Origin of the sequence: Sphingobacterium sp. UBA5996, assembly GCF_002429765.1 — a bacterium.
Lineage (GTDB): Bacteria > Bacteroidota > Bacteroidia > Sphingobacteriales > Sphingobacteriaceae > Sphingobacterium.
This window is the reverse complement of record NZ_DJAS01000017.1, coordinates 57,672-280,713: the sequence shown is the minus strand read 5'-3', so window position 1 is coordinate 280,713 and position 223,042 is coordinate 57,672. Positions and strand designations below refer to the sequence as shown.

Here is a 223,042-nt window from a genome sequence, read left to right as displayed (position 1 = left end):
GATTTTGGTAATCGTTTTGGACGCTAGTGATTTGAAATAGAAAAAGGTCCAAATTTATAATGGCATTACGCATAAAGTTAAACCTTTGCGGTTTTAAACTTCTTCTTTTGCTTACAGTCTTTAGCTGTTCAACAAAGAAGAATTATAATGACTGGGTTGATATAGACCAAAACAACTGCAGCAGCTATAGCCAACGAGGTAAAGGTTATACAGATGATGAGATATCGCCTTTAATAAAAGGCAATGTGAGCATGTGCCATAATAATGAAAATGTTCCTTCTGCTAGAGTTTTTTTTTCTTAGTTCAGAAAGTGATACTATTGGTACAGCCATAACCGCTAAAAATGGGGATTTCTCGCTAATAGTTCAACCCGAGGGATTGCTCTATGGGAAAATTATAGTAGATACATTTGGAACAGGGATGACTATCGAGCATGTTTACATTGCGCCAAATTTTAAAACCTACTTCTTAGATATAAAATTACCAAGGCAGCCCATGTATATTAATGAAGTAGGTTCAAAAAAGGACCAAAAAAAGTTAAGAAAAGAAGTTGAAAAAGCAAATAGAAAACATAAATAAGCGTTATAATCTGATCTGGGAAGTTAAAGTTTCGGTCTTTCTTTTGATCTTTTGTTTCTCATCCTGTTCCGTCATCAAATCCAAAACAGAAAACAATACAATATTGGGCGGGTACGAAGCTTGTAGCTATTTAAACGATTCGCAAGATTCTGTAACGATTTCAGGCATTGTCACTGAAGCTAAGACGAAAAGAAAGGTACCCAATGCCGAGATACGATTTTTAGACTCTGAAGGAAATACGCTCAAAAAAGTATCTTCAGACGCAGATGGATCATTCAATACCAAACTGGCAAAAATCACAAAATTTGGAAGTATCGAAATTGATGGAAATAGTGCTGGTTTTCTCACTATAGCAAACAGAGACTTTGGTATTTTTGTCAATAATACTAAGATAAAAGCTAGACTATTCAAGTACGATTATTCTGCAATGGAACAAGAATTTTACAGGAAAGAAGATCGAGACCAGCTAAAGCAAGAGATAGAAGAAATGAAAAAACAAAAGAGGTAATTGTAGCGTCTAATGCAAAGTGTATAGCGTGTAAGACACTATTAATTAAAATAGCCACCTAGCTCATTTACTAGGTGGCCTTAGAGATTCTTAAAGACAATTGACCAGTTATCAGTTTTGCAAATTTGGATTATTATTCAGCTCGTTTAGAGGGATTGGAAATAAAAAATATTTGCTATTTGGAGATAAGCTGGAGCCATCCGGAAACTTGAGAATATAGTGTCCCATTACAGCTACAGTCTTGCCGGCGTCATCCACGAAGGTCTCATTGGCTTCGCGACGTACGGGCGCCGTCTGCGTCCGAAGAATATCGTAAAGACGGAAACCTTCACCCCATAGTTCTTTACGGCGCTCCAATAAAACTTCCTGTACCACCTTTGCCTTATCGAAATTTGCAGCATCAAGATCTTGCAAGGTCCGTTTACGTCTTAATTCATTTAAGAGGTCTATAGCACCTTTTACATCGTCCAGGCGAGCTCGACTCTCGGCTTCAATAAGCAGCTGTTCCGATGATCGCATTAGAACGATATGTCCATCACGGTTAGGGTGTTTATTTCTAAACTTACGGTAACGATAGGAGCGATAGATCGCCTCAGCAGGTTGCTTGGCAATCTCAAAAAGCGATTTACGCACATCACCAGCTGTAAATAAGCTGATAAAATTGGGGTCGGGAATAATGCTATTATAACCAAAATAGAGGTTAACACCTTTGGCATCTGTCGCGTAGGGAGTTGTCTCAATATAGGCTAAGTAAGAAGCTCCACCCAAATTTTGGGTAGCGGTCTGTGGATGTCCCCAGATCCACTCCGGATTACTGACATCATTAAATCCTTCCTTGTACTGCTCTGCTGTCATAATCGGATAACCGGTACGTGCTTTTGCTGCATAATCACGTGCTTGAACCCAATTCTCCTGTGTCAAATATGTTCTGGCCAGTAGACCGTAAACGACATTAAGGTCGAGTCTATTCTTCACTTTTCGTTTGAAACCTACCAATAATTTTTCGGCTTCTTTCAAATCAGAAATGACCTGCTCATAAACTTCTTTTACTGTTGCCAAGGGTCTAGGAACCGTTGTTGGTGTTGTCGGTTCGATATAAATCGGTATTGCCCTGGCATTGGGGTCTTTCACATAGGTAAACTGGTACTGACGTACGAGATTGAGATAATTCAGACCCCTCAAGGCATAAGCTTGCCCTTTTAAGTATTTTAGGGTTTCTTTACTGTTATCGTCAATTTTAATATTGGCAATCAGATTATTGGCATGGTCAATAGATTTATATTGCAAGGTCCAAAAGAAAAGCGCCCGGCGGGTGGTGTTGTCAAATGGGTCTTTATAGGGATAAGAGTCCCGAAAACCATAGCGGCCATCCCGTGCTATAGCGTCCTCTCCCATCACTTCATGTGTGAGGAAGATGGTCGGGAGGCCAGGATTGTCTTGAGAAGTGCTATTTTCCATCAAAAAACGGATTGATCCGTTGATAAAGGCATCAATATTATTCTCGGAAGAAAATACTTCGGGAGTTGTAATCTGGGTTGCGGGAGCAGTCTCGAAGAAACTGTCACGGCAGGATGAGAGTGCCAATAAAGGGAAAATAATGGTGATATATTTTAATTTCATGGTAAATTAAATAGGAGTGTTAAAACGAAACATTTAGGACGAGGGCGTATGACTTCTGTGCCGGGTAGCGATAGTAGGTAACCCCTCCTACCGTTTGCTCGGGGTCTAGGCCCTGAGTTCCATAGAAGGTCAATAGGTTTTCACCTACAAAACGTATCCGGACATCGGAAAGAGACCATTTTGAAACGAGATTACGCGGAATTGTATAGCTTAAGCTTAAATTCTTTAGGCGTCCATAGCTTGCACTCCGTAGAAAACGTGTAGAGGGTATACTATTCCAGGAATCGGTCACATAAGACAATCGGGGGAAATCGGTCTCTCTATTTTCGGGCGTCCATCTATTAAGGGCCTCCTTGGACCAGCTTCGTCCCGGAGCTGACCCCACATGCATTATCATGGGCTGATCACCATCAAAGATTTTCCCTCCCAAACTATAAGAAAATAGGAAAGATAAATCTATTCCTTTATAACTAAAGTTGTTACTAATACCTCCATAAAGATTAGGCAATGAACTTCCTTCAAAATAAAATGACGCTTCATTTTGATTCGCTGTCGTCGTGCGCCCGGTTATATTTCCTGATGCATCTTTTACATCCTTATACCAGGTTGCCTTGCCAGTCTCCGGATCTACTCCGGCCCATTCCTTGATATAAAAGTCGTAGATGGAACCTCCTTCAACCATTTTTTTCGTGTTACCATATTGCCCAATGGATCCAGTGAGAATTTCTTTTTGTGGGAGTTTGGTGATTTTATTTTTGTAGTGTCCCACATTTGCCGTAATAGACCATCTGAAATCTTTGTTTCGAATAGGTACGCCTGTAATTTGTCCATCAATTCCACGATTGCTCAGTGAACCGATATTAGCATCGATTCCGCTATAACCCGTAGATGGCGAAAGAGGCTTTTGGAAAAGCAGGTCTTTTGACTGCCGATCATAGACATCAATCTGTGCTACCAACCGATTGTTGAATAAAGCGATATCAGCACCAATGTTGAGATTAAGATTTGTCTCCCATTTTAAGTCAGGCGTGGGCAAATCGGAAGGCAAAAGCCCCAGATTGTCCAAACTGTTATAAATAGAATAAAACCCTCCGTAGGCATAATTACCAACTTTATCATTTCCCTGAGCTCCATAACTAGCCCGTAGATTCAGGTTGTTAATCGTACTGATTTCTTTCAGGAAAGATTCCTTTTTCACGTTCCAGGCCGCACCGACAGACCAGAAATTACCCCATCGTGATTGCTTACTAAACCGGGATGAACCGTCTCTACGGTAGCTCGTTGAAAAATGGTAGCGGTCCAGGTAATCGTAATTTACCTGCCCTAACCAGCTCGCTAGCTTGTAATCGGAAGAAGTCCCGTTAAATACACCACTCAGCGTTCCTGCGGAAGGCTCCGTTTTACCGAGCACTTGGAAGCCTGTGCGGCTACCCGATAGCGAAGAAACTCCTTCCACATAGATTTCGGGACCGACCAAAGCACTAAGGTTATGCTTATTACCAAAGATAGTTGTATAGTTTAGAAAGCTATTGACCGTATAGTTGAGTGTACGGCTCGAACTTCGGTTCGCGGATCCAGCTCCATCTGTAAGGACACCTGTACTATAGTACGAATGCGAATAGGTATGTGAACTCGTGTTTCGGTAGTCGATATTAGCAGAGGTCTTCAGGAACAAATTGTCCGCAAATGATATTTTGATATTGGTCCCCAACAAAACTGACTCATTGTTGGTACCGGAAATTGCATTTTCAGCGCTACCTAAAATATTCGAACCACTCGCAGCTGTGGTTGGGCGCCATAACCCATAGTCCCAGATCTTATTGCCCTGTTCATCCAGCACATAACTCCCATCAGGATTGCGCTGATAGACGGGATAAAGATCAGACACTAAACGCTGAAAGTTAGCGAAGTTGCCGGTATTGCTATCGCTCTGCGTGGGCGCACGTTGAAAGCCTGATGACAAGGCAACATTCCCACCAACTTCAAACCAATTATTGACCTTTGATTGTATATTTGTGCGAAAATTATACCTCTTAAAATCAGCCGTACGAATCCAGCCTTGTTCATTGAGGTAACCGGCAGAAAGATAATAACGTGTACTTGCCCCACCTCCACTCAGACTAAGGTCATACTGCTGGCGAATCCCCCTTCGGGAAATTGCTTTTCCCCAGTTATCGTTCCAGAGTGGTGTTGCTCCGGCAACCAGCTTTCCATCAAGCCCTACAGGCTTTGGATAGTTTGGGCCAAAGATGTTTACTTTAAGCGCTCCATCCACTAGATAATCTGTAGCATACTGGGCAGCATTGCTGGCTGATTTCCCTTGATCGAGCTGTGTATTACGGATTGCTTCCCATTGCAGTTCGTAATACTCCTGCTGGGATAGGTATTCATAATCTTTCACTGCCCTGCCCGTATAACCGTAGTTGGCCGAAAAATTAACGGTAGTCTTACTGTTCAGTTCCCCAGATTTTGTCGTGATCACGATAACTCCATTTGCACCACGCGAGCCATATAGTGCGCTTGCTGTCGCATCTTTTAAGACCGAAATTGAAAGGATATCCTTTGGATTAAGACTATTGGGATTGGCTCCGGGTGTACCATCTACAACATAAAGTGGCGCTGTTGATGCGTTTACAGAGCCTATCCCCCTGACAAATAGTTCGGCGTCACTCCCGGGCTGACCTGCTGCGGCAATGGACTGTAGTCCGGGGACTGTCCCCTGCAACGCTTTCCCTATCGTTGTAATCTGTAAATTGTCCAATTCTTTACCACTTACCGTAGCGACAGACCCAGTGTAACTTGATTTTTTAGCGGTAGTATACCCCACAACGACGGTTTCTTCAAGCGTATGATCCACAGGTTCAAGTTCAATAACCACTGGTGAGTGATCTATGACCAAGGTCCGACTCGCATACCCCACGAAGGAAATCGTAACCGTAAAGGGCAATTTTTGACCGGTTACAAATTGAAATTTCCCAAATTTATCAGTGGTTACATGATGGGTTACATCCTTTAGACTTAAGGTGGCACCAGAAAGAGGCTTTCCGCTGACAGCGTCCTGGACAACGCCACTAAGTACAGCATTTATAATCGATTTTGTTTGCTCCTGTGCGAGGGAAGGTACGACAACGCCGCTCCCTGCAAATGAAAGAAGCAAATAAAACAAGCTTGATTTTCTCATTGTTTTTCTGTTTGATGTTTTTTGATTTTTCTTTACTCGCCGTAGATTTCCTTTAATTTCTGCAATAGGGCATCACCTTTAATATTTCGGGCGACAATAGTCCCATGCTCATCGATAAGAAGGTTGCTCGGGATAAAGCGGACACCATACAAGGCTGCAGCTTCCGTATCCCAGAATGAAAGATCAGAAACCTGAGTCCAATCCAATCCATCGTCTTTAATAGCTTTTAACCAGTCTGCTTTTTTCTTATCCAGTGATACGCCGAATACATTAAATCCCCGGCCTTTATATTTGTGGAAAGCGGCTACAATATTGGGATTTTCCCGACGGCAAGGACCACACCAGGCCGCCCAAAAATCAAGTAGCACATATCCTTTACCAAGATGATCACTGAATCGTATTTTATTTCCATCGGGATCTGTAGACACAAAATCTAAAGCTTTGTTGCCTGGCAAAACGGCACGCTGTTTTAGGATCAAATCGTTCAAGATCCGCACATATTGTGTCTGTTGTAATGATTTATCCAGCAATTTTATATGCTCTTCAAGTTCATCCGGCGACAGATTATAAGAATAGTTGCGGAACAATGCATATGCCGCTACAATAGATTTGGGATCCGCTTCAATAAACTGCTTGGCGGTATACTTACGTTGCTCTTTATTTGCACGCTCAAAATAAGCTTGGGCTTTTGATCCTTTCACCGTAGCATGACCGGTATTTTCTCCAGACTCGATGAGTACTTCAATTGGAGCATCCTCCAAAAAAAGCTGGACAGGGTAGCTTTCTTCACTCAACTTCAGTCCATAGAGTTCAGGCAACTGCACTTTAGTTCCGAAACTAAATTGACCGTTATTGACTGAAGCTGAATCAATCGTCCTAAATACTTTATTATCGTATTTTTGCAGATATATTTTACCTTCCTTCAATCCTGCTATTTTTCCTGTTAAACGTAGTGCTGCTACTTTTTGGGCCGATGCCTGGGTAATAAGAAACAGCATCGAAACTGTAAATAATGTCAGTTTACTTTTCATCTATTTAAATTTTTTAGGAGTTTTTATTTTCATTGATATAAATGAGATCGTTTATCTTCTTATCCCAAATTGGAGAACCTGCCCAAGCAAGACGGCATTAAAAAAACTGCGGGCATTGCCAAAGGAAATACCCCGGAATAAGGGATCGTCAACAAAATATACAATGCGTCCATTCCCACTATTTTCGACGAGAATGCTGGCTGTACCTGTAATTCTCTTCTGGTTTTCGGCCGATGCGTAACCATTTAATAAGGGAGATTTGCTATAAATTGCAACATTATTGTAGGCTTGGTCACCAAGCTCAACAAAGAGAGCGTGGTTGCGATAAACAGGCTTTGTTTTCTGGGTGTAACCGTAACCGATGGGATGGCTTCTGTCAATTTCAGTGCTAAAATAGGTTCCACCAATACGCTTTGTTCCCTCCCTACCTTGAGCGGAAGCATAATCAAAGCGTTCTTTTGTTTTCGCTGTTTTTTCCTCTTTGGGCGAGTCACTACCACTCCTCCCGTCCAGAAATTTGAAAGAAGCAATTTTCTGTTCTGCAAGCCATTGTCCGGTACGTCCAAAAGCAATTAATGTTCCTCCATTTTTTACCCAGGTTCGGATGCGCTCAATAGCTACCGAATCCAGTCCAGTATACTCACCGCTGACCAAAACAAGTACTTGATATTCCTCGAGGTTTACACGATTAAATTGATCCATATTTAACCGTAAAATAGGCTGTTCCAATTGGCGCTCAAATGTATACCACACTTCACCGGCCTCATAGGCACTGATCCCACTTCCAGTCAGAAGTAATGCATTTTGAGGCGCTAGGCTGTTAAATCCACTGCTTCCGAGATCTATTCCCTTCCCGCTGTATCCCGTGGAAGCAGATGTAATGGTGATATTTCCTCTTTTATTCAATTTCTGCAAGAAATCAAATAATTCATCCGCTGAGATGGGCTGGCCATGTATGGGAATCAACAGGCTACCATAATCAAACCCAATAGTCTTGCCCTGATCAGACAGTTCAAAAGGACTGCTAGCAGACTTCACAAAGATGCCGCGCTGTAACAATTGCGATAACAACCAAGCTGCTCCCTCCTGTCGCCAGTCTACGAGATACGCATAATTGCTTCTTGTCAATGCAACAGCAGGTGTATTGATGGAAGAAATCTGATCCATCTCTCCGTTGTCTAATGCTTCTTTTAGCCCTACATAAGAAAAACCATAGAGATAGGCAATGGAATTGCCCGACCCATCGTAAAAAACGCTATCCACATACGTTTTTGTTTCATCAAAAATGACTTTGACCAGCCGATAGTTCGCCTGTGAGGTCGGAATAATAATTGAAGTACCTTTTTCAAAATCTTTACCATCAACCTTACGGTCACGTTTGTTCGTTATGTAACGGATTTGATGTCTGGCAAGAAGTTCTTTAAAATGTACCGCTGTGTTATTATTATATTTTAGATCCACCAAATAACCTTTGACCGGATCTTTTTGGGCCAATTCTAGAGCGGACTGGAAGAATTTCAATTGATTTTCTAAAAGCGCAGCACGATGATCAATAGATGCGCTAATGCTCGCCAAAGCTATTCTGAAGTGATTTCGGATAGCAAAGGGATAAGTTAGATCGCCATTGTTTGTACGCTGAAAGAGACCTCGCGGACTTGCCTGCTCAAAGAGAATTCCGATGCTTCCGGCATGATCAGGATAGGTAGATCCATAAGTTGGATTGATATTGTCAAATTGTTCTTTGGTGAAATATAAAGATCCAATTTCATCCAAAGCATTCGCATAGTAAGCAGCGAATTTTTGATTTAGTTGATAGGTACTTTTAGGTACTAAGGGAGATTCTTGTGCCGCTGGCTTTGTGGGCTCAAAAAAGAAAGAAGATGCTGCTCCCATCTCATGAAAGTCTCCCTGAAAATGGGGTAACCAGTATTGAAAATAACTGACGCGCGCTTTACTTTCAGGATTTACCTGATTGATCCAATCGCGGTTTAAGTCAAACAAATAGTGATTTGTCCGGCCCCCGGGCCAAGCTTCGTTGTGCTCTCTATCCAGGGAGCTTCCGTTTGGTGGATATGTTGCATTGGCATTTACCCAATTGACATAGCGATCATAACCATCAGGATTACGGACCGGATCTATAAAAAATATTCCGTTTGCAAGTGATTTAGCAACGACAGGATCTTGGGACGCTGCCAAGTAATAAGCAGTTAAAATTGAGGCTTCAGCAGCGGAGGTTTCGTTACCATGAACACTGAAACCCAAAAACACCAATGCGGGCTGTGCCTCCTTAGACACTACTATCCGGTTCGCTTTTGCGTTGGTAATCGTTTCAATATGCTGTTGACGGATTTGTTCGCTATTACGGATGTTTTCCGGTGAAGAAGCTTTCAGCACAACTAATAGTCTCCCTTCCCAGGTACGACCAATCGTATCTATCTTTATCCGGTCGGAACGTTGTTCAAGTATCTTAAAATAATCAACAATCTGGTCATAACGGGTATGACTATGACCTATTTGGTAATTGAAAAATTGACTTGGGGCAGGGATGTTTGGTGCAAAAAGGCTTCCCGCCGGAAAATAATAATCTTTCTCCAAGTTCTGTCCGCCGGATTCATTTTGAAACACTTTGGGCACTGAGACTCCTTGGGCAGAAGCGAAAATAATACTGCTCCACAGAAAAAAAATCAATAGCGAGCACTGGAAAAATACTTCGTATTTTTTCATAGGATGAATGAGTTTAATAAGTGAGTACTAACAAGTAGGATGATTCTACTCGCTGCATAAGAAATAATAAGAGGAATACTATCCCCTACTATGCGTTAAAAAAGTCTGGAAGAAAAAACTTAAGCGCAATAGCGCATTCGAAATGGAGTAAGGTTTAATCGAATGTTTTTCATCTTGTGAATGTCGGAAAAGGTTGATCTTTGTTGTTTCATTTAAACTTGCTTTTGTTAGGTAATATCGTAGCCAACGCCAATTGATAAACGATCTGATCACAAATATAAAACATCTCACCAATAAATACTACTAAATTAGTAGTATTTATTTTATTGATGGCCAAAACCGAAATAACTCATTGTATACGAAACTTATATTGTGAAGCTTGTAAACTTTGTTTCCAAGAATTAAAATTATGTGCCACTCACCAATGCTTCTCAGGGTGTAGAACATCTGGCGAAAAATTTACCTTAGAATTCTACGAAAAGCGTCTTGGGATGACGATTAAAGACTATAAGTATACTTTGCAAAGAAAAGTCTTTAAAAATTTCACAACGGAAGACGGACTACAGGCCAATAACGTCAACTCAATCATGGAAGACCGTAAGGGAAAAATGTGATTTGGGTGATATAGACTAGTTTAGAAAGTGTTGTCAATAGAGATTTCAAGCATTCCTCCCGATATAATCAGATGGGGCGAAGCTATGGCAAGCATCAATTCTATATTTCGCTACCGCCATCGCTGCTAGGAATAGGATCGCTTTTTATCGTTAATTCTCTGTGTGTAAGTCCCCATCCAATCATAGCTTCGATAATACCCATCATATTCTTTCCAGATGCCGTCAGATTGTACTCGATAATATGATCTACTTCGGTTCTTTCCACAATACCATTGATCTCTAATTCCTTCAATTCTTTGGAAAGCATTTTAGGCGTTATTTTAAACACGTTATCTTTTAAATCTTTGAAACGGGTATTCTTACGAAAAAGGGAGGCAATGATGGGCAATTTCCATTTACCGCTCACTACATTTAAAGTATCCATTAAAGCCAAAACATAACTGCGTGGACATGCTTCAGATCCACTATTGATTATTTCTTCAAAACTTTTCATTATCAGCTAAAAGATTTGGTATACATATGTATACCGTTAATTGTGTCTCCAAAAGTCGAATAGACGTAATGGCTTTTCTAACTTTGTAAAGTTAAAAAATATATTATTATGATGTTAATAACAGGAGCAACAGGACAATTCGGTGGTAAAGCTGTCGAACATTTACTAAATAAGGGGGTTCAACCTTCCCAAATTACGCTATTGGTTAGAGACGCGGAGAAAGCAAAAAAATTCGAAGCAAAAGGAATAAATATACGTATCGGAGATTATCAGAATGAAGCTTCATTAATGATGGCGATGCAGGATATAGACAAATTGTTTTTGGTATCTAGTAATGATAAACAGGCCTACGAAAACCGCACCGTTCACCACAAAGCAGTAATCGATGCTGCAAAACAAGCAAATGTAAAACACATCTTCTATACCTCTTTTGTTCGTATTCCGGGATATGAACAATCTGCTATTGCAGGTTTTCAGCAATCGCACGTAGATACAGAAGCTACTTTAAAAGATAGCGGCATAACGTACACCATCCTTCAAAATGGTATTTATTTTGAAATGCTTCCCATTTTTACCGGTGCTGATGTTGCAAAAAACGGAACAATATTATTTCCGGCAGGTAATGGAAAAGCAAGTTATGTTTTACGTGAAGAATTGGCAGAGGCCGCAGCTCACGTTTTGACTACCGAAGGACATGAAAACAAAACCTATTCACTAACAAATACGACATCTTTTAACTTTCACGATGTCGCCGAAGCAATAGGGAATACTATAGAAAAGGATATCAGCTATGTTTCGCCTGATGTAGCCGAATATGAGGCTATACTAAAACAGGCAAATGTGCCGGAAGCATTCGCAGGTGTTTTTAGTATGTGGGCGTTGGCTCAAGCACAAGGAACCATGGATGTTGAAGATGATACATTGGAACAATTTTTAGGAAGAAAACCAACTTCACTGCAACAATTCATTAACATACTGTACAAATAATACTCATTTGGCCCCAATTAACTTTAAAGGCTAATTGGGGCTCTGTTCCACAATAGAATTTACTAGATAGATATATGAGTTATTTTAATCCTATTCAAATGGAAGAATGCATTGATTGCATATCAATGGAAACAGTCTAAAATACATTTAACTAAGCTTTGTAGCCCATGTTTCACGTAGATTGCCAATATGTTCTTAAAAACAGAATAAGCATGCAGGATTTAAATAGCGGTAATATTGATAGTATTTTTAAAGATTTTTAGGAAATTCGTCCTTCCACCAAGTGAAGCGCCAATCATCAGCTTCTTCTTCGGTCAACAAACACGATTCCAACTCCTGAAGGTATTTATCCTTCTCCAAATGTTGTCCTATAAAAACTAATTCATTTTTACGATCCTCCCATTCTGGATGCCAACGCTTTAGTAAATCAGCCCTTATCTCGTGATAAATCGGATATTGATAGCGCATTTCTTCGGGCATACTACTCCACCAAGAGCCCGCACTCTCTAGACGGACACTTCCACCGGCCTGACTAAAACTAATTGCCGTATCGGGTCTAGACGCTAACCAAAAAAGACCCTTTGCGCGGATTATATTATGGGGATAATGCTCATTTAAATAGCGATGTAACCGCTGTGGATGAAAGGGCCGTTGCGAACGAAAGACAAATGATGAAATTCCATACTCTTCTGTTTCGGGAACATGATCTGCCTCAAGCTCCTTTAACCAACCTGCTGATGCAGATGCTTCTTCAAAATCGAACCTATCAGTACCCATAATTTCTGTGGGATCGACCTGTCCAAATTGAGTTCTTATTAGCTTGGCCCCAGGATTGAGTTTACCAATAGCTGCTTCTAAAGTTCCTATTGTTTCCTCAGATACAAGATCTGCTTTGTTTAAAACAATAACATTTGCAAACTCTATTTGATCTGTCAATAGATTTACAATTGTCCTATTATCCATATCATCATCAGCCAATTTCCTATCCAACAAAGTGTCTGCACTACCAAAATCCTTAGAAAAATTGAAACAATCTACCACAGTGACCATTGTATCAATATAGCTAAAAGATGAGAGATCAATCCCGTTAGTAGGATCGACGCAACTAAATGTCTGAGCAACAGGAATTGGCTCAGATATCCCTGTACTTTCAATCAAGAGATAATCAAATCGATCTTCTTTTGCTAAGCGCTCAACCTCAATCATCAAATCTTCCCTTAATGTGCAACAGATGCATCCGTTACTCATTTCAACAAGTTTTTCCTCAGTACGGGAAAGAACATTTTCACGCTCAACAGACTGTGCATCTATATTCACTTCACTCATATCATTTACAATCACGGCAACCTTTTTACCTTCCTTATTATGCAACACGTGATTTAACAATGATGTTTTGCCAGCACCCAAGAAGCCGCTTAAGACTGTAACCGGTAATTTATTTTCCATTTTGATCAAAATTAATTTTACTTGTATGCTCCTCTAAGTCAGCAATTACTTTCATCCAGTCTTTGATATTCTCAAGATGTTCTTTCCCGTAATTAGCTACAAAACGTTGCGTTTCGGCATTTGAATAGTCGTTATAGATAGCTAACCGGCTTTTGACAAAATCTACCGTTAATGGAATGCCACATTTCTTTTCGATACACCATTTCCAGTCTTCAAAGTTTTTAGGAATTATATTCATTGTCTTCTATTTATAAACAAAAGTAATTACAATCATTCATAAAAGCAATTTAGTTGCATTTAAAAAATAATAGCGCGATGCTTGTCCATAAAATCCCCGAGTCTCTATCTAAGGGGATATGGATCATGCACGAAAACAAAACTAATTCGCACGTTTCGTAAAACGTCAATGGCGTAGAGGATTAATATTTTTGCAGTATTACTTAAAACATAAAAATAGAACCCAATAAACAAAAACTATTCACCATGCTGAAACCAACTCTTAAATCGTTATTGATCTATGCTCCCCTGCTATCACTCATCTCCTGCAGCAAAGAAAATGGAAGTGCTTACACCGGGGCATACCGGCATAGCATTCGGGTTGTAATAAGAGATGGTAAGAACTTCAACAACAGGGCAATAGAGGTAGAAATTTGCGGTATGCTGCTCCTGAGTTGACTTTTCACTGAGATAACAGAAACCTTTGCAGGTGGCTGCAGGCATATACCGATAGACACATAAATTTTGTTCAATATAACTCCGGTTAGCCTCAAAACCTATGTACACCCACAACAGATTTGTTGACTGTAGGCAAATAGCCCAAGCCATCATGGTACAAAACAACAATCTGATTTTGTGGGTTTTCATAGGTCGATTTATTTCGAAGCGCTACTACGTTCTCTTAAATATTCCAAAATAGCTCTGGCTTCCTCCTGCTGTAGTCCTAAGCTAATCATCGGTGAACTGAAATCTTTGCTCAGGGCTATTGCATCGGCATCTTTTTCAAGCATAGTGGCAGGATCCAACATCATGTTCATAATCCATTCTGGCGTACGCCGCTTCACCACACCATCCAACGATGGCCCCACTAAAGTGCGTTCAAAATTGTGGCACATGGCACATTTGGAAACAAAGAGCTCTACACCTTTATTGGCTAGCTTTGCATCAAATGGTTTGTGTTCGATAGCGGTAACAGGCCCTACTCCTTTGGACCCATCTGATTTGAAGTCCAACATTGCTGCTTCTGTTGATGCTACAGGTTGGTTTGCTGCTGTACTGCTGCTGCTTTCTTTCTTCTTGTCTCCATTCCCACCGCAGGCGATCATTCCGATGATACCGAGACAGGAAAGAATTACGTTGATTCGTTTGTTCATCTCTCTTTTATGTTATGGTGATTAAAAACTATAGGAAATATGCGTAAGCCAGCGGCCGCCCGATTTAGCGCGGCTGTCGGCAAGATCCTGGGACAATAAGGTCTGATAGTTGGCTCCGACGCTAATTTTACCCATATTGACTTCGACACCGCCTATTCCAGCCAGGCTATAGCCTCCTGACTGAGCCACATCATAACGTGCCATGGTGACATCCTTAGGCTGTGTCTCGTACCCCACCCCTAAGTTGGGCGATAGGCGGACTTTATCTTTTATATTGAATTTGTAGTATAGCAATGAATTGACAGAAAATTTGTTACCATACCGGTAATCGTATTTGTTCTCTGTATTCATCTTATAACTAACATTGGTGTTGAGTCCCAAATCCATTATGCGGATATCATAAGCCAGATTTAGCATAAAATCTGTACTGGCTGTACCCAGCTGAAAATTGTTGGGCTCATCCTGACTGGCTGATGAACGTTGGGAATTGTCATACTTACCTGTCGGCGCTTTGATTCCCGCACCTACCCAAAGGGAATGGTTGAACATTTTGTTTGACATCGTTCCTCCCATCTCTTCAAACACTTTGTAATAGCCATAGACTACCACATCGCCAAGGCCATTCATCTTCCCCATATCGCCACTTCCAGGGATCTTACGCTCATTGAAATTGTAGGGAACAATCGCCATAACCCGCCAGCGGCTCCCAAAGTTCCATGCTCCCCAGAGTTCCATCGTCTGATAGGTCTCGTCGGCACTGAGTGGTGTACGGCTGCCTGTAGGTCCCAAGTGGGTCTGTAAAGTTTTATATTGGTAACGTACCCCCACAAAACGCTTATTAAACTGTGGCAGGATGCCCAAGTAATAGCTGCCTACGCCACAGCCACAGATATCACATGCCCAAGACGATAAGGGAAATAGTGCAAGAGCAAGTATTATTATTTTTATTTTTATTCGTTTCATATTGATTTTAGTTTACCACAAAGCCCGTATTTCCAGGTTCTCCCAACATTTTGTTATTTACGAAAGAGGCATCATTTAAGGTTTTTAGGAATGCCAACAGATTGGCTTTCTCTTCATCTGACATCGAGATGCCCAAAGTACCGTCGGCTTTCCGGAATCCCGGGTCCAAGGTTTTGGAATCTACCATGCCGTTACGGTAGTGTTCTAATACCCGGTCCAAGGTCAGGAAACGGCCGTCATGCATATACGGACCTGTATAGGACAAGTTGCGCAGACTTGGTGTCTTGAATTTATAGCGATCATTATGATTCAATGTCACGGTATCTCTACCGATATCGTGGGCATGATTGGGTGATAATCCATTGTTATGGTAATCCCGATCGGTAAATAGTGGCTCAGTATGACAGCGCGAGCAGTTGTTTTGATAAAAGAGATAGCCTTTTTTTTCAGCATCTGTAAAAGAGACTCCGTTTTCCTTCCGCATGACCTGATCATACTTTGAATTGGCACTAATGGCCATTAGCATAAATTGAGACAGCGCCTTAAAGAATCGCTCGTCTGTGATACCTTCGCTACCGAAGGCTTTCTTGAATCGCTGCTGATAATCGGAATCTTTGCGCAGTTTGCTCAGCACATTGCTCACCGACTCATCCATTTCCACAGGATTGGTAATCGCATTGACAGGCGACATATCTAAATCGAAAACACCTCCATCCCAAAAGAACTCCTTTTGCCAGGCCATATTGAAAATAGGCATCGGATTTCGAATGCCCAACCTGTCGTCGATCCCATGGCTCACATCGTGGCCATGGTGGGTAAATGCTGCCGAAAGAATATGGCAGCTACCACAGGCAATGGTATTGTTGCGGGATAGACGCGGCTCATAAAACAGTTGCCGCCCCAACTCAAATACTTCAGATGTAATGGGATTGCGTTCAAATTTATAAACGGGCTCAGGAAAATTTGCAGGACGTACAAATCCAGGGAATATATCCTCTGCAATATCATCTGCTTTATGACAGGCCCAAACCAGGCCTAAAACGAGTGCTAAGACAATAAACTTTTTCATAGTTACAGTTCAGATTCGCTTTTCACGAAGTTTTCGGTGTGATCATGTGTAAACATGGACGTAAAATTATTAGCGATGTTCTGGCTAAATTCGCTGAACATGACATTTGGATGCTGCACAATAGAAAATGTGTAAGGCCCATTGAACAGTTTCATGACATCAACGAACAAATGCACATTGCTTCGCAAGCCTTCGCGGACCTGGGCAATACCAGCCTGATCTAGATCCATCGTAATCTCTTTGATATTGTTTAGTGTGGGTGCTTTGGGGTTGTAGCCACCATAACCGCCAATATGATATTTAAATTGCTTATTACCTGTTGGGTCGCCTTGCTGGTCATCGGAAATTTTGTCACAATACCCTTCTAGTTTGAAGAAAATATAACCTTGATTCCATCCCCAATACATCCCATCATGCCCCTCATCCGGATTAAACGACAGTACGCCCTGACGGGCTTCGGTAGGCATGGTGCTGCGTGCACTATCGACACCGATAATAAATTTCACCCTATTATAGTCGCCCTCAGGAACGTCCACCTTTGCAAATCGTGTCGCTTTCTCCGAGCCCTCGATAAAAAAGTAGCTCTTTTCCTGGGGAACAACATACTCGCTGCCATCAGCTTTGTAAAGCTTTATGTTGCTGATATAATACCGCAATATCTTGATCCGGAAGGTTTCGCCCTTAGCATTTTTATAGGTACGAGGATCAAATCCCAATGTCTCATCGCCAACAATGTTGTCAAATTCGATGGAGAATACACCTTTCTTGGTCTCATCTGGTGCTGGCGCATCCTTTTTGCTGCAACCGGTAGCAAAGATGAGTGTCATTGACAGAATGAACACAGAAATACTAAATTGAATCGTTTTCATATTTTTTTTATTGTTATTTAATCCCTTTGATGTCTTACTTTGGATTAGCATACTTCGCTTCTGATAGTAGTGTTTCGTCGGTAAGACTAGTTAAAAATGCTTTGACCGCTTCTACTTCTTTGTCTGACAGGGGTATGCCCGCATTCCCGTTATCTTGAAAAAGCAGCCGGTCGGTATATTTTGTGCTTTTTATCCCAAATCTGTAATGTTGTAAAACTTCATCAATGGTTGAAAAACGCCCGTCATGCATATACGGAGCGCTAACCATAATGTTGCGTAAAGAAGGCGTTTTATAAGCGCCCAAGTCTTTGCTGTCGTAGCTGATACGATACCTGCCCTTGTAGACCCAATCTTTGGAATCGTCACTAAAATCCGCATCGATTCCATTGTTATGATAATTGTTGTCGGTAAACAGTTCCGAAGAATGGCAGCCTGCGCATTTTGCCTGTACCAGCTGCATACCCAGCAGCTCTTTTTCGCTGAAAGAGACTTTTCTGTCTCCACGTTTGTAGCGGTCATATTTTGAATTGGCCGATATAATCGTCCGCTGAAATTGGGCCAGCGCCTTGACCACGCCGGCGGCCGTGGGATTTTCCCCAAATGCCTCTTTAAAAAGGCTGACATAGGATGGCTTTGCCATCAGCCGATCAACCATTTCTGGAAAATAAATTCCCATTTCATCTTCGTGGGTCAACGGTCCGAAGGCTTGTGATTCTAAATTTTTAGATCCACCGTCCCAGAAAAGTCCATTGTTGGCCCAGGCCAGATTGAACAATGCCGGAGAATGCCGATCCAGGGCTTTGCCCGAAATACCAAGATTGGAAAGGATCAGACCATCCGAGAACGCACGGTCCTGATGATGGCAGCTTGCGCAGCTTACTGTCATCGTTGAGGACAGTAAGGATTCATAAAACAGGCGCCGTCCCAGTTCGACGCCTGCCTTTGTGAGGGGATTGTCTGGCGTTGCAGCTGGCTGGGGAAAGTTGGCCGGCACTTCCAGTACATAAGCAATATTATCTTTTGGACCAACCGGTTCTACGGCTTCCTTCTGACAGGAAAACATTAAATTGGCCACCAACAAAAAACCAAACTGAAATACCTTAATTCTTTTTGATATTGACATCCCCACTATCTTATTTTGTTTTGGATTCAGTCCCTTTGAAAACTATTGCCTTGGAAAGGAACGTATCGCGCAAGCTTTTCATTAGATCTTTTGTTGTCTGGCTGATGGTATTATTGGCCCAAGGATAAGGTGTAGTTGACAACAGTTCTTTAACATCTACATTGAAATTTATAGTAGAGGTTGAGGTGCCGCTGATTTCAATATTTTTATCAAATGCCACTTCTTTTTCAGCGCCAGTGTATAGCTCATTAGACCCGATATCCCACAACAATGCCTTTTTGTTTGGATTGCCATCCGCCCAATAGATATTTCCTTTGAGGTTCAGGAACTTGTAACTTGTAAACCACATCCATCCGTCGTCAAAGCCCATTCCATTCAGCACGCCCAGTTCACCAGTGGTCACCGAGAAGTTATCGTTATATTTAGGCTCTACACCGATCGAAAATTTGATGCTTTTATACTGCCCTACGGGAATATTTTTTAATTCGATTTCTTCTCTTTTTGTGGCTGGGTATACATCATTGGAATGATCCACGACCAATTCCTGGGTCTCCTCAACCAAATAATATGAATTGGGTACCAGTACTTCCTGTCCGGCGGCATTAATCAATTTGACATTGCTTACCCAATAGCGGAATCTATTAAAATCGAATTGAAGATTGTATGTACCACTTTCATTGGTTAGCTTGTAATCATATTTTTTGTTCAATTCAAAATCCTGATCGCCATACCTTGCATCAAACTTAAGTGTCGCTGTCCCTTGGCTATCCGTAAGAACTTCTTTGACAACTTCTTTCTCACAAGATGAAAGACCAAGACCTGCAATTGCGGTCAATAAAAAGACTAGATTTTTTTTCATTTTAATAATTTATTTTATGTTAGTTGGTTTTAAAACTATCGTAAACCTGGAAGCTATTATAGATTTAAAAAAACAGCCAGAAATTACGATAATCCCTATTTTTAATTTCAATAACTATTTAGTTACCTGAACATGGTACTTGATATCGTCCTGATTTGCTTTCTTCCCGTCTTTCCACAGTTCAACGATGATTTCCCATTGGCCGGCCATGGAAAAGTTGACCTCTCCTTCATAGTAACCACTTCCAATGGCTTCGGCGTCCTTATTCCCTGATGATCCATGCCCCATCGACGGCATATTTGTTGCTAATTTGATACGATATCCATCCAGTGCAGGGAAATGGTGGCCTTCCATTTTGTTCAGCAAAAATTTGATCGGATGCTTTCCCTGTTTTAAGGTATCGGGAAGCAGATTAGATACAAATACGCGGCTATCATCCCGTGTACCGGAGCTCATCGTACGCGTTGTCTTTGCGGCGGATACGGTCAGCTTTATGGCTATGGTATCTTTTTTCCCTTCCTTCTCAAGGATGGTATACAAGTGCCAGCCGGGTCCCATATCCGGTATATCGGCCATGATAAATACCATTGGTCCCTGATACCAACCCTCGCCCAAAGCAATAGGATGTTCAAAAGGTGCTCCATGCTTCATCATTCCCATATCCATCTGTGGGTAATAGTCAAGTGATGAACTATTGTAAGGTTTGCCATCTTTGTCCTTTACCTGTAAATAAATAGTATGATATTTATTGTCAAGTTTATCATCTGCATAGACTTTAAATGTCAGACCATTGTATATGGTATCAGAGATCGAAATAAGCTCAGATTCGTTAGGAATCTGTTTTTTGTCGGTATTTTTAGACGAACAAGCGATCGCCGACAAGGCAATTGAAAATGCTATAGTAAATTTGAAAACTAGTTTTGATAAATTCATTAAATTATATTTTGTTATCCTTTATTCAGCAAATGCTGGATATCGGTTATGATTTTTGGAATTGAATCTGTTTTTGTACCATCATACACTGCCCTGATACGAAAATCAGTATCGACAAGTGTAAAAGCGCCGCTATGGTCGAATCCTCCCGGAGCGTTCGGATCTTCCTGCGCGAACGAGAAATAACCGCCAGCACCAGCTAGCTTGTACACCTCGGCTTTCGGACCATTCAGGAAAAACCAATTGGAAGGTGCTCCCAGCTCTGCAGCATAACGCTTCAATATATAGGGCCTGTCGTATTTAGGGTCTACCGTGTGTGATACAATGACAACGCGGGGTTCATTCACAAAGTGTTTTGCGATTTGGAGTAAATTGCGGGAAGTGACGGGACAGATCGTGGGACAACGTGTGAAAAAGAAATCTGCTAGATAGATTTTTCCTTTCAATGTTTTTTTAGACACGATGGTACTGTCCTGATCAACCAATGCAAAATCAGGTATTGTATGGTATAGGGTATCTATAACCTTGGTTCCGCCCCTATCAGTTTCAGTAATCTCTCTTTCACCTAAAATGGGTAATCGATCTGAAATAGATGATGGCTTACATGCAATAAATTGGCATGCTAAAAATAAGGTCACAGATATTCCTATACGGGAATATGTGCTCATGATCTCTTGATTTAATTATTTTTGACACTCGCAATTGAAAAAGCCATCTCGTTGAATAGCTTATCAATTGCCACATGCGATTAAATATTTAAATCAATGGTGGATGGAAAATTGTAAAGATGGGATTGTACGCATAATCTTGTTTGTACTCTGGATAAGACAAACGAATGTAATCTTCGTTACTTAAGGAAGAAATATCAAAAGAAAAATTGTGGGAGTTGTCAATAAAGACTACGTCAATAATACGGGATTCAAGATTTTTTTGTTCATTCTCCTCATGTTCGCGCATTTTCTTCATCAACACACATTGCCCACGGCAGGAAAGTGCTTTTTCATTGAAGCGATTCACACATTCATTGCGTGCGATATAATCTCTATTCAATTCAAATACAGACCATAGCCATACATTTGAAAAACTCTGTAAGAGCATCAATGGCAGTAAAATCCATATGAATTGTTTCGCTTTCATGTTTAGTTAATCCGCCAAATATAAAGATGAAAGATGGAATAAGCAAACCTAATGCTTACTATCTTCAAAAAATCCGTAGAGTAATCTACCAATAAGCCATTTAACAAATAGCTAAGTTGGTCTCTTTCAATAAAAAATTTAAATCGAAAAGAGGCTGTATCATATGAAAATTGACATGTGATACAGCCTCTATGGATTTAACCAAACAAATCATGTCTGGCGCGATATACTGAAATTCTTACAGCAATTCTGCCAACTTATGCTCTAGCTCCTCGCCTCGCAGATTTTTAGCGACAATTTTACCCTGCTGATCGACCAACAGCGTAAACGGAATAGCCCGTATACCATACTGTTCGGCAGCCACACTTTTCCATCCCTTCAGGTCAGAGATCTGCGGCCATGACATCTTATGTTCGACTATGGCTTTCTTCCAAGCTTCGCTACTTTGATCCAGTGATATACCGACTATTTCGAAACCTCTGGACCTGTAACCCTTGTATGCCTCTTTCAAATGTGGCACTTCGGCAAGACATGGTGCGCACCAGCTGGCCCAAAAATCAATCAATGTGATCTTATTTTTGGAGACCTGATCCAAAAGGTCCACAACCTCTCCTTGTTCATTTGATAACTTGATATTCTGTACTGTTGCACCGATTTTTGTCTTCTTCATACTATCCACATATTTGCCGATAGCCTGTGCTATACCATTGTTAACTTTAGCTCTGCTAAAATCCTGTGTAAGGATCTCGAGTTGCTCGAGCGAATATCGCATATACTTATCTTCCAATAAAACCTTTGCGACTCCTGTTTTGATATTCTTCCGTATAAAATTAAACTCATACAGATCTTGTTCTGCCTGCAATTGTTTCATTGCCTTGTTTGCTGCTTCACGATCTGCATCGCTGGCTGTAGAATCGCTCGAAACCTCCCACAGTGGGTTAAGCATATCGCCCTGCTTCTCCTTCTCTAGCACAAAACTGTTCCACAATTCATTGTTAGCCGTACCCTTGACAGCAGAGCGCTTTTTGGGTATGATATCCGCTCGGATATTGCCATTTTCCAATATGAGATCCGTACCACCGATGTGCTGGCCTCCGCTCATGCAGACCACAAAACGCCAAACAGGCTCATCTTGCACACCTTTAAAGAGATATTTCCCTTTTGTAATCAAAGCGGTATCAAGCGGTAGCATGCCAAAGCCCTGCATTTCCACTAAAAAGACAGTATCACCTTCTTTTGCTCCCTCTACTGTTCCTTGTAAGGTATATCCTCCTTTTTTTGATGCGGCCAACATTATCAGCACCGCGGCAAATAATAAGGTTTTCGTCAAAACCCTCATCTTTTTTATCATCATTTGTTTAATTTTAAATTTAATCTTCTATTATATAATATCATTGTGCGGCCACATCCCGGACGAAACGTACGCTAAGCATAGCTTGATCGGGCTCCATACTCTCTCGGTAAACCTGCCCGCTGTTGTATAGAAGTTTACGATAAAAATAGTACTCCCCCTCTTTGGCCTCATCCTTTGTCGCTGTCCACAAAAAAGCATATGAGCCCATGAACCGGTATCCTGATGTTGCCATAACGGTGTAGGGTGTAAAATATCCACTCATCTTAATATCCAAACCACGCTCTGAACTGGTATGCTTCATCAAGTCAGCCACATGCTCTCCGCGCCAGTCCAATGCATTAGCCTGTGCAGCAGACATGCCTAACTCCTGTTCTAAGGCCTTCCAATCCTCATCTGTTGGAAGACGCCAGCCGGTTGGCACCGCCAGCTTTGCTCCTTCGATCGTATAGAGGTAACCATATCGAACCGCATTGTCTAACAACAATGACTGTCCCTGCTCCCATCCATACGATTGGTATATGGTGCAATTCTTTCTATTACCGGTATCAAACTGCGAATTTTCAACCGTCCATTCCAATCTCCCGTAGCGGACCCAGTTATACGTTAAGCCGTCACGGCTATCGGTAAAGGTCCCTCTCCCTGTTGGTATCACCACAGGTTTCAAATTGTCCTGCTTATCCGCACAGGCTACCAAGAGCATAGCAAGGACGATATAAATACATATCTTACAATATCTTTTCATCATTTCGTTATTATCTATTCAAATATCCTTCCTCGGTAAAAATCGTCTTCAACAACCGATACTTCTGCATGACCACTGGATACTGGGCATATTGCGCATTTACTTCCTCATCGGTACTCGTAAACACCAATTTTACATACGACTCTAAATCCTTTTCACGAGACGGAATAGAACCATATAATAAAAACAAACCTTCTATAAACCAATTTTGCACAATAAATCCGCGTTGAAGGAGTTCTCTTTTATTTTCCTCTTCTGTATAACTAACTACAGGAAACTGTGTACCGTACAACGTTTGACTGACCGCATAAAAACGCTGTGCTACGTCGTCAAGCTTTGCAACCTTATAGGCAACAGTCGTAGCAATTATCTGACTGGCCAAAACGCTCTTTTGGTTGTCCGACAATGTCGCAATACCACCAAGCGATACAGCGACACTACGCTCTCCCGCTATCGCAACTGGGTAGGATGGCATTCCTAGCACATCGATGATCTCAGTACTACTGGTTAGAAACCAAGAATAGGGTCGCAGCACGTAAGGTAGATCGGGCAATACATAATTTTTCATAAATGCAACAGACGCACGCTTCTCTTCTATACTTGGCAGGAGTAAATGCGTAAATGACTGTAGTCCGTCTACCGTACCTGCCAAAATATATCCCATATTCAAACGTTCTGTACGATATTGCTTGTCTCCATTATAATCGACGCCCAAAAATTCGTTACGCAAAGTATCATTAAATAAAAGATAGCTTTTCTCTTCGGTAAAGAATGATCTACGCATGATGGACTCTTCGTCAGTGGCAGATTCATTTGGTAGGAAATAAGCGCTCCGAGGATCTTCTTGCACCTTAAGCGGAGCCTCCTTTCGGCAAGATGTCAAACATCCTACAACGATTATTACTATAAAATAATTTAGGTTTTTCATGCTCTTATGGTTAGCGGGGTATTAAGGTAAATGTTCTCACGGGCCGTTGATTATTGATCATTCCCGTGTTAAAATCGATTACACTTTGTGGCAGTGGCAACGTGTATCCTGGATCATTCTCTTCTAGCACATACTGGCGGCGCTCTACCATAGTTGTTGAAACACGTCCTGAATAAACGGTATAATTATGGACAATCCGTTTGGATTGGGGAAGTACATTATTGACACCGTAACGGCGCAGATCGAACCAGCGGTGTCCTTCTAGCGCGAGCTCCAGACGACGTTCGGTACGTATACGCTGGATCAGCTCATTTCCGCCAGCTTTCACTTCATAAGCAGATCCTGCTTTATAGCGCTTACTACGCAACAGATTCAACGCTGCTCTGGCTTCACTTTCTCTATTGAGATATGCAGATGCCTCCGCCTTATTGAGGTAGGCTTCTGCTGTACGGTACAAGAATTTGTCAGATACGGGAGACAATACCGCTGTAAAGCCTGAACTGAAATATTGGTTGTTGTAATAACTGATATTACTCGGCAATGTTGCTGCCCCCGAAGAAGGTGTCTTAGTATACCCTACAAAATCTCCCATAGCCCAGTACCAGCGTGTTTTGCGCAAGTCATCATCACTGTAGGTTTGATACAAGTCATGCGCCACACGAAAACTTTGTACACTGTTTAACATATTACGCGGGACATCATTTCCTCCCATTGAAAAAATATTCTCTACTGATTCTTTTCGCAAGAAAGATCCCTGCGAACTGTTGAGGTCGACAAGTGCTGGACGAGCAGTGACAACTTTGTCGGCATAATCAAATGCCTTTTCCCAATGTTGCATATACAGATGTACGCGACTCAATAACAAATGAACGGTCGTAATGTCCGCCCTATACAGAGATCTTTGGGGGCCTGTATTATCCAATAGTTTTTCTGCCATCTTTAAATCTGATAGAATCTGATCATAGACCTCCTGCACAGTATTACGCTGATACAATACGTCTAATACTTCCTCCTGAATTTTGAGCGGTACGCCTAAGTCTGCGCTGGCAGTGGATGCTACATAGGGTTTAGCATAGAGATTGACTAACCAAAAATAGTATACAGCACGAAGAAATCGCGCTTCGCCTTCTACACGGTTGGCTCCCTGAATTTGGTCAGTGGTGGCCTTCGGTAATTTAGTGGCAGCCGCGATAATACTGTTGGCAACATTGATCAATTTATACGTTTCACTCCAAGCTTCATTTTCCGAGGCAAACCCTGTATTGCTTTCATTGACACCAACGCGTTGCTGCCACGTGTACTGGCCAAATATAAATTGTTTTGTATCATAAACATACTGCCCAGGTAAACCACCATTTTGTTCCTCCATTTCATCTCCCAGAAAGTGGATGAATCCGCCCATACTCTCCGTCTCTTGTACGGGAGCAGATTTCTTAACTGGATAATAAGCAGCTCCCAATAGCAGTTCATCCAAATCGGTATAGGCCTGTACATGATATTGGTCTTGTGAGACCTCCTCCAGGTATTTTGAACAGGCGCCGAGCGCCATGGTACTCAATAAAAATATATAATGCGATAATTTCATGGTATATTACTTTAGATAAGTCGTGAAGACTATAGATTGATATTAAGGCCAAACGTAAATGTAGGTGTATCTGTCAACTGTATATCAGAAAAACCACTTTGTGATGGCATCTGTCCTCGAAGACGTTTATCAGCAAATACATGGAGATTGGTCGCCCCCAGGGTTAATGCCAAACGAGACAACTTATATGGGGCAAGCATTTCCTTGGAAAACTCGTAGGTGAGTGATGCGCTATTGACCCGCAAAAAATTTGCATTAACGACCCTAGCGTCAGATAGATCATACATCTCCCAAGCGTTGGATCCAATAACGGCAACACCATTGCTTCCATTTGAACCCCAATGCTGTGTGTAATAATTATATCCGGGGGATGATGTACTCATAAGTGCAGGGATACGCGTCGTCAGCTCATCTCCGGGTTTCTGCCAGGCATCCAATAAATCCCTGTTGAAATTTCTTTCGGACGAGAAACCCGTCTGAACATTGCCTAATAACTTAAACAATCTCGTCTTAGCACCTAATCCATACACCAGGCCGATGTTAAACCGTAATGATTTATAACTTACTGTGTTATTTATACTACCCGTCGATGTTGGCATTCGCACACCACTTGGTTCTAGCACACGTGTATACGTATCGTATTGTCCTAATCCCACCAATTCGCTCTGCCGATCTTCCCAGTCGTCAAACAATGGACCACCATCAATAGGGCTAAGACCTACAAAACGATAAGAATAAAACGTCTCCACAGGTTGGTCCTGTACGACTGCCGTACCATTTAAGAAGTTACCTAACTGATACGTACTCTGCCCAGGAGCTGTCAACATGGTATTCCGTACTTTGGAATACGACGCTGAAAGCATCCACCGCCAATCTTCGCTTCTAACCGGCACTGTCGTCAGATTAATATTAAAACCTTTATTGGAAATCACACCGGAATTGACAATATAGGAAGTGTATCCATTGACATCGGAGATCGGCTTATCCATAAAAGCATCTACGGTACGCTTATGGTAGTATTCTGTTCCGACCAACAAACGGCCTTTAAAGAATATAGCATCAAGTCCAACATTGGTGGAATGTGTTTTCTCCCACCTCAGGTTTGGATTGGCCAACTTGTCTACTGTTGATATAGGCTCATTGTAATAAGCACTGTAACTTCCTCGCTGCAATGTTAGTACAGGGCTTTGATTGTCCAACATATTTCCTTGCTGTCCGTAAGATGCCTTCAAAGATAGATCATCAAGGTAAGCCCACTTACCATCCGCGTCCAACATACTTTTGATGTTAGCCATTGCCGACACCGACCATACAGGCAACAAACGCTCATTACTTCTATTCCCAAACTGATTAGAACCGTCAAATCGTGTATTTGCATTTAAGGTCAGATAATCGTTATAGGTGTATGCTGCCGTTGAATAGACCGACAGAAGGTTTCGCCTATTGTCCACTATTACAGGTCTATTTCGTAAAATCCAGTTGGTATAGTTTGTAAATGTAGCTGGAATATCCTCCACAAATTTACGTCCCCGCTCTAGAGAATATCCTCTTTGTATATCGGCATAACTCACATACTGCGTCGTATTGGCCTCGGTGCCCAACACAAAATTTAGGTAGTGCTGATTACGATTACCAAATGTCTTGTCAACATTTGCCTGCAGACGCGCGGTATAATTCTTGGTATTACTGTTTGTCTGAGACAATTCCCCTCCATATGGTAACAGACTATTTGCAGGAGGAGACTGTCCATATTCACTGAGGCGCAAATTGGACACATAAAATGATTGATCGCCCCAATAACTCTCCTGCACATTGTTGATGACGCCCCCTGACAACACGGCATTGATCTTTAACCAACTAGTCGCCTTAAACAGCGCATTGGCGGTCGCTGTCGTTCCATTTCCGTCAACTTTTTGAAAGCTATTTTCCAGTTCGTGCAGTATATTAAAATTCAGGTAGCCGACAGTTGGAACAGAACGCCTGTAAAATGCTTTAGTGCCGTCAGCATTGAAGGCAGGAATTACGCGGCTTGTACTATACGCATAATTAATTGGATTGATACTATTCTGCGTAAATTTCCTCTGATTCAGGTTTCCCTTTAGATTAAACTGCAAGGAGAATCGGTCGGACAGCGTCAGATCAAGATTGGAAGACACAGTATAACGTCTGTTATGAACATCTTTCACTACGTCACTTTCATCTGTATATCCGCCCGATATGTAATATCGTGTTGCTTGATTGCCACCAGACACGCTTAATGCATGATCTTGCGACAAGGAATTGTGGGTAAGGATATCAAACCAATCGGTGTTTCTTGTCGCGAGATTGGCTACCACAGTTTGAAATTGTTGCTCATTAAGGGCGCCAGAATAGAGATCGGATAAAGCTGCCTCATATCCGACCAACGGCATATCTAATGGGTATATAAATTGTTTAGATACTAAGTCCTGTGAGAATTGAATGCGCTCTTGCGAATTCATCAAATTGACACGTCCATCGGTGTATCGGGGACGCTGTCTTACCGTCATCTGAGTACCGTAAGCTATTAAAGGTTTTCCAACACGTCCGCGCTTTGTAGTCACGACGATGACTCCATTGGCCGCACGCGCACCATAGAGTGCTGTTGCAGCAGCATCCTTCAGTACATCCAATCGTTCGATATCCTGCGGATTCAATCCCGATATTGCATTACCTATCCGGTTTATGTAATCTGGATTATTTAACTCGTCTGCCGACAAATTAACCGGATCCGTCACGATGATACCATCGACCACCCACAGTGGCTCACGGTTACCAATGATTGTTGATGTCCCGCGTATCCTTAAGCGAGGTGTCGCGTTAACTTCCGAACTATTATTAAAAACTACCATATCTGGAATTCTTCCTTCCAGCATTCTGTTTAGGTCGGTGGCGCCAGGAATCTTAAGTTCATCCATAGTAACTGACGAAACGGATGCAGTCAGATTACGGCGTTTGATCTGTTGATACCCCGTGATGACAAGCTCTTCAATTTTGTTCTGTTTTAACTCTAAACGCACATCACCAAGCTGCGCATCGGTAGATCCGGCTTTTATGGATATTCGCTTAGGCTCCATACCAACAAACGTAATGATCAATACGACACTACGATCGGCTGGGATGCTTGCTAAGAAAGAACCATTGGCATCTGTAGATAACGAAAATCCTGTTGATTCCACCGCGATACTGGCCCCTGGCAATGGTTGCCCCGCATCATTGATTACACGACCACGTGCATAACGTTTCTGTACAACAGTTGGTCTATTGACCGCAGCAGACGTGGAAGATAGGGGCTTTGCTGCTTCTTTGGCACGCGTAATCAATACATATTTATCACGTACCGTGTAGTGTAGCCCAGCCCGCATACAGATAGTAGCCAAGGCCTCCGTGAGCGTTACATCTTTCAGACTGAGGTCTAAGTTTTGCTGCTTGTCGATGACTTCATCTTGATACATGATCGTTATATTCGACTGCTGTTTCACCTGATCCAATGCATTGATCACGGAGATGGCTCTTGCCTGGATGGAAATCCGATTCTGCTCCTGCGAATGTCCCATTACAACCGTATAGCAGAATAGAAATAAAGCCAACAGCTTGTACCGACTTGCGATGCCAAACCATAGTTTTTCGGGTTCATTTTTCTTCATAGATAATAAAAAAATAATTGGTGATTAGTTTGAAATCTTACTTATAGACATAAAGTCTACCATTTTCATTACGAAATTTTACATCTGAAATCTCCTGTATAATCTGTAAAGAATATGCGATTGAATTATCACGGAATAAGCTCCCGGTAAACTGAACATCTTTCAGCTTTGGACTCTGATAGACGACCTCAATTTCATACCATTGTGCCAGTTGCTCCATGATATCTTCGAGCTTTGCGCCATGAAATTCGAATACTCCATCCATCCACGAGATGTAGATGTCCGTATTGACAGTTTTGAGTGTCATGGGTGCGTCCAATTTTACACTGGTTGCTTGCTGTTGTGGTACGAGTACCAACCGGTCACGGCTATTCGATACCTCCACAGAGCCATGCACTAAGGTGGTCACGACAGGCTTGCTAGCGTACGCCGACACATTGAAACGGGTTCCGAGCACCCGGATGGTATTACCGCCACTCTTCACGTAAAATGCAGTACCATTTTTTTTCACATCAAAAAATGCTTCTCCCTCAAGTTCGAGTGTACGATTGGCTAAAAAATTAGCGGCATATCGGATCTTGGTATTCGCATTAAGCCAAACGATACTTTGGTCTGGTAGTACCAACTTAAAATTACCTCCACGCTGGGTTTGCACGGTATGATATATGGCAGCAGTACCAATACTATTAGCAGAGATCAGTTCTCCGCCATTTTTCAGACTTTTTACTTCGCCATCTGTTGAGGTAAATAATACGGGCTGGACTGACCTTTGGAAATCAAGCTGCTCTAGGCGATGATTCCCCTCTCCTGCTCGTTGGTATAGGATAGCGATAGTAGAGATAACGGCGATTAAGCACGCCGCCGCTATCGCGGCATAGCGAATGCGTATGCTTTTTTTACGTTTGTTGTAACGCGATCGGATTGAATTGTATGCGCTATCCGGATCTACAGATCTGTATGTTTCCTGCATAAGCTGCGTTTTGTACAACCGTATAAACGTAGCCATATATTGTCTATTTTCCTCATTATGCTCGACCCAAGCGTACAGTTCAGCATATTCATCTTTCGACAATGTGTTTGCTCTGTACTTGTGGAACAAGGTCACTATTTTTTCATCCATTTCAGGTTTTTTTATTGGATTGTTAACTGAAGGACGAAAGGATGTGGAAAATGGGTGACACGAAAATCAATAAAAAAGAAAAAAAGTTAAAATATTAATGTTGTTCTTTCGCAAATATTTCATCGCACGGGAAAGGTGGGTCTTTACGGTGTTCACAGAAATACCCATTTCTTCGGCCACTACCTTGTATTTTTTATTATCGACGACGATGGCAAGCAATACCCGGCGTTCCTGCGCGGGGAGACGATTGAGAAGATCGTGCAAGGCTTGTTGCTTTACCTTTAGTTCGCGCTCGGATACCTCCTCTTCTGCAAGATAGGCGGCTTCTTCCAGATCGGTAAACAGCTGTGTTCTATTTTTTCGGACATAGTCTATGGAAGCATTGCGCACAGCTCTAAAAATATAGCCACGAAGACTTTCTGTGGAGAGACGGTATTTCTTGTCTTCCCAAAACCGAAGCAATACATCCTGCACCAAGTCTTCGGAAACTTCAATGGCGTCGGTATACTGTACCGAGAACGCACATAATTGGGAATAGCACTTGTCTACAATCTCCTTAAAGATTTCCTCATCTTTATATAAAGTCCTATTCATCTTTAACCAAAGAAACTCAAGTTAACTGTCCGTAATTTTAAAAGGCTCTCAAGCCTTCAAATATACAAGTTGAAACCATAAAACGAAAAAAAGAGCATCGAACACGTATAAAAAAGAGCATCGAATACGTATCGTACGAATCCCCGTCGAGATTGTACTATTTTGGTTTTGAACAAGCGAACATCGCTATTTTAAATTTTGCGCTTTAGTTGGTTGCCAAGATTTATTGTGCATATCATTCTATTTGGACATTTGGTTTCGATTGGACAATGATTGAAGCATTAAAAATGGCTTCGAGAAAGATTAAAAGTAAAGTTGAGGCATACAGCTCTCAGCAGGGCGGTACCACAGAAAGGTTTGAATTATCGGAAATAGCTATGGTCGTCCAGTTTAGTATGGCTAATTCGATTACTTCGTTTAAAAACCAGAGCTAAGATGAGTGTTCTTTTGCAACGTATTGTATAAAAATTTCATACTGCATGGCAATCCAAACTTCCTATTTTATCGTAAATGATCATATAAAACTTTTAAATCACATGTAAAAAATAAAGATCATGAAAATTAAATCAATCTTATGGGCAGCTGCCACTGCAGCAACATTATTGGGAAGCACTTACATGAGCCAAGCTCAAACAAAGGAAAAAACTGTTATGGTGGGTGGTGCACCGATGTATCCTTCCAAAAACATTATTGAGAATGCAGTCAATTCTAAAGATCATACGACTTTAGTTGCTGCAGTAAAAGCTGCTGGGCTTGTGGAAACCTTACAGGGGCCTGGTCCTTTTACGGTTTTGGCTCCTACCAATGACGCTTTTGCTAAAGTACCCAAAGAGGCTCTAAATAATTTAATGAAGCCAGAAAACAGGGCTCAATTAACTTCAATATTGACTTATCACGTGATTCCTGGGAAATGGAGCGCTCCGCAAATCGTTCAAGCAATTAAGGATGGCAAAGGAACCTATTTAACCAAATCAGTGCAAGGTGGCGACCTTACTTTTTGGATGAAAGGGAAAGACGTTTATGTAAAAGACGCAAAAGGTAATAGCGCAAAAGTAACGGTTGCTGACGTCAATCAATCGAATGGGGTAATCCATGTGATAGATGCTGTATTGATGCCTTAAATAGGATGTGCACAGTAGTGTAGCGTAAACGAAGAGGAGGAGCAACGGTATCATTGTTCTTTCTTTTCGTTTACATCATTCGATGTTTACAATTTAGTTAAGTTATTAGCGCTATTAATCGTGATTAGAATACCAGTATATATTTTGAAGACTATGTGTACTGACTTTTGAAAATTGCAGTTCTGTTTGTGCTGATTTCAGAAATTTCTTCAGATTTCTGCTTTTAATTTCATCATACCTGTTTTTATATTCGACATCGTTTAAATAAATATCTTTCCCATTTGTCACGCAGAACCTAAAATATATCTTTGAAGTTTTTAAGGCAGGTGATTCGGTTTCATAGTTGTAAGCATAAAATCCGTAAATATTATTTTTTAAGTACTTCTGCGGAGATGCATTTCCTTTTTGTACATATATAAAATCTCCTTCGAACCAAATTGTCATACATACGGAGAGCGCCTTTAAAATAAAAAAGCATGTACCCAAATAGATAAGCATGAAAAACATCATGATCGTAAGATGGAATATTGCCTTAAAAAATATATAGTATAATAAACTATAGCATACTAAACATGGAATAATAATGAAAAGGCTCCAACTTGTGGGATAAGGTAAAACCTGTTTGAACGTAAATACATTACTTTTAGCCATCACTAAAGATACAATATATTTTTTTTCCATTCATCTGCATCTATATACAACCTATTTTTCAGAAAAATAAACATCATAATAATCATTAGCTTACTTCATAAAAGCGGATTATCCAAAGATCCATTTTGATGCCCGGGGAATCATTTTATAAAAACAAGCGACAAAGCCCCAGGAGATCAAGAAAACAATAGCTGCAGTGACAGGGATCTTTAACGATATCGGAATCGCAAGTATGTTAGCCAGCCAATAACCAAAACCTACAACAAAATAATGTATCAGATAAATTCCAAAACCGCATTTTGTAATATTTGAAAACACCTCTCTCCATTTAGATGATTTCACCTTAAACGTTCGAACAAACAAAAAAATGGCTAATGTCATCATTAATACCTGTGGCGAACAATATAAGAAAAACAGTTCGATCTGTTCCTCACTGGAGTTCGGATTGGCTACCATCCATTTAAAACCACTAAATGTGATTCCATACCCAATACCAAATAAGGGTATACTAACTAAAAGCGTTTTGCGAAAGGACCATACTTTGAAACGATGTGTCAATATATACCCAAGCAGTAAATACCCATTAAATCCAGCAAAATAATAAAATGTACCAAAACTATTCCAAGCACTAAGACCAAATAGTTCCTTCGAATAAAATGAGTAGGCATACGGCAAAAAAAGCGTGCATAACCAAATTACAAAAAAGACTTTTCGCTGCCCTGGCGTTGACTTCTCTACCCACGCAGAGAAGAAGGGCATATAAAGGTAGAGGCCTATCAGCATATAGATATACCACATAGGTACGGTGTAAACATTGAACTTAATCGGAATTAAGGAAATTTGAACGAGCGCACTCTTAAAAGTTTGGGCGGCGTCTTTCGGCGCATAGGCAAATACTTCTGATATGATCGTCGAGGGAAGACCGAGTACACCCGTAATCCAAGGAAAGAGGTTATACAATACAGACCACAATAAAAAAGGAACAGCGATCCGCAGAAGACGCTTTCTATAAAATTCGCCAATGTTCATTTTGACTGGAAGCAACAACAGCCCAGTAATCATAACAAAGATAGGCACACAGGCACGGAGCAGTGAGCCGTATATAGCTCCCCAATAGTTAAAATCCGGGTTTGATCGCGCTTCGGGCGACACATTAAACGGATCGGAACTGTGAATGGCAATCACCATGATTATAGCGATAAAACGCAATAGATCAACCCAGACAATTCTTTGCTGATCAAAATTAGAAAAAGAGGTTTGCATGCTCAACGTAATTTGGTTAAGATGCAAAAGTAGACAATCTGATTTTGAACAATTTTTAAGTAGTTAAAGAAATTGATGCTATTTACGCAAAGCGCAAAGTGTTACATGCGATATGCCGAGATTGGAAGCTATATAGCCTAGATTTACCCTTTGGATTAATTTAGCGTGATTTGCCATAAAATCTTCGTATCGTTTTTCGGCCGACAGATAAAATCGGTTGATTAACCTACGCTCCATCTCCACAAAGGCTCTTTGATGCACATACCGCATCCAGTTAGCAATATCAATATGACTACGACAGAGCACTTCCAATTGATCAATTGGCATAAAATATAACAACGAATCCTCGAGAACCTGAACTGTTTCACTCTCATAACCGGGCACAGGTCCGTGAAAACTATTTGTTGAATAAAGTAGATCCCCTTCTTTGCTAAACCAAGATGTAACTTCTTTTCCATCGCGTACTGTGTATGCCCGAGAAATTCCGTTCTCAACAAAATAAATATTTCTATCAATTCTATCTGGCTTTATCAGTATGGTCTTTTTTGACACACTCAGTTCTTTTAAACCGCTAAGCAATATTGCTAAAGACTCATCTCTTATGTCAAAATGCTTACGTATAGATGCGATGATATTATCCATGGAAGGCTATTTTCAATTCTTGGTAAACGACAAAGCTAAGGAAAAGCAATCTATAAAACCTTTTAAACTTTTGCACCTATAGTTTAACGAATAAGGGCATATCGCCAGATTAAAATCCAGATAATTTATCAACTTTCCGAAAAGCTCCTTGCGAATGGATCATCGCTGTTATTATAAAAAACTATGGTTTTATTTCCTTGTACATAGGCTGGAACTCGCGATGCCATTTCTCCAATTTATTATTCTTAAACCGAAACAAATAGAATTCATCATCAAAAGGAATATTTCTATAGGAAATCACTTCTATGGTATCCTTATAGCTAACTTCTTTTTGCGATATTGAATAGGATGCACCCAGAATAGTAACAACCTGCGATTTAGACATCCCCAGTTCAAGTTGCTCCATCTTTGATTTCCTCATTGTGGCAATTCGGGTACCTGAACAAGCAGATAAAAATATCGTTAAAAGAGTTAAAATGGTTATAAAATTTCTATTCATATTTCTAATATAAGAAATAAAATCGCTAGATTAACGGTTAAATACCTGAATATTATGACCATATCCTTCCAAAGCGTATAATATGAAAATAAAACTCCAATAGAAAAAATGAATCTATATATTATCACAGGTGGGCCTGGTGTTGGCAAAACAACATTGGTTGACTTTCTTAATAAAAAGGGCTTTTCAATTGTTCCTGAATCTGCTCGAGCCATCATTAAAGATCAAGTGAATAAAAATGGTGATGGCGTTCCTTGGAAAAACAAATACGTATATGCACAACTGATGTTTAAGGAATCGCTAGAGGCTTATCATCAAATTTTCAATGTTAGTTGCAATAAAACGGTCTTTTTTGATCGTGGACTGGTGGATACATTATGCTACATGAAAATGGAAAATATACCTGTAACTGATGACCAAATTAAAACTGTAAAGGATACGATTTATAACAGAAAGGTTTTCATATTACCGCCATGGGCTGAAATTTATGAAACTGATATGGAGCGAAAGCAAAGCTGGGAAGAAGCCGTTAATACTTATTGCAAAATGAAAGATACTTATATCGATCTGGGATATGATGTAATCACAGTTCCAACTGGTCCTGTTGAGAGCAGATATAATTTTGTTTTAAATCACATATAACTTATGTTAGGATGCTCTTGATGAACTAATTTACCAATAAAGCGTCACCTCATGTGGAAAAAATAGTATTACCACTGCAGATTCCAAAAGATCAGCTTTCAACTTTTTGGTCTTTAGCTTTGAAATTCGCAAAGTTCCTATTTTAGCTGATCGTAAAATGGCGGTAATGAATAAAAAAGGGGCCATCAAAATAGATGTGCCCCGATAAACTATAAACATTGAATATTTTTTTATTTGGATCAATATCCAAATATTTCATCAAGAGTTAATTTTTTAACATTTCCCAACCCAGACATCAGGCCTTCATTTAGGTCCTTTTCATCGCCTACAATGCAATAGATATACGGTTTATGACTGATATTATCGTTATGGAATGCTTTTAGATCTGAAAATGTCAGCTGAGGAAGCTTCTCAAAAATTATCTTTCTAGCATCTTCTGTAAGTCCACGACGTTGTGCGGCCAAATAGCTGGAAAGAATGCCTGCGCCAGTAATCCGTTCACTTGCCAACGACTTTAGTAAATTGGTGCGAATTGATTCTAGTCCTACCTTTGATTCTGGAAGCTCATTCAAAAGCTCATTCATACCGCTAACGGCATCTTTAAACTTATCAGATTGTGTTCCTATATACGCGCCTACCATACCGTGATTTTGCTTCTTTTGAGGCTGTCCATAGTAAGCATAAGTGGTATAGGCCAAAGCTTTGGATTCACGCAGCGTTTGAAAAACAATACTTCCCATGCCGCCTCCAAAATAACCGTTAAAGAAAGCCACTGTAGGTATTTGGTTTTTATCAAATAATCCGGAATTACGAACCCAGAAAACTTCTGCCTGCTTCATCGCATACTGGGCAAACAAGACTTTATTTTCGTTTGTAGGCTTTTCCTCAAATTTCATACCTTTCTCAATCGCTGAATAAGGTAAATCATGTTGTTTTAAAGGTTTCAGATTTTTCACTAAATCAGTCACCTCTTGGGGGCCATAATATAGGATGCGATGTTTGGCATTTGCTAGATGATGTAACACAGCTACGAGTTCAGATGCCTTCAATCCGTCAAGCTCCTGATCGGTGTAGGTGTAATTAAATGGATTTTTGGCGCCATAACGTGCATACGCTTTTAATCCTTCCATGATGGATGCCTTATTCTCCTTGGCATTAGCCCGCGACTTTTTGACGCGTTCAATATATGCTTTGAACGCCCCCTCGTCTACCACGCAATGGTGCATAAGATCGTGCAACAGGGCAAAGGATGCTGCGAAATTACTATTCATCCCTGAAACAGAAACGCTACTTTCTTCATTTCCCGAAGAGACCGAAAAGTCTGATGCCAATTTGTAGAATGCCTTGCTAAAGTCTTCGCTACTCTTATCTTTGGTACCCAAAAACTCCAAATATCCCACCGCAAGGCCTAATAATTTATTATCCCAGCTTCCAAAATCAAAATGATAGGTAAGGCTAAACAACTCATTATTTTTATTTTGAACGGCCAACACATCGATATCTTTCAATTTTGCTGTTGACATATCTTTTGCAAAATCAATCCATTTAGGTTTGATATCCTGCTCAGGCATCGCGTTGATCTGCTTCAAAAAGGCGGATTCAACATTTCGGTTAACAGTAATCGTCGTAATAGTCGGTTTCAATACTTTATCCACCTTGTCATCCTGTCCTTTTTGTTTATAGACAGCAACATAGTTCGCATCAGAAAGATACTTATTGGCAAAATGTACGATATCTTCTTTAGTAATTTTTGATAATCGATCGGTATAACCCAATTCTTTTGCCCAATCAATCTCCGATGTGAAGCCTGACATGAGCTGCTCCGCAGTGCTACTATAGTTATCGAATAACTTGATCTGCGCTTTCTTTTCATTATTAACGATTGAGGTCAGCAAGTCATCTGAAAACTGCCCTTTTCGCAATTTATCAAGCTCGCTCAGCAATAAGTTTTTGACATCATCCAGACTTTGTCCGGCACCGGGGTTCCCCTGAAGTATCAACATCGAATAATCTTTCAATACGTAGGGAAATGCACCTGCACCCAATAATTTCTGTGATTTAACTAGATTTAGGTCAATCAATCCCGCGGATCCATTGGTCAGCACATTTGCCATAAGATTCAGCATTTGCGCATCAGGATCAGCCGCCCCTGGAAAACGAAATCCCATCAGCAGATATTCCGCTGTAGGTCCCATGACAGTTCTAGTAACGGGACTCGTAATCGCTTGTTCCTTTTCAAAAGTGTAGGCTGGAACAGCTTTAGGTTTCATTGTGGAAAACGACTTGTCAATACGGTGAATAACATCGTTGGGATTGAAATCACCCGACATAATCACGCCCATATTATTGGGCACATAATAGGTCGTGTAATATTCCCGTATTGCCTTTAGCGAAGGGTTTTTAAGGTGTTCTACAGAGCCCAATACCGTTTGTTTTCCATAATTATTTTTCGGAAACATGGCCGCAAAAATAGTTTCTATAGCTTTTCTATTGTCGTTATCCAGACTGATATTTTTCTCTTCATAGACGGATTCCAGCTCGGTATGGAATAAACGCAGTATGGGATTTCTGAAGCGTTCGGCCTGAACCGTTAAATATTTGTCGAGCACATTATTGGGAATGTCTTCCACATAGACGGTCTGTTCAAAAGATGTAAATGCATTGGTTCCCTTGGAGCCCATACTACTCATCAGCTTGTCGTACTCATTCGGAATCGCATACTTAGCTGCTTCACCGGATACGCGATCAATTTCTTTATAGATCGCCGCCCGTTCATTAGCATCCGTTGTATGATTATATTTCTCATACAGATTGTCAACCTGATCCAACAATGGTTTTTCTTTCGACCAATCGAGACTACCAAATTTGTCGGTACCCTTAAAAAGCATATGTTCAAGATAATGCGCCAATCCGGTATGGTCTTTAGGATCTGTTTTACTTCCAGCCTTGGTCGCGATGTATGCTTGAATACGAGGCTGTTTGTTATTCGGGCTGAGGATGACAGTGAGACCGTTTTTAAGTTTGTAGAAACGGGTACGAACGGGATCGTTGGTCACATACTTATAAGTATATCCACCCTCTGTGGAATCTTTCCATACATATTTGCCTACTTGGGCCTGGATGCCGGTCGTAATGAACAATAGCGAAATAAAGGCTATTGTTTTAAATTTTCTATTCATAATTGGAAGTGATTTTTTAATTGACAACTTAAGGCTACTATCTATACAAGATTATTTACAGCAATAATCGAAATTAACAAGCTTAAACACAATAGTGAGTTAATAAATCAAGAAAAAGGATTGAAAAATTCAAAAAAACAAGAATAAATTCGCAAAAAACTTCAATTACCAGCATCTCCATTCATTTTTTTCTGTTTGAAAATCACGACTTAAGGTATTATTTTAAAAATTTGAATATAACCTTCCTTAAGCAATGAACCTTAAGTGACTAGAAGGATGCTACATATCTCGCTTAGCTACATCGTATCAGGTTGCAATCATAACATCGGTTTGGCTTAAACAAAAATATTCTTTAGATTGTTCGAAATGTAGAGCACATCCTCAAGAGATTGCTTCTTTTCCATTGTTTAAAATACAATTCATTACCGAGCTACCACTGGATAAGCTCTGCATATCATCTTAAATATAGGCTTGTTGGATTATACAATAGCGTATAATAAAAATTCTTTTTTGCAGACTACACTTAAGTGTAGCTAATCTTCGTGTAAACTGCAATATTTTTGAACGAAATAGTATTAATATCGTTTAAGATGCAAAAAAACATGAGTATTCACCAAGATCCATTATAATTATAACCACTATATCAGTCTGCACGCCAATATATAATAATGTCATTGCGGATTTTCGGCCCTGAGCTGCCGAAAGCTAATCCACTATATTCATCTAAAATCACTGATACATGAACTGTAAAAACTGCGGAACTACCATTGCTTCAAAATTTTGCCCAGACTGCGGACAGCCAGCGGTTCTCAAAAGAATAGACGCACATTACATTACTCATGAAATTGAGCATGTACTTCATTTTGAAAGGGGTATATTATATACGATCAAAGAACTTATTATCACTCCCGGCCAAAATGTAAAAAAATACATTTCGGAAAATCGAAGTCGGCTAGTCAAACCGATTATATTCATTATTGTGACTTCGTTGATATACTCCATTATCACGCACTTCTTCCATCTTGAAGACAAATATGTCCATTACAACGAAGCTAAGCCATCCACTACAGGAGTACTGTTTGCGTGGGTACAGGGGCATTATGGTTATGCAAACCTCATTATGGGTGTATTTATTGCGGCATGGATTCAGCTATTTTTTAAAAAGTATAATTATAACTTTTTTGAAATATTAATCTTACTATGCTTTGTCATGGGAATGGGCATGCTCATTTATGCCGTATTTTCCATTTTGCAAGGTGTCACTCATATGCGTATTGCTAATGTTGGCGGCATTGTAGGGATCGTATATTGCTCTTGGGCAATAGGACAATTCTTCGACGCTAAAAAGGCAGGAAATTACTTTAAAGCACTGGCTGCATATGTTTTAGGATTAATCACATTTTCAGTAATGGTTCTTCTACTGGGTCTAACCATTGATTACATGATCGGTTAAACTGAGGTATAACTATTGTGACAACTATCGGAGGATGGATTATTGTTAACAAAGGTGTAGCGTATACTCCTTGGCTTACCTTAGTATTTGGTGCACTCGCTTATTTCATGGTATTATTTAGAGGATACCTGGAGAAAAAGGAGGCTAAAAAGTAGGTGTAAAAAAACTTTGGTGTAGCGTATGTTTTCAGTTTGTCCGTTTAGATAGTAACGGACAAACTGGACAGCACCCAATCAAAACGTTGCTGTTTAGCCACTAAGTATACAAATGAGGTAAATATGTCTATGTCGGCGTTAACATAGGTAAATGACGATAGTAAGCTTGACTAATACCCTAGCTGCGCTAAACGTCCATACATTTCCACAAAAGCGCATTGATCCAATAGCCACTTAGACGTCTGCTTCTTCTCTAAAGTCCAATCAACGTCAAACAGTCCGTATTGATCCCTCATTTTGTACCAAGCCCTGTCAAGGTTTTTAGCAAAAATGTCAAGATAGGTTCTATTTCCATCCTGTTCAAATAAACTAACATACCCTCGCATCATTACGGCATGGAACCATAAATTACTATTCCTTAATATTGGGAAATTTTCCCCATCCCTAGTTTGGAAAAAATAGCTTAAACAGGATTTTGCTAGAACCTGTGCATCAAGGAGATACTTTTTTTCCTTCGTCAGCTTATAAAGCAATGCTGCAACCTGCAACATTTGCCCTGAATTATAGGAATACTTGGCTTTACCTATATTTCCATTGAGCTGAATATTATCCCAATACAGGTTATCCATTGGATCTTGCAGTGCTGCTTTCGTCCACGCATACAAACGCCTTCCCTCATTCAAGTATTCCTTGTCTTTCGTTGCTTCAAAGAGTTTAAGTGCGAATACTGCTGCAGGAGCGTTCGAACAGGTGTTTTTAGACTCTTTCTTCTGCTCGCACCAATAGATTCCACCGCCAAGCTTTTCATCTTCACCACTTTTCACAAAAGTCCAGATCTCTTCTGCATGCTTTAAGTAATCAATCTTTTTTGTCTGCACATAGCTATCGGTAAAATCGATTCCGAGCCAAACGTTGTCATCATAAAACCGGTCTGATGCTGGAGCAGAATTGATATAGGACGCATAACCAACAGGCTCCCTGGAATGATCCCTATATTCCATTAATCCCGGCAGCACGCGCTGGTCCAGGATCTTTTGATAAAGAGCTTTGTTCTTCGGGAGCTCCATCAATGTATTTACAGCGGAAAAGCTTCCCGAGAATGGCCATAGGTAGGCATATTTCTTTTGCCCGGCTGCCTGTTCGGGATTATCAAGATAGTCTGCTTTAAAGCTTTCGTCAAAAGGAAATTTCTCTGTTAACAGCTGGTTGTTGGCATTTCCATATTTAGCATAAATAACAGTTAAAGTCTCTTGGGCTCTTTCAGCAGACTGTCCTTTGCTGCGCTGTGCATTGCTGGTAAGATAGCATAAGCCTGACAGTAATACAGTGGTCGTTATTTTAGTAATTTGTTTCATCTGCATATAATTCTTTAAGAAGCCCTCGGAACCTGTTGGATCACGAAGGCTTCTTTGTATTCGTTCAATTATTTTAATTTATTTTGATAGCTTGCTAATCCTTCAAAGAGCATGGCTGCACTTGCATAGGCCGTAATTTCACTGTTGCCAATAGGTGGCTGCGCCCAGGATGGCCCAAAGAACAACGTCGGTAGACTTGTTCCCTTAGTCCAGGCAATTTTACCATTATTGACCAAAAACTTCTCAAACTTACTGCGGTAGGCTGCATCAATTCCTTCCTGATTTAAATAGTCTACGAAATATCTTATAAATATACCCTTAAACAATGCGCCATCACCATTTCCTTCATCGCGTAGAATATTGTTCCCTCCATCAATACATCGGGTAATGGTGTAGTAACTAATTTTTTGTGCGTCAATCAGATAAAGCTGATCTTTTGTAATCTTAAATAGTTCAACCGCAGTACCGAGTAATGTTCCTTGGTTGTAACTAAGCGTCGTCATATCTACATTGCCCGACTGACCATTGATATTATCATAAACGGCACCTGTTGAAGGGTTGTATAGGGTTGCTTTTTGCCACTCATAGATCTTTTTAGTCCAAGCGAGATACATCTCATCTTTTGTCAGGCGATACAACCGAGCTGCTAAAATACTAGCTGGCCCATTGGAACAGGCATTTTTGCTATACTGCATATCTTTGCGCCAAGCTAACCCACCGCCTGCATATTGTTCATTCCATGCACCAACGATATCCGCCCAGAGAAGTAACACAGTGTCGAGGTATTTTTGCTCTTTGGTAATTTCATACAAGCGCAGTATGGTTAATGCATTCCATTCCATATCATCATAGAACACATTATAGTAGCTGTTTCCATTTTTAATCTTTACACCATCGAACCATTTACTGAAATAGGCACTGTATTTGGCGTCTTTAGTTCGTAAATAGGCATCGATGACGACGTCCATGGCATGTGCATTGGGCCAATATTGAAATCCTACATCAGATTGATTGATCGCATTGTTAAAATACCCAGACTCATTCCAAAATCCGGCAATCATCTTATCGGAAACCTGTGTTGCAATAGCTTTCCAGCTTTCCTGTACGGTGTCTTCTTCCGTATAGCTGTCTTCAATTTTAGTACATCCGAAAAGTAGAAACACTATGGATGACAGTATAATCAATTTATTCATCAGGTCTTCTCCTTTAATTTGGTACCACGGTATGTGTATAATCCTTGTCGCCTTGTAGAATCATCGAAATTTTTGTTGGATGACCATCCACTGCTGCTGCAAATTTCCATTTATCATCCCACTGCGATAGATTGGGCAATATACGGACGAAATAATAAGATGGAGCTGATGAACTATTAGGTGCACTATCAGTTCCATTTTGGGTTCCCAATTGTAAGGTTTCTGCCTTTCCAGCCTTGACAGTTTCCATTTGAAATTTATAGCGTTGATCGCGACCCCAGCTTTCTTGTTTAAAATTGATGATACCCGTTGCAGCCCAAATTCCCTTACCTTGATAAGGTAGATCCAACACCACAGCTCCGGATGGCGAGAAATAAACGCCCATGTTTTTGATCTCGGTGTAGGTAACTGCTGCAACATTGAAATCTATTCGAATACGATATACTGCGGTCTTAGCAATGCTGTTACTTCCGGTTTCACCTTCTTTTATTTTGGTTTGATCTTCCGAATAGAAAACACGTCCCTCAGCAGACTTGCGATCCGTAAAAATATATTTTTTACCGGCTTCCAATTTTGTAAAGATCTCATATTCACCGTTCCCTACCAATTTAAAAGGTAAAGATGAAGCAACATCCGTCCCAGCCTCAGTTGCCTCTCCAGTGATAAATAATTCATCGGGGATTTCCGCAAAGCCTTCCAGTGTTTTGATGTTCAATACCTTTTTCGCTTTGCTCAACACTCGTTTCATTCCACGGATCGCATACACAGACCAGATTACATCGCCGCTCTCACCAGGGTTGATCCCCGCTTTCGTTGCTACCTGATTCAATATTTTGTGACTGATATTGGCGCCGTTTGAGTTTCCATTATTATCCGACGTAACTGTGTAAAGAGGTTTGCTAAAATCGCCGCCGGACTTGTCAAAGACAACTTCATATTGAGCTGCCCCACCGTCGGCTACCAAGGCCGACTCCCATTCAAAATACAGCGCTGCGGAGCTGGAACTTAATAATTTGACAGCTTTTCCATCTGCAGGGGCATATAGGTTCTCAACAGCAGACACCTCTGCGTCAGCGTATCTCATATCGTCTTTTTTACAGGAGACGATGCTCGCAGCCAATGCGACCATTGCTATAACTTTAAAATACCATTTCATGTCTTTATCATTAATTTATGGTTCGAAACGTACATTTTTTTAATGCGCCGTTTGCGCTAGTTTTTTAATTAATTTAGTTTGAGTAGCCCTGATTGTTAGGCAATAAATTTTTATTTAGATCGATCTGGGTTCGTGGTATCGACCAGAGATAGTCTCTACTTTCATCAAATCGACGGATATCCAGTTTGATATTACTATTGTTACCACCATATTTAGCGCCCAATACCTGGCCGTCCAAATAAGTTTTACCCGCCTTCCAGCGCATGATATCATAGTAACGCAATCCCTCAAGTGCGAGCTCGCTTCTCCGCTCATTTCGGACAATTGTTTTTAGGTCCCCGGTCGTCGGGAAGTCCAGCGCTTTTGATGCTTCAAAACCTGCCCGCTGACGAATAGGTCTGATCGTCATGTCCCATACAGCGGCATTCAGTTGTCCCAGTGCTTCTTTTGCTTCTGCATACATCAATAAGATATCGGCGTACCTGAACATGATGATGTTCAATCCGGCATCGTATTTTACCGTTGCTGTTACATCGTAGTATTTCTTTACGTAATAACCTGTCGCGGAAGCGTTGGCACTGGCACCCTGATATTCGTCGAGCCGTTCCTTATCGGTTGTACCCGAGCCGGGTTTGATAAAAATCTTGCGTGTTGTACCGTCAAAATCTGTCCATTGTCCGCCATGGAAAACGATGGTTGCAGCCATGCGTGGATCGCGGTTGACATAGGGATTACTGTCGTTATATTGCGGATCCGTAGCAATGGTATTTCCGCCCAGTGTCAAATAATTATCAACCAGACTTTGTAATGGTGCATATCCGTTTAAACGTGCCTGTGCAGAGATCGGTGCTGCATCATATAACTTATTCCAGGTTTTTAAAAGAGGTACATATGCATAATCCAGAATAACCTCTGCATTATATTCATTGGCTGCAGTAAACAACTCGGGATAACTGCGGAATAATGAATAAGTTCCAAATTCCGTTTGTTTTTTCATCAGATTTTCACAGTACTCCACTACTTTATTCCAGTTGCTTTCATACAGGTAGGCCCGGGCTTGAAAGGCTGAAGCGGCGCCCTTGGTAATCCGGCCGCGGTCGTCTGCCGGTAAAGCATCTTTGTTCGGTAGATCGGCCATGCATTGATCCAACTCCTGATGGATAAATGCCATAATAGTCGCTTTTTCTGTCCGTGGTAGAGCCTTGGACTCTTCCAGTGAGATATCTTTCGTGAAGAAAGGCACAGCGCCATAGAAATTAACAAGTCTAAAATAGAGAAATGCACGTATAAAGCGCACCTCGGCAGTACGGCGTTTTTTGAGTGCCGGGTCCATTCCGGGTACACGCTCCACATTCTCTAGATAGACATGGCAGGTCTTAATACCGCCGTAGAGATCGGACCACTCTGCCCCAAAGCGGCCCAGTGTCGGATCGGCAGTTCCATTACGGATTGCACGCTGGTCTGTGTTTGAGCGCCCCTCAAAAATATTATCACTCAGGGCTTCATCATTCCACATACGATCTGCTGAATACAGCTGATTATAGGCCATATTGACAATTTTTTCGGCATTGTCTGCGTAGTCCCAAAAATTTTCATCGGTAAAGCGGTCTGTTGGCAGCGTATCCAACTTATTACAGGATGTTAATTGGAGAATTGCCATTAAACTCAAGCCTCCTACAAGTATCTTATATAGTTTCATTACATAAAAGGTTAGAATTGAATATTTAATCCACCGCCATAGTATTTCAACGTCGGATAATTGCGGGCACTATTGGCCGAACCACCCATGTTAGAATCAAATTCGGAGGATTCGGGATCTATCCAGGAGTTTTTGCTCAAAGTCAGCAAGTTTTGGGCATTGATAAAAAAGCGAACGCGCTGCAATCCCAATTTCGACACTAGTTCTTTTGGCAACGAATAACCTACCTGTATATTTTTCAATCGCGCGTATTTCCCGTTGAAAAGATAGAGATCAGAATCTTTCCCAAAATTGTTGGTCGATGCTGTTGATCCATTTGCAGTCAATCGTGGCCAGCGTCCATCAATATTAGTCGGTGTCCAGTAATCGAGTTGATGCTGATAAATGGTATATGAATAATTCTGATGAAATGGTTCGATCAATTCTCCGCGGATCATCATATCGCGCTTGCCTACCCCTTGCCAGAACATACTAAAATCAAAATCTTTATAGTTCAGGTTATAGGTCAGCCCAAATGTAAACCGCGGGAAACCATTGCCCAAAACAAAGCGGTCCCGTGCATCGATAATTCCATCGTTATTCCGATCCACATACTTTACATCGCCCGGGCGCAGATCTGCTGCAGTAATACCGCTCGGTAAGGCCGAAGTTTCAATATCCGTGATATTTTGAAAGAATCCGGCCATCTTGTACCCATAGTAGGAATTATAAGGTAGCCCAACACGCGTCAATTTAGTAATGTTATCGACTGTTGAAATACGGTCATCACCGGGCATCGCAATAATCTTATTGTGGCTATCGCCCATATTCGCATTGATCGTATGGTGGAAATCGCCAGTTGTAGCCCGGTAGCTGAGGTTTATTTCCCAGCCCTCATTGTTCATTTCACCTAAATTCTGATTCTTTAAGGAAGTTCCGAATGTGGAAGGTATTTGTGGCGACATCAAGATATCAACTGTACGCTTTTTAAAATAATCGAAACTGGCCGTTAATTTATCGTGGAAGAAAGTGGCGTCCAAGCCAATATTGAAATTATAAGTTTTCTCCCAGCGTAGATCCAGACTAGCATAATTAAATCCCGCAGCAGAAACAGGTTTGTTGTTAAATCCATAACTGTTCTGATAGGATTCATAGGTAAAATAATACGCGTAGTCGTCTACGGCCTGATTGCCAAGAACACCATAGGTAGATCTGATTTTTAGGCTACCGACATGTTGTTTATACCAATTCATAAATACTTCGTCGGATGCCCGCCATCCGAGGGATCCCGAAGGAAAGAAGCCCCAGCGATTAGCTTTCGAGAACTTAGAAGATCCATCGTAGCGAAAGCTAAATTCGGCAAAATACCTACTTGCAAAGTCGTATCCTGCACGGCCGAAGATCGAATTGATACTATTTTGCAGCGTCCCATTTGGTGTTACACGGGCACTCACAGGGTCAATAACTGTCCCTGTCGTAGGTGTGCCGAGGACCGGATCAGTAAATTTCATTTTCAGTTCGTTTTGTCGGCGTGTATAGGATTCGTTGGATGCCCCAAATAGACCTGATACATGATGACTGCCAAAATTTCGGTCATAATCCAGGAGCAGCTGAAAGTTCAGTAAGGAAGCTTTTTCGTTAAAATCTTCCGTATTACGGTCTGAATTGACGTAGACCTGAGCTTGGGTGGCATCCGGACTGGAATATAGTGGCACCTGGATTCTACGGATAGAACGGTGATCGGCATAGATGTCCGCTCCGAATATACCACGCAGTTTTAAACCTTCGAAGAGTTTTGCTTCGAGATTCAGGTTGATATTAAAATAGTCGTTATCGTTTTTGATATAGCCGCCTTCATTCAGTTCAGCCAAAGGATTTTGATCTGTCAATGCATTGTTGACAAGGTATTTTCCATTATCGGCCTGCATGCGGTAGTAGTAGTAAGGAGGAAGTCGGGAAGCATTGATAATGGCACTTCCGGCCGTATTGCTCATGTTGTTGTTGCGTGTATAGGCTAAGATTGAGGTCAGTTTAAAACGGCCTATCTCTGTACTGAGGTTGCTCCGCAAATTGTACCGCTTAATGCCAAAGTCCTGTCCGACAAAGTTGCTGGGCTGATTGTAGAAGCCGCCTGAAAACAAATAGGAACTTTTATCGCCGCCCCCGGCCACACTGATATTATATTTTTGCTGGAAAGAGTTCTTCATGATTTCCGGCAAGTTCCACCGCTCGATATCCTGATGGGCATATAAGTCTGCGATAGCCGCTGGTGAAAACTGAGGATCCATTCCTGAGTTGGTCAGCGCAAGATTACGAAGGGTCGCATTTTCATATCCTGCAACCGGTGAAAATAAAATTTTGGGTTCTTGCACGCCCCACTGTGTGCCGACAGTCACTGCAGGCCGCTGATTTTGGCGTCCTCTTTTGGTGGTTACCAAAATAACGCCATTGGCAGACCTCGAACCGTATATCGCCGTAGAACCTGCATCTTTCAATACCGACACCGTTTCGATATCATCCGGATTGATCTTATTGAGCGTTCCACCTTCTGTAATAATTCCATCGATCACCACCAGCGGTGCATTACTGTTTATGGTAGATATCCCACGAATATTGATATTCATCGAATTATCGTTGGGGTCCATGCTTTTCTGTTGGATGGTCAAGCTGGGCGAGGCTCCCTGAAGAGCTTGCGTTACATTGCCTACAGGTCGGTTTTCGAAAGTCTTCGCACTGATCTGATCAACGGCCCCGACAACACGCTGACGTGTCGTAGTACCATAGCCGATTACGATAACTTCTTCGAGCTGACTGTTGCTATTTTTCATGATTACATTGAGCTGCCCCGATCCATCGGTCCGCAGGGAGGACAGTTCCCCGGTGAATGCATCATAACCAACAGAGGAGAATATCAGGGTCGCTTTGGGCGAAAGGTTTGTGAGCGTAAATAGACCATCACCATTGGTGGTAGTACCTATAGATTCATTTCCTTTGACCCGCACAGAGACATTTGCAAGAGGTTCGCCACGGTCATTGGTCACCCGTCCTTTTACAGGAACCTGATTTGGGGTCATCGTAAACGCCATCGGTGCGGACTTTATAGAAGCTTTTGGCTTATCATAAATGACCACAGTCTTATTATCCAACTGGTAAGACAATGGCTGATCTTTAAAAATCTGGTCCAATACATCCGACAATTGACGGTCCCTAACTTTTATGTCAACAGACTTCGCGTTTACCATCTGCCGTTCCGTGTACAGAAAATTATATCCCGTCTGGGATTTGAGTTCCCTAAATATTTTCTTAAGGCTCATGTTGGAGTATTCTAATGTTACCTTTTGTGCAAAGGTGGTAGCGCTAACCTGCATAAAAGTAACCAAGATAATTATGGTTGTCAATCGCATAATAAGCCATAGTTTACGGAATAGCAGATACGCTATCTCCTTTTTTCTGATATAATTTTGATACATTTGTAAGGTTTATTTGCAGTGTATTCGAGTCGTCCAAAACAGAAACATACTGCAGATTGGATAGTTAAATTTAATTGTCCCTAACGGCAACCGAGTCCCTTCAGGATCTTGGTTGCTTTTTTATACCCCCACCTTTGTGGCTATTCGTTTTGTCGTTTTTTGTTCATCGGTTCGTTTATTTAGGTTATTGTGTAATTAATTATTTACAGGATCATTACGGAAGTACATGTATTTTTTTTCCGTCTATTCTGAAATGTACGGCACCCGTTTTTTCGAGCAGGCTTAAGACTTTTTGAACATCATCAAAACGCGATATTCCGCCACCAAATTTCTCGGTTGTTTTTTTACCCTGATAGATGACCTCGACATTATACCAGCGTGCAACCTTGCGCATCACGCTTTCGATATCATCTTCGTCAAACATAAATTCGTTGTTTGTCCAGGCAATAACCGGAGCTGTATCTATTGGATGGGATTTTAGCACCCCATGCGCTGTAAGGCTCGACTGCTCTCCCGGCGCTAATAGCAATTTTTGATTATGGGAACTGACCTGCACACGACCCTCAAGAAGAGTAGTCTGTACCGCCGATTCGTCGGCATAACTGTTTACATTGAAATGAGTACCGAGCACTTTGACCTGCTGGTCTGCTGCCTGAACAATAAAAGGCTGTTTGGCATCCTTCGCTACCTCAAAATAAGCTTCTCCGGTCAGTGTGACAGTTCTGTCTTTCTGATTAGCAAAACTAACGGGATAGCTGAGCGAAGAGGCCGCATTGAGCCATACCTGTGTACCATCAGGTAGTTTAATCCGATAGGTTTCTCCTTTGGTTGTCGATAAGGTATTATGTTCGCTATCGCCTTGCGTCTTACCGCTGACCTCGTAAATCAGTTGGCCATCCGTTGTTTTAGAGATTCTTATGCCCGATTGTTCCAAAAGCCGACCATTCTGTGCTTCATGTAGACGAATCTGCTTGCCGTTGGCCAGCGTTAAGGTGGCGGATTGTTTTCCCGGCGATATTACATTTTGTGCAGCTTGCGGAGCTACGCTTTTATGTTCAACGGTAAGAAACCAGCGACCAATAAAAAATAGTCCAATAATAGCCGCTGCGATTGCGCCGATACGTTTCCAATCCCACAGCGATCTTGTTTTCGGTTTATTGATCTGAAGATGCAATTGGTCCCAGGTATTATCCAGTACAGCCAATAAGGTTGGATCATCCAACAGATGTTGATCGATGGGATCTTCCAAAACCTCCTGAATGAGTTCTTGAAGTAATATTTTATCCTTGCCTGATTTTACATAGCACAAAAACGCACGTGAATTTTCTTCGCTAAGTTTCCCCTGTATATACTGCCTTAGCGTATATTGAAGTGTTTTCTTTTCCACAATTGGTTACCCTCTTTTCAGCTAATACACTTCGGCGGTACAGATCATCTGCTCTGCCAGCAAATTTATTTTACTTTTTTTCTGTGCAATGAAAATTTTATGCGTTAATGCTGTTGGAGAAGTAAAAATGAAATAATGAGCAATGTGGATTTATCCAGGATCCCATGTTTCTCTTTTATATATTTCGTAGCTTTTACGATATGGTCGTTAATTGTAGAAGTCGATATACTCAATAAGTCGCTTACTTCGGCGTAGGTTTTGCCCTCAATTTTACAAAGCTTGTAGATCAGTTTGCGTTGCGGCGGCAGCTGGTCAATGGTCTGTGACAGCCATTCTTCATACTGCTTTTCATAGAGTTCCTCTTCGACGTGACTGTATAAGGCTGTATTGTGATGGCTGAGATAGGCCTGAACTTGTTTTTCGAGGTTATTTCGTCGGATAAAATTATAGACAGTATATTTAGCGATCTGGAATAGATAAGATCGAAAAGGCTGCTCGGGATCAATCAACTCCCGCTTATCCCATACTTTAATAAATACTTCCTGTAACAGTTCGACTGCGTCTTCTTCGGACTTGACCATCTTACGGATGTTGAGATAAATACGCCCACTATACATACTGTAGACCTGCCGGAAAGCACGCTGGCAGCCGGAACGAAGGGAGATCAAGACAGACTTCTCTTCAGCGTAGTCGTATTTTTGTGTATCCATGGTCACGTTTTACCCTTTCATCGATAGCAAATATTGCTAAACGTTTATTGTATTTGGTTATCTATTTCCAATCTTAAAAGTTATGGTATAAACTAGTAAGGCTCATAAATTAGTGAGCGCCATACAAGATAACTGCGTGAAGCACGAATATTTCATCATATTGCCGTTCCCCCTTTATCGTTTAACTTGCATAAGGACTATCTAAGATGGTTATATGCAAATGTACTAAAAACTAAAACGGTTTTGCCTATATTATTCTTTTTTTCCCAGCAACCGTGTTATTCGTTAACTACATTTTTGGTTGCTGATCCGAAAACTAATTTTCTGAACAATAGTGCGAATCACGCTCATCACTTAATTCCGAATCCTTTGGAATGAAATAGGGAATCCTGTTATACAATTTGAAATAGGAGCTAAACAGTAGATTTTTCCGGATAGCAAGCAGGATCACATCGAACACGAACAGCCTTAATAACAAAGAAAGGAGTAGAAAGCTACTGCATTCTACTCCTTTTTAGCCTTTTCTAAAAGTGGAACTTTTGGCTGAAATTTAACGGTAATTGAGCGAACTGTTTTACAACAAAAACCCTCATTTCCAACCCATTAATACTAGTATGTACTGCTGTTGTATTTTTTCTACTTCCACCAATAGTAATAGTTGTGATTGCCATCATATTCGAAACCACAACGTGGATATAGCTTATTCCCTATGTCGTTTGTTTTTTCCGTTTCAAGCATCAATCCGCAAGCTTCTGTTTCGCCACACCACTGTTTTGCTTGGTTTATCAATGCCACAGATAAGCCATGCCCTCGATAATCAGGATGTACGAACAAATCACTTAACAGATATTGCTTTGCAAGTTTAATGTAATGGTACAGTTTGTAAAGCTGTACAAAACCAACAGCTTTACCATTTGCATATACCACAAAAATAGTGGATTGATCGTGAATCATTCGTTCCCTTACAAACTGTCTACACTGCTGGTAGTCGTCATTCTGACGGTAAAAAATCCGGTAAAGGTTAAATAATTCTGCGGTTTCGTCTAATTCGTTGAGACCTACTTTTTTAATGTTAAACTCCATTTTTTATGAGTGTTGTTGATTATGCTAAAATAGATGATAATAAGATGAGCTTAGTGGTACAGTTTATCAAAAAACGGGTATGCCAGTACATAAGATTTGGTTACTGCTTTCGATTTTACATTCACCTTAATCGTATTGAATGGCCTATACCGAGCTTTACATGAATTACCCGTCTGTTTTGACGTCATTGTACTTTATTTGAAATCACATCTGAACCTGTAAAGCCCAGAAGCTCTGGTTGGTTCCCGGGCTTTTAAAAGACTTCCAATCTGTGATCGAAACTCCAAAGTTGATGTCATACATTTGCATTATCCGGTAACAATGAAGAACAGGCTGTACACCGGTATGATTTAACTTTGATAAACTTCGTTTTCCATAGCTGAAAGTATGTCAGCCAGTTCTGCTATTTCCATTTCGTTGAGGGACTGAATAGGGCTTTTAAAACCACCTCCACCTACTTCGAGCAAATCCAGACCTGCCTTTATGGAACGTGGTAAACCTTTGGCGACAATAAATTTCAGCAGCTCAATCTGCTGGTAGAAAACTGTTCTCGCCCGGTCCAGATGATTTTTCTCAATGGCGTCATAAAGTGCTATGTTGAGTTCAGGTATCAGATTAGGCGCAGCGGTACACCAACCTCGTGCACCTGCAGAAAAAGCGGCCAAAGCCAGCGGATTCGAACCATTGAAAAAAGCTACTTCTTCGCCTAATACCATTCTCAAATAGTACATTCGCTGAATATCTCCAGTGCTTTCCTTAATCATCGTGACGTTTGGAATGTCCAGTAAACGTTTCAACAATGTAGGCGACATATCCACGCCACCCGTAGCCGGATTGTTATATGCCATAATAGGGATAGAAATTTTGGACGCTACTTTGTCGTAGTGGTTTACAATTTCGTCATCGGTAAGTTTCCAATAGCTCATTGGAATAATCATTACGGCTGTTGCTCCTGCTTTTTCGGCAAACTTTGCATGATAAACGGTTCGCTCTGTTGTAAGGTTTGAAACCCCTACCAGTGTAGGCAATCTGCCTGCCACCTGTTGCATCGTCGCTTCGGTAATGGCTTCTTTTTCACCATCATTCAGATAAGGCATCACGCCAGTACTCCCCAAGGGAGCAATACCGTGTACACCAGCTGTCACTAATCGCTCTACCTGCTTTTTGAACAAGGGAATATCGATGTGCTCGTTGCTGTCAAAGGGTGTAATGGGATAGGCAATCACACCTTTAAATGGTACTGTGCTCATTATGTAAATTTCATTTTAAAGTTAAAAATCTCTTCCTTCTTCTTCACGGAGTGCTACTCCAAGGTTTTGAAGTTGTGGGGCATTTTCGCAGGCAATATACTTTGCTGGTTGGCTATCGTTCAGATTTTGGTGCTGATGCCACGCCCACGATGGAATGTAAACAGCATCACCTGCTTCCCATTCCACAATTTCATCTTCAACTTTTGTCCACCCCTTACCTTCGAGCACATACAAAACGGTCTCATAGGTATGGCGATGTAGATGCGTTTTCTGTCCAGGCAATAATCCACCGATAGTCATACTTACATTTTTACTTGGCAGATCCACAAAGAATACCGGATGTTTTCTCTCCTCCGAAAATTGATGATGTACCCCAGCGTTCTCTACATTTTTGTGGATAACATGCGAAGGCTTTACATAGGTTGGCCGGGCAAATGTTTGATGAAAATCTTTTGAACTGAATTGTTTTTGCTCGTCATGAATAGATTTCTTTACTTCTGTAGCTGTTTCTAATTTTGCCATTACTGAAATATGATTTGTTTTTTGCACTATTGCATGACAAAAGTATTGTATCTTTGGACTGTATTAATGATGCAGTTTTTACAAAAATTGATAGTCCAGATGTTACGCGATTGGAAGTTTGAAATACAATTAGATGAGAAATTGGATAAGGCCATTTATCTACAAATTGCCGATGCTTTAATAAAAGATATCCATTCGGGACGACTAAATCCTGGGGATGCTTTACCCGGAAGCAGAAACTTGGCACAACTATTAAAAGTCAATAGAAATACGGTTGTAGAAGCGCTAAGTGTACTGCTGATTGAAGGCTGGCTGGTTTCTAAGGAACGACAAGGGACATTTGTTGCTGATACATTGCCTAATTTTAAAGATGTACACAGTAGTGATGAATTAACCGCGACTATACAGCGTACTGCAAACCAGCATTATCATCTGCGGTTTGATGATGGGCATCCAGATACTAAAATTGCTCCTATTGGTGAGCTGGCTCGCGCTTATCGTCAAATTTTCAATCAAAAAGCCAAGTGGCAGATGATGGGCTATGGCAATGAATTTGGAGATTTTGAATTTCGTAAAACAATTGTTCAAATGCTCAATCATCAAAGGGGAATGCGGGTAAACGAACATCATATCTGCATCACAAGGGGAAGTCAAATGGCGATGTACCTCACTTCACAATGTCTTTTTACCAAAGGCGACTATGTGATGATAGAAAATCCTGGTTACAAACCCGCATGGGAAGCATTTGAACATGCAGGGGCCACGCTGCTGCCGGTTAATGTAGATCACAACGGCTTAATGATAGAAGAGGTCAGTCACTATCTGAAAACTTATAAAAAAATAAAGGCTATTTACGTAACCCCGCACCATCAATACCCGACGACGGCAACCCTGAGTTTAAAGAGAAGATTGGAATTAATACAGCTTTCCAACACCTATGGTTTTACTATTATTGAAGATGATTATGATAATGAGTTTCATTTCGGATACCGTCCGCTGTTGCCTTTGTCAAGTTTTACAGAACTAAAAAACTATGTATATATCGGTACGCTAAGCAAGGTAGTAGCGCCCGCATTGCGTATTGGCTATCTGGTAAGCAATAACGGTGACTTAATTAAAAATGCGGGCAGCCTGCGAAAAATAATTGATGTGCAGGGAGACGGTATTATGGAGCAGGCAGTGTTACAACTTATTAAAGATGGTACGATTAAACGTCATATCAAAAAGGCAAGCCATTATTACAAATCCAAGAGGGATTTTATGGCGGGGCTGTTAAACAAACATTTCGCCGACAAAGCGACATTTACTTTCCCCGAAGGTGGTTTAGCATTTTGGATAGTGCCCCATAAGGCCGTCGATTGGTCGTATGTCGCAGGAAAATTAGACAGCGTAGGAATTCAAATCATTCTACCAAATACCTATAGCTTCGATAAACGGGTAAAAGGCATCCGGTTAGGTTATGGATCTCTATCGGAAAAAGAATTAGAAGAAGGAATTATCGCATTGTCGAAGGTGCTATAGGCAGATAGTCTCAATTGTAAACAATTTAAACTAACTTTGCTTTAAAAAGATCTTTATTTCAGTCCCTTGTCCAGGTTCACTGATTAAGTCTATCTTGCCACCCGCCTGTTTGACAATAGTATTTACCAGGTAGAGGCCCACTCCGGATCCATCAACCAATTTGGTAGCCCGCGTAAATTTCTCAAAAATTGTTTCCTTATCCTTAGCTCCCATACCGATCCCATTATCCTTAACAGATACAACGATATAGTCACCCGCTATGAATGATCTCACGAGAATTTCCGGAGGGCGTGTCTCTGGGGTATATTTCACCGCATTATTGATCAAATTATAGAGCACGCTGCGCAGCTTACGTCGTACAAAATAAAATTCCGAAACCGCTAAATCCTGATGAATAATCGCATCGGTCTCTATAAGCTGCTGTGCTAAACTCAAACGTACGTCCTCCAAAATATTAGGAAGATCTACCAATTCAGATGATGCCTGATACTTTTGCTTCTCCCACCGACTTTCGGTAAGATCGTGAATTATCTTTTTTATTTCTATCAAGCTTTTTTCATGATTTTGCATTAAAGGCAAGAATTTCTCGGAATTTCTATCCTTTACTTCCTTCATCAACCCAAATGTAAGATTGAGTACCAATAATGGATTTTTGATATCATGGGCAATCGTATCTAGCAGCAACTCATGTTCCAAAACGAGCCGTTCTTGTTCCTTAAGATCTCTCACCCTCGGAGTAATATCGACAAATGTTATAATCACACCGTTTGTCCGGTTCTCTTTACGAACATGATAAGGGAGTATATTCATCTGATACCACCTTAAATCTGTTGTCTGTATCTCTTTCTCCAGGATTTTACCGGTTGCCATAACAGTGTTTATATTATTGATAAAAGTCGGAAACCGAAAATTTCCCCTTATGTTTTCAAGGGACATTCCTATAAACTCTGGCTTAAGATCAAACTGCTTCATCGCTGGCGGAGTAAACTTCCTTAAAATTAAGTCCGCATCCACAAATAATTGTGGGATGATGGTATTGCTAAAATAATTTTCCAGGTCTTCGTTGAGTTGAGTTAAGTCGTTAATTTTATTGTCTTTATTCATAGAAGCACATTATATTTTACCCATAAAAACAAGCTAAAATAAATATTGTTTTGACTTACCCACCTATACAAAAGCTGATAAAAGTCCATTTAAACGTCTCAACAGCATTTAGTGAACAACATTTTATTCAGAAGCAGGCTAGGAAAATTTACTTTTTCATTTTTCCAATAGCTGCTATTTTTACTGGTTGTCCATACAGAGCTATATGGAGATTTCAATGAGTTTTTCAGCCCTTTACCAATTTTTAGACACTCTCGGTCTTATGGATAGTTGAACTGCGCCTTACCATAAACGTCATTCTGATATCTGATAACGCCACTTCGTCAATAATCTCAAAACCTTTTTTCCTATAAATTTTTACATTCAATGGATTAGCAGTTTCCAGATATACATCTCTTCCAGAATTTTCGGCCTCAGTCAAAACAGGATCTAATAATCCTTTAGCCAATCCTTTCCCCTGCCCCGAAGGCATTACACCGATACATGCCAAATATAGATATGGCTTTTGATTATCTATATGCGCATCCTTAAGTTTTAGCAGTTTAAGTGATCGAAAAACTGTCGAAGGTCCCATGTAGAGTAAGAACTTTAAGTTTCTAACTATTTGTGCAGCTGTTACACGCGTTTTGTTTTGAGATTGCCACAGTGCTACAGCATTTCTAGTCGGATCAATAAATATTTCACCGTTAGTGAATGTTTCTTCAACTATATAATTTGCCAGAAAATAAATCTTTTTTTCGAAGTTTCTTTTTCCAATCATCCACCTAAAGCAAGGATCGTTTACAAATGAACTACATATAACCTCTACCACGCGCGCAGCATCTGTCTTATTTGCTTTCTTATTTTTCATAAATACAAAAAACTGAAATTAAACCACCAATAAACATGACAATTGTCAATAAAATCAGTAGACAGCGGTACTCTATAATTCGCGTCTAAATTTTGCCTCGAATCCTGCTCAATGTTTCCACTTTAACTCCGATATAAGATGCTATATATCGGATACTCACGGTGGCAATTAATTGTGGATAATGATCCATCAAAAATTGATATCGCTCCAAAGCCGTTGTATGCTGAATAAATCGCAAACGTTCATCTAAAAGAAGAGCGTAGGCAATAATTAGCTTTCTCTCCAACTCCAATAAAATTGTATTGTCTTTTTTCAACTTATCAAAATCAGCTACAGAAATACGATAAACCGTCACTGGGCTAAGAGCCTTAATATAGTCGGTACTTTTGATTTTGAATACGGCTGTTCTAAAATCAGCTACGATATCTCCAGGAAAGGTGAAGCTTGTAACAACTTCTTCCGTATCTCTTATATAATAGTTCACTAAGATTCCTGTCTCCACCACATAATAATACAAATTGCGCTGTCCGGGTGATAACAATAAGGTGTTCTTTGGAAATTTGACCAGCTCAACAAAATCAGCGATCTGATCATCTATCGCGGTCTTCAGATCTTTCAGTACGGAGGTTGCATAGTTATTGTAAAGCATCATATGTATATATAAATAATATGGACGAGTAACCACATATGAAGCAAATAAAACGAAAAAGTTCTAAAGTCAGCTTATATAATTATCGATCATTTACCATCACGCAGCAGCGACCGTTCTATGGTGTCATAAATAAATTTAAAACCCATACGCCTAATTTTCTCGTCACTGACGCGCGAACCTTGCAGCAGCATGACAGCCATATCGCCATATAATAGTTTTAACATAAATCCAGGGACATTAGGCAAAAGGCTTGTTTTAGCAAACGATCTCAGCAATACGTAAGAAAAATCATTCATAGTAATATGTTGAGGAGCAACAGCATTATAAACACCTCGGGCATCCTCTTGATGGATTATAAACTCGTAGATACGCCCCAAATCACGAATGTCGATCCAAGGGAGGTATTGCTTCCCATTGCCTACTGACACATTGATACCAAGTCTTGCCAACGGCGCAAGCTTAGCATACATACCTCCCTCTTTACCCAAGACAATACCTTTTCGCAATATAACAGTTTTGACGCCCAAGCTTTCAAACTGCCGAGCAGCCTTCTCCCATAATTTACAGATGTGGGCCAGAAAATCACTGCCGCTATTAGCATCTTCCGAAAATAGGGTATCGGTTGTACATGCACCATAATACCCAACTGCCGATGATGAAATGATTTTATCAATCGCAATAGCATGATGTTCGATGTATTTGTAAAGTAAATTCAGTGACAACACCCGGCTTTCGATCAGGTCCAAACGGCGTTTAGTTGTCCATCGTCCGGCGCTTATATTTTCACCAGTCAAATTAATGATGGTATCTACTCCCTCAAAAGCCTTTATATCGATGTAGCTCTTTTCTAAATCCCACTCAAAAAACTTTGTTCCGCTCTGCTCAGATTCCGCTAGAGCCTTACGTGTTAAGACGTGTACCTCATAACCAAGCTGTGTGAGGTGGGAAACGAGATAACCACCTACAAAACCAGTCCCTCCTGCGATTAAGATCTTCTTCATATACTAGCTTGTTTTAGCCTCTGTATTACCTGAGGAAGCGCGGCTTTGAACCAATAGGTATAACGTGTCGGATGAGCAGAAATATCCGTCAAAATTTGATCAACCGAACACCATTTAAAATCAGCGGCCTCTGCTGGATTGAGTATTGGATCAGTATCGATACATCCTATGAATACATGGTCATACTCATGTTCAATCAAATTATTTTCGACTTTAGCATGATAGATAAAGGCGAAAGAGAAACTTAATTCGCAAGTGATGCCCATTTCAAAAAAAAGCCGCTCTTGAGCACTATCTAAAACGTCCTCCCCAACCTGCGGATGCGAGCAACATGTGTTTGTCCAAAGCCCCCCACCATGATATTTATCCAACGCCCGTTGCTGCAGCAGTAGCTCTCCGCTACTGTTAAAAATAAATATTGAAAAAGCCCGATGCAATAGCCCTTCCTTATGAGCAGCAAGCTTATCCATCTGACCGATTTGTTGATCATTTTTATCTACAAGGACAACATGATTTCTATCCATAGTTTTGTAATTTAAGAGACAAGGAATATCCGCCTCTAAATTCATATTTCAATTTATAAATACGCTATTTTGTACCGTACATAACTCTTGACCGCAACCAAGGCCTTTTGAAGATTCGGTATCCGAATCCGATTTTCTAAAATTTCTTTTGAAGATTTTCTACGAATCTTGGCAAAAAGTGATAGATAATATTTGTAAGCTAAATAAACCCCAAACTTTGCAGATGCGGGCAGTTTTTTTATTCCCAAAAGCGCTTCCTTTAATTCATTGTGAATTTCATGCTCAATCTGACTTTTGATTGCGTTATTAAAAACTGTCATATCCAAGTTAGGAAAATACGTCCTTCCAAGAATATGATAGTCCTGTTTGAGATCACGTAAAAAGTTTATTTTCTGAAATGCAGATCCGAGTTTCATGGCGTAGGGTTTCAGTTCTTCATACTGCGCTCTGTCTCCCTCGGTAAAAACTTGCAAACACATGAGTCCCACAGCTTCTGCCGAGCCATAGATATATTCCCTATAACGTTCGTCATTGTAATCGATCTTAGTCAGATCCATCTCCATACTGTGAAGAAATTGACGAATCAGCTCAGTATCTACTGCATACCTATGTACTGTTTCCTGAAAGGATTGTAATATGGGATTCAAGGAAATTTTCTCTTCTAAAGCACAGTTTGTATCTAAATATAAGCGTCCCAAAAGGCGCTTCTTATCATAACCGTGAAAACTATCTACAATTTCATCTGCAAGCCTCACATAGCCGTAGATTGCATAAATACTATTACGAATGCAGGGTTTTAGTGCCAAGATACCGAGTGAAAAGCTGGTACTATATTTTTCGGTAGTTCTTTTGCTTACTTCATAAGCGAGTTCATCAAATAGTTTCTTCATGGTCCAATAATTTATGATCTGACTAGACGCTCGATTGAGTAATACAAGATCAATAAGCCGCTTTCATTTCACCTAGCTACCTCTGTATGTGGAATATCCAAATGGACTTACCGTGATTGGAACATGGTAGTGTTTATCGTCTTTTATCTCAAAAATGACTTCAATAAAAGGATAAAAGGTTTCGAGGTTTTGACTGACAAAATAATTTTCTGTATAGAATTTAAGTTTATATATCCCTTTATTATCACTCTTTCCAACTACTAAAAAATTACCAATACGACCGTTACTATCCGTTTTTTCACTGGCTAGAGTAATCCATTCCTTATTTGGCATTAGTCTTTCCAAATCAACTTTGACATTTGGTGCGGGACTTCCTTTGGAAATATCCAAAATGTGACTCGACAATTGATATTTATTATTCTGGCAATACGCTGTAAATCCAAACAACATACAAAACAGGATGATAAAATATTTGTTTATATTCATATCTATTTATTTAATATCTCTTTTCTTTCATTACTTAACTTATTTACCTAAAATAAGGTTTGATCAATTCTTACTCCCTCATAATTAATGTCCAATACTCCTTTTCTTACTCCACTCGATTTACAGCCTGTAGTGAAGGGCATCATCCGCTATCGGGATGCTCAGTTCAACCTAAATAGATTATAAATATACTATTATTGTTTAAATAAATTTAGAATACCTTATTTTAAGTTTAAAAACAAACTAAAAACAAGAGATGACGCTAAACCCGATATCTTGTAATCCTAATTTTCCTATTTATTGTCATGCTCTAAATATAAAGCCACTGATGCTACTTAGAAATGGTATAAGCTTCATTGAATTTTACCACCATTTTTTTAGTAACCATAAAAAAATTATTTAAAATCTTCCACCAAATATAGTTCATTTAAACTCTATTTTAGTATTAAAAAATACTAAAATAGAAAAAAAAAATAGCAGTGAAATAATTGAAGATAATTAATTTAGCTAATACATCGGTATAAAAAGACGGTTGAGCACAATCAATAGGTATTTAATAATCAACACATTGCGCAAAGATAACACATTGCACGAAGATTAAGCTAAAGAATGCTTTTTCAAATAAAAAAAGATTAGGCTTAGCCTAATCTTTTTTTAAATATTGTTCGAGGTCGTTCACGTCTTTCTTTTCAATCAGGGTATGATGATGATGATCAAGCTTTGCAAGCAATATGATCAATAAATCACGTTCTTTATTGGAAAGATTTCCAACTAATATATTACCTACAATTTTCATTTTAGGCAGCACCTTAAATAATTCGGCACGCCCAGCATTGGAAATACATATTGGTTTAGCTCTTTTATCAGAGACTTTGGGTGCCTCTTCAATTAAACCAAGACGCATTAATCTCCGAATCACTTCAGTACCGGAGGCCTTTTCGACTGCATTTTTTCGAATCAGTTCTGTTTGCAGAAGTTTGTCATAAGAAAATAGCACCATTAAGAAGGTAAAGTCTTCTGGAGACTGTAGATGAGTTCCTTCGAATGCCAATTTAATATAATGTTTGGCATAACGGTTCATCATCAAAAGAAGTTTTCCTAAATCTTCTGCTGGAACGTCCCTATCTTCTACCACTGCATGGTCTCCCCCTACTTTCCGTGTTTGAGTCATCCCAATTGAATTTTTGAGATACATGTATTTTAGGAAATCATCAAGTGTGCCATTTGCTGATTCATTGGTGCAGTAATCTTCAAGCTCTTCAGCTATTTCGATCAAAAGATCTTTTCTTATCATCACGACTTTCTCTTCTTTACAAATGAAAGAATTTTTATTGCGAAAAAAAAATTAAAAGGTACGTGCAGCTATTGTAACCATCAGCAAATTGGCGTGCTCGTTTAATCTTCCACTCGCTTTTCACCTATAACGATGTCGCCAACAATAGATCTTAAATAGCCTTCATATGCGATATTCAAGCCCTCAATAATTACTGGATCGTGTGCGTCAATATCACCCAGTATTTGCTTATCATCATAGCTATTTCCAACAATTGCTAAGGAACAATGTTCGCTTTGTATTGGAAAAAGTCCGACACCTATGATTTCCTCTCCAAATGTAACAAACCAAGTTTCTTCACTATGGTCTGTCGTTGTGTTTGGTATATGTATGGCCTGCTTCAGGTCTGCACATTTAATCAGATCAAAATTCATTTTCTTTATCTATTTTACATAGATAGACAGCTTGAAATGGAATATTGTTTTTTAAAACCGGACAATATATTGCCGTATTCGATCTTGGAAGTGATCACTTACAGGAAGTTGCTAGGGCTACAATGAGGTTGCAGCCCTAGCAACTGGATAAAAATTTGTCGGCACTGATGCTGTTTTATAGCATCAATGAAAACTATTTTGCAAAAATTTCAGCTAGTTTTTTATCTAACTCTTCACCACGCAAATATTTAGCAATAATTTTTCCATTTGGATCAACCAGAAAATTCATGGGAATAGCCTTGACATCATACATGGCCCCTGCTTCATTTTCCCATCCCTTAAGATCCCCCACCTGTTTCCAAGTCAGTCCATCATCTTGAATAGCTTTTAACCATTTCGCTTTATCCGCGGCTTTATCCATGGAAACTCCTAGAATTTCAAAGCCTTGTTTCTGGTATTTCGCATACGCTTTTACTAAATTTGGATTTTCACGACGGCAAGGTGCACACCAAGATGCCCAAAAATCAATCAGGACATACTTTCCACGGTAGTCCGATAACTTGACCGGTTTACCATCAACATCGGGCTGTGTAAAATCTTGTGCTTCTACTCCTTCGCTCGTTTTTTTGACCAGAGCAATACGCTTAGCAAGGTCTTTCCCAAGAATAGAGTTTTGTAAGCTCGGATCTAATGTGCTAAATATTTTTTCGGCTTTGACAGCGTCAAACTCGGGTGGTAATGTTGAGTTAAATGCCATCAAGGCCATATAGCTTTTTGGATTTTTGGAAACATAGTCCAACTTTGCATCGATTGTCTGTTGCTGTATCACATTAGCACGATCTTCCAATGTTTTAATGTATTTGGGGTCTTGCTGATCTGCAAGCGATTTGGACTTATATTCATTTTCCAATACCTGATACTGGTCATAAATCGGCTTTAGCATAGCATTTACCCGATCATTTTCTGCATTCAAAGGAGATCCAGTTATCTTTGCATGTCGTATAGAATCTGCCGCCGCGAATTTGATTGTTGTTCCTTCTATCAAAAAAGGCAATATATCTTGCTTTGGTGGTTTCGCTGGATCGAAAGGGGCATTATCGTGAATGATACGTAAATGCGCTTCCATCGGTGACGGAATAGTTCCTTTAAATTCAAATTTTCCATTTTTCATTTCAACAGAATCAATCTTTTCTTTTCCTTCGTAGCTCAGACGAAGATAGGCTTTTGCAGGTTTATCTAATTTGCCCACTGTACCTTGCAGCGTATAATTTTGCTGCGCATATCCCATCGCTGGCAATATACAGGCCAATGCGAGGGTCCATTTTATATTTCTCATATTCATTCAGTATTTATTCTACTATTTAAAATTTATTTTGACACGTTTTCAGTACCTTTTTTTAAGGTTTGCCCAACAATGCCCGTTTGTAATAATTGTTTATAAAGCTTTTCGTCACGAAGGACAAGTAGGGCGTCTTGGAAACTCTTATTCGATTCATTTCTGATGCGCGCCATATAATCCCCACCGGTATAAAGTAGTGAGGCAACCTGCGCTTTAAATTCTATGTCGATGGCAGCATGGGCACTTTGATGATCTTCTGGAGGTATAGCAATAGACTGCTTACGTGCTGCTGAAATCAGCTGTCTATGCACTTCTTTAGGCACATTAAATCGAGAATTAAATGCGGTAAAGTCTGGATAAGCATTCAGTAACGCGCGACGATTCTGCTGTACAAATTCAAATCCACCTTTGGCAACAATCCCATTGTTCATGAACTGTGCCATCCAGGTGCTATATAGATTTGTGTCGATGGGCACAAATCGGTCTGGCATGATGCCTCCGCCGCCATACACGGTTCTTTTATTAGTCAATGTGCTGTACTTTAAAGAATCTGGAAAAGAAATATGTCCTGCTTCCAATAATTCCTTAGAGGCCATACGGCGATTAAAATCCTGGAAATAATCTTCCTTTCCTTTGGTATAGGGCTTCTGAATTGACCGTCCGGATGGAGTATAGTAGCGGGCTCCTGTTAGATTCATTTCTGAACCGTCAGACAATGGAACGGGTTTCTGCATGAGGCCTTTTCCAAAACTGCGCCGACCGATGACCACTGCGCGATCCCAGTCCTGAAGTGCTCCTGTAACGATTTCACTGGCTGAAGCTGTGGATTCGTCAATTAGGACGACCAATTCCCCTTCGTAAAATTGACCATAACCGCCAGTGAAGTAGTAATCTTTTCCGCCTTGGTTAGGTACGGAATAAAAAACAATTTTCTCTTTGGGTAAAAATTCATCTGCGACACCAATAGCGGATTGCACATAGCCGCCACCATTACTCTGCAGGTCCAGGATCAATTTTTTCATTCCCTGGCTTTTGAGGCTCTTTAAAGCAGCGTCTATTTCCTGACGCGTGGTCTGATTGAAAATTGAAAGTGCAATATAGCCAATTTCCTTGTCGACCATATAGCTTTCACGAACGGATTTCTCCAGTATATTTTCGCGTACTATGCTTATATTTTTGCTGTCAGTGCTTCCCGGCGACACGATTGTCAACACAACCGGTACATCTTTTTCCCCACGCAATTTTTCCATAATCTCACGGTTCCCCCATTTTTCCCCAACGATGCTATCGCCATCAATGCCGAGGATTTGGTCACCAACACGGATTCCTGCACGCATGGCTGGACCATCTGGATTAACTTTTGTTACGAAGGTCTGTTCATTATTTTTTAGAAACTGAATGCCAATTCCAGCAAAACTTCCACTCATGACCACACGCATTTGCTCGGCTTCCTCACGACTCGTATAACGTGAATGAGGATCTAAATCCGAAATCATTGCTTTGATCGCGGCATCTACCAAATGTTCTTCATTTACCTGGTCGACATAATTCTGCTGAATAAGCTTCAGTGCCTCCTCAAATTTATATTTTGGATTCATCTGAGCCTGTAAAGACAGTCCCAGACCGAGCATTCCGACGAGTAAGCTTGTTGCTTTACTATTCATAGTGTATCTTGGTTTAATAGTCTATTTTTCGTTTTTAAGGATTTCAATAGCAAGGGATAGTTCATCCATCAATTTACTCGGACTTCCCGAATAACCTCCTGAGCAATAGCGCACACGACCGTTTTTAACAATGATCTTCCGTGGAATGGAAGAGTCGCCGAACAATGGAACCAATTGTCTAAATAGTACATCTTGTTCTTTAGTTACTGGATTGACGGAATCGTGTAAGAGATTGAAACGGAAACCTTCACTACGAACATAGTTGACTGACTTATCTTTATAATTTCCGGTCTGCATGGTACCCAGCATATATATCGCAACCTGTTTGTCCTGTGCATATTTATCGACTAAAAGCTGCATTCCGGGGAATGCCATGATACATGGTCGACACCAAGTCGCCCAGAAATCCACTACCACAATTTTGTCTTTCCAGTCTTCTGGCGTAATAAATAGCCCGTCAGCGGTTTCTAAACGAAAATTAGGCATCGGGTGATTGACCCAGTTATGATCAACATAGGCTTGCAATGCGGCTTTTTCTTCATCAGATTTTAATCCCGCCAGATAAGTTTGATAACCACTTTCATCATTGGGGTGTCCTTTTAAGTAAATTGATTTAAGCTTGTCAAACATCCGCGGCGTCATTGCATTGTATCGCGCGCTCATTTCCAGTAAAGGCAGGATTTGCTTATCATCGCCAAGCCCTTCTAAAACCTGAAGATTAATTTCATTCAGTTCGGCATTATTGTATTTAGCATCTTCGGAGAGCAGCGTAAAGTATTTCCGTGCTTCTGTATATTTTTTGAGATCATTTAACAAGGAGATATGGGTAAAGAGACGGTCATTCAAGTTTTTAACCACATTGGAATCTGCCTGTGCCTGATTTTCAAAGTCAACCTGATAAGAATTGTCCTTTCGTCGAGCTATCAATTTGGGAAAAACAGCTTCGGAAACTTGATAAAGACTATCTTTTCCTACTGTCTTAAACATGTAAGCACGCATAATATTCCATCGCATCAACTCATTTCCTGTGCGGAAATCGATATCATCGTAAAGCTTAGCAAATTTGTCTAGCCGCTTAGTATCGAAATAAGCCGAACCTAACCCTCGGTAAACCGCATAATAGATAAATCCCTGACCATTTGGACTTTGTTTCCATTGCTGAAGGGGGAAATCCTTCAAAAAATTTTCATATATATTGATTACCTCGTCGTTAGTGGGATTGCCGACCATTGTATTACGATAAGCGATGAATCGCGCTGTCGCTCCCTTCGGATAATCAGCATTTACGCGCTGCTCAATTAACTGCGTTAATTCCTTATCTTGTAAACCTGCGCTACCAAAAGAATAGAGCTGACCAAGTACATCCTCCGTAAGGTCTTTTTGTGCCAATTGAGTCATAATGAGTTTCTTAGCGTAAGCATTAAAAGCATCACCTAAAGCCAATTTTTGTAAGTTCATAAAAGACTGAAAATAGCGGAGGTATTGCTTTCCGGACAAGGCAAACTCTTTATCAGCCAAGCTTTTGAGGTATTCTGCAGGCATCGCTGCGGGCTGGTTGCCATAATAAGTGAAAATTCCACCTGCTGCTATGGTGGGCTGTTGGAAGGCAGCCTCTCCAAGAAAGGCTCCCGGTACTGCTTTTCCTTTTGCATCACTTAAAGCTACCGCATAGCCTCGATCCTGATTGTTATCTATTACGTCGGGATGATCAAATTCGCCCTGATAGAATTTTACAGCAATAAAAGCCGTTGTCGGTTTGACAGGTAGCACTACTGTCCATAGCCCTGCTGCATTTTTTTGCATGGGAAGACTAATTTGCCTCCATGAAAAATCTTCGAAGAGAAAACAGGCCGCATTTATTGCATCGCTAAATTCAAGATCTTTATCCTTGGCATCGTATAGCACTTGAACAGGTTCAGATGTTCTAGGTTTGGCTGGTTTAAAAACACTGCTGTCAAATCGAGGCTGTGCATATGACACAGCCTGAACAAACAACAGCACTAAAAAAATAAATTCTTTTTTCATCTTATATTATTTTACATTGGTCTTTGACCTATTTCTGGATTGAGCTGTAAATATTTATTTGCTACCGGATATACATAGCTAGCACTATTAATTTTGAGTGTATACTCTTGATTTATAAATTGTCTTTTAAATTCTTTCGCCAATTTAGCATCAAGATTGAACCGACGCATATCCAGCCAGCGTAAACCTGTTCCGAAAAACTCCCGTCGGCGTTCATCCACGATGATTTGTAACGCCTGGTCTGCTGAGGTTGCCGATAACGGTGTAAAATCCTGTTGCTTGAATCGCTTTGCGCGCAGCTTGTTGACAAATTCCATTGCGGTCGCTGTATTTCCTTTTCGCGCCTCAACTTCGGCTTTGATAAGTAACATCTCTGGAACAGAAGGTCCAGCATTAGGAGCACCGACCATCACGCTCATTTTTTTTGAGCGCAATGCGCCACTTGGCATCTGACCAGTACCAGCTTGCATATAAACTGTACGTCGAAGATCTTTGGTATCAAAAAGAGAAACAAGCTCGGGATTTAATTGTTGATCAATCATTTGTCCAACCTGTTTTAAAAAATAGGTTTCAGGATGATTGAACGGAAGGGGGTATCCAGATGCCGATGTCGCGAACTGTTGTAAATCTAAAAGTGTTGCATTGTATTGGAGGGCTACATCCGCATGCGTCGCTGCTAAATCGAAATTACGCATATGAAGATGTACAATGGCCAACAAAGCTTCTACAGCAGCTTTATTCGGATGTCTATTATTGCTTGCCGTTGTCGGAATATCAACTAATGCTTCGTTTAAATCTTGAAGTATCTGCGCATACACCTGGGCGAGCGATGCTCGCTTTAGCGAAGCAAATAAATCAGGTTGTAAAAGCAGGGGTACCCCCAATGCATTTCCGGCAGTCTTTGGGTCATAAATGTCTCCATAAAGATTAGCCAACACAAAATAAGCATAAGCTCTTTGGATTTTCGCTTCTGCCAAGAGTGCACGCTTCTCCTTCTCTAAACCATCCTCGCTTTGCATCACGCCAGCAATGACTTCATTGGCCGTATAAATTTGTTTATAAGGTCTTGACCAGTTCAGATCTTCTGTATTATCCGGCACAAGTTGCGAGGACCAAATATAAGGCCACGCGATACTTTCAATTTGTTGTTGTTGGTATGCCAGATTAGCAAAAGTGATATCGTCACTAGATAATATCGGTGTACTAAAAGTAGGCGAAAATACCGTTGTATTATTTAAGAGATAAGCATAATCTGTAGTATACTTTAATTCCCTACGGTTATACTGTTCAACTTCCACATATTTACGGCAGCCCTGCATAACGGCTGTCAGCGCAAAAATCGATGCAAAAAAAATATATTTGGTTTTCATGCTGTTTATTTTTTAAAAGGTGGCGTCAATGGTTAAGAAAAAATTCTTGGTAGGCGGCAAATTATTATAGCTATTCGTGCGTACATAAAGGGGATCAATACCTAGTTTATTTGCTTTCCAAAGAATGCCTAAATTTCGTACGGCAGCGTTTACACCGACAGATTTAAACGGCGTACGCTTAAGTGAAGTTGACGGTACGCTATATCCCAACGATATCTGTTGAAAACGTATATGGCTAGCATCAATAACCATTAGCTCGGAATCTCTAAACCTGTTGAAGCTATTTGTATTTATGTTTTTTAAGCCCGGAACATTTGTTGTTGCTTCATCACCCGGATTTCGCCAACGCGCTGTCTGCATCTTGTTTGTGTTAAGCACACCATAGAAAGTTCCTTGGTATTGTGGATAATTACCAAATGTTTCCAGACGTTTGACATTTCCAAGATCGTAGGTTATGCGAAAGCCAAGATTAATACCTTTATATGAAAATGTATTCATAAAACCACCAAAGTAAGGCGCCGTTTTACGTCCCATATACACGAGATCTTCACGGACAAATACATTGCGTCCCCCTTGCGTACTCTTTACGATGTCACCGTTGGCTTTGGCAATTTGTGACTGTCCCGTCTCATCGAGCCCCCCCCACTTATAGGCATATAGATAATCCAAGGGCATCCCTTCTAAAATCGAACCATTGATGTAGTTACTAATGTCTGTTGCTATTAAGCGTGAATCCGTAACTTTGTTGGTGTTGTAGGAAAAGTTAAGGGTGGAGCTCCATCGAAAGTCTTTCTTGCGAATGATAAGTCCCTGTATACCCAGATCGATTCCATTAGATTGCATTGTTCCGCCATTAAATTGGAGGTCTGTCCATCCATATGTCGCATTATAAGGAAAAGTGTACAGGATATCACGTGTGTGTTTTTTATAAAGATCAAATGCGATGTTTAATCTGTTATTGATCAAACTGATATCAAGTCCGTAATTTTGCGTATATACCTTTTCCCATCCAACCTCAGGGTTTCGCGGTTGCGATATTGATGCCGGTATTTCACCGGTTGCATAATCAGCCCCTTCGACGTTGATGATGGTAACATTCGATCCACCTTGTGGAACGGTACCACCGACACCATAGGTAATACGAAGGTTCAGCGCATTTAGCCAATCGACTTCTTGCATAAAACGTTCGGACTTGATATTCCATTTGGCCCCAGCAGACCAGATTGGTTTAGCTCGCTTCGATCTTGAAATACCAACCAACGTAAGATCGTCAAAACGTGCACTTGCAGACAAAATGTACCTATCTTTAAGAAATGATAATGCTCCATTGGAGTAATAAGACATCTTGCGTAGGTTAGCTCTGCTAATGCCATCTGACCCCGTAATCGACTGCTGCCAGCCCTCTATCCCCATGAAGCTACCAAGCTGATTATACGGAGCGATTGAATAGGTATCTTCATTAAAGCCATATCCCGTTTGTGATGAGCTAAAGCCTGTTTGAGAACTAATCTCTGCTCCTGCGAGAAGATTTAAATTAACGAAGTCACCCCACGTCTTATTGACATTACCTTGCAAGCGAATATTATACTGTGTGGCATTTTGGTCTCGCAATGCGATTCTCCCGCCCTGTACGAAATTTTTGGTGAACGTATTATTTTGGAAATCAACAGTAGAATAATAATTTAAAAAGTCACGCATTGAATAACTTTTTAATTCGTCAAGATTTCGACTGTTTGCAATGGTACGTTGAAGCATACCTGACAGGCTGATGTTCGCCCAGCTAGTCACTTTGGCGTTGAGATCAGCATTAATTCTTATGCGATTGTCTGCAGTGGTATATTTGTTGTAGTCCAGTTCATCTATTGGACTATAGGTCCAGTCATACAACCCAATCTCTTTTAGATTTGCTGCTACAGACTCTGTAAAACGCAATGATCGCCGATTTCTACTTCCATCGGGATTAACCAATAATTCATATGGCCTTAATCCCTCAGTCGAATTGCCAATGGCGTTTGCCGCAACTTGGTTAGCAACAGTATTCGTATAATTATAATTCAATCCCGTTGTCAAACTTAATCGTTGATTTAAAAAGTTTGTCGATAAAGTTGAATTCATAAAAAAGGACTGGGCCTGATTGGAACGGAATACGGGAACATCCTTTGCGTAGCTGCCCGAGAACGCATACGTTGTCCTTCCATTTCCGCCTGAGAGGGAAAGGTTGTGCTGTTGGGTCACTGCATTCTGTAGCAGGTATTTCCGAATTTGGCTGGTATTGTCAATTTGACCTAAACGATCGAGCTGTTTAGCCAACTCATCATCGCTAATCAATCCCTTTTTATTTTTATACATCCATTGAACCGCTTCACTAGCAGGCTTATTGGTATTAAAAGGTTGCCATGACGAATTCCAATCTTCCGGATCAGCTATCCAGCCATAATCGAACATTTCCTTTTCAAAATCAATATACTGCGCAGTGGTCATCCGATCCAAGCTATTAAGATCTGCTGGAGCTGAAATACTGAGGCTGGTATTATAAGAGATGACGGGTTCGCCTACACGTCCTTTTTTTGTTTCAATGACGATAACACCATTTGCCGCCTGCGCCCCCCATATGGAAGCTGCTGCCGCATCTTTAAGTACGGTAATACTTTCAATATCTGCCGGATTTAAACGACTCAATATGGAATTGTTGGCAAATTGCGTGGTATTTTTTACCAAGTCCTGATCGATTGCGGGAAAGCCATCTATGACAATAAGTGGACGCTTAGAATCGCCATCTGTATTGAAGGTGTTTACTCCTCTGACGGTGATTGAATTCTTCACCGGGTCAACCTGTACGCCAGGAATCATGCCTGCAATGCGATCCAAAAGATTAATGGAAGGCACTTCCTTCAACTGTTTAGCGGTAATTTGGCCAAAAGCCCCAGTTGCACGTTCTTTTGCAATTTTTTGGTATCCTGTCGACACAACTTCAACCTCATCCAGTTGATTGTTAACCGAGCCCAGGGTGACATTGATCTGTGTATCGCTGCCGATGACCTTTCGGGTAGGCTCCATACCAACATAAGAAAAAATGATTGCTTCTGCTGGATCCTTTAGGCGCAGGGTATAGCTTCCGTCGCTACTGGTGGTTACACCCGACCGTACGGCGTAGCCATCCGGTATCACAGTAACACCAGCAAGTGCTGTTCCGTTGTTATCTTTAACCTTACCCGTAATGACTTTCCAGAAGCGGTCGTCTCCATCATTGTCTCGTTTGCCCCGCGAATCTTTTATAATCGTGAAGTAATTGTTCTGTACATAAAGAAACAAGAAGTTATTTGGATAAAGAAGTTCTTTTAACACGGTCTCCACAGGAAGCCTTTTGTTTTTCGGAATATGCTCACTGTTGACAAAGGCATCCCGGATCAAGCCCTCTTCATAGGAAAATTTAGTTCCATAGATTCGGGTAACTTCGCTAAGAGCCTGACTGAGACTAGCTCTTTTTTGCGCAAAACTACCCGTGGTACTCAACAGGCAGACTATAGGCACAAGTAATTTAGTTTTCATAAATTTCGATTGATTAATTTTCGTTTTTTAATTAGGTTTTATTATTATTTGTTTGTTTTTCATTTCGATGTTTACATTCATAGTATGTTTGATAACAAAGAGGATGTCATCTATTTTTTTAAGTGGTATAACACCTGTAAATCGCTTATTGAGCAATGTTGGATCTTCTACTACAACTTGATAGCCATAGTTATCTTCCAATACATCTACAATATTTGCTAAGCTGTTATGTTCAATACTGAGTTCACCGCGCGTCCAGGATAGCACCCTATTCGCATCGTTAGTAACAACCTGATTTGCTTTTGCCGATGTATCATAGACGAAAGTCTCCCCTGGTTTTAGTATACGATCTTCACCGTTTTGTCCCTGAATACGGACGCTTCCCTCAAATAGAGCCACTTCGATACGTCCACGACGGTCTTTCACATTAAACTTTGTCCCCAACACAGTCAATGAAAGATCCCCCACGTGCACAACAAAGAAGTCGCTTTCGCGCAGACGGTTTTTAATGGCAGTATGTTTTACCTCAAACATGCCTTCTCCTTCAAGCCAAACTTCGCGCGGTTTATCCGTTTTCCAACTGCGGACGAATGAAATGTGAGAGTTACTATTTAGTCTGATGATAGAAGAATCCGGAAGGGAAAGTCGACGTTGTTCACCGAAGGCCGTATTGGTCTCTTTAGTCCCAAATTGGCTAACATCATATGCCACCACAATAAATAACAAGATGGCTGCTGCAGATGCTGTCCACCGGAATAAAGTGCGTACAATCCGACTACGTTGTTTTTTGCTTTCGTAGATTGGAATTTGTGCTTGAATCCTCGCCCAGCGCTCGTCACTACTTAAGGTACTTTGTGCAGTGGTCTGATTCTGGATCAATAAGGCCCATGTTTTGGCGAGAGCCATTTCGTCTGAAAGATGTGGATAATGAAGACTAAGTTCAGACCAAAAATCGGTTAAGGTAGCTTCCGGCATTAGCACTGCCAGCACAAAATCCTCATCCGCAAAAAAATCTGTTGCCTTATAATCTTTATATTTTGATAATCGAGAGTTCATACTGTTTTATATAGGTTACACCTCTCGACAGAATTTTACCCCAATAAATTATATTTTTTTTAAAAAAAACAGACTTACCCAGTCAAATCATCATTAAACAGCGCTAATGCTGACTATGATTGTAAATACTATCTATTATTTATTTCGGAAAAACTTGCAGATAGGTGAAAGATTTAGTGATAACGCAGCTCGTTAAGTATATGGAGTAGTACCAATAAACCAAAAGTGCCAAAATGTTTCCTCAAACTTTCCAATGCCCTGTAGTACAATTTATAAGTATCTTTGGTCGAAAGACCCATAATTTCGGCAATTTCGTCATACGGCAACTCTTCAAAAAAGCGCAGGTGGATAACTTCTCGTTGACGTGTGGTCATCTGCTGCAGCGCTTGATCCAGCTTATCTCTTACCTCTTGGGCACGTTCCTGACGGATCATACTGAGATCATGAGGTAGTTCGATGGTAAAGGGCAAATAATCAAGGGATGAGTGAGCAATATCCGCCCTTCGCATGGATTGTTCTATTTTCTTGATCAGTGTGCGCCGGAATGCCTTAAACAGATAATTTTTCACCGCGACATCTACACTTAAAGTTTCCCTATTGCACCATAGTTTAACAAATAGCTCTTGAATGCTATCTTCGATGATTTCTTCGTCTTGCGTAAATTTAAATCCATAATTGAACAACAGGTGGTTGTAGCGTTCAAAAAGTATTTTGAACGAAGGTTCATGTCCAACTTGAAACATTTGCCAAATCTGTTGATCAGAGTTCATTTATAAATTTGAGCCGTTTTTGCTTTTCAGTTTAAGTAGATAAAATTTAATTCAAATCTAGCAATTTTTTTCGATCAATCTAATCATTGATTAGATATGCATAGGCAATACTAGGTATACAAAAATAAGAAATACATATTACATCAGTACGCAATCAGGTAAACATGCCCCTATTTATCGATTTGCAATTGGTCGGGAACTGCCTATGCTATCGCATGATCCTAGCTATACATATTTCTGTCGCTCATTAGCGTCATTTCGTCTCATATCGCTAAAGGAACTTTTTTAGACCGATAAATTTGAACCGTAATCAGATTTAAGAATGAATAGAAAAGAAACAATAGAACAGATCTCAAAACTATCCCAAGTATCAGCCCCTGAATGCGAAAGAGTCCTGGATGCACTCGAAATCGTACTCAGCCAAAAATTAGCGCGAAAAAAGGGGCTTCGACATAGCTTCGATTTACTCTATAAAATTATGGAAAAATTAAAGGATAAAATCGTCATTATATTCTTGTTCACCTTAATTTCTACGGCTGTTCATGCTCAGATTCCCCCAACACAAAAAATAGGCGGGGTCGTCACAGATCGATTATCCGGCCAACAGCTCGCTGCCGTATCTATCCGAGTGTTGGAAAAACCAGGTTTGGTTGCAGTAACCTCCGATAAGGGTGAATTCGTTTTGCCCAATCTTCCAGTCGGACGATATACCGTACAGGCTTATTGCTTAGGCTACGAGCTTACAGTGATTAAAGAGATTATGTTAACTTCTAAAAAAGAGATCGCATTAGAAATTGCGATGGATCCGACGCATTACGTATTGAAAGACGTAGTAGTGGCAGCCAATAAGGAAAGAGCTTCAAATAAAATGGCGCTGACTGGAGGACGTTTACTTCGGATTGAAGAAATTAATCGCTATGCCGGCGGAATGGATGATCCCGCCCGTCTGGTTAGTTCTTTTGCCGGGGTATCTTCAAGTCTTGGAAATAATGGCATCTCAGTACATGGAAATGCACCAAGTATGCTTCAGTGGAAACTTGAGGGAATAGAAATACCGAATCCAAATCACTTTGCAGATATAGCGACTTTGGGCGGCGGCATACTGACTTCATTGAGCACAAATGTTTTAGCCAACTCGGATTTCTATAATAGCGCCTTTCCTGCAGAATATAACAATGCCGTATCAGGGGTATTTGACCTAAAATTGCGGACAGGAAATAATCGGAAACATGAACATACCTTCCAAGCAGGGTTATTGGGCTTGGATTTCGCTTCGGAGGGACCTTTTAGTACAAATAATGATGCTTCTTATTTGATTAATTACCGCTATTCTACAACAGGCTTAATGAGCAAACTTAACGCAGGAGAAACTAATGGGCAGTTATTGGACTATCAGGATCTAAATTTTAAATTAAACTTTCCGAGTAAGCATAAAGGAACATTTTCAATTTGGGGAAACGCATTAGCCGATAGGTTCCGTACAAAAAAAGAATCAGAATCAAGCTGGAAGTATATGGATGATCGTAAATCCTCAAAAACAGACCAGATGTCTGCAGCAGCCGGCATTACCCATCGCTATTTTTTTGAGAATGGAGGAGTTCTTCGTACCACTTTGGCTACTACCCATTCAACTAATAAGGCAACCGAAGATATCTTCAACGATAGTACCGAAATGCCCTATTTAAATTTAAGAAACCGCTATACCAATGTGATTTTAACATCTTCCTTTGATAAAAAATATGCGGAGAAGTATAGCAATAAAACCGGCTTTACGGTAACAAACATGTATTACAACACCCAGCTGGATCGTTCACCTTTTGTAGGAAAACCATTGCAGGCAATTTCCGAAGGAAAAGGGACTACCACATTGCTTTCAGCTTACAGCAGTTCATTAATTGAATTAAACAAAAAAATCTATGTAACATTAGGGCTCAATGCACAGTTATTAACCCTGAATAACCATTGGACGGTTGAACCACGAGCTGCTATAAAGTGGTCTTCAGGACCTAAAAGCTCGATTGCCATGGCTTATGGCCTACATAGCCGTATGGAGAAGATGGACGTATTCCTTGTAAAAGATAGAGGAAATGGCCAACCACTAAATAAGGATGTTGATTTCACCAAAGCGCACCATATGTCTTTATCCTATCAATATAAACTGTCGGATAACATGCGTATCAAACTAGAACCGTTTTATCAATATCTCTTCCATGTGCCAGTTATTGCGGATAGCTCATATTCCATCCTTAACCGCAACCTATTCTACGTGGAAGATGCGCTGGTGAACCGGGGCAAAGGACAGCATGTCGGATTGGATATTACAATCGAGCGCTACTTACAAAAAGGTGTTTATTATATGTTGACCGCCACTCTATTTGATGCCAAATTTGCGGGTGGAGACGCCATTTGGCATAACGGCAAATTTAACAGGCGTTTTATTATTAATGGATTGACAGGCAAAGAATGGTTTATGGACAAACAGCAACGGGATCTACTAAGCGTTAACCTGAAATTGACCTTGCAAGGAGGAGAAAGATATGCTCCGGTATTGGAAAAGTCTTCCCTTAACCATCCTGATAAAGAAATCCAATACGAGGAAAAAAATGCATTTGCTAAACAATTCTCCCCCATGTTTATCGCTAATTATTCGATAAGTTATAGACTTAACAGATTGAAACGATCGCACGAGATTGCAATCAAATGGCTGAATGTTACAGGCGCAAAAGAGTATTATGGACATCAATATAATCTAAAGACAGGGGCCATAGTACCCAAAAAACAAGCAACATCACTTTTTAATATACTGTATAGAATGGATTTTTAATGTAATTTTAGTACCTATATGAGCCAAAGCAAACCGTATCATTTTTTATTTGCCTCCAATTATAGACCATGGAGGCATCTAACCTTTATTGTAACCTTAGTTATTATTACTTTTAATCAAACATTTATAGTGTATCAAGACATTATGTCTTCTTTGGGAAACACTATCTTTTTAATTTGTTTTCTCTCATTTGTCACTTACCTACTAACAACATATCTGAATTATTTTTACCTCATACCAAAGTTCTTGTTAAAGGAAAACTATACCATTTATATCCTTTTGTTAGTATCTTTTGTGGTAGCGCTTATGGGCTGCACGCTTGTTTTGGAATATTCCATACGCGCAATTTTGAGTCTACCGCATCGCATAACATCCTATAGCAATCCAATTATCCTAATAGACAGTCTATCTTCCTCAGCAATGACTATAATCTGTCTATGGAGCATGTCAGTTATAAAACTCTTTCGAAAATGGAATAAAAAGAACGAAGATGTGATGATGCTGGAGCAGAACTTCCTTGAAACAGAAGTAAACAAACTGAAAGGACAAGTTTCGCCAATCTTTATGTCGAGAGCCTTACGTAAAGCGGCCTTAATAACCGCATCAGATCCACAAAAAGCCTCACAAATATTGATGTTACTCGGTCATTTACTGCGCTACCAACTCTATGACTGCGATAGAAATAAAGTTTTCCTTAATTCCGAAATAATCTTCCTAAAAAACTTACTACAATTAAAAAAATTTATTGAAGATAGCCGTTTTGAATATGTTCTGGAGGTAAAGGGAAAAACCAACAATTTGCTGATTTCTCCTCTTTTATTCATCGTATTGATACAGTCCATACTGATAGCAAATGAAATTAAAAGCTTAAGTATTAACGTTGAAATTTCAGAAAAAAAAATACGCTTTATCGTAAACTATGAGAACACTTATCTATTACCCCCGGAATACAAAATGGAAATAACCGACAAATTAAATATACTCTATCCTGATTTATATATATTTACTATGGAATCCGGAAATATAAGTCTTCAACTAGATCTTAAGGAATGGAAATAGCCGTAGAAAATAAAGAAATTGCTTTCTTAATTGCGGATCGCTACAGCATACAAAGGCATCTTTGTATGCAACTATTTATGCTGTTAATTTCAATTGGGATATTCTTCGATGCGCCTGATAAACTAAACTTATCTTTCGACAGAACTTGCGGTTGGGTAGCCTACTATGTGTTTATGAATATGCTGGTTTATGTAAACGTTTACCTGCTATTCCCCTTCTTTTTGGCCAAAGATAAGCTGATACATTATTTAATTGCTGCCGTGTTATTTTCCGTACTTGCGCTATTGATAGTGATAATCCTACAACATATGTTCTACGATATCGCAGTCAGCCGAAACGATCCCAGCCCTACAGCTATATTTCTGAGTTTAGCATCTAGCCTATTGGCAATCATCCTATTTATTGTCGGCACTTCATCCCTTTTACTCTTTAAGCCTTTAATAAAAAGCAAAATAAAGCAGCAGGAGTTACAAAAAGCAACTACTGAATCGGAACTCAAATTTTTAAAGAGTCAAATCAATCCTCATTTTTTATTCAATACGATTAATAATGCCAATATACTGGTGGATGAAGATCCTAACATGGCAGCCCACATTTTAACCAAACTGGATGACTTACTGCAATACCAGTTCACTAACAACAGCAGGGATAAAGTTTCATTGTCTGACGATGTATGTCTATTGACAGACTATCTGGAATTGGAGAAAGTCAGAAGGGACCAATTTGAGTTCGATATAAAAATTTGGGGAGACAGCAATAAAGTAATTGTTGCTCCTTTGTTATTCATTCCTTTTGTAGAAAATGCTGTTAAACACAACCTGAACAGTAATGGCATATCTTATGTTAATATATCCTTTCAATTAGAAAAAGAATCCCTTATTTTTATATGCAAAAATTCAAAATCTATAAACCAAAGGCAAAAAGAAAGGGGGGGTATCGGATTGAGCAATATCGTTCGTAGATTACAGTTGCTTTACGAAAATCGGCACGATTTAGAAATAGAAGAAACAGAACAAAATTATATCGTAAAATTAACGCTACTATTATGAGATGTATCATTGTAGATGACGAGCCTATAGCGCGTAAAGGAATAAGGAAACTAGTCGATCAGATTGCATCTCTTGAACTTCTTGAAAGTTTCAACAATGCTGTTTCTGCGGGTATATTTATACAACAAAACGCTGTTGATTTAATCTTTCTGGATATCAATATGCCGGAAATTAACGGAATTGAGTTTGCACAAAATATTCCCAAAAATACGCTTGTGATTTTTACCACCGCTTATTCCGAATATGCCGTAGACAGCTATGAGGTCGACGCAATTGATTATCTTGTTAAACCTATTGATACCGTTCGTTTTCGTAAAGCTGTAGACAAGGCGATTGTTTATCATGGACTTCTTTTAGATGAAGAGAATAAAAATTTAGAGCAAATCACGGATGATTATATTTTTGTAAAATCTGACCGTAGATTTTTTAAGATCAATCTCAACGAAATTCTTTTTATTGAATCTCTTAAAGATTATGTCATTTTCCAAATGGAAGATCAACGCGTGATTACACGTATGACCATAAAGAATATACATGACTGGCTTCCAAAATCTATTTTCTTGCGGATAAATCGCTCCTATATCATTAATAAACATAAAATCGACTCATTTGACCATAATGACGTGTTTATCGACAAATATGAAATCGCGATTGGCAAATCCTATCATGATACCTTTTTTCAAGAGATTCTCCCTTAATACTTTTTAATTTAAACTGGTTAGCCTATTTTGAAAGTCAATTATTTCCCATACAGTTATGAAAAAAATATTTACTCTTCTCTTTATTATCCATCTTACTGCGCAGGCTTACGCACAACGTAAGCAATATGAAACAGCCGATATCAACTCCTGGTTTGAAGAGCTCAAAACTGCCTCAGATCAGAGTTTCAAGTTATGGAATAAAAGTATATACGGACCAATTCTTCTTATTGATCCCGCCACACGCACGATCTATGCCAACGAATTGGATGGAAAAAAAACTTTAAAACCATCAGCTAACTTATATACTGGAATTCTACCTCAGGAGGTCAATTTTTCCAACACGGCACTGGATTGGAATGACAAGAGGTGGGCAATGATTATGTTGCCACTTCCAGAAAACAGGGATGATCGTATAAATCTGCTTGCACATGAGTCATTTCATCGTATACAACCTGATTTGGGTTTCTCACTAAATAATGCGAACAATAATCACCTCGACGAAAAAGATGGCCGGATTAGCTTACGTCTTGAATTTGAAGCTTTAAAACAAGCTTTAATGTCCACACATAAAAATGACATGAAACGTCATCTCACCAATGCCCTATTTTTTAGAAAATATAGATACGTGTTATTCGATGAAGCTGCTAAAAATGAGAATTTATTGGAAATTAACGAAGGAATTGCCGAATTTACAGGAATAATAGTCAGTGCCCGCAGCGATGAATCGACAAAACAATATCTTATAAATGGTATTAATCGATCTCAAAACAATCGCACCTTTGTAAGATCATTTGCCTACCAAACGACGCCAACTTATGGTTATCTGCTGTATAAAACGGATAACGATTGGAATAAAAAAATAGATAAAGAAACTGACCTAACAGCATTATTTATCCGCAAGTCTGCTATTTCTCTCCTTCCGCCAACTGAACAAAATTTTAAAAATCTTTCCAAAGCATATAATGCAGCTGTAATTTTTGAAGAAGAAAATAAAAGGGATGCTGAAAATAAACGCTTAGTCAAAACTTACAAAAACAAGTTTGTCGAATCTTCTCATTTTGAAATTCGTTTCGAAAAAATGAACTATTCTTTCGACCCTAGAACCATCATTCCAATCGAAAACTTGGGCACATACTATCCCACCACCCGAATTACAGATGTTTGGGGGATTTTAGATGTCACAAATGGGGCTTTAATTAGTCCTGATTGGAAAAAGGTATCCATCACTAAACCTATATCCATTGAAAAAAATCTCATTAAGGGGGATGGATGGACACTAGAGCTCAATAGTAATTACACGATAGAAATTGATCAACAAAACAATTTTTACTTAAAGCATGTAAAAATAAAATAACAAAATGAAGTCGGAATCAGCTCCTCTACGGACACATGCAGCATACGTATCTTTAATCCGATTGCTCCAATGCATATCACTTCGCTATTGGAGCCAAACCTTTATTTTGAAATTTCTTGAAAAAATAGAGAACCAATAAAAACTGTGTATAGCCATATACCGCATCTTCTACAGGAATCGTCAGTATCCTGATGCCCATGAATTCCATTGGGTTGTAATTCACTATCGGCGATTCCAATCCAGTCCCCGTGAGTATACCATTCACAGGTAAAAATCCCAACATGAGCAGGGTAAAAACCAAAGAGGCTTGCGTAATCCATTGCACGCGTAAAACAAAATGGAAAATCAACAGTGTTAAAATAGTGACTACAGCGGTTACCAGAGTATAAATTCGATCTGTATAACGGAGAGCAACCACGGCGCATATAATGATGCTTACAAAAACTACGATGTTGTTAAAGGCGGAAAGGGATTGCAGTTTAAAAAATTTGTCAATGCAAAAATAAGTAAAAATACAAGAAAAAGGAATGAAGATAAAGAACAGCCACTCTTCTATTGGCAGTCCTGCTATCACCAGTCCTAAAGTATATCTTGTGTCAAACCACCAAACTCCCTCACTCGTAAACCACACATCCCAAGCGATAAAAAATATAGCAACAAGCGCAGATGCTTTTAAGAATGGAAAAAATTCACGGTCGAATCGAAGCCGCTTGTCGAAGGATGCGACAAAACAGATTACTACCGTAAAGAATAAGATAAGCGAATAAGTATATTGCATCATATTTTTTCATTGTTAGAATACATTTTAAAGTATTTCATTGGCACATACAGAAAACCGAAACATTCCCCTTCTTCCTTGCCCAAATGTTTGTGATGCTGCTTGTGAGCACGCCGAAGAGCCAAAAAATAACGATTATTTGTTTTACTCATCCATTTGAAACGCTGATGTATAAAGATATCGTGAACGAAAAAATAAGCCAAACCATACAGCATAATCCCAATGCCGATATAAAAAAGATAATTGTAATCTCTTAAAGAGCCAAAATACATTAGGGCGATGGTCGGAACAGCAAAAATAATGAAGAAGTAATCATTTTTCTCCAAAAATCCCTCGTTACTATGATCATGGTGATCCCTATGGAGCATCCATAAGAAGCCATGCATAATATATTTATGAATTAACCAGGTAGCGCCTTCCATGGCGATGAAAGTGAGCAGTATAATAATCAAGTTCATATTGCGATAAGCTGATGGATTTATAAATAAGCCGCCTTATAGCGCACGTAACTTTTAACTGCGACATAAGCTTTTTGAATATTAGGTATTCTAATCCTATTTTCCAAAATTTCTTCAGAAGATTTCTTTCGGATCCGTGAAAAGAGAGAGAGATAATATTTATAAGCTAAATAAACTCCAAACTTAGACGACGCAGGTAACTTCTTGATTCCCAAAAGTGCTTCTTTAAATTCGGTATGAATTTCCTCTTCGATACGACGTTTCATGATATTATCGAATTGGCCCATATCCAAATTTGGAAAATAGGTGCGTCCAAGCACCTGATAATCTTCTTTTAGATCGCGTAAAAAATTGATTTTTTGAAATGCCGAACCGAGCTTCATGGCATAAGGCTTTAGCTCTTCATAGCGCTGACGGTCGCCTTCACAAAAAACCTGTAGACACATCAGTCCCACGACCTCTGCAGAACCATAAATATATTCCTTGTAGCGTTCTGAATTGTACTCAACTTTGTTAAGATCCATCTCCATACTATGAAGAAATTGATTGATAAGGGACATATCAATATTATATTTGCGTACGGTTTCCTGAAAAGATTGCAGGATAGGATTTAACGAAATGCCTTCATCTAAAGCATTGGTGGTTTCCAAATAAAGTCGCCCCAATAACCGTTGCTTGTCATAACCATGAAAACTATCGACAATTTCATCAGCCAATCGTACATAACCATATATCGCATAAATACTTGCACGAATGCTCGGCTTTAGAGCCAAAATACCGAGCGAAAAACTTGTACTATACTTTTCAGTTGTTTTTTTACTCACTTCATAAGCGAGTTCATCAAATAGTTTTTTCATGATCTTATAATTTACGCAATAATTCAATGGCTTCTTTGGCGGCTATCTTACCCGATATAATGGATGGAGGTACCCCGGGGCCGGGCACCGTCAGCTGTCCTGTATAAAAAAGATTCTTAACTTTCTTATTCCTGATTTTCGGTTTCAATACCGCTGTTTGTGTCAATGTATTTGCTAATCCATAAGCATTTCCGCCATAAGCATTATAATCGCTTACAAAGTCGCTCACACAGTAACTTCTTTTATATACGATCTGTTCATACAACATATTTGAACCAGTATGCTTTTCTAGACGCTTTAACATATGAATAAGATATTTTTCACGCGTTTCTTCATCGTCCGAAATAGCTGTAGCCAATGGCATTAATAAGAAAAGATTCTCCGTATTTGCAGGCGCCACATTGGGATCCGTTTTGGATGGACAACAAGCATAAAACAAAGGATTCTGAGGCCACTTCTTTTCGCCATAGATACATTCAATATGATCATCCAATGGATGCTCAAAAAACAAGGTGTGGTGCGTTAAATTAGGAATAGGAGACTTCATACCTAAGTAATATATCAAACTGGATGGTGCAAACGTCCTGGTTTTCCAATAATCCTCATCGTAGTTTCTGAACTCTTTATCTAATAATGTTTCAATATGATGATAATCTGCCGAGGCAACCACAACATCATAATCATGATACACTCCGTTAATCTCCAGCGAACTGATCGTATTATTTTTAACCTTCATTCCATCGACATTATGATCAAAATGAAAAGTTACGCCTTGCTTCTCAGCCACCTGTTGCATCGCTAGCACCAATTGAAAAAAACCTCCTTTTGGATAATGAGTACCTAATGCATAACCGCCATAATTCATTAGGCTGTATAAGGCCGGAATATTTTTGGGTGAAGCACCCAAAAATATAACAGGAAATTCCATTAATGTGCGTAGCCTCTGGTCCTTAAAATATTTAGCAACATAGGATCTAAAATTAGAAAGCAGATCGAGCTTAAAAGCACTAAGAGCAATCTTAGGGGACAGAAATTCACTCCAATTGTGACAGGGTTTATTGACAAAGTCGCGCATGCCTACCTCATACTTAAATTTGGCAGCCTCCATAAATTTATCCAGCTGCTCACCCGCTCCAGGTTCGATCTGCTCAAACAACTGCTTTAATTCCGGATAAGATTCGGGTACGCTAATCTGCCCTGAACTAAATATCATTTCAAATTGCGGATTGAGCGAAACGAGCTCAAAAAAATCCGCTGTACTGCAATCAAAATCTAAAAAAAATGACTCAATGATATCAGGCATCCAGTACCAGCTTGGTCCCATATCAAATTTAAATCCTTCAACTGTGTCAAACTGTCTCGCCCTCCCACCGGGCACCGTATGCTTTTCATAAACATGTACATCGCATCCAGCCTGAGCGAGATAAGCCGCAGCTGAAAGACCTGAAAAACCCGCACCTATAACTGCTACCTTCTTCTTCATTTATGTTAATTTGATTCCTTCTTCTTCACTGATGTTAATTAAACTAAGGATGTTATTTCGCTATATTGATCTGCTCCAACAGTTTATCTGGTGAAATATTCTTATCATAAATCACCTGATGAAATTTGCTCAGCTTATCCAATAGACTTATTAATGTTATTTTTTCACTGTATGTCAAATTACCTGAAACAATTTGTGTTGCATGCCGTATTTTTTCCATTTGTTGATCTAAAGCTAATCGACCATTCTCCGTAATATAAATCACTTTACTTCGACGATCCGATTCTGAATTTTGCTGGCTAATCCATCCTTGTTTGATTAAACGGTTAATAATGGCCATACCCGCAGGTTTTTCATGAATATTCCTTCTGATTAGCTCCATTTTTGTCATCTCACCAAATGACCTAAGGGTAATAAGATATATATATTCCTCCTGGGTTGAAAAATCAGATTCCCATATAGCCGCTTTGGAATAGCTTTTTGCAAACCTATTCATATGCACAAGTAAGGTGCTGATTACACTTTCTGGCGTGCGCCCATTCTCTTTTCCTTCCCAATAGGGCTCAACAGAAATTCCTGTTTCCTTTGCCGTTACCCAACGCTTAAATCCATCGGAGTCATCGCTAAAGCTATCAGTAACTTCTGTTTCCGCGTCAAATTCCTCGACTAATCCAATGATTTCTTTTAAAAGCTTATACTTCATACGCACAAATTAGAACACTAATATACTACTATAGTTTTATGTATAAAAAAAAAGGGTTGTTTTTAGGATAAAAATAAACTAATCAAAATAATATAGAGCTTAATTCTGAGTTACTATTAGTTTGTAATATACTAAAAAACAGCAATAATACCTGAATTTGAGATCAAATAGACCGCATATGTATTAAATTTTGTTACGAACGATACGATCAAGCTCACTTCGATTATATGGAACAAAAGAATGTAAGGGTTTTATTGTCACCAATTGACGAATGCCAGTGACAATAAAGAAATGAAAATGAGATTTTAAAAACGATCTTATTTTGACAGATGTCCATCTCTAAAAAAGAATTATGGCAAAATCGAATCAAAATCAACAAAAAATGCCAAATGAGCATTTACATGAGTTATTTGTAGACGAATTAAAAGATATTTTGGGTGCTGAAAAACAACTTTTAAAAGGGTTAAAGAAAATGAGCAAAGCAGCCGAAGATGAACAACTGAAACAGGCATTTGAAAAACATCATGGCCAGACCGAACAGCAGATTGAGCGGCTTAAGGAAGTGTTTTCCGTATTGGGAATCGCTGCTCGAGGTAAGAAATGCAAAGCCATGGAGGGGCTCCTAGAGGAAGCTGACGAGATTATCGAAAATTTTGAAGGAGACCCAGCATTGGATGCAGCGCTTATTTCTGCAGCGCAAAAAGTTGAACATTATGAGATAGCAAGTTATGGTTGTCTGGTTACATTTGCAAAGCTGATGAAACATTCAGAAGCAGAGCAATTGCTACAACAAACACTTGATGAAGAAAAAGAAACAGATACGTTACTTACAGAAATTGCTGTTTCCGGTGTAAATGAATCTGCTTAAGCATTAATAACCAAAAATGAAGTGCTCGAAAAATCGGGCATTTCATTTTTGGTTTCAAATCCTGTTCCTGCAATATAAATTCCATCTTATATGTTTGGAAACCTAAGGGAATGACGCTTTTAAACTTCTATATTCCGAGTATACATTGATTAATTTCAATCGTACAAGAAGTATATCTCTGCTTCCAATATCGAAATTGAGAGTGATTTTTCCCTATCAAATTTTAAACGATTTCATCGGGATATTGTTCTTCAATCAAGAAATATCATATGGAAGATCTATTATATTCGATAGCCGTCAGCATAGTCATTATTTGGGCGGTAACTTTTCTTGGCGGGTTTGTAACAGAAGATATTGTTCACGTCTTATTAATTTTGGCTACTGTAACATTCATATTTCGTGCAATAACAATGAATGGGAGCCGCGAAGCTCGCAGATCCGAGGAATAAGATATTGCCGACACGACTAAAGCTTAATCATTTTCGTTTAAATTTACTTTTCGCCTACTCAGATTATTTTTTTGGAATAAAAATCCATTTTAAATTTACTTCGTGATACATCGTGTGATGGATAAAATGTATTTATTCTATTTATAAAAACGCTAACTGTCTAAAAGGAGAGGCAGATTGCTACAATGCTCGGGAAAGAATACCTAGCCAAACCGCTAACTAAAATTAAAAATTTATTTATATTTTAGGGTATTTACACAGGAAATAACACAAATAAAAGATGTAATGGCTTATGAAGATTCTCTTGACAGGTGTGACGGGTTATATTGCCAAACGCCTATTACCCGTATTATTGGAGCAAGGACATGAGCTTATCTGCTGTGTTAGGGATAGAGATCGTCTCAATATTCCAACTGAACAGCATAATATAGATGTTATCGAAGTAGATTTTCTGGATAAAGAAACACTCAAAAACGTGCCGACTGATTTTGATGTAGCTTATTATCTTATACATTCGATGGCTACCCAAACTGGCGACTTTCAACGCATGGAAATTGAATGCGCTACCAATTTCAAAAATTTCATTGAGTCGACCAAAGCACGGCAGATTATCTATTTGAGTGGAATAAGTAATTCCAATCAGCTTTCCAAACATCTGGATTCAAGGAGAAATGTAGAAAAAGTATTAGCGAGTGGTTCAATTCCCATTACAACATTAAGGGCTGGTATAATTGTCGGGTCAGGTAGTGCTTCTTTCGAAATCATACGCGATTTAGTGGAAAAACTCCCCATTATGGTGACACCAAAATGGCTTAAAACTAAATGCCAGCCAATAGCAATCCGGAATGTCATTGAATTTATGGTCGGTGTTATGCTGAACGCTGAAACATACCACAAAAGTTATGATATTGGTGGTCCGGATGTTCTTACTTACAAAGAAATGCTTTTGCAGTATGCCACTGAAAGAAAGCTTAAGAGACATATTTACATCGTTCCCGTGATGACACCCAGACTATCTTCCTATTGGCTCTATTTTGTTACTTCGACTTCATACAATTTGGCAAAAAACTTAGTTGACAGTATGAAAGTAGAAGTGATTTGTAAACCAAATCGTCTAGCCGAGCAACTTGGCATCACACTGATCAACTACCGTACCGCTATCCAATTGGCTTTCCAAAAAATTGAAAGTGACCATGTGATTTCGAGCTGGAAAGATGCGCAGACCAGTAACATTTTATCTGGAGGATTGAGTAGACTGCTGGAAGTACCCGCTTATGGCTGCTTTAAAGATGTACGTAGTGTTACACTGGGCAACAGTGACGCTTCATTAAATAAGATCTGGTCTATAGGAGGACAATCGGGTTGGTACTATGGCAATTGGCTTTGGAAAATCCGGGGCTTTATGGATCAATTGGTTGGTGGGGTCGGGATGCGACGAGGGCGGAAAAGCAAAACTGATCTTTCCGCAGGTGACACCCTTGATTTTTGGCGTGTATTAATTGCAGATAAAAAACAGAAAAGACTACTTCTCTATGCAGAGATGAAATTACCGGGTGAAGCGTGGCTCGAATTTAAAATCGAGGGACAAACGTTGATACAAACTGCGACTTTTAGGCCATTGGGAATTTCAGGTAGGCTATATTGGTATGCCGTGCTACCATTTCACGCCTTTATATTTAAAGGACTAATCGAGCAAATAGCAAAATTGGAAAAATAATGTGTTGATTACTGTTATTTTGACGCCACTTTTACGATTATATCAATTTTTTAGGAAACTATGTTGTATTTTCACTGAGAGATGAACACCCATCGGTGGATTCACATCGCTAACAATGCAAAAAAAATGACCATCCCAAATCAAATACATAAACCATACGACACATCCGATAAAAGCGACTTCAATACCTGTCAACGAATTCTGGAGGAACTTTGTAGCCAGACCAAAATGAGATATGGTTTGATACGTAAAAAAGATGGAGTAAAATGGGGAAATTGGTGCGTTTATGACTATCAGTCTCAGCAAATAGTCAATAAAAACAGCGACACCTACGTTAAAATATATCAAGAAATTAGAACAGGTTTTTCGCCTATTTACATTAATGATAGTGCACAATGTACTGTTGATCAATGGACTGACGTTCTTCAGGAATTCGGCTTAAAAAGTTATATCTCTTACCCAATAGTTAACAAGAAGGATGCTATTGTAGGGCACATGAGTTTTATGAATGCGGAACCTGTACATTTTGACCGAACCAAGTTGGAAACGCTGCTCCCCGTTTGTAGTGATTTAATTGCAATAGATTTTAAAACAATATTCGGCCTTAACAAGGCGAGAAGAGAATTAAAACAGGAGCTCAGTTACACCAAAAACAGAGAGCTCATTTTAACCTCCCTAGCCCATGATCTGAATAACCCTGTGAGTATCGTAAAGGTGATATCACAATATCTGATGGGGAGTGTAAAAGATGATAACCAAAAACGCTTAATAAAGAAAATAGAAGAAGCGTCTCTTCGGATGAAAGGAATGATCGATGATATATTGGATTTCAGCAGTATACGTCTTGAAAATAAACCCACAATAATTAATGAATGTTTCCGAATCGATACCTTAATTAGACAAATCCTATCCGAATATGAATTTTTACATAATAAAACATTAATTGCCAACATCGATCTTCCAACTGAGATACGTTGTGATCAACATAAAATGGGAAGAGCCTTTGCAAATTTAATTGGAAATGCAATAAAGCATGGGAACCCGGATAAAAATATAGAAATTAACGCATTCATTAAAGAAGGGCAATTTATTTTTAGCGTTACAAATGAACTTATATTCCCTCAACAAGTGTCGGATTTATCAGACTTATTCGAACCGTTTATACGAGGAGACAATAGCAAAGGTTTAGGATTAGGACTATTTATTGCACGTGAAATAGCAAAACTTCACAAAGGGACAATAATCGTTCACTCAGACAACACTAAGATTACCTTTGAGCTGGCTATCCCTACAGATTTCATGAGATCTATTCAATAACATGTATTAAAGTTGGTCTAACATATAACGCCCAATTGACATCACTTCAAAGAGGGTGTGCCAATCACACCCTAAATCTCGTCAAGTACTTCACATGTTTGGTACTGGACAGTTTTGTTCAATAAGTTTCTCATGTTTTAGCTCGCTCCAGAAGTCATTGGGGATCTTAACGTTGAACGAATTTGCATTTTCTACCGCCTGTTCAGCAGTATGTGCACCCGGTATCACCCCAGATACTTCTTCGGGAGCTGCCGAAAATTGTAATGCTGCTGTGCGAAGATCAACATTATGATTTTTTGCGACCTGATACAAAGCATTTAGTTTTTCCTTGACACCAGCAGGGAAAGTTCCATCGTAGAGATAACGGTTTTTTCCAGCTAAAAATCCAGCACATAATGGCGCTCCCACAATGATTGAAATACCTCGTTCAGCTACTTTAGGAAAAACTTGATTCAGCCCTTCCTCGTGTTTTATCAATGAATACTGACAGGCTGAAAGAAAAACATCTGGATCTGCAACTTCCAATGTCTGTAATATCGGTGCAACGGTATTAACTCCTAGCCCCCAGCCTTTAATAATCCCTTCTTCTCTCATCCTAGTCAATTCAGGCATCGCCCCGTGTGCAGCTTGCTCGAAATAATAAGAATAGCTGTCTTTCATATCTCCATTGTCTGGTGACAGGTCATGAATAAATACCATATCTATCGAAGATAGTCCTAAGCGTTGTAAACTATCTTCTAAGCTCCTTCTTACACCTGAAGCAGTATAATCATAGCGGTAGCCAAAATTTAATTTCCCTTTCCACAGCGACTGGTCCATTTTAAAATCCTCTTGAGGCAACATGAGTCTGCCCACTTTTGTTGACAAGGTAAAACTTTCCCTAGGCTGATCTTTTAAAAATAAGCCCATTCGGCGTTCGCTTATACCTAAACCGTACCATGGGGATGTATCAAACAATCGTATTCCCGCCTTCCACGCCGCTTCTACTGCCTCCAAGCATGCGTAATCAGTATGGTACTGAAATCCATTCCCTAAGGCTACGCCTCCAAATCCTGCCTTATCAACTGGACGAAATCTTTCCTTTTGCATTAAATTTTCTGTTGCATTCATATCTTTTCCATTAATGTTTAATTTTCCCATTCGCTTAGCTTCACCTAATCAACTTTGTTCGCGTTTCACTCTTTCCGCAAGTTCATCATGCGCAGTAAGATCAAGACGTAACGGTGTAATGGATACTAAATTATGCTCTACTGCCCAACGATCTGTGCCTTTATCAGCAGGTTCTAAAGGTACGACAGTGATCCAATAGTTTTCCCTTCCCATAGGATCTTCTCCCGATACAACCCTGCCGTCATACAACCTTACTGATTGTCTTGTCCATGCTATGCCCTGCGGTTGGGCTGGGAAATTCACATTGTAAAGCGCGGGTTCTTTATTTTCCATTAATATTTTTAGCACATCCCTTGTCCATGCAGATAAGCCTTCAAAATCCGGTTCAGTCTTTCCGACAGGGGTGCTCAAAGCAATACCCGTAACACCAAGAAGGGTGGCCTGCTTTGCAGCAGCTAGTGTACCCGAATGCCACATAGAATTACCAAGATTCGGCCCCATATTGATACCGGAAAGGACAACCTGCGTATCAGGAAACATATGTAAACCCAATGCTACGCAGTCTGCCGGAGTTCCATTGACCCTAAAAGCTTCAATATCTTCAAAAGTAATAGGTGCCCGCCGGTAACTTAGCGGCCGGGAATGCGTAATCGCATGTCCCATTGACGACTGCTCCACATCGGGTGCCACAATTTTTACTGTCCCAAACTGTTTCGCTATCCTTGCCAGTGCTGCGATACCAGGCGAATAAATGCCATCGTCGTTGGTAATAAGTATATTCATAGTTGTTCTTTTCTTTGAAAACCAATCTCAGCCATGCTTTGTTCAATTGTTATGAAAGAACATGGCAAAAACATAAGATTAGTACATAACCCTACCGCTGGGGATGATACCAATGGGGACAAAGATGAACTATGTCAATTAATTGAAAATCGTGGACACAATTGCACAGTAGTCGCAAAACAAAACGCTGTCAAGAAGATCGATCCGCAGACTGATATCATTGCCTTGGCCGGCGGTGATGGCACGATCAGAGCTGCAGTTTTAGCGCTATTGGAAAAAAAACTAAAATTTAAAAGACCAATCGCCATATTGCCACAAGGAACTGCAAACAATATTGCTATTTCTCTTGGGATTCCCCTTGATTGTGAAAAAGCCATTGATCTCTGGAACGACTGTAAACTTAAAAAAATCGATGTAGGAATGGTTTTGGGATTAGCAAAAAAGCCCCTCCATTTTATAGAATCTATCGGTTTCGGGGTATTTCCTTTACTGATGGAGAAAATGGATAAAAAAAGTTTAGCGGAAGATCTTAGTGCGGAAGAAGAAATAAAAATTGCACTCCAACAATTACGCGAACTGGTCCAAACGTTCCCAGCCAAGAAGCTGAAGATAAAGTTAGCAGAAAGTAACTTTGAAACAGAATGTATTCTCGCTGAAGTTATGAATATTCCAAGCATGGGGCCGCGACTAATCTTATCTTCTAATGCTGATCCGGGCGACGGACAATTCGACATTATCATTGTAACTGACAAGCAACGGCAGGAACTTTTAGACTATATTGACGGGCTATTGAATGGATCCGATGTAGCATTGAAAATAAAACCCATCCAAGCTAGCCGGTTGACCATGGAATGGGAAGGCAAAAAAATACACATCGATGATGAATGCAGAAGTTACAGTGGCCAGCAAATAAAAATTACCTTGCTTGATAGCCTTATTGAAATTGTTGCTGGCGAAAGTGAGCTATAGTTTTTGCCAACGATAACGCTACGAACGCTGTTCCCTACTAAAAACAACAAGTCAAATGAATAGATTGAAAAATAAAGATCGTACGGCAAGCATACTTATTTCTATGATGACAGCGATCGCTGATACGGATTCAAAGAAGTCAAATACAGACTTGTCCGAAAGTCAAGAAAATGACATTTCCAAACGACAAAAGCGTCCTAATACCGATTTATCAGGTATTAAAGACGATCGTACCCATAATAAGGACGCAGAACAAGCCGCACAGAAAGAGAAAGACGACGAAGACACACCCGATCTTTCTGGTGATATCAATGTTTAAAAGGAAATTATCCTATTATCGTTGCATTGGCAGTGACTGACTGAAAGTTGCTGGGTCTCATTATAACTTAACCTTTTCGAGGTGGGAAGAAGAACAGCCTTGGGTTTATCTTAAAATAGATCCAAACGGCTTTACCCATTTTAATCAATTCTTTCGAGGATAAGTTACGTGAACGGAAAGCTAAAATCAACGATAAAGAGAAACTGACCATAAAATTGAAAAACCCGATCATTCCAACCCCCAAAATACCCCAAAACCAGATCTCAGCAGGCAACTCCATACCATGCCCAAATAAACACAATGCCAAATTCCCACTCGCAAATGTAATATGCCTAATATCCAAATTTAAACCTAAAAAAAGTCCGACCGGAGCTGTAGTTCCCATAAAAATTCCAAACCAAACGTTCGATACAATACCTGCCCATTTTTTCTCATAAAACAAAGCTATTTTATTTGTCTGCCGCTGTCCGAATATCTTTTTCAACATAGGATGCTCCTGAATGCGATAATAAACTGAATTGTGCTTGTCTCTATTTGATATACTTCCAGCAATAATTCCCGAAAGAAATAAAAAAACTCCCGCGATTGATGCATGAAAAACTAAAGGTGTTTTTACAGGGTTAAGGTCGTTAACAAGATGTAACCACTGTGCACTCGCAATATTAACATGAGACAGCTGTTGAATCAACCAGACAAAAAAAAGACTCATCGGAAAAGCCATCACAACATTACCAACAAAAGCAATGAACTGAGACCGAAATAACCTTCCAAATAATTCAGCAAACATCCAATAACGATGTCTGTTATTTCCAGCTCCGGAAGCTCCCTGCTCAATTGCATTGACCAAAGCAGAAGCCGTCATTGCGGGTTGTTTGGTTGCTAAAGTTGCACCAAAAAGATAAATTAACGTGAAACCTATCGCATAATTCAGGCTATATAAAAATGCATGACCAAATTCACTGGTATGTACCTTTCCCAATAATAACTTTAAGATACACATCACACCTACAATGAGGCCACCACCACAGGCGGATCGGAACATTTTCCAATATTCTTTTTCACTTGAGGTGATATAGTGTTCACCGGTCTGCGCGGTATGATGCGTAATCTCGTAGGCCAAAAGTTGTGTACTCTGTCCAATTAATTTGCGAATATTGCTTTTCCCGGAATTGTATCCAAGGAGAGTGATTGCCAGTTTGATTGTCTTTTGCTTCTTTTCATCCGGATGATCAATCACCAAAAAATATAAAATTTCTCGGATCCTTTCTAATTGTTGCCGCATGCGCAAAAGGGATTGATTCACTTTAATTGAAATGCCAAAACGATGTGAATTGTCGAATGCTGTTTCGATATACGCTTCGCATTGTCTATGTAGCACCAAAATCTGCTTATAAGATAGATCGTTGGATGGAATAAACTTTATATTGGATTGCAAAAGACGATCATTCAATTCGGTAAATTCCCGCATAATTGCAATAAATGGACTATCAAAATTTTGAAACTCCGGCACCATCTTGTTTACATCTGTTTCCATAGCACGCCCTGTAATACGTTGGACCAACACTTCCAGTCCATACAATATTTCAATCATCCCAAAGCCAGTTTCATCGTCATAAATCGTTTGCAATCCACATAAACAAAACAGTTCATCAACCTGATCCTGAGGGATCGTTGCTATCCACTCAGCATCGCGAGATTTATAAAAAACTTGATTTAAAAGATATTGTAAAGTAGACTTCGGCGGCTGAAAAGGTAGATACCGTTCTGTAATTCTTTTTTTTAGTTCGTAAAAAAAATCTGCATAACTTATGATGCCCGTATCAGAAATCAGCTGATCAAAATCCTTGGCAACCAGGATTCTTTTAAGATAAAGCTGAAAGCATTGAAGTTCTTCCGGTGATGCATCAAAATAGTCTAATAAAAATTGAATGTCAGTCCGATAATGTAAATTGACATGCTTTGGACGAACGACGTCTACCAGTGAAACCAAAAAATCAACATTTATATAAGCTGGGTCTGCTATTTGAGTTTTAAAATGTTCAAATAAACTCTTTACCTGCGACTCGCTATCCTGTTCCTGTTCCATATATAATAAAATTCCTCTCTAGATACCAAGTTTGGGCACGTTTTGTTTTTAAAATCTAAAAGAGATATGCTTTACATCGTGTCAAAGAGCTACTAGAATGAATGATATCTATCATTTTTCAATCCATAGCATTTTCATAATTTTATAGCTAAGAAATTATAAATCAAAAGTGAACGATAAAGAAAAGACAAAAATGAAAAAAAACGACAAATTGAAGCCCGCAAAAATATGTTATGAACATATCGGCGGTAAACTCGGTCAGCTCTTTCTCGAAAATTTGATAACAAAAGGCTGGTTGGCAAAAAAAGATCCCGCAGATAAAAACTTCTATATCACTGAACTTGGAGAGTCGCAATTGATAGCATTTGGAATAGACTTATCACAAATTAAACCCTAATTACCATGAACTTATTATTGGATTACGACAATTTCTTTTTACCGGTCGATGACCTCGATATAGCAAAGAAATTTTATCGAGACCAACTTGGGCTCGAAACTAAGTTTGACTTTCCAGCAAAAGGGATGACTGCGTTCAAAATAGGCGACAATGAACCAGCTATCATACTGAGTTCTGCTCAACAGGCAAAACCATGTATCTGGTTTACCGTTGCAGATGTTAAGGCAACCTATGCATATTTAAAGGAAAAGGGGATCGTATTTTTAAGCGAGCCGTTTGAGATTATGACAGGTCTAGCAGTCGAATTTAATGATCCTTTCGGAAATAAGCTTGGAATAACCGATTATTCCAAATCAAATAAAATTTGATTTTAATACCAACTGGGCTTTTAAGACGCTAGTAAATAATTGCAAACTGATTGATACAAACACGAGTCGACTTTTTATTTTATCGAGGCAAAAGGCTGGGTCATTTATTGTAAAAATACAATAATTTCTGCGCTCTAAAGACCGTCGATAAGATACCAACTCAGAATAAGACCAATGACAAAAATTAATACAGCAACAATGGTGATACTATTCGAAGTTTGAACGAAGTTCTCTTCCTCAATTTGCTTATTTGTCTTTCGGTATTTAAAGAAAGCAACAATAACAGTCAATGCACCAATAACCACAATGGAAACGCCAACAACGCCAGAATATTCATGTTGGGAGCCAACAACGACATCTTTCTTTAAAATGAGCTCTATCTGACGAATAAATAATGAAAATTTAACGACTACGAATCCAAAGCCCATAATCCCTAAGCTGGTTCGTATCCAAGCGAGAAAAGTCCGTTCATTAGCAAGATGGTCATTTACCTTCTGTGGTACACTGTTATTTGACATTTAAATAAATTTTGTGGTTTTCCCCTATATAAACGCTGCAGAACTTTAAAAAGTTTGCATCATATTTTAATGTTTCGATCGTTAAAATTTCTTTCCAAAGTCTTTTCTACATACCGTAAGCGATTTGCGAATAGCAAACGACAATTTTGCCGACAGGTTAAACAAACACTTGCAAAATTACCACATTGGAACATCTGTTTATATTCCAGACGTTGACGTTTCAATTTATCAGATCTTTAATCAAAAATACCGATGCAACTATAGTGAACTACGCCATGATACATCTTAAGGATATGTTAAACTTTTAAGATTAACACTTTTTAACCATGTAATATGGTAACTTTAACAAAAATTAGAATTTACATCAACCACAAATGCCCTTTTTAGACCATGTTCTGCAAGTTCCTACCTACGGATGGAAAGACGCCGATGGAAACCTCGTTAAGCCAACCAAGAAAGAAATTTTCAAAGAATTCTTCAAACGCCTCAATATTTTTAAGGATAAACGAAATTGGCTACCCTTTTTTAGCTGGTTCAAAGTAGCCTGCCTAATTCCGTTTTTTATACTCTTTTTGATATACCACTTCAGTTGGTGGACAGTATTGGCAGCCTTCCTCTATAGTATGATTGTTATGGGAACCCATGGCACGATATGGCATCATCGATTTGCCACACATGGTGCATTTAAATTCCGTAACGGTTTCTGGCGCTTTGTCACACAGAATCTGACTATCAATGTAATTCCCGAAGAAATATATGTGATTTCGCATCATGTGCATCATGCCAAATCGGATAAACCCGGCGATCCATACAATGCACAGGCTGGCTTTCTATACTGTTTCTTAGCCGATGTAAATCATCAGCCTATTGCTAAGGACCTGACGGAAAATTCATATAACCGGGTGAAATTACTTATGCGACACACAGGTGTTACAGCCAATAGCTATGCACAATATAAAAAGTGGGGATCATATGTCAATCCATCGCACGCCGTGTGGTCATGGATACTTAATTGGGCCTTTTGGTATGCCATGTTCTATCTGATTGGTGGTCATGCCCTTGCTTGCACACTCTTTGGCGCGGCTGGCTTCTGGGCTGTCGGCGTCCGAACCTTCAACTATGAAGGCCATGCAAAAGGCGAAGACAAACAACGGGAAGGCATCGATTTCAATGAGAAGGACAAATCCATAAATCAATTATGGCCAGGCATTGTAGCAGGTGAATGGCACAATAACCATCATCTATACCCCAAGAGTGCACGTAGTGGTTTCAAACCATACCAAATTGACCTTGCGTGGTGTTATATTAAAATAATGCATAAACTAGGAGCAGTTAGCAGTTATAGGGATGACAAGAAAAGATTTGATGAACACTATCGCCTCCCCTACCTACAATCAAAAGAATAATAGTCAAATTTGGTGTTAAACGCATTCACAGCGATTTTTTTGCCTAAGAGATTGTGCCGATTGTAGCCTGATACTCGCTGTGAATAGCTTATTTTTTGACCCCTGCCACCTATTCGATACTATACAGAAGCGTACAAGCGCCGAACGGTTTATACACAATTATTTTTCCATGTAATAAAGATCCGAAAATATTTTTGACAGTTTCTCAGGATCTTCTCTCCATGCGGCATACATACCTTGCCCCATATCATCCGGAACGATGTCCAATTTTCCAGCGGATACATATTCCAATATTTTCACCGCTGTAGTATCTGGATCTGGCATCTCCCAATCGCTTCCTTTGTTCATATCAGTATCTATAGCTCCAGGGTTCACCGCATACACGGCTACACCATCTTTAGCCAATTCGATGCGAACGGATAGTGTAGCCGAATAGAGGGCTGCTTTTGACGCCGCATAACCAGCAATTGAGGGTAACGGAGAATATGCCGCAATGGAAACGATATTAATCATAATAGACGGTCCATTCGTTATGAGAATTGGAGCAAATGCACGCATCATTTTTATTGTCCCAAAATAATTCACCTCTAGATCATGTTCCATGCCCAAAAGTTCTCCTTGCAACATGTTTCCTGGATTTAAGGTTCCGGCGTTATTGATCAGAATTTCTGTATCGAGAGCTGCATTTGCAATCTCCGCTATTTGTTCATCGTCCGTAATGTCCAGTTGTAAAGGCACTATTCGATCATCATCGAATAACGGCATCGATTTCAAATTTCTGCAGGTGGCATATATCTTTCCTGCTCCATGATTAAGCAGTGCACTCACCAGTGATTTACCTATTCCTCTATTGGCTCCTGTAACCAAGATGATTTTATCTTTAAAAACATGCATCGTGTAATATTTATTAGTTTACACAAAACTATATCAAAAGAGAACCCTAAAAAATCCGAAACTTGCGATAATTGCAGTACTCTTGATTCATGGAAGATAACAAATCGCATTTTTGAATATCAATAGCTATTATTGATATTTTATCCTGGTTAAAGACTATTTTAAATACAAAAGCATCTATAGGACAACGTACTACTCAAAGACATTCAATAGTGATAATCAAACAGTTAATCAACTCTAGGAAATATGCTTTTTACTAAGGCTGCATAAAGGGCTTCCTGCGTCACAGGTTTGACTAACCAACACGTTATGGCAAGAGGCTGACAAAGCTGCGCTATATTATGTTCGTCAGCACTAAAAACAGGAATAATATGCTGGTCAAAATTATTATTGTATTTTTTTTCGAAAATATGCTGTATGGTTTCAATACCACTCATAATGGGCAATTGATTATCAATCAAAATAGCATCAAAACGGCGCCCCGCCTTCAACATTTGTACTACTTCAAATCCTGTTTTTGCTTGCGTTGTATTAATCTTTTTCAAAGACAGCATCCGTGCCAAATCATTTCGTTCATACGCTTCCTCAGCAACAATAAGCACATCCTTTATTTCTCCCAGTCCTCCCCATTCTTCCGTTTCCCAAATAGCAGGTACTTGGATATTGAAAAAGAATCGGCTTCCGGCATCGAAAATGCTTTCCACTTTCAATTCACTATCCATCATATGAAGCAATTTATTCGATATGGTCAGTCCCAAACCAGTCCCGCCATAGCGTTTAGTCATCGAGTTATCTTCTTGCGAAAAAGCTTCAAATATCTTTTCCAATTTTTCTTGTTTGATACCTATACCTGTATCTTTTACGCTGAAACATAACACAGCTTGGCCAGGACCTTCTGATACGACTGAAATACTGAGTTCAATGGTGCCCTTCTCCGTAAATTTAGTCGCATTACTCAGTAAATTCATTAATACTTGCTTGATACGCAGCGCATCAACCCAGATGTATTTGGGTACATTGGGAGCGATATTCAAATAAAACTCTAGTCTTTTGGCTTTGAGCTGTATGTTAAGAAAGTTTGTCAATTGAATAACTAATTCGTAAAGATCAGTCTGTTCGACATCCAGTTCCAATTTGCCTGCTTCAATTTTGGAAAAGTCTAGGATATCTGTGACAATTCCAAGCAATAAATTAGCAGATTGATCCACGATCGTGAGGTACTCCCTTTGCGTCTCCTCAAGTGCTGTTCCGAGCAGTAAATCGGTAAAGCCAACAATTCCGTTTAGAGGCGTGCGAAGTTCATGGCTCATGTTCGTCAAAAATTGAGTTTGTGCTACATTAGCTTGCTCTGCAACTATTTTAGCCTTTTCAAGCTCCTCACGTTGATAAATGATTCTACTTATATCTGTGGCGATGGCAAGGTAACCAATGACATCTTCGTTTATATCCCTTATGTAAGTAACAGCGAGCGAAACATGTAACCTACTTCCATCTTTTCTACAATAGGTCCACTCTCGTTGTTCAGCGCCATGTAATTCAGCCGTATCTGCAAAAAGACGAAATTCATCTACTGCGTGCCCCAATTCAACCTCCATTTCTTTAGCCCGCAAAACGAGTTCCTCTTTTAAATGAAAATGTGCAAGACCTAATCTACCAATGACTTCTTCACTGCTGTATCCCAAAAGGTTTTCGGCACCTGTGTTAAACAATGTAATTAAGCCAGTTTTATCCGTTGCTATAATAGCGACCGCGGAGGTAGCATCTAACACTTCTGTCAGCATTTTTTTGGAATGCGAAGATTCTGCTTCTATGCGTTTACGTTTGTCAATATCCTGAAAAGTACCAAATAAACGAACACAATGCCCATTTTCAAAATCAGCATTTCCCAACGCACGTATCCAAAGGTCATGCCCCGTGAATGTGACAATTTCGAGTTCCAAATCCCAAGGCTCTCCTGTCGTGAGTGTATGTTCAATTGCAAGTCGTATTTTATTCCTAGATTCCCCTTCTTTATAGAAGTTCAGTGCCGTTGTTAAGTTTGGTTCATATGCGTCAGGTACTTCATGAATCTCTCTGGTAATTTCCGACCATACAATCTTTCCATCAGTAGGTGTATACTCCCAACCACCAATCCTGGCCACCCTTCCAGTCCGCATCAAAGTTGCCTGTGCATGTTTAAGTTTCTTTTCCAGAAAATGCTGCTCAGTAATATCCACTGCATTTCCAATCACGTAGGGGACTTTGTTCGTATTGTTTTGTAGAATATTATTGAACATCCAAATACGCATCTCGCCCGAACGTGTAACGGTACGCATTTCCCCTTTAATAATTCCTTGTTGAACAATTACGGATAGGTAATCTTGTAAATTTTGATGTCCCTCCTGGGGAACAATATCAAAAAGCGATCTTGACTGAATCTCATCTTTTGTATAGCCCAGGATTCTGGCACCCGCATCATTCACGGTTATGAAATTACCATTCAGATCGTGTGTACACATCAGTCCTTGAGAGTTTTCGAAAAATGCTTTCAGCTTCTGTTCACTTTCCTTATACTTTTCTTTTTCTTTTCTATTGACGATCAGTGTGACGACTTCATCTCGCAGAAGTCTTAAAATTTCCTTTTGATATTGATCGAGCTGCCTCGGAACACGATCGATAACACACAGCGCACCTAATGCATAACCATTGGGATCAATTAGTGGTAAGCCTGCGTAAAAACGGATATTTGGTTCTAAAGTGACCAATTCATTGGATTTAAAACGCTCGTCCTTTTCGGCATCTTCCACTTCCATTAATTGATCTTCGTGCAGTGTGTACTGGCAAAATGAAACCTCTCTTTTTGTTTCTTCGGTATCCAGGCCTAGGCGCGATTTAAACCATTGCTTATCTTTATCAACTAATGAAATCAGTGAAATAGGCGTACCACATACAAGCGATGCAATTTTAGTTATACGGTCGAATTCTTCCTCTGGTGCTGTATGTAGAATTTCGTATGCGTGCAAAACACGTATTCGATCTGATTCGTTTGCGGGAGATAATTTAGCATTCATTCAAAAGCCCGTATTGGTTATCAATTATTTCTTCTACGCATTTATAGGTCCTCAGGTATAGCTTGGTTCAATCATCCTTTTCCGCCCACATAGATTTTAATTTAGCTTATGTTGCTCTATAAAAAAAAGGCAGACCGACAGAGAGAATAGCATTGTAAATATAGACATGAACATCGCTACTTCAAAAAAGTTTTTTTAAAGATAAACTAAAACTAACTTCTGCAATGAATTTACCGAAATTTATCAGCTGAAATTTACGAATACTGTGCCCACCGAACCGCGCATTCAATCAAAAAAGCTTAGATTCTTATCAGCAATAATAGTGGTGTGGTCAATAAGTTATTGCCCAGGGTTATTTTTTATATAGTACCCATTACACATAATGCACTGAGTGTAGGCACATCTTTTCCGCCTTCATCCTCCAGTGTAATAGCAAAAGCCTGGGCATGAGGAATGTCCAGCATCTTACTCGCAATGTCTGCCTTTACGTCGAGTGGGAAAACTCCTGCACTAACGGGCTTACCATCAACCATTGCCCACAACTGATATTGCTTTCCTTTGGGTGCCGGAGGCAAATGTTCAATGCTCAGATAGACTGTCTTTGAGGACTGATCCCAAAATACCAAGGCCCGATAATCCATTTTATTCTCTACTCCCTTAAGTAGGATGGTCTTGATCGTAGGATTTTGAACAAGTGTCCATTTATCCTGCAATATCGCAAGCTTTTCTTGTTGAGCATCGAATAAGATCGCTGTCTGATTCAATTTATTTACGGACTCTTGTTTACGTTGATATAAGAATATATTTGTACCAATACTAACAGCCAACAATAGGCTTGCTGCAATGGCCCAGGTGTAAGATCGTTTGACAAATGCTTTCTTGTCGGCATTCATAACAACTACTTCATGAGGGCCGGCCGAAGAATCCGATTGTGTTTCGATCACTTCCTCACCTTCGCTTGGTACGAGATTTTCCGTAACGAGCCTATTCCAAATATTTTGTTTCAACTGCATAGGCATTTCAATCGCTTGGTTATCGGCCAGCTGTTCGAGTGCTATCTCTGCTTCTGCGATGGCCTGTTCCACTTCGACATTATTTTTTCGAATACAGTTTAAGATACTCACTTCCTCTTCGGATGCGAGCCCCAAAACGTACGATTCAATAATCCCCGATGATATGTATGCTTTAATATCCAAAATTAACGGTACTCTTTTAGTAGTTGTTGTAACTGTATAAATGCTGCTCTGGTACGGGTTTTTACCGTACCAAGCGGAACATCAAGTTGTTCGGCAATCTCTTGTTGTGTATACCCTTCATAGTAAGCCATTTCAATCAAGATACGCCATTCTGGCTTTAATTTATCTAAAATAGTGCTAAAACCAATAAAATCTGACTTTATATGTAGCCCACCCTGACTTTGATCCTGTTCTTCTTCCCTATTTACGATATTTGAAAGTGGTTGGTTTTTCTGCTCGTTAACAATTGCTTTTGATTTTCGATGATCGAGTGCTGTATTACGGGCGATGTTAATCATCCAGGTATAAAGACGGCCTTTTGACTCATCAAAGACATCGATATACCGCCAAATTTTGACGAAGACGTCTTGTATTACTTCTTCTGCATGCTCAGTTGATATGACGATACGATAAACCACCCCAAAGAGCGCATCGGCATAGTGATCATAAAGATAACTAAAAGCCTGTTGATTCTTTTTCTTCAATAAAAGAATCAATGTCTCTTCAGAAAGATTGTGTAATGGACTCAAATTTTACGTTTATAATAGCCTAAAGATGATCATTAAAAATTATAAAAAAAAAGAGCTAAAATAAAATAAGTTAAAGTTCCTGTAAAACGAGTAAAAATACGTAGCATACTCCTTAGAACAACAAATGGTTACGTAAATGGCTTTATGATAACTGTAATTTTTTAAACGTTCCTTATCAAATTTAAACGTTCCTTATCCAATAAGATTCTCATCAATCAGTACGTATTTTAATGGAGAAATGGCCTGAAAAGGTTACTTAAAAACTCGATGATAAAAAAAATAAGCATTATGGTGAAAAATATTGTGTTCATAAACAGGATGATCCGTATTTAAAGCACAGAATATATCTTCCATACTTGCAATATCATACTTTCGTTTCTATATTTGTCCCATAAGAAATCCTAATGCGGAAGTGGCGTAATTGGTAGCCGCACCAGACTTAGGATCTGGCGCCGCGAGGCGTGGGGGTTCGAGTCCCTTCTTCCGCACAAAAAAAATCCCGAACGTAACGCTCGGGATTTTTTTTTAGAATGCCCTCTTCGCTCCATCAATTAGGCAGACCATTCGAATGGTTTGGTACAAGGATCGCATTCAAATTTTAAGACCTTCCCTAAACTTTTGGCTTTTTTACCTTTTTTTACAAATACATAGGCCAAATCCACATATTCTTCTACTTCCATCCCACTTTCATCTCGGCCTTTCACGATAACAGAATAATATTTTCCGTCCGAATATTTCTTATAAAAAACTTCATTTACCGAAATCTTTTTGGGAATTTGATTGTCGCAGCAGCTGCACCACAAAATAATAACAGGCTCTTTCTTTAGGTAAACAACAGCTGCTTCAGCCTGCTTCTGTGTTAAGGCCTGCAATTGGTCTGCTTTCGAAAATAAAGCTGCGCATAGCAACAGGGAAAGAAATACGATCTTTTTCATATAATTTGTGAGTTTAAAACAATCCATCCGCAAAGACTATGCCTTTAGCCAGTAAAAAGATAATTATAGTCTATGGCGCAAGTGAAAGGTCTGCCTATTTTTCCCAAACCAATGCACTTGCCCCGAGAATTGCTGCATCGGCTTCTTCCAATTCACTAAAGACAAGTTTCACTTTATTCCTAAACAAAGGAAAAAGATTTCTTTCCATATGCAATTTAGCGGGCTTCAATATAAAATCTCCGGCTTTAATGACACCGCCAAATAAAAGAATTGCTTCAGGAGATGAAAACATCACAAAATTAGCCAACGCCTCACCAAGCTTCTGCCCTGTATATCGGAATACTTCGATGGCAATTGCGTCACCCTTCAACGCACATTCATGAACAGTTTTGGAATTTATAGCATCTTCAGGATATTGATTTAACATCGATTCGGGAAATTCAGCCCGCATTTTCTTTGCCGTGATGGTTATTCCAGTAGCGGAAGCATAGGCCTCTAAACTTCCCTCAGAACCTGTGCTCCAATGTTTTCTCCCCCCGGGTTTCACAATCGTATGACCTAACTCCCCCGCAAATCCGTCATGCCCATAAATAAGCTTCCCTCCAGCCACAATACCACTCCCGACACCTGTACCCAAGGTAATCATAATAAAATCTTTCATTCCTCGAGCTGCGCCAAAAAGCATTTCACCATAAGCCGCGGCATTGGCATCATTGGTGATGGTACAAGGAATACTAAACTTGGTAGTCATTAAATCACTGAAATGAATGACGCCCTTCCACGGAAGATTGGGCGCATGATCTATTGTTCCAGTATAATAATTTGCGTCTGGCGCTCCAACCCCAATTCCATCGAAACTGTCTTTGCCACCAAAATTTTCAATTAAAGGAAGTGCTTTTTCATACAGCGCATCAATAAACTCTTCTACTGTCTCATAATCATCTGTTTTTATGCTTCCTTTTTCAAGCACTTCACCGCGATGATTGACCACGCCAAACTTCGTATTGGTCCCCCCAATATCTATTCCCAACGCCACGCGTCTTGATAAATTTATTAACGACATTTCTATTTATGTTTCTTAATTTTAAAATTACTAAAATATAATATTTTATGAGCAGTCGACAAAATCTTCTTGCCAACTAATTTTAATCTGCCATCCTTTTGTTGTGAGACAAATCCGTTCAGCGGTGAATGTGCCAAACATCGCTTCGCTATCGTTTGGCATTAAAAAAAACTGCTTTTCGTTGCCTTATGTTTTGTAAAATTAGCGATAATGATCAAATTTACTTGCTGCTGAATTAGAATTTACCGTCATTTGTGTCGTCGATTTTTTAGCTTAAAAAATCGCAGCTCATTATTAATGATAGGATTGATACAACTTGCATTATTCGAAGCAAATAATATACCCTATTTTATTCGTATTTTGTGCGTATCTCCAGATTGAATTATTGAAATCATACAACGTTAAAAAACAATGAAAAAACTAACATTTGCCCTAATTTTCTTGGCTGGAATCTACACTCAGCATGCGGAAGCGCAAACAGGAGATACAAATTCCGACAAAGGTCTTGATTTGAGCTTAATGGACAAATCCGTACGTCCACAAGATGACTTTTACAATTATGTGAGCGGGACCTGGATGAAAACCGCTAAAATCCCTTCCGACAAACCCACTTGGGGAAGCTTCAATAAATTGGCAGAAGATACGGATAACAATTCAATGAAAATTCTCAACTCTTTATTAAAAGATAAATTTCCGGAAGGCAGTGAGGGCCAAAAAATACAAGATTTGTATGCTTCCTATATGAACTTGCAGAAAAGAAATGCCGAAGGTATTAAGCCTATTCAGGCGAATTTAAGCAAAATCGACGCCATCAAAAACGTAAAAGATCTTCAGAATTATTTAATATCGGTAACAAAAGAAGGTGAAAATAACTTTTATGGTTGGGGCGTGTACGCTGACTTGAAAGATTCTAAAATGAATGCGGTCTATTTAGGCGATGCGACTTTAGGATTAGGAAGAGATTATTATCAAAAAGAGAATGAAAAAAATACAGAAGCTATTGCAGAATACCAAAAATATGTAGCTTCAATGTTAAAAGAATTGGGCTATAAAAATAGTGATGCTGCCGCAAAAGGCATCGTTGACTACGAAAAAAGTATTGCAAAAACCTACTTGACCAATGAACAGAGCCGAGATAATACGCTGCAGTACAACCCGCAGACTATGGATGAACTAACAGCATTGGTTAAAAATGTCAATCTACCTGAGTACCTTAAAAAAGTAGGTGTCAACACCGAAAAAGTAATTATTGGAGAGTTAGGTTATTACAAAAACTTCGACAAGTTGGTCAATGCTCAAAACCTTCCTATCATCAAGGATTACTTAAAATTCCATATGATCAATGGCAGTGCTTCTTATTTAAGTGAAAAATTAGGCGATATGCGCTTTGCTTTTTATGGCAAATATTTAAGAGGTCAACAAGAACAACGCGCATTAAATAAAAGAGGATTTGAACTGATCAATTCTACATTGGGCGAGGCTTTTGGAAAACTTTATGTGGATAAATATTTTCCAGCAGAAGCTAAAGCGCAAATGGTCGAATTAATCGACTACCTAAAGAAAAGCTTTGCTGTCCATATCAACGATTTGACTTGGATGTCTTCCGTCACAAAAGGCAAAGCGCTTGACAAACTCAACAAATTTACCGTAAAAGTCGCCTATCCGGACAAGTGGAAAGATTATTCTAAATTAAATATTCTATCCGAAAACAAAGGTGGTAATCTGTATACTAACCTTCAACATATTACCACTTGGCGATATGAAAAGGATCTGGCTAAAATTGGAAAAGCGGTTGATAAATCAGAATGGGGCATGACTCCGCAAACAGTAAACGCCTACTACAATCCGGTGAACAGTGAGATTGTGTTTCCAGCTGCTATTCTGCAACCCCCATTTTTCAACGCACAAGCTGATGCAGCGGTCAATTTCGGTGGTATAGGAGCTGTGATTGGCCATGAAATGAGCCATGGATTTGACGATTCGGGAGCGCAATTTGATGCGGACGGAAACTTGGTAGACTGGTGGACACCTGAAGATAAAGCAAATTTCGAAAAAGCAACAAAAACACTGGCTGCCCAATACGATAAATATGAACCTGTAAAAGGTACGTTCGTTAACGGAACCTTTACAAACGGCGAAAATATTGCAGATTTAGGCGGGGTCAACATCGCCTATGATGCCCTTCAAATGTATTTAAAAGATAAGGGAAATCCAGGTGAAATAAGTGGATATACGCAAGATCAGCGATTTTTCCTCAGTTGGGCAACTGTATGGAGAACTCTATCCAGTGAAAAATATATGATCAACCAAGTTAAGACTGATCCACACTCCCCTGGATATTTCAGAAGTTTTGCTCCACTGATCAATGTGGATGCTTTTTACAAAGCATTTGACATTAAACAGGGCGACAAACTCTACAAGTCTCCAGAAGAACGTATCAAAATCTGGTAATAAGCAGTATACAGGAGCTGCCCAAAAAGGCAGCTCCTATCGTTTTGTCTAATCCAACAGCTATTTCTTTTTTGAACCAACCTACCCCTATATCGAAAGCCCCACTAGTAACATTTCTTTGATAATGTACTAAATCATTTTAGTATACTTATATTCACTATAGAATTACCAATTAAGTATACCATGATAAAAACCCAAACCTCAATTTTTGCGCTAGTACTATCGTTTTTCAATTGGATGAATGCTTTGGCACAATATCCCCAGCTTTCTACCCCATGGACCGAAACAGCCCAGAAAACACAGATTCCACTTTCCGAATATCCCCGTCCTCAAATGGAAAGGAACGACTGGCTATGTCTAAATGGTAAATGGGATTATATCGGAGGTAAGGATGCTCCAAATGCGCTGAACCCTGTGATGCCGATTTCTTTTGATAAGAGTCAGGAAAGTATTCTTGTCCCCTATTGCCCAGAATCCTATTTATCGGGAATACAGCGCAAGCAAGAAATCAACCTTTGGTACCACAGGAATTTCGAACTACCTAAACATTGGAAAGAGAAAGATATTATCCTTCACTTTGGTGCAGTGGATCACGATGCGACCGTATTTGTAAATGGAAAAAAGGCAGGTAATCATTCAGGTGGTTACGATTCCTTTTGGATCAATATCACTGAGTTTCTAAAGCCTGGCACCAATAATATTGTCGTAACTGCCCACGATAAGAATGACGGTAAATACCCTTCGGGCAAAAATGGACCTCGCGGTGACTATACTTTTTCCTCTGGAATATGGCAAACGGTATGGATTGAACCAGTAAATAAATGCCATATACAGGGGATCAAATTGTTGCCTAAAGTAGCCGAAAGTCAGCTAAAACTACAGGTCAATACTTCCCAAAAGTCAAAAGTTACAGCCATCGTTTCGGTAGGCGGGAAAGAAATCTCAAAAACGGTACTACAAGCCGGTATTCCGTCTAGTATTCCGATAGATAATCCTCAACTTTGGTCTCCTGACTCGCCCTTTTTATATGATTTAAAATTAAGTATCCACGGCAAGAATGGAGAAATTGTCGATGAAGTTAAGAGCTATTTTGGCATGCGTGATATTAAACTTGGTCAGGTAAACGGAATTGTAAGGCCTTTATTGAATAACAAATTTGTTATGCAGCTTGGTTTGCTAGATCAAGGATACTGGCCTGACGGAATTTTAACAGCTCCTACCGAAGAGGCCCTCAAATATGATATCGAATTCACAAAAAAAGCTGGGTATAATCTCATACGTAAGCATATGAAAACTGAGCCTCAGCGGTTCTATTACTGGGCAGATAAAATGGGGCTGCTCGTGTGGCAGGATATGCCCTGCCTCTGGTATCCGGAAGAAGATACAACGATTTATCGAAAAGCTTTCCGTGATGAATACAAAGCCATCATTGACGACCACTACAATTCGCCATCCATCATCGCCTGGGTTCCGTTTAACGAGAATTGGGGTGCCTTCGATGTACGCAATATTACAGCGTGGACCAAACAATACGACCCTTCTCGATTAGTAAACGGGAACTCGGGATTTAATAACAATCCGTCCTATCAAAAAGCCTATGGCGACCCTGGAAATGGTGATTTTGTTGATACGCATATATACGTTGGTCCTCAAGGTGCTTCCCAACCCGACGAGAAAAGAGCAGCCTCGCTTGGTGAATTTGGCGGTGTAGGTCTATTTGTCCGTGGTCATATGTGGCCTGTCGAAAATAATGCCTATGCCTACGAGCCCACGATAGGTGCCCTTACAGACCGCTATATATTCCTCATGGATAATATCGAGCAATTGCTCCGATACAAAGGTCTTAGCGTCGCAATTTATACGCAAACGACCGATGTCGAACACGAAGTCAATGGACTATTGACTTACGACCGTAAAATACAAAAAATGGATCTTGAGAAAATTAAAGCGGCAAACAAAGCCGTGATTAAAGCGGGAAATGAATTGAATGAGTAGGATTAAAAATATCCAAACGATTCGACTTAAACTGCTGTTCTTTTTGCAATAAGTGTTAAATGACTATTAAATAAAACACTCTTATGGCAAAATATTCAGAAAAAGCATCCGAAAAAGTTGAAAAGACGATGCATGAAATGAAGGAAGGAAAATTGAAATCCGGCAGTGGAAAAAAAGTGACCTCCAAAAAACAGGCTGTTGCTATTGGCTTATCCGAAGCCCGGAAGGAAGGCGCCAAAGTCCCTAAAAAGAAATCCTAGCATGTATACTAGGATTTCTTTTTAATCAAATTAAGCTGTTTACATAAAAAGCTATAGTAGCGATTTTTTCTCTTCTTTATCATCATAAGGATCTGACAGAACATTTTGACTATCCTCCGCATGTATAAAATTTTGATTGACATCGACCGGCGTATAAATATGGACACTGTTTCCATTTCTCTTTTTGAGATAGTATTGAATCTTTGTTGTGTCTATATTAGTTACATCGGAAGCTGTCCAGATCATTTTACGACCTGTACCATCAATTGTGATTACGGTGTCGTTACCACGTGCAATAATGCGCTCTAGTCCTAATTCACTTTTTCGATCACCTTCCCTTGTCAATAAATGCGTATTTCCATCTTTATCAATCATTCTGATCGGTTGGTTATTGTTGCATCCAACCAAAAAGAGGAAACTAAATAGTAAAAATGGAAGGGTCGTTAGTGTTATTTTCATATCGTTCACAGTAAAACTCAATATCGTTTAACGACGAGACACAAAGATACTGCCAAAACACCAATGGCTCAAAAGATAATGACCGGATTGCAGCAAACTTCGATTAATCGAAGCTATTCATCGTGCCTTAGACTTCGTTTGAGATGATAAAACTGAAGCAGTATATGATCGTACCACAAAGCAAACAAAAGCATTACTGCTGGTAGTAATAATGTTTGCAGTTTAAAAAATTGAAACATAAAACCTCCGACTATCCCTCCAATAAAAAAACCTGAAATAATCATTAGTTTAAGAAAAATACTTCTGTGTAGTTTCACTCGTTCACCAGCTTCTTTATAAAAAAACAGCTGTGAAATTTCGATGCCCAAATCAGTAAACAATCCGGTCAAATGTGTCGTTCTGACAACGGACTTGGAGACTTTCGTTACCAAGGCATTTTGAAGTCCCATCGCAAAAAGCAGGGCGAATGAAATGACCGTTATAAACGATGGTTCTATTTGGATGAAAACTGGGAGAAGTCCTGCAGAAATCAAAATAATGGATTCTATACAAATTGGGATGATATAGGCATTATGGGATTTCTTTTTTGCGGCCAATTCAACAATAAAACCTGAAACGGAAGCCCCTAATAAGAAGAAGCCGATATACCATAGATAAATCAAGGCCATTTTATAATTCGTCAAAATCAATTGCTCAGAAAAAAAAGCAAAGTGCCCTGTGACATTTGTGGTCAACGTGTTAAGTGAAAGAACTCCTGTAATATTAACCAACCCTGCAACACAGGATAAAATAGAGGCTAACTTCAAATTGTGGATGTAATTCCTTCCTCTTCCTTGGTGTCTAAACATTTGAATTAAACTTTATGTCCTACATTATCCTTCATTTTACCCACATGCCTCTGAATGGGATTTACAAAACGTTGTCCGTCATCAGCATTAGCCAAAGGCGCACCATGTTGTTATCTTAGCCAACAGGTGATAAAAACTAGTCAAAAATACGAATACATTAATTCAAATCGAAAGGATTAAGATCATATAAAAGGACATCAGATTTTTAATAAATCATCAAATGAGCTGTTTCGAAAATAAGGCGTTTTAAACCAGTTAGCATACGATTTAAACACTTTGTAACAATTCGCTTAAACTTTAAAATTTGCATACCAAAATCACTTGTATCATTTTTAAAGTTTAATTACATTTGCTTCCGGCGATGCAAGAAAAATTCCATCAATATGTGTTCAGCGTATTTTACGCAATACTTATCAGTTTTGGCTGGTATGCTATTTCCACACCAAAATATTCACCTGCCTTCCATCTGCATGCTGCCAATCAACACAGTCATCAGGTAGAAAGCGGAGGTTTTGGAACCAAAGTCATTCGCAAAACTAAACGTCATCGGCACGAAAAATTAAGAGCTTACTTTTCAGAAAATGAAAATGAAAACGACGACACAGGAAACGATTCCAATAGCCCAAATTTATTCGCACTCACAGGAGACAGTTTTGGCAATATATTAAACGATTTCCTCCCTCAATTTCACAATACGCTCACCGCGGTTTCGCTTGCAAATACAACACCTTTTATTCTCCGCAAAAACGCACTATATATCCATTACAGTGTATTCAGGCTGTGATTTTTTAATACTTTCTTAAAAAACATAAAAATAGCTTTCAAAATCACCTGAAAGCATGTCACACTATTGTTCAATTTTTCGAAAATAATTAAAAACTATCATCATGTTCATGAGAACCTTCATGTATACAAGCCTGTGCCTTATTATTCTATCGACAAGCTGCCAGTCAGAAAAAAAAGAGAAAAAAGAAGCTGCAGTTTTCAACGTTACCACCCCTTTAGTCAAAGACACCATCGTTCATAAAGAATATGTGGCTCAAATCCGTTCCATTAACCATATTGAACTCCGCGCGCAGGAGAAAGGTTACATTCAATCGATATTTGTCGACGAGGGTCAATTTGTACAAAAGGGACAACCCCTCTTTAAAATCATGCCCAACCTTTATGAGTCCGATGTCAATCGCGCCAAAGCCGAGGTAAAATATGCTGAAATCGAATATCAGAATACCAAAAATCTATCTGAAAAAGATATTGTAGCGCCGCAAGAAACTGAAATGGCAAAAGCAAAATATGAAAAAGCCAAAGCTGAGTTAGCCGCTATGAATACGCATCTCAAATTTACGGACATCGTAGCGCCATTCTCAGGAATCGTGGGTAAGCTTCATGTCCGTAAAGGAAGTCTTGTCGATGAGGGCGAGTTGATCACAGAATTGTCCGACAATAGTAAGATGTGGGTTTATTTTAATGTCCCCGAAGTGGAATACCTCAATCAAATGGACGAAAAAAAAGACAATAGCCCGCTGCATGTACGATTAAACATGGCCAATGGAAAAGAATTCGGTCATGAGGGGATTGTCGAGACCATCGAATCAGACTTCAATAATGAAACCGGAAATATTGCCTACCGAGCGACTTTTCCTAATCCAAAGGGCTTATTACGTTATGGCGAGACGGGGAATATTGTCATTACATCGCCCTATAACAATGCGCTTATGATCCCCCAAAAAGCGACATTCGAGGAGCTTGAAAAAAAATATGTATATGTTATTACAAAAGATAATAAAGTAAAAGCTAGAGAAATAAAAGTTGCTGCCGAACTACCGCATATCTATGTTGTTTCTTCCGGATTGGGCAAGGACGAAAAGATTCTGCTGAATGGACTTCGAATGGTACAAGAAAACCAGACTATTGAATCCAAATATCAGACTCCGGAGAAAGTCATGTCAAACTTAGATTTATATGCAGAGTAATTAAAAAAGCAGCATCATGTTTAAAAAAGTAATACATCGACCGGTATTTGCTATTGTCATATCGGTTGTCATCCTATTTATTGGAGGTCTGGCTATCAAGCAACTTCCTACCGAACAATTTCCGAAAATCGCACCGACCACTGTTGCGGTATCCATAGCCTACCCTGGTGCAAGCGCGGATGTACTTGTAAAATCCTCACTGATTACTCTTGAGAATGCCATCAACGGGGTGCAAGGAATGCGCTATATCGCCACCGATGCAACCAGTGCGGGTGAAGCGACCGTAAACGTCGTATTTGACCCCGGCACAGACCCCAACGATGCCGTCGTATTGGTAAAAACCCGGGTGGATCAGGTAATGCCACTTTTGCCCGAACTTGTCCAAAAGGAAGGGGTGGTCGTTAATCCAATTCAGCCCAGTATGCTGATGTACGTGAATCTTTACAGTACCAATAAAAGTATGGACGAAAAGTTCCTATACAATTATGCAACGGTAAATATTATTCCGGAAATCAATCGCATCCACGGCATCGCCAAATCGCAAATTCTCGGTAGCCGAAGATATGCTATGCGCGTCTGGTTAAATCCTGATCGCATGCGCGCCTATAGCTTGTCGGTTGATGAAGTGATGAAAGCAATAGGAGAACAAAGCATCATCGGCCGCCCCGGCCGACTGGGACAAAGTTCAGGGATCGCCGCGCAATCACTCGAATATGTGCTGACTTACAAAGGGCAATACAATACACCTGAAGAATACGAAAATATTATTGTTCGTGCGAATGGCGACGGAGAAAACATCAAGTTAAAAGACGTGGCTAAAGTCGAACTGGGAAGTGAATTTTTTGATATCTATTCCAATTTGGACGGGCATCCGTCGGCATCGATTGTATTGAAACAAAATTATGGCAGCAATGCCAATGACGTAATCAAAGATGTAAAAGCCAAACTTGCTGAAATGAAAGGAAACTTTCCGCCGGGTATAGACTATAAAATCAGCTATGACGTATCCCAATTCTTGGATGCTTCTATCGAACAGGTGATGCATACACTGCGGGATGCTTTTATTTTAGTTGCCATCGTGGTTTTTATTTTCCTTGGCGACTGGCGTTCGACTTTAATTCCGATCATCGCTGTACCCGTTTCACTCATAGGTACATTCTTCGTCATTCAATGGTTCGGTATGTCGATCAACTTGGTCACCCTATTCGCTTTAGTCCTCGCCATCGGGATTGTCGTAGACAATGCCATTGTAGTCATCGAAGCAGTACATGCCAAAATGGAAGAAAGTTCGATCTCCCCATATAAGGCCGTAAAGGAGGTTATGGCTGAAATCGCGGGTGCTATTATCGCCATTACAGCTGTTATGGTAGCGGTTTTTATTCCTATTTCGTTTATGACAGGTCCTGTCGGAACATTTTATCGACAGTTTTCAATTACTATGGCAAGTTCCATCGTAATATCGGCAGTCGTAGCGTTAACACTCACTCCTGTGCTGGCTGCGATGCTCCTGAAAAATAACCATGGTAAACCAAAAAAATCAAACGTATTCACTAAATCGCTCGACCTTTTTAACCGTACTTTTGATAAAATAACGGGCAAGTATGCCTCCTTACTTCGTAAAATTGCCAGCCGAAGAGTGATTACATGGGGTATCTTAATCGCTTTCTGTGTCGGTATTTTCGTCATTAACAAAACGCTTCCGGGAGGTTTCATACCAAGTGAAGATCAAGGTACGATTTACGCCATTATCCAAACGCCTCCAGGATCAACACTGGAACAGACCAACAAGCTTTCCAGAGAACTCCAAAAGATCTGTCAAGGCGTAGATGGTGTAGAATCCGTTTCATCACTAGCAGGATATGAGATCATGACGGAAGGACGAGGATCGAATGCCGGAACCTGTCTTATCAACCTCAAAACCTGGGGTGAACGTGAACACTCTGTTAAGGAGATCATGGAAGAACTGGAAGAAAAATCAAAAAATTTAGGCGCCACAGTAGAGTTCTTCGAACCTCCGGCAGTTCCGGGTTTCGGTTCTTCAGGAGGTTTCTCCATGCGCCTGCTCGACCTCAATCGGACTACGGATTACCAAGATTTCGATAAAGTGAATAAAGCATTTATCGCTAATCTCAAGAAACGTAAGGAACTTACTGGAGTCTTTACCTTTTTCGCTGCCAACTACCCACAATACGAATTGGTTTTTGACAATAATGCGGCTATGCAGAAGGGCGTCTCTATAGGTAAAGCCATGGATAACCTCAATATCCTTATCGGTAGTACATATGAACAGGGGTTTATCCGTTTTGGTCAATTTTTCAAAGTATATGTACAATCTTCGCCAGAATTCAGAAGATTACCTTCTGATATCATGAACCTTTACGTCAAAAACGATCATGATCAGATGGTTCCCTATTCGGCCTTTATGACCTTAAAAAAAACACAGGGGCCAAATGAGATCACACGTTACAATATGTACAATTCTGCCGCCATCCGTGGACTTCCGGCCAATGGATATACAACGGCCGATGCTATTCAGGCAATCAACGAAACCGCAGTTCAGACATTACCGCACGGCTACAAAGTGGCTTGGGAAGGTCTCTCCTACGATGAGGCGCAACGTGGAAACGAAGCTATTTATGTCTTTCTAGTCGTCTTAGTTTTCGTTTATCTTGTACTTGCCGCGCAGTATGAAAGCTTCATCATTCCATTTGCGGTTCTCTTGTCACTACCTGTCGGTGTATTTGGTTCCTTCTTCCTCTTAAAAGCTATGGGACTTGAAAATGACATCTATGCACAGGTCGGGCTGATCATGATTATTGGTTTGTTAGGTAAAAATGCGGTGCTTATCGTAGAATTTGCCGTGAAAAGGCGACAAGCCGGCGACAGCATATTAGAGGCAGCAATTGAGGGATCACGAGCACGTTTTAGACCTATTCTCATGACCTCCTTTGCCTTTATCGCTGGACTTGTTCCACTAGTCTTTGCCAGCGGTGCCGGTGCCATAGGTAACCATACCATAGGTGCATCCGCACTTGGGGGTATGCTCGTCGGAACAATCTTTGGCGTTATCGTTATCCCTGGACTCTACTATATTTTTGCAAAATTGGCTGACGGAAGAAAAATGATTCAAGCCGAAGACGATTCACCATTAAGCGAAGACATGATACATTATGAATAAGAATAAATTATATCACTATACAGGTTTCGCGCTTTTCTTGCTTAGTCTTGGGGCATGCAAACCACTCGAAATCAAACAACGTACCGAAAATAAAAACGTCCCTGAAACATATGGGAATGCTGACAGCGACACCTTGAATATTGGAAAAATTAAATGGAAAAACTATTTTAAGGACCCCAATCTACAAGGACTTATCAGCCAGGCATTGGCAAACAACCAAGAGCTACATATTATACTTAAGGAAATTCAAATTGCCCAAAACGAAGTAAGTGCCAAAAAAGGTGAATATCTGCCTTCTGTTGGTGTAAAAGTTGGTGCAGGCGTCGACAAAGTAAGTCGGTATACGAATATTGGAGCGATGGAAAAGAATACAGAAATCGAACCCGGCCGCGAAATGCCTGAACCACTATTTGATTTTGGAGTTGGTGTACAGGCACAATGGGAAACAGATATCTGGGGTAAACTCCATAATGCAACGAAAGCTCAGTTACAGCGGTATTTTGCAAGTGTGGAAGGCAAAAATTTTATGGTCACTCATCTGATCGCTGAAATTGCAGATTCCTACTATGAACTTCTTGCACTGGACAATGAACTCCTAGTTATTAATGAGAATGTTAAGATTCAAAACGATGCCCTGGCTGTCGTCAATGACTTGAAGAAAAATGCACGATCCAATAAGCTTGCTGTCAAAAGATTTGAAGCACAGATCTTGAAGACACAAGGTATGCAGTATGACATCAAACAGAAGATCACCGAGACCGAGAATAGAATAAATTATCTCGTCGGAAGGTTTCCTCAGCCAGTTCAAAGAGATCAAGGCGCATTCGACCAACTCGTTCCGCAAACTGTTTATGCAGGTGTTCCCGCTGACCTATTGGAGAACAGGCCAGATATCAAGCAGGCGGAGTTTGAACTTGCTGCATCCAAACTGGATATTAAATCTGCCAAAGCGCGGTTCTATCCTTCTTTGGACATCGCTGCTGGAGTTGGATTTCAAGCCTTTGATCCGACTTATCTCATTAAACCAGAATCTTTTCTTTCTTCCCTCGTTGGTGAACTCACGGCCCCTTTAATCAACAAACGGGCAATTAAAGCCGCTTATTACAGCGCAAATGCGCGGCAGGTTCAGGCTGTTTACCATTATGAGCAGACGATTCTGGCTGCCTACATCGAAGTTGCTAATCAGCTCTCCAAAATTAAAAATCTGGAGAGTGGCCTACAGATCAAGACCAAGGAGGTCAACGCATTAAATGAGTCTATTGGTATCTCCAACGACCTCTTTAAATATGCGCGCGCAGACTATATGGAGGTTCTACTAACCCAACGTGATGCGCTGGAATCTAAATTCGAGCTCGTGGAAAAAAAGGTCAACCAACTCAAAGCAAGCGTAGCGATATACAGATCCCTAGGTGGCGGATGGGACTATCGATAGTACACTTTTTAATTTTTGTTTTTATATGTTGGGGACTTACCGTGTGGTAGGTCCCCTTTTTTCTAAGTCATATCTTTATTCCACTACCACTTCTTTCATTTTCTCGTTCCCATAGTACATCGGGAAATACATCAATTCAGCCTTCGCGGGGTTAACTGTATAAGTTCCGCTATACCGAGGTAAAAGCTCGATCTCAAAGGTATGCGTACCTTTACCTAATTTATTGCAGAAAATAACAACACGATCCTTGAAATGCTCTCTATGCGCCTCGATTCGATAGTATCCATTGGTTTTGGTTTCATAAGAACATCCCGCCGGTATCGGAACTTCAATCTGCACATACTCCGCTTCACCAGTTAATGTTACGCTTGCTTCAAGTTTTACAGGCTTCCCTTCCTTGAGCGCCGCTACCGTAGCACCATTGTCCTTAAATCGTGTTGCCACAGCGAGGCCCTTTTCCTTTTCTACGGCAGGATCTGGATTCCAGAAATTTTGGTAGGCTGTCACAAAAGCCGGACCCGTCCCTTCTTTCCTGACTTTAATCTCTTCATCCGACTTAAAGCTTTGCGTATATGGAAATGTCGTGATACGTTTGCCATTGACAATCATTACTGGTGGTTGAAAAGTTTCTCCCGCCTTTAGCAAATCAGGCAGAATGCTTCGTATGATACGGGAAGATTCGTAGATATTATACCATTGATTTTGCTGCCGCTGCGCAAAAAAGTAATTACGGATATTTTCTAAATCCGAATCATGACCACCAATTGATTTTAAGACACCATAAGCCAACAGCGTATTCTCGGTATTGGTTTCCGTAGGTCGCATAAAAAATCCCCCTTTCTGATTCGTTGTAGCTCCAGAAGTCCAATATAGTCCCCCTAAGATAGCCTTTGAGGAATATTTAAGCACTGTATCTGCCGCATGTGAATCCTTAAGCCCCAGTTTTGAGATCAATAGATATTTCAACAGTTTGTCCTTAATGGTTTTACTTTTCAGTTTAGTATCAATTTCGAAGAAATAGCTTTTGTAATCTGTTTTAGGATCCAACCGGAGCAGATATATCAAGGAGCTAAACAAATTCTCTTTGGCCCCGTGAAGCTTATTTTTATCCACTAGAAGATCCAGCGAAGCCAAGCTGCTTTTCAATAGGGTCTTTTCACGTTCTGCATAGATCTCCGTATCAATTTCAACCTGGTATCCTGCTTCGCGGGCATCCAACAGTACCCCGACCACATAGTTGCTGATCCAAGTCACAGTTTCACTCTTGTTCCACCAGCCCCAGCCCTGATTGGAATTTTTGTTTTTCTGTAGCTCCTTCAGGAGCTCCTTTATTTTCTTATCCTCAGTAAAAGGTTTACGGATTAATTTAGCTAGCTCCTTTTTCGAAAGTAATGCACTTAATTTGGAAGCCATCTGCTCATTGCAGAGAAATTTGTAACGATCAATGAATTCGATTTCCCGTTGTAAAAATTCCAGTGAATTTGCTTCAGCATGGAAGGTTACTTCACCAAGCGACGGTGAAGTTTTCAGCACATACTCTGCCGTACCATTGAGCACTTTAAAATCTCCTTCATGTTGTTCAAGCCCCTTTTCAAAAATCGGAATGCTACGCTTTTCACCATCAAAATATCCGTTGGACAATCCGATCGAATAAGCAAGTTGGACGCTGTCCCCCTTATCGGCAATAACCGGTATAGGATCCCGATAGGACTTCGCAATTTTCAACCTTGCCTCCTGTGTTTTTAGCCCATTATTGATGGTACGCAAGAGCTGTAGGCTGTCGCTAAGATAATTAACAACCCGCCCCATGGCTGTAAACTGATCACCTCTGATGGCAAATCGCGGAGTCGCCAAATGTGCTGAAACAGCCTTAAACGATTTTATACTTAATTCTTTGCTGTCTGCAAAATTTTTCGCTCCCTTCGCTATAAAGAATGTCCGCCAATTGGTGATATCATCCGGATAGGTCGCTTCAAAATTGGCTTTTCCCTGGACATCGGTAGTGAGCTTTGGCTGCCAGAATGCATCATCACTAAAGTTCACACGCATCGTATTTCCAGATTCCAAATAGGGCATATCCGCCACGCCCTTCGATAATGCGGCAGTTCCAGCTTTCAGCTGAACCATCACCACACCATTGGCAGCACGAGCACCATACAAGGCAAGCATGGATTGGTCTTTAATCACATTAAATGAAGCAATGCTAGCAGGATCAATGCTTGATATATCACCCTCAAAAGGAACCCCATCTACCAAAATTAACGGCTTATCGCTAGGGGAAGGGCTCGCAGCTCCACGAATTCGAATTCCCGCTACCGCGCCCTGTAACATAGCTGTAGTCACGCCGTCCATCCGGACATCAATCGATTTCGCTGCCGCACGCAACGATTGCCTTTTTTGAACGCCATATCCCATAACGACCACTTCATCCAATTGATTTTCGCTTGGCTTTAACTCCACGAAATAATCTTTGCCACTGGAGACTTTAATCGTAGATGCAGTGTATCCTAAAGCAACAATCTCAAGTACAGTATTTTTGTCATCGGAGAGCTCAAGTTCCAAACTACCGTCAAAACTGGTAAAGTATTGCTTTTTCGTATCCCGATCACTCACTTTAGCCCCAATTAATGGCGTATCACCATCATAAACTAAGATCCTGGCGACCTTATTATTCTTTCTTTTCGCGCTAAAGCCTTCCCGGTCGATTTTTAAGCCCTACAGATCGTTTTCTTGTCCAGTCTGGATAGCATCCCGCAATGGATTCTCCACGGTACGTACAATAATTTCATCGCGTACAAGTTTGTAAGCTAACCGAGCTGCTTGGGATGTCTTAGTCCATTGGATAGCGTCTAGTTTCAAATAATTCATTCCATGGGCTTTGAGCTCGACTGGCAAACTAAAGGAAGTTGAATCATCCTTTACAATATGCAAAGCAACCTCGCCGACCGGAAGATCTTCAAACGTTCGATGTCCACCGTAAAAGAGCCTAAAGTACATCCGCTCTTCGACATTCGTCGGCTCGATAAAGATCAATGTAGGTCGAATGCTTTTTTGTGAAGCATCATTGCCCAACATTAAATTAAGTTTAAAACCAGCATCTTCACGTTCTCTTTTCACCGTAGCAAACTGTGCAAGTCCAGTACTGTTTTGCATCGTCTCCCTAAAACGCTGCTCGACATTTGCCTTGATATCCTCCACCGACCATACTTTCTCCCGAAAATCTAAACTTGGTTTATAATCATACAGATCCAGCCGGATAAGATTACCATCCCAGCTTTTTTGCTTTTGATAGTTTTAATAGATGCTATATTGATAGCCGCCCTCGATTTCAAACCGGCCAATTTTCGATGTATCCACCATAAGCGTACCTATTTTGGACACACCATTGTACATTTCTGTTCTTGGAAATGGCCCCGCCATCAGCGGAACGGGGACCTGTGTCCGCAACCGATTATTGTAAACGGTTCGCTGTACCGGATTGAGGTAATAGAGATCTCCAGCTGTTTGGATATATGCTGGTCGCTCGATCAGCACATTACTATTGGGTAATTGCCAGGCTCCAAAATTGTTGGTCACGGTGATCAACTGTCGCTTCAATTCGGCCACTTCTTTATCGAAAAGCTTACTCTGTTGCTCTTTTGGCAATCGAAGAACCGAAATATGGCCTTTTCTCCATGTTTTGTCGGGGTAATCAAAACCAATCGTATCTCGTGAAGCATTAAAGGACACAATCACCTTTTTCCCCTTTTCCACGTAATACCCCTCTACCCGAATGTCACGATCCTTGGTTCTAAACCTAAAATCATGCTGCCCTGGAGTAACCTCAAAAATAGTAGGATTATTTTGCTGATCTTGCTTCGCATAGTGCAGTACACCGTCTATCCAAACCAGATGAATCCCTTGTACAGCACCGTTTACCACGATGTAAGGGGATACCTGACTCTTAACAACATCGAGTGGACGAGACTCCTGAAAATAGACCTCTGGATATAAGAATTGATAAAAGGGAATTGTATCCAACTGCATTACTTTAGACCATTTCACCCAATCTTGCAGCGCTCCCTGATAAACTTTTTCATCATCATCCAAACTAACATGAAGATTTTGCTTGATCTCCGCCCTGCGCATCAGACCACCGACAGTAATCGTTGGCGCAGCGGCTGACTTAAACTTTGAGGTAAAACCATAGGCTGTAATATCGACATCTTTCAAGGGTTTACCCTCCTTATCCGTAACAGAAAGTTCGAACATAGCCTTCTGTCCTGGATATACTGTGGTAGCCGTGTTAACTTCCAAATTCAAATTTTTCTCCACATAGGGCAATTCCTCGCGAATAACTTTAGATCTTCCTCCAAAAAGGTAAGTGATCTCCAGGCTATACCCCTCTTTTCCACCGGCTAAAAATGCACGATTCAATTCGGTTTCATAGCCCGCAGCAATCATACGACCACCACGATGAACTTGATACCAAAATGGAATCCTAGCCGGGTTATCGACATGCAATAGCACCGAGTCCGCAGTGCGGTAAAATTTGTAATTCAGTTGTACCTGCTGCTGGTCCTCCAGATCAACACTTTTACTACAACCATTCGACTTAACAACAATTTCTTTGGCCTGCCAAGGTATTGAAACCAGATTAGGTAAACTTACATTTTCAGCCTTCAGCACTTCATCATGTTCTCCTAATATCTTGAGCTCAGCAGACGCTGGCTGCTCAATGCCCTTTTCAACATAGTTCAGCGCTGCATGTCCATCTTTGACAATAATACGGATTTCCTTTTCGCGGTTAAGTCTATTGAGATCAAGGCTTCGCTCTATTCTTTCATTATCCGAACTTAAATAAGTACCAATAACGCGAAAGGAAATGCCAATGTCAGGCGGAAAAATTGAATCCGGTAATACAATCTCCTTTTCTGCCACATCTGCAAGCGAAACACTTGTTTGCCATAAGGTATCTGGAATAAAATTGACCTTATTGGCTTTTAAATCATGCATCAAAACCGGACTAGCCACCACCTGTAAATCGACTTTCCCATCGTATATGGGCATTTCATTTTCATTTAATGCTTTTAGTTTCAGCCGCACGCTGTCTCCTTTGGCATAATCTGCCTTCTCAGAAGTCATCGTAAAACTTAGGCTTTTTAGTTCATAGTCTTCGTATCGGAAATGCTGTCGATGCAAGACTAGTTTGGTTTTTGGAGATTCCAAAGAAATCCAATAATTTCTATCCAGAATAAGGCCTAGTCCCTTCAAATCAAATGCAAAGTTATACATGCCCGGACGATAAGGCGCTAGGCGCGCCAAAACGGTATCCTTCGCATAACCATATCCTCCCGATAGACGTACGACAATAGAATCGCGATTGGGTTTCCATTTTGTTTTCTCGAGATACGCTTTAAATTTAACTTGCTCATTTGGTTTATACATCGGTTTATTAAAAACCATAAAACTTTCTGTACCACCAGTTTCTTTTTTATGAAAAATCCGCTGAATTTTAAACCGAGTTCTGAGCCAGCTGTTGCTGATTTTTTTCCATAATGACACCTTATCTTTATGGGGCCAGCCCCGTTCTACAGTCAGATAATGATAGACACCCTTATGTTCAATACTGACGATATCGTCACTATTTGCGTTGGCAGCTTTATAATAATGGAACTTCTTATCGAGTGACATGCGACGTCCGTTCACTTTTACTTGCGCGTCTTCTATAATCGTTCCCAAAGAATCGTATAGACAAATCGCAAAAGCTTTCGCAGGAATAATTTTGACATACGGGTTATCGCTGATCAACTCCCGATACATGAGATCTGCTCCATTAGCGCGGACCTGTACATAGTTACCAGGTGGTAACACCGGATTTGGGTCTCCAACCTTATATTTTACAACAAAATTGCTGAGCATAGCTTCATCGAATTTTATTCCATCCAAATGAATCTTTTTTAAAATCTCAGGGCTTAGCTTATAAATATAGTAGTCAGAAGAACCGCGTGGACTATCGAATAAGCTCGATTGTCCACAAAGTACAGAAGCATACAACACAGCTAAAAAGCATACTACAATTGATTTCCATTTCATGTATAAATACTGGCTAAATTCTTTTAAAAATAAATAAAATTACCTAAAGCCAAGCACTAGATTCTTTCATTCAGTACTTCAACTTTTGTGCAGGGATGCGGAGAATATCATTATTCCATAAATGAAGAAAAAATACAACATCAACCGCTCTTTAATCGAAGCTGCAACTTTAGTGTCTGAAGAAAAATCAACAGCGCCCGAACGGGGGCTGCGATTATGCTGACACACTCTTGTCACTCATTGGAGTTATCTTTGTTCATAACCCAGTGGGAAGTAGGATCAAATTTAAAATCATAATAAAAAAATGGATACGTTACAACAATTAAAAGCAGAGTTAGCGAATGAGTATCAAATTACAAGAAACTTTATCGCACTTTTTCCGGTTGGAAAGAATGAGTATGCACCACATCAGAAAAGTATGAAAATGATGCGTTTAGCAACGCACATAGTCGAGGTTTTTGAATGGCCTAGTACAGTTTTAAAAACCTCAGAACTTGATTTTGCCAAAGTTCCTTACGCCCCTACAAGCCTATCGACATCGGAAGATCTTTTAAAAAAATTGGACGAAGCATATGAAGCTGGGATAAATGCCTTAGAAAAAGCGCAAGAGGAAGACTTGAGTGAAAGCTGGGCAATTAAAAATGACGGCCATGTATTGGCAAGTTGGAGCAAATATGAGGCAATTCGTCACGCATTAAATCAGATTACACATCACAGGGCACAATTAGGCGTGTATTATAGGCTCAACGATATTCCTTTACCAGCGAGTTATGGACCCTCTGCGGATTCGCAGAATCTATAGGCCAAAAGTGCGTTGACCCAACCTACACTTTTGAAGGAAAGTGTAGGTTTTCTTCAAAAACTTCCAGTCTTCAAGCGGAGCATTACACCGCAACGAGGTCCTCATATTTTTCATCAAATTCTGAGCGCTTTCCTGAACATCCGCGAGCCGTTGAAAGTAATAGTGAATCTCCTGATGATAATCTGCAACCACTGATGTCACGCGTAATATTTTGGAGTAATACGATTGCATCTGAGACTTTATATTTCTTACCATCATAATCGAACTTTTTTACCTTTATTTCACCCTTACTAATTGCTTCAACTACATGTTGATCATTTTTCAAACTATTGAGTTCATAAAGCGCTTCAACTCTATTTTCGGCAAATAGTTCTTTAAACGATGGTTGGATCTGCTTTTGGGATAGCGGGGACGCACCCACTTCGTACGGGATGAGTATAGTCGTAAAAGTCATTGAATTTCTGATCAAACGCGTACCGATCTATCCGCTTTTCAAAATCCTCCGTAAATTCGGTTAAGGCTAAAGGTGATGGTATCTGCTCATACTGGATCGCCGAGAATAACCTATCAGAGATTAAAAAATAAAATCCATTTGCATTAAATCATCAGAAATCAGATCGCCAATGTATTCCACCAAATCTCGACCAAGCTTGCTATCGCAGAAATTGCTTAAAGCTCAAATTTCTAATACCCTTTTTCCAAAGAAACTTCATTGAGCAAAGGTCGCCCATCAGCCATTCTGCAATAATTATCCACCACCTGTAAGACGGACGAGCCTATATTTGTTCTACTCGCAACATGCGGAGTTATAATAATAGCGGGGCAGTCCCAAAACGGATGATCTTGCGGCAATGGCTCTTGATGAAATACATCAAGATAAGCTTCAGCAATGTTTTTCTCGGCAATTGCATGCAACAAATCATTTTCCACGAGATGGTCACCTCGGCCAACATTTATAAGGACAGTTCCTTTGGCGCACAAATTAAAAAGATTACGATCCAAAATACCGTAAGTAGCATCGGTTAATGGTAAAATATTGACGAGAAAATCCGCATTTTCTACCGCCAAACCCAGTCCTGCCGCTCCTGTAAGCGACGTTACTCCGGGAAAATTCTTTGTAGAGTTTGACCACCCTTTCACCTGGAAACCCAACCGAAACAACTGCTCAGCCACATACCCCCCGATCTCACCTAATCCTAATACCGTTATATTCGTTTCTCCAATTGATTTATACAACAAGGGACGCCAATGTTTATTTTCTTTTTCATCTATATACGTCGAAAAGTTCTTCATCGAATGCATTACACAGGTCAAAACATGCTCAAACATATCGCTTTTCAACATGGGATCAATAATCCGACAAATATGGAGATGAGATGGAATATTTTGGGGGAATAGGTGATCTATTCCGGCACCCCCAGACTGTATAACTTTTAGATTGGGAAAATAAGTATAATAATCCCCCTCAGGCTTCCAGCAAAGAGCAAATTCAACCTCGCTATAATTTTCAATATCAGGGAAGATCTCCACTTTCACTTCTGGCAAATACGTATTGATTTCGACCTTCCATTCCTCAGCCCTGCTTCGATTGAGGATTAACGCTATACTCATATCTTTTTTGTTTATACGAAAATAGCATTAATCCTAAAAAAAGGCAATGAGCTGATTCGAGAATCAGCCCATTGCCTGCAAATAGGGTCTTTCACCCCCCACAATAAACGTTTAATCCGCAAAAAAATACTATTTATAGCCCATATTTTGTTTCAGGTTGTCACCGTCTTTATTATTCAGCTGTATTTCACTTAAGGGGATAGGTAATAAAGCATTATAATCCTGAAAACCAGTTGTGATCTTATTTGCAGGTCCTGCATCCCCATTGCGTAAAATCCGCTCTTTCAGTTTATTGGTTCGAACTAAAGTCATCCGACGGTTCTCTTCTGAAATCAGTTCTCTGGCGCGTTCATCTAAGATAAAATCCACCGTTAAATCACTTGAGGCCACTTTGCCTAACTGATTATTACCAGACTCCGCACGTGCTGCTTTAAATGAGCGATCACGCAGCTTATTGATATCCTCTGCGGCACCTCCTGCATTTCCCTGACGCAAACGAGCTTCCGCGCGCAGCAAATAGGTTTCCCCAAATCTCATGACTGGCCAGTCTTTCACCAGCGCATAACCAAAATCATCGAGTGGATCATAACCACCCCATTTGGTTGGAAATGGATACCAGACTTCCAAACTATCGGTACGGAAAGGAACGACCTTATCTCCGGTTTTGATGACGATGTTTTTAGTTCCTGCACCTTTTGCAACCCGATAACCATCCGCATCAACACCAATTTCTGCAGTAAAATTTGGACGATTATAATTGGTTGTCCTCCGTATATTAAAATTGCTATTGCGGATATCGCCTTTCAGCCCTTTCCATACCGTATATTTCATAAAATTACTCAACCGTAAACGGCCATTTCCTCTACCACCCAGCGAATCAGCATTGACCATACCATCCCATTTATGGTAAGCCGGCTGCCATACCCTGCGTTGTTGTGGACTATCGGTCGTGCCGCCATTAACTTCACGATTATACTCCAACTCAAAAGTCCAGATGGCCTCGGTATTTCCCTGCCTGCGTCGCATATTTCCCTGACGAAACATATCCCTAAAGTAATCACCACCTTCGGCCAGGTATTTTCCATAACGTGCCTCAATCAACTTATAGTTACCACCATTGATAATAGCGGTTGCCATCGTTTCAGCTTGTGCAAAATAGCTTGCGTCGCGCATACCAATACGTAAAAAAGCTTCTGCAGCAAGCTGTCTCGCGATATCTTTATTGATTCGGCTAGGTGTGCTCGCTGTAGCAAGATCAGGGAGCTCTTTAACGGCATAATTCAAATCATCGGCGATAACCTTGTCGATTTCAGCAACAGCGGTTCGTGTATAGTTAAATGAAGGCACTTTAATTGAGCTGGTCAACAGAGGTACATCTCCCCACAATGTAACCAGCATATTATAGGCGTATGCGCGAAAAAATCGTGCTTCTGCAGCGGCCTTCGGATTGCTATCGCCTACTCCATCAATGATGAGGTTGGCATTATTAATAAATGCATAGCATTTTTCCCACAAGAAACTTACGCCGCCATTTTCTGAATTGAGATCGGCATATTGGTAAAAAGGATTCTCAACGCCCTCTGTCGATCCAGCACTCGTAATATCTGTCCCGATCTGCCAACAGGAAAGAAATCCTTGCCTGCCACTGTAGCCCCAAAGCTGGGCAAAGTTATAATGTAAGCCCAGCAACCTGTTCTCCACTGTCGTCGGATCAACATTCGTTGCATCGTAATTAGAATAGGGTTTCTCGTCCAAATAGCCTTTACCACAAGAGCCGGCCCCTACGGATAACAAAGCCAATATGGAAAATAAGGTGGTATAATTGTTAATCGTCTTTTTCATGTGTATGTAATTGATTTTTGAAAAATAAATGTCTAAGCATTAAAAACTAAGGTTAATGCCTAAAACATACGTCCTCACCATTGGATAGTTAATTGCATCATTCGTGGATCCCCTTGTAATATCGCGAGCCTCCGGATCCCAGCCTAGCCAATTGGTCCAGGTATACAGATTTCGACCGCTCGCATATACTGTCAGCCCCTGAACACCAATTTTTTCGACAAGTGGTTGTGGCATTGTATAACTTAAAGTTACATCTTTCAAACGGGTGAAACTGGCATTAGAAGGGAATCCATATCCATGAACATTGGAGTGATTCCCCAGCGAACGCCATTCATTACTTTTGTTTTCCGGCGTCCAATATCCAAGGGCCGCAGGCGTGCTTCGACGTCCCATCTCGTCCGAGGCGGCGCCAATTTGCGGATTATTACGCAATGCTCCTTGTACAGTATTGATAAAAACATTTAAGGTGAATGCTTTATAAGTGAACGTATTGGTTAAACCTGCAGTCCATTTCGGTGCTGTCTGCCCAAGAACAGATCGATCACCGTCATCAATCTTTCCATCGGCATTTAGATCTGCCAATTTAAGGTCGCCCGCTTGCGCAGCATCATCCCATGCCTTGTTCGCTCCAGATGCAATCTCATCCGCCTGCCAGATCCCCACTTTCGTATAATCATAGATGACTCCTATGGGCTGTCCAATAAACCACCTATTGCCCAAGTCGTCTTTCCCGTTGCCATATACTTCTGTGATCTTATTTTTATTACGGGAAAAAACCAATGTACTCGACCAGTTAAATTGATCTTTTACGATATTTTTAGTGTTTAATGTCAGGTCGATGCCTTTATTCTCAATTTTACCAATATTCGAATATACTGAAGCAAAACCAGTTAGCTTGGGTAGACGTTGTTCAAGAAGTAGATCATAGGTACTGGATTTGTACATATCAATACTACCTGAGACCCGATTATTGAATAATCCAAAGTCAACACCTGTATTGAACCCCTTTGTTTTTTCCCATTGCAGATCATAATTCCCCATCAAGGTTCGGATCGTTAAGGCCGTATTTGACAAGCCATTCATTGCCATTGGACTTGAATCCATTAAAAATTGGGTGCGATAAACAGGGATCGCTTCATTTCCAGAAAGACCATAAGAAATACGCCATTTTAAATTACTGACAATCTGTTTGGCATTTTGCATAAAGGATTCGTTATGCAAATTCCACGCTACTGCTGCCGATGGGAAAGCACCATACTTGTTGTTTCTGCCAAAAACGGATGCGCCATCCCGGCGAACGGTCAAGGTCAGCATATAACGACTATCGTACGCATAATTTAAACGACCCATTTGCGAAATTGTACGGTATAAATCTGCAATCGAAGAAACCTTCTGTGTTGACGCCGCACCCAGATTTCCCCAACCAAGTGCATCATTGGGAAATACCTCGCCTGTTGCAATTGCCTGTTGCCAATATTTGCTTTTTGCCGCATATAGTCCAGTGAAGTCAATATGGTGCTTACCAAAGTTCTTGGTATAGGTCAATATATTTTCTAAGGTATAAGTCTGTGTTTCATTATTGGTTATACGTCCAAGACCAGCAAAATTATACACCGACTCACCTTCGTATTCATTGTTTCTAACCGGCACAAAGGAATACCCTGCATTCAACTTATATTTCAACCCTGCTAATGGCTTGTACAATTCACCAAAATTTAAATCGGCATAGCCATTCAGGCTAATGTTGAATTGCCGGCGCTGTGGATCTAAGGTTGTTGGCAACAAAGGATTGGACCACAGTTGCTCAGAGTACATCGGGTATTGTGTTAAAGAGCCATCCTCATTATACATTCTCGCGTAGGGACTCATTGCCGCAGCCTGCAACAAATTAGCCCGGCCGCCATCTCTATTGTGTGCAACGATAAAGGAGGACGTACCCACCGAAAGGTATTTGGTGGCCTTAAAATCGGTATTTGTCCGAAAAGAGTAACGTTTGTAATTGTAACCCAACAAAACTCCTTTTTCATTTAAATAATCGCCCGACACAAAATATTTGGCATTTTCACTACCGCCCGATAAACTGACGTTGTGGTTTTGTATGACGCCAGTCTGCATCACCGCATCCAGCCAATCCGTCGTTACGCCATTTTTATAATTGTCATATTCGTATTGATTGCGCACCGGACCGCCATTGTACAAACTCGTGTTGGTGATACGGGCATATTCCGCATAACGCTTTAACAGTTCCTCGCCAGAAACAGGTTCGAGGATATGCGCTACATGCTCTACCCCACCATAGCCACTGTAACGAATGGACGGTTTACCGGTTGTTCCTCTCTTTGTGGTAATCAATATCACACCGTTCGAACCATTTACACCATAAATAGCCACAGCGGAAGGATCTTTCAGGATTTCGACAGATTCAATATCATTGGGATTGATGTCATTAATAGAGCCATCTGTTTTTGTCAATGGAATTCCATCCACAACAATAAAAGGCTCCGTTGTTGCACTAAGCGAATTTCTTCCTCTTACCTGCACCGAGGGCGCATCACCAGGAATGGATGATGCCTGGGATACCGTCACATTAGACACCGCACCCTGAATGGCCTGCATGACATTGTTCACAGGAATCTTTGATAGACGGTCTTTAGGAACTGAAGCGACCGAACCGGTTATATCCGATCGTTTCTGACTACCATAACCCACCACCACAAGCTCTTCCAGCACATTTTCTGCAGGTACCAGTGCAACGTCCAGATTGGCCTGCTGCCCTATCGTGATTTGCTTCTCTTTAAAGCCAACGGATGTGATGATCAAGGTGCTACCTGGAGATGCCTGAATTGAAAAATTCCCCTGCCCATTCGTTTGCACAGTTTCCGCACCGCCTTTTACACGAATGGTAACACCTGCAATTCCCTTTCCCGAGGTATCTTTAATAACCCCTTTCACATTTGCACTCTGCCCGTAACTGGACATGGCTATCAGAAAAAGGCTGTTCAATAAAATGCCCTTTTTTGAATATCGGTTATAATAATGTTTTAACATAATTTATTAATAAATGATTTGGTTAGTTTTTCATATTCTACGTGCTTCTGGAATCAACCCAGCAATGCCAGAATGTCCAATGGATACTCTTATCAAGTTGAATTCATAGCCTGTCGTTTATAATTGGTGTCCTTGTTTCCTGCGAAAAATAGTGCGCTAACTTTTGAAAGAAACAAGTGAATAATTCGTCCAACATTGTTTTGGACCCAAGACAAAAGTAGCTTTGAAGCGAGATTTTGGTGTTTGATTTTAGTTCAATTGAGTTGAAATTCGCTTCAAAATGCTGAAAAATCGATATTCAACAACAATAAACCAATTCAATTACGATGCGATAGCCTAATCACCCAAGCTTAAAAAGCCACGGCTATCGGAAACACAGGCGATAAGAGTAGCCTTCTTAGAGCATAAAAAAAGGTTGCCATTTTTTTGGCAACCCTTGTACACTTTATAGCTACTGTTTGTTAAATGCGCGTAGGAAAGATGTAGTTCTCTCCGTTACGCCAGCGAATCTCCACTTTCTTATCCGTTGCTTTCACTTGTGGAAAAAGCTCTTCATTTGTCCATTTTTCTCCCGATTTCTTCCACAGCTGCAAGGTGACATACCATTGTCCTAGCGGCTTTTCTCCACCTACAAAACAATTTAATACAGCACTCTCTTGCGCTACAGGATGAAGTCCTTGGCAACTTAAGCTTTCCATCCCCTCCCAACCCATGAGCCTTACCATAGCCAATTGGTATTGCCCATTATCTAAAATCATCGCCTCATTGCCGTTATACTCCATTTTTTCTGAATGGATAGGATGATCCTTCCATTTTGGGAGGGCATAATGCCCCAGCCGCAAGGCCAAAGGCTTTTCGGAAAGTAATTGATCACATCTCAAAATTCCATTTGCTATTGTCCGTTCTGCCAAGAATAGATGTATACTCGTATCCGAAGCCAAGGTCGCCGTACGGCGATAAACTCCCTCCTCGTACCCGCTAAATTGATACATCCGAAGTGATTCCCACTGGGCAGGTTGGGTCTGAAAAGTATAATTCATTGAAATTTCCCCGTTCTTCCCATCGGCCTGCCAAGGAAAAGCACTATTATAGGAAAGCTTATTGTAATTTTCCGTCCCTTGATAATAGCCGATGTCCCTACTGGTATTCCAAGATCGGATTTCGGAGGCACCGATGCTATCATAATCAGTGATCAACATTTGTGCCCCCTCTATATAGGTATTCAGCACCTTCGCATTTGGAATCTGACGATTCCAGGCACCCTGATTTTCTGAAGCAGTCCAAAAACTGCTATTTTCCGGAACCAAAAGACCTAAAAAGAATTTCCCCAGCCAATATGCACTTCCCCGGCAACTATACTCCTGTACCGCAGGATCAAAAGCGCCATAAAAGCCCAGGTTGGGAATACCATCCGAAAGAAAATCCGGATGCTCTAAAAATTGCAACAAAGTACCCGAAGCAATTCTCCGCATCCAACCATAATTGATGGAAGGATCATCCAATAACCCCAATAATGGAAAGGGTACTGCGGCCCCCATACGATACGAAATACTACGGCCCCACATAATCATTTCACCATTACGGCTAAATAAATAGGGATAACTTTTCACCACATCATGCAAATTCGATTTGAATTTTGCAGCAAGTTCAGGGTACATCGTCGCACCATAATTAGCGGCCCAAAGCGATCCATACAGCTGAAAAGCCCACATACTGTAGTAATCGTAGTAAGGACTGTCATTATACCAGCCATCGCCCCTATAATCTTGAAGACATTTTTCCAATAAATCCTTCAGGTAATCCTCCCGAACAGGGTAACCTCTACTTTTAAAAAAGCTTAAAATCATAATATTGAAAAATCGCCAATTCATCTGTATCGTTGGTCCATTACCATAACTCAGCATGGTTTGTGCGAGTTCATTTTTAGTATGTTGTGGCAACGGATCCCAAAGCACTTCAGGCGCTGCCATTAGCGCCACAGCCAAATCTCCAAATTCGACCAGCTTTTGACTCGGCCCGCCTTTTTCTGGAAGTGGGGCAATATAGCTTTCGGAGCCCTTATGTAATAGCAGTTCCAGTTGATGCCTATAATAATCTGCTACGCGAATACCACGGATCTCGTAGTCGGCATTTTTCTTTAAAAGCGGCACAGCGATGAAAAGCGTACGGCAAAGCCCCTCTAATCGTTCTGTTTCATTGTGCACGCCATCTCTAGGGTAGCTACGTCCAGGCTGCTTGGGAAATAACATCGGGCTATTTAAGTCGCTAACGACAGAAAATGCCCCTTCCAACAGATAGGATGCAGCATCCATCCAATGTTGGCGTGTTAGTCCAGTGTAAGGACTTTTTTTAAAATCTGGATTTTTCAGTTCGAAAACTGAACTATTCTGGCTCAGAGCAGTTGCTGCGAATCCAAGAAAAACGCAGCTAAACACCAGCAGTCTAAGTAGGCCCTGTTTTATTTTCATGTTGCTTAATGTTATCATTTTCTTCTCCCTTTGTCGCGCCATTCCAGCACTTTTACTGCTGTCGGATCCGTTTCTGCTAACCCCTCCCCATCTTTTTGTACCGTAGCCTGTACGAATAGCGCAATTTTCCGTTTCTTTCGCCACAACTCAGTATCGTAAGTTGGTTCCCACGCTCCTACAGATTCTTGACAAAGATCAGTAATCCTCGGCGATTCTTGCTGCATACCCTGTAACGTCAAAATCGAAGGCCGGCTGCCCCTTTCCTGATCACGAAAGATCAATGTTAATGCAATCTTCTTATCCTTACCCCGAACCAATAGCTGTGGTCTTGCAATAGGAATCTCCTTTGTACCACCACCACTTAAGCTAAATGGGGTTTTTCTAAAATCAAAAGATCGAACCTTCCATTGACCATCCTGTAAATAAATAACTTTATATTGCGGAATGTCAGATGCTGGAGCACGCCAGTAAGTAGTAATGAAAGGATTCCCGCTATCGTCAGCAGCGATTGATGTTTGATTGATTAATTCGTGCCGTTCCGGAATCCGGGCAGCATACTCTGCTGTAGATGCTTTCATGGGCAGGTCATATCTTATTCCGTCGCTTCGCTCCCATGTCAATCCGCCATCCTTTGAACAAGCATAAGCCATATCATGATTGCTCGCTACATTTGGACTTTCACGCCAAACCCAAGAGAGGTGTATCGTTCCGTGGTTATCGACATAACTTTGCCAATAAGCATTTCTCTTTCCCTCCCCATCAATCAAATTGCTATGGATACGTTTCCATTGCTGCTGTTTACTATCGTACGTATTCACCACAAGGTTGCCATTCCCGGATCCACCATCCCGATATAAAAATAACAGCTCACCATTGGGCAGTTTTAAGAATTCGGGATAAGTCACCCGGCTTTCATTTTGACCGACCATAATCTGCTCATCACCGAGTACAAGACTATTCGGATGGATAGATCGCGCATAGCGCAATCGACTATTATGCTGATCCCAGCACACGTGCAGATATCCTTCCTGATCCACCATGATGCTGATCACATTATGCGCATCTTTGGCATTGCCGGTATAACCTGAGCGACGCAGCTGCCAAAGTTTACCGGATAGTAGGCGTCGCCCTAATACAACATATCCCTGCCCATCGTAATAGGCTATATATTGATATTTGCCGTTGCTGGTTAGGGAATTTTTCCGAAATACAGCGGTGTTGACCGTATTCTTAGCCCATCCGTTTCCGGCTATTGTTTCCTTAATTTCTTGTCCTTGCACTGCACAAAGAATCAAGAGGAATGAAGCGCACATCATTCCTATTCTACATATTTGAATCCGATATCTTTTCATTAACAGCCACTATCTTAGTGAATAGCTTTACTATAGTCCTTACTCCAATCCTGACCCGACCAAATTCGCTTGGCACTCCAGTCCTCAACTTCACTTGTCCAGAAAGGATCTTCATCAGACAAGCCTAAAGGCAAGAAAATAACCGAACAGAGATAAGGGCTACCCTGATTATTATACGAATCTGCCAGGCCAGGCTGGCTACCATACAGGCCCAATGTCAACCAGCCATTTTGGTAGGTACTTGGATTTTCTGTTGTCTTTTTCAACACAGCAGACAGCGCACCCCGCACCTGCCCGTTGGTTAGTTCTTGAGGAAGTCGTTTCTTGAATGCCATGTCGGCTAAGTGATGAAAGGCTGCAGCACGATAAATTACGGATCTTCCTGTTGGTGGAAAACTACCATCTGCATTGATTAAGCGCTCTTGGATGATGGCATATCGCTCATTACGAAGGCTGATTTTAGCAAACATGCTATCGTAATGTTTGGTCTTCAATTGAATGATGTCCATGATGCCGGCCAAAAAAGGATGAATGACATAACTATTGTAGTAATCAAAAGCATAATGCGGACCATCCATATACATACCATCTCCGACATACCATTGCTCTAATTGCTGCAGGGCATAGTCCACACGCATTACATCCCAATCGGTAGAATATTGAGCTAAAAAAGCTTCGTTCATCGCCGAAAATAGCAGCCAATTCGAATAGGCAGGCCGAAATTGACGCGTTATCTTGATCGATGCAATCAAATTTTTTCTAGTTTGCTCATCAATGTGATCCCACAGCCATGGACTCCGGATAAAACCTAAAGCAATGAAAGATGCATCTACAAGCTGTTGTCCGCCCAGATCAAAACGCATAAAATCTCGCGCATTACTATCCAACGCATTTTTTAGTCCCTGAACAGTCCATGCTCTGTATTGATCGCGGAGCTTTCTTTCTGCTTTGGACCCTCCATCCAATGAAAGCCACGGACCAATACCGGACAATACCCTTCCCAAAACCTCAACGTACTGCACTTTAATCCGATGCGCTCTGTTATCCACCTGCGTGGATGTCATCTGAGGCATATTTAATCGAAGACTGTCATGTGCTAAACTCCTTAATACGGGCCGCAGCATGCGATCCATTTCTTGGAGCCAGAACGTTCTACTTGCCTCATCAGGCACAGTAGACGTTTTTTTTACAGTTTGCCCCTGAACAGATTGACCTGCCCACAGCAAAAGGAAGAAAAATACAACTTGATTTATCATCTTCATACATCACTTATTTTTTATTCAGATAACGGTACATCTCTGTTCCGGCCAATAAGAATGCACCGACACCAAATGGAGCAGTAGAATTAGCATCCACAACCTGTCCGGGAATAGCTTTCTCACCGATAGGCTGTACATATCCAATTCTTCCGTCAGCTTGCAGCGAAATTTCACTGAGGTAGTTCCATCCCTTAAGCGCCGCTTTAGAAAACTTCGGATCAATGAGTATTCCCTGGTTGAGTCCCCAAAGTAAACCATAGGTAAAAAAAGCCGTACCGCTTGTCTCCCGCCCAGGAGCATGTTCAGGATCCAGCATACTTCGCGTCCAAAACCCTTCCTCTTGCTGGCAGCTCACGATTGCATGTGCCATTTTTTTGAACCTTTCATGGTAATAATGGTAATGCTTATCCGCTTTGGGTAAATCTTGCAGAACCTTTGCCAAGGCTGCAAACACCCAACCATCACCCCGCGCCCAAAAATCTTTCTTGCCGTGGAGGCTCTGGTGTTTGGGATAGACATATTTGGCATCGCGATAATATAAATGCTCATCCTGATCGAACATAATACTATCTGCGTAGCGCAAATAGGTATACATTTTATCAAGATAGCGTGGATCTTGCGTCAATTTATACATCTTGGTCATCACCGGCATGACCATATACAAACCATCAGCCCACCACCAATAATCTGTATTGGGTGTATGAATCTGATAGTGCATAACTTCTTTAGCACGCGCTATCTTTTCGGGACTTGGCGACAAATTATAAAGATCAATATAGGTCTGGAAACAAATCTGCCAATCTCCAAAAAGAACATAATCATCCGTTTCACCATAACTATATTTCCACTCTTGTTTGTTGGTTGATTTCGCACCTTTCCAATCATTGAATTTGGCCCAGTCCTCAGAATATTTCAGATCACTTTTTGAATTGGAAATCTTATAGAATTCCATATTTCCAGTATGGTAAGCTGCCTGATCCCAAAATGCCCAAACTTGTGGCTTGTGATGAGATTGCCAATAATCGTTTGCACTTTTGAGTTGAGAAAGGACAACTTCTTTTTTTAGTTTCTGTCCAAAAGAAAAATGTCCTATAAGTAATAGGCATAAAATAAAGTTGATACGCATGTCTTGAGATTTATAAATTTGATCCCCAACCGGGATAAACAAAGCTACCACAAATCGATTTTGTAGATGTTTGAATAAAGACTAATCATGACCTAAAATGGGATCATTTTGCGTCTAGAAGGTCTAAAAATCGCGTAGAGTAGCTTCAGATTCAATAAACGTACAATATACACTTATTTAAAAAACATTTGTATCTTTAATCCGTATAAACCTAAAAATTTTCAGTTGGATTCCCGCTTTCGTCCAGTGACACAGCTATCTAGGAGCGAAAGGACATACTGCCGCCCGCTTCTGTCAATGAAGCACAGCAGCTATTGATGGATAAGAATGCTAACTAAACTGGATGTTGAAAGAGGTGGATTAAAAGATTATCAAGATGAGCGCACGTATTCGACAGATTATTGCATTTTTGCATCTATATCTATCCTTGACTACTGTTGTTTATAGCCAACAGATGGGGCTTGATCCCGTAACAAAAAATTATGAGCTTCCCTCCCTCACGATCAATCAGACGATACAGGATCGCGAAGGATACATCTGGTATGCCTCCACACAGGGTTTAAGTCGTTATGATGCTTATAATATCCTAAATTTTAAATTGAAGGATGCCGCCGGAAAAGCCACCAGTCAACAAGCGATCCGCACGCTTATAGAATTCGAAAACAAACTAATTTTAGGGGGAGAAAAAGGTGTTTATGTATTAGATAAGCGCAATTATAAGGTTGTCCCACTGAATGATCCACGGGTAGCCAACGTTCGCGTCAATACCCTGTTGGTTGACGGTTCAAAACGGCTTTGGATTGGCACAGATGATGGTATTTATATCTATGATAGCGCATTGAAGCCTTTGACGAACGCCCAAAGTGCATCTATTCTAAATAATAGCATGCGAGGCAAAACCGTTAATACGATCTTTCAGGATAGCCAGGCTCGGATTTGGCTGGGTGTCTGGGGAGACGGCTTATTTATGTTAAGTCAGGGTACCAACAAATTAAAGTCTTATCCTAGACTAGGCCAACGCAACAATCCGTTCAAACTCATGGAAGACGACCATGGACAACTATGGTTATGTACTTGGGGAGATGGGATTTATTTATTCGATCCGCTGCAGGCGACTAATCCCTACAGAGAAATTGAAATAAAAAATAAGCGCCGACATGGCGGTAAAGAGGATCTTTTCTACAACATTCTTCAGGATAGAAGCCGCCATTATATTTGGGTGTTGTCTTTCTCGGGCATATCGACACTTCAATATCGAAATGGTCAATTACAAGAAATTGATCTTTCGAGCCACTTCAACAACACGACAAATATTTTTAATGATATCTACCAAGATAAACACGGCACATTATGGCTCGCTGTAGGTGGTAAAGGGGTGTTCATGTTTAGCTTTGACAAACCAATCGTTAAAAACTATAGTTTCAAACAGATTAAGGCATTATATAGTATTTCCCCAAATCTAAATATGCTCTATCGCGATCAAACCGGAATCTTTTGGTTCAATCTGGAACGTTTTGGATTTGGTAGCCTATCTCCGAAAACAAATCAACTCAATACATACAGCAATTCCAATTTCAGGGATCTAATTTCGATCCGTGCTGTTACCTGTGCCACAGATTTTGGACAGGAACTGTGGGTCGGCTCTGCCTATGAAGCTTCGATCAATGTTTTTCAGAAGAAAAACAATACGATCAAATTCTTACGGAAGATCGATTTAGTTCAACAGATCAGACATCAAGGTAAACCTTCATTTTTCTTTACGGATTCGCAAAAACGACTCTGGATTGCAACGACGCAGGGCCTCCTCATAAAAAAATCGGAATCGGAACCTATCACGATGATTGCTAAGATAAAGGATCAGCCCGTAGCGATTGCCCAAGGGAAGGGAAACCTTATCTGGATCGCAACCAAAGAAAACGGAATCTATTGTATCGATAACCGCAATTTACAGTCCATAATCAGACACATTGGAAAGGAGACGCCAGGATTACGAACGGATCAGATTGAAACGATGGATGCTGATCGGGGCGGTAATCTGTGGATTGGCACCAAAGATAATAGGTTACTGAATTATCAACTCGCAGGCCAAAAAGTATCAGAAATCGCCAACAGTACATTATTTGAGAAAAACCAACTGCTCGATGTTGTCTGTCTCGATCGCTACACCTGGCTGTCTACGACACGAAATTTATACAAGATCAACCAGGCGAACAAGCATATAAGTGAATTTTCTACAGCTGACAGCCTCCAAGTCAACATGTTCTCAAAACGGGCTTTTGCTGTAGACAGGAGCTCCAATACCATTTACTTTGGCGGGTACAATGGAATTGTTCAACTGGATGATAACAGCATCTTACCGGATTTTAACGAAAAAGTCCTTATTTCAGATATAAAAATAAACAATAGATCCATTGTTTTGGAATCCGAAAAGGAGCTATTTAGCGATGATATTGCTAGTTTAACACTGAATCCCCAAGACCAAAATATCGAAATATCGTTTTCTGCCCTACCTTTTAACCAGAAAGGAAAAATACGTTACGCTTATAAATTAGAAGGGGTAGATAAAGAATGGATCTACGCTCCGCGAGATCGTATTTTTGCGACATACAACAATTTAAGTAAAGGAAAGTACAGGTTTTTAGTCAAGTCAACCGATTTGTACAATAAGTGGAATACAGCTTCTACTCAAATTGAAATCATAAAAAAGCCTGCCTTCTATGAGAGTAATTTAGCGTATTTTCTATACGCCTGTGCGTTTATCGGCATTGCTTTCTTTTTTATTAGCTATTCTGTCAAACGTCTTAAATTGAGCGGTGATTTAAAGATAGCGCAGATCGAAAAGGAAAAGACGAAAGAACTTGCGCAGTCCAAGCTCAGTTATTTTACCAATATTTCACATGACCTGCTGACGCCGCTTACAATTATCTCTTGTTTAGTTGACGATGTGCAGATGACTACAAAGAATAATTTGGAGCAATTCGATAAAATGCGTCTTAACCTCAGTCGTCTAAAACGGCTCCTCCAACAAATCCTAGACTTCCGAAGAATGGAAAATAACAGCATGAAACTGCAAATCAGCGCGTCTAATTTCCCTTCTTTTGTTACCCAATTGGGTGACATGCATTTTGGCCCCATTGCCAAAAAGAAAAAAATCGACTTTGAAATTCAGCATGGAGACTGTCCTGAAATCCTTTTCTATGACGTTGACAAAATTGACAAAATTTTGTTCAATCTCTTATCCAATGCATTTAAATATACGGAGCAAGGTGGAAAGATTACACTCTCCTATCATGTAGAGGAAAGCATGGGCTGCAACAGACTATTCATCTATGTTCGCGATACTGGTATAGGAATTTATCCCGAAGACATGGAGAAAATTTTCACAGCTTTCTACACCAATACATCCACAAAACATCTTGAAAGTAATGGTATAGGACTATCCGTGACCAAACAGCTGATAGAGGCGCATCATGGCAAAATTCATGTAGAAAGCCAACGCCATATCGGAAGTAACTTCCAAATCACGGTTCCGGTAGATAAATTGTATTACCATAACCAAGGGATCGCTGTCATGGAACAACCTTTTGTTGAAGAAATTAAGGCTACCATTATGGAATCGAATACCGTTGATGATAGTACACCCAAAAATGCAACACAATCCAAGCTCAACCTCCTATTGGTGGAAGACAATGAAGAACTTCGTTCGACTATGGCGCGAATTTTAGCTCAAAATTATCAGGTACATATTGCTCACAATGGACTAAAAGGTCTGGAAGTACTCGAACATACTGAAATAGATATCATTGTGAGCGATATTATGATGCCTGAACTCGATGGACTCCAGTTATGCAAGACGATCAAATCCAATGCAGAGTTCAATCATATCCCTATTTTACTACTGACTGCCAAAAATAGTATTGAAGATCGTATAGAATGCTATCAAGCTGGTGCAGACGGTTACATTAGCAAGCCTTTTGAGATTAAGGTTCTGGAAGCCAAAATCCAAAGTTTTATTATTAATAAACGTTGTCGTCAACTCGTTTTTCAGCATAACACGCAGATTAATATTTCGACACTCGATCATACACCTTTAGATGAAAAATTTGTTCAGAAGATGATTCAAGTTGTCGAAGAACATCTTGCCGACGATCAATTTGACGTGATCAAGCTGGGAGATATATTGGGCCTATCCAAATCAACGCTATATCGAAAGACCAAAGTTCTGCTGAATGTATCTCCCAGTGAATTTATTAAAAATATACGGCTAAAACATGCGTGTCAGATCATGGAAAAAGACAGATCCATTGCTGTTAGTGAAGTCGCCTTTGAAACAGGCTTCTCCGATCCCCGTTATTTTGCCACCTGCTTTAAAGCAGCTTTTGGGCTAACTCCAAGTGAATTTCAAAAAAACGCAGCAGCAAATATACTTACTCCCACATAAATGCTATCAGTTAACAATGAAACACCTCGATGTGAATAGCATTTAATCGTAATTTAGCAAAAGATAACCATAATCAAATTTTAGATGGCACTAAAACATCGAATTATCCTAATTAGCCTTATCCTTTTAAAATTCGTCATTCAATATCACTTGATTAGTCCGGTATACGAATTACAGCGTGACGAATTTTTACATCTTGATCAGGCAAACCATTTAGCCTGGGGTTACCTCTCTGTACCCCCACTGACCTCCTGGACCTCATACCTCATTAAAATAGCCAGGAATTCAGAATTCTTGATCAAATTCTTTCCAGCATTGTACGGAGCCTTAACAGTGCTAGTTGTTTGGAAAACAATAGCGGCACTGAAAGGAAATCTCTTTGCGCTCCTATTTGGCAGCTGCTGCATCATGTTTTCCGTACTCTTCCGCCTGAATGGTTTGTACCAGCCAAATTCTTTGGATGTTTTGTGCTGGACCGCCATATACTACCTCATCATACAGTACTTGAACAACCGGCAACCTAAATGGCTGTTTTATATTGCCATCGTATTCGCCTTCGGTTTTTTGAATAAATATAACATAGTATTTCTGATCTTAGGCTTAATTCCTGCTCTTGCGCTCGTACCCGAACGGAAAGTTTTTATGGAACGAAAATTATATGGTAGCCTACTCCTCGCTATAGTGATTATCTTACCGAATTTAATATGGCAATATCAAAATAATTTCCCGGTATTCGCTCATTTTAAAGAGCTTCAGGCCACGCAGCTTGTCAATGTGAATCGCTGGAGCTTTTTACGTTCTCAATTTCTGTTTTTCTTCGGTACTTTTCCCGTTTTAATTTTCGCTTTATATGCTCTTGTAAAATATCCAATATTTAAACCTTATCGCCTGTTCTTCTGGTCGTTTTTTGTTACCATTGGTATTTTCTTATTTCTCAGAGCGAAGGATTATTATGCGATAGGCATTTATCCAGTCTATTTTGCTTTTGGTGCAGTTTATATTTCATCACTTTTGGAAAACAAAACAGGTAAAATTCTAAAGCCAGTCTTGATCGCTCTAACGGTCGTTTTATTTCTCCCCGTCTATAACATAGCATTTCCCAATCGGAATCCAGCTTACATTGTTGACCATCCCGAGAAGTATAGGAACTACGGCATGTTAACCTGGGAAGATGGCAAAGAACACGCTCTTCCGCAAGACTTTGCCGATATGTTAGGTTGGAAGGAACTTGCCCACAAAGTAGACAGTATTTATCGCCAGATGCCTGATCCAGAAAATACACTTGTTCTTTGCGACAATTATGGGCAGGCTGGTGCTATAAATTACTACTCGAAACTGGGAATTAAAGCTGTTTCGTTCAATGCAGATTATATCAATTGGTTTGATCTGAGTAAAAAATACACCAATTTGATCCGTGTCAAGAACTATTGGGAGCGCGGGATAGAGTTGGAAACAACGGGCCCTTTCTTTAAAAAATCCATGGTAGCAGACTCCGTCACAAACAGCTATGCGCGTGAACATGGAACAACGGTCTTCTCTTTTATTAACGCTAAAATTAATATCAATAAACGCGTATCAAATGAAATAGCATCAGAAAAAAGAAAAAAAAATCTTCCTTTATAAATGACGGGCAAGACGGCCTGTAAACTGCACGATTTGGCAGTTTAAACTCATGCGTAACTTTACCGTCAACTTATGCCAAAAAAAGCGGATTTCTACTTATTCGAATCGGTATTTTACCCTATGCTTTCCCTAACGCTTTTTATTTAATTTAGCACCACTTTTTTAAGCGATACCATGGGAAGCAAAACTATACTGATGTTGGACGATGATAAGCATGTCCTTGAGATATGTACAATAATTCTTGAAACAAATGGTTATAATATAGCCGTTTCACAAACCTCTCATGACATCATTGAAAAAGTGGAGGAAGTACGTCCAGATTTAATTCTGATGGACAATTGGATTCCAAAAATAGGCGGTGTTGAAGCCACCCGGCTACTCAAAAATCATCCTTTATATCGAGATATCCCGGTGATTTATCTATCTGCAAATACCGATATTGAAACGCTTGCAAAGCGGGCTGGAGCCGATAGCTACCTTGCCAAGCCTTTCGATCTAGAAGACCTAGAAAATCGCATAGCTGAACTGCTTGAAAACCCTTCCCCGCTTAGAACATGCCTGTAGACTTTAGTATGCGCTATCCGACAGCAGTTTTCTTTAAAAAAGCACATTTCTATCGCGGTTTTGATTTCAAGCACTAAATTTCAGACACAACATCCTCCTGTTTTGTGTGCAGCTTGCTGCGGTAGGTAATCCCCCATTTGGCAATTTCGTCGATGATGGGTCCCAAAGTTTTACCACATTCAGTCAATTCGTATTCAACAGTCAAAGGCTTAGTGTTAAGCACCGTTCTTCTGATCAATTGATTCATTTCCAGATCCTGAAGTTCCTTAGATAACATTTTGGCTCCAATCCCATCAACTTCGCGCAATAGTTCCATAAAACGTAATTTCTCCACTAACAATAAGGTACCGATGATATGGAATTTCCATTTTCCTGCCAAAATTTCCATGCTATCATTGATGGCTAACATGCGCGTTTTACATACACCCGACGACGTTAAAGTTGCTTCCTTTTTCATTTCGCTATTTTTTATTCTTCTATTGCCGGCCGCCAGTGGTATTTTTAATTCCATAGACGATCATTCTTAGATCAGTTGACTAGAGCGTCTCCGTTTCGTTGACCTAAATTTCCAACAAAAATACAGATTTATAAAGTGATAAGGCACTATCTTTTTGGAAAGTAGTTTCCTTAAGGAAACTAATACCAAAAATAAACTATCTATATTCTACCTTTGTACCAGCAGCATCAAAAGCTCAGATTGGCAGCGTTGATGCTGTCAAAGTTTAAATCGTATATAACATATAACAATAAAACGATAAAAAAATGAAAAAGCAATTAATTTCGGGTTTAGCCCTTATCCTCTTGTTGGCTTCTTGTCAAAACACAAATGGTGATAAAGCAACAACAACAACTGCACAGGAAGTAACTGAACAAAAAGGACAAACTTACACTGTTGAAGCAGATAAAAGTTCGTTAAAATGGACTGGATACCACAAAGGTGGTTTAAATCCAAGATATGGTGTTCTGAAAAGCGAGGGCACGCTATCCGTCGAAAATAATGCTGTCACCGGTGGTACTTTCACCATCGATGTGAATTCTATTCTTACCGATTCTGCTTCGGTGGATCCTACAACTTCAGGTGGTAAAAAATCATCAGATTTGGATGCGCATTTAAAAAGTGCTGATTTCTTTGACGTAGCCAAATATCCAACTGCGAAATTTGAAATCACCAAAGTCGGTCCATTCGATGCGGCACAAGGAAAAAGTGTTGTTGCTGACGCAACAAATACAGTTAGTGGTAATTTGACGATCAAAGATAAAACGGTAAATGTAACGTTCCCTGCAAAAATTACCTTCAATGGTGACGAGGTAACATTCTACTCTAAATTTACGATCCAAAGACAAGATTGGGGACTTACTTACGGTACAGAAGGTAACCCACAAGATTGGATGATTGCACAAAACGTTGACATCGAGCTTAATGTTACCGCAAAAAATGCTAAATAATTTTTTATAGCAATAAGTCATTCATGGCATCAAATAGATTAATCAAGTACAACTTACCTGATTAATCTATTTGTTTTATATACCCTTCAAATACGAGATCCTCCTGATTCGAGACATGGATCAAATGGGAATCCTTTAGAAGATATAAGCGATCGCTTACATCCATAACTTGCCTAAAATAGTGATCAGCTATCAATATTCCTTTGCGGTGTCTGACACGTTCAATGTGCGCGCTAATCACCTCAATAAAAATAGGACTAAGTCCGACAAAGGGTTCATCAAGTAAAACAAAAGAATGTTTGGTATGCAATAGTATTAAGGTTTCAATAAAGCGGATCATTCCTAACGAGAGGTTACCCAGATACCTATTTAAATTTTCATGAATAAATGAAAGTTCCAGTAAATGAGAATCATCTATTTCAAAAAAACGAATTGCTTCAGAAAGCCGCAATTCTCGAGGTAAAAAGCCTTCTTGGGGCAGATATACAATCTCCTTCGTTTGGTATCCCTTTTCAAATTTTACACCTTGGCAACGCATAAATGCAAAATCAGGTTTGGTCTCTCCAAATATGATATTCATCAGCGTAGACTTTCCGCTTCCATTTTTTCCCAATATTCCAATCACCTCGTTCGGTCCAAAAGTCAAAGAAATATTTGAAATGATCTTTCTTCCACCACGGCTAAACGATAGACTATCTAGGTATAAATTGCGATCATAAAGCATTTCAATATCAGACATAGTATTATAAATAACAACAAATCTATTCCAGTAAGCCTTATTAGCATCCGACTCGGCGAAAGGTGGAGGTTTTTAAGAAATATTTTCTTTTTAGAAAGGTGAAAGAGATATTCGACGGCAACAGATAGAATAGTACCGAAAACCTTCAACCAGAATATGAACATGAAGAACGACGCTGTATCAATGGATCTCAACATAAAACGTTGCGACTGCCAAAGAATACAGACGGTCACCCATAGATTAAAAAGAATTATGAATCTAAAAAATTTTAAACTCAATCGTACCATTTGCTTATGACTCAATAAGGATTGGAAAAGAGATTTAAATTGGCGTTATCGTTATCGATAACATGTAAACGTTTTCATGAATATAGCGAAATAAAAAGATTATATATCAGTTTTAACATTCCTTAACTCCAGCACTCATTGTACAAAGTACTTAGGCGGAAACCTAATCTATTGAGATTTATGGGATGTCGTAAAGATACTGCTGAGGTAACTTAACACGCTAAAAATGGGCTCCATAGTCGATTACCTCGGTTTTTAAAAGCATCTTTTCCGCGCTATGATTAATCAATGTCGCTGTTGCTATTTTAGTCTTTGTATCAACACTGATCGCCAATTCGGCGCTATCCCCCCTTTTATCACTGAAAAATGAAGCAAAGTTTTTAAAAGTTTCATCTTCATCAAAAATAAACCGGGCGGCGCAGCGGTTATTATGCTGATCATACCATTTGATGTAAATGTCCTTCGGAAGGCCTCGAGCCTCCATATCCATATACCGGCCGCTCTCATCAAAGACAAAACGCTCTGCATTAAAAAACTCAAAATCTGCATCGAAAGCTTTAATGTCGGAAGAAAAAATAAATTTTGGCTGCAACTGATAGCGCATACGCAATTTATCCCAATAACCATACGGAATAGGTTTATTTGCAATTGCTTGCTGAATCTCCGAAGGAATAATTGAAGTGTCGGACAATACCGTTTCTCGCCATTCCTTATTAAAGATATTTCCATACGTCCCATTTCCTTTGTATTGATCCGTAGCTTTGATCACTACTTTCTTAGCTTGATATCGGCCGATTTCAATTTGACGACGTCCTGTGCCCGTCACCCATATCACCAGTACGCCCCCCGGAGCAAAACCCAAAATAATCTTATTATAATGTTCGTCCACAGTTTTGTTCGCTCCTTTTTCTTGAAATGACGTGCTGAAAAGTGTCCGTAATTTATTGTAATCAATCGCACCCTCCATCCGATAAAAAGCATCTTCAACGAATGAATACCAAGTCACATCCAATGCTTTAGGTAATGACATCATTTGTTCATACGAACCACCTCCTGCTTGTCCCCACACGCCATGATAGTTCACAATATTGCCCTCACTAAACGTAAATTTGTAATCCTCATCTTTTGGAAAGATAAAACGTCCATTATATAACTGAACCGGATAAGCTGTTGGGTTACTCATCGAGCAGGACCATGTATAGCGTCCGTTCTTAACATGATCTTCCTGCCTGAGACGTGCCTCCCGTCGTTCATTAAATGCGCTTATAGTCGTTGATAATGCAAATATAACCGGGAGTGAAACCAGAAGTCCGAATAGCGTGAACAGCACATATTTCCAGGATGTTACTGCCCAGATTATCATCACGCCGCTCGATAAGGAGAGGAATGCACTGATTGTTAACATCCAAGGCAGCATTTCCTTAATTACCCCAACTAAATCCGCATAATAACGATGTTCGTACGCATTATCTAACGTAAATAAATAAAGTAATACTGGAAGCAAGAAAGAAAAAAAGCAATAAAATAGAAATCCGTAACCAAATTCAAAAACGATTTTTTGCTTCACTACCCTACTAAATTTCTTCCTAAAAACATCGAAATGAAAATAAACCAACGCGAGAATAATAAAATACGGCGAACAGCAGAAAGCCGCATAAATCATATTTAAATCTGCTTCATGTACAAGTAGGGTCGCGATGAGACTAAAAATAGCAACCAAAAAAGCAGAAACTGTAACTCTTACAATCATTATATTTTGTTTTAATCCAAAAAGCTGTCGTCCTCTATTAAGATACAACAACACGTTTTAAAAATAGTAAGAAATATTTTAGGAATATAAGCAGATTGATATTCAACTGTCCTGATCAAATATTCGACCCAAAGCAGGGAAATCAAATCGTCTAAGTAAAGTCGATCAAGTTTACTAACTTCGTTTTTATTGTTACCATCATGGATACCCACTATAAAATTAGACAAGCCACAGCAAGCGATTCGCACCGTGTTCCTGAAATTATGCTTCAGGCAATGGAAGAGATGATATTCCGCTTGATCCGACAAGAAGATCAACATGCAGCCGTACATTTTTTAACGCAGCTTTTCCAACAAAAAGGAAATCTCTACAGCTATGAAAACACTTTTGTGGTCGTTGACGTCGATGACCGGATTATAGGTTCATTGACAGGTTACGATGGTGACCGGTTTATTGAATTAAGACAGCCTATCCTGGATCTTATAACGGAGCACTACGCAAATAATTTGATTCCAGAAACTGAAACGGCCGGTGGCGAATTTTATATCGATTCCATCGCTGTTGCCCCCACTGCAAGAGGTAAAGGTATCGGAACCAAACTTTTACACCATGCCATTACACATGCTAAAGAAAATCACTTTAATCAGGTTGGCTTACTTGTTGACCTCGCGAATCCAAATGCGCGAAAGCTCTATGAAAGGATTGGTTTTCACATTGGGAAGAAAACGTACGTTGCAGGTAGCGCATATTATCATATGTATATGCAGCTTACTTAAATAGAGCTCTTGTTAAACGTATAACCTATTGGTACCCACATTCCGCCAACTGCTTCAAAAAAAGCACGTGGACAGCTTTGGAGGACAAATAGCGTATACCTGCAAAGCTTAGTTAATCGCTATTGCATGGTATAAAATCTTCAAAAATCGAGATAGAATGCACAAAATTTGAACGCTAGTTCTATCTATATTTGCACATAAAATGAAACAGCATCTTCAAAGAAAATTACGGATATACCGATACGTGGTCTATAGGGAGACATTAGTCGATCCTTGGGAACATTTTTGGTCCTTCATTGGTGCCTTTGTCGGGATATTCATTATCGCTTATATCCAATCACTTCACTTACCCTCAATAGAAAATGTCTTTTTGATAGGCTCTTTTGGAGCTTCTTCAGTTTTGGTTTACGGAGCGATACAAAGCCCACTAGCACAGCCTCGCAACCTAATCGGTGGGCATGTTGTCTCTGCCATCGCTGGCGTCACAGTGGCGCAGCTCCTTCCTGATATTATTTGGCTTACAGCCCCTTCTGCTGTTGCGTTGTCAATTGTGTGTATGCAGTATACCCGTACCTTGCATCCTCCGGGTGGAGCAACAGCGCTGATTGCAGTCAGCAGCGGAACGAAAATTGCATCTATGGGATACTGGTATGTATTAAGCCCGGTTCTATCAGGCTGCACAATTCTATTGCTAGTAGCCTTAATTTTTAACAATATTACCAAGAACAGACATTACCCTGTAAAAAAATCACGCCTGCGCCGTTCAAGGAGGCAGCATTTAAAAAACCGCTTTGCTAAAGCCTCCAACCCATCGCGCATATAATGTCTTAAAAACCTTCAGCTAATGTCTTGAAAAACCTTCATCGCCGTCAAAACACGTATAGCAAGTTAAAATCTAGTATATTCTTGAATGTAAACGCGGTTTTGCAGCGACGTGTTAATTGTCAGTGCTCAAGTCTGTTTTGTCAAATACGGTAGTCATCGCTCGATAGATTCCATAAATTAAGAATAGTAGACTTGTCATTGTAAGTCCTAGATACTCTACCACCCAAGCGATAAGAATAGCTACCAAATGAATTTTGCCATTGTCGGGTTTAAATGCTGCTCCCGAATAAATATAGTAAGCGATTGAACCAAATAAAACAATCCATAATACCGCATATACATAATGAAGCGGATTTTTGCTGAGTCTCCTATTTTTAAACATCTGTCAATTTTTATGATTTAGTAACCATTTCTGTATTAAAACTACAAAGGGATATGTAGACAAAAATAAGTGTACTCCAGCTTTTGACAACCGCTAGTTATTATTCGCATCGCATCGTTTAATATTCGCGCGATCGGCCATTGAAATCGACTATATTGAGACTAAGCATGCTGATTTAAAACAATCATAATAAAGGAAAAGGGGCTATCCATAGCGGTCTCTTAAAACAGAACCCCGACATGAGGAAAATGACGGGGTCTTTCTAATTTTGTGTTCAATCATTTTGTTGAACATTTTGCGCTCGTATACATTGTGATACAGTATATGGTATAATATACCATTTAGAACCTATACATACAATACATTCCTTAACGATAGACAGTATACTTTCTATTTGGCGAGCTGATTCAGTTCGGCCTGTGAAAAGGCATGATCGCCTTTAAGATAACTATTTGCTTCTTTTAAATACTTGTAGATCACTTCTCTACCCTTTGGGTTGGGCAATTTATGCAAATTTTTTACCAAATATTCCTTGTCTCGCAATCGATCTTTACCATAGCTTAGAAAAGACGGTGCATGCGTCTGTACACTCCATCGAATAAACCGTAAATCGATATTGTCCGGATATTTCATGATCATTTCTTCTAAAAGCTTCTTTCCTTTTTTGAATTGACCCAATTTCGAAAAAGGGTTGCCCATATGTTTGGCCCATAAAATTTCATAAGCAGCGAGGTACCCTTTCTCCGTTGCGGAATTGGCGGATTTTTCCAATAGTTTCAGATTCGTTTCGCAGAGCTTCTTATTTTGAACGGCGGTAGCGTACTCGGCCCTCATTTTATCAACATCAACTTGACCAAAACAACATATCGTACATAATACCAAAGAGACACAGACAAAAAATCGTATAACCATTTTCAATTCAATTAAAGTATAAAATAGAAACTGTTCTGTCATATAACAATATCGAACAGCTTTGAGTTTTGTTATTTTTCAATACGTTGAGTACGCTGTTTATTTTGCCACTTTCCCAATCCAATCAATACCACCGCGATTAGGACGAAAACCAAAGTCATTGCCAAACTGTTCAAAATAACGCTTTCTATACCCAACTCAGAAACATTTATAAAAGGATAAGGATAAAATCCAGAAACCGAACCATGCCACAATGTGTACAACAGATAGCCTAACGGGAAAATCAACCAATAGAAAATCTGGCGCCAACGGAGCACTTTTTTGTTACAAAATAGCCACCAGAAGAGGAAAAAACTTAAAGGCGTGACAACATGCAGTAACTCGTCTACCAAACTCAGCATCCCTCTTGTGTTTAACAAAAAACGAAGTAAGCTATTATAGATCAGTGCGACAATAAGTATGTAAAGTGTGACGGCAGTAATTGTTTGGGAGTTAGTGAAGAATATGCCCAATCGGCTTTTTGCCAAGAAAACAGTAAAAAAACAACATAATAGCACCAAGACATTACTTAAAATCGTGAAATAACTAAAAAACTGTATTACATAATCGGTTGTACCAAGCTTCGAGACAAGAGCACTTAATGTAAATTGCCCAACAAGGGCCAATAGAGTGACTAAACCAATGCCTCCAGCAAAAACCGATTTTAATGACTTTCGAATCTCCATATCCAATTAGCCTTACCCCTACTAAATATAAAGATTTTAAACACTATTTGAAATTAAATGATAAATTCAGCTTTCCGGCGTTTGAATTTGAATCTGGATAATAAATAATAGCAAAGATTTGTAAATGGAGTGAGATTACTGACTTACTATTATTATTTTTATCCGATATAAAGCATTATGAATAGATGATAAGAATAGCCATTATTGAAGATGAGCCCGCCATACGCAAAGAAATCAGCTATTTGGTGCAACAGGAGACTGACGTTGAACTTGTTGGCTGGAGTGATACTGTGACAAATGCTGTTAAACTGATTGAAGACAAAAAACCTGATGTTGTTCTTATGGATATTCAGCTCCGCGACGGAACAGCATTTGATATCTTAAAGAAGTTGACTGTAATTCCACAGAATATTATTTTCATTACTGCTTACAATCATTTTGCAATCAAAGCCATTAAATATGGTGCGCTAGATTACCTCTTAAAACCTGTAGATCAAACCGAATTAAACGAAGCTTTAGAACGCTTTCGACGCAAAAGAGAAAACAATCCACAATGGATGCAACGTCTATCCATGGCACAAGAGGCGTTTTATGCCCGGGAATTACCCGAAAGTATCGCGTTATCATCCCTACAGCAAGTACGCATCGTTCCTGTTCATAACATCGTATATTGCAAAGGGGATGGCCCCTATACATTTTTCTTTTTAAATGATGGCACAAAAGAGTTAATATCCAAACCGCTCAAATATTATGAAGAATTATTGCCCCAGCCCTACTTTTTGCGCACCCATCAGTCCTATCTTGTTAATAGGTCGCATATTTCAGGCGTCAATCGCTCAGAATATATTGTCTTAAAAAACAAAGAGGAAATTCCCATCTCCTCGCGCAGAAAAAACTCGATTTTAAATCAGCTGTTTCCAGAAAAATGAGCGCACTGAACCGCATTTTACCTTGGCTACTAATCTCGCTATTGTTCATAGCCTGTACGGAAAAGAAAGGCACATACTCACCTGAAGGTAAAGCTCTTGCCGCACAAATTCAATCGCTCGAGGACCAAAAAATGAATGGCGCAAACGCGGATTCTTTAAAACAGGCCTGGTTAGAATTAGATCAGAATTTGAATGTGAAAAAAGATACCGTACTGGCTGCCCGCGTAAAATATTACTTGGCTCGACAATATGCCAGGAGCAGGCAGGATTCAGCGCTTTTCTTTGTTGAAAAGGCTCTTGAGCTGATTGAACCAACCACGGGGAATGCAAAATACAAGGCGCTTATTTATAACGGCATAGGAAACATCCGCAGTCTCGAAGCAAAGGAACGAGAAGCAGGCTATTATTATAATAAAGCTGCTACAATTGTTTTGTCGGACACCGCATCAGGACTGTCAAACGAAGCAAAATCAGCAATATTACTGTCTGCAGCGCAAAACAACCTCACTTCCTTTCAGTATAATCTTGCCGAAAAGATGAATCGAGCGGCATTACCCCTAGTAGATTCATTGCCTGAAGGACATATCAATCGACAACGCGTTTTGGTACAAATTATCCAGACACTGAATACCTTGCAGAGAACTGCAGCTGAAATTGCTCCCTACCTCCATAAACTCGAAGAATTACACGCTAAGCACCCAGACAAATACAACATCAGCTTTTTGTACGATTCGAAGATCCAATACTACGAAACTGCGAGAAAAACTGATTCCATTTTACACTATGAACTGCGAAAAATTGCAATAGACGAACATTTGCATCAACAGACATCATCTCCAACATTGATGAATAATTTATTTGTTGATTACAGCAATGTAGCTGCAATTTATGTTACATTAAATAAGCCCGCTTTGGGAGAAAAATTCATCCAAAAGGCCAATAGGCTGAAAGCACAGTTTCCAAAATTAATTTTTCCCGCCAACGAAATTACCTTTCAAAACAACCTCGCCGCGCTATACAGCTCGCAAGGGAAAAATAAAGCCTCAATAGATGTATTGAATCACCTTGTTCAGTTACAAAGGAGTATTTACCAGTCAGAGAATACACAGGCGATTGCAGAAATGAATGCTCTTTATCAGCTTCAGGCGAAAGATCAATCTATTCGTATGCTGAATGAAAATATTGAAATCAATAAACTTCAACTGCAGCAAAATCGTCTCTGGCTCATGACAACCTCTTTGGCCATCATTTTATTGATCATCATCCTTTTCTTTCTATATTCCAGTTTTCGCCAGCGACGTTCCAGGCAAGAAAAAGAAAAGGTCTTATTGCAGCAGCAATTACTACGCACACAGATGGAACCACACTTTATTTTCAATACTCTTTCGGCTGTTCAAAGCTTTATGCGCCTTGATAAAAAAGAAGATGCCATTAAATATTTAACTCTTTTCAGTCGCTTATTACGTAGCAATCTCGAATTAAGCCGCGAGAATGTTGTCCCACTAAGTGAGGAACTTGAGGCCTTAGAAAACTATCTCATTCTACAGCAAATGCGTTTTGATGACACTTTTCATTACCATATTACACCTCCGCAAGATCAAGACCTCAGTGCGGTGATGCTACCTCCCATGCTGATACAACCCTATGTTGAAAATGCTATTCTTCATGGTATAGACCTCCATATAGGCAATGGCAGCATTGACATCCAATTTGCACTATCAGGAGATATCCTGCGCGTGAAGATTCAAGATAGTGGTAAAATCAATAGCGACATTCCTGAATTGTCACATCGGTCGCTTTCAGGAGCCATCTGCCGAGAACGCATGCAATTGCTCGGAAAAAAAGCAAGTATACAGATCTACAAAAGCCCTAATGCTGGCACCACAGTGATCCTTCACATACCGGTGACCTATTGATGATCTGTATTCTTCGTTCATTGAGACAGCTACTCCTGGGTCTTTGGTTTATTGTTGTTGCAGCTTATCCGCTAAAATTTTCATATAAAACCCTCCAACGACACTACGTGCCTTAAAATTTTCACGAATTCCGGTATTGGAATCATAAAAATCATTCAAAGGGACACGAGATTCCGTTTGAATCGCATGCTGGTATACAGGCTTCACCAATGCTTCAAATGTTTCTCTTGATGGTGCAAATGATGCTGTCCAAAGAATCCAGTCGTTTTTGGTGTATGCTTTGCGGCTATCCAACGGGATACCGAATCTATTCTGTTTCGTGAGGTAATACTTGATTTCAGTGTCATACACGTTTTGAGGAAATAGATTTAACCCCAATACTTTGTCCCAGATCAAATTATATTTCTGACTCCAAGTATTTTTATCATCAAATGTCAGCGCATAATGGTCGCCAGCATCTGCCATTTCCATCCATCTTGGAACCATTTCCTCCGCAATTGCACGGTATTTTTTTGCAGTAGCTGTTTCACCTATTGCTTCAGCGAGCTGCGCATAACAAGCGATACCAACAATTGCTTTGACAGATAAGTTCGTATTGCGTGCAAGGTGACCGGCAAAATCGTCTGTACAAAGCTGCGTTTTAGGATCAAAACCGTCTTTAACAAGATAATCTACCCAAGTAGTAAGAGTTTTCCAATGCTTTCTAGCATAATCACTGTTCCCCTGCACTTTCGCGATCGCTGCAGTGAGGATAATCATATTTCCTGACTCTTCCACCGGCATCGGTTCGCCATAGGTCTGACCATTGGCCAGTGGATAAGTACCCAAATCATGCGCGGCCCAAGGGTATGGATATTTCCCGCTTTCACTAAAATAAAATATTCCGCTCAACATTCCCTTCAATAACTCCGCATTGTAGATCAAATACAAAGGGGCTGAAGGATAAGTTACATCCACCGTATTAATAAATCCACCACTATTATTTTCTTTCGAAAGCCATAATAGTTCATTTTGCGGACTTTTCACCAAGGTATGAGCTGCGATACTTTGACGATAAGCCAGTATGCTAAGATGTGCATACTCTTTTCCGCCCGATTTGAGCGCATCTGCATAAACAGACTTGTCAAATGCCGTACATTTATCGACCACGCTACGATACTGGTCTGCAGCCAAAGTCAGCTGATTTTCCATCGTTTCTTTCCCTGAATTGTTCCACCACGGTCTTAGGTTATTGTTGAAATACTGAATCGCATAAATTTCATCGTAGCCTACCTCAACAAAACGCTCCTCTGCTTTCGCACCCACATTGCCAAATGGAATGACCGTGTTCAGCGCAAGTGATGTACCCTTAACAGTTTTTGCAGCGGTCGTTGTTCCCTTTCTGAAAGCGTCGACGGCCCCGCCCACCGGACTAATAAACTGTTGCGTCTTATCTCGCTTTGGTGAAGCAACATAAAAATACCCCCAGTCTATCCGCATATCATCGGCACCTTTCTGCAAAATAGGCTGTTCAACCGTTCCAGCTTTTAGTACCGACAATTTTGCCGTTTCATATTTTTCGGCGGTTACTTCCTGCGAAGGCTTAAACACCGCAATATTTGTTGACGCACTCAAAAAAACTTTAACAGCATGCTGCTTTCCATCGTTTGCCTTTACATGATAAGTGATGTAGCTTACCGGTCTGGCCAACACATTCAGATCATCCATAAGCAGCGGCGAAGTAAAGGTTAATTTTAGATCCACTTTACCAGCCTGAAAATTGTAAACTGTACGTGTAGCTGTTATTTCCACCTCTTTTTGCACGGCTTCCTGAACCCGTGGGCCACGCTCTTTAAGCCTGTCAACCAAACCAAAATCCAAGTAACGACCACCAGCACTATTCTTCAAATGGATGGCCATATTATTTTTCCCGGCTTTCAAATTCGTCTTGTCAATCGGTAAATAGTGAAAACTATTGGTCCAACCTATCTTTTCGTAAACCTTCTTCCCGTTCAAAAATACTTCTATATTATCATCATGATTGAGTTTTAAAAATAACTCATTGATACCCTTTGGGTCGGCTACGACAAAGTCACGTCTCACCCAGAGATCATCCGACTTCCAAAGCGTTTTTACCTGCTTCTCATCATCACCAAAAGGTGCATGCCCCGATTTCCAAGTATTCGTATTATAAGCGGAAGACTCCCAACCACCTTGAGGCTTCGACTCAGTATACTGTACCGTATAAGATTTATCTTCCGCAGTCGGGAGAATAACTGCATAATTAGGTTCTTCCTGGCCAAGAAAACGATAGATCTTGCCATCCACATCAATTAGGCCCAACAGCGAGTGATCCGCATCTGTCCAGTGTTTTGTTGTCGACCCGTGAAGCTGATCGGTCATTGACCATATACTAAAATTCGGATTATGCGTAATCAATGGATAAGCTGGAGCTTTCCGTTCTTGGGCTTGTCCCGCTAAAACCGAGGATATACAGGCTACTATAAGGCAGAGGCCTATCTTCCCAAGGTTGTTGGTTGCATGAATAGATTTTTTAAAAGGTTTAATCATATTTATTGGATAAAATTAGCTGCAAACATTTGTGCATTGGATGTATGCCCAATCGTTTTAACAAAGAAAGTCGGAATAATTGAAATTGAGCTGTCGCATCGTATCATTTTAGCTCCAATTTATATCATATTTGACAATCTGCCATCTAATCAAGATAATTATTATCTTTGAGAACCTGTCCGATCGTTATGTGCAAAATGACCTATACACATCGGCTTTCATTTTTACCAACAACACGATGAGAAGTATTTACGTTTATTTCTTAATGACCCTATCTTATCTTTTGTCAACAAGCTTACAGCTCTATGCACAAGAAATAGATTCCGTCAATAAAAAAGAGCTGGATCTGAGTTCCCTACTGAATGGAATTAGGCAACAGCAAATCAATGATTCGCTCGAACGGGTAAAGCTTCAGCATGAAATTGCCGACCTTAAAAGTCAAAATAGTCCGAAAAAGGAGAACTTAAAACAGCAGCTCAATGATTTTGACGAAGAAAATACCATTCGGCAGCAGCAACTGAAAGTCAAAGTAGACTCCATCAAAAAAAACACAAAAAGATACGCCGTCGCTCCGTTTCAAGACACTTTATTCTATATCTACAATAAGCTTGGATCGTCGTTAGCCAAAGATCGCGCTTCCAACGTGGTGAGCAGAATCCACAATCTCTATGAAGATGATTTTGTGAACGTAGATTCATTTAAAATCGAAAACAACGAAATCAGCGCCGACATCGTTTACAAAGATCTGGTGATCACCTCTATCACCGAACTCGATGCACTTCTTGAAGGAAAAAGCAAAGAAGAAATTGCGGCAAACTATTTAAAAAAGATTCAAGATACCATCACAGCTGAACGCGCCGCGAACAGCATCACAAAACTTCTTATACGTATTGGACTTGTATTCCTTATTCTCGTTGTTTTTTCTATTCTGATCTTATTGATTAATCGATTAAAAGCATACGGTACACGACGCATACTAACGGAACGAACGCAGCGGATTAAAGACATTAAGATCAAAAATTACGTACTCGTTACTTCGGTACAAAAAACACGGATGTTTATTCATGCGATTAGTATCTTACATTGGGGATTGATCATCCTAATCGCCTTTATCATGCTGCCTATTGTTTTCAGTGTTTTTCCATTTACACAGAGCTGGGCTTCCAATCTGATCGGACTTTTCACAAAACCGCTTAAAACGGCAGTGTTGGCCATTTGGGATTATATTCCAAATCTGATTACAATATTTGTTATTCTTGTCGTCATGCGCTATGCTGTTCGATTCATAAAATATATTTTTAGCGAAATTGACAAGGGCAAATTAGAAATTAACGGCTTTCACCGTGATTTTGCCATGCCCACCTTTACCATCGTTCGCTTCCTGCTTCAAGCATTTACGCTGGTGCTCATATTCCCTTACTTACCCGGAGCCAATTCAGATATCTTTAAAGGAATATCCGTATTTATTGGTATCCTGTTTTCTTTAGGATCATCATCTGCGATTTCTAATATCATTGCAGGTCTTGTGATCACCTATATGCGTCCTTTCCGGATCGGAGACCGCATCACAATTGCCGACAAAACAGGTGTTGTTATCGAAAAATCACCACTGGTAACAAGGCTTCGAACGATAAAAAATGAAGAAATTACCATCCCCAATTCGTCGGTACTTTCTGGAAATACCGTCAATTATTCTACCTTCTCAGAAGATGGAATCTGCTTTCAGGTGGAATTGACAGTCGGTTATGAAGAGCCTTGGCAACGGATCCATGAGTTGCTTTTAAACATACCACCGCGCGTAAAAAGAGTTAAAGTGAATCCCGCGCCATTTGTGCTACAAAAAAAGTTAGATGATTTTTATGTACTCTATGAGCTGAATGTTTACATCGGCAAATCTGGGGAAATTGACCAGGCAAAATCTGAAATTTTTCAGTTAATTCTTGACGACTTTTTAGCCGAAGGAATTGATATGAATGGACCTCATATCTATGCGAAGGCAGAACATGTACAGCAATATAATCCAAATATGCCTGGCAAAACGCAAGAAAACTGATCTCAGCAATTGCCGCCCTGCCTATCGAGCAGTTTACCTAAAAGCACTCGTGTAAAGACGTTCGGACTGGACCAGCTTCTATTAGCTAAATTGGACTAGCTCTTTCCTAATAATTGGCTGTAATTTTGACTTCAATAACAAACAATACAACCGCAACATGGATGAGCTTATTACAGAAAACATACACATTATTCAACAGCGTATAGAAAAAGCCTGCCAGTCAACTAACCGAAATCCACTGGACGTAAAATTATTGCTGGCAACCAAAACTGTTCCCGCCGAACGTATTGAAATTGCACTACGTGCAGGACAAACGTTGATAGCAGAGAATAAAGTACAGGAATTGAAAGACAAATTTGAGTATTTAAAGACCATTCCGCATGTCAATCATTTTATTGGACATCTGCAAACCAATAAAATCAAAGATATCCTCAAATGCAACGTAACCTGCATCCATTCGATAGACCGTTTCGATCTTGCCGAAAAATTGCATCAGCGCCTTTTAAAGGAAGAGAAAATCATGGAAGTGCTCATCCAGGTAAATACCTCCTTCGAAGAGAGCAAGTACGGCGCTGCCCCAGGGGAAGTGATCGGCCTGGTTCAGCAAATAGCAACATTAAGCACACTAAAGATTAAAGGACTGATGACTATCGGTATACTGAGTGCCGAGGCCGAACAGGTACGTGCCTGTTTTAAATTGCTCAAACAAATTCAACGACAAATTATAGCCCTAGCTATTCCAGGTGTATCGATGCAAGAATTGTCGATGGGCATGAGCGGAGATTTAGAAATAGCAATAGCAGAAGGGGCTACCATAGTCAGGGTGGGCACGGCAATTTTTGGACAACGTCCTACACCAGATAGTTATTACTGGAACGAACACAACTAACAAAAAAAACGATGCGGATACATTTTACACAACACGAAGTTTTTGAAGCACCCGGGGCCTATTTAACCTGAGAAAATTCAGGCTTATGATTACAGCCAGATAAACAGCATACTTCATACATTTTTAGATTTACTAGAATATGCATACACGAGAAGTCTAATAAATAAATGAAGCGTATCTGTCTCAACGGGAGCGTAAAAACTTACAAAGTTAAGTTATTATTTGGGCAAAAATAGTAGATTTGGTGCAACACAAAAAAACTATTGATGAACCTAAGACGCAGTCAACTTTTAAAAATCGGCTATCTAGCCCTTCTGGCATTTCTCCTACACGCCTGTGTTTCCCAAAAAGAAAACAAAGACCTCACTTGGTATCAACATCAGCTTATCGAGCAGCTTGTTCCGGAAACTGATTCCAGTTATAGAGTTCAAATTGGTATTATGGCTGCGACCTTCTGGCTAGACAATCAAGATGGCCAGCTGTCCAAAAAATTGAACCTCCTGCAACAGAGCTACACGCAACGAAGTAAAGTCGATGTTGCTGTTCAGCAAGGTACCAACAAAATCATTCGCGTCACTAAATCAGAATAAAACAAGCTTATTCAAGGCAACGCAAATGATTTTGGTACCCACCAATACTTCAATTATAGTCAATATCTTCCGCCTGTATACATCATCCACTGCATGATATTCTTTGCTATCTTTTCAATACGGTCTTTACAGGCCACATTGTAAATTAAGCGATTTTATTCATTAATATAATTTGAGGCGCTTCCTGCAATTTTTCACCGGCAACTTTTCCGAATGCTACAATATAAGGTTGTTGATTATGCGCATCCAAGCCCGCCTGATCTTCCCATATTTCATAAAATATAAACTGGTTTTCATCACTGTTCACCTGGTGCAGATCGTACTGTATACAAGCTTCTTCCTTTCTACTTGCTTCGACCATTTCTAACAATAATGCCAATACTTCTTCCCGATGTGCAGGAACTGCCTTTAAAATTGCGGTTAAATATACCTTCATGTTATTGATTTTTATTTTGGTAATTTACTCTTTTCATCGTAATAACGCCACGGATAAAGCGATTTATCGCTCAATAAATTTTAGTTCATCGTGGTTTCCAAATGGAACACCTCTTCCAAATATTGTTTATATTCCTTTTCGTAATTGTCAATACGTTCTTGAGACGCACCTTTCTCCATATCATGAAAATGGAAACTTCCCAGATGTTCCAATCCGGCAAACTGATTCATCTTGTGAAAACCGAATAAAACACCGGCATCAACGGAATGCTGATCAAAAAACTCATTTTCCATTGTAAAGGCTGTCTCAGGAGCATTCCAGCTCGAAGTCACCAGGTATTTTTTACCCTGCATCAAACCACCGGTACCATAGTTAATGGCCGGATTGTTACGTGAACGACCATCATGTTTATAGATACCATTGTTGTGACCCGCCGTAAAAACCTCATCGATATAAAGCTTCAGACGATTCGGAACCTGAAACCACCATACAGGAAAATGGTAAATGATAATGTCTGCCCATTTAAAATTTTCAACTTCAACCATTGGATCAAAATCATCGTTGATATTGGTAACCCTTGTTTCAAATCCATTATCACCCAATGTTTCAAGGGTCCAATTTGTTATCGTCGTATTAAAAGAGCCTCCCGAGTGTGCGAATTTCTGCCCGCCGTTGATAATAAATATGTTCATTTCTATCATTTTTCTTATTGATAACACAAATTTCTATAATATTTTTAAATCACACAAATAACTTAAATTGTATATTTGTATCATAAAAATAATAACTATGAAATGGAACTTAGAATGGCTTCGTACATTTAAGGCAATCTATGAAACCGGAACATTATCTGCTGCAGCACAGGAATTGTTTATTTCTCAGCCTGGTGTCAGCCTACATCTGAATTCCCTGGAAGCGTTTACTGGGCACAAGCTTTTTGATCGATCTGCGCGAAGAATGGTGCCGACCGAAAAGGGCAAAATCTTGTACAACTATGTGATTGACCCGCTTAAAAAACTAGAAACTGGCGAACAGCATTTTCACAAACGCGCATTGGATGAACGCGTTACAATTAGTATCGGAATGTGTTTTGAGACCTTTCAATACACCCTGGAGGAACATATTGCGCAACTACCCTTTAATTTAATTATCAAATTTGGAGAATATCCTCAGATGCAGCACGACCTTGACAATGGCCTATTGGATCTTATTATTACGCCTCAGAAAGGAAACCAGCAGAATCTGCAATATGAAGCTTTCTCAAAAGAGCGTATTGTCTTGATTGCGGGTTGTCAAACAGATACATCCGAACTAGAGAAACTCTTGGCAGAAGACAAAATTAAAGAAGCTGCCCGCTTGCTAAAAAAACAATTGTGGTACAGCACGGCTGCCGATATGGATCATCTAAAAAACTACTGGTCCACACACTTTGGAGAGCATCCAGACTTCAGTCCCAATTATATCGTTCCAAATATTAGTTCAATTATACGCTGCTTGAGTAACAACACGGGCTTTTCCATTGTTCCCGACTTCCTATGTGCCGAAGCACTTGCTTCCGGGAAAATAAAACTGATCTGGGAAGGGACTTCTCCCGTCGAAAATATACTTTACTTCGGAACGAGAAAGAAAACCATGTACCAAGCGGAAATTGGTCAATTGGAAAAACTGCTAAAAGAGAAATGGTAGTCACCTGACTCGCTTATAGCAATAAGACCTCTATTCGCTCAGACCTATTTATTGGCTAGCCGCTCCTGTAACTCCCGACGGAAAGTAATACCGACCGGTAGGGAGGTATTATTGATCTGTACCATTCCATGCTCATATTTGATCACCTTATTGATCGAAGCAATGTAGGATTTGTGGATACGGATAAATTTTGATGCCGGCACCTGTGTAAGTATTTGTTGGGTGGTGCTTGCTGTTAAAAAAGTCTGGCTTGGAGTGACAATTTTCACATAATTGCCAAAGCTTTGGATGAAATCGATCTGAGCTAATTTGACATCAATGACACGTCCATCCATGCGTATAGTAATCGATTTCGGTTCTTCTTCTTGAGGCAACAACGTCGTCTTATACGATAAAAAGCGTTGAACAGCCTTAAAAAAACGGGGGAACGAGATGGGTTTTAATAAATAATCAACAACGCCATAATCATAGCTTTCCAGTGCGTATTCGGAATACGCTGTTGTCAAAATTGTCTTGGGTGGATGATCCAGCATTTTAAGAAATTCCATGCCATTAATTTCGGGCATTTCAATATCCAGAAAGATTAAATCCACACTGTTCTGCCGAAGAAACTCCAATGCCTCAAAAGCATTATAACACTGAGCGACCAACTGCAGATCCGTACTTCTTTCAATATAATTTACCAGTACATAATGTGCTGCGGGCTCATCATCAACTATAATACAGTTGCTTTTACTCATTGTTTAAAGATTGATAACCAATGACACCTCATACTCTTCTTTCCTGGAATCTGCGGTCAATACGTAGCGATTAGGATACAAGAGCTTTAATCGAGCGATCGTATTTTCCAAACCTATTTTTGCTGAGAACACATTCCTCTTCTTGACAGGTACAGAATTCCGTATATGCAAATATAAGTTCCCTTTTTCAATCTTAATCGAGATATCAACAAAACAATCTTCAATACTGCAGGTTCCGTGTTTAAAAGCATTCTCTACGAACGTAATCAACAGCATAGGTGCGATCTGATAATTGATATCTTCTTCTTTTTGATAATCAAATTCAATTTTCGTTCGATAGCCTAGTCGCTCGCGTTCCAGTTCAATATAACTTGAAATAAAATCAATTTCATCATCCATAGCTACATACTCCCGTTCACCGCTCTCCATCTGATAACGAAGCAGCTGCGACACTTTGATAATCAATTCGGACGTACGTTCCGGATACTTTAGATTAATACCATAAATAGTATTTAAGGTGTTGAATAGAAAATGTGGATTGAGTTGCTTTTTTAAATGCGATAACTGCGTCTGATTCGAAAGCAGTTCACGTCGCGTCTTCACACGCTGAAAGCGGTAAAATTCAATAAATTGAATACTGCCCAATATGCAGATCAAGGACCCCAATAATACACCAAACTGATAATGGAACGTTTTCTGAACAAGATTCTTGTAGAGAAAACAATTCTTGTAGATCACGTTATCTGTTAGCTCTTTTAATAGGAGTGCAAAAATGAGCAGGGTTGCTACCGACGCGAAAACATACAACAAGGGTTTATTTTTCTTAAGTAGCAGCGGTAATAGAAAAAAGCGATTTAACTGTGCGTGCGCATACAGGATCATGAAATAGAACACGCCCATCAGAAATCCCTTCCAGCTCAGGATCAAAATCCAGTCGTTCAACGTAAAAAGAATAAATGAAAAGATCAATAGAACGATCTCCTGTATTATCTTGTTCTCCAAAACCTTTCTCATCATCCTTATTTTGTTAAGATTCTGTTACAAAGTAAAAGCTTTAAGTTCAAAAGAGGAGAAAAATAAATGATGAATTCAACTGGTCACTTTTAAATGCCATAGATCATTTTAAAGGGACATCGGGGTTGCTGTGCTTACTATCTTCGTGTCCATAAATGATAGATAACCTATGCTGAAATTAAATTTAGTACTATCACTGGCTGTATCACTTGCGACATGCTCTTCCTTCGCTCAGAAGCTTACGCTCCGAGACGCGGTGGAAAAAGGCATTGCAAATTATGGAATGATTAAGGCAAAGGAATATTATCTCCAGTCTTCCCTACAGACCAATGAACAAGTCAAACGCGACTTTTGGCCCAACCTGAACATCGTCGCTCAACAGGATTTTGGGACCATTAACGGACAAAATGGCCCGCTGTATGGATTTGGTGGACTTGGTGTGGCTTCGTCGGGAGTCGCCCTTCCGGAACAAAATTGGAATGCCGCATTTGGTGCTCTTTATCTAGCCAATGTCAATTGGGACATTTACACCTTTGGACGGAAAAAAGAACGTATCGAATTGGCTAAATCTGATGCTAAAAGACGACAAGCGGATCTCGGTCAGGAAAAGTTCCAGCATAAAATCAAGATTGCCGCAGCTTACCTCAATGTATTGGCCAGCCAACGATTAGAAAAAAATCAACAGATGAATCTGGAACGCGCACTGGTCTTTTTAAATATTGCTGCCACTAAAGTAAAAAACGGACTATTGCCCGGCGTAGATTCTACCCTCGCTTCGGCGGAAGTATCGCGTGCCAAAATCAGTCTCAATCAGGCCCGTGAAAATGTGAAGGAGCAAAACAATAAGTTGACCGTATTAATGGGGATTCCAGCCAAGGACCTGCAACTAGATACTGCCCTGGTGGAGAAAACACCTGTGCAGCGGACTCCTCTTTCCGACAATTTGATTGAAAACAATCCTTTGCTGCAATTTTATCAAAGCAACATTAAACTTGGCGAACAACAATTAAAACTATCCACCAAAGAGTATCTTCCTACGGTAAGCGCATTCGGTGTCTTTCAGACCAGGGGATCTGGTTTTAAGAGTGACTACATCACCGATTTACAAGCCTACAGCACAAATTATTGGCAAGGGGTTCGTCCTAGTCGGCAAAACTATCTTTTGGGATTGGGCATCAGCTGGAACCTGACTTCGATTGCGCGTATTAATAAAAAAATCAGTGCACAGCGCTTTACGAACGATGCCCTAAGAGAAGAATACCAAACTATAGAGGCCCAATTGACAGCACAGCTCGATGCCGCAGACGTAAAGATCCAACTGGCTCTGAAAAGTGATCTAGAAGCTCCCAGACAAGTCTCAGCGGCCAGACAGGCTTACCTCCAAAAAATGACAATGTATAAAAACGGGCTGGCGACACTTGTAGACGTTACGCAGACCTTTTATACATTAAATCGAGCCGAAACCGATCGTGAGATCGTCCACATTAATCTCTGGCAGTCACTGTTACTCAAAGCCGCAGCCGCGGGAGATTTTGATATTTTTAACAACGAACTATAAATAACATTACATGAATTTAATACGTTTTGCCTTACGCAAGCCGATAGCTGTCCTCGTACTCGTATTGGGACTTATTGTCTTTGGCATAGGTGCCGTTCGATCGATCAAGGTGGATATCCTGCCCAAAATGAATCTTCCGGTTATTTATATCGCCCATCCCTTTGGTGGCTATTCACCAGATCAGATGGAAGCTTATTTTGCCAAAAACTACGTCAATATTCTTCTTTTCGCAAATGGGGTCAAATCGATTGAGACCAAGAATATTCAAGGTCTGACGTTGATGAAAGTATCCTATTACGAAGACACCAACATGGCCCAGGCTGCTGCCGAGCTAAGTGCCCTTGCTAATCGGATCCAGGCTTCTTTTCCTCCGGGCTCACAACCGCCTTTCATTATCCGGTTTGACGCCTCGTCGCTTCCTGTAGGTCAGCTGGTGTTGAGCAGTAGCAAGCGTTCAAACAATGAACTCCAAGATCTGGCCAACGTCTACGTCCGAGCATCGTTTACGTCCATACCAGGATTATTATCCCCCCCACCCTTTGGTGGGAGTCCACGTACCATCGAGATCAACGTTGATCCCGATTTAATGCGCAGTCACCAGATAACACCCGATCAGGTTGTAGAAGTCTTAAAACTCAATAATCAAACAGCGCCCGCAGGAAACGTCCGCATTCAGGATAAAAACTATATTACGCCAACCAACAATACCATCAAAGATGTCAAAGATTTTGAAAAAATTCCATTGTTTAAAGGTGGCGTACAAAATCTTTATTTAGGTGATATTGCTACTGTAAAGGACGGAGCCGATGTTACTGCGGGCTACGCACTTGTCAACGGCAAACGATCCGTATATGTCAGCATTGCCAAAGCCAGCGATGCCTCAACCTGGGAGGTCGTGCAGAATTTAAAAGCAGCCTTACCAAAGATTCAGGAAAATTTACCCGACGACGTCAAACTATCCTATGAATTTGATCAATCCGTTTATGTCATCAACTCGGTAAAGAGCTTGATTACCGAAGGGGCGATCGGTGCGATTCTCACCGGGTTAATGGTCCTGTTATTTTTAGGAGATCGAAGAGCAGCCCTTATCGTCATCCTCACCATTCCGATATCCGTGATTTCGGGCGTACTCTTCCTCAAACTTTTCGGGCAGACCATCAACCTCATGTCCCTGAGTGGACTGGCCTTAGCCATAGGTATCCTGGTCGACGAAAGTACCGTAACGATAGAAAATATACACCAGCATCTGGACATGGGCAAACCCAAAGCCTTGGCGATCTGGGATGCCTGTAAGGAAATCGCTTTACCAAAATTATTGATTTTGCTCTGTATACTGGCCGTGTTTGCTCCGGCATTTACAATGACAGGAATTCCAGGGTCATTGTTTCTTCCCTTGGCATTGTCCATCGGATTTTCAATGATCATATCCTTTCTCCTTTCGCAGACATTCGTTCCCATCATGGCCAACTGGCTTATGAAAGATCATGCGCATAAAGCGCCACACGCGACCGAACCAGCGGGCTTAAATGCAGATGAAGCTCAATTTGCCGCAACTGGACTAACCGTGGCATCCGAACAGGACACCCTGGATCAGAAGAAACTCCTGGTTGAGCGAGAAGACTTTAACAACGATGGGAAGGTGAGTATTTTTGAACGGTTCAGAAACAGATTCATGAAAATGATTGATCGCCTTTTCAAAAGGAAAAAGACCATTACTGTAGTTTATCTTCTTGGCGCCATTAGTCTCGTTGGCATTTTACTTTCCACAATCGGCCAGGATGTATTTCCGAGGGTCAACTCGGGACAGTTCCAAATGCGTCTTCGCGCAGCGGAAGGCACACGGATCGAACGCACCGAAGAGAAAGCAAAATTGGCACTGGCCGAACTCGAAAAGCTGGTTGGGAAAGATCATATCAGTATATCATCTGTTTACATCGGGCAACATCCGGGGCAATTTTCCGTTTCGCCAATCTATCTTTTTATGGCTGGTCCACATGAAGCTGTTTTCCAGATTGCACTGAAAGACTACCATCACGATATGGATAGTTTCCGTGATGAATACCGCAAGCGGCTTCAGGCTGCATTGCCAGATGTACAAGTATCTTTTGAACCGATCGAACTTACCGATAAAGTGTTAAGTCAGGGATCGCCCACACCAATTGAAGTTCGGATTGCAGGAAAAAACAAAAAAAACAACGAGAAGTACGCAGATAAATTGATTGCACAATTAAAAACAATCCCTTACTTTAGAGATGTGCAACTGGCACAATCCATCAAATATCCTTCGTACGACATTAAGATAGACCGAATCAGGGCCGCACAATTGGGCGTCGACCTGAGTGAAGTGACACGATCGCTCATCGCTTCCACTTCTTCTTCACGCTATACGGAAAAGAATACCTGGATCGATGAAAAAGCCGGGCTTTCCTACAACGTCCAGGTTCAGGTTCCTATCGATAAAATGAAAGATGAGAAAGAAATCGGTGAAATCCCTTTATTGAAAAATTCAGCGCGTCCTATTCTGAGCGACGTTGCGACGATCACACCGTCTTTTACTTATGGCGAGAACGACAACTTAGGGGCAATGCCTTACGTATCTGTTACTGCAAATATTGACCATACTGATTTAAAAACAGCATCTAAAGATGTACAACGTAGCATCAAAGCCCTTGGTGATCTTCCCCGGGGACTGTCTATGGAACAGATAGGTCTCGGAAAAGTCTTGTCAGAGACCATGAGTAGCCTCGAATCTGGGCTCGCCGTAGCCATTATCGTCATATTTTTGATGTTATCGGCTAATTTTCAATCGTTCAAAGTTTCTATGGTCGTGCTCACCACTGTACCTGCCGTTGTGCTGGGCTCATTGATTCTGCTGTTGTTGACAGGCTCGACCCTCAACTTACAATCCTACATGGGGATCATCATGTCGGTGGGTGTATCCATAGCGAACGCCGTTCTGCTCATCACCAATGCCGAGCAAATACGTCGGCATAACGGCGATGCGCTGGCTGCAGCCCGTGAGGCAGCCTCCTTACGGCTTCGGCCTATTATCATGACCAGTTTGGCCATGATTGTAGGTATGCTACCTATGGCCATTGGTCATGGCGAAGGTGGCGAGCAGGTTTCACCACTCGGCAGGGCCGTCATTGGAGGCTTATTGTTTTCGACTTTTGCCGTACTCGTCATCTTACCGCTCATATTTGCCTGGGCGCAAGAAAAAAGCAGCACAAAATCGATCTCATTAGATCCTGAAGACAAAGACAGCAAGCACTATATTGCCGCATTAAAACCTTTATCGTAAAAGCAGTATCATCTATAAAATATGAAAAATAATTTGTTCAAAATAGTAGCTATCGCCGGTCTGATCGCATCCTTAGCCGGATGTCATTCGGCAGGTGAGGAAAATGCAAAAAAAGAAAGTCCCGAAGCTGCAGCTCCGGCAATGGAGACCTTTGTACCCTTAAAACAGAAATTAACAAATAAAATGCAGATTCCTGGAGAAATCAGCGGGTTTCAGCAGGTGGAGATTTATGCCAAGGTGAGCAGTTATGTCAAGAGCTTGAATGTAGACATCGGAAGTAAAGTGCATGCCGGTCAGCTATTAGCTGTATTGGAGGCTCCCGAATTAAGTTCACAACTGTCAGCAGCAAAATCGCGTTTCAAATCCCAGGAGGCCATCTATATGGCGACCAAAAGCACTTACGACAGGCTCTTTGAAACCAGTAAAGTCGAGGGAACTGTGGCGAGATTGGATCTAGAGGTGGCCGAAGCAAAGAAGAATGCCGACTTTGCACAATATCAAGCCGCTAAATCCGCCTACGCAGAAGTTCAAAATCTATTGAATTATTTAGAAATCAGGGCGCCCTTTGACGGTGTAATCGCTACAAGAAATGTCAATCAGGGTGCTTACGTCGGACCTGCTGGCCGTGGCTCGGAGATGCCGATCATGACTATTCAACAACAACGTAAGCTCAGACTAGCTGTAGCGGTACCAGAGCAATACTCCGGTTTTTTAGTGGAAAGCCAATCTTTGCAATTTACGGTTAAATCATTGCCCGGACAAACCTTCTCCGGTAAGATTGCACGTAAATCGGGTACCTTAGACAGCAGGTTAAGGGCTGAACGAGTAGAAATTGACATTATCAATACGGACAACAAACTATTGCCGGGCATGGTCGCCGAGGTCGAATTGCCTTTAACCTCCAAAGACAGTACTTTCGTTGTACCGAAATCCGCCGTATTTACCTCGGGAGAAGGAAGTTTTGTGATCGCTGTAGTCGGTAGCAAAACACAACGTCTCCCGGTCCAGAAAGGGCGCAGCGTAGATGGTCAGATCGAAATTTTTGGTGACTTGAAGGAGGGCGTTACACTGGTCAGCAAAGCAGATGAAGAGATTACAGATGGTACCCCGGTCAAATAAGACGCTTATGAAATTGAAGTTACCATAATTAACGAAAACCGAACCCGATTGAGACGGGTTCGGTTCTTAAAATTTCTTAAATTCCCATACATTGCCTTTCTTATTGGTCAGTCTAGCTATCCTTGTTAAGCTTGGATGCTATTGCCCTTCTTTGGGGTCAATTGCGGCAGCCACTGCGGTGAGCGCCAAAGCTCCCCCAACAATCATCACTCCTTGTCCTTTTTTCTCTTTAACAGCCATCACATCCCCACGCTTATTATATAATTCAATAATATTGTTAAGCGCTACGGCTCCCGTCTGCCAAAGCTGGGCAGCATAAAATCTTTGCTCCGTCGTTTTAGCGACCGCTTTACCATCTTCCAAAATAGAATAACTTAGATAGCTCCTTAAGCTGTAAGGTGATGCAGCACCTTCAAATCGAGCAAGTTTTACCGCATAACTCTCCCCATTCATATCATACATATACACTTTCTCTTTTGGAGATGATCGTACAATGGTTTTCACATCATTTTTAAAATCAAAATAATGCCCATCTACATAGGCATGTGGCGGGATAAGTACCACATCTTTAGGCAAACTTACCGATCCCGTAATATAACCATTAACCCATGCGTCGTTGAATAACGTTGTATTCCGAGTATCTATATTGGAAACAGAGGCGTTCACCTTTCCGTCAAAATCGGCTTTTTCGGCGGAATAGCCTACCGCTTTACCGTTAATAATCAAGGCCGAACTTTTAAGATCCCATAAGATCGGCTTATCAATTTTGTTTTCTATCCGCAGATAAATTCTACCATCCCCGTCGGCAAAGGAATAATCGATTTGCAGCGTATCATTATTAAAAGAAAATGTTCCTTTGTCTTCATCTTTTTTTACATTCTCGCCGTTGAATGTCATGAGGTAGTTAGAAGAACAGGCTGAAAGAAAAACAGCACAATAAATTGGCATGAGCATTTTAAATACTTTTCGCATAACATCAGGATATTTTAGTGCAACTATTAACGGTAATAGAATCGTTGTTCAACAAGATAAAGATTATTCTAAAGAATACAGTGAAATAATATAAAAAAAATGTGACTATTTCTCTCTTAAAAGGGCATTGATCTGTATTTATAGGGGTGCTATTGTTTTGTGCACAAATTGACACTTAAACTATACCAACTGGTAAACTAACAAGGTATTTACAGGGGGTTAACAGGGGGTTAGCAGGGGGTTAACAGGGGTATATCCCTGTTAACCCCCTGCTATACCCCTGTTGTCTTAGTGTTATATCACGGTTAATGTAGGCCTTGGTATAGCTTTGGTATTAAGTAAATAATAGGGTGCTTTTTGTATCACTTAGAAATCATGGGATTTTAAGGATCGATAGGGCCTTTTTTAACACGAAAGCAAAAGCTATATTTACAGAAACCTAAACCAACGCTAATGAAACAGAAATTTATTGACAGAAAAGATCAGCAAGCTCATAAAATATTCGAAAGACGAACTTTATGCTCCGATTACAGAACACTACTTCCGATACTGTCTCCTGGAATGAAAATATTGGATGTAGGCTGCGGTACAGGTACACTGACGAATGAGGTTGCGGCACATATCGGTGACGGGACAATAATCGGTCTGGATAACACTGCTGATTTTATAGACAGTGGAAAGGAGCTGTATGCTAGCACTAGAAATTTAAGTCTTGTCTGCTGTAATATTTTTGATTACCAGCCGCCGCATGAGTTTGACTTGATTATTACAGCGCGCACCATGCAGTGGTTAAGCGATATTCCTAAAGCACTGGATTTTTTCAAATCCTGGCTAAAGCCTGCTGGGCAAATTTCTATTTTAGATTACAACCATACCACGATCGAGTGGAATCCTGCTCCACCAGAGAGCATGCTTGAATTTTATCGTACTTTCCTTAGATGGCGAGAAGATGCAGGCATGAATAATCGGGTTGCCGATACAATAGCCGCACTTCTACAAGAAGCAGGGTTCAAAGCAATTGAGGTGATCAATGCTGATCAAGTTTATAAAAGAGGCGAAGACAATTTTGAAGTAAACTTAGCCATCTGGAACAAAGTGGCCCAATCGAGACAAATGGTCATCGAAGGTTATATTACAGACGAACTTCGCTTGCAGGCTATGGAGGAATATACAAGATGGATAGAAACAGAAGCGACATGCATGACACTTAAAATGAATGATGTGAGGGCTTATGTATAAACTCCGTCTATTTATTATCGTGTGGCTAACGGCGTTCGGACTCGCCTTAAAAGCCCAGCTTAGGGATACACTGATCAATTTGGGAAAGCATAATCTCCATTTTACTCTAATGAAAGGGAAAGGAATCCCTATAGTCTTTGAGTCCGGAGCGGGAAATGACGGTTCTGTTTGGCGAAGCTTATTAGAACCACTTTCCAACAAACTGGGCGCTCCTTTGATTACCTACGACCGGGCGGGCTTTGGGAAAAGTGAAATTGACACGGTGAACATTAGCCTAGCAAATGAAGTCAAGGATCTCAAAACTGCATTGCAGCGATTGGGGTACCGAGATCGGTACTTCTTCGTCGCCCATTCTTTTGGTGGTAATTATACGATGAAATTTATAACAACCAATCCAGGTCAGGTTGTTGGAACAGTAATGATCGATATTGTATCCCCTTATTTCATGACAATGGGGCGATCCAAATCATTGAAGAGGGAATATGCAAGTGAGCTTGATAACATCAAGAAAGAAAGCTTAGGGTTCTATCACCTCGTTTTAAACTACGAAGCGTCCACAGCTCTTTTACATGAGGTTGCAGATAAAATCAATGTACCGACGACCATCATTGGCTCCGGAAAATCACCTTTTGAAGAACCCGACCGGAGTTTATTTATTGCTGCCCTTAAAAAATTTGCCGATCAAAAAAGCAACCGCAGTTACCTTTTGGCTCAACATGCGGAGCATCATGTCTTTTACGATGAACCGAATCTGGTCATTGATGAAATCGTCAGATTATATCAGCAGACCGCAGTTAAGTAACGAGAAAGTCTATCCTCACCACGGATTTTATTTGTAGATTAGCAAGGCTATACAGCACTCACAACAACTTATCTTACGGATCATTTTCAACAGGATATCCCAACGAAGTGCTATGGATCATGGAGTATGGTCCCACAAATTTATTTTTAAAACGACACAACAAAAAAAATGGAAATCACTATTATTCAGCTAGGTGACGAAAACATTGCTGAAGTTAAAGGTTCAGGCGTCTTTATCCATAATCTCGATGATGGTCTACAGATTATGGTCGACTGTGGCGCGCAAGAAGCATACAAAGCAATTATTTATCAGGAGAACATCACAGACGATTTTTTCGAACTTAAAACAAAACTTGCCGGTGAAATCCTTCAAAAATATACTCAATACGGCTTTGACATTGCCATCGTTGGCGATTTCTCCAGATACAACAGCAAAAGTTTAAACGATTTTATCTACGAAAGCAATAAATCAAAAAAAATCAATTTTGCAGGTACGCGTGAAGAAGCTATAACCAGATTTTCAAAAAGTTAAGCCATGAAGATTGACTCAGAAAGATTATTGATTCGGCCCATCATGCCGGAAGACAGTCGGGCAGTATTCGGTTACCGTTCGGATAAAGAAACCAATAAATACCAAGGCTGGATTCCAAGTTCTTTGGCAGAAGTCGATGAATTTATAGCAAAAAACCCAAACACCTTCAATCTTCCAGAGTCCTGGTTTCAGCTCGTTATGACCGACAAAATAGCAAACGCTGTAATCGGAGATATCGGTGTGCATTTTTTTGGCAATGAAAATCTGCAGGTCGAACTGGGCTGTACGATAAAAAAGGAATTCCAGCAACAAGGTTACGCCAAAGAAGGCCTGAAAGTGGTCATGCAAGCACTCTTTAGTCAGTACAATAAACACCGGATCATTGCCTCAGTAGCGCCGGAAAACAAGGTTTCCATTCAGCTTTTAACAAGTCTCGGGTTCCGAAAGGAAGCTCATTTTGTAAAAAGCTATTTCCATAACGGTCAATGGGAAGATGATGTGGTCTTTGCTATCCTTGCCGAAGAATGGAATTCAACACAATAAGTCGCTTTTTCGCGACTTATTGTGTTGTACGATCGATCCAATCAGCATAAGACAACACGCCTAGTTCGGGCCTACCCGCTCCTTCCAAAACTGCGATAAACTCCAATTGGTTGCCATCCGGATCATTAAAGTAAATGGCCAATGCCGGCATCCATGCAAAGACCATCGGTGCTTCGATCCCATCTTTTAAAAAATTATAAGGGGTCAGGTCACGAGTTTTCAGATAGTCCACGGCGTAATTCAGTATATCTTCTTTATCCGCTCTAAAAGCAAAATGTCTCGGCTGAAAATTTGTTTCTTCCTGCCATAAGCCTAACATATTGTCTTTTCCGGGGCCAATCCATAGGAAAACAATGGGACGCGTCGGATCGCGATGTGCCACACGTAATCCCAATACCTCTGTATAAAATGCGACAGATTTAGTTAAATCCCGCACTTGAATATGGGTTTCATATAAACCTTGTATCATAAGTTATATCATTTTAAATTATTCGCATTCATGTGTAGTTGTCTCGCGATGTCAATATAAGATCGGATGGGTATGAAGCATGCCGTGTACTTATATTGGCCGTAACTTTCGCCTTTCGTAACCGCAATTTAACTCAATTGCAAAACTAAAACCAGTAAAAAAGCTAAATAAGACAGAAAGATGATGATTTATGATCTCACAATTTGATTTAAGGGAAAACAACCTTATCTTGTAACTAAACACATTAAGCTATGTCTGATACCCTTCTCTTTCAAAAATATGTGTCTGGTGATTTCACCGACTTCCACGACTTGGTGAAGGAGGATGATGTCATGAAATATATTACTGGCAAAGGCTTGTCCAACGCGCAGGCGCGAAAAAAATTCGAGTCGATTCTCGAACTCAACCAAGATCCGGATTTAGGTTATTTCAAAGTAATTGAAGCAGATACGCAAAAACTTTTAGGGGACTGTAAGCTCGTTAACTACAAAAAAGATGCAACCGTATTTGAAATAGGCTATTTGCTCCGCAAGGAACACTGGGGCAAAGGTTTAGGGACGCAGATTTGTAAGTCAATGCTCGCACTAGCGACAGCATTGGATCCAAATAAGGATGTCATCGGCATTATTGATCCCGATAACACCGCTTCGAAACGCCTGTTAAGCAAATTCGGATTCAAGAGTTTTTTCGTCGGGATCGAAGAGGCTATTGCGACCGAAAAACTGATCCTTAAACGAACCGCAGCCAAATAAACAAAGCCCATTCGTTTATTAGAAACAATCTTCTCAGCCCATGCCCGAGTCAAACAAAAAATCCATGAAGCTTAAGGTAAAAACAAACTGTAACGCACACGAAAGCCTTCAGGATACCTTATCATTCTTTGGCGTAAATTGTCATCGCCCCTATTACATTTCTTCTGGCAATCCGATTTTTGAATACCCCAGTAATGCTTTTCGTATCGACTTTTATGCGATCTGTATCTGTACCGAAGGGGATATCAATATTGAAATCGATAATCAGGAATACCATTTCTCAAAGCATAAGATTCTCGTATCCGCACCGACAACAATTATCCGATTTTCAAAGGTCAGTCCTAACTTTAGAATGAAGCTTATTTTCTTTGATAAAGCATTTCTTCTTAAACATATTGTCAATCCATTTTTTATTGAGCAACTGGGATTTTTTAAGAATTCGACCTTTACAATCGTTAATGCTAAAGATAATCTTGTCGACAAATTAATAAAATTAATAGATTACCTTAAGGATGTTACTTTACGGACGACACGTTTTACAGCAGACATCATTCGGACAATCATCTTTAATTTATTATTGGAAATCGCCGACGAATTGGCTACCGAACACCAAATTCCTGCAGACAGTACCCAAGAAACAAATCATCTGTTCTATAAGTTTACGAACTTAGTTCAACGCTATGGAAGTCGATACAAAGAAGTACAGTATTATGCCGATAAGTTGTTTATTTCAAACAAATACCTTATTCATGTTGTAAAGAGAGCCTCTGGTAAAACGCCGCATGAAATTATTGACGAGTATGTACTTAAAGAAGCCTATGTGCTGCTGGGGAACCCCGAAAAAACAATTTCACAAATTTCGTATGAAATCGGCTTCCATTCCATTTCGGCATTCGGTCGCTTTTTCAAAAAATACTCCACTTTATCGCCATCTGAATACCGAAAGCAACAAAATATGTAGGAATCGGAAATTCGGTAGAACAATAGCGAATTTGAGGGCACAAATGTTTCAGACGGTATCGGTAACTTTAGTCAAGGATTAAAAACCATACGTATCATGAAAGAAATCACCTCCAAATTCGACAACGTATTGAATGCATCTGCCGAATGTAAAAACGTTAATCATGAACCTGATTCGAGCAAAGAGGTTCAACGTAATACACCAAAGAAATCGATGCCTTTTTCTGATCAGATCGGTAATTATCAGCGCAATAAAGGCATTCCCCCAAAATCATATAAAGACAGTAAAATCTACATCGTCGGAAGTGGTATCGCAGGGATGTCCGCGGCTTATTATTTTATCCGCGATGGACATGTTCCTTCGGAGAACATCACCTTTCTTGAACAGCTCCATGTGGAAGGTGGCTCGTTAGATGGTGCCGGTAATGCAGCCGATGGTTATATCATCCGCGGTGGCAGGGAAATGGATATGACCTATGAAAATCTTTGGGACATGTTTCAGGATATCCCTGCATTGGAGATGCCTGCCCCGTATAGTGTTTTGGACGAGTACCGTTTGATCAATGATAATGATCCCAATTACTCGAAAGCAAGGCTCATTCATAAATTGGGTGAAATAAAAGATTTCAGTAAATTTGAATTGAGCAAAATGGATCAGCTGGCCATCATTCGCCTGCTGCTCAAAAATAAAGAAGACTTAGATGACTTAACCATCGAAGACTACTTCAGCGAATCATTTTTATCCAGCAATTTCTGGACCTTCTGGCGTACCATGTTCGCTTTCGAAAACTGGCATAGTTTACTTGAGCTGAAATTGTACATGCATCGTTTTTTACATGCGATCGATGGACTGAACGACCTTTCGTCATTGGTATTCCCTAAATACAATCAATACGATACTTTTGTAACCCCATTGCGCAAAGTACTCCAAAGCAAAGGGGTAAACATTCAGTTTAATGTGCTGGTCAAAGACCTCGATATCCAAAGCAATACCGAAGGAAAAGTCGTGGAGGCGCTTATCACAGAACAAGATGGTAAAGCGGTGAAAATTCCAATTGGAAAAGACGATTTCGTCATTGTTACCACCGGATCAATGACCGAAGACACCTTTTATGGAGATAACAAAAACGCACCGATTATCGGTATCGACAACAGCAGCAGCGGTCAGAGTGCAGGCTGGAAGCTCTGGAAAAACCTTGCTGCCAAATCGACCATATTTGGTAGACCCGAAAAGTTCTGTAGTAAAATCGAAAAATCAGCATGGGAGTCTGCAACGCTGACTTGTAAGCCTTCGGCTTTAGTCGAAAAACTAAAAGAATATTCCGTCAACGACCCTTATTCCGGCAAAACAGTTACTGGCGGTATCATCACCATTACCGATTCCGATTGGCTGATGAGTTTCACCTGTAATAGACAGCCACACTTCCCTGGCCAACCGGATGATGTTCTTGTCTTGTGGGTATATGCCTTATTTATGGATAAAGAAGGAAATTACATTAAAAAGCCAATGCCCCAATGTACGGGAGATGAAATTCTAGCCGAGTTATGTTACCATCTGGGAATTATTGAGCAACTGGACGATGTTATCACAAATACCATTGTGCGTACGGCGTTTATGCCCTACATTACGTCTATGTTTATGCCTAGAGCAAAGGGTGACCGTCCAAGAGTTGTCCCTGAAGGCTGCAAAAATCTTGGCTTGGTCGGTCAGTTTGTCGAAACTAATAACGATGTGGTTTTTACCATGGAAAGCTCAGTACGTACAGCACGGATTGCCGTATATGAACTTTTAAACTTAAATAAACAGGTTCCAGATATCAATCCCCTTCAATACGACATCCGTCATCTCTTAAAAGCGGCCAAAACGTTAAATGACGACAAACCGTTTATAGGAGAAGGTTTACTGCGTAAACTATTGAAAGGCACTTATTTTGAACATATCCTACCGCTTGGTTCCGCGGACGAGGAAGAGCAGGAATCCTTTCTCACAGAACAGATCAGCAAATTCAAAGATTGGTTAAAAGGAATTAAAGGATAAGGATCACAGCATGCGCCATGGTTTCGCGGCGTATGTTTTTACGAATTGAAAAAAAAAATAATAACATCATGGACTTTAAAAATATAACGATTGCAGGAAGCGGTGTTTTAGGTTATCAGATCGCTTTCCAAGCTGCTTTTCATGGCTATGAAGTTACCGTATATGACATCAACGATGAGGTACTTGAAAAAGCAAAAGCTAAATTTGATCTTATGGCGCAGGCATTCGAGAAAGATCTTCATGCGAGTAAGGAACAACTGGCTTCAACCTTTGACAGGCTCAGTTACGATTCAAACCTTGCTTCGGCAGTAGCGAACGCAGATTTTCTGATCGAAGCCGTTCCCGAAAACCCTGCCATTAAAATAGGTTTCTATCAGGAGTTAGCGAAAGTCGCTCCGGAGAAAACCATTTTTGCAACAAACTCTTCCACCCTACTACCAAGTCAGTTTGCCCAAGAAACTGGCCGTCCGGAGAAGTTCCTGGCCCTACATTTTGCCAATGAGATCTGGAAGCACAATACAGCAGAAATTATGGGCCATCCAGGCACAGACAAAACAGTATTTGAGCAGGTGGTCAACTTTTCAAAATCCATTGGGATGGTTGCACTGCCACTGCATAAGGAGCAGCCTGGCTATATTGTAAACTCCTTACTTGTTCCGCTACTGTCGGCAGCAACGGATCTTTTGGTCAACGAAGTGGCCGATGCCCAAACGATCGACAAGACTTGGATGGTTGCCACGGGAGCGCCAACAGGCCCCTTCGGCATACTCGATATCGTTGGCATCACAACAGCCTATAATATTAACAAAATGAGTGCCGAGGCAACCAATGATCCCATAAAGATCAAAACTGTAGCCTATCTCAAAGAACATTTTATAGATAAGAACAAACTAGGCGTCGCTACCGGAGAAGGATTCTATACCTATCCCAATCCAGCCTATCAATCGCCAGACTTTTTGAAGTAGTTGACTGGCTTTCGAAAGAACGCAACTTCAATAAACAGCTGGTGCATGATATTGCAAGGTAACGGATAAATAAGACTTGTTGCACAGCACATAAAAAGGCCTTTCAAATCGTGATTTGAAAGGCCGTTCTCAAAGATCTGCTTAACGTATTATCCATATAAGGAATCTTCAATTGCATTCCACAGTTGAATTCTTTTTTGCAGCGCAACTTTACTAATCTCCTTCATTTCCGTCCATTTAACCTCATCGTCCTTCGCAAGATCTGTTATCATCTGCATCGCCAATGGACCGTGTTCGTCGCCATCTAAATCAATATGGCGTTGAAAATAATAAATAAAACTGTCTAAATTGGCTGTAGGGAAATTCGCTTTAATTTCTTCCAAAATAGACGTAAACATTCCGGGGATGAGGTCTTCACGTCCAAAGGTAAATGCCGCCGCAATTTTATGCACTTCACCCTCAGCTATTACTTCGAATGTAAAATTCAGAAAATCTTTGATTCGCTTGTCCAATGTTGTCAATGCTATAGCATCGAATATATTATCCGATTTTTTGGCATTGGCAATAAATTTATTGATCAAATGGAGGTCGGCTCCCATAGCAGACATTGCGTCGAGATACATCTCAAAATGGCTTAATCGACGTCCATCGATATATTCATCCGACTCCTCTGCCAATACAATTTCATTAATCAAATAGCGCGTTGAAGGATGTTCACTGGCGAACCATGGAAGTGTGGTACAGGTTAATTTGATCTGTAAAGCTTTTAATAAAGACATAAAATCCCATACAGCATACACATGCCCTTCGGTAAAAGAACGTAAATTTTTGATCGTCTTTATTTTACGGTATAAAGGGTGTTGCAATAATACTTCGCGTTCGGTAGCAATGTATTCGTTAATTTCCGCAATTCTATTCATGCCGCAAAAGTATTGTGTTCTCTCTGCTTTTTAAAGTATTTTCGATGAGATTACAGTAACATGATAAATTTCCCAATCAGCTAACCGCTTTATACCCAAATTAAAGTCAAAGCGACCAGCTTGTTTTGCTGCTGTTTTCGGTTATCAGCGTTTAATAGCAGTAAAGACAAAAAAAATTTTATTATAAAAAAATAATCTACTATATTTGTAGAGTATTCAGAATTGCATGATGCAATACCAACCGAGTGAAGGCACCGCGGTGGTAAATTAATACGGGTTTCGACCAAAATAAACGTTATACAACGGTTATTTTCCCAAAGTAATCTGGATACAGTTTATGGTTTAATCCTTTAAATTTTTAAATTGTATGGCTACAACAACAAATCTTTACCAACACTTACTGGAAAAATTCAGTTATTATTCAACAGATGAACTGATCCAGCTCAACAACGACACCATTTTAGGACAAGGCTGGGGATCATCGAAAGCTACCTTCAGAACAGCTTTGATCAGTACATTCTCCAAAAGGGGGCTTGATCTTTCTAATATTATTTCCAAGGAAGACGGCTTTACGTCGGTGAAGCAGGTGCCTGTCCGTCTGGAACAAAATGTTTTGATTCCTTTACAGTAAAGCCCTATAAACGCAAAAAGAGTAGGCCTAGCCTACTCTTTTGTCAATGAGTGGTGATATCTTAATGTATGATTGAGCGAATGGGCTGTTTGCCGAGCGTCGTCTTTGTAGGACGAGAGATCGTCGCAATTTTGAATTTCTGCCACATCCACTTTCTTTCTTACTTTGCTGATGACCTGATTTAATTCCGATTTCCAGTTACCCGGATCGCCAAAATCGTCCATCCAATTTTTGTTGATAAACTTTTTGTAGTTCAAAAGCAAAATATACAATTCCTCACCACTACCGGCGCGATTGATTGACGTGCGCCAGTTCTCTAATTTTTCTTTAAAACTCATAACCAGCAATATATAAAAAAAATACTACTCGACCAAATATTCCCGATTTTTACCTTGCGTATTGACAAAGATCTGACAGGTCAACCCTCTATTTGTCGGGGTTGATAGAAATTCATAAAAACTGTTATCATTATCACCGCAGCCTGAGCGCTTAAACGGTTGGAATTTAGTTGAAGACATAAGCATGCGAAATAATGACCTTCTATTTTCAATCGCATCAGTTCCAAGAAATAAATAATTAATTGATGACTAAACTTTATTGTGATTATTGGGTCTCATTAACAAGAGTAACATATGATCATTTGCTTTCAAATTTAACCCGATGCCCTATATGATGTCAAAAGTCCCATTTAAAACCATGCTCGTTCTTCTTTTGTTGACTACTGCCACACAGGCTATTTGTGCTAAAGTAGCGCATGCCAATTTTGCTACTTTTTTCTTTCAGGAACATCGGGGTGATGGTTACAGCAAAATCGGATCACGTATCTATTATCGTGGTAAAGAAATTGTCAATGCCAATGCCGGTTCTTTTCAGTTTTTAGGTGATGGTTATGCAAAAGACACCTGGAAAGTCTATTTTCGGGGGGCAGCTGTAGCCCATGCAAGTCCTTCTACTTTTCAGTCACTGGGTGACGGTTACGCTAGTGATGCCTGGAAGGTCTATTTTTATGGCAGATCCTTATCGAATGTGACAGCGTCTTCCTTCAAGACGCTGGGAAATGGTTACAGCAAAGACGCATGGAAAGTCTACTATTTGGGCAAAGAAATTGCAGGAGCCAACTCCTCCAGCTTTGAAAACCTCGGTCGGGGTTATGCAAAAGATAATTGGTCAAGCTATTATCGGGGCGAAAAGAACGAGAGATTTGCTGGTCCTACCACACAGCCTCTTGGCGGTCAATATTCCAAGGACAATTGGTCTGTTTTCTATAAAAATCAGAAAGTGGAAGGGGCTTCTGCTTCAACGTTTGAATACCTTGATGATGGCTATGCCAAAGACGCCTGGAATCTTTTTTACCGTGGAATTAAAGTCGAGGGCGGCAGCCCCAACTCGTTCAAATCAATCGGAAATGGCTATGCCGTAGACCCCTGGGCAGTCTATTATCAGGGAATAAAAGTTAACGGCGCTTCGGCATCCACCTTTAAAGCACTTGGGGGAGGGTATGCAAAAGACTCCTGGACGGTTTTCTATCGCGGCCAGGAGTTGAAGGGGGCGAGTGCTTCCACCTTTGAATATTTGGATAACGGCTATGCCGGGGATGCATGGAGCAAGTTTTATAGAGGGAAAAAATTGGATTGATCTACTCGATAATAATGTTGATCCCGACCATTTTAGCTTTGTATTTAATTTTTTCAATAAGACCGTAGTAGCCCCAGTTGCGCAACAGAAATTTATCGCCTTTGGCAATTTCCTCCTTATTGGATTGGTTGACCAACAAGAGGGTACCTGCCTGTGCTTTCACACAAAGTTCAATTAACCGGCGGCTATAGAGATGGAGCTTGGTGTCTACATAATTTTTCTCCTTTTCGTTGAAGTGCTCCAAGCTTTTCATTTTCCGCTTACGACCACGCCCACCTTTATCAAATGCGGCAGCTTTTTGCAAGCGATGCCGTGCTGCTTGGATGGCCATACGTCGGTAAGTAAACTCTTCTTTATTACCGATCTGAAAGGACTCCTTTCCGATGGTGACTGCTATGGGATGTTCGATTGAAAGCGACGCTTCGGCGATAATGTTATCTTTCAATTCTTGGATTTTCTTTGGGAGCTCGAGGGCCAACAGCAAAAAGATTTTACCTTTGACGATTTTGATTGCGCTACTACAGACTTTGATTTGTCCGACCAATGCACGTTGTAGCAGCACTCGTTTATCCGACCGGTCTTTACCGAGGTAGGTGCGAAACGGTATTTTGAATAATGTGAATTTAAAATCTCTAGCATTCTCATCTTTACTCAAGTTAATTCGTCTTCCAGGAAAGGGAATGGGCATATCCTTTTTGTAATTGCGAAGTGATTTTTCACCCTTCCAATAGGAGAGACGATCTGCCTGAAAATATTTGATTAAAGCCGTGTTTATTTGTGATAGAATATCCGTAGGAATTCGTCCCTTAAAATAATTAGATAGCACGCGGTAAGTAGTGTTCATGCGTGAAGTATTCAATACACCTTCGGGATCCTTTGTCTTATCGGCCAGTTTAATTTTAACATCATCTTGCAAATAAATCAGGTCTTTCAGATTTTCCTGCACATATTGGTGGGTGATGACCATATTAGCGGCACGGAATACGAGATCCTGCCATTCAAAGAGTTTTTTAAAATATTCGGACCGTTTTTCTTTATCGTCACAATCCACGAACACCTGTATTTTCCGGGTCAACACCATTGTATCAGCTGCCATATTGCTTTTATTTTTTTATGCTATTTTTTTTGATTTAATTTTTGCGTGCGCATTAATAAACAACGTCCTTACCTGTCCCCCATCCAGCTGCAATGCTTCCGAAATTTTGTCGAAGGAATATTGCAATTCGTAGCGCATGCGAAATACTTCAGCTTCCTCTTCGGTCATTTCACCATTTAACTTAAATTCGACCGGCTTGGCTACAAGCTGCATTTTTTCCTCACTATGGACGATGGCACGTAGGTATTCGATTGCATTTTCAATTTGTAGACTAACCTCATAATCTGATATGTTTCCCATATAGTACGCGATACGTTCATAGTTAAAACTATATTTGAGACAGAGACGAACAAAGAGTTGTTGATCGCGGTTGAGGTTTGGAAGAATAGCATTAAGCTGATCCATTCTCTTTTTCTTTTCCGATTCCAGTTGCTCAATATAGAGCACATCGTCTTCGTTTTCCTCTTCCAGTTCATAGCCGAGCATAAACTCCTGATAATCCTCTATGCTATCGAGCCGCAGTAAGCTTCGCTGAAATTTATTTTTTGATTTTTTGTAAAAAGCCTGAACCGCGGTTTTCACCTGAACTTTCAGAAAGTCGAAGATTTCAGTTTCGGAATGTACATTTTCTCTGAACAGCCAAAGGCGTAGAAAGGCCTCTTGGGCAATACTTTCGCCTGTACATTCGTCATCTGTTGCGCGGTGTGCACGAAAAAGGAAATGTTTATAGAATTTTTGGTAGAAGAATTTAAGCCCCCTTTCTTCCCCTTGGCGGAGGTTTTCCAATGCGCGTATGGTCTCTTGTTTTCGTAAAAGTAGTTTCATAATTCGTCCTTTCTTGGTTAAAGCGAAAATCACTTACCGCAGCTCCGGCGGAATTTGACGGATTTTATGGAAACCGAAGCTGGGTAAGTGTAAATTGTTATCTGGTTATAAAACTTATTTGTATTGAATGGAAGATAATGTCGTTACGCGGTCCAGTTGTATATACCCTTTATTTTAGATCATTAACATCCTCAACGAAAAGTTTGCCTAAATTTATGGTGATTGTCCATACCCTATATTTTTTAAATCGTCAACATCTGCGATCTATGATAAATGGGCAAATAAGATGTTGTGTAAACCCTGCATTTTGAGATCGTTAACATCCAGATTTGCGACTGAAATAGATGTGGTCGAGTTGTGTAAACCCTGCATTTTGAGATCGTTAACATCCTACGTTATCAATCGGATTATTAATGTGTATATAACCTACCTTTTGAGATCGTTAACATCCTACCACATATTATCGTAATAACAATTAAGAACATAGGGCAGGATGTAACCCAACATTTTCTTAAAAAGGGTATTTAGTGAGTCGCCATTGCGCTCACCCTACGGCATAACAAGATGCCTCAATATATAATTTTGAAAATTTTCTTACTTTTCAAGTACTACGCAAAGGAATTAATTACGGTAGCAGCCCATACGCTAATTGCATATAATCAACATCAAATTTCTCACGTTTCACAAACAAGACTCAGTTGTGTATACCCTGCTTTTTGAGATCATCAACTTCAAGGATTAAGAAAAGTCCGAAAAGCGCCCGTTGCATAGACCCTACACTCTAAATCATCAACATCCATTTGTCATAATTAATTCATTCTGGGAGCGTTGTGTATACCCACAATTAAGATCATTAACATCGCATATCAAGAGGGAAATTAAACTGAACGTTGTGTATACCCCACAATTTATGATCATTAACATCCTCTCGGAAAGAAATAAAAAACCGACCGTTGTGTATACCCCTTCATTTCAATATCATTAACATCCCCTACTCCTAGTATAGTAATAATAATCAAGAACATAGTGTAGAATGTAACCCAAAATTTTCTTAAAAAAGGTATTTAGTGAGTCGCCATTGCGCTCACCCTACGGAATCACAAGATGCCTCCTATCCTATTCAAACCGATCGACAAAATTTCCGATCGGTCAATATTTTATTTCCCTTTCCAATACCAACAAGTCAAAGAACATCCTCAACGCAAAATAATTACCTTATTTTTGCGCAAACACAGCTTTTGAACAAACTCAATACTGAGTCTATTTCAACGATTCAAATAATTTTATTTTTCTTAATCCTATGCTTTGAATGGCAGTACACGTCAATAATAGGGGTTATCAACATAGGATACGAGATACAAATCTACAAAATAGTAATGAGTTTTATTCCGGTGACTTTACTATATTTTTAATACTTAATTTTCTCATTATTTGCATTTTAATCGTATAATAATGGTTTTGCACTATGAGTCCACAATTATTGGTATGGTTCACAGTTCACAGTTCGTTTATCGGCTTTCGTTGAAACAAATATACATAATAATATTTATTTGCGCAAATAAAATACAAATATTATTATTCAAATTATGCGCAAATAAGTCTTCCATTTGTATATGGCAGATATTAACGAGAAGATACTGGTTGAAATCGGTGAGGAATTGCGCATTCAACGGGAAAAAATATATTACACACTGAAAGATGTGGCGAATATGACCGGATTGACAACCAATACGGTAGCAGCTATTGAAAGAGGAAAAGGTTCTTCCTTGAACAACTTTATTCTGATCTGCCGTGCGCTGAAAATCCAACCACATAAGATATTCAGAAAAGAGATTGATTTAACGCCGCTCTACAATATTCCCCCAGAGTCAAAACGCCGTATCGAACTGACTAAAGAACTGGATGACCTTGTTTATAACTCCAACTTCTTTGAGATACCACGTCGTGTTTCTGATATCATCCAAGAGCTGAATGCCAACAAAGACCAAAGCAATAAATTCTCTGTTTATCTCAGCGGTTACTGTGAGGAAGGAACCTTGGAATATGAAAAACATGGAAATTATAAACAATACCGAAAAAACCATTCTGCGAAACCTGTTAAGAAGTATAGCGAATAATCAGCTTCGGACAATAAAACTACTATTCGGTGTTATTGTTTTGTACTCACCCGTAAATATCTATATTCAAATCTAAATAATTCCAATCGAATTTATTGTTGAAGACCCAAGCGAAAACATATTAGTAAGGACGAATCGCTGAGAAAGAAGACCCAGATCGCTTTCCAATTTCAGAACAACTCCGTTGGGATAGATCATCTCTATCTCCCTACGGACAGATCTGTCGATCGGCGTGAAACTTCCACTAGCACCATCTTTCTCCTTGCTCCGAGAAAACCAATAATAAAAAGTGACTTCGTTAATCCCGTTTTCAGCGCAATAAGTCTTCTTGCTTTTTCCGCTAAATCGCCAGTTTGATATCATAGACAGCATGGTTGCTTTTTTTTCTTGCATATTCATAATGCAAAGCTAGGCCATACACTTAAGCTCTTAAATATATACTTGGTAGGGCGAATACGACTGGATTATGTACTTATTAGTGTCAAAAGTGTACTCGAAGTTGCCAATTATACTGCATTCTTAATTGCCATTTACAGCTCTGTTATGTCCTATACTATCTTGCTATATACTATCTCATTAAATAGAGGTCATAGCTCGGATAAACTATTACCTGATGTTCGTCTTGAGATACTGTAGTTCCCCATTCTAACACAGATGAATTCGTATATGTTCCAAAATTGTAGGATTGAACCCCTGCGGGAATGCTTACATTTAATTGCTGGACAAGCGAGTTATTGTGAAAAATCGCTCCACGGAGAACAAATGGAGAAGTAGGGTAATATGGTGTTGTACCTGTCTGATCTTTATAGAATTTTGCTTCATATTTAATATCATAATCATTATAATCACAACAAGAACTGTAAGATGATCTATCATCTACGATAATAGAGTTCAAAGCAACATAAAAAGAAGGGGCCTTTAGAGGAAAAAGTGTTTTGAGAGCCAATATATCGTTTTGAGTAAACGGCCTATCTACCCCGTTAGTGCAAGCTAACATAAAGGAATCATATTCGGGATCCGTAGGAGTTCCTGGTATATGTACAGCTCCATCAGTTCCAATCCCTTCATTTGGATTTACTTCAGTTTCCACACCGCAACTAAATACACGATTCATATAATCGGTATGTCTTAAGCCTATACAATGACCAATTTCATGCGCTAATGTCGAAGCGATATCATACCTTACGGTATTATTATTATAGTAGTTGGTATTTACCAAAATACTATTATATGGGGCTCCAGATGATTGTGGAAATCCAGCTTTCATAAGGTACTTTTTTGGTGTACTAGTGTCTGCCGGGATAATTCTTATTGAGGCAAGATTTGAATTTTGAACCCGAATAAATTTTAGTGCAATATCTAGATTATTATAACGAATAATAGCCTGGTTTAACCCACTACCAAGAACGCTATTTAACGAGGGATCTAAATAAATAGAAATTGTTTTTGTATAAGAACTGTGATCAATAAAACTTACAATATTTGTAGTACGATATTGTGACTTTTTACCTCCTCCTGTTTTTGTAGAATTCAGTGAAGCATACGTACTTAAATTATATACCTTGACAACTTCAAGTAATTTTTTGCTTAAGTGGTAATCGATATCCTCTCTCGAGAGAAAAATATCATTTTCAACTATAAACCCACCATCCTCTTCAAAAAAACCCTGAGATAAATCGAACCCCAACGATTTAAGTTTTTCAATATACAGATCATTTTGTGAAATTTCAACCGGAGCAACATCAGTCTTATTACATGAATATAATAAAACAAACAACCATGTTAATGTAATGTATAAATTTTTTTTCATAAAATATATCTATTTATATATAAGCTAATAAAAATAAAAGTGCCATTATAAAATAATTGATAATTAACCCTTTACACTACTACATTAATATTAAAAAAAACAATATCTTTTGTACACTCTATTATTTCTTCATCTTTAACATGCAAATCCGGTTTAATCCCTATTCAATCTAAACTTTGAAAGACTTAAATTAAAAATTGCATACTCGCCATACAGGTTAATAACTTAAATATATATATAAAATCTCTGTTTTAAACAAAAAGACATCAATACTACACATATGGGTAGTATTATTTTATACAAAACTTTTTTACCATTTTCACATTTACCCCCAAGAATATACTATTTAAAGACAATAATTGTAATTATTGTCTATTACCTAACATTATTTTTATTCAAAACAGATTTATATAGTTTCGATTTAGAAAATTAATTTAAAAAAACAATATTAAGAAAATATCCAACATTGTAATAACTATTTTTACAGTTTCTCGATTGAGAAATAAATTTCTATGTTTCTTCAGAAGCAATTACAAATCGAACCATTTCCACCTTGCAAATCTAGAACAACTGCAATAAACGTTCGATATGTCTATAATAACAAAAAAGGAATAAGGCTGGGAATTGGCATAAAACGGTTTCAGTCTTAGATCTATCGAAATGATACAAGTCATATACAACATGGGGATACGCTTTACATGGGAAGATCAACTCCAATCTATTAAATTTTAATAAAGTTGACATTATCTCGAAAACAAAACAAAGTTCGCTTTCATTGATAGACAATCAAATATCTACTCATGCTCGCGGATCGCTGTATGTATTTGATTATGAATTTATTTACGATTTGTATATTTAAATACGGCCTCTCTGAATTTCTTTATATCTATATTTCCATCATTGATTAGTGTAACTCAAGTAAACCTAGGTGGTTCATATTATAGAAATATCGATGGGTCTATACCAATATCAGGTCTATCTTGTAATTTTTTAGGTTTTACACAACAAGGGCGGTACATTTAACGGAAGTTACTATTAGTCCCAATATCCTGCTTTATTAAGACTGTCTAACTACATGGATATAAAAAAAGGCCACTGTATTAGTTACAGCGACCTCTTTTTATAAAAACGGATTATTTTCAGACTAATTGAAAATATAACGAATTCCCACTTGTGCAGACCATCTTGAATAGATGTCTTGTACATAATAAGGAACATTATTATTTAAGTTACCCAAACGATATGTTGGCTTCTTAGTTGTTCCTTCATAACCTGCAAATGTAACAGGAATAAAACTATTATCCCAGAAACTGCCAGCTCCAGTATACTGTTTGCCCCAATTACCGTTTAACAAGTTACCAACGTTCATGATATCAACAGAAAGTTGAAGTTTGTTTTTAGTGCTTCCGATGTTGGTAAACAAATCTTGAACAATTTTCAAATCAAACTTATGAGAGAATGGCGTTCTTGCTCCATTTCTTTCTGCATATTGGCCTCTCCGCGATTTTAAATAATCGTTTCCTTCAATAAAATTATTCAAGGCTAACCACTGATCTTGAGGAGTCTGTGTTCCATTTTGAATAAATGTGATCTCAGACTGATCCTTAGGAATATACATCAAATTGTACTGATTACTAGATGAAGTCGCATACCCGGTTAAGTTTCCGCCAGCTAAGTAAGAAAATCTTGCTCCGGATTGCCCAGTGTAAACAAGAGATACAGAAGTACCTAAATGTTTAAGGTATTCTTTCGAGAATGATAAAAATCCAATTACACGACTTCCTGTACTGAATGGATTGTGAGCAAGGGTTACATTGTTAGAACCATTTACAGAAGCAACTCTATACCAATTGGATTGGTTCTGAGAAGAAGTACCTGAAATTAAATCTTTAGCTGCGGTATAGGTATACGCAACAGATGCATCTAGACCAAACAAGAAGCTTTTTGATAGTGATGCAGTGGTTGACCAAGAATAACCTTTATTAACATTGTTAACATAAATAACTTCAGTATAGTTATCTAATACACGACGATTGTTATTGTTTGCGTCATAGACTAAGCGATTGTCAGCGCCTTCTAGCGTTCCAATCGGACGTTCTAAGTTTAAATCTCTAAAATTAAATGCACTTAAGTTCCTTGAGTAAAGAAACTCTAAAGTTCCTTTCACACCATATGGTAATACTTGGTCCACTCCACCAGAGAAACGTGCAATTTGAGGCAATTTCAAATTCTTATCAAGTACTGTAATATTCCCAGATGGAGTAACTGCTCCTGAATACTTTGGTAAGTTGTTAACATCGCTGATAAATGGAACGTTAGCATCTGTACCATTACCCAAATTATTCCCACCTAATAATGCACCACTTTGTGTAAAGGCACCTGCTGCCCAAACAAAAGGAACCCTAGACGTAAATATTCCCATTCCTCCACGTACAACTGTCGAACGATCTCTATTCACATCCCAATTGAACCCAATTCGAGGTGAGAACATCAACGCAGGGCTTGGCATACGATTGGTTTTCACATTATACTGCTTTGCCAAGATTGAGTTATTAAAGTCAGTATTTTCCATCGGTTTATCCAAATATATTGGAATATCCACACGAACCCCTGCAGTAATTTTTAGATTATCCTGCATTTGATATTCATCTTGAACATAGAATCCAAGTTGTAATGCATTAAACTTAGCTCCTTGGCGAGGATCATCCGTGTTGCTATAACCGTATTGCATGCTATTAGCCATACCACGTTCAAAGTTCTCGATAGCTGTATACGCTTTTCCGGTAGTCGGATTTATATCAGTTGCTTTGGAATCACTAAATACAAACGCCCCGTTTGAATTCCCCGTATATGCATTGTACATCTTATAGAACTCATTGTGTGTACCGAAGGTCAATGTATGTAATCCTTTATACCAAGTTAAGTTATTCGACAAGGTATAAACATCTTGATCCAATTGATTAATATTAGTGAATGGGTCAACACCTAAGTAATAAGTCCCGTTTTTTGCTGTATTAATTCTAACATTTGGAAACAACTGGCCTTTATAGCTTCTAGCATCTCTTACTCTAGTATATCCTGCAATAAAACTATTGGCTAATGAATTGTTGATACGGCTGCTTAATTCTAAAGTAAGAGTATTTGATTTAAAATCTTTTAAAATTGCACCATTACCAAATGTTAGGGAAGATTGTGTTCTGGTATTGCTTACATCAACACCATCCACATAATTGTATCTCAATGAAAGTTTATTTTTTTCATTAATATTCCAATCAAAGCGTGTCATCACTTTATTGGATGTATTTTCATCTGCTAAATCTGTATATGAACCAGCATCGTATTTATATTTATTTAATGCAATATCATAAATCGCCTTAGCATCCGCTTCTAATAAATTTGAACTCGAAGATCCTACAGGATAATTTTCTGGTGTATTATTTTTCGTATGTTCGTAATTTACAAAGAAAAACAACTTATCCTTAACAATAGGCCCTCCTAAACGTACACCATATGTTTTTTCAGAAAAGTTTGCCAACTTTGTTCTTTCTTCACCATCTTTCACCAAAGATTTTGGAGTTTTCCCAGTAAAATCCTGATTTCTAAAATAATGATAAACTGAACCCTGAAATTGATTTGTACCTGATTTTGTTACCGCAGAAATACCACCTCCAGCAAATCCACTGGAACGAACATCAAAAGGTGCAACTTGAACGGACATCTGTTCGATAGCATCTAATGATATTGGATTTGTACCACTACCACCTCCATTCAAACCATTTGCATTAAGACCAAACACATCATTAGTAACAGCTCCATCAATAGTGAACTGATTGAATCTATTATTCATACCACCAATTGAAACAGACTGTCCCTTCACATCAGCTTGAGGAGTCAAACGAGTAAAATCTTCAATTGAACGAGAAACAGTTGGTAAATTTTCCATCTGTTTTCTTGAAATAGAAGTTTCAGCACCAGTCTTTAAGTTTTTAGATCCACCTGTTCTAGTTACAGTGACCTCATCTAAAACTGTCTCATTACTTCCAAAAGTACTATTTAAGACATAAGGCTGACCTAATTGTATATAAACATCATTATAAACAATAGGATTTTGTCCAACATAGGTTACTTCAATTTTGTAGGGGCCACCAACACGCATCGCTGGTAGGTTAAAGCGACCGGCTGCATTTGAAGAACCAGAGTAAACTGTTCCTGAAGGGACGTGCGTAGCCTTAATTGTTGCTCCCGAAGTTACACTGCCGTTTGCCTCTTTTACAATACCTGTAACGCTACTTGTTGTAACCTGAGCTTGTACAGCACCATAACTAGCCATAACAAGAGCGAAAAAGAGTAAAGATCTTTTCATATAATGTGATTTGTTAAAAAATGTTAAGCAAAATTACTAAGAGATTTGAAATTACAAAGGACTTAATATAAACTTAACACACTAAACCACACCTATTTCATGAAATCCACACCAAAAATCAGACATCAATAGATAATTTATCGCGAAAAAAAACGTTGTAAGATGTTTTAAACCAGCATTTACATTCTAATTATCTGATCAAAAATAGTTTTCCACATCAATTCTGGATTTTTTTTTTGTAACAACATTCTTCCAATCGGAATTTAATTTTTTAAAAAATTTTAGCTAATTTCCTAACAGTTGAAAATTACCTTATACAATTCAGTTTCCTGTGGCAATTGCACTACTAGAGCCTAACGAATTGAAAAAATCTAAACGATTGTATACGCTGGACGTTTTGTATAAAAACTTGTTTCAAAAGCCAAGAACATTTCTGAAATTCGCACACCTAATATTTTACGCTTCATGGAAGACGGTATTCAAAATTCTTCTTTTCTAGAACCTGCAGACCTAAAACTGTCTCCAGCAGGACTCGCTTTTTTAGCTTCAGCAGCAAAATGGGCTAATTTTTTGGCCATCGTCTGTTTTATTTTCATCGGTATCTCGGCCATCACCATGGTTAGCCTGATCTTTGGCGCAAGCGCATTGTCACTCGGTGCAGACGAATATGTCACAGCGGGGGCCTTATCCACTTTCGGTGTCCTATACCTGCTCTTTCTTGCTTTCTTTTGCCTTCCCATCTATTTTCTTTATAATTTCGGATCCAAAGCGAAAAAAGCAATTGAAAACCGCGACACCATTCAGCTGGAACTCTGCTTGGACGCGTTAAAAAAACATTACAAATTTATTGGCATCATGGTCATTATTACCATCGCTTTTAATTTTATGGGATTGGTCATCGGTGTAGTGCTCGGCGTTAGCGATGCGCTAGCCGGGGTGTAACTTGATCAAAATATGATGCAAAAAAAAAGAGGGATCTGCTCGCGCAGATCCCTCTTTTGATATCCTATCAATCGTTTATTTCTTATAATATTTCATCGCATTCGGAATTAATTTTTGAATATCCGCAATACGTCGCTCATCGCTGGGGTGTGTACTCAAAAACTCAGGCTGCCCTTTCTGACTTCCCGAGGCCATACGCTTCCAAAAATCGACCGCTTCGTTTGGATTATATCCCGCCAAGGCCATAATAATCAATCCTGCTGCATCTGCATCAGATTCATCGCTTCTTGAGAATTTCAACTGCGCCAAATTCCCTCCCAAACCGTAAAGATTATTGAAAACTCCAAGGGTACTGTTGCCAGATACGCCGGCTGCAGAACCTAAAATCTGTCCGCCCAATTGCAAAGCAATCTGATTCGAAGCCTGCGCTACGGAATGCTCCTCAATCGCATGGGCTATCTCATGCCCCATTACTGTGGCAAGTCCGGCTTCAGTACGTGTAACAGGCAAAATTCCGGTATAAACCGCCACTTTACCACCAGGCATACACCAGGCGTTCACATCATCGCTCCTTACTAAGTTGAATTCCCAATTGAAGTTAAATTGATTGGCGCGACCGGTGCTTTGCAAATATTGGTTCACCGCTGTGGCCAGTTTATTGCCCACACGTTTAACCATTGCCGCATCCGCAGTTCCAGTGACTACTTTTGAACTATTCTTCGATAAAAAATCTTTATAAGCCAATGCAGCTTGCTCGTTCACTTGATCAGCACTGACCAATTTCAAATATTTTTTCCCGGTAACAGCAGAAGTTGCACAACCTGACAACCCCGATGCCAGTGTTACACATGCTAATACCATAGCTGAATACTTAAACATTCCGTTCATAGTTTATATTTTATTTCAAGGGCCATATGGAGTCTCGAAGCGAAAGATAATCGCTTTTCAGCGCATCCAACATGGGTATTTTACAATAATTTATTAATCCATTTTAGCGGATGCAATTATTGTGCCTATTCTTTTTCCTTCGCTTTTTTCTTAAAGAGGTAGATCTTGGACTCATGCCCCTTTAACAGACGCTCTATATTCTTTTGGTGGGTAATCAACAAGAGGATACAAATCGCTATTCCGTAGAGGAGCACGGAAGGTATCGTTGTTTTGAAAATAAAGGCCAAACTAAATGGAAATGCAAATCCTGCCGAAATGGAACCCAATGAAACGTAATGGGTGGTCAATAGGATAATAACAAATACAGAAACACAAACCAAGGCTGCAGGTGTATGGATAGCGAGAATCATACCACAGAGCGTTGCTACGCCCTTCCCTCCTCTGAATCCCGCAAATACAGGAAATAAATGCCCCAATACCGCGATAACGCCCAATGCCAACTGAAAGTTAACAAACTGAACATCGCTCGTATTTTGCCCCAGTTCTATTAGATAAGCCAGATTGGTTGCTGTCCAGCCTTTAAAAATATCTACAAACATCACGATCGATCCCGCTTTCGGTCCCAACACGCGAAAGGTATTAGTCGCCCCAGCATTACCACTACCATACTCACGAACATCTACCCCATAAAATGCCTGTCCCAACCAAACAGCCGTTGGTATGGACCCAAACAAGTACGCTAGTAATACTGCAATTACTAAATAAATCGATATCATTAATTAATTAGTTCTTATATTAATTTGGCCTTCAGACTAAGATCCAGGCTCTTCACACTGTGTGTCAAAGCACCTACTGAAATATAATCTACCCCGGCCTCCGCATATGACCTAATCGTGTCAAATGTTATTCCCCCAGAGGCCTCTGTCTTGAACCGACGGTCGATAATCTGAACAGCTTTGGCAACATCTTGCGGTGAAAAATTATCTAACATGATTCGATCCACTTCGCCAAAGTTAAGAACTTCATCAAGTTCCACAAAATTTCGGACTTCAATTTCTATTTCTATCGGTTTATTTAGGCTCTTTCTATAGGCATTTGCCCGCTCTAGCGCCGGTACAATTCCGCCACTATAGTCGACATGATTATCCTTAATTAAAATCATATCAAAAAGACCAAAACGATGATTGGTGCCACCACCAATGCGCACGGCTTCTTTCTCTAGCACACGTAATAAGGGAGTCGTTTTTCGCGTATCCAAAACTTGTGCATCTGTACCTGCTAACAAATCCACATACTGCCGCGTTGTTGTGGCTATACCACTCATACGCTGCATCACATTCAGCACCAAACGTTCGGCCAATAAAATACTTTGGATATTTCCCCTGACATAAAAAGCAATATCACCCATCTTAACCCGACTTCCATCCTGGATAAAGACCTCACAGGCCAAACTATCGTCTACATAGGCGATAATTGCCTGCGCTACTTCGACACCTGCAAGTATGCCGTTATCCTTCACAATCAACTTTGCTTCACCTTGCGCGCCGGCTTCAATTGTCGACAATGAGGTATGATCTCCATCGCCCAAATCCTCCGCGACAGCTTGTTTTACAAACTGGGCCAAATAGTCCTTGATTTCCTTCTCCATAAATGCTATTTATTGGGCTAAGATGTGGAATAATTTTTTAATCGAAAAATAGATTTATAAAAAAAATAGGATCAGGATCAATTTTTGTCGATCCTCAACTCTTCGATGGAGTGGTTATTACTCCCTGCTCCTATTTTCACAAAGACCCGATAATTGGCCTGTTCTGTGGCTAAAATAAAGGTAAAATATTGATAGCCATTGTTGGCGTTGCTCGACTGCGTCAGCTTTACAGTCTTGGGTTTATGCTGATTGAAAAATGTGCCTAACATGATTTCTGATTGGTATTTTGTATAAATACCATTTTCGCCTAAAATCGACAAGGTGATGTTTGAGGCAAAATACTTGGCTATGTTCTTTGCACTACCCTCTTTCAAATATGATTTTAGCTCCTCCGAAATTCGTTCCAATGAATCATCATCCCCAGGCAAGATTTCTTCCATCCGTGGATTTACATGCATCGAAAAATGTCCAAACGCAACATCGTGTAAAAAAAGATTCGTAATAAGTATAAATCCGCAATGGCTTAAAAATTTCATATAGCTTAACATAGTATAGAACAGCTTCTATTATCAAAATCAATCCTTAGGTAGTTCCATTTATTATGGAACACAAATGATGCCACAAACCTATAAAAATAATGGTGATTAACAAGGGAAGTTTTTAAGATGCGTTGATAGATTCTAAAATTAAGATTATCTTTGTTATACGATGAATAAGAAAAAAGTTGCACTCATGATCCTAGACGGACTAGGATATGGAAAACACGATAAATCAAATGCAGTTGAAGCTGCAAACACTCCATTTTTAGACCATTTGTTAGAAGCATATCCAAACTCAACTTTAGAAGCTTCGGGCGAAGCTGTTGGCTTACCCGCCGGCCAAATGGGTAATTCTGAGGTAGGGCACATGAATCTTGGTGCCGGAAGAATTGTCTACCAAGAATTGGGACGTATTCACAAAGCAGTCAATGACGGCGTATTCAATTCGGATCCAGTTATTCAGGACGCATTTAAATATGCTTTAGAAAATAACAAAAAAGTACATTTTATCGGTTTGCTTTCCGATGGTGGCGTACACGCGCACACCAAGCACTTAAAGGGTTTATGTGATGCCGCAAAACATGCTGGATTAAGCAGTGAACAAGTATTTGTACATGCTTTCTTGGATGGCCGTGATACGGATCCAAACTCGGGTATTGGTTATGTGAGAGACTTACAGGCGTATTTGACGACGACAACAGGTACCTTTGCATCGGCAATCGGTCGGTACTATGCGATGGATCGCGACAACAGATGGGAACGGGTCAAATTAGCATACGATCTTTTAGTAAAAGCGGAAGGTGAAAAATCCAACGACCTGGTTGCCGCTATCCAAAAATCATACGATGAAGGTATAACGGATGAGTTTGTGAAACCAATTGCCTTGGTAGACGCCAACGGAGCTCCTGTGGCTACAATACAAGAAGGCGATGTGGTATTCTGTTATAATTTCAGAACGGATCGTGGCCGCGAGATTACGATCGCACTAACCCAAAAGGCATTCCCAGAATATGATCTAAAACCGTTGGATCTATATTATGTGACCATGACCTCTTATGATGAAACTTTCCAAAATGTGAGAGTGGTTTTTCAAAAAGATAACTTAACCAACACGTTGGGGGAAGTATTGGAGGCTAATCATAAAACGCAAACGCGTATCGCCGAAACAGAAAAATATCCACACGTCACATTTTTCTTCTCAGGAGGCCGTGAACAAGAATTTAAAGGTGAAAACCGTTTGTTGGTTCCATCACCCAAAGTGGCGACCTACGATCTTCAACCGGAGATGTCTGCTCAAGGAATTACAACGGCTATCGTTAACGATATGGAAACACTTCAGCCTGATTTTATCTGCCTGAACTTTGCAAATCCAGATATGGTAGGTCATACAGGAGTTTTTGATGCTGTCATTAAAGCCGTAGAAACTGTGGATCAATGTACCAAAACGGTCGTAGAGACAGGTCTTAAAAATGGTTACTCCTTTATAATTTTGGCCGATCATGGTAATTCGGAGTTTATGGTCAATGAGGATGGGTCGCCGAATACCGCACACACAACCAATTTGGTTCCCTGTATCTTGATTGACGATCAGTACAAAAAAATAGCCAATGGTAAATTAGGTGATATTGCCCCAACCATCTTACAAATTTTGGGCGTCAATATCCCAGCTGAAATGACAGGAAATGTATTGGTATCAGAATAATAACGTACATAAAACCAGTAGCAGAGCACTCTCCTTTTTTGCGGGTAGTGCTTTGCTTTTTTGGAGTTGTGGATCACCTTCCGCAACAAAAAGCCCTCAAAAATCTTCCGACATATTTTCTGTCGATTCGTTTTTTAATGCGGAAGTCAATCGCTTGCAACAGCTCAATCCCGCTGTGCTAAAATCTGTCAGCAAAGATGGAGAAAAAGAACAGCGCGAGCTGAAAATTGGGAGCTGGAAAAATGAACTGTCCGCTTTTCAAGCTGCTGATATCAGCAAAAATTTCGATCCCTCATTGTATGAAGTCAGCGCTGTCGACTGTGTGACCGAATTTACAGCGAAAAAGAAAGATTTACAGATACAGAAACTGCGTATCGAATTTGATAAGAACGAAAAGGTGAAACACATCCATATCGATAAAAAGATAACAAATAGCTTATACGATAGTCAAGAAAAATTAGACTACTTCAGCGATTCGCTTTATCGCATTGTTAAATTGCAAGACGTTCAGGGACTAGATGCCAATCAATATGAAATTGTCGGCAAGTTTATTCCTCCCAAAAAGTAACACGATAAGTCTTATACATCAGCAAAAGGCGCTTCTGAGACATTGATTCAGAAGCGCCTTTTATTATTCTATTATATTAATAAATGCAACACGATTGCTTTATATTTTATTTTCATTATCTTTGACCCGATTAATAAAGTGATCCGAGTGACAACTTGGGTTTAAACGTAGTGATTTCAGCGTGAAAGATATCTCATTGAACAAATTCGCAGCATTCGTGCTCTTGATGACCTTCTTAATTGGTCAGTTCATTGTGTACAGTCATGAACATCCCCAAGCTGCACTGCATATCGTAGATAGCCCAGCGAAAAAACATCATGCTGATCACCCTAAATGTGCTATCTGCGACCAAAATTCACATCCCCAACTAGTTTTTAATTTTACGCAGGGTGAATTCATACTTCCTGTTAAACGCGTTGAATTTGGTCTGTTCATCACTGGAGACCAGATAGTCAGATCACTGATTTCTGGCAATCGGGGCCCACCCCTCTGTTCGTTTCTATGCTAATTTCAATAGTGCGTGTTAACGTAAGTTGACCGCTATTGCCGCCAGGACTCTATAGGGGTCTTTACAACTCAACAGTCAAACGATGCATACGACCAGCTATCGGTTTAAACCTAGGCACAACGACGCCTTGGTAGCTGATATACGCTTTGTCGTTTGTACCGCTGATATTACATACGTAGAAATTATAGTACAGATGAAACTTAAAATTATAGGCTGCATTTTTATGCTTGTCTCCTATTTCTCCATACTTCCGGCGCTTGCCTCAACGATTAGCGGTAAAGTAACGGATGCCAAAACCAACCTTCCAATTGCTGGTGCTACCATATCACTGCAACAGCTTCGTTCGAGCACGGCATCAGACCAACAAGGTCATTATAGCTTTAAATCTCTTCCTTCAAGTGGACGCTACTTGGTTGAGGTCCGTTTTTTGGGCTATCAGTCCGTTGTCAAGGCCGTTGATTTAACTTCGGAAAATCTTTCCCTTGATTTTTCCTTGACAGAAAGTATTATCGAAACGAATGAAGTAGTCGTTACAGGCACACTCGTCACTTCTCAGAGCCGTCGCAACAGCACCTCAGTAGCTGTTATTTCCAAAGATGAGTTGCAGGGAAATGGAACAAATCTTATTGATGCACTTGCGCGACAAGTTCCCGGGCTAAGTCAGATCACAACGGGACAGGGAATTTCAAAACCTGTCATACGAGGTCTGGGATATAATCGGGTTGTCACGGTAAGTGATGGGGTAAAACAGATGGGACAGCAATGGGGCGACGAACACGGCATTGAAATCGACCAAAATCAACCCGACCGTGTCGAGGTTTTACGTGGCGCGGCTTCATTGATGTACGGATCTGATGCCATCGGTGGAGTGATCAATGTACTTGAGCCCAATGTTCCTACTGAAGGACATATTAAAGGTGAATTACTGACAAGCTATGCTACCAATAATGGGCTGACCAATAGTTCGGTTATGCTAACAGGTAATGAAAATGGCTTCGTATGGCGTGGCCGTGGATCGTATCAAAATGCGTATTCTTATAATACCCCTGCAGGAAGATACGGGAATAGCGGCTTTAACAACAGCAATGTCAGTGGTATGCTCGGGCTAAACAAACAATGGGGCTATTCGCACCTTAATTTTTCGTACCTAAAAAATAACATCGGTTTTTACGATGCCGAACCGGGAGACCCGCTTTACACAAACGCTAAAAGCCGTACATTGGATTTCCCCAAACAGGACATCCGTCACTATAAATTGGCCCTCAACAATAGCTTTGTTATCGGCTCGGGCAATTTAAAACTTGACTTGGGCTATCAAAAGAATCAACGTCGAGAATTGGAAGAAGCTACCCCCTCCCTATTCTTTGACCTAAATACCTATTCCCTCGATGCCAAGTATTCTTTAAGTGAAAGAAATGGCTGGCAACATGTATTTGGCATTAGCGCCAGTCAGGAACACAGTGTAAATAAAGGCAGTGAATTTTTAATTCCAGCCTATGATCAGCTGGAATTGGGAGCTTTTGGTTATGCAAAGAAAAGCTGGGGCGAAAACACGTTTAATGTAGGTTTACGCTATGACTATGTCAACAACAAAGGCAAACAGCTGTTTGTTGAAGATGAGGAGCAATTTCCTGGTTTTAAAAACAGCTTCAGTAATGTCAGTGGCGCCCTTGGTTATACGCATGTTTTCAATGAGGATCTCAACTTTAAAGCAAATGCAGGCTCAGCATTTAGAGCGCCCAACCCCGCAGAGCTCGGCTCCAATGGTGTTCATGAGGGTACTTCGCGGTATGAGGTCGGTAATGAGAACCTGAAACCCGAAAGAAGCTATCAAGCGGATGCGACACTGGAGTTTGGCCATAGTATCGTTACTGGAAGTATCGGAATCTACGAAAATTATATTCACAACTTTATTTATGCATCGACAACAAAAGGGGATACAAAAACTGTGGTTGGTGAAGATGGCGATTCACATACTTATGACGTATACCGCTATGGACAGGTCAACGCCAATCTATACGGTGTTGAGGGAAGCTTGAATTTTCATTTGTTGAACTGGATTCACCTGGACAACACGTTCAGTTATACTCAGGCACAGAATAGAACCTTTGACAGACCTTTGGCATTGATTCCAGCTGGCGTAGTACACAATACGCTGCGCCTCGAGCCTAAAATAAGCGGATTGAATGCCTTCTACTTATCTGTGGGGTTGGACAATTATTTTAAACAGAGCCGCATTGATGAAACCTTCGAAACGCCAGCAGACGGCTACACATTGTTGAATGCCGGAATTGGTACAACATTACACTTCGGGCAGCAGCAACTGAAAATATTTGCGGCGGCGTCCAACCTGACCAACAAGCGTTATTATGATGCGTTAAGCCGATTGCGCCCGGGCCGGCTATCGCAAGAAGATCCTAATTTTGGCGTCTACAATATGGGCAGAAATATCACATTCGGTGTCTATCTACCGCTTAACATCAAATAAAAAAAATGAGGAATCCCTGAAAAGGATTCCTCATTTTTTTTATTCAGTATAGTTTTATTTAGGATCGTCTGCCGTTGCTTCTCTTGCTAAAGTCACTTCGTCTGGCATAGCTTCCAAAGAGGAATCCAAGGCAAATAGTGATTCGTCCGATGCACGGTCTCCACCGGCAATCTTCAATTTATCAATCAATTCCAGCGCTAGCTTCTCTTCTTCGATCTGTTCTTTGACAAACCATTGTGCAAAATTCCACGTTGCCCAGTCTTTCTCGGCCATCGCTAGATTGACGATGTTATAAATTGCTTCGGTATTATCTACTTCGTGTTTGAAAACGCGGTTAAAACATTCTGTCAACGTTTGCGGGTCCGCTGGAGGTTGTGCTATGGCTTCAATTCGTGGCCGGCCACCCCGTTCCAGAATATACCCCATAATCTTCGTCATGTGGTTACGCTCTTCCTGTGCATGTCTATACAGGAAATTGGCCACTCCACCATAGCCCTGATCATCTGCCCAGACCCCTAATGCCAAATAAATTTGTGCCGCCTCAGCTTCCTTAGTCATTTGCTTGATTAAAGTTTCTTGCATTTCTATTGACAATCGATTCGTTTCCATATTTATTCCTTGTTTGATTTAGAATAATAACAGAATAACACAGTCTTTCGTTTTCATATTGGCAAAGAAAAAGTAGTGGGCCGACTTACTTATACGCTAAAAAGCTTTAGAATTTTAAACAAAAAAAGGGAATTCCAGCCGGAATTCCCTCTCTATAGGCAATAGTGATACTATTTTAAATTATCTCTATATACTTTTGCTTTTTTGATTTCAGTTTGGATGTCTTTCTTCGACGAATCAAAGCTTAACACTTTTTCATAATCTTTGATCGCATTATTATAAGCATCAGTTGCCATCGCCTTGTTATAGTTTGGCGTGCCTGCTGTTCCAATCAAAATACCTAAGTCACGATTAGCAATCGCTCTATTTTGATAGAATTTGGAATCGTTCGGTGTAATGGCAATTGCCTTTGTATAATCTTCGATAGCTCCCTTCAACAACTGTTCTTTATTGGCAACAGAAGCTTTATTTGTCGATTGAACAGCAAGATTGTTAGTCGCTTTTGCTTTGAAATATAAAGCATTCGCATTTTTACCATTTAACGCAACGACTTTACCAAAAGTTTCTGCTGATTTTTTATAGTCACCATTTTGAAACTGGGAATAACCCAACATATATAATACATCCGGATCTTTTCCTTCTTGAGGCAGTGCTTTTGTCAAGTATGACTCGGCATTCTTGAAATCACCATCCAAAAGAGCTTTTTGCCCCATTCTCACATTAGCGTTGCTATGTTCAGCCTGTTTTGGTTGTTGTGCATTTGCGCTAAAAGCAACTAAGGCAAAAACCCCAGTAAACAAACCCAATTTAAATGATTTTAAATTCATATCTAAATAGTTACTTTTTTATATTCACTTCATAATGATCGCCAGCGATCTTTTCTACGTCTCTGAAAATAGCTTCCGTATGATTTCTATAAAATTAGAAACTGCCATCAGCGCCTTTTCACATTCCAATATTACAATTATTATGCCTATTTCTCCAATAAATGGCAGATAAATTTTATTTAACCTGCCTTTTTTTCCTATTCTGGAAAATAGATTTGTAATTTTGCTGACTTCTAGCAATTGGCACTCCCCTTGCATTACAGGGGAAACATTATTAGAAGCTTAAAATTTGAAAGTCTGCCGTCAACATGTCAGCGACTGCCAAATACACAAAATAAACACTATGAGCAAATTCGAAACTTTTGATTTCAGTCAAGCAATTCCAATCGTTGCAGAGGATACCGAATTCTTTCCCTTACTTACGCAAGAGGATGAAGATAATATGGCGAATGCTGAAATTCCAGAAGCATTGTCAATTTTGCCTTTACGTAATACCGTATTATTTCCCGGTGTTGTTATTCCGATTACCGTAGGTAGAGATAAATCCATCAAATTGGTGAAAGAAGCTTATAAGGGCAGCAAGACTATCGGTGTCGTTTCTCAAAAAGATATGACCGTAGAGGACCCAGGATTTGAAGAACTAAACAAAGTGGGCACCGTTGCTCATATCATTAAAGTGCTTCAAATGCCTGATGGTAATACCACCGTCATCATTCAGGGTAAACAGCGATTCAACCTATTGGAAATTGTTGGAACCGAACCCTATTTAAAGGCACGTGTTGAGAAATTCAATGAGGCAAAGCCGAAGATGACCAAGCACTTCAAAGCGACTATTTCCACTTTAAAAGAAATGGCGCTGCAGATCATCCAACTTTCGCCAAACTTACCTAGTGAAGCTGGTATCGCTATCAAAAATATTGAAAGCCCTTCTTTTCTAATCAACTTCATTTCGTCGAATATCAATGTCGAAATGACAAAGAAACAGGAGCTGCTTCAGATACCGAAAGTAGAAAACCGCGCCAAACTTTTACTGGAACTATTGACGACAGAAATCCAGATGCTGGAACTAAAGCACCAGATTCAGAATAAAGTACGTGTGGATCTTGACAAACAGCAGCGTGATTATTTCTTAAATCAGCAGCTGAAAACGATTCAGGAAGAGCTGGGCGGAAATACGCCTGATCTTGAACTGGAAGAGCTTAAAAAACGTGGTAAGTCAAAGAAATGGAGTCATGAAGTTGAAAAACATTTTACAAAGGAACTGGAGAAGCTCTCCCGCATTAACCCTGCCGCGGCAGATTATTCGGTACAGCTCAATTACCTCGAGCTCCTTTTGGATCTGCCCTGGAATGAAACAACAAAAGATAATTTTGACTTAAACAAAGCACAAAAAGTACTCGATAAAGATCATTACGGACTCGAGAAAGTGAAAAAACGTATCATTGAATACCTCGCTGTATTGAAATTAAAAAATGATATGAAGGCGCCTATTCTTTGTTTGGTAGGCCCGCCGGGAGTCGGTAAGACATCGTTGGGAAGATCTATCGCCAAAGCGCTGGGCCGTAAATATACCCGCATGGCTTTAGGTGGTGTGCGCGATGAAGCAGAAATCCGAGGCCACCGCAAAACCTACATCGGAGCAATGCCAGGCCGTATCATTCAATCGTTGAAAAAAGCCGGGACAGCGAATCCTGTATTCATTTTAGACGAAATCGATAAGATGAGTGCTGATTTCAAAGGCGACCCTTCTTCGGCATTATTGGAGGTATTGGATCCCGAGCAAAATACGCATTTCTATGATCACTATGTGGAAATGGAGTTTGACCTTTCCAAAGTGATGTTTATTGCAACAGCCAATTCATTGAGTTCCATTCAGCCAGCTTTATTGGATCGGATGGAGATTATTGAAGTAAATGGATATACCATCGAGGAGAAAATCGAAATCGCCAAAAAACACCTTTTGCCAAAACAACGGGAAATGCATGGGATGGCTTCTAAGAATGTCAGCCTAAAAGGTAAAATTATCGAGAAAATAATCGAGGACTACACACGTGAATCTGGTGTACGTGGATTGGAAAAAAAGATTGGCTCTGTCGTTCGGGGTATTGCGACACGCATTGTTATGGAGAAAGATTACAATCCAAGTATCAGCGAACAAGACCTGCTCGATATCCTAGGTGCGCCAATATTTGATAAGGACATGTATGAAAATAACAATGTGGCTGGGGTGGTGACTGGATTAGCCTGGACGTCCGTAGGTGGCGACATCTTGTTTATAGAGTCATCACTAAGTCCGGGGAAAGGCCGTTTGAGCCTGACGGGTAATCTGGGCGATGTGATGAAAGAATCTGCATCGATTGCACTGGCGTACCTGAAAGCGCACGCTGCTGATTTCGGAATAGACTATCGCGTATTTGACCATTGGGATATTCACATCCACGTTCCTGCGGGCTCCATTCCAAAAGATGGTCCTTCGGCGGGTATCACCATGCTCACGGCACTGACATCGCTCTTTACGCAACGCAAAGTGAAAGAAAAATTAGCCATGACAGGTGAAATCACCCTGCGCGGAAAGGTGTTGCCCGTGGGTGGTATCAAGGAGAAAATTCTTGCCGCTAAGCGTGCTAATATCAAGGATATTATTCTTTGTAAATCCAATGAAAAAGATATTCTGGAGATCAAGGAAGATTATATCAAAGACATGGAGTTTCACTACGTGACTGAAATGGCTCAGGTGATCAAACTCGCCCTCTTGGAAGAAAAAGTAATCGGTGCCATCAATTTGGCGCAAGATGTAGAAAATACAAAAAAAGAGAATTAGCATATTCTCAAATGAACATGGATTAAAATTGGCCCGGAAAGACTGTTTTCCGGGCTTTTTTATCTTTTTGAGCCTAGCTTTTCATGCAGGATCTCCTCGTCCAAACTGTTTTCATATTTCGAAATGACCAGTGTTGCCGCTGAATTTCCGATTAAATTGGTTATTGCCCGAGCTTCACTCATAAAACGGTCTACGCCAAAGATCAACGCAACCGACTCCACAGGCACATGACCAACAACTGGTAATGTTGCAGCAAGGGTCACAAAACCACTTCCAGTAACACCGGCTGCGCCCTTGGAAGTTAACAGCAAGACCAACAATAGCGTAATTTCCTGCTCCAAGCTAAGGTGCATATTGAGCGCCTGTGAAATAAAGACCGCGGCCATTGTCAGATAGATACTTGTTCCATCCAGATTGAAAGAATAGCCCGTAGGAATGACAAGCCCGACGACAGGTTTGGCGCAGCCGGCATCTTCCATCTTTTGCATGATACCAGGCAATGCCGACTCGGAGGATGAAGTTCCCAATACAATCAGAATTTCCTCTTTAATGTATTTTAAGAACTTAAATACGTTTACCTTAAGATAGAAATACAATACTCCTCCAATGACGATAATCACAAAAATGAAACAGGTCAGGTAGAAACTCACCATCAACATACCCAGTTTAGACAAGGCCTGAATTCCAAACTTACCGATCGTAAAGCCCATGGCTCCCATTGCTCCAATTGGAGCGAGATACATGATCATTTTGATAATGGAAAAAAGTACCTTTAGAAACGACTGCAATACATTGAGTACAGGCTCGGACGCTTTCTGCCCTATTTTTGTCATACCAATACCAAAAAGGACTGCAAACACGAGCACCTGCAACATGTTGTCTGAGGCTACGGCAGCGATAACGTTACTTGGAATAATTCCGATGATGAAATCCATAAAACTATGCGGTTCTTTGGATTCTGAAATGTAATGGGATACCGAAGATACATCGAGGCTTGCCGGATCAGCATTCATCCCGGTACCCGGCTGTATCCAATTGACAAAGACGAGACCAATAATCAGGGCGATGGTGGTCATGATTTCGAAATAGATAATCGAAGTCAGGCCGATTTTGCCCACTTTTTTTGTATCCTGCATTCCAGCGATACCGATTACAATGGAACTGAAAATCAATGGTGCAATGACCATCTTAATCAGTTTTATAAAAGCATCGCCCAATGGCTTTAACTTAACAGCAAAGTCAGGGTAATAGATTCCACAGATGATGCCCAGCAGTATACCCAATACGACTTGAAAATAGAGGCTCTTAAAAATATGTTTCATGATCGGTTTATTTACTGACAGCAATCCCCTTTGCTATTGATCGGTCTTTTTATTTAGGATTCAGAATTTTCTGAGTACGAAGATAAAAAAAAGGGATGCATAAATGCATCCCTTCCACTGATATTTTTGAACTTAATTACTGAAATATGCTCTCACATTCTTTCCTTCAATCCAGTTCATATACGCTTTGTTGACAACCTTGTTTCCACCAGGTGTAGGATAATCGCCTGAAAAATACCAATCACCCTTATGATCCGGGCAAGCTTGGTGTAAATTGTCTAAGGTTTGGTACACAACCTCCAGTTCAGCTTTGAGGTGGTGCGGTCTCACAATACGAGCGATTTCTTCGGAGATCTCCTCATCGGTAAATGGGGCGTAGATGGCTTTGACATAATTCTCAATCTCATTGACATCTTGCGTCATCGATAACACACATTTCTGATAAACCTCATCGATAACATGTGCCATGCCACTTTGTTTCAAAAGGTTGATTGCTGCTTCGAATGCAACAAATTCACCCATACGTGACATATCAATACCATAACAATCCGGATAACGAATCTGTGGCGCCGAAGAAACAATGACAATTTTTTTCGGGTTCAGACGATCTAAGATCGTTAATATACTCTGTTTCAAAGTTGTTCCTCTAACGATGGAGTCATCAATGGCAACAATGGTATCTTCATGATCTTTTACAATACCGTAGGTGGTATCATAGACGTGCTGCACCATATCCGTACGGTCTGCGTCTTGCGTAATGAATGTACGCAATTTAGCATCCTTCACGTTGAGTTTTTCAAAACGAGGTTTAATACTCAAGATTTCATCCAATTCTTCATCAGAAATTTTTTCTGAACGATTCAATAAAGTCTCTTTTTGAAAATCACGAACATAGGTATTAATACCATCCATTAGTCCATAGTAAGATACTTCTGCAGTATTTGGAATAAATGAGAATACGGTATTTTTGATATTATTTTTGACAGATTCCAATACCTGAGGTACCAGTAATCTTCCCAGTTCTTTACGTTCTTGATAGATGTCAGCATCTGATCCACGGGAGAAGTAAATCCTTTCGAAAGAACAAGAACGTTGTTCTACGGGTTGTCTAAACATCTCTTGGGATACGGTACCATCTTTTTTGGCAATCAGGGCATGTCCCGGTTTAATTTCCTTAACAGCACCAATAGGGATATTGAACGCTGTCTGGATGACAGGTCTTTCTGATGCGACCACCAGAATTTCCTCGTCCTGGTAATAGAACGCCGGACGGATACCTGCCGGATCGCGCATGACGAACGCATCACCATGGCCAAAGATACCTGCTATGGTGTAACCGCCATCCCACGTTTTGGCCGAACGCTTCAAAATCTTTGATACATCAATATTTTTAGCGATCAGCGAGCTGATTTCAACATTAGAATAACCTTCTTTTTTGAATTGGTCGAATAGATCTTGATTTTCATCGTCCAGGAAATGACCGATTTTTTCCAAAACAGTCACCGTATCAGCCTTTTCTTTTGGATGCTGTCCCAACTCATATAGCTGTTGCAACAATTCGTCCACATTGGTCATGTTGAAGTTACCCGCTACAACCAAATTGCGAGACATCCAGTTGTTTTGTCTTAAAAACGGGTGACAGCTTTCGATACTGTTCTTGCCATGTGTTCCATAGCGCAAATGTCCTAAAAGTACTTCTCCGGTAAAACTTACATTATCTTTTAACCATTGCGTGTCTTTTGACTCCTCTGGAAATGCTTTCTGAACAGAAGCAAATTTTTTCTGCACATATTCGAATATATCTGCCACGGCAGTTGAGCCCATAGCTCTGTAACGCGAAATGTAACGATTTCCAGGTTTTACATCAAATTTAATGGTTGCAATCCCAGCCCCGTCTTGTCCACGGTTGTGCTGTTTTTCCATTAATAGGTACAATTTGTTGATGCCATAAAATGGCGTACCATATTTTTCCTGATAATAAGATAAGGGTTTTAACAGGCGAATTAGTGCGATTCCGCACTCGTGTTTAATAGCGTCGCTCATATCTTGATTTGATGTCGCAAAAGTAAGCATTATTTGGCACTTAGCGATCTACCGGCTCACTTTTTAAGCAATAAAATTACAGTGAATAGACAGACGGTGTTCGTCATAGCGCCTGAGGACCTATTTCGCAATAAAAACAGGTACTTTTACTGCATGTCGCAGCTTGTTGACCGTCTCCCCAAAAATAAAATCCTTTAAACCGCTGTGCCCATGACTGCCAACCACCAACAGATCAGCCGCATATTTTTCACAAACTGCTGCGATACTCTTGATCCGGTTATTATAGCCCAATTCGTATTCCGTCTGATACCCTTTCGATACGAGAAAGTCAGCATATAATTTCAGACGCTCTAAGTCTTGACGTGATTCAAAATCATCTGTCGACTCTCCAGTATATTTTACCGAGGCGCTCTCAACAATATGTACCACGACAAACGCCGTGTCTTTATGAGATAGCTGCAAAGCATATTGAATGATCTTCTGATCCGAACTGGAGAAGTCCAGCGCAATAACCACCTTCTTGAAGGAGCCTTTATGTTCAACATGCAGCGCCTCAAATGGAGGATGGACCTCCAGATCTATCGCTTTAGATTTTAGTAAAATTGGATATAATACCGTCATGACTAACAAAGCGAACAACCCTACGGCGCCCATTATCAGTACCACCGTTACCACAATATTATTGGCTTCGCCAATCCAGCCGACCACTTCGTCATACACCAATTTCAGATTCAGCACAGCGATAATGGCAGCAATCAGCCAGGCCACTCCCTTTGTTAACGGCTTGATGGCAAAATCCCCCATAGTTACTTTATCGCTGACAAAATGGATCAACGGAATGACTGCAAAGGCGAGTTGCATACTCAATATAACCTGGCTAAAGATGAGGAGCTGTCCCACGCGGCCTTCACCCGAAATCAGGATAACCAATATCGCTGGAATAATGGCCAACAGCCGGGTAATAATCCTCCGTAAGGTTGGACTAATCCGCAACCGTAGATATCCCTCCATGACAATCTGGCCCGCTAAAGTACCTGTCACTGTCGAACTCTGCCCGGCGAGAATCAAGGCAACAGCAAATAATTTCGATGCCCATTCCGTTCCGAGAAGGTTGCCCAACAGATGATAAGCATCTTCGAGTTCGGCCACGTCATGCCTACCATTTTTATGAAAAACGGATGCCGCAAGAATCAAAATCGCCGCATTCACGAGAAAAGCCAGATTCAAGGCAATGGCACTATCCCAAAAATTATACTTTAACGATTTTCGGATGGAGCTGTCATCGCGATCAATTTTCCGCGTTTGCACAAGTGCCGAATGCAGATACAAATTATGCGGCATGACGGTTGCACCGATAATACCTATGGCGATATAGAGTGCGGCACTATTGGGGATACTGGGTATAAATCCGGTGGCCACCTCTGCAAAGTCTGGTTTAGCCAAAAACATTTCCACCATAAAGCACATGCCAATAAGCGCAATCAGTCCAATGATAAAAAGTTCCATTTTTCGCATCCCGAGCTTCTGGAGATAAAGCAATAAGAAAGTATCTGCAAAACTGATCATTACGCCCCAGATCAGATCAATACCGAAAAGGAGGTTGAGACCGATGGCCATACCGAGCACTTCGGCCAGGTCACAGGCTGCGATGGCAATTTCAGCAAGCACATACAATACAAAATTCATCCGCTTAGGGTAGGTCTCCCGATTACACTGCGCAAGATCTTTGCCGCGCACAATACCAAGCCGTGCACATAAATTCTGGAGCACTAAAGCCATGATATTACTCATCAGTAAAACCCAAATCAGGGTATAGCCAAATTGGCTCCCGCCGGCAAGATCCGTTGCCCAGTTACCTGGATCCATATATCCTACACTAATGAGATAGGCAGGTCCAAAGAAACTAAGTATCTTTTTAAATTTGGATTTTCCTTTATTGACATCTACACTTTCGTGGATATCAGAAAGGGATTTATGATGGGATTCGTCGTAATGCATAAGGTACTGTAAGTGCAATATCGTCTATTGTCTGGCTTAAAGATAAAAAGCTTTAAACGATTTGGCAATTAAACAGTGATATAATTAGAATTTAAATGCGAGCTGCCCGGAATTCTCTTTTGACTGATTGCCAAATGGTATAAAATCAATGGTTTCGTACTGGCCTAAATCCGGTTTAAACTGTCGCACATGGACACCCTTGCACATAAAACTTAGGTCAACTGACCTGAATTGCTGCTTGGCGATCTCCAGCCATTCTGGCTCGAGCTGCCGCCCGATTGAGATATGAGGTTCGTCGCTAATGTCGATCAAATCAAACTCCGTTAAGGTCTGAACAACTTTTCTCGCGCGATCCTTGAGGTAACTGCGCGCATGTACCGTCGGCGCAATATAGAAGGCACCACTGGAAAACGACGAAAAATGATCAAAGTAAACATACTGGCTCCGTTCGTACACCAAGGTTTCCTGTAAAGCCTCAATGGCCCTTACCAGTTTACGCTCATCGGCCTCGAAAGCACATATAGTGACATGCGCCTTGGCATTACAACTGTGGTACCAGCCTTTGTTTGTGTCGGGAAATAGTTCGGCTAACGACGCACGTAACCGTCGCTTCAAACCATCCACCAAAGCAATACCAGCTTCATCAGGTTGAAAAACAAACGAATATGTATTGACACTACCCTCCATAACAAAAATCAATTTTCGATCAGTAGGTAAGATAACAAATACCGCGCAGATAACAAAACCTTAGGCTAGCCTTTTAAACAACAGTACAGCTTACCAACCGATGCCGTAATCCTCTCCATTATTGCTACTACCGCCCCAAAGCGTGTGATGTTGTTCGTCAAAATAAATAGCATTGATCGGTCCGCTGGTACGCTCGCCTAGCTGAATGCTGTAGCCCATTTGCTTTAATTGTTCGATCACAGCAGGCGCAGTATCTTTCGCTAATAATAGGCTACCTGAGCGTGGCTTCCGATCATCGGTCTTGGTTCCACCCAGCGACAGCCAAAGCTGATTACTATTGATATTAGCCGCCTCGCTAGCCTGCTGGGGCGTCATACCAAACTCGACCATATTTAAGAAAAACTGAAGTAAGTTTTGATCTTGTGTATCGCCGCCCTGTACCGCAAAAGAAAGGAAGGGCTTGCCGTTTTTTAAAGCCATTGACGGGCTAAGTGTTACACGCGGTCTTTTGCCGGGCTCGACCACGTTGAACGGGTTAATCAGTGAATCCAGAACAAAACTCTGTAAACGCTGACTCATACCCACTCCAGTGTTGCCTGCGATACAGGCCGGTAACCAGCCGCCACTTGGCGTAATTGAAACAACCCAGCCTTCCGCATCTGCTGCCTCAACGCTGGTGGTTCCCCTTAATAGCCGGTCCATATAGGCACTATCAACGGATAGGGAAGCCACAAGCGCCGCCGCCGACAAGTCCTTCACATAAGAACTTGAGCGTGCGTCATGTTTAGGGACAAAATCATTTTTCAGTTCGGTGTTTGGTTCAAACTGCTGCCGACGTTGCTGCAGCAGCGGAAGATAGGGGTTCTTTTTACCGACATACGGATACGGATCTCCAGGTAGCACATTTGGGTTATTTCGGGCAGAATCAATTGTTGCGGCCCTCGCCTTCGCATAGGACTCATGCAAAAGACCTTGAATAGGTGTCTTTGGTTTGCCATAGGGATCACCATAATAAAAATCCCGATCTGCAAAAGCCAAGTTCATCACCTGATAGAGTGTATGAATATAGGAAGCAGAATTATAGCCCATAGCCGTCAAGTCAAAGTTTTTCAACATTTGTAGACTCTGCAGCATCGCTGGCCCCTGGGTCCATTCCTGCAATTTATAGACGTCAACACCTTTATAATTAACGTGCAGCGGTTCCTCCTCGATAGGTTTCCAGCTGGCCAAGTCTGCCTTTGTAATTAAGCCCCCTTGCTCTTGGCTACCACGAACAAATTCGTCCGCGATATCGCCAGTGTAAAAACGATCATAGGCAGCCATAATAGCCGCTTTTCGGTCTTTGCCAGCCGCTATAGCGTTCTTTTCCGCTTCGACCAATTTAGACAGGGTGTGAAGAAGATCCTGTTGCACAAAAACCTCCCCCGCTTCGGGGGCCTCCCACGATTTACCTTCATGTACTAAAAACACCTTTTTACTGTAAGGCCATTCCTTTATGCGTTCCTTGCCTCGCTCGATACTTGTTGCCGTTTGTGCATCAATAGGATATCCTGCAGCCATTTCAAGAGCTGGCGCGAGCACTTCCGCTAAGCTTTTGGTCCCATATTGCGCCAACATATAACACAATCCACCTGGTGTGCCTGGTGTAACAGCGGCAAGTGGACCGTATTCGGGAGGAAATTCATAGCCCTTTGATCTAAAAAAATTGACTGTTGCTCCAGTAGGCGCTACTCCCAATGCATTTATGGCAATGACCTTCTTCAATTTTGGATGATAAATTAAGGCTTGTGTTTCACCTCCCCAGCTCAGCACATCCCACATCGTACAGGTAGCTGCAAGCATCGCGCAAGCAGCATCTACCGCATTTCCGCCCTGTTGAAAAAGTTGAGCCCCTGCCGTTGCTGCTAAGGGTTTTCCGGTAATCGCCATCCAATGCTTACCATGTAACGGTGGTTTTTGCGTACGCTGGGCAGAACTCAGCATTGGCGTACCGGCAGTCAACAGTCCGATAAACATCATCATCAGCGCAGGGTATCTTCTTTTCATAGCAGCAATCTTTCGTTAAGCAAGCGTTTTTAGTAAAAGCAAGATAGGGATTTTTAGGACAAACAAAAAACTCCTGCCAACCGAGGATGACAGGAGTTTTAACTATCTTAATTTCTATTGGTTTACCAATAAATGGAATACAATGCTGTAACTAATAAGGCTACAATCAATGCGATGACCAAGAACGCTCTGTGCGGTTTAAACATGGTGGTATCAATCTCCAATCCAGCGGGTACTACACCACGCTTATTGTCGATGATACTAATAAGAATCATACCGATAATACAGATAATGAAGACAAATCCCATACGATCCAAAAATGGAATCTCGTAAATTCCTGTTGTCGGATTCGGAACGGAGAAACCTGTCGATGACAAGAAAGAAAGGTCGACCCAATCCGGCAATTTCTTGAAGATAATGGAAAAAATAAATCCACCAATTGTCGCGAATAAAGCGGCATTGGAAGTCGCTTTTTTCCAAAAGAATCCCAAGATGAACATAGCGAAAATCCCTGGAGAGACAAACCCCGTGTACTCTTGAATGTATTGAAATCCACCTTTTTTATCTATCCCCAGATGCGGGGCAATCAGCACACCCAAAATCATGGCAACAACGACAGTTAATTTACCAATATTGACCAATTTCTTATCAGATGCTTCGGTATTGAATACTTTCTTATAAATATCCAGGGAGAAGATTGTTGCAATACTGTTTGCCTTACCTGCCAAAGAAGCGACCACCGCAGCTGTCAATGCAGCGAAAGACAGTCCTTTCAGACCGGCAGGCAACAAATTCAACAAAACAGGATACGCATGATCCGGATTGACCTCTCCATGTTGCATCATTTCATTTTGAAACAAGCCATCTTTCCACATTACGTAGGCTGCAATACCCGGCAATACAACAATAATAGGCATCAATAACTTTAAAAATGCTGCAAACAGAATTCCGTTTCGGGCAGTTTTAAGATCTGCCCCCAACGCGCGCTGCGTAATGTATTGATTACATCCCCAGTAATTGAGATTAACGATCCACATCCCTCCGATTAAGACGGTTAAACCCGGCAAATCGAGATAATTTTCATTTTTACGATCAAGAATCATATGGAAGTGGTCAGAAGCCTTTTCGGTCATCAGGTGATAACCTTCCAATACGCCTGATCCGCCATAATGTTCCGAAACAAGGTTCAAGGCGAGATAAGTCGTCGCCAAACCTCCCAATACCAAAAAGAAAACTTGAATAATATCCGTGTAGCCAATCACCTTCATACCACCTAAGGTAATGATAACCGCAAAAATTGCTATGGCATACATACACGCTTCAAGACTGATACCCGAGATACTGCTTACTGCAATTGCTCCCAAATAAAGGATAGAAGTCAAATTGACGACCACATACAACAGTAACCAGAAGACGGCCATAATCATCGCAACAGTTCCATTATAACGTTTATGGAGAAACTGTGGCATCGTAAAAATTTTGTTCTTTAGATATACCGGTATAAAAAATACGGCAACAACAATCAGCGTGATGGCAGCCATCCACTCATACGTCGCAATAGCCAATCCCATCTTAAATCCGGAACCGCTCATACCGATAAATTGCTCGGCAGATATATTGGATGCAATCAGTGATGCTCCAATAGCCCACCAGGTCAATGACCCCTCAGCCAGAAAATAATCTTTAGATCCTACAGATTCAGATTTCTTGCGATAATACACCCATAATCCGTAACCGGCTACAATGACAAAGTAGATCAGGAAAACGATGTAATCTTTTGTGCTTAAATAATTATTCATGTAATGGTAATTGGTTTAATTCGATCGCCTAATATAGAAATATTTTTAGAACTATATATATCTGTTGATCAAATTTTCTAAATACTCCTGCTTACCACTAATCGTTTTTGGTTCTCCCAATTCTACGGCTAAATCTCTTAAGTTCTCCAATGTCAATGCCTGTCCTTCAAATGATGCGCCATGGCCGGTATCAAAAGAGGCATAACGCTCTGCCCGTATTTTTTTGTATTCCGAGTCTTGCAGGATACGATCTGCTGTAAGCAATGCGCGGGCAAAAATATCCATCCCACCGATATGAGCATAAAACAAATCTTCAGGATCTGTCGAGTTGCGGCGTATCTTGGCATCAAAATTCACACCTCCACCTTGGAGTCCGCCACCCTCTAAAATAATCAACATCGCTTCGGTCAATTCATTGATATCGTTTGGAAATTGATCTGTATCCCACCCGTTTTGATAATCGCCACGGTTGGCATCAATGGACCCCAATTTGCCCGCATCTACTGCGACCTGCAACTCATGCTGAAAGGTATGTCCGGCCAACGTCGCGTGGTTAACTTCTAAATTTAATTTAAAATCGTCCAAAAGATTATACTGACGCAAGAAGCCAAGTACGGTAGCCGCATCGTAATCGTACTGATGTTTTGTCGGTTCACACGGTTTGGGTTCGATAAAGAAAGTTCCTTTAAAGCCGTTTTTGCGGGCATAATCTTTGGCCATGTGCAAAAACTGCGCAAGGTGCTCCTGCTCGCGTTTCATATTGGTATTTAAAAGACTCATATAACCCTCTCTTCCGCCCCAGAACACATAGTTTTCACCGCCGAGGGCAATTGTTGCATCCAATGCTGCCTTAACCTGAGCGCCACCATGTGCTAGAACATGAAAATCAGGATTAGTCGCCGCCCCATTCATATAGCGCTTATGGCTAAATAGGTTGGCTGTTCCCCAAAGCAATTTGATACCGCTTTCCTGTTGTTTCTCCTTTGCATAATCAACAATAGTGGACAGGCGTTTTTCATTTTCAACCACATTATCCGAATAATCCACTAAATCAACGTCGTGGAAGCAGTAATAAGGTATATTAATTTTACTGATAAATTCGAATGCCGCATCCATTTTATCTTTTGCTCTGGTAATTACGTCGCTGCTTTCATCCCATGGAAATTGATGTGTCGGTCCGCCAAATGGATCAGATCCGTTACCGTTGAACGAATGCCAGTACGAACAGGCAAATTTAAAATACTCTTCCATCGTCTTTCCCCCAACAAGTTGCTTAGGGTTGTAATAACGGAAAGCCAATGGATTTGTGCTGTCTTTCCCTTCGAATTGAATTTGGCCTACGCCTTTGAAAAATTCTTTTTTCCCTTTGATAACATTCATCTTAATTGCTATTTATTTGTTTGTTTAATAATTCTTTCCATTGTTGATAATGCTCTTCATATTGCGCTACAAACTGGGGTTCCACGGTATATACAGGCTTCAAAGAGCGAAAGGCTTCTTTAAAATCTGCATAATACCCACTTCCTATCCCTGCTCCGAGGGCGGCTCCTATACTTCCATCGTGATTGAAAATCTCTACAGGAACGTTTGTAGCCCCCACAAATGACTCTCTGAAAACAGAGCTCAAAAACAAATTGGCATAACCTGCACGAATCATATTTGGATACAAATTGTTCTCGCGCATGATATCCAGGCCGTAGCGAAAGGCGTAGGCAATTCCTTCTTGTATAGCGCGCAAGATATCGCTGGTCTCATGTCTGTTCAGGTCTATCGCTGAAATTGAAGCGCCAACGGTTTGGTTATTGAGCATGCGTTCGGCACCATTGCCAAATGGAATAACCTGTAGTCCTTTGCTGCCGATAGGTGAAGCTCCGGCTATCGCATTGATCTGTTCATACGATAGATCACGTCCTAGCATCTTTCTGCCCCAACTGTTCATAATACCTGTTCCGTTGATACAGAGCAATACCCCTGTTCGGATATCGTCCTCGCCATAATTCACGTGCGCAAATGTATTTACGCGTGATTCGCGGTCAGCGATCAGCTGGTCGCTGACCCCATAGATCACACCGGAAGTGCCTGCTGTCGCAGCAACTTCTCCAGGCTGTAGGACATTGAGTGAAAGTGCATTATTAGGTTGATCACCGGCTTTATAATTGATGGTCACAGCAGCAGACAGTCCGAGTTCCTCGGCCACAGTAGCTTTAATCTGACCATGTGTTGAAAAGACAGGTAAGATCTCTGGAATAAGATGATCATCAAAACCATAATAGTCCATTATTGTGCGCGACAACGCATTATCTTTAAAATCCCAGAATATACCTTCCGAAAGCGCGGATATGGAGGTTGTCACTTGTCCCGACAGCTTCATCGCTATAAAATCTCCCGGCAACATAATCTTGTCTATCTTTTCATAAACCGCAGGCTCATTTGCTTTGACCCAGGCCAACTTAGACGCCGTAAAATTACCTGGAGAATTCAAATGATGGCTTAAATTAAAAGACCGTCCGATTTCTTCAAAAGCGATATTACCCAATTCAACAGCCCTGCTGTCGCACCAGATAATTGCATTGCGTAGCACCTGCTGCTCCTTATCAACGACAACCAATCCGTGCATCTGGTAAGCAATTCCAATGGCCGAAATTGCTTTAGGATCGTAAAGTCCCAGCGCATTGGCTTTCAATAAAGCCTGTTTAAAATAATCCCACCAGTCGAGCGGATTTTGTTCAGCCCAATTGGGTTCTACAGTAATTATTGGAGCTTCTACATCGGGATATTGCACCGAGCACACCTTGCGTTGCGAAGAAGCTTCAACAATTGAAACTTTCACAGAAGAAGTACCTACATCTATACCTAACAAATACATGGTAATTAATTCTAATTGGTTATAAAAAACAACGGCGGCCCCTATCTTGCAACCGGTTGCATAAAAGTAGGACATGTTTCTGACTATTCAAAATATTAAATAAAATTATTTACTTTGGAGCGTGAATAAAAAAACAACCATTTACGATATCGCCCGTGAGCTAGGAGTAACAGTCTCTACTGTATCCCGTGCATTGAACAATGTGCCTACGATCAGTGAGTCCACACGAAAAATAGTGCTGGAAAAGGCAAAGGAATTAAATTATAGTGTCAATAAGCTGGCCTCATCCCTTTCTTCGGGCAAGTCCAATACCATCGGTGTCATTGTACCAACCATGCAAATTCATTTTTTTGCGGAAGCCGTACACAGCATTGAAAAAGAATTAAAGAAACACAACTATAGTTTATTGCTCTATCAATCGAATGAATCGTTTGCCGACGAGGTCAATGGCGTAAAAACTTTACTGGAAGCGCAAGTAGCTGGTATCATTGCGTCTTTGTCTCTGGAAACTCAAGAAACACAGCACTTTCAAGAAGTGATCAATCAGCGCAAATGCCTTGTTATCTTTGACCGTACCCACAAAAATATTCCTGCACCCGTGGTAAAACTCGACGATTATAAAGCGGGTTATCTTGCAACACAGCATCTACTCGAAGAGGGATACAAAAACATAGCATTTATTACAACAGACAAAGAGATCGCAATTTTCCAGGATCGGTTCCTCGGTTTCGAAGCCGCGTTAAAGGATGCGCAGATTTCACCGCGCGAAGATTTTATTATCCGCGGCGACTTATCTATTGAAGCCGGTATTAAAGGCACGGAACAGATTCTACAATCTGCCATCCAACCGGATGCCTTCATTGGAGGCGATGACTTTACAGCTGTAGGGATTATCCAAGCCTTAAAAGCTGCCCATATTGATATCCCAGCAACGGGTGTTATCGGTTTTGCAAACCAAACCTTTTCCTCCTTCATTACCCCCACACTGTCCAGTATAGACCAACAGGCCAACAAAATGGGCGAAGAATGTGCAAAGTTATTTTTGAAAATGGTCAAACAAAAAAGTCCTTATGACACGATCGAGCAAATTGTTCTTGATCCTGTATTGATAAAAAGAAAATCTACCCATAGAATAGACAAATAATCCCTAACTTTGCCTAAATTTTTTTAAATGCAAGCCCGGCACAGATTTAGGACAGCAAGCATCTGCTTATTATTTGTCATTCAGGCCCTTTTTTTATTGGCCATCTTTGTAGAAAATAGAAATTCTTATCTTATACTGGCCTTTATAGGTCTACTCTCCTTACTTATTTTATACAGTTACCTTCGTTCGCCGATTCATCATCATAAACATGAATATGAGTCCATCCGAATTGCCGTTTGGGTTCCTGTCGGAGCGATTATTTCCTATTATTTCAATCATACATTTGGGTTAGGTCCGGTCTTGGGTGCTGCACTCACAGGTACACTGGGCTCCTTCATACCCAATATCAATAAAGATTCAACGTATCTCCCTCATCTTCCGGCGGCAATTTATTGCGGTGCGTTTGTAGGCATGTCCAATGCCCAGGTCGCTCATGGCTTCTCCTTTGTTCTAGCCGCCAGCATTTTTACTGCGATCTTTCTGATTGTATCGAAAAGCCTGTTAAATGGGGTCGGTGGCAAGCTGGGTACATTGGCTTTTCTCGGTGTTTCGCTGACCTACCTACTGTTGTACATTTTTAAGTAACATGGAAACATTCATTTTATACCTAGTTGGTGTTATCGCGAGCACGGCCACCTACTACGTCAATACCAAATTTAATCAAGGTGCGGTACGTTCCTCGGCATTGCTGACATTGCTTGTCGCCGGCTTTCTTCATTTTTTCCCGCAAACTGTCACGCCTTATCTGGCTCAATATATTCCTCCGGTTTTTATTGGGGCCTCATTTATAGGCATGGTATCCAAAAGC

At 40.3% G+C, this 223,042-nt stretch carries 182 protein-coding genes, 1 tRNA gene and 1 riboswitch (1 of these 184 running past the window's edge); of the genes, 67 read left to right on the top strand and 116 right to left on the bottom strand.

The window, feature by feature from the left end; translation table 11 throughout:
• The first annotated feature begins 264 nt into the window (after window positions 1-264).
• Together B3E00_RS14125 and B3E00_RS14120 are read left to right on the top strand one after the other, a co-directional pair.
• Window positions 265-579 (top strand): hypothetical protein, encoded by a 315-nt coding sequence (locus tag B3E00_RS14125; RefSeq protein WP_293938968.1) that lies wholly within the window; start codon window positions 265-267, stop codon window positions 577-579.
• A complete protein-coding gene (locus B3E00_RS14120) occupies window positions 551-1,087 on the top strand; it encodes a carboxypeptidase-like regulatory domain-containing protein (RefSeq protein ID WP_293938966.1) in 537 nt (178 codons plus the stop codon). The genes B3E00_RS14125 and B3E00_RS14120 overlap by 29 nt, the downstream gene beginning before the upstream one ends.
• 111 nt (window positions 1,088-1,198) lie before the next feature.
• Here the strand turns inward: B3E00_RS14120 and B3E00_RS14115 are convergent, their stop codons facing one another.
• From B3E00_RS14115 to B3E00_RS14100, 4 genes are read right to left on the bottom strand one after another with little or no spacing between them, the layout of a single operon-like run.
• Window positions 1,199-2,707 carry a RagB/SusD family nutrient uptake outer membrane protein gene (locus tag B3E00_RS14115; RefSeq protein WP_293938964.1) on the bottom strand — a complete coding sequence of 503 codons (1,509 nt, stop codon included), beginning with the start codon at window positions 2,705-2,707 and terminating at the stop codon, window positions 1,199-1,201.
• Window positions 2,708-2,726: 19 nt separating this feature from the next.
• On the bottom strand, window positions 2,727-5,888 hold the full coding sequence (locus B3E00_RS14110; protein ID WP_293938962.1) for a SusC/RagA family TonB-linked outer membrane protein: 3,162 nt from the start codon (window positions 5,886-5,888) through the stop codon (window positions 2,727-2,729).
• A gap of 32 nt (window positions 5,889-5,920) precedes the next feature.
• Window positions 5,921-6,919, bottom strand: coding sequence for a TlpA disulfide reductase family protein (locus B3E00_RS14105; RefSeq protein ID WP_293938961.1), 999 nt, complete (start codon window positions 6,917-6,919; stop codon window positions 5,921-5,923).
• Between the two features lie 51 nt (window positions 6,920-6,970).
• Complete coding sequence (locus B3E00_RS14100) at window positions 6,971-9,643, bottom strand: M14 family metallopeptidase (RefSeq protein WP_293938960.1); 2,673 nt, start codon at window positions 9,641-9,643, stop codon at window positions 6,971-6,973.
• A 491-nt stretch (window positions 9,644-10,134) separates the two neighbouring features.
• On the opposite strand from B3E00_RS14100, the gene B3E00_RS14095 reads away from it, so the two are divergent.
• Window positions 10,135-10,257: a hypothetical protein gene (locus tag B3E00_RS14095; protein WP_293938959.1), complete on the top strand. Its 123-nt coding sequence runs from the start codon at window positions 10,135-10,137 to the stop codon at window positions 10,255-10,257.
• 100 nt (window positions 10,258-10,357) lie between these two features.
• On the opposite strand, the gene B3E00_RS14090 is transcribed toward B3E00_RS14095, so the two are convergent.
• Window positions 10,358-10,750, bottom strand: coding sequence for a winged helix-turn-helix transcriptional regulator (locus B3E00_RS14090; protein WP_293938958.1), 393 nt, complete (start codon window positions 10,748-10,750; stop codon window positions 10,358-10,360).
• A gap of 108 nt (window positions 10,751-10,858) precedes the next feature.
• Here B3E00_RS14090 and B3E00_RS14085 point away from each other — a divergent pair, with 108 nt between their 5' ends.
• Complete coding sequence (locus B3E00_RS14085; protein ID WP_293938956.1) at window positions 10,859-11,737, top strand: SDR family oxidoreductase; 879 nt, start codon at window positions 10,859-10,861, stop codon at window positions 11,735-11,737.
• A gap of 249 nt (window positions 11,738-11,986) precedes the next feature.
• On the opposite strand, the gene B3E00_RS14080 is transcribed toward B3E00_RS14085, so the two are convergent.
• The 19 genes from B3E00_RS14080 to B3E00_RS13990 all read right to left on the bottom strand — a co-directional run bounded on the left by B3E00_RS14080 (window position 11,987) and on the right by B3E00_RS13990 (window position 31,494).
• On the bottom strand, window positions 11,987-13,183 hold the full coding sequence (locus B3E00_RS14080) for a GTP-binding protein (RefSeq protein ID WP_293938955.1): 1,197 nt from the start codon (window positions 13,181-13,183) through the stop codon (window positions 11,987-11,989).
• Entirely contained in the window at window positions 13,173-13,421 is a 249-nt protein-coding gene (locus B3E00_RS14075) for a hypothetical protein (RefSeq protein ID WP_293938953.1), read from the bottom strand. The genes B3E00_RS14080 and B3E00_RS14075 overlap by 11 nt, the downstream gene beginning before the upstream one ends.
• A 293-nt stretch (window positions 13,422-13,714) precedes the next feature.
• The gene (locus tag B3E00_RS14070; RefSeq protein ID WP_293938951.1) at window positions 13,715-14,047 is read right to left on the bottom strand and encodes a hypothetical protein; all 333 of its coding nucleotides are present in this window, start codon (window positions 14,045-14,047) and stop codon (window positions 13,715-13,717) included.
• An 8-nt stretch (window positions 14,048-14,055) separates the two neighbouring features.
• Window positions 14,056-14,553 (bottom strand): c-type cytochrome, encoded by a 498-nt coding sequence (locus B3E00_RS14065; RefSeq protein ID WP_293938949.1) that lies wholly within the window; start codon window positions 14,551-14,553, stop codon window positions 14,056-14,058.
• A gap of 21 nt (window positions 14,554-14,574) precedes the next feature.
• Complete coding sequence (locus tag B3E00_RS14060; RefSeq protein ID WP_293938947.1) at window positions 14,575-15,516, bottom strand: transporter; 942 nt, start codon at window positions 15,514-15,516, stop codon at window positions 14,575-14,577.
• A 7-nt stretch (window positions 15,517-15,523) separates the two neighbouring features.
• The gene (locus B3E00_RS14055; protein WP_293884877.1) at window positions 15,524-16,585 is read right to left on the bottom strand and encodes a cytochrome-c peroxidase; all 1,062 of its coding nucleotides are present in this window, start codon (window positions 16,583-16,585) and stop codon (window positions 15,524-15,526) included.
• 2 nt (window positions 16,586-16,587) lie between these two features.
• Window positions 16,588-17,454, bottom strand: a complete 867-nt coding sequence (locus B3E00_RS14050) for an MbnP family protein (RefSeq protein ID WP_293884876.1) — start codon at window positions 17,452-17,454, stop codon at window positions 16,588-16,590.
• Window positions 17,455-17,488: 34 nt separating this feature from the next.
• Window positions 17,489-18,577, bottom strand: coding sequence for a cytochrome-c peroxidase (locus tag B3E00_RS14045; protein WP_293938945.1), 1,089 nt, complete (start codon window positions 18,575-18,577; stop codon window positions 17,489-17,491).
• Window positions 18,578-18,587: 10 nt separating this feature from the next.
• A complete protein-coding gene (locus B3E00_RS14040) occupies window positions 18,588-19,436 on the bottom strand; it encodes an MbnP family protein (protein WP_293938944.1) in 849 nt (282 codons plus the stop codon).
• A gap of 114 nt (window positions 19,437-19,550) precedes the next feature.
• Complete coding sequence (locus B3E00_RS14035; protein ID WP_293938942.1) at window positions 19,551-20,369, bottom strand: FixH family protein; 819 nt, start codon at window positions 20,367-20,369, stop codon at window positions 19,551-19,553.
• A 14-nt stretch (window positions 20,370-20,383) separates the two neighbouring features.
• Window positions 20,384-21,037 carry an SCO family protein gene (locus B3E00_RS14030; protein ID WP_293938940.1) on the bottom strand — a complete coding sequence of 218 codons (654 nt, stop codon included), beginning with the start codon at window positions 21,035-21,037 and terminating at the stop codon, window positions 20,384-20,386.
• A gap of 88 nt (window positions 21,038-21,125) precedes the next feature.
• The gene (locus B3E00_RS14025) at window positions 21,126-21,506 is read right to left on the bottom strand and encodes a hypothetical protein (RefSeq protein ID WP_293938938.1); all 381 of its coding nucleotides are present in this window, start codon (window positions 21,504-21,506) and stop codon (window positions 21,126-21,128) included.
• Between the two features lie 238 nt (window positions 21,507-21,744).
• Window positions 21,745-22,860 (bottom strand): TlpA disulfide reductase family protein, encoded by a 1,116-nt coding sequence (locus tag B3E00_RS14020; RefSeq protein ID WP_293884870.1) that lies wholly within the window; start codon window positions 22,858-22,860, stop codon window positions 21,745-21,747.
• 37 nt (window positions 22,861-22,897) lie between these two features.
• Window positions 22,898-23,605, bottom strand: a complete 708-nt coding sequence (locus B3E00_RS14015) for a fibrobacter succinogenes major paralogous domain-containing protein (RefSeq protein WP_293938936.1) — start codon at window positions 23,603-23,605, stop codon at window positions 22,898-22,900.
• A 7-nt stretch (window positions 23,606-23,612) separates the two neighbouring features.
• Complete coding sequence (locus tag B3E00_RS14010) at window positions 23,613-24,530, bottom strand: hypothetical protein (RefSeq protein ID WP_293884868.1); 918 nt, start codon at window positions 24,528-24,530, stop codon at window positions 23,613-23,615.
• A gap of 10 nt (window positions 24,531-24,540) precedes the next feature.
• On the bottom strand, window positions 24,541-26,115 hold the full coding sequence (locus B3E00_RS14005) for a RagB/SusD family nutrient uptake outer membrane protein (RefSeq protein ID WP_293938934.1): 1,575 nt from the start codon (window positions 26,113-26,115) through the stop codon (window positions 24,541-24,543).
• A 29-nt stretch (window positions 26,116-26,144) separates the two neighbouring features.
• A complete protein-coding gene (locus tag B3E00_RS14000) occupies window positions 26,145-29,780 on the bottom strand; it encodes a SusC/RagA family TonB-linked outer membrane protein (RefSeq protein ID WP_293938932.1) in 3,636 nt (1,211 codons plus the stop codon).
• A gap of 37 nt (window positions 29,781-29,817) precedes the next feature.
• Window positions 29,818-30,900: a FecR family protein gene (locus B3E00_RS13995; protein WP_293938930.1), complete on the bottom strand. Its 1,083-nt coding sequence runs from the start codon at window positions 30,898-30,900 to the stop codon at window positions 29,818-29,820.
• A gap of 66 nt (window positions 30,901-30,966) precedes the next feature.
• A complete protein-coding gene (locus B3E00_RS13990; RefSeq protein ID WP_293884864.1) occupies window positions 30,967-31,494 on the bottom strand; it encodes a sigma-70 family RNA polymerase sigma factor in 528 nt (175 codons plus the stop codon).
• A 287-nt stretch (window positions 31,495-31,781) separates the two neighbouring features.
• On the opposite strand from B3E00_RS13990, the gene B3E00_RS13985 reads away from it, so the two are divergent.
• Both B3E00_RS13985 and B3E00_RS13980 read left to right on the top strand, forming a co-directional pair.
• On the top strand, window positions 31,782-31,928 hold the full coding sequence (locus B3E00_RS13985; RefSeq protein WP_293938928.1) for a hypothetical protein: 147 nt from the start codon (window positions 31,782-31,784) through the stop codon (window positions 31,926-31,928).
• 120 nt (window positions 31,929-32,048) lie between these two features.
• The gene (locus B3E00_RS13980) at window positions 32,049-32,615 is read left to right on the top strand and encodes a fasciclin domain-containing protein (RefSeq protein ID WP_293884863.1); all 567 of its coding nucleotides are present in this window, start codon (window positions 32,049-32,051) and stop codon (window positions 32,613-32,615) included.
• Window positions 32,616-33,374: 759 nt separating this feature from the next.
• Here B3E00_RS13980 and B3E00_RS13975 read toward each other — a convergent pair.
• The 3 genes from B3E00_RS13975 to B3E00_RS13965 form a co-directional block, all read right to left on the bottom strand.
• Window positions 33,375-34,529 carry an acyltransferase gene (locus B3E00_RS13975; protein WP_293938926.1) on the bottom strand — a complete coding sequence of 385 codons (1,155 nt, stop codon included), beginning with the start codon at window positions 34,527-34,529 and terminating at the stop codon, window positions 33,375-33,377.
• A 78-nt stretch (window positions 34,530-34,607) separates the two neighbouring features.
• Window positions 34,608-35,171 carry a Crp/Fnr family transcriptional regulator gene (locus B3E00_RS13970; protein ID WP_293884861.1) on the bottom strand — a complete coding sequence of 188 codons (564 nt, stop codon included), beginning with the start codon at window positions 35,169-35,171 and terminating at the stop codon, window positions 34,608-34,610.
• 181 nt (window positions 35,172-35,352) lie between these two features.
• Window positions 35,353-35,592, bottom strand: coding sequence for a hypothetical protein (locus B3E00_RS13965; RefSeq protein ID WP_293938924.1), 240 nt, complete (start codon window positions 35,590-35,592; stop codon window positions 35,353-35,355).
• Between the two features lie 186 nt (window positions 35,593-35,778).
• On the opposite strand from B3E00_RS13965, the gene B3E00_RS13960 reads away from it, so the two are divergent.
• Window positions 35,779-36,312, top strand: coding sequence for an AAA family ATPase (locus B3E00_RS13960; protein WP_293938922.1), 534 nt, complete (start codon window positions 35,779-35,781; stop codon window positions 36,310-36,312).
• 239 nt (window positions 36,313-36,551) lie between these two features.
• Here B3E00_RS13960 and B3E00_RS13955 read toward each other — a convergent pair whose 3' ends face one another.
• The gene (locus B3E00_RS13955; RefSeq protein WP_293938920.1) at window positions 36,552-39,491 is read right to left on the bottom strand and encodes a M16 family metallopeptidase; all 2,940 of its coding nucleotides are present in this window, start codon (window positions 39,489-39,491) and stop codon (window positions 36,552-36,554) included.
• Between the two features lie 739 nt (window positions 39,492-40,230).
• On the opposite strand from B3E00_RS13955, the gene B3E00_RS13950 reads away from it, so the two are divergent.
• Together B3E00_RS13950 and B3E00_RS13945 are read left to right on the top strand one after the other, a co-directional pair.
• A complete protein-coding gene (locus B3E00_RS13950) occupies window positions 40,231-40,944 on the top strand; it encodes a DUF3667 domain-containing protein (protein WP_293884857.1) in 714 nt (237 codons plus the stop codon).
• Window positions 40,945-40,961: 17 nt separating this feature from the next.
• Window positions 40,962-41,099 (top strand): hypothetical protein, encoded by a 138-nt coding sequence (locus B3E00_RS13945; protein WP_293938918.1) that lies wholly within the window; start codon window positions 40,962-40,964, stop codon window positions 41,097-41,099.
• Between the two features lie 170 nt (window positions 41,100-41,269).
• Here B3E00_RS13945 and B3E00_RS13940 read toward each other — a convergent pair whose 3' ends face one another.
• From B3E00_RS13940 to B3E00_RS13895, 10 genes are all read right to left on the bottom strand, one after another.
• On the bottom strand, window positions 41,270-42,454 hold the full coding sequence (locus tag B3E00_RS13940) for a glycoside hydrolase family 76 protein (RefSeq protein ID WP_293938917.1): 1,185 nt from the start codon (window positions 42,452-42,454) through the stop codon (window positions 41,270-41,272).
• Window positions 42,455-42,522: 68 nt separating this feature from the next.
• Window positions 42,523-43,647 (bottom strand): glycoside hydrolase family 76 protein, encoded by a 1,125-nt coding sequence (locus B3E00_RS13935; RefSeq protein ID WP_293938916.1) that lies wholly within the window; start codon window positions 43,645-43,647, stop codon window positions 42,523-42,525.
• A 13-nt stretch (window positions 43,648-43,660) separates the two neighbouring features.
• Complete coding sequence (locus B3E00_RS13930) at window positions 43,661-44,803, bottom strand: SusE domain-containing protein (RefSeq protein ID WP_293938914.1); 1,143 nt, start codon at window positions 44,801-44,803, stop codon at window positions 43,661-43,663.
• A gap of 73 nt (window positions 44,804-44,876) precedes the next feature.
• Complete coding sequence (locus B3E00_RS13925; RefSeq protein ID WP_293884853.1) at window positions 44,877-46,502, bottom strand: RagB/SusD family nutrient uptake outer membrane protein; 1,626 nt, start codon at window positions 46,500-46,502, stop codon at window positions 44,877-44,879.
• Between the two features lie 11 nt (window positions 46,503-46,513).
• Window positions 46,514-49,951 carry a TonB-dependent receptor gene (locus tag B3E00_RS13920; protein WP_293938913.1) on the bottom strand — a complete coding sequence of 1,146 codons (3,438 nt, stop codon included), beginning with the start codon at window positions 49,949-49,951 and terminating at the stop codon, window positions 46,514-46,516.
• A 214-nt stretch (window positions 49,952-50,165) separates the two neighbouring features.
• Window positions 50,166-51,338, bottom strand: a complete 1,173-nt coding sequence (locus tag B3E00_RS13915) for a FecR family protein (RefSeq protein WP_293938911.1) — start codon at window positions 51,336-51,338, stop codon at window positions 50,166-50,168.
• A 104-nt stretch (window positions 51,339-51,442) separates the two neighbouring features.
• On the bottom strand, window positions 51,443-52,048 hold the full coding sequence (locus tag B3E00_RS13910; RefSeq protein WP_293938910.1) for an RNA polymerase sigma factor: 606 nt from the start codon (window positions 52,046-52,048) through the stop codon (window positions 51,443-51,445).
• Between the two features lie 636 nt (window positions 52,049-52,684).
• Window positions 52,685-53,131: a GNAT family N-acetyltransferase gene (locus B3E00_RS13905; RefSeq protein WP_209578022.1), complete on the bottom strand. Its 447-nt coding sequence runs from the start codon at window positions 53,129-53,131 to the stop codon at window positions 52,685-52,687.
• A gap of 350 nt (window positions 53,132-53,481) precedes the next feature.
• The gene (locus B3E00_RS13900; RefSeq protein WP_293938909.1) at window positions 53,482-54,381 is read right to left on the bottom strand and encodes a dihydrodipicolinate synthase family protein; all 900 of its coding nucleotides are present in this window, start codon (window positions 54,379-54,381) and stop codon (window positions 53,482-53,484) included.
• 21 nt (window positions 54,382-54,402) lie between these two features.
• Window positions 54,403-54,903, bottom strand: coding sequence for a cupin domain-containing protein (locus B3E00_RS13895; RefSeq protein ID WP_293884847.1), 501 nt, complete (start codon window positions 54,901-54,903; stop codon window positions 54,403-54,405).
• A gap of 33 nt (window positions 54,904-54,936) precedes the next feature.
• Between B3E00_RS13895 and B3E00_RS13890 the strand changes: the two genes are divergently transcribed.
• The gene (locus B3E00_RS13890) at window positions 54,937-56,424 is read left to right on the top strand and encodes a PLP-dependent aminotransferase family protein (protein WP_293938907.1); all 1,488 of its coding nucleotides are present in this window, start codon (window positions 54,937-54,939) and stop codon (window positions 56,422-56,424) included.
• Between the two features lie 30 nt (window positions 56,425-56,454).
• Here the strand turns inward: B3E00_RS13890 and B3E00_RS13885 are convergent, their stop codons facing one another.
• The 16 genes from B3E00_RS13885 to B3E00_RS13810 form a co-directional block, all read right to left on the bottom strand.
• Window positions 56,455-57,528 (bottom strand): ATP-binding protein, encoded by a 1,074-nt coding sequence (locus B3E00_RS13885; protein WP_293889528.1) that lies wholly within the window; start codon window positions 57,526-57,528, stop codon window positions 56,455-56,457.
• Window positions 57,529-57,772: 244 nt separating this feature from the next.
• Window positions 57,773-58,378, bottom strand: a complete 606-nt coding sequence (locus B3E00_RS13880) for a GNAT family N-acetyltransferase (protein ID WP_293938905.1) — start codon at window positions 58,376-58,378, stop codon at window positions 57,773-57,775.
• A gap of 85 nt (window positions 58,379-58,463) precedes the next feature.
• The gene (locus B3E00_RS13875; protein WP_293938904.1) at window positions 58,464-59,030 is read right to left on the bottom strand and encodes a Crp/Fnr family transcriptional regulator; all 567 of its coding nucleotides are present in this window, start codon (window positions 59,028-59,030) and stop codon (window positions 58,464-58,466) included.
• Window positions 59,031-59,116: 86 nt separating this feature from the next.
• Window positions 59,117-60,031, bottom strand: a complete 915-nt coding sequence (locus tag B3E00_RS13870; protein WP_293938902.1) for a TIGR01777 family oxidoreductase — start codon at window positions 60,029-60,031, stop codon at window positions 59,117-59,119.
• The gene (gene idi / locus B3E00_RS13865) at window positions 60,028-60,555 is read right to left on the bottom strand and encodes an isopentenyl-diphosphate Delta-isomerase (protein ID WP_293938901.1); all 528 of its coding nucleotides are present in this window, start codon (window positions 60,553-60,555) and stop codon (window positions 60,028-60,030) included. Before idi ends, B3E00_RS13870 begins: the two co-directional genes overlap by 4 nt.
• Window positions 60,556-60,608: 53 nt before the next feature.
• On the bottom strand, window positions 60,609-61,445 hold the full coding sequence (locus tag B3E00_RS13860) for a phytoene/squalene synthase family protein (RefSeq protein ID WP_293938900.1): 837 nt from the start codon (window positions 61,443-61,445) through the stop codon (window positions 60,609-60,611).
• A 72-nt stretch (window positions 61,446-61,517) separates the two neighbouring features.
• Window positions 61,518-61,931 (bottom strand): hydroxyisourate hydrolase, encoded by a 414-nt coding sequence (gene uraH / locus B3E00_RS13855; protein ID WP_293884839.1) that lies wholly within the window; start codon window positions 61,929-61,931, stop codon window positions 61,518-61,520.
• 643 nt (window positions 61,932-62,574) lie between these two features.
• The gene (locus tag B3E00_RS13850; RefSeq protein ID WP_293889571.1) at window positions 62,575-63,225 is read right to left on the bottom strand and encodes a MarR family winged helix-turn-helix transcriptional regulator; all 651 of its coding nucleotides are present in this window, start codon (window positions 63,223-63,225) and stop codon (window positions 62,575-62,577) included.
• A 101-nt stretch (window positions 63,226-63,326) separates the two neighbouring features.
• Window positions 63,327-63,638 (bottom strand): hypothetical protein, encoded by a 312-nt coding sequence (locus tag B3E00_RS13845; RefSeq protein ID WP_293884837.1) that lies wholly within the window; start codon window positions 63,636-63,638, stop codon window positions 63,327-63,329.
• 193 nt (window positions 63,639-63,831) lie between these two features.
• A complete protein-coding gene (locus B3E00_RS13840) occupies window positions 63,832-64,974 on the bottom strand; it encodes a TlpA disulfide reductase family protein (protein ID WP_293884836.1) in 1,143 nt (380 codons plus the stop codon).
• Between the two features lie 32 nt (window positions 64,975-65,006).
• The gene (locus tag B3E00_RS13835; protein ID WP_293884835.1) at window positions 65,007-66,641 is read right to left on the bottom strand and encodes a S41 family peptidase; all 1,635 of its coding nucleotides are present in this window, start codon (window positions 66,639-66,641) and stop codon (window positions 65,007-65,009) included.
• Between the two features lie 21 nt (window positions 66,642-66,662).
• A complete protein-coding gene (locus tag B3E00_RS13830; protein ID WP_293884834.1) occupies window positions 66,663-68,666 on the bottom strand; it encodes a TlpA family protein disulfide reductase in 2,004 nt (667 codons plus the stop codon).
• A gap of 11 nt (window positions 68,667-68,677) precedes the next feature.
• Entirely contained in the window at window positions 68,678-70,036 is a 1,359-nt protein-coding gene (locus B3E00_RS13825) for a RagB/SusD family nutrient uptake outer membrane protein (RefSeq protein ID WP_293938898.1), read from the bottom strand.
• Between the two features lie 12 nt (window positions 70,037-70,048).
• Entirely contained in the window at window positions 70,049-73,585 is a 3,537-nt protein-coding gene (locus tag B3E00_RS13820; RefSeq protein ID WP_293938896.1) for a SusC/RagA family TonB-linked outer membrane protein, read from the bottom strand.
• Window positions 73,586-73,612: 27 nt separating this feature from the next.
• The gene (locus B3E00_RS13815) at window positions 73,613-74,641 is read right to left on the bottom strand and encodes a FecR family protein (protein ID WP_293938895.1); all 1,029 of its coding nucleotides are present in this window, start codon (window positions 74,639-74,641) and stop codon (window positions 73,613-73,615) included.
• A gap of 173 nt (window positions 74,642-74,814) precedes the next feature.
• A complete protein-coding gene (locus B3E00_RS13810; RefSeq protein WP_293884830.1) occupies window positions 74,815-75,411 on the bottom strand; it encodes an RNA polymerase sigma factor in 597 nt (198 codons plus the stop codon).
• Window positions 75,412-75,733: 322 nt separating this feature from the next.
• Here B3E00_RS13810 and B3E00_RS13805 point away from each other — a divergent pair, with 322 nt between their 5' ends.
• From B3E00_RS13805 to B3E00_RS13785, 5 genes are all read left to right on the top strand, one after another.
• Window positions 75,734-78,235, top strand: a complete 2,502-nt coding sequence (locus tag B3E00_RS13805; RefSeq protein WP_293938893.1) for a TonB-dependent receptor — start codon at window positions 75,734-75,736, stop codon at window positions 78,233-78,235.
• Window positions 78,236-78,679: 444 nt separating this feature from the next.
• Window positions 78,680-79,294 carry a histidine kinase gene (locus tag B3E00_RS13800; RefSeq protein ID WP_293938891.1) on the top strand — a complete coding sequence of 205 codons (615 nt, stop codon included), beginning with the start codon at window positions 78,680-78,682 and terminating at the stop codon, window positions 79,292-79,294.
• Entirely contained in the window at window positions 79,285-80,343 is a 1,059-nt protein-coding gene (locus B3E00_RS13795; protein WP_293884827.1) for a sensor histidine kinase, read from the top strand. The genes B3E00_RS13800 and B3E00_RS13795 overlap by 10 nt, the downstream gene beginning before the upstream one ends.
• A complete protein-coding gene (locus B3E00_RS13790; protein ID WP_293938889.1) occupies window positions 80,340-81,041 on the top strand; it encodes a LytR/AlgR family response regulator transcription factor in 702 nt (233 codons plus the stop codon). Before B3E00_RS13795 ends, B3E00_RS13790 begins: the two co-directional genes overlap by 4 nt.
• Before the next feature lie 58 nt (window positions 81,042-81,099).
• On the top strand, window positions 81,100-82,398 hold the full coding sequence (locus B3E00_RS13785; protein ID WP_293884825.1) for a hypothetical protein: 1,299 nt from the start codon (window positions 81,100-81,102) through the stop codon (window positions 82,396-82,398).
• A gap of 76 nt (window positions 82,399-82,474) precedes the next feature.
• Here B3E00_RS13785 and B3E00_RS13780 read toward each other — a convergent pair whose 3' ends face one another.
• Genes B3E00_RS13780 through B3E00_RS13760 form a run of 5 tightly spaced genes read right to left on the bottom strand, consistent with a single transcriptional unit; the run spans window position 82,475 to window position 86,677 of the window.
• Window positions 82,475-83,179 carry a lycopene cyclase domain-containing protein gene (locus tag B3E00_RS13780; protein ID WP_293938887.1) on the bottom strand — a complete coding sequence of 235 codons (705 nt, stop codon included), beginning with the start codon at window positions 83,177-83,179 and terminating at the stop codon, window positions 82,475-82,477.
• Window positions 83,176-83,634: a sterol desaturase family protein gene (locus tag B3E00_RS13775; protein ID WP_293884823.1), complete on the bottom strand. Its 459-nt coding sequence runs from the start codon at window positions 83,632-83,634 to the stop codon at window positions 83,176-83,178. The genes B3E00_RS13780 and B3E00_RS13775 overlap by 4 nt, the downstream gene beginning before the upstream one ends.
• 20 nt (window positions 83,635-83,654) lie before the next feature.
• On the bottom strand, window positions 83,655-84,491 hold the full coding sequence (locus B3E00_RS13770; protein ID WP_293938885.1) for a phytoene/squalene synthase family protein: 837 nt from the start codon (window positions 84,489-84,491) through the stop codon (window positions 83,655-83,657).
• Between the two features lie 4 nt (window positions 84,492-84,495).
• Entirely contained in the window at window positions 84,496-85,974 is a 1,479-nt protein-coding gene (locus B3E00_RS13765) for a phytoene desaturase family protein (RefSeq protein ID WP_293938884.1), read from the bottom strand.
• A gap of 52 nt (window positions 85,975-86,026) precedes the next feature.
• Window positions 86,027-86,677 carry a MarR family winged helix-turn-helix transcriptional regulator gene (locus tag B3E00_RS13760; protein WP_293884820.1) on the bottom strand — a complete coding sequence of 217 codons (651 nt, stop codon included), beginning with the start codon at window positions 86,675-86,677 and terminating at the stop codon, window positions 86,027-86,029.
• Between the two features lie 352 nt (window positions 86,678-87,029).
• Between B3E00_RS13760 and B3E00_RS13755 the strand changes: the two genes are divergently transcribed.
• From B3E00_RS13755 to B3E00_RS13740, 4 genes are all read left to right on the top strand, one after another.
• On the top strand, window positions 87,030-87,545 hold the full coding sequence (locus B3E00_RS13755) for a ferritin-like domain-containing protein (RefSeq protein ID WP_209577996.1): 516 nt from the start codon (window positions 87,030-87,032) through the stop codon (window positions 87,543-87,545).
• A 269-nt stretch (window positions 87,546-87,814) separates the two neighbouring features.
• Entirely contained in the window at window positions 87,815-87,994 is a 180-nt protein-coding gene (locus B3E00_RS13750) for a DUF5670 family protein (RefSeq protein ID WP_293938882.1), read from the top strand.
• 292 nt (window positions 87,995-88,286) lie between these two features.
• Window positions 88,287-89,711 (top strand): SDR family oxidoreductase, encoded by a 1,425-nt coding sequence (locus B3E00_RS13745; protein ID WP_293884818.1) that lies wholly within the window; start codon window positions 88,287-88,289, stop codon window positions 89,709-89,711.
• A gap of 126 nt (window positions 89,712-89,837) precedes the next feature.
• On the top strand, window positions 89,838-91,028 hold the full coding sequence (locus tag B3E00_RS13740) for a GAF domain-containing sensor histidine kinase (RefSeq protein ID WP_293938880.1): 1,191 nt from the start codon (window positions 89,838-89,840) through the stop codon (window positions 91,026-91,028).
• Window positions 91,029-91,118: 90 nt separating this feature from the next.
• Here B3E00_RS13740 and B3E00_RS13735 read toward each other — a convergent pair whose 3' ends face one another.
• Together B3E00_RS13735 and surE are read right to left on the bottom strand one after the other, a co-directional pair.
• Window positions 91,119-92,168, bottom strand: a complete 1,050-nt coding sequence (locus B3E00_RS13735; protein WP_293938879.1) for an aldo/keto reductase — start codon at window positions 92,166-92,168, stop codon at window positions 91,119-91,121.
• Between the two features lie 18 nt (window positions 92,169-92,186).
• On the bottom strand, window positions 92,187-92,921 hold the full coding sequence (gene surE, locus B3E00_RS13730) for a 5'/3'-nucleotidase SurE (RefSeq protein WP_293938878.1): 735 nt from the start codon (window positions 92,919-92,921) through the stop codon (window positions 92,187-92,189).
• A gap of 51 nt (window positions 92,922-92,972) precedes the next feature.
• Between surE and B3E00_RS13725 the strand changes: the two genes are divergently transcribed.
• On the top strand, window positions 92,973-93,890 hold the full coding sequence (locus B3E00_RS13725; protein ID WP_293938877.1) for a diacylglycerol/lipid kinase family protein: 918 nt from the start codon (window positions 92,973-92,975) through the stop codon (window positions 93,888-93,890).
• A 55-nt stretch (window positions 93,891-93,945) separates the two neighbouring features.
• Entirely contained in the window at window positions 93,946-94,209 is a 264-nt protein-coding gene (locus B3E00_RS13720) for a hypothetical protein (protein ID WP_293884813.1), read from the top strand.
• 67 nt (window positions 94,210-94,276) lie between these two features.
• Here B3E00_RS13720 and B3E00_RS13715 read toward each other — a convergent pair whose 3' ends face one another.
• Window positions 94,277-96,295 carry a hypothetical protein gene (locus B3E00_RS13715; RefSeq protein WP_293938875.1) on the bottom strand — a complete coding sequence of 673 codons (2,019 nt, stop codon included), beginning with the start codon at window positions 96,293-96,295 and terminating at the stop codon, window positions 94,277-94,279.
• Window positions 96,296-96,488: 193 nt separating this feature from the next.
• Between B3E00_RS13715 and B3E00_RS13710 the strand changes: the two genes are divergently transcribed.
• Both B3E00_RS13710 and B3E00_RS13705 read left to right on the top strand, forming a co-directional pair.
• Window positions 96,489-96,692 carry a hypothetical protein gene (locus B3E00_RS13710; RefSeq protein ID WP_293938873.1) on the top strand — a complete coding sequence of 68 codons (204 nt, stop codon included), beginning with the start codon at window positions 96,489-96,491 and terminating at the stop codon, window positions 96,690-96,692.
• A gap of 5 nt (window positions 96,693-96,697) precedes the next feature.
• Complete coding sequence (locus B3E00_RS13705; protein ID WP_293884810.1) at window positions 96,698-97,060, top strand: VOC family protein; 363 nt, start codon at window positions 96,698-96,700, stop codon at window positions 97,058-97,060.
• 134 nt (window positions 97,061-97,194) lie between these two features.
• Here the strand turns inward: B3E00_RS13705 and B3E00_RS13700 are convergent, their stop codons facing one another.
• Complete coding sequence (locus B3E00_RS13700) at window positions 97,195-97,578, bottom strand: YidH family protein (RefSeq protein WP_209577986.1); 384 nt, start codon at window positions 97,576-97,578, stop codon at window positions 97,195-97,197.
• Window positions 97,579-97,952: 374 nt separating this feature from the next.
• Here B3E00_RS13700 and B3E00_RS13695 point away from each other — a divergent pair, with 374 nt between their 5' ends.
• Window positions 97,953-98,984, top strand: a complete 1,032-nt coding sequence (locus B3E00_RS13695; protein WP_293884809.1) for a fatty acid desaturase — start codon at window positions 97,953-97,955, stop codon at window positions 98,982-98,984.
• 159 nt (window positions 98,985-99,143) lie between these two features.
• Here the strand turns inward: B3E00_RS13695 and B3E00_RS13690 are convergent, their stop codons facing one another.
• From B3E00_RS13690 to B3E00_RS13675, 4 genes are all read right to left on the bottom strand, one after another.
• Entirely contained in the window at window positions 99,144-99,878 is a 735-nt protein-coding gene (locus B3E00_RS13690; protein WP_293938872.1) for an SDR family oxidoreductase, read from the bottom strand.
• 227 nt (window positions 99,879-100,105) lie between these two features.
• A complete protein-coding gene (locus B3E00_RS13685; protein WP_293938871.1) occupies window positions 100,106-102,928 on the bottom strand; it encodes a PAS domain S-box protein in 2,823 nt (940 codons plus the stop codon).
• Window positions 102,929-103,287: 359 nt separating this feature from the next.
• Window positions 103,288-104,124 carry an anti-sigma factor gene (locus B3E00_RS13680; protein ID WP_209577982.1) on the bottom strand — a complete coding sequence of 279 codons (837 nt, stop codon included), beginning with the start codon at window positions 104,122-104,124 and terminating at the stop codon, window positions 103,288-103,290.
• Between the two features lie 2 nt (window positions 104,125-104,126).
• Window positions 104,127-104,693 carry an RNA polymerase sigma factor gene (locus B3E00_RS13675; protein WP_293884806.1) on the bottom strand — a complete coding sequence of 189 codons (567 nt, stop codon included), beginning with the start codon at window positions 104,691-104,693 and terminating at the stop codon, window positions 104,127-104,129.
• A 406-nt stretch (window positions 104,694-105,099) separates the two neighbouring features.
• On the opposite strand from B3E00_RS13675, the gene B3E00_RS13670 reads away from it, so the two are divergent.
• Window positions 105,100-105,181, top strand: a tRNA-Leu gene (locus B3E00_RS13670).
• 63 nt (window positions 105,182-105,244) lie between these two features.
• Here B3E00_RS13670 and B3E00_RS13665 read toward each other — a convergent pair.
• Window positions 105,245-105,628 carry a hypothetical protein gene (locus tag B3E00_RS13665; RefSeq protein WP_293889506.1) on the bottom strand — a complete coding sequence of 128 codons (384 nt, stop codon included), beginning with the start codon at window positions 105,626-105,628 and terminating at the stop codon, window positions 105,245-105,247.
• 94 nt (window positions 105,629-105,722) lie between these two features.
• Window positions 105,723-106,691, bottom strand: coding sequence for an ROK family protein (locus tag B3E00_RS13660; protein ID WP_293889505.1), 969 nt, complete (start codon window positions 106,689-106,691; stop codon window positions 105,723-105,725).
• Between the two features lie 411 nt (window positions 106,692-107,102).
• On the opposite strand from B3E00_RS13660, the gene B3E00_RS13655 reads away from it, so the two are divergent.
• The 3 genes from B3E00_RS13655 to B3E00_RS13645 all read left to right on the top strand — a co-directional run bounded on the left by B3E00_RS13655 (window position 107,103) and on the right by B3E00_RS13645 (window position 111,397).
• Window positions 107,103-109,142: a M13 family metallopeptidase gene (locus B3E00_RS13655; protein ID WP_293938869.1), complete on the top strand. Its 2,040-nt coding sequence runs from the start codon at window positions 107,103-107,105 to the stop codon at window positions 109,140-109,142.
• Window positions 109,143-109,325: 183 nt separating this feature from the next.
• The gene (locus tag B3E00_RS13650; RefSeq protein ID WP_293938867.1) at window positions 109,326-111,137 is read left to right on the top strand and encodes a glycoside hydrolase family 2 protein; all 1,812 of its coding nucleotides are present in this window, start codon (window positions 109,326-109,328) and stop codon (window positions 111,135-111,137) included.
• Between the two features lie 83 nt (window positions 111,138-111,220).
• Complete coding sequence (locus B3E00_RS13645; RefSeq protein WP_209577976.1) at window positions 111,221-111,397, top strand: DUF6496 domain-containing protein; 177 nt, start codon at window positions 111,221-111,223, stop codon at window positions 111,395-111,397.
• Window positions 111,398-111,448: 51 nt separating this feature from the next.
• On the opposite strand, the gene B3E00_RS13640 is transcribed toward B3E00_RS13645, so the two are convergent.
• Together B3E00_RS13640 and B3E00_RS13635 are read right to left on the bottom strand one after the other, a co-directional pair.
• A complete protein-coding gene (locus B3E00_RS13640) occupies window positions 111,449-111,856 on the bottom strand; it encodes a hypothetical protein (RefSeq protein WP_293884801.1) in 408 nt (135 codons plus the stop codon).
• 113 nt (window positions 111,857-111,969) lie between these two features.
• On the bottom strand, window positions 111,970-112,704 hold the full coding sequence (locus B3E00_RS13635; RefSeq protein ID WP_293889502.1) for a YoaK family protein: 735 nt from the start codon (window positions 112,702-112,704) through the stop codon (window positions 111,970-111,972).
• Window positions 112,705-113,065: 361 nt separating this feature from the next.
• Between B3E00_RS13635 and B3E00_RS13630 the strand changes: the two genes are divergently transcribed.
• The 4 genes from B3E00_RS13630 (at window position 113,066) to B3E00_RS13615 (ending at window position 119,287) form a co-directional block, all read left to right on the top strand.
• Window positions 113,066-113,488, top strand: coding sequence for a hypothetical protein (locus tag B3E00_RS13630; protein WP_293938865.1), 423 nt, complete (start codon window positions 113,066-113,068; stop codon window positions 113,486-113,488).
• 103 nt (window positions 113,489-113,591) lie between these two features.
• Window positions 113,592-114,677, top strand: a complete 1,086-nt coding sequence (locus B3E00_RS13625; RefSeq protein WP_293884798.1) for an efflux RND transporter periplasmic adaptor subunit — start codon at window positions 113,592-113,594, stop codon at window positions 114,675-114,677.
• 16 nt (window positions 114,678-114,693) lie between these two features.
• The gene (locus B3E00_RS13620; protein WP_293938863.1) at window positions 114,694-117,855 is read left to right on the top strand and encodes an efflux RND transporter permease subunit; all 3,162 of its coding nucleotides are present in this window, start codon (window positions 114,694-114,696) and stop codon (window positions 117,853-117,855) included.
• A complete protein-coding gene (locus tag B3E00_RS13615; RefSeq protein WP_293938861.1) occupies window positions 117,848-119,287 on the top strand; it encodes a TolC family protein in 1,440 nt (479 codons plus the stop codon). Before B3E00_RS13620 ends, B3E00_RS13615 begins: the two co-directional genes overlap by 8 nt.
• A gap of 75 nt (window positions 119,288-119,362) precedes the next feature.
• On the opposite strand, the gene B3E00_RS13610 is transcribed toward B3E00_RS13615, so the two are convergent.
• The 3 genes from B3E00_RS13610 to B3E00_RS13600 all read right to left on the bottom strand — a co-directional run bounded on the left by B3E00_RS13610 (window position 119,363) and on the right by B3E00_RS13600 (window position 125,362).
• Window positions 119,363-121,942 (bottom strand): alpha-2-macroglobulin family protein, encoded by a 2,580-nt coding sequence (locus tag B3E00_RS13610; RefSeq protein WP_293938975.1) that lies wholly within the window; start codon window positions 121,940-121,942, stop codon window positions 119,363-119,365.
• A 60-nt stretch (window positions 121,943-122,002) separates the two neighbouring features.
• Entirely contained in the window at window positions 122,003-122,485 is a 483-nt protein-coding gene (locus B3E00_RS13605; RefSeq protein ID WP_293938859.1) for a hypothetical protein, read from the bottom strand.
• A gap of 96 nt (window positions 122,486-122,581) precedes the next feature.
• A complete protein-coding gene (locus tag B3E00_RS13600) occupies window positions 122,582-125,362 on the bottom strand; it encodes a hypothetical protein (RefSeq protein ID WP_293938857.1) in 2,781 nt (926 codons plus the stop codon).
• Window positions 125,363-125,666: 304 nt separating this feature from the next.
• On the opposite strand from B3E00_RS13600, the gene B3E00_RS13595 reads away from it, so the two are divergent.
• The gene (locus tag B3E00_RS13595) at window positions 125,667-126,164 is read left to right on the top strand and encodes a DinB family protein (RefSeq protein WP_209577969.1); all 498 of its coding nucleotides are present in this window, start codon (window positions 125,667-125,669) and stop codon (window positions 126,162-126,164) included.
• Between the two features lie 82 nt (window positions 126,165-126,246).
• Here B3E00_RS13595 and B3E00_RS13590 read toward each other — a convergent pair whose 3' ends face one another.
• The 8 genes from B3E00_RS13590 to B3E00_RS13555 all read right to left on the bottom strand — a co-directional run bounded on the left by B3E00_RS13590 (window position 126,247) and on the right by B3E00_RS13555 (window position 138,870).
• A complete protein-coding gene (locus tag B3E00_RS13590) occupies window positions 126,247-126,618 on the bottom strand; it encodes a hypothetical protein (protein ID WP_293938855.1) in 372 nt (123 codons plus the stop codon).
• Window positions 126,619-126,848: 230 nt separating this feature from the next.
• A complete protein-coding gene (locus tag B3E00_RS13585; protein WP_293938853.1) occupies window positions 126,849-127,775 on the bottom strand; it encodes a 2-hydroxyacid dehydrogenase in 927 nt (308 codons plus the stop codon).
• 129 nt (window positions 127,776-127,904) lie between these two features.
• Window positions 127,905-129,617, bottom strand: a complete 1,713-nt coding sequence (locus B3E00_RS13580) for a RagB/SusD family nutrient uptake outer membrane protein (protein ID WP_293938852.1) — start codon at window positions 129,615-129,617, stop codon at window positions 127,905-127,907.
• Window positions 129,618-129,656: 39 nt separating this feature from the next.
• Entirely contained in the window at window positions 129,657-132,665 is a 3,009-nt protein-coding gene (locus tag B3E00_RS13575; protein WP_293938850.1) for a SusC/RagA family TonB-linked outer membrane protein, read from the bottom strand.
• 461 nt (window positions 132,666-133,126) lie between these two features.
• Window positions 133,127-135,133, bottom strand: a complete 2,007-nt coding sequence (locus tag B3E00_RS13570; protein WP_293938849.1) for a DUF2264 domain-containing protein — start codon at window positions 135,131-135,133, stop codon at window positions 133,127-133,129.
• Window positions 135,134-135,147: 14 nt separating this feature from the next.
• Complete coding sequence (locus tag B3E00_RS13565; RefSeq protein WP_293938848.1) at window positions 135,148-136,449, bottom strand: BNR repeat-containing protein; 1,302 nt, start codon at window positions 136,447-136,449, stop codon at window positions 135,148-135,150.
• Between the two features lie 50 nt (window positions 136,450-136,499).
• Window positions 136,500-137,747: a DUF2264 domain-containing protein gene (locus B3E00_RS13560; RefSeq protein ID WP_293938847.1), complete on the bottom strand. Its 1,248-nt coding sequence runs from the start codon at window positions 137,745-137,747 to the stop codon at window positions 136,500-136,502.
• Window positions 137,748-137,754: 7 nt separating this feature from the next.
• Window positions 137,755-138,870: a glycoside hydrolase family 88 protein gene (locus B3E00_RS13555; protein ID WP_209577961.1), complete on the bottom strand. Its 1,116-nt coding sequence runs from the start codon at window positions 138,868-138,870 to the stop codon at window positions 137,755-137,757.
• A gap of 376 nt (window positions 138,871-139,246) precedes the next feature.
• On the opposite strand from B3E00_RS13555, the gene B3E00_RS13550 reads away from it, so the two are divergent.
• From B3E00_RS13550 to B3E00_RS13540, 3 genes are all read left to right on the top strand, one after another.
• Entirely contained in the window at window positions 139,247-143,311 is a 4,065-nt protein-coding gene (locus B3E00_RS13550; protein ID WP_209577960.1) for a hybrid sensor histidine kinase/response regulator transcription factor, read from the top strand.
• A gap of 84 nt (window positions 143,312-143,395) precedes the next feature.
• A complete protein-coding gene (locus B3E00_RS13545) occupies window positions 143,396-144,934 on the top strand; it encodes an ArnT family glycosyltransferase (protein WP_293938845.1) in 1,539 nt (512 codons plus the stop codon).
• Window positions 144,935-145,108: 174 nt separating this feature from the next.
• Window positions 145,109-145,498, top strand: coding sequence for a response regulator (locus B3E00_RS13540; RefSeq protein WP_209577958.1), 390 nt, complete (start codon window positions 145,109-145,111; stop codon window positions 145,496-145,498).
• 73 nt (window positions 145,499-145,571) lie between these two features.
• Here the strand turns inward: B3E00_RS13540 and B3E00_RS13535 are convergent, their stop codons facing one another.
• Complete coding sequence (locus B3E00_RS13535) at window positions 145,572-146,009, bottom strand: winged helix-turn-helix transcriptional regulator (protein WP_293884784.1); 438 nt, start codon at window positions 146,007-146,009, stop codon at window positions 145,572-145,574.
• Between the two features lie 251 nt (window positions 146,010-146,260).
• Here B3E00_RS13535 and B3E00_RS13530 point away from each other — a divergent pair, with 251 nt between their 5' ends.
• The gene (locus B3E00_RS13530; protein ID WP_209577957.1) at window positions 146,261-146,944 is read left to right on the top strand and encodes a YceI family protein; all 684 of its coding nucleotides are present in this window, start codon (window positions 146,261-146,263) and stop codon (window positions 146,942-146,944) included.
• Between the two features lie 61 nt (window positions 146,945-147,005).
• Here the strand turns inward: B3E00_RS13530 and B3E00_RS13525 are convergent, their stop codons facing one another.
• Together B3E00_RS13525 and B3E00_RS13520 are read right to left on the bottom strand one after the other, a co-directional pair.
• Entirely contained in the window at window positions 147,006-147,683 is a 678-nt protein-coding gene (locus tag B3E00_RS13525; RefSeq protein WP_293938843.1) for an ATP-binding cassette domain-containing protein, read from the bottom strand.
• Window positions 147,684-148,190: 507 nt separating this feature from the next.
• Entirely contained in the window at window positions 148,191-149,720 is a 1,530-nt protein-coding gene (locus B3E00_RS13520) for a DUF2931 family protein (RefSeq protein ID WP_293938841.1), read from the bottom strand.
• Window positions 149,721-149,920: 200 nt separating this feature from the next.
• On the opposite strand from B3E00_RS13520, the gene B3E00_RS13515 reads away from it, so the two are divergent.
• Window positions 149,921-150,496 carry a GNAT family N-acetyltransferase gene (locus tag B3E00_RS13515; protein WP_293938839.1) on the top strand — a complete coding sequence of 192 codons (576 nt, stop codon included), beginning with the start codon at window positions 149,921-149,923 and terminating at the stop codon, window positions 150,494-150,496.
• 202 nt (window positions 150,497-150,698) lie between these two features.
• The gene (locus B3E00_RS13510) at window positions 150,699-151,319 is read left to right on the top strand and encodes an HPP family protein (protein ID WP_293938837.1); all 621 of its coding nucleotides are present in this window, start codon (window positions 150,699-150,701) and stop codon (window positions 151,317-151,319) included.
• Window positions 151,320-151,433: 114 nt separating this feature from the next.
• On the opposite strand, the gene B3E00_RS13505 is transcribed toward B3E00_RS13510, so the two are convergent.
• The 3 genes from B3E00_RS13505 to B3E00_RS13495 form a co-directional block, all read right to left on the bottom strand.
• Window positions 151,434-151,703: a hypothetical protein gene (locus B3E00_RS13505; protein WP_293938835.1), complete on the bottom strand. Its 270-nt coding sequence runs from the start codon at window positions 151,701-151,703 to the stop codon at window positions 151,434-151,436.
• Between the two features lie 390 nt (window positions 151,704-152,093).
• The gene (locus tag B3E00_RS13500) at window positions 152,094-152,615 is read right to left on the bottom strand and encodes a hypothetical protein (protein ID WP_209577952.1); all 522 of its coding nucleotides are present in this window, start codon (window positions 152,613-152,615) and stop codon (window positions 152,094-152,096) included.
• A gap of 71 nt (window positions 152,616-152,686) precedes the next feature.
• A complete protein-coding gene (locus B3E00_RS13495) occupies window positions 152,687-153,340 on the bottom strand; it encodes a Pr6Pr family membrane protein (protein WP_209577951.1) in 654 nt (217 codons plus the stop codon).
• A 185-nt stretch (window positions 153,341-153,525) separates the two neighbouring features.
• Between B3E00_RS13495 and B3E00_RS13490 the strand changes: the two genes are divergently transcribed.
• Both B3E00_RS13490 and B3E00_RS13485 read left to right on the top strand, forming a co-directional pair.
• A complete protein-coding gene (locus tag B3E00_RS13490; RefSeq protein ID WP_209577950.1) occupies window positions 153,526-154,269 on the top strand; it encodes a LytR/AlgR family response regulator transcription factor in 744 nt (247 codons plus the stop codon).
• Window positions 154,266-156,185 (top strand): sensor histidine kinase, encoded by a 1,920-nt coding sequence (locus B3E00_RS13485; protein ID WP_293938832.1) that lies wholly within the window; start codon window positions 154,266-154,268, stop codon window positions 156,183-156,185. The genes B3E00_RS13490 and B3E00_RS13485 overlap by 4 nt, the downstream gene beginning before the upstream one ends.
• 48 nt (window positions 156,186-156,233) lie before the next feature.
• Here the strand turns inward: B3E00_RS13485 and B3E00_RS13480 are convergent, their stop codons facing one another.
• Window positions 156,234-158,735, bottom strand: a complete 2,502-nt coding sequence (locus B3E00_RS13480) for a glutaminase family protein (protein ID WP_293938830.1) — start codon at window positions 158,733-158,735, stop codon at window positions 156,234-156,236.
• 238 nt (window positions 158,736-158,973) lie between these two features.
• On the opposite strand from B3E00_RS13480, the gene B3E00_RS13475 reads away from it, so the two are divergent.
• The 3 genes from B3E00_RS13475 to B3E00_RS13465 all read left to right on the top strand — a co-directional run bounded on the left by B3E00_RS13475 (window position 158,974) and on the right by B3E00_RS13465 (window position 162,267).
• Entirely contained in the window at window positions 158,974-160,788 is a 1,815-nt protein-coding gene (locus B3E00_RS13475; protein ID WP_293938828.1) for a mechanosensitive ion channel domain-containing protein, read from the top strand.
• Between the two features lie 157 nt (window positions 160,789-160,945).
• Complete coding sequence (locus B3E00_RS13470) at window positions 160,946-161,677, top strand: YggS family pyridoxal phosphate-dependent enzyme (protein WP_209577946.1); 732 nt, start codon at window positions 160,946-160,948, stop codon at window positions 161,675-161,677.
• 266 nt (window positions 161,678-161,943) lie between these two features.
• Window positions 161,944-162,267: a hypothetical protein gene (locus B3E00_RS13465; protein ID WP_209577945.1), complete on the top strand. Its 324-nt coding sequence runs from the start codon at window positions 161,944-161,946 to the stop codon at window positions 162,265-162,267.
• Window positions 162,268-162,412: 145 nt separating this feature from the next.
• On the opposite strand, the gene B3E00_RS13460 is transcribed toward B3E00_RS13465, so the two are convergent.
• Together B3E00_RS13460 and B3E00_RS13455 are read right to left on the bottom strand one after the other, a co-directional pair.
• Window positions 162,413-162,703, bottom strand: a complete 291-nt coding sequence (locus B3E00_RS13460; protein WP_115050043.1) for a putative quinol monooxygenase — start codon at window positions 162,701-162,703, stop codon at window positions 162,413-162,415.
• Window positions 162,704-162,783: 80 nt separating this feature from the next.
• Window positions 162,784-163,395, bottom strand: a complete 612-nt coding sequence (locus B3E00_RS13455) for an NAD(P)H-dependent oxidoreductase (RefSeq protein ID WP_293938823.1) — start codon at window positions 163,393-163,395, stop codon at window positions 162,784-162,786.
• A 97-nt stretch (window positions 163,396-163,492) separates the two neighbouring features.
• Here B3E00_RS13455 and B3E00_RS13450 point away from each other — a divergent pair, with 97 nt between their 5' ends.
• Window positions 163,493-164,389, top strand: a complete 897-nt coding sequence (locus B3E00_RS13450) for a LysR family transcriptional regulator (RefSeq protein ID WP_209577942.1) — start codon at window positions 163,493-163,495, stop codon at window positions 164,387-164,389.
• A gap of 44 nt (window positions 164,390-164,433) precedes the next feature.
• Here the strand turns inward: B3E00_RS13450 and B3E00_RS13445 are convergent, their stop codons facing one another.
• Window positions 164,434-165,129: a LytR/AlgR family response regulator transcription factor gene (locus B3E00_RS13445; protein WP_209577941.1), complete on the bottom strand. Its 696-nt coding sequence runs from the start codon at window positions 165,127-165,129 to the stop codon at window positions 164,434-164,436.
• Window positions 165,130-165,132: 3 nt separating this feature from the next.
• Window positions 165,133-166,146 (bottom strand): sensor histidine kinase, encoded by a 1,014-nt coding sequence (locus B3E00_RS13440; protein WP_209577940.1) that lies wholly within the window; start codon window positions 166,144-166,146, stop codon window positions 165,133-165,135.
• A 166-nt stretch (window positions 166,147-166,312) separates the two neighbouring features.
• Here B3E00_RS13440 and B3E00_RS13435 point away from each other — a divergent pair, with 166 nt between their 5' ends.
• Genes B3E00_RS13435 through B3E00_RS13425 form a run of 3 tightly spaced genes read left to right on the top strand, consistent with a single transcriptional unit; the run spans window position 166,313 to window position 172,121 of the window.
• The gene (locus tag B3E00_RS13435; protein WP_209577939.1) at window positions 166,313-167,701 is read left to right on the top strand and encodes a TolC family protein; all 1,389 of its coding nucleotides are present in this window, start codon (window positions 166,313-166,315) and stop codon (window positions 167,699-167,701) included.
• Window positions 167,702-167,711: 10 nt separating this feature from the next.
• Entirely contained in the window at window positions 167,712-171,002 is a 3,291-nt protein-coding gene (locus tag B3E00_RS13430; RefSeq protein ID WP_209577938.1) for an efflux RND transporter permease subunit, read from the top strand.
• Between the two features lie 21 nt (window positions 171,003-171,023).
• On the top strand, window positions 171,024-172,121 hold the full coding sequence (locus B3E00_RS13425; protein ID WP_209577937.1) for an efflux RND transporter periplasmic adaptor subunit: 1,098 nt from the start codon (window positions 171,024-171,026) through the stop codon (window positions 172,119-172,121).
• Window positions 172,122-172,259: 138 nt separating this feature from the next.
• Here the strand turns inward: B3E00_RS13425 and B3E00_RS13420 are convergent, their stop codons facing one another.
• The gene (locus B3E00_RS13420; protein ID WP_293938820.1) at window positions 172,260-173,093 is read right to left on the bottom strand and encodes a hypothetical protein; all 834 of its coding nucleotides are present in this window, start codon (window positions 173,091-173,093) and stop codon (window positions 172,260-172,262) included.
• Between the two features lie 453 nt (window positions 173,094-173,546).
• Between B3E00_RS13420 and B3E00_RS13415 the strand changes: the two genes are divergently transcribed.
• The 4 genes from B3E00_RS13415 to B3E00_RS13400 all read left to right on the top strand — a co-directional run bounded on the left by B3E00_RS13415 (window position 173,547) and on the right by B3E00_RS13400 (window position 176,208).
• Window positions 173,547-174,332: a methyltransferase domain-containing protein gene (locus tag B3E00_RS13415; RefSeq protein WP_293938819.1), complete on the top strand. Its 786-nt coding sequence runs from the start codon at window positions 173,547-173,549 to the stop codon at window positions 174,330-174,332.
• The gene (locus B3E00_RS13410) at window positions 174,325-175,134 is read left to right on the top strand and encodes an alpha/beta fold hydrolase (RefSeq protein ID WP_209577934.1); all 810 of its coding nucleotides are present in this window, start codon (window positions 174,325-174,327) and stop codon (window positions 175,132-175,134) included. The genes B3E00_RS13415 and B3E00_RS13410 overlap by 8 nt, the downstream gene beginning before the upstream one ends.
• Window positions 175,135-175,302: 168 nt before the next feature.
• On the top strand, window positions 175,303-175,665 hold the full coding sequence (locus B3E00_RS13405) for a DUF4180 domain-containing protein (protein WP_209577933.1): 363 nt from the start codon (window positions 175,303-175,305) through the stop codon (window positions 175,663-175,665).
• Window positions 175,666-175,668: 3 nt separating this feature from the next.
• Window positions 175,669-176,208: a GNAT family N-acetyltransferase gene (locus B3E00_RS13400; protein ID WP_293938818.1), complete on the top strand. Its 540-nt coding sequence runs from the start codon at window positions 175,669-175,671 to the stop codon at window positions 176,206-176,208.
• 16 nt (window positions 176,209-176,224) lie between these two features.
• Here B3E00_RS13400 and B3E00_RS13395 read toward each other — a convergent pair whose 3' ends face one another.
• Window positions 176,225-176,677 carry a VOC family protein gene (locus B3E00_RS13395; RefSeq protein WP_293938816.1) on the bottom strand — a complete coding sequence of 151 codons (453 nt, stop codon included), beginning with the start codon at window positions 176,675-176,677 and terminating at the stop codon, window positions 176,225-176,227.
• 251 nt (window positions 176,678-176,928) lie between these two features.
• On the opposite strand from B3E00_RS13395, the gene B3E00_RS13390 reads away from it, so the two are divergent.
• The 4 genes from B3E00_RS13390 to B3E00_RS13375 all read left to right on the top strand — a co-directional run bounded on the left by B3E00_RS13390 (window position 176,929) and on the right by B3E00_RS13375 (window position 181,392).
• Window positions 176,929-177,429 (top strand): GNAT family N-acetyltransferase, encoded by a 501-nt coding sequence (locus B3E00_RS13390; RefSeq protein ID WP_209577930.1) that lies wholly within the window; start codon window positions 176,929-176,931, stop codon window positions 177,427-177,429.
• Between the two features lie 64 nt (window positions 177,430-177,493).
• A complete protein-coding gene (locus B3E00_RS13385; RefSeq protein WP_209577929.1) occupies window positions 177,494-178,390 on the top strand; it encodes a helix-turn-helix domain-containing protein in 897 nt (298 codons plus the stop codon).
• A 96-nt stretch (window positions 178,391-178,486) separates the two neighbouring features.
• Window positions 178,487-180,427 carry an oleate hydratase gene (locus tag B3E00_RS13380; protein WP_293938813.1) on the top strand — a complete coding sequence of 647 codons (1,941 nt, stop codon included), beginning with the start codon at window positions 178,487-178,489 and terminating at the stop codon, window positions 180,425-180,427.
• A gap of 68 nt (window positions 180,428-180,495) precedes the next feature.
• Entirely contained in the window at window positions 180,496-181,392 is an 897-nt protein-coding gene (locus tag B3E00_RS13375) for a 3-hydroxyacyl-CoA dehydrogenase (RefSeq protein WP_293938811.1), read from the top strand.
• Between the two features lie 149 nt (window positions 181,393-181,541).
• Here the strand turns inward: B3E00_RS13375 and B3E00_RS13370 are convergent, their stop codons facing one another.
• A complete protein-coding gene (locus tag B3E00_RS13370; RefSeq protein WP_293884648.1) occupies window positions 181,542-182,312 on the bottom strand; it encodes a DUF3050 domain-containing protein in 771 nt (256 codons plus the stop codon).
• A 207-nt stretch (window positions 182,313-182,519) separates the two neighbouring features.
• A riboswitch (SAM-I-IV-variant riboswitch) is annotated at window positions 182,520-182,613 on the top strand.
• A 66-nt stretch (window positions 182,614-182,679) separates the two neighbouring features.
• Between B3E00_RS13370 and B3E00_RS13365 the strand changes: the two genes are divergently transcribed.
• Window positions 182,680-182,943 (top strand): 5-oxoprolinase, encoded by a 264-nt coding sequence (locus tag B3E00_RS13365; protein WP_121125014.1) that lies wholly within the window; start codon window positions 182,680-182,682, stop codon window positions 182,941-182,943.
• Window positions 182,944-182,975: 32 nt separating this feature from the next.
• On the opposite strand, the gene B3E00_RS13360 is transcribed toward B3E00_RS13365, so the two are convergent.
• Window positions 182,976-183,281, bottom strand: coding sequence for a hypothetical protein (locus tag B3E00_RS13360; protein WP_209577925.1), 306 nt, complete (start codon window positions 183,279-183,281; stop codon window positions 182,976-182,978).
• 331 nt (window positions 183,282-183,612) lie between these two features.
• Here B3E00_RS13360 and B3E00_RS13355 point away from each other — a divergent pair, with 331 nt between their 5' ends.
• Complete coding sequence (locus tag B3E00_RS13355; RefSeq protein ID WP_293938810.1) at window positions 183,613-184,578, top strand: DKNYY domain-containing protein; 966 nt, start codon at window positions 183,613-183,615, stop codon at window positions 184,576-184,578.
• Window position 184,579: 1 nt separating this feature from the next.
• Here the strand turns inward: B3E00_RS13355 and B3E00_RS13350 are convergent, their stop codons facing one another.
• Window positions 184,580-185,674 carry a hypothetical protein gene (locus tag B3E00_RS13350; protein WP_293884645.1) on the bottom strand — a complete coding sequence of 365 codons (1,095 nt, stop codon included), beginning with the start codon at window positions 185,672-185,674 and terminating at the stop codon, window positions 184,580-184,582.
• A 15-nt stretch (window positions 185,675-185,689) separates the two neighbouring features.
• Window positions 185,690-186,499, bottom strand: a complete 810-nt coding sequence (locus tag B3E00_RS13345; RefSeq protein ID WP_293938808.1) for a hypothetical protein — start codon at window positions 186,497-186,499, stop codon at window positions 185,690-185,692.
• Between the two features lie 1,613 nt (window positions 186,500-188,112).
• Here B3E00_RS13345 and B3E00_RS13340 point away from each other — a divergent pair.
• Complete coding sequence (locus B3E00_RS13340) at window positions 188,113-188,616, top strand: helix-turn-helix domain-containing protein (RefSeq protein WP_293884643.1); 504 nt, start codon at window positions 188,113-188,115, stop codon at window positions 188,614-188,616.
• Between the two features lie 72 nt (window positions 188,617-188,688).
• Here B3E00_RS13340 and tnpA read toward each other — a convergent pair whose 3' ends face one another.
• The 3 genes from tnpA to B3E00_RS13325 form a co-directional block, all read right to left on the bottom strand.
• Entirely contained in the window at window positions 188,689-189,015 is a 327-nt protein-coding gene (gene tnpA, locus B3E00_RS13335) for an IS66 family insertion sequence element accessory protein TnpA (protein ID WP_293938806.1), read from the bottom strand.
• 169 nt (window positions 189,016-189,184) lie between these two features.
• Window positions 189,185-190,426, bottom strand: a complete 1,242-nt coding sequence (locus B3E00_RS13330; RefSeq protein WP_293938804.1) for a M57 family metalloprotease — start codon at window positions 190,424-190,426, stop codon at window positions 189,185-189,187.
• A gap of 1,144 nt (window positions 190,427-191,570) precedes the next feature.
• Complete coding sequence (locus tag B3E00_RS13325) at window positions 191,571-194,789, bottom strand: TonB-dependent receptor (RefSeq protein WP_293938803.1); 3,219 nt, start codon at window positions 194,787-194,789, stop codon at window positions 191,571-191,573.
• A gap of 465 nt (window positions 194,790-195,254) precedes the next feature.
• Between B3E00_RS13325 and B3E00_RS13320 the strand changes: the two genes are divergently transcribed.
• Window positions 195,255-195,731 carry a hypothetical protein gene (locus tag B3E00_RS13320; protein ID WP_293888528.1) on the top strand — a complete coding sequence of 159 codons (477 nt, stop codon included), beginning with the start codon at window positions 195,255-195,257 and terminating at the stop codon, window positions 195,729-195,731.
• A gap of 75 nt (window positions 195,732-195,806) precedes the next feature.
• Here B3E00_RS13320 and B3E00_RS13315 read toward each other — a convergent pair whose 3' ends face one another.
• The 4 genes from B3E00_RS13315 to B3E00_RS13300 all read right to left on the bottom strand — a co-directional run bounded on the left by B3E00_RS13315 (window position 195,807) and on the right by B3E00_RS13300 (window position 198,707).
• Window positions 195,807-196,610, bottom strand: a complete 804-nt coding sequence (locus tag B3E00_RS13315; RefSeq protein ID WP_310080723.1) for a M48 family metallopeptidase — start codon at window positions 196,608-196,610, stop codon at window positions 195,807-195,809.
• Window positions 196,611-196,744: 134 nt separating this feature from the next.
• On the bottom strand, window positions 196,745-197,395 hold the full coding sequence (gene plsY / locus B3E00_RS13310; RefSeq protein ID WP_209577890.1) for a glycerol-3-phosphate 1-O-acyltransferase PlsY: 651 nt from the start codon (window positions 197,393-197,395) through the stop codon (window positions 196,745-196,747).
• 14 nt (window positions 197,396-197,409) lie between these two features.
• The gene (nadC, locus tag B3E00_RS13305; RefSeq protein WP_209577889.1) at window positions 197,410-198,267 is read right to left on the bottom strand and encodes a carboxylating nicotinate-nucleotide diphosphorylase; all 858 of its coding nucleotides are present in this window, start codon (window positions 198,265-198,267) and stop codon (window positions 197,410-197,412) included.
• Window positions 198,268-198,344: 77 nt separating this feature from the next.
• Window positions 198,345-198,707, bottom strand: coding sequence for a DUF4783 domain-containing protein (locus B3E00_RS13300; protein ID WP_293938801.1), 363 nt, complete (start codon window positions 198,705-198,707; stop codon window positions 198,345-198,347).
• A 268-nt stretch (window positions 198,708-198,975) separates the two neighbouring features.
• On the opposite strand from B3E00_RS13300, the gene gpmI reads away from it, so the two are divergent.
• The 3 genes from gpmI to B3E00_RS13285 all read left to right on the top strand — a co-directional run bounded on the left by gpmI (window position 198,976) and on the right by B3E00_RS13285 (window position 204,072).
• Complete coding sequence (gene gpmI, locus B3E00_RS13295) at window positions 198,976-200,508, top strand: 2,3-bisphosphoglycerate-independent phosphoglycerate mutase (protein WP_293938799.1); 1,533 nt, start codon at window positions 198,976-198,978, stop codon at window positions 200,506-200,508.
• Complete coding sequence (locus B3E00_RS13290) at window positions 200,489-201,076, top strand: hypothetical protein (RefSeq protein WP_209577886.1); 588 nt, start codon at window positions 200,489-200,491, stop codon at window positions 201,074-201,076. The genes gpmI and B3E00_RS13290 overlap by 20 nt, the downstream gene beginning before the upstream one ends.
• 701 nt (window positions 201,077-201,777) lie before the next feature.
• A complete protein-coding gene (locus tag B3E00_RS13285; protein ID WP_209577885.1) occupies window positions 201,778-204,072 on the top strand; it encodes a TonB-dependent receptor in 2,295 nt (764 codons plus the stop codon).
• Between the two features lie 54 nt (window positions 204,073-204,126).
• Here B3E00_RS13285 and B3E00_RS13280 read toward each other — a convergent pair whose 3' ends face one another.
• Both B3E00_RS13280 and B3E00_RS13275 read right to left on the bottom strand, forming a co-directional pair.
• Window positions 204,127-204,681: a ferritin gene (locus tag B3E00_RS13280; protein ID WP_209577884.1), complete on the bottom strand. Its 555-nt coding sequence runs from the start codon at window positions 204,679-204,681 to the stop codon at window positions 204,127-204,129.
• 170 nt (window positions 204,682-204,851) lie between these two features.
• A complete protein-coding gene (locus tag B3E00_RS13275) occupies window positions 204,852-205,508 on the bottom strand; it encodes a tetratricopeptide repeat protein (protein WP_209577883.1) in 657 nt (218 codons plus the stop codon).
• Between the two features lie 343 nt (window positions 205,509-205,851).
• On the opposite strand from B3E00_RS13275, the gene lon reads away from it, so the two are divergent.
• Complete coding sequence (gene lon / locus B3E00_RS13270; RefSeq protein WP_209577882.1) at window positions 205,852-208,329, top strand: endopeptidase La; 2,478 nt, start codon at window positions 205,852-205,854, stop codon at window positions 208,327-208,329.
• A gap of 59 nt (window positions 208,330-208,388) precedes the next feature.
• Here the strand turns inward: lon and dctA are convergent, their stop codons facing one another.
• The 8 genes from dctA to B3E00_RS13230 all read right to left on the bottom strand — a co-directional run bounded on the left by dctA (window position 208,389) and on the right by B3E00_RS13230 (window position 221,090).
• Window positions 208,389-209,651: a C4-dicarboxylate transporter DctA gene (dctA, locus tag B3E00_RS13265; RefSeq protein WP_209577881.1), complete on the bottom strand. Its 1,263-nt coding sequence runs from the start codon at window positions 209,649-209,651 to the stop codon at window positions 208,389-208,391.
• 132 nt (window positions 209,652-209,783) lie between these two features.
• Entirely contained in the window at window positions 209,784-211,694 is a 1,911-nt protein-coding gene (locus B3E00_RS13260) for a class II glutamine amidotransferase (protein WP_293938973.1), read from the bottom strand.
• A 120-nt stretch (window positions 211,695-211,814) separates the two neighbouring features.
• Window positions 211,815-213,692: an Nramp family divalent metal transporter gene (locus B3E00_RS13255; protein ID WP_293879463.1), complete on the bottom strand. Its 1,878-nt coding sequence runs from the start codon at window positions 213,690-213,692 to the stop codon at window positions 211,815-211,817.
• An 84-nt stretch (window positions 213,693-213,776) separates the two neighbouring features.
• Window positions 213,777-214,379: a 2'-5' RNA ligase family protein gene (locus B3E00_RS13250; RefSeq protein WP_209577879.1), complete on the bottom strand. Its 603-nt coding sequence runs from the start codon at window positions 214,377-214,379 to the stop codon at window positions 213,777-213,779.
• Between the two features lie 90 nt (window positions 214,380-214,469).
• Window positions 214,470-216,425: a gamma-glutamyltransferase family protein gene (locus B3E00_RS13245; RefSeq protein WP_293938797.1), complete on the bottom strand. Its 1,956-nt coding sequence runs from the start codon at window positions 216,423-216,425 to the stop codon at window positions 214,470-214,472.
• Window positions 216,426-216,547: 122 nt separating this feature from the next.
• Window positions 216,548-218,224, bottom strand: a complete 1,677-nt coding sequence (locus B3E00_RS13240) for a sodium/sugar symporter (RefSeq protein WP_209577878.1) — start codon at window positions 218,222-218,224, stop codon at window positions 216,548-216,550.
• A gap of 51 nt (window positions 218,225-218,275) precedes the next feature.
• On the bottom strand, window positions 218,276-219,604 hold the full coding sequence (gene xylA / locus B3E00_RS13235; RefSeq protein ID WP_209577877.1) for a xylose isomerase: 1,329 nt from the start codon (window positions 219,602-219,604) through the stop codon (window positions 218,276-218,278).
• Between the two features lies 1 nt (window position 219,605).
• Window positions 219,606-221,090 carry a xylulokinase gene (locus tag B3E00_RS13230; protein ID WP_293938971.1) on the bottom strand — a complete coding sequence of 495 codons (1,485 nt, stop codon included), beginning with the start codon at window positions 221,088-221,090 and terminating at the stop codon, window positions 219,606-219,608.
• 121 nt (window positions 221,091-221,211) lie between these two features.
• Here B3E00_RS13230 and B3E00_RS13225 point away from each other — a divergent pair, with 121 nt between their 5' ends.
• The 3 genes in view from B3E00_RS13225 to B3E00_RS13215 are tightly spaced (at most 27 nt apart) and all read left to right on the top strand, a layout consistent with a single transcriptional unit that may run on beyond the window.
• On the top strand, window positions 221,212-222,234 hold the full coding sequence (locus B3E00_RS13225) for a LacI family DNA-binding transcriptional regulator (protein ID WP_293938795.1): 1,023 nt from the start codon (window positions 221,212-221,214) through the stop codon (window positions 222,232-222,234).
• Window positions 222,235-222,261: 27 nt separating this feature from the next.
• Window positions 222,262-222,819 (top strand): hypothetical protein, encoded by a 558-nt coding sequence (locus tag B3E00_RS13220; RefSeq protein WP_209577875.1) that lies wholly within the window; start codon window positions 222,262-222,264, stop codon window positions 222,817-222,819.
• Between the two features lies 1 nt (window position 222,820).
• Window positions 222,821-223,042 carry the start of a hypothetical protein gene (locus B3E00_RS13215; RefSeq protein ID WP_209577874.1) on the top strand. It continues 252 nt past the right edge of the window, so the window shows 222 of its 474 coding nt (coding positions 1-222); it begins with the start codon at window positions 222,821-222,823; its stop codon lies beyond the right edge, outside the window.

Excerpts from the sequence above, each read along its gene's own strand:
- B3E00_RS14125 (WP_293938968.1), top strand. The coding sequence starts at position 265 with ATGAAAATGTTCCTTCTGCTAGAGTTTTTTTTTCTTAGTTCAGAAAGT.
- B3E00_RS14115 (WP_293938964.1), bottom strand. The coding sequence starts at position 2,707 with ATGAAATTAAAATATATCACCATTATTTTCCCTTTATTGGCACTCTCA.
- B3E00_RS14110 (WP_293938962.1), bottom strand. The coding sequence starts at position 5,888 with ATGAGAAAATCAAGCTTGTTTTATTTGCTTCTTTCATTTGCAGGGAGC.
- B3E00_RS14105 (WP_293938961.1), bottom strand. The coding sequence starts at position 6,919 with ATGAAAAGTAAACTGACATTATTTACAGTTTCGATGCTGTTTCTTATT.
- B3E00_RS14100 (WP_293938960.1), bottom strand. The coding sequence starts at position 9,643 with ATGAAAAAATACGAAGTATTTTTCCAGTGCTCGCTATTGATTTTTTTT.
- B3E00_RS14095 (WP_293938959.1), top strand. The coding sequence starts at position 10,135 with ATGACGATTAAAGACTATAAGTATACTTTGCAAAGAAAAGTCTTTAAA.
- B3E00_RS14090 (WP_293938958.1), bottom strand. The coding sequence starts at position 10,750 with ATGAAAAGTTTTGAAGAAATAATCAATAGTGGATCTGAAGCATGTCCA.
- B3E00_RS14085 (WP_293938956.1), top strand. The coding sequence starts at position 10,859 with ATGATGTTAATAACAGGAGCAACAGGACAATTCGGTGGTAAAGCTGTC.
- B3E00_RS14080 (WP_293938955.1), bottom strand. The coding sequence starts at position 13,183 with ATGGAAAATAAATTACCGGTTACAGTCTTAAGCGGCTTCTTGGGTGCT.
- B3E00_RS14075 (WP_293938953.1), bottom strand. The coding sequence starts at position 13,421 with ATGAATATAATTCCTAAAAACTTTGAAGACTGGAAATGGTGTATCGAA.
- B3E00_RS14070 (WP_293938951.1), bottom strand. The coding sequence starts at position 14,047 with ATGAAAACCCACAAAATCAGATTGTTGTTTTGTACCATGATGGCTTGG.
- B3E00_RS14065 (WP_293938949.1), bottom strand. The coding sequence starts at position 14,553 with ATGAACAAACGAATCAACGTAATTCTTTCCTGTCTCGGTATCATCGGA.
- B3E00_RS14060 (WP_293938947.1), bottom strand. The coding sequence starts at position 15,516 with ATGAAACGAATAAAAATAAAAATAATAATACTTGCTCTTGCACTATTT.
- B3E00_RS14055 (WP_293884877.1), bottom strand. The coding sequence starts at position 16,585 with ATGAAAAAGTTTATTGTCTTAGCACTCGTTTTAGGCCTGGTTTGGGCC.
- B3E00_RS14050 (WP_293884876.1), bottom strand. The coding sequence starts at position 17,454 with ATGAAAACGATTCAATTTAGTATTTCTGTGTTCATTCTGTCAATGACA.
- B3E00_RS14045 (WP_293938945.1), bottom strand. The coding sequence starts at position 18,577 with ATGTCAATATCAAAAAGAATTAAGGTATTTCAGTTTGGTTTTTTGTTG.
- B3E00_RS14040 (WP_293938944.1), bottom strand. The coding sequence starts at position 19,436 with ATGAAAAAAAATCTAGTCTTTTTATTGACCGCAATTGCAGGTCTTGGT.
- B3E00_RS14035 (WP_293938942.1), bottom strand. The coding sequence starts at position 20,369 with ATGAATTTATCAAAACTAGTTTTCAAATTTACTATAGCATTTTCAATT.
- B3E00_RS14030 (WP_293938940.1), bottom strand. The coding sequence starts at position 21,037 with ATGAGCACATATTCCCGTATAGGAATATCTGTGACCTTATTTTTAGCA.
- B3E00_RS14025 (WP_293938938.1), bottom strand. The coding sequence starts at position 21,506 with ATGAAAGCGAAACAATTCATATGGATTTTACTGCCATTGATGCTCTTA.
- B3E00_RS14020 (WP_293884870.1), bottom strand. The coding sequence starts at position 22,860 with ATGATGATAAAAAAGATGAGGGTTTTGACGAAAACCTTATTATTTGCC.
- B3E00_RS14015 (WP_293938936.1), bottom strand. The coding sequence starts at position 23,605 with ATGATGAAAAGATATTGTAAGATATGTATTTATATCGTCCTTGCTATG.
- B3E00_RS14010 (WP_293884868.1), bottom strand. The coding sequence starts at position 24,530 with ATGAAAAACCTAAATTATTTTATAGTAATAATCGTTGTAGGATGTTTG.
- B3E00_RS14005 (WP_293938934.1), bottom strand. The coding sequence starts at position 26,115 with ATGAAATTATCGCATTATATATTTTTATTGAGTACCATGGCGCTCGGC.
- B3E00_RS14000 (WP_293938932.1), bottom strand. The coding sequence starts at position 29,780 with ATGAAGAAAAATGAACCCGAAAAACTATGGTTTGGCATCGCAAGTCGG.
- B3E00_RS13995 (WP_293938930.1), bottom strand. The coding sequence starts at position 30,900 with ATGGATGAAAAAATAGTGACCTTGTTCCACAAGTACAGAGCAAACACA.
- B3E00_RS13990 (WP_293884864.1), bottom strand. The coding sequence starts at position 31,494 with ATGAATAGGACTTTATATAAAGATGAGGAAATCTTTAAGGAGATTGTA.
- B3E00_RS13985 (WP_293938928.1), top strand. The coding sequence starts at position 31,782 with ATGGCTTCGAGAAAGATTAAAAGTAAAGTTGAGGCATACAGCTCTCAG.
- B3E00_RS13980 (WP_293884863.1), top strand. The coding sequence starts at position 32,049 with ATGAAAATTAAATCAATCTTATGGGCAGCTGCCACTGCAGCAACATTA.
- B3E00_RS13975 (WP_293938926.1), bottom strand. The coding sequence starts at position 34,529 with ATGCAAACCTCTTTTTCTAATTTTGATCAGCAAAGAATTGTCTGGGTT.
- B3E00_RS13970 (WP_293884861.1), bottom strand. The coding sequence starts at position 35,171 with ATGGATAATATCATCGCATCTATACGTAAGCATTTTGACATAAGAGAT.
- B3E00_RS13965 (WP_293938924.1), bottom strand. The coding sequence starts at position 35,592 with ATGAGGAAATCAAAGATGGAGCAACTTGAACTGGGGATGTCTAAATCG.
- B3E00_RS13960 (WP_293938922.1), top strand. The coding sequence starts at position 35,779 with ATGAATCTATATATTATCACAGGTGGGCCTGGTGTTGGCAAAACAACA.
- B3E00_RS13955 (WP_293938920.1), bottom strand. The coding sequence starts at position 39,491 with ATGAATAGAAAATTTAAAACAATAGCCTTTATTTCGCTATTGTTCATT.
- B3E00_RS13950 (WP_293884857.1), top strand. The coding sequence starts at position 40,231 with ATGAACTGTAAAAACTGCGGAACTACCATTGCTTCAAAATTTTGCCCA.
- B3E00_RS13940 (WP_293938917.1), bottom strand. The coding sequence starts at position 42,454 with ATGAAACAAATTACTAAAATAACGACCACTGTATTACTGTCAGGCTTA.
- B3E00_RS13935 (WP_293938916.1), bottom strand. The coding sequence starts at position 43,647 with ATGAATAAATTGATTATACTGTCATCCATAGTGTTTCTACTTTTCGGA.
- B3E00_RS13930 (WP_293938914.1), bottom strand. The coding sequence starts at position 44,803 with ATGAAATGGTATTTTAAAGTTATAGCAATGGTCGCATTGGCTGCGAGC.
- B3E00_RS13925 (WP_293884853.1), bottom strand. The coding sequence starts at position 46,502 with ATGAAACTATATAAGATACTTGTAGGAGGCTTGAGTTTAATGGCAATT.
- B3E00_RS13920 (WP_293938913.1), bottom strand. The coding sequence starts at position 49,951 with ATGTATCAAAATTATATCAGAAAAAAGGAGATAGCGTATCTGCTATTC.
- B3E00_RS13910 (WP_293938910.1), bottom strand. The coding sequence starts at position 52,048 with ATGGATACACAAAAATACGACTACGCTGAAGAGAAGTCTGTCTTGATC.
- B3E00_RS13905 (WP_209578022.1), bottom strand. The coding sequence starts at position 53,131 with ATGGAGTTTAACATTAAAAAAGTAGGTCTCAACGAATTAGACGAAACC.
- B3E00_RS13900 (WP_293938909.1), bottom strand. The coding sequence starts at position 54,381 with ATGAGCACAGTACCATTTAAAGGTGTGATTGCCTATCCCATTACACCC.
- B3E00_RS13895 (WP_293884847.1), bottom strand. The coding sequence starts at position 54,903 with ATGGCAAAATTAGAAACAGCTACAGAAGTAAAGAAATCTATTCATGAC.
- B3E00_RS13890 (WP_293938907.1), top strand. The coding sequence starts at position 54,937 with ATGACAAAAGTATTGTATCTTTGGACTGTATTAATGATGCAGTTTTTA.
- B3E00_RS13885 (WP_293889528.1), bottom strand. The coding sequence starts at position 57,528 with ATGAATAAAGACAATAAAATTAACGACTTAACTCAACTCAACGAAGAC.
- B3E00_RS13880 (WP_293938905.1), bottom strand. The coding sequence starts at position 58,378 with ATGAAAAATAAGAAAGCAAATAAGACAGATGCTGCGCGCGTGGTAGAG.
- B3E00_RS13875 (WP_293938904.1), bottom strand. The coding sequence starts at position 59,030 with ATGATGCTTTACAATAACTATGCAACCTCCGTACTGAAAGATCTGAAG.
- B3E00_RS13870 (WP_293938902.1), bottom strand. The coding sequence starts at position 60,031 with ATGAAGAAGATCTTAATCGCAGGAGGGACTGGTTTTGTAGGTGGTTAT.
- idi (WP_293938901.1), bottom strand. The coding sequence starts at position 60,555 with ATGGATAGAAATCATGTTGTCCTTGTAGATAAAAATGATCAACAAATC.
- B3E00_RS13860 (WP_293938900.1), bottom strand. The coding sequence starts at position 61,445 with ATGAAGAAACTATTTGATGAACTCGCTTATGAAGTAAGCAAAAGAACT.
- uraH (WP_293884839.1), bottom strand. The coding sequence starts at position 61,931 with ATGAATATAAACAAATATTTTATCATCCTGTTTTGTATGTTGTTTGGA.
- B3E00_RS13850 (WP_293889571.1), bottom strand. The coding sequence starts at position 63,225 with ATGATAAGAAAAGATCTTTTGATCGAAATAGCTGAAGAGCTTGAAGAT.
- B3E00_RS13845 (WP_293884837.1), bottom strand. The coding sequence starts at position 63,638 with ATGAATTTTGATCTGATTAAATGTGCAGACCTGAAGCAGGCCATACAT.
- B3E00_RS13840 (WP_293884836.1), bottom strand. The coding sequence starts at position 64,974 with ATGAGAAATATAAAATGGACCCTCGCATTGGCCTGTATATTGCCAGCG.
- B3E00_RS13835 (WP_293884835.1), bottom strand. The coding sequence starts at position 66,641 with ATGAATAGTAAAGCAACAAGCTTACTCGTCGGAATGCTCGGTCTGGGA.
- B3E00_RS13830 (WP_293884834.1), bottom strand. The coding sequence starts at position 68,666 with ATGAAAAAAGAATTTATTTTTTTAGTGCTGTTGTTTGTTCAGGCTGTG.
- B3E00_RS13825 (WP_293938898.1), bottom strand. The coding sequence starts at position 70,036 with ATGAAAACCAAATATATTTTTTTTGCATCGATTTTTGCGCTGACAGCC.
- B3E00_RS13820 (WP_293938896.1), bottom strand. The coding sequence starts at position 73,585 with ATGAAAACTAAATTACTTGTGCCTATAGTCTGCCTGTTGAGTACCACG.
- B3E00_RS13815 (WP_293938895.1), bottom strand. The coding sequence starts at position 74,641 with ATGAACTCTCGATTATCAAAATATAAAGATTATAAGGCAACAGATTTT.
- B3E00_RS13810 (WP_293884830.1), bottom strand. The coding sequence starts at position 75,411 with ATGAACTCTGATCAACAGATTTGGCAAATGTTTCAAGTTGGACATGAA.
- B3E00_RS13805 (WP_293938893.1), top strand. The coding sequence starts at position 75,734 with ATGAATAGAAAAGAAACAATAGAACAGATCTCAAAACTATCCCAAGTA.
- B3E00_RS13800 (WP_293938891.1), top strand. The coding sequence starts at position 78,680 with ATGTCAGTTATAAAACTCTTTCGAAAATGGAATAAAAAGAACGAAGAT.
- B3E00_RS13795 (WP_293884827.1), top strand. The coding sequence starts at position 79,285 with ATGGAAATAGCCGTAGAAAATAAAGAAATTGCTTTCTTAATTGCGGAT.
- B3E00_RS13790 (WP_293938889.1), top strand. The coding sequence starts at position 80,340 with ATGAGATGTATCATTGTAGATGACGAGCCTATAGCGCGTAAAGGAATA.
- B3E00_RS13785 (WP_293884825.1), top strand. The coding sequence starts at position 81,100 with ATGAAAAAAATATTTACTCTTCTCTTTATTATCCATCTTACTGCGCAG.
- B3E00_RS13780 (WP_293938887.1), bottom strand. The coding sequence starts at position 83,179 with ATGATGCAATATACTTATTCGCTTATCTTATTCTTTACGGTAGTAATC.
- B3E00_RS13775 (WP_293884823.1), bottom strand. The coding sequence starts at position 83,634 with ATGAACTTGATTATTATACTGCTCACTTTCATCGCCATGGAAGGCGCT.
- B3E00_RS13770 (WP_293938885.1), bottom strand. The coding sequence starts at position 84,491 with ATGAAAAAACTATTTGATGAACTCGCTTATGAAGTGAGTAAAAAAACA.
- B3E00_RS13765 (WP_293938884.1), bottom strand. The coding sequence starts at position 85,974 with ATGAAGAAGAAGGTAGCAGTTATAGGTGCGGGTTTTTCAGGTCTTTCA.
- B3E00_RS13760 (WP_293884820.1), bottom strand. The coding sequence starts at position 86,677 with ATGAAGTATAAGCTTTTAAAAGAAATCATTGGATTAGTCGAGGAATTT.
- B3E00_RS13755 (WP_209577996.1), top strand. The coding sequence starts at position 87,030 with ATGGCAAAATCGAATCAAAATCAACAAAAAATGCCAAATGAGCATTTA.
- B3E00_RS13750 (WP_293938882.1), top strand. The coding sequence starts at position 87,815 with ATGGAAGATCTATTATATTCGATAGCCGTCAGCATAGTCATTATTTGG.
- B3E00_RS13745 (WP_293884818.1), top strand. The coding sequence starts at position 88,287 with ATGAAGATTCTCTTGACAGGTGTGACGGGTTATATTGCCAAACGCCTA.
- B3E00_RS13740 (WP_293938880.1), top strand. The coding sequence starts at position 89,838 with ATGACCATCCCAAATCAAATACATAAACCATACGACACATCCGATAAA.
- B3E00_RS13735 (WP_293938879.1), bottom strand. The coding sequence starts at position 92,168 with ATGGGAAAATTAAACATTAATGGAAAAGATATGAATGCAACAGAAAAT.
- surE (WP_293938878.1), bottom strand. The coding sequence starts at position 92,921 with ATGAATATACTTATTACCAACGACGATGGCATTTATTCGCCTGGTATC.
- B3E00_RS13725 (WP_293938877.1), top strand. The coding sequence starts at position 92,973 with ATGAAAGAACATGGCAAAAACATAAGATTAGTACATAACCCTACCGCT.
- B3E00_RS13720 (WP_293884813.1), top strand. The coding sequence starts at position 93,946 with ATGAATAGATTGAAAAATAAAGATCGTACGGCAAGCATACTTATTTCT.
- B3E00_RS13715 (WP_293938875.1), bottom strand. The coding sequence starts at position 96,295 with ATGGAACAGGAACAGGATAGCGAGTCGCAGGTAAAGAGTTTATTTGAA.
- B3E00_RS13710 (WP_293938873.1), top strand. The coding sequence starts at position 96,489 with ATGAAAAAAAACGACAAATTGAAGCCCGCAAAAATATGTTATGAACAT.
- B3E00_RS13705 (WP_293884810.1), top strand. The coding sequence starts at position 96,698 with ATGAACTTATTATTGGATTACGACAATTTCTTTTTACCGGTCGATGAC.
- B3E00_RS13700 (WP_209577986.1), bottom strand. The coding sequence starts at position 97,578 with ATGTCAAATAACAGTGTACCACAGAAGGTAAATGACCATCTTGCTAAT.
- B3E00_RS13695 (WP_293884809.1), top strand. The coding sequence starts at position 97,953 with ATGCCCTTTTTAGACCATGTTCTGCAAGTTCCTACCTACGGATGGAAA.
- B3E00_RS13690 (WP_293938872.1), bottom strand. The coding sequence starts at position 99,878 with ATGCATGTTTTTAAAGATAAAATCATCTTGGTTACAGGAGCCAATAGA.
- B3E00_RS13685 (WP_293938871.1), bottom strand. The coding sequence starts at position 102,928 with ATGAATGCTAAATTATCTCCCGCAAACGAATCAGATCGAATACGTGTT.
- B3E00_RS13665 (WP_293889506.1), bottom strand. The coding sequence starts at position 105,628 with ATGAAAAAGATCGTATTTCTTTCCCTGTTGCTATGCGCAGCTTTATTT.
- B3E00_RS13660 (WP_293889505.1), bottom strand. The coding sequence starts at position 106,691 with ATGTCGTTAATAAATTTATCAAGACGCGTGGCGTTGGGAATAGATATT.
- B3E00_RS13655 (WP_293938869.1), top strand. The coding sequence starts at position 107,103 with ATGAAAAAACTAACATTTGCCCTAATTTTCTTGGCTGGAATCTACACT.
- B3E00_RS13650 (WP_293938867.1), top strand. The coding sequence starts at position 109,326 with ATGATAAAAACCCAAACCTCAATTTTTGCGCTAGTACTATCGTTTTTC.
- B3E00_RS13645 (WP_209577976.1), top strand. The coding sequence starts at position 111,221 with ATGGCAAAATATTCAGAAAAAGCATCCGAAAAAGTTGAAAAGACGATG.
- B3E00_RS13640 (WP_293884801.1), bottom strand. The coding sequence starts at position 111,856 with ATGAAAATAACACTAACGACCCTTCCATTTTTACTATTTAGTTTCCTC.
- B3E00_RS13635 (WP_293889502.1), bottom strand. The coding sequence starts at position 112,704 with ATGTTTAGACACCAAGGAAGAGGAAGGAATTACATCCACAATTTGAAG.
- B3E00_RS13630 (WP_293938865.1), top strand. The coding sequence starts at position 113,066 with ATGCAAGAAAAATTCCATCAATATGTGTTCAGCGTATTTTACGCAATA.
- B3E00_RS13625 (WP_293884798.1), top strand. The coding sequence starts at position 113,592 with ATGTTCATGAGAACCTTCATGTATACAAGCCTGTGCCTTATTATTCTA.
- B3E00_RS13620 (WP_293938863.1), top strand. The coding sequence starts at position 114,694 with ATGTTTAAAAAAGTAATACATCGACCGGTATTTGCTATTGTCATATCG.
- B3E00_RS13615 (WP_293938861.1), top strand. The coding sequence starts at position 117,848 with ATGAATAAGAATAAATTATATCACTATACAGGTTTCGCGCTTTTCTTG.
- B3E00_RS13600 (WP_293938857.1), bottom strand. The coding sequence starts at position 125,362 with ATGAAATGGAAATCAATTGTAGTATGCTTTTTAGCTGTGTTGTATGCT.
- B3E00_RS13595 (WP_209577969.1), top strand. The coding sequence starts at position 125,667 with ATGGATACGTTACAACAATTAAAAGCAGAGTTAGCGAATGAGTATCAA.
- B3E00_RS13590 (WP_293938855.1), bottom strand. The coding sequence starts at position 126,618 with ATGACTTTTACGACTATACTCATCCCGTACGAAGTGGGTGCGTCCCCG.
- B3E00_RS13585 (WP_293938853.1), bottom strand. The coding sequence starts at position 127,775 with ATGAGTATAGCGTTAATCCTCAATCGAAGCAGGGCTGAGGAATGGAAG.
- B3E00_RS13580 (WP_293938852.1), bottom strand. The coding sequence starts at position 129,617 with ATGAAAAAGACGATTAACAATTATACCACCTTATTTTCCATATTGGCT.
- B3E00_RS13575 (WP_293938850.1), bottom strand. The coding sequence starts at position 132,665 with ATGTTAAAACATTATTATAACCGATATTCAAAAAAGGGCATTTTATTG.
- B3E00_RS13570 (WP_293938849.1), bottom strand. The coding sequence starts at position 135,133 with ATGAAAATAAAACAGGGCCTACTTAGACTGCTGGTGTTTAGCTGCGTT.
- B3E00_RS13565 (WP_293938848.1), bottom strand. The coding sequence starts at position 136,449 with ATGATGTGCGCTTCATTCCTCTTGATTCTTTGTGCAGTGCAAGGACAA.
- B3E00_RS13560 (WP_293938847.1), bottom strand. The coding sequence starts at position 137,747 with ATGAAGATGATAAATCAAGTTGTATTTTTCTTCCTTTTGCTGTGGGCA.
- B3E00_RS13555 (WP_209577961.1), bottom strand. The coding sequence starts at position 138,870 with ATGCGTATCAACTTTATTTTATGCCTATTACTTATAGGACATTTTTCT.
- B3E00_RS13550 (WP_209577960.1), top strand. The coding sequence starts at position 139,247 with ATGAGCGCACGTATTCGACAGATTATTGCATTTTTGCATCTATATCTA.
- B3E00_RS13545 (WP_293938845.1), top strand. The coding sequence starts at position 143,396 with ATGGCACTAAAACATCGAATTATCCTAATTAGCCTTATCCTTTTAAAA.
- B3E00_RS13540 (WP_209577958.1), top strand. The coding sequence starts at position 145,109 with ATGGGAAGCAAAACTATACTGATGTTGGACGATGATAAGCATGTCCTT.
- B3E00_RS13535 (WP_293884784.1), bottom strand. The coding sequence starts at position 146,009 with ATGGAATTAAAAATACCACTGGCGGCCGGCAATAGAAGAATAAAAAAT.
- B3E00_RS13530 (WP_209577957.1), top strand. The coding sequence starts at position 146,261 with ATGAAAAAGCAATTAATTTCGGGTTTAGCCCTTATCCTCTTGTTGGCT.
- B3E00_RS13525 (WP_293938843.1), bottom strand. The coding sequence starts at position 147,683 with ATGTCTGATATTGAAATGCTTTATGATCGCAATTTATACCTAGATAGT.
- B3E00_RS13520 (WP_293938841.1), bottom strand. The coding sequence starts at position 149,720 with ATGATTGTAAGAGTTACAGTTTCTGCTTTTTTGGTTGCTATTTTTAGT.
- B3E00_RS13515 (WP_293938839.1), top strand. The coding sequence starts at position 149,921 with ATGGATACCCACTATAAAATTAGACAAGCCACAGCAAGCGATTCGCAC.
- B3E00_RS13510 (WP_293938837.1), top strand. The coding sequence starts at position 150,699 with ATGAAACAGCATCTTCAAAGAAAATTACGGATATACCGATACGTGGTC.
- B3E00_RS13505 (WP_293938835.1), bottom strand. The coding sequence starts at position 151,703 with ATGTTTAAAAATAGGAGACTCAGCAAAAATCCGCTTCATTATGTATAT.
- B3E00_RS13500 (WP_209577952.1), bottom strand. The coding sequence starts at position 152,615 with ATGGTTATACGATTTTTTGTCTGTGTCTCTTTGGTATTATGTACGATA.
- B3E00_RS13495 (WP_209577951.1), bottom strand. The coding sequence starts at position 153,340 with ATGGAGATTCGAAAGTCATTAAAATCGGTTTTTGCTGGAGGCATTGGT.
- B3E00_RS13490 (WP_209577950.1), top strand. The coding sequence starts at position 153,526 with ATGATAAGAATAGCCATTATTGAAGATGAGCCCGCCATACGCAAAGAA.
- B3E00_RS13485 (WP_293938832.1), top strand. The coding sequence starts at position 154,266 with ATGAGCGCACTGAACCGCATTTTACCTTGGCTACTAATCTCGCTATTG.
- B3E00_RS13480 (WP_293938830.1), bottom strand. The coding sequence starts at position 158,735 with ATGATTAAACCTTTTAAAAAATCTATTCATGCAACCAACAACCTTGGG.
- B3E00_RS13475 (WP_293938828.1), top strand. The coding sequence starts at position 158,974 with ATGAGAAGTATTTACGTTTATTTCTTAATGACCCTATCTTATCTTTTG.
- B3E00_RS13470 (WP_209577946.1), top strand. The coding sequence starts at position 160,946 with ATGGATGAGCTTATTACAGAAAACATACACATTATTCAACAGCGTATA.
- B3E00_RS13465 (WP_209577945.1), top strand. The coding sequence starts at position 161,944 with ATGAACCTAAGACGCAGTCAACTTTTAAAAATCGGCTATCTAGCCCTT.
- B3E00_RS13460 (WP_115050043.1), bottom strand. The coding sequence starts at position 162,703 with ATGAAGGTATATTTAACCGCAATTTTAAAGGCAGTTCCTGCACATCGG.
- B3E00_RS13455 (WP_293938823.1), bottom strand. The coding sequence starts at position 163,395 with ATGAACATATTTATTATCAACGGCGGGCAGAAATTCGCACACTCGGGA.
- B3E00_RS13450 (WP_209577942.1), top strand. The coding sequence starts at position 163,493 with ATGAAATGGAACTTAGAATGGCTTCGTACATTTAAGGCAATCTATGAA.
- B3E00_RS13445 (WP_209577941.1), bottom strand. The coding sequence starts at position 165,129 with ATGAGTAAAAGCAACTGTATTATAGTTGATGATGAGCCCGCAGCACAT.
- B3E00_RS13440 (WP_209577940.1), bottom strand. The coding sequence starts at position 166,146 with ATGATGAGAAAGGTTTTGGAGAACAAGATAATACAGGAGATCGTTCTA.
- B3E00_RS13435 (WP_209577939.1), top strand. The coding sequence starts at position 166,313 with ATGCTGAAATTAAATTTAGTACTATCACTGGCTGTATCACTTGCGACA.
- B3E00_RS13430 (WP_209577938.1), top strand. The coding sequence starts at position 167,712 with ATGAATTTAATACGTTTTGCCTTACGCAAGCCGATAGCTGTCCTCGTA.
- B3E00_RS13425 (WP_209577937.1), top strand. The coding sequence starts at position 171,024 with ATGAAAAATAATTTGTTCAAAATAGTAGCTATCGCCGGTCTGATCGCA.
- B3E00_RS13420 (WP_293938820.1), bottom strand. The coding sequence starts at position 173,093 with ATGCGAAAAGTATTTAAAATGCTCATGCCAATTTATTGTGCTGTTTTT.
- B3E00_RS13415 (WP_293938819.1), top strand. The coding sequence starts at position 173,547 with ATGAAACAGAAATTTATTGACAGAAAAGATCAGCAAGCTCATAAAATA.
- B3E00_RS13410 (WP_209577934.1), top strand. The coding sequence starts at position 174,325 with ATGTATAAACTCCGTCTATTTATTATCGTGTGGCTAACGGCGTTCGGA.
- B3E00_RS13405 (WP_209577933.1), top strand. The coding sequence starts at position 175,303 with ATGGAAATCACTATTATTCAGCTAGGTGACGAAAACATTGCTGAAGTT.
- B3E00_RS13400 (WP_293938818.1), top strand. The coding sequence starts at position 175,669 with ATGAAGATTGACTCAGAAAGATTATTGATTCGGCCCATCATGCCGGAA.
- B3E00_RS13395 (WP_293938816.1), bottom strand. The coding sequence starts at position 176,677 with ATGATACAAGGTTTATATGAAACCCATATTCAAGTGCGGGATTTAACT.
- B3E00_RS13390 (WP_209577930.1), top strand. The coding sequence starts at position 176,929 with ATGTCTGATACCCTTCTCTTTCAAAAATATGTGTCTGGTGATTTCACC.
- B3E00_RS13385 (WP_209577929.1), top strand. The coding sequence starts at position 177,494 with ATGAAGCTTAAGGTAAAAACAAACTGTAACGCACACGAAAGCCTTCAG.
- B3E00_RS13380 (WP_293938813.1), top strand. The coding sequence starts at position 178,487 with ATGAAAGAAATCACCTCCAAATTCGACAACGTATTGAATGCATCTGCC.
- B3E00_RS13375 (WP_293938811.1), top strand. The coding sequence starts at position 180,496 with ATGGACTTTAAAAATATAACGATTGCAGGAAGCGGTGTTTTAGGTTAT.
- B3E00_RS13370 (WP_293884648.1), bottom strand. The coding sequence starts at position 182,312 with ATGAATAGAATTGCGGAAATTAACGAATACATTGCTACCGAACGCGAA.
- B3E00_RS13365 (WP_121125014.1), top strand. The coding sequence starts at position 182,680 with ATGGCTACAACAACAAATCTTTACCAACACTTACTGGAAAAATTCAGT.
- B3E00_RS13360 (WP_209577925.1), bottom strand. The coding sequence starts at position 183,281 with ATGAGTTTTAAAGAAAAATTAGAGAACTGGCGCACGTCAATCAATCGC.
- B3E00_RS13355 (WP_293938810.1), top strand. The coding sequence starts at position 183,613 with ATGATGTCAAAAGTCCCATTTAAAACCATGCTCGTTCTTCTTTTGTTG.
- B3E00_RS13350 (WP_293884645.1), bottom strand. The coding sequence starts at position 185,674 with ATGGCAGCTGATACAATGGTGTTGACCCGGAAAATACAGGTGTTCGTG.
- B3E00_RS13345 (WP_293938808.1), bottom strand. The coding sequence starts at position 186,499 with ATGAAACTACTTTTACGAAAACAAGAGACCATACGCGCATTGGAAAAC.
- B3E00_RS13340 (WP_293884643.1), top strand. The coding sequence starts at position 188,113 with ATGGCAGATATTAACGAGAAGATACTGGTTGAAATCGGTGAGGAATTG.
- tnpA (WP_293938806.1), bottom strand. The coding sequence starts at position 189,015 with ATGAATATGCAAGAAAAAAAAGCAACCATGCTGTCTATGATATCAAAC.
- B3E00_RS13330 (WP_293938804.1), bottom strand. The coding sequence starts at position 190,426 with ATGAAAAAAAATTTATACATTACATTAACATGGTTGTTTGTTTTATTA.
- B3E00_RS13325 (WP_293938803.1), bottom strand. The coding sequence starts at position 194,789 with ATGAAAAGATCTTTACTCTTTTTCGCTCTTGTTATGGCTAGTTATGGT.
- B3E00_RS13320 (WP_293888528.1), top strand. The coding sequence starts at position 195,255 with ATGGAAGACGGTATTCAAAATTCTTCTTTTCTAGAACCTGCAGACCTA.
- B3E00_RS13315 (WP_310080723.1), bottom strand. The coding sequence starts at position 196,610 with ATGTTTAAGTATTCAGCTATGGTATTAGCATGTGTAACACTGGCATCG.
- plsY (WP_209577890.1), bottom strand. The coding sequence starts at position 197,395 with ATGATATCGATTTATTTAGTAATTGCAGTATTACTAGCGTACTTGTTT.
- nadC (WP_209577889.1), bottom strand. The coding sequence starts at position 198,267 with ATGGAGAAGGAAATCAAGGACTATTTGGCCCAGTTTGTAAAACAAGCT.
- B3E00_RS13300 (WP_293938801.1), bottom strand. The coding sequence starts at position 198,707 with ATGGAAGAAATCTTGCCTGGGGATGATGATTCATTGGAACGAATTTCG.
- gpmI (WP_293938799.1), top strand. The coding sequence starts at position 198,976 with ATGAATAAGAAAAAAGTTGCACTCATGATCCTAGACGGACTAGGATAT.
- B3E00_RS13290 (WP_209577886.1), top strand. The coding sequence starts at position 200,489 with ATGTATTGGTATCAGAATAATAACGTACATAAAACCAGTAGCAGAGCA.
- B3E00_RS13285 (WP_209577885.1), top strand. The coding sequence starts at position 201,778 with ATGAAACTTAAAATTATAGGCTGCATTTTTATGCTTGTCTCCTATTTC.
- B3E00_RS13280 (WP_209577884.1), bottom strand. The coding sequence starts at position 204,681 with ATGGAAACGAATCGATTGTCAATAGAAATGCAAGAAACTTTAATCAAG.
- B3E00_RS13275 (WP_209577883.1), bottom strand. The coding sequence starts at position 205,508 with ATGAATTTAAAATCATTTAAATTGGGTTTGTTTACTGGGGTTTTTGCC.
- lon (WP_209577882.1), top strand. The coding sequence starts at position 205,852 with ATGAGCAAATTCGAAACTTTTGATTTCAGTCAAGCAATTCCAATCGTT.
- dctA (WP_209577881.1), bottom strand. The coding sequence starts at position 209,651 with ATGAAACATATTTTTAAGAGCCTCTATTTTCAAGTCGTATTGGGTATA.
- B3E00_RS13260 (WP_293938973.1), bottom strand. The coding sequence starts at position 211,694 with ATGAGCGACGCTATTAAACACGAGTGCGGAATCGCACTAATTCGCCTG.
- B3E00_RS13255 (WP_293879463.1), bottom strand. The coding sequence starts at position 213,692 with ATGCATTACGACGAATCCCATCATAAATCCCTTTCTGATATCCACGAA.
- B3E00_RS13250 (WP_209577879.1), bottom strand. The coding sequence starts at position 214,379 with ATGGAGGGTAGTGTCAATACATATTCGTTTGTTTTTCAACCTGATGAA.
- B3E00_RS13245 (WP_293938797.1), bottom strand. The coding sequence starts at position 216,425 with ATGAAAAGAAGATACCCTGCGCTGATGATGATGTTTATCGGACTGTTG.
- B3E00_RS13240 (WP_209577878.1), bottom strand. The coding sequence starts at position 218,224 with ATGAATAATTATTTAAGCACAAAAGATTACATCGTTTTCCTGATCTAC.
- xylA (WP_209577877.1), bottom strand. The coding sequence starts at position 219,604 with ATGAATGTTATCAAAGGGAAAAAAGAATTTTTCAAAGGCGTAGGCCAA.
- B3E00_RS13230 (WP_293938971.1), bottom strand. The coding sequence starts at position 221,090 with ATGTATTTGTTAGGTATAGATGTAGGTACTTCTTCTGTGAAAGTTTCA.
- B3E00_RS13220 (WP_209577875.1), top strand. The coding sequence starts at position 222,262 with ATGCAAGCCCGGCACAGATTTAGGACAGCAAGCATCTGCTTATTATTT.